The following is a 229451-nucleotide window of genomic DNA, read 5'->3' as shown; positions in this document are numbered from 1 at the left end:
CCCATCCCGCGGGGGACGGTTGATGGTGACGCCCTTGTCCATCAGCCGCTGGCAGGTCTGGTAGATGTCGTCCACGCGGTAGGCGAGGTGACCGAAGTTGCGGCCGCCGCTGTATTCCTCCGGGTCCCAGTTCCAGGTGATTTCGACACAGGGGCTGGCGTCCTTTTCTGCTGTCGCCATATCTCCGGGAGCGGCGAGGAATACCAGGGTGAAGCGGCCGGCTTCACTGTCGTGGCGTTTTACCTCGACCAGCCCGAGCTTGTCACAGTAAAAACCCAGGGTTTCTTCCAGATCGCGCGCGCGCACCATGGTGTGCAGGTACTTCATAGCCGGGCCTCTCTTGGCAGTAAGGGGAAAGCGGGCGCCGGGGCGTCCGCCTGACCATGTTAGAAGCGCGGTGGCGGGCTTACAAGCCCGGAGCCGTCAGCGCCGGGGCGCCGCGGCTGCCTGCCGGCCGGCGAGGCGGCCGGAGAACGTGGCGTCACCCACGGACATACCGCTGGAGTAGCCCTCGGCCCGGCGCACCACGCCGCAGGCGGTGCGGCCCGCGGCATAGAGGCCGGGAATGACCTGGCGCTGGGGATTGACCACCTCGCCGGTGGGCAGGGTGTCGAGCCCGCCGAGGGTGAAAAAGGGCACCAGGCAGCCCCTGCCGGGCGTGATGTCCAGCGCCACCAGCGGCGGCTCCAGCGGCTTCAGCCACTGGCTACCCTTGTGGTACTGGGTGTCCTCTCCCGCCTCGCAGTCCTCGTTGTACAGGGTGATGGTCTGTTGCAGGCTGTCGCGACGCAGACCCAGTTCTTCCTCGAGTTCCGCCACGGTCTCGCCGGTACCGGCGATGGGCGCGGCCATGAAATTGAGCTTCTCGTAGCTGCCGTAATCGTCGACGGTGAGGATGAAATAGAGCCGGTCTCCCTGCTGCTGCAGGGCTGCGTGGCCCAGTCGCGAGTGGTACACGTCCTCGTTGATAAAACGCTGGGCCTTGTCATTGATGGCAATGCCATAAGTCATGCTGGCAGGGGGGTAGTAGGGAATGCTGATAAAGCCCTCGTGCATGTTGATTGCGGCGCCGCCCACCGCCATGCCCATCTGGATGCCGCTGCCAGTGTCGCCGGGGTTGCCGATGGGCTGGTTGCCCCGGCTGAGCATCGGCGCGTACTTCTGCAGCATCTCCTCGTTCATCACGAATCCACCGGCACAGAGAATCACCCCCTGACGGGCGCGCACGTTCAGTTCCTGCTGGTCCTTGCGGATAACAATACCCACCACCTCGCCCTGGTCGTCGACAATCAGGGTCAGGGCCCGCGCCTCGTAGTGCACGCTGATATTGTCGCGCCGGTCCACGTTTTCGGTGACGATCTTCATGAACAGGGGGCCACCGTTGTCGCCCTTGACGTAGAGATTGTGGCCCCGGGGGCTGGGTTTGGCCTGCTGGGCATAGGGGTAGGCATTTTCGCTGCCGGTATAGAGCAGGCCGTCATCGGTCAGGCACATGATGGCGCGCTCCTCGTGGAAGCTGTCGCGGAACGGTACGCCCAGGTCAACCAGCCAGTCGAAGTGGGCGAGGCTGTTCTCGCAGTAATTGCGAATCTTGGCCTCATCGGCCTGGGGGCCGGCGCTCATCATCATGTAGGTGAACATGTCCTCGGTGCTGTCTTCGAAGCCACAGGCCCGCTGCACCCGGGTGCCGCCATTGCCGCCCATGTAAATCTCGGCGCTGGACATGGCGGTAGAGCCGCCACTGGCGCTGGCCAGCTCGAAAATCACCACCTCGGCGCCCGCATCCGCCGCTTCAATGGCGGCACAGCCGCCGGCGCCGCCAAAGCCAATGACGGCGATGTCGGTTTCCATGTCCCACTGGCCGACATCGCTACTGTGACGGGCTTGCGAGGGGTTGGTCTTGGTCTGCTTGCTCATATCGGTAGTGGTCGTGTCCGGTTAACTGCGTAAGCGCATTAAATAGACTCTGCCGGGAGGAGACAACAGCCGGGGCAGCAGCCAGGCACAACAATTTGTACATGACCGGGATATTTCTGCCGATTGACCCCGACGGCTGGGTTACAATCCCGGGCTTTTGCCAGGGTTGTATAACATATGTGGTTCAAGAACATCCGCGCCTACCGTCTCACCAGTCCCTTCGAACTTTCCGCCGAGTCCCTGGGCGAACAGCTCGCCCCGCGGGCGTTTGAGCCCTGCGCCAAGTCCCAGGCTCTTGCCCTGGGCTGGGTGTCGCCGCTGGGAGAGGCGTCGGAGGAACTGGCCCACAGCGCCGGCGGGCGCCTGCTGGTCAAGCTCAAGCGGGAGGAAAAACTGCTGCCATCCACGGTAGTGCGCGAGCAACTGGAGGAGAAGGTGGCTCATATCGAATCGGAGCAGGCACGCAAGGTCTACCGCAAGGAGCGCCTCACCCTCAAGGACGAAATCATCCAGGACTGCCTGCCCCGGGCCTTTACCCGCTCCTCCGCGGTTTACGCTTATATAGACAGCCGCAACAACTGGATATTCATCGATGCCGCCAGTGCCGCCCGCGCCGAGGAACTGCTGAACCTGCTGCGGGAGTGCATTGGCTCGTTCCCGGTGGTGCTGCCGCAGGTCAACAACGCGCCCTCGGCGACCATGACCGGCTGGCTGGCGCACCAGAGCCTGCCGGATGATTTCGCCCTGGGCGAGGAATGTGAGCTGCGCGAGCCCGGCGAGGAGGGCGGCGTGGTTCGCTGCCGTGGCGTTGATTTGTTGAGTGAAGAGGTGGAAACTCACCTCAATGCCGGCAAGCAGGTGGCGCGGCTGGCGCTGTCCTGGGACGAGCGGGTGAAACTGGTCCTGGCCGAGGACCTGTGCCTGCGCCGGCTCAAGTTCAGCGAAGAACTGATGAAAGAGAACGAGGACATTCCCGAGGCGGACAATGCCGCCCGGCTGGACGCGGATTTCGCCCTGATGTCCGACGCCATTTCTGCCCTCCAGGAGCGGGTGATCGACATTTTCGGTGGCGAGGCGGAGTAAGCTGTTGCCGGCGCGCCCCGATACCCAGGACTACCGTGCGCTGTTCCTCGCCGATGCGCCGATGATGGACATGCGCGCCCCGCTGGAGTTTGCCAAAGGCGCTTTCCCCGGCGCCACCAGCCTGCCGTTAATGAGTGACGAGGAGCGCGCCCGGGTCGGCACCTGTTACAAGCAGCAGGGCCAGCAGGCGGCAATCGAACTGGGTCACAGCATCGTCAGCGGCGCCACCCGGGACGAGCGCCTGGCGGCCTGGTGTGACTTCGCCCGCGAACACCCCGATGGCTACCTGTACTGCTTCCGCGGCGGCCTGCGGTCGCAGACGGTCCAGCAGTGGCTGCGCGATGAGGGCATTGACTACCCCCTGGTCCGCGGCGGCTACAAGGCCATGCGCCGCTTCCTGATCGATGAACTGGAGCGCTCGGTGGCGCAGGCCAGCCTGGTGCTGATCAGCGGCAAAACCGGCACCGGAAAGACCCGGGTGATCCAGGGTATTGCCCGCGCGGTAGACCTCGAGGGCCTGGCCTGTCACCGTGGCTCCACCTTCGGCCAGCTGCCCCAGCCCCAGCCCAGCCAGATCGACTTTGAAAACAGCCTGTCCATCGCGCTGCTGAAACTGCTGGAGCAAGGCCGGGGCCCGGTTTACCTGGAGGACGAGGGCCGGCTGATCGGCCGCATCCACCTGCCGGAAGTGCTGCGGCAGAAGATGGCGCAGTCGCCGCTGGTGGTGCTTGAGCAGAGTCTCGATGAGCGCATCGAGGTGGTGATAGCGGACTACATCGTCGACCTCGGCCGGCGCTACCGGGAGCTGTACGGCGCCCGGGGAGACGAACTGCACGCGGAGAAACTGCAGGCTGACCTGGATAAAATCCGCAGGCGGCTGGGCGGGGAGCGCCACCAGCGCAGCCGGGAAATGATGGCGGCCGGCTTTGCCCGCCAGCGGCAAAGCGGGAACCTGGACGGCCACCGCCCGTGGATCGGCCTGCTGCTGGAACAGTACTATGACCCCATGTATGAGTATCAGTTACAGCAGCGCGCGGGCGATGTCCTGTATCGCGGTTCGCGCCCGGCGGTGCTGGACTGGGTTGCCGGTCGCTGATGCGGGCCCAGGCGGAACTGCAGCGCGACCTGGTGCTGGTGGGCGGCGGTCACAGCCATGCCCTGGTGCTGCGAATGCTGGCCATGAACCCCATCGCCGGACTGCGCATTACCCTGGTGTCGCCGGCCAGCCATACGCCCTATTCCGGCATGCTGCCGGGACTGGTGGCGGGACATTACCGTTTTGAACAAACCCATATCGACCTGTCCCGACTGTGCCAGTGGGCAGGGGTGCGCTTTATCGCCTCCGAGGTCACGGCGCTGGATCCCGCGGCGCGGGAGCTGACCCTGCTGGGGCGGCCGCCGATCAACTACGACCTGCTCAGCATCGATATCGGTTCCCAGCCGGAACTCGATTCGGTCCCCGGGGCGCGGGCCCACTCGGTGCCGGTAAAGCCGGTGGCGGGGCTGTGGCAGCGCTGGCGTGAGCTTGAATCCCGCCTGCAGCAGGCGCACACCAGCCACCGGGTAACGGTGGTCGGTGGCGGCGCCGGCAGTGTGGAGCTGGCGCTGGCCATGGCCCACCGGCTGGCGCAGCGGCCGGTAGCCATCGCCCTGTTCTGTGGCGCGCCGCAGATCCTGCAGGGTTATAACCGGCGGGCGAGGTCCGCCGTCATGGCGGCGCTGGCCCGCCACGGGGTGGAGCTCCATGTGGACAGCCGGGTAGCGCGGGTGGAGGACGAGGCGATTGTCCTCGGCGACGGCAGCCGCCATGTCTACGACGACCTGTTCTGGTGCACTGGCGCCGCGGCGGCGCCGTGGGTGGCGGCCAGCGGCCTGGCCTGTGACGAGCGGGGCTTCCTGCTGGTGGACGACAGCCTGCGCTCCGTCGACGATGCGGCCGTATTCGGCGCCGGTGATATTGCCAGCCAGTTCAATCATCCGCGGCCCAAGGCCGGCGTCTACGCCGTGCGCCAGGCGCCGGCGCTGGCCCACAATCTGCGCGCCAGCCTGATGGGCCGGCCGCTGCGGCAGCACCGGCCCCAGCAGCGCTTTCTCTCCCTGCTCTCCCTCGGCGACCGGCAGGCGACCGCGGACCGGGCTGTTTTCAGCGCCAGCGGGCGCTGGGTCTGGCACTGGAAAGACCGGATAGACCGGGAATTCATGGGCCGCTTCGAAACGCTGCCCGCCATGGAGGCCGGGGCCGGCGCCGATGCCCTTCCCGGCGCCCTGGAGCCGGCGGCGAAACCGCACTGCGGCGGCTGTGGCGCCAAGGTCGGCGCAACGGGCCTGTCAGCGGTGCTGGCCGCCCTGCACGGGGAGTTCCCGGAACAGGTGGCGGATCCGGCCAGCGGTGACGATGCTGTGCCCATTCCCGGGGTGGCGGGGGAGACGGTGCTGCAGAGCCTGGATCTGCTGCGGCAGCTGGTTGCCGACCCCTGGCTGATGGGGCGCATCGCCGCCAATCATGCCCTCAGCGACCTCTATGCCTGCGGCGCGAGGCCGCTGTCCGCCCTCGCCGCCATCACCCTGCCGTTTGCCGCGGGCAGCCTGCTGGAGCGCGACCTGCAGCAGGTGCTGGCCGGGGCGCTTTACGAATTCGCGAAAGTGGATTGCATCCTCGCCGGTGGCCACAGCATGCAGGGCCCGGAGCTGCAGCTTGGCTTTGCGGTTAACGGCCAGCTGGTGGCAGACAGGGCGCTGCCCAAGCGCGGCGCCAGGCCCGGCGATGTGTTGATCCTGACCAAGCCCCTGGGCACCGGAGTGCTGTTTGCGGCCCACATGCAGCAGGGCGCCGATGGCCGGGATGTGGCGGCGGCGATCGAGATGATGCTGCAGGGCAATGCCCTGGCCGCCGAGCTCGCGGCTGGCGCGGCGGTCTCGGCCTGCACCGATATCACCGGCTTTGGCCTGCTCGGGCACCTGCTGGAAATGCTGCTGCCGGGGCAGGGCGCCGCTCTGGACCTGGCGGGCCTGCCCACCTTGCCGGGGGCGACAGCGCTGCTGGCGGCGGGCGTGCGCAGCACCCTGCACGAGACCAACAGGGCCTCTGCCCAGGCGGCGCTCGCAGGTACCGCGGCGGCGCAGGAAGCGCCGGCACAGATTTTGTTCGACCCCCAGACCAGCGGCGGCCTGTTGCTGGCCGCAGCCCCGGACCGGGCCAGTGAGCTGGTGGCCAGCCTCTGCCAGGGGGGCTATGCCCAGGCCCGGGTGATCGGCGCGGTCACGGCGGGCCCGCCAGCGGGCCGCGCGACGGTCAGCCTCACTTGGCCGCCAGGTGGTGACCGACCACTTTCAGGGCCTGCCCTTCGCGCAGTCGTTCCGCGCCTCTCACCACCACCGCATCGCCGGCGGCCAGGTCGCCCTCAATCGCTATTCGTGAACCGCGACCGGCGAGGGTCTTGACCGGCACCTTCACCGCCTTGTTGTCGGCCGAGACCGTGTACACGAAAACATTGTTCTCGCGCAGTACCAGGGCGTCCCGGGGAATGCTCAGCGCCGGGCTGGCGGCGTTGTCCGGCAGGGCCACGGTAACCGCTTCACCGATCATCCACTGCCCCGGCTCCACCGACAGCCGCAGTTCCATCATCCGCGAGCGCTCGTCGCCCACCGGAACCATGCCGCGGATGGCGCTGACGGCGGTGGCGCCGTGCCCCGCCACTTCCACCTCGCTGCCGGGGCGGTTGTAGCGGGCGACCTTGAGCGGGGCGTTCACGCTGATTTCCACCTGCCGGGTATCCACCAGCCGGACCAGCCCCGCGCCCGGGGTGGTGTATTCACCGCTGTACAGTTCGCGGTTGGCGATCACGCCGGGGAAGGGGGCCTTGACCTGCGCCCGCTGCAGGTCATACCGGGTGCGGTCCAGTTCCACCTCGGCAATGCGCTGTTCCTGCAGCAGCATTTCCAGCCGTGACTCCACCTCGTCCAGCTCGGCCCTGGCCATATTGTTCTGCAGGGCAAGCTTCTGCAGCCGGTCGATCTGGCGCCTGTTGTACTGGATATCGGCTTCCAGCCGGGCGATCTGGGCCTGGTCGTTGCGCAGCTGCAGCTGCAGCAGGTGGTCATCGATCCGGGCGAGGACATCGCCGGTCTCGACGTGGTCACCCACCTGGGCGACCCAGGTCAGGCGGCCACTGATCTCCGCCGCGATTACCGCGTCCTGGGTACTGATTACCGTGCCCGGCAGCCGGACCACGGAGCTGGCGCTCTCTGCGCTGACCGTCGCCAGTTCGACGATGGCTTCCGCTTGCTGGGCCAGGGCGGGCTGGCCGGCGCCGGCCAGGACGAGGGTGCTTGCCAGGAGGGCGCGGTTGAGGAATTTCATCGTGGTTCTCCAGTAGTCATTTATGCCACCGACTTCAGTTGCGGGGCCGGCGTCTTGTCGCCGTCGCCTTCAATGACCCGGCTGTGGCTTTCGCCCATGCGCAGGAAGCAGGGCAGCAGTAACAGGGTAAACAGGGTGCTGACACACATACCGCCGACGATAACGGCGGCCAGGCCGCGGTAGATCACGCTGCCGGCGCCGGGCATCAGCAGCAGCGGCAACATGCCGAAGATGCTGGTGAGGGTGCTCATGAATATCGGCCGCAGCCGGGTCTGCAGGGCCTGTTCCACCGCCTGGTGACGACTCACGCCCTCGCGCTCGGCGCTGCGGGTCTGGTGCACCAGCAGGATGGCGTTGTTGACCACCAGGCCGAGCAGGATGACGAAGCCAATCATGGTCAGCAGGTCGAGCGGCTGGAAGCTCACCAGATTGAGCAGGCGGATGGCGACGATACCGCCCACCATGGCCAGGGGCATCGCCATGACCACCAGCAGGCTGTCTTTCATGGAGCGGAACAGGGCCGCCATCAGCAGGAACAGGACCACCAGCGCCAGGGCGAAGTTGTTGCCCATGGACTTGATGGCCCGGGTCAGGGCGTTGGCGCTGCCGCCATAGAGAATGTTGCCGTCGGCGGGCAGAGCCGCCTTGAGCCGGGGTTCGACCTGTTGGCGAATCGTGGTGAGCACGTGCTCCAGTGACACGTCCTCCGGGGGCCGTACATCGATGGTAATGGTGCGGCGGCTGTCGATCCGGCGCAGCTGGCTGGGGCCGACGGTGCGCTCGATGTCCACCAGCTCGGACAGGGGGACCAGCGCACCGGTGGGGGTCACCACCGGGGCGGAGGCCAGTTGCTCGGGAGACTCCCAGGGCTCGGAGCGGAGAATGATGTTCATCCGTTTCTCACCGTTGAAGTATTCACCCACGTACAGGCCGTCGCCCATGGCCCGCACCAGGGTGCCGATGTCCTGCCGGGCCCAGCCCGCCTCGGCGATCTTGCGGTCGTTGGGCGCCAGCTGCAACTCCGGCTCGGCCTGCTCCAGGTTGGGACTGACCCGCACGTTGCTGTCGGGCAGGGCCTCCCGCAGCAGGGTTTCCCCCAGGGCCGCCGCCTCGGCGATGGCGGCGCGGTCGCGGGACTGCAGGTGCAGGGCGATGACCCGGTCGCCGCCAAAGCCGCCAAACAGGTTGCCCTGGGAGGCGAAGAACTGCATGTCGGGCAGGTCGGCGAAAATCTCCTGGTTGATGATGCGTTCCAGCTCCTTGACCCGCGACTGGTCGGCCACCCGGGCCCCCATGCCGCCGCCGCCGTTCCAGGTCAGGATGTAGTAGTTCTTCAGCGCCGGCTCCCGCTCGCCGCTCATGAACGGCGCCATGCGCTCATCCAGTACCTTGATGTACTCCTCGGCGATGCTGCGTTCGCTGACCCCGGGCGGAAACTGGAAGTAGGCATCCACCGCGTCGCGTTTCACCGGCGGCAGGTAGTCGAGCTCGGGCAACAGCAGGTAGCTGGCGCTGAGCGGGGTAGCGATAAGCACCGCCGCCAGGGTCCAGCGCTTGCGCGGGGTGGAGGTGATGGCCATGATGAAGTTGCTGATCCGCAGCCACAGGCCGCGGTTGCGGTCTTCCAGTTTGCCCTCCTGCAGCCAGCGGCGGGCCGCCAGCGGCAATATGGTCACCGCCACCAGCAGCGACACCACCACGGCGATGGCGATGGTGATGGCGAGGTCGCCGAACAGCTGGCCCTCCACCTCGCGCATGAAAATAACCGGCAGGAAAATGGCGACGGTGGTGGCGGTGGAGGCGAGCAGGGCGCCCCACACCTGCTGCGCGCCCTGCAGTGAGGCGTCGAAACTGTTCAGGCCCTTTTCCCGCAGGCGCACCACATTTTCCAGCACCACAATGGCGGCGTCCAGTACCATGCCCACGGCGAAGGCCAGGCCCGCCAGGGAAATCACGTTGAGCGTGCGGCCGGTGAGGTTGAGCACCACGAAGGTGGCCAGCAGTGACACCGGAATGGCCACGGCGACGATCAGCGTCGCCCGGAAGCGACGCAGGAACCACCAGAGAATGCCCACCGCCAGCAGGATGCCGAGCAGGATGTTGCCGCCGACCAGGCCGATGGCGCGGATAATGAACACGGAGGCGTCGAAGGACTGGGCCATGACCAGCCCGCGGTCGGCCACCGGTCCGGCATTGAGCTCCGCCACCACCGCTTTCACCGCATTCAGGGTCTGCAGCGCGTTGGCGCTGGTTTCCTTGTCGATGCGGACCGCCACCGCGGGGTTGCCGTTCTGGGTGTTAGTGAGCACTTGCTCGCCGCGGGTGACCGCTATGTCGGCGATGTCCCCCAGCTTGATGGGGCGGCCATCGCGCCATTCCAGGACGAACCCGGACAGCTCATCGGGTTCGTAGCGGCCGGTGAAGCGCAGGGTGTACTGGCGCCGGCCAACGTCGACGAAGCCACCGCTGATGTCATTGGCCCGCCCCAGCCGGGCCGCGGTTTCGGTCAGTGGAATGCCCAGCTGCGCGGCGCGATAGGGGTCGAAGAGGATCTCCAGTTCCTGTTCCGGGTTGGCATTGTTCTGCTGCACGCTGACCCGGGCGACCCCCGGCACCGACTCGATGGCGGGACGGATAACGTCCTCGACAAACTGGATATAGTCGTAAATCGAGCCCTCGGTGCCAGGCAGTAATTGCAGGAAGAAGAAGGTGAGGGCGGGGGTGTCGCCGTTGCCGCCGCCGAGCATGATAACCGGCTGGGTGGCGTCACGGGGCAGGGGATCGAGCCGGTTCATGCGCGAGATGACCTCGATCAGCGTCCGCTGCATATCGGTGTTGAGGCCGAACTCCAGGTTGACCCAGGCGTTACCAGCATTGGCGTAAGCGGCCATTTCTTTCAGCCCCGGGATCCCCCGCAACACCGCCTCGATCGGTTCGACGATCTCGGACTCGATTTCCCGCGGCGACGCCGCCCGCCAGCCGGTCTGGATGCTGATGGTGGGGTTTTCGATATCCGGGAACAGCTGCACCGGCAGCCGGGTCAGGCTGTAGGCGCCAAAAAACAGGATGACCGCCACGGCAACGGCAATGCCAGCGGGATTCTTCAACGAGCTCGCAGTCAGGTTCACGACCCACCCCTGTGGATTGTCTGGTTCTAGCGGACCCTGAACATAGCAGGCGCGGGGGGATGAGGCAGGGGATCTGCGGCGAGTTGCAGCCGGGCTGCGACGAATGCCGGTAGGGGCCGTTGGGACATGGCTTTGCTAGCCGGCGGCGAAGCGCTCCAGGGCGGTTCCGTGCAGCCGGTAGCCCACCCATTCCTTCAGGGGCTCTGCGCCGCAGGCTTCGTAAAAGCGGATGGACGGTTCGTTCCAGTCCAGTACGTTCCACTCGAAGCGGCCGCAGCCCTCGGCGACCGCCTGGCGGGCCAGGTGCTGTAGCAGGGCCTTGCCAGCGCCGTGACCGCGGTACTCCGGAGAAACGTACAGGTCCTCGAGAAACAGGCCGTATTTGCCCAGCCAGGTGGAGAAGTTGTAGAAGTAAATGGCGAAACCCGCGGGCCCGCCGTCCACTTCGCAGATCAGCGAGTAGGCCCGGGGATTGGTCCCGAACAGGGCCTCGCGGAGCATGGTCTCGTCGCTGCTGACCTCGTCCAGCGCTTTCTCGTAAGTGGCCAGTTCGCGAATGAAGTGGTAGATCTGGCCGATGTCCTCGGGGGTGCCATTGCGTATTGCTAACGATGTCATGTCAAAGTCGCTCCAGTTGTCGGTCGTGCCTGCGGCCCAGCACCAGCAGTGCAGTGACCGCCCCCAGCAGCGCCAGCGCCATATCGCTCTGGGTATCCCACTGGTATCCCTGGGTGCCGAGAAAGGCCTCCGCCGAAGCTCCCGCCATTACTGCTGCCAGCCACTCCAGCAGTTCATAAAAGGCCGAGAACGCCAGGCAGAAACAGACCACGATAAAGTTGCGCCAGGCGATGCCGTTGACCACCTGTTTGCGGATCAGTAATTCGCGGGCAATCATCGCCGGAACAAAACCCTGGATAAAGTGGGCGAGCTTGTCGTAGTTGTTGCGTTCGGCGCCGAACAGGCCGTCGAACAGGGGGACCTCGGCGTAGGTGTAATGTCCGCCCACCATCAGCACGACGCAGTGCAGCAGAATCAGCCCGTACAGCAGGCGCGTTAGCGGGAATGAATCCCGCGTGTACACCAGCACCGCCAGGCCAATGACCGCCGGCGATACTTCCAGCAGCCAGGTGAAGTAATCCCGGGGATTGATTGCCGACCAGGTGAAGGTCAGCAGGAACAGGGCCAGCCAGAGGGTGCGCATGGTATCAGTCCCGGTCCCAGTAGCGGGTCATTTCCAGGTACAGGAAGGATGCGCTCCAGGTGATCAACACCAGGCCGGTGAGCGATTCCAGCCCGGTCAGGTAGCGCAGGTCGCCGATGGGCTCAATGTCGCCAGTGCCCAAAGTGGTGTAGGTGGTGAAGGAGAAGTAGACGCAATCCAGCAGACTGCCCTCGAAGTTGCCCTGGAAATACCCCCAGCTTTCGGCGTGGTGCATCAGGTAATAGGACACGGCAAAAATCCACACCTCCAGGGCATGGGCGGTCAGCGCGGCGAACACACCGAGGACGATGCGAAAACGGTGGCGGATTTTCAGCTGCGGCATGAGGATGGTGAACCGGTACAGGAACTCATAGTGAATAATGACCGCCACGGCGATGACCAGTATGTTGATGGAAACGATGGCGATCATGGGTAATCCGGCAGCCTCATGGCACAACTGTACACCTTCGGGCGCCGCAACGGCGCCGGAATTCCCTTTTGACGGCCTGCCGCAGGCAGCGTAGTCTGGGGTTTCCGCGTGAGTGGACACTATAATAGTGCTTAGCAGAAGAGCTAACAAAACACTTGTTTAAGGGAATTCCTATGAAGACAGTAAATTATCTGGCTATTTTTGCCGCCTCAGCGGTGCTGGCCCTTTCCGGTTGCAGCAAGGAAGATGTGGAAGAGGCTAAAAGCAGTGTCGGCAGTGCTGTGGAGAGCGTGAAAGAGCAGACCGAAGCGACCATGGAAGCCGCAGGTGATATGGCGGAAAGCGCCGTAGATGCCACCGGCGATGCCATGGAAGACGCGGGCGACATGGCCGCCGATGCTGCTGACGCCACCGGCGATGCAATCAACGATGCCGTGGATTCCGCCTCCGACATGGCCGCCGACGCCGGCGATGCCATGGAAGACGCAGCCGACGACGCCACTGATGCCGCAGAGGACGCCGCCGACGAGGCCGGTGATGCCGCGGAGGAAGCTGGCGAGAAAATGAGTGAGGCCATGGGCCAGGGCTGACCAAACCCAGCCGGGTCGCGGTAAAGGCATTGACCGTGACCCGCTTACCCTGCTGCAATAGCAGCCATTGAGTGACACGCCACCGCGAGGAGTAGGGCATGGGTTCTAACGTTAAAGCTCACCTGAAGCACGAAATGCTGGTAGGAGGCATATCCAATGCCATAGCCAACGGATTGATTGCCTGGCTCATATTGCGCGGCGGCCCGGACCTGACCTGGAGTGGTCAGCACAGTTTCGTGGGTGATATTGTGGCTACCGCCTTTCTGTTGCCCTTGATTGTGGCGCTGATTGTGATTCCCCTCCAGCGGCGCAAGCTCAAGAGTGGAAAGCTGCAATCGATGAGGCTCGAATCAGGGTCCCTGTTGCAATCATTGGCAGATCGCTTCCCGGCTGGACTCGGCAAGAGTTCGCTCCTGTTCGGCCTGGTCGGTGTATCCGTTTTCGCTCCCGTGTTACTCCTGATTATCTATGCGGGAGGAATAGACTCATTTTCACCAGCGTCCTATGCCGCTCTCAAGGGCGCCTGGGCAGGCCTGATGGCGGCAGTGCTGGTTGTCATCATGGTACTGGTGGCACTGCGGGCGCCGGCGGCAGTGGCAATCGCCGACTGAAAATTGCGCTGGCCCGGTCCGACGGCGCCCCGGGTGCTCGCTGGTCTACATGCCCCTGTAAATGCCCCTTGTCTAGTGATGCATGGAAACTAGTGCTGATGCTGTTTGATCAGGTCCCTGAGCTCTGGTGGTGCCACAAATACGTCGCGCTTGCCGATTTTGTACTTTCTCAGCAAGTGGAATTCGTCTGAAAGCCGTTGAAGGTCTGTCCTGGCGGTCTGGTACGTTACTCCATGAGAGGTCTGGTGGCTCTTGATAGTGTATTCGGCGCCGGGATTTTTGAGAGCATTTTTCAACAGGCTTAACTGGCGATGATTCAGTTCACCGTGTAGATGAGAGTGATCCAGTAATTTTCCGGCCTCTTTAATCTGCGCTGATCTACGTCCCAGGTATTGGTGAAGGTCTGCAATCGCTTCCTTGATCACCTCTAGTTGATGAATGATGAAATACGTCATGTCGTTCTCATCGGTTTCGGTGTACAGGTAAGCATACTGATACTGAGCAGGGGCCTTTTTGATGATCCGGGAAATGGAGATGTATTCCATGAGCCAATATCCCCTATTGGCCATCACCCAGTAAAACAAAGCACGCGCAGTTCGGCCATTCCCGTCAACGAAGGGATGGTCATAGCCGATCATGAAATGAACAATGGCTGCTCGTATTATTGGATGTATATACATAGCTTCATCTTCACTGGTGCAATTCGCAAAGTCGCAAATTTTTTGAAGCCTGTCTGGTAAGTCCGCCACGGTTGGCGGCACATGCAATAAAGTTCCGTCTTTTGAGAAGACGCAAATGTCGTCTTTGGCACTTCTGAATTTGCCAGCCTTGTCTTTGTCCTCAGCAGGTAGGGTGCCTTCTGTGAGAATCTTGTGAAGCTCAAATATCATTGAAGGTGTTAGCGCATCATTTTTAACGTCCCTTAAGAACCTCATGGCATGGTGGTTATTGATAATCATTTTTTCAGAATGGTCTTTAGGCGCCCTGCCTGTTCTGATCATCTCTTTCGCAACCCGTCGAGTGGTTGCTGCGCCTTCCAGTTGGCTGGAGCTAATGGCTTCCTCTATCAGCGAATTTATCAAATAGGTTTTTTTAGTTGATGGGTCGGAAATTTCGGGATCCGCCTCTATGGCGCCAGTAGCGCTCTCGCTTATCCAGAACAGGTCTCGCATTACGCCGTCTGGTACACAAAAGCAAAATGGGCGTCCCTGCTTGTCCAGAAAGGGCAGCGGCCTGGAAATGCTTTGCCTGGCTGTGTGCAGGGCCAGCCAATACCCCTCAATTTCGAAACCCTCCGGGGGAGTGAGGTGACGGAGTTTGTCCCAGTGGAGATAGCGTCCTTTCGAGTCATAGGGACCCACATTGGACATGAGGGCCTTGATGAGCTTGTCGTTGGCCTGTTTGCCCCATTGATTCAGAACATCCTGAACTGTTGGGGGGATGGCTGGTAGCTTCATGTCTTCCCCAAATACTAATTTGTTGAAAATTAGTATATCCCTGGAGGAGTGGCATAACTACTAATTTACAAAAAATTAGTAGTTATTGAAAATATGCCTATAAATCAATATGTTGTGTTTAGATGGGCCAGCGGAGGCGTCTTGCCAAAGGCATTATAAGCCATTGAAACTTGTATGCTTTATTGAATTGGTTCGCCATCGTGCCCCCAGATATGCCCCGGGCGGGTTTATGCTTGCTTGTAAATCAGGCGGGAACCTTGGACTTGGTGGCGGCTGCTACGACGTTGCGTTGGCTTTCAGTGGTCTTTTTGAGGACGTCACCATACACCCGCTTCTTCTCGCTGGAAGGGGCACTGGAGATGAACGCCGCGAAAGCGGTGGTTCGATAGGCGTCTTTTCTGGGGAAGAGTTTCATGTCCCTTAATTTAGGTGCGTCTCAGTTGGGTTTCAAGAGCTGCGACAGTGTATTTTTCCGGCACGTGGTTGCCAATCTGGTCAATATTGGCCTTGTACAGCTTCCGGGAGTTGTCGTTGTTTTGCAGTAGCAGGTCGACCTTGACCTCTTTCCCAAAGATTCGTTTAAGAGAGTTGACAGAGTCCCTGGCCCAGGGTTTCCTTGCCATGGGGTATCCTTATTTACGGTTGGGATCAAAGCTGTAGCTTAAAGCCTTTCCGAGACCCGGTCAGCCTGTTCCTGCAGCCGATCAATTTTTCGCTGTTGGGAGTCGATCTTGGATTGATACTGGTCGTTCACGGCCTGCATCTCCGAGGAAATGCTCTCTTCCCAGGTGGCACCGGCCAGGTTGTTATTGGCGTAGCGTTTCTTGTTGCGCAGGGCGGCGATTTTTTTGTCGCGCTCGGCTTCGAGGTAATCAATCCGGTCTTCCCGGCGGTCTATTTCCCGCTCAGCTTCGCGCAGCAGCCGTGAAGCCTCTACTTTGTCCCAGGTGTCTGGTTCCTGGGAAGGGGCGGTGGTCGTCGCCGCGGTCGCTGTGGGCGCGGGGGAGGTGCTTACCGGGCCGCCGTTGCGCTCAGGTCCGGTAATGGTTCCTGTTTGCGCATTCTCGCCACAGGGGCGTTGGCTGAACACGGGCTGGCCCCCTTGGTCCTTGCATTTGTAGAACTGGGTTTGGGCGCTGGCGGTGCTGGATATGGCCAGCAAAACGGCGAAAGCGAGTCCATGCTTCATGAATTAGGTTCCCTGGTTTCTTATTTTGATAGTGGCAGAAGCGGCGATACCGGGCAACTTGCCGGGGTCAAAAGTGTGACTTGCATGGTGTTTTCTGCAGCTGAGCAGATCGGGGCGTTAATGCGCGCCAGTTTTATGGGCGTTGCCGGCGCCAGGGCGGTCAGCTGCGAACTGGTTGGTAAATGTATCCCCACAAGCGCCCACTCTGTATTAAGCCTGCGCTTTGTTATCGGCCCTATAAAACAAAATAAATGGGCAATAATTTTGTATAGTTTGCGGGCAAGTAATAAAAAGCCCCGTCTGAAAGGACGAGGCTCTTTTACAGTATGGTGCCCGGAGACAGAATCGAACTGCCGACACGGGGATTTTCAATCCCCTGCTCTACCAACTGAGCTATCCGGGCTAGGTCGCGGAACGCGAGAGGCGCGTATTAAACCCGTATGGCGTTGCCGAGTCAAGGGCGCGGGGCGGAGGTAATCCGATCACTCCGCGGGGGGGACGTAGCCCTCGGCGCGGTCGTAGTCCTCGCCGGCGAGGAACTTGTCCATTTCCTGTTGCAGGTACTTGCGCGCGTCCGGGTCCACCAGTGACAGGTGCTTTTCGTTGATCAGCATGGTCTGGTGGGCCTGCCAGTCCTGCCAGGCCTTTTTCGACACGTTGTCGAAAATGTCCTGGCCCTTGGGCCCGGGGTAGGGCGGCGCATCGAGGCCTTCGAGTTCTTGCTGGTATTTCTTGCAGAATACAGTGCGGGGCATGTGCTTACTCCTTTGCCAGGTCCTGGTGGGCCAGTTGCTGCAGCAGGCCGGCGATGGGCGCGGCCAGGCCGATTGCCGGTGGTTGGCGGACGTTATACCAGAGCTGCCGGTTGGCTTCCATGACCAGGCCCGGGCTGTTACCCAGTTCGACCAGTATCGGCTCTATGTCCAGGTGGTAGTGACTGAAGCTGTGGCGGAACCCGGGCCAGGTCTCGATGGCATCTGGTGCGCGGCCGATGGTGTCCAGGCACCAGTGTGTCGGGTCCAGGTCCTCACCCTCGGGGAAGCACCACAGTCCGCCCCAGATGCCCTGGGGCGGGCGCTTTTCCAGCCAGGCCCGGCCGTCCCCGTCGCGCAGCATGAGGAAGCGCGTGCGCCGCACCGGCAGGGTCTTTTTCGGTTTTTTGCCGGGGAAGTCGGTCTCCCGGCCCATGGCGTGTGCCGCGCAGTCGGCGGCCAGTGGACAGCGCGGGCACTGGGGTGAGCTGCGGGTGCACAGGGTGGCGCCCAGGTCCATCATGCCCTGGGTATAGTCGGCGCAGCGCTCCGCCGGGGTATATCGCTCGGCGATCTCCCACAGGGTCTTGTGCACGGCGGTTGTTCCCGGCCAGCCGGGCACCGCGTGGTAGCGCGCCAGCACCCGCTTGACGTTGCCATCGAGGATCGCCGCGCGTTCGCCGTGGGCGATACTGACAATTGCCCCGGCGGTGGAGCGGCCGATGCCGGGCAGGGCCATCAGCCCCTCCACGTCGGCAGGGAACTCGCCGCCGAGTTGCTCGCAGACCTGCCTGGCGGCCTGGTGCAGGTTGCGCGCCCGGGCGTAGTAGCCGAGCCCGGTCCACAGGTGCAGCACCTGGTCTTGCGGCGCGGCGGCCAGGTCGGCGACGCCGGGAAAGGCGGCCATGAAACGCTGGTAAAACGGAATAACGGTGGTGACCTGGGTTTGCTGCAGCATGATTTCTGATACCCAGACCCGGTAGGGGCTGGTGTCCCGCTGCCAGGGCAGGTCGTGGCGGCCGTGCTGGTCGAACCAGGTGAGGATGCGGGGGGCGAAGTCCTGGGGCATTCGGTGTGGTGGCTTCCTGGGGTGGGTGGATCCCGGCGTGCGCCGGGATGACGTCTGCAGAGCCGTTGGCCATGGGCGTGCTGAGTCCGGATCCCGGCTTTCGCCGCGATGACGCTGTCTTTGGGGTGCTGGCAAAGCCCGTACAGCGTACCCAGCCGGGCCTATTTCTGCCAGTGAATTCAGCTACTTATTGCCTTATAATGGCCGCCCTTTTCGGGGCGGACCCCGGACAATAACGCATTTGGAGAGCATGATGGCGGAGCGCAAGGCCACCGTTGAACGCAATACGCTGGAGACCCGGATCACCGCCGCGGTGAACCTGGACGGCACCGGCACGGCCACCCTCGAGACCGGGATCCCCTTCCTGGAGCACATGCTGGACCAGATCGCGCGCCACGGCCTGATCGACCTGGATATCAACGCCAAGGGGGACTTGCACATCGATGACCACCACACGGTGGAGGATATCGGCATCACCCTGGGCCAGGCCTTCGCCCGGGCGGTGGGCGACAAGAAGGGCATCATGCGCTACGGCCACGCCTACTGCCCGCTGGACGAGGCACTTTCCCGGGTGGTGATCGATTTTTCCGGCCGCCCCGGGCTGACCTTTAACGTGACCTTTACCCGCGCCACCGTCGGCGGTTTCGATGTCGACCTGTTCATGGAGTTCTTCCAGGGCTTCGTCAATCACGCCCAGGTGACCCTGCACGTGGACAACCTGCGCGGGGACAATACCCACCACCAGGCCGAGACCATCTTCAAGGCCTTTGGCCGCGCCATGCGCATGGCCCTGGCGGAAGATCCGCGCATGGCCGGCGTCACCCCCTCCACCAAGGGTGTGTTGTAAGCCGATGAGCGGTGTGGTTGCCGTTATCGACTACGGCATGGGCAACCTGCACTCGGTAGCGAGCGCCCTGCAGCACGTGGGCGCCGACCAGGTGCTGGTGACCCATGACGCGGAACAGATCCGCCGGGCCGACCGGGTGGTGTTTCCCGGCGTCGGCGCCATGCGCGACTGCATGGCGGAAATTCGCCGTCTCAAGTGCGACCAGCTGCTTGCCGATGCGCTGGTGGAGCAGCACAAACCGGTGCTCGCCATCTGCGTCGGCATGCAGGCCCTGCTGAGCCACTCCGAGGAGAACGGCGGGGTGGACTGCCTCAACCTCATTCCCGGCGAGGTGCGCTACTTCGGCAACCCGCTGCGGGATGCTGGCGGCGAGCGTCTCAAGGTGCCGCACATGGGCTGGAACCAGGTGCGCCAGACCCGGGCCCACCCGCTGTGGCGGGGCATAGCGGACGGTGAGCGCTTTTATTTTGTGCACAGCTACTACGTGGACGCCATAGACCGCGAGCTGGTGGCCGGCGCCCTGGACTACGGCGTGAGCGCCGATGCTGCGCTGGCCCGCGATAACCTGTTCGCGGTGCAGTTTCATCCCGAAAAGAGCCACACCGCTGGCCTGCAATTACTGAAAAATTTCCTGGAGTGGAACGGCCAATGCTGATTATTCCCGCAATCGATCTCAAGGACGGCCAGTGCGTGCGCCTGCGCCAGGGCCTGATGGACGCCAGTACCGTGTTTTCCGATGACCCGGTGGCCATGGCCGCGCGCTGGGTGGAGGCCGGCTGCCGGCGCCTGCACCTGGTCGATCTCAACGGCGCCTTTGCCGGCGAGCCGGTCAACGGCGAGGTGGTTACCGCCATCGCCGCCGCCTACCCGGAGCTGCCGATCCAGATCGGCGGCGGCATCCGCAACCTGGAAACCATAGAGCACTACGTCCGCGCCGGGGTCAGCTACGTGATCATCGGCACCAAAGCGGTCAAGGAGCCGGCCTTTGTCGGCGAGGCCTGCCGCGCCTTCCCCGGCAAGGTCATTGTCGGCCTGGATGCCAAAGACGGTCTGGTGGCCACCGATGGCTGGGCCGAGGTGTCGGCGGTGCAGGCCACCGACCTGGCCCGGCAATTCGAGTCCGAGGGCGTTTCCGCCATTGTCTACACCGACATCGCCCGGGACGGCATGATGCAGGGGGTCAACGTGGAAGCCACCGTGACCATGGCCCGGGCGTCCTCTATCCCGGTCATCGCCTCCGGCGGCATCACCAACATCGACGACATTCGCGCCCTCAATGCGGTGGCCGCCGAAGGCATTTGCGGGGCTATTACCGGGCGGGCGATCTACGAGGGCACACTCGACGTGGCCGAGGCCCAGCGCCTGTGTGACGGGGCCGCCTGAGCATGGCGCTGGCGAAACGCATTATCCCCTGCCTGGACGTGGAGAACGGCCGGGTGGTGAAGGGGGTGAACTTCGTCGATATCCGCGATGCCGGGGACCCGGTGGAAATCGCCATCCGCTACAACGAGCAGGGCGCCGACGAGATCACCTTCCTCGACATTACCGCCAGCCACGAGGGCCGGGAGACCACCGTACACACGGTAGAGCAGATCGCCGAGAATGTGTTTATCCCGCTCACCGTGGGCGGCGGTATCCGCACCGTGAACGATATCCGCACCATGCTCAATGCCGGCGCCGACAAGGTCAGCATCAACACTGCGGCCATCCACAACCCGCAACTGGTGCGCGAGTCCGCCGAGCGTTTCGGCTCCCAGTGCATCGTGGTGGCGATCGACGCCAAGCGGGTGGACGACGACCTGGACGGCCAGCCGCGCTACGAGATCTTCACCCACGGCGGGCGCAAGCCCACCGGCATCGACGCGGTGGCCTGGGCGCGGAAAATGGCCGAGCTGGGCGCCGGCGAGATCCTGCTTACCAGCATGGACCGCGACGGCACCAAAAACGGCTTTGAACTGGGGGTGACCCGGGCGATTACCGACGCGGTGGAAATCCCGGTGATTGCCTCAGGGGGCGTTGGCAACCTCGATCACCTGGTCGCCGGGGTGCTCGAGGGCGGCGCCGACGCGGTCCTCGCCGCCAGCATCTTCCATTTCGGCGAGTACACCATACCCGAGGCCAAGGCTTACATGGCCCGGCACGGCATCGAAGTCCGGCTCTGAGCCAGGCCCGCCGCCGGGCCGCTCCCGCTGCGCCTGCCGGGCCAGTATTTCCGATACCAGCGCCAGCTCGATACCGCGGCACTTCAGCGCCGGCAGCGCAGCGGCGAGGAATTCAGCGGTAGACGGGTAGGGATGGCCAATCCCCACCGCTACCCCATCGCGCTCCGCCAGCGCCAGCAGGCGATCGAACTGGGCGCTGATGGCGGCGGGCGCGGTTTCATTGTCCAGGAATACCGAGCGGGACAGGTGCGGCACCTGGTAATCGGCGGCGGTTTGCGCGGCAACGGTGGCCGCGTTGGTACGCGAGTCGATGAAGTACAGGTCCCGGCGCAGCAGGGCCTGCATCACCCAGCCCATTTGCAGCGGCTGCGTGGTCAGCTCGCTGCCCATGTGATTATTGACGCCGCGGATGTGGGGAACGGCGTTGATGTTCTCCGCCAGTATGCGGTCGAACTCCTCCCGCGGCAGGGCGGCGGTCAGCCCGCCGGCCCCTAGGGGCACGCCGCCGGCATTGCTCATCGGGGCGTGCAACAGGATCTCCTTGCCGGCGGCGAACCCGGCCTCGGCCAGCTCCGGGCCGAAGGGGGTGTGGGGGAGTATGGCGAGGTTTAACTTGCCCGGCAGGTTGACCATCGCCAGGCCCTGGCGGCGACGGTGCCCCAGGTCGTCAATAATCAGCACCAGGGAGGCGCGGGCTGTGCTGGCGGCTATTCCCGCCGGCGGCGCGGTGTCGCACGGCCCGTCAGCGTCAGCGCTGGCCGGCAGGGCGAGCGCAAGCAGCCAGGCCAGCAGGCTGTGCCAGCGGTAGCCCACGGCGCCTCCCCGGTCAGGATTCAGCCGGCGTGCCAGCCCCGGCCCGCTGGATATTGCTATTGCGCATCCCCAGTACGTTCAGGCCCTTGAGCAGGGTCAGGGCCTCGTACAGCTGGTTGTCACTGCCCAGCAGGCTGTTGCTGGGCTTTTTGCTTCTGGCGTCGCTGTCGCTGTTGGCGTTACTCAGGTGGCGGGTCAGGTCCGATTCGCTCAGTCGCCGGGAGGTGTCGTAGGCGGTGACCCGCGCTCTTTCCACCTCGATATCCGGTTCAATCCCCTCCGCCTGGATGGAGCGGCCGTTGGGCGTGAAGTACAGGGCGGTGGTCAATTTGACCGCGCGCGAATCGGAAATCGGCAGAATGGTCTGCACCGAGCCCTTGCCGAAACTGCGGGTGCCCATGATGACCGCCCGGCCGTGATCCTGCAGCGCCCCGGCAACGATTTCCGAGGCGCTGGCGGAGCCGGAGTTGATCAGCACCACCAGCGGGGTGCCCGCACTGGCATCGGTGGGCTGGGCGACGAAGTCCATGTCCGAATTGGGCAGCCGGCCCTCGGTGTACACCACCTTGCCGCCATCCATGAACAGGCCGGCCACATCGACGCTGGAGCGCAGCACCCCGCCCGGGTTGTTGCGCAGGTCCAGCACCAGGCCCTTGAGTTCCTCCCCGCTCATCAGTTCCTGTAGCGCCTTGCTGACGTCTTCGCCGGTGGCGCTCTGGAACTGGGCGATGCGGATATAACCGTAGCCCGGCTCCAGCCAGCGCTGCCTGACGCTGGCCATCTTGATGACGTCGCGCACCAGGGTCACCTCGAAGGGCTGGCTTTCCCCGGGGCGGCCGATGGTCAGTTCGATCTCGCTGCCCGCCGGGCCGCGCATCTGCTGGATGGCCTCGTTCAGGCTCATGCCCTTCACCGGCGCCTTGCCGAGCTTGAGGATGACATCGCCGCTTTGCAGGCCGGCCTCGGCGGCGGGTGAGCCATCGATCGGGGCGATGATCGTGACGTAGCCGTCTTCCATGCCCACTTCCAGCCCGAGGCCGGAAAACTCGCCGGTGGTGGCCTCCTGCAGCCCCTCGAAGGCGTCCTTGGTCAGGTACACCGAGTGCGGGTCCAGGTTCATCAGCATGCCCTGGATGGCGTACTCCAGCAGGGTGCTGTCATCGATATCCTCGACATAGCCCACCCGGATCTGGTTATAGACGTCGGCAAAAGTGCGCAATTCGTCCAGCGGCAGCTGGCCCTGTTCCTCAATGGCAGACAGAGCCGGCAGCGACATCAGGGTGGCGGCGGCCGCGCTCAGCAGCCGCTTGTGCAGTGGGGAACAGAACATGGGTAGTGCCAGTAGGCCGGGGGCCTGTGTTGTTTTCTCGGGAGCCAAGTGTACCGCAAAGCTCCCGGCGGTGGCCAAGCGTTCAGCGGCGGCACCAGCGGGCGGGGTTGACCGGCTTGCCCTTTTCGCGAACCTCGAAATACAGCGCCGGCTGGCTCAGGCCGCCGCTGTCGCCGACGGTGGCGATCGGCGTATCGGCGCTGACCCACTCACCCACCTCGCGCAGCAGGGTCTGGTTGTGGGCGTAGAGACTCATATAGCCCTCGCCGTGATCGATGATCAGCAGCAAGCCCATGCCGCGCAACCAGTCGGCGTAAACCACCCGGCCGTGGTGGATGGCCTTTACCGGCGTGCCGGCGGGGGCGGGAATGGTCACCCCCTGCCAGCGCATCTTGCCCTGGTTGCGCTGGTCGCCAAAGCGGGAGCTGGCCCTGCCGGGTACCGGCCAGGGCATTTTCGAGCGCGCGGCCCGGAACGGCTGGTAGTTGTCCGGGACCTGCAGGTTGACCACGGCCTCGCGGATCGCGTCCAGCAGTTGTTGCAGTTCTTTCTGCTCCGCCTGCAGCTGTTTCAGTTCGGCGCCCTTGCCCTGAATGCTCTGGTTGAGCCTGGCGACCGCCTGCTGCCGTGTTTGCTGGGCGCGTGCCAGGTCCTGCTGCCTGCTGGCCAGGGTGGCCTGGCGCTGTTCCAGTTCCGCGAGGGTGTCGGCGATCTCCTGGCGGGTCGACTGCAGCGCTTCCAGGGTGGACCGGAAGGCGTTGAGCATTTCATTGCGGGCGCGGAAGAAATAGCGGTAGTAGGCCATGACCCGGGCCACGGTGTCCGGGCTTTCCTGGTTGAACAGTACCTTGATCTGGCCCTGCTGGCCCATCTGCCAGGCGGTGCGCAGTTCCACTGCGATGCGGGTCTGCTGTTCCTCCCGGTCTTGCTCCAGCCGGGCTTCCTCGCGTTGCAGTTCTGCCAGCCTGTCGCGCTGCCTGGCAATAGCGCTGTTGGCCCGGTCGATGTCGCGGTTGATCCGCGCCTGCTCCAGCTCCGCTTCCCGCAGCTGGCTCTCGAGCGTGTCGCGGCGCTTGTTGGCGCTGCTGATCTCGCGGTTGATGCGGGCGATATCGGCCTGCAGCCGGGTCAGCTGGGCGCGTGCCTGTTCCTCGTCGGACTGGGCCCGGCCCGGGAGTGAAACCAGCGCCAGGACCAGGGTCAGCAGGATTGCACCCAGGCGAGTGATAGCCAGCGCTCCCGCTTCAGGCGCTGGCCGCAGCCAGGTTGCGGCCGGTCATTTCCTCCGGCTGGGGCAGCTGCATCAGGCCCAGCAGGGTGGGCGCGATATCGGCGAGTATCCCGCCCCGGGGGTCCAGCTGGACCTTGTCCCGGCCGATATATACCAGCGGCACCAGTTCGGTGGTGTGCTGGGTGTGGTGCTGCCCGGACTCGTAGTCGAGCATTTGCTCGCAGTTGCCGTGGTCGGCGGTTACCAGGGCCTGGCCGCCGACCTCCAGCAACGCCGCCTCTACCCGGCCGAGGCAGCTGTCCAGTGCCTCAACCGCCTTGACCGCCGCTGCGTACACGCCGCTGTGGCCGACCATGTCGCCGTTGGCGTAGTTGCAGACAATCAGGTCGTACTTGCCGGACTGGATCGCCGCTACGAGTTTGTCGGTGACCTCCGGCGCGCTCATCTCCGGCTTCAGGTCATAGGTGGCGACGTCGGGGGAGGGTATGAGTTCCCGGTCCTCGCCGGGAAACAGCTCCTCGCGGCCACCGCTGAAGAAGAAGGTGACGTGGGCGTACTTTTCAGTTTCGGCGATACGCAGCTGGGTCCGGCCCTGCTGGGCCAGGTAATCACCCAGCACGTTCTTCAGGCTTTCCGGCGGAAAGGCGCAGCGGGTGTCGATGTCGGCGGCGTATTCGGTGGTGGTGACAAAGCCGGCCAGGGCCGGGCGGCGCCGACGCTCGAAGCCGTCAAAGTCGGCGTCGACAAAGGCGCGGGTCATTTGCCGGGCCCGGTCGGCGCGGAAATTCATGAACAGCACCGCGTCACCGTCCGCGACGGCCACGGCCTCGGCGCCTGCGGGCACCACGGCGGTAGGCAGCACGAATTCGTCGTTTTCGTCCCGCTGGTAGGCGGCGTCCAAGGCGGCCAGGGGATCGCTGGCGGTGTGTTCGGCAAGGCCTTCGGTCAGTAGCCGGTAGGCGGGCTCGACCCGCTCCCAGCGGTTGTCCCGGTCCATCGCGTAATAGCGGCCACAGATGCTTGCCACCCGGCCGCAGCCGAGCTCCGCGAACAGTGCCCTGGCCTTTTCCAGCGAGGGTCTCGCGCTGCGCGGCGGGGTGTCGCGGCCGTCCAGAAATGCGTGCAGGTAAACCCGCTGTGCGCCGCGGCTGGCGGCCAGGCGGATTGCCGCGAAAATGTGCTCCTCGTGGCTGTGCACGCCGCCCGGCGACAGCAGGCCGAACACGTGCACTGCCCCGTTGTTGGCGATCGCCCGGTCGATGGCGACGGTATAGGCGGGGTTGCGGTCAAAGCTGCCATCGGCGATGGCCTGGTCGATGCGGGTGATGTTCTGGTAGATCACCCGGCCGGAACCCAGGCTCATGTGACCGACCTCGGAGTTACCCATTTGTCCCGCTGGCAGGCCCACGTCCAGGCCGGACCCGGAAATCAGGGTGTGGGGCGACTCGCGCCACAGCCGGTCCCAGACCGGAGTGGTGGCGCCGGCGATGGCGTTGTCGGCGCTTTCCTCCCGGTAGCCCCAGCCGTCCAGGATGATTAATACAGTGGGTTGTTTGGGGCTTTCGCTCATGGGGATTCCAGTGTGGGACAGGTAACAGAGGGCGGCATTTTACCCTGTCTGGCCGACCCGTGCACCGCCCCGGCCGGTCGGGCGCGGGGCCAGCGCTGGCGCGGCTTCCGGGGGTGGCTGAGGACGGTCTTAGGCTGTATACTTGCGGCCTTTTGCGAGCCGCCTGTTCCGCTGTGGCCGGCGACTTCAGCGCACATCCGGCGGCCGCGCCATCTCGAGACAGACACAATCATGGATTTATTTGTTGAATTCCTGACCCAGCAGTGGATTCTGGTGGCAGCCCTGCTGGCGGTTGTCGTGATGCTGTTCATGCACGAGACCCGCAAATCGGGCACCTCATTGAGCCCCCAGCAGGCCATTAACCTGGTGAACGCCAATGAGGGGGTGTTTGTGGATTTGCGCGATACCGCGGATTTTCGCGCCGGGCACATTGTCGACGCCATGCACATTCCGTCGTCGAAGCTGCTTAACAACACCGGGCTGCTGGAAAAGTACCGCGACAAGCCCATCGTTCTGGTGTGCAAGATGGGCCAGAGCGCCGGCCCGGTGGGCAAGAAACTCAACGCGGAGGGTTTTGCCAGCGTCAATATCATGACCGGTGGCATGATGGAGTGGAAAAACCTGCAATTACCCGTGGTCAACAACGGTTGAGCGCCATGAGTTCAGCAATTGTCATGTACTCCACCCGTTTCTGTCCCTACTGCGTCAGGGCCAGGATGCTGCTGGAAAGCAAGCATGCTGAATTTACCGACATCGGCGTGGATGCCCGTCCGGAGCTGCGCCGGGAAATGATGCAAAAGAGCGGTCGCCGCACAGTGCCGCAGATCTGGATCGGCGAACGCCACGTTGGCGGCTACGACGACCTGGCGCGCCTCGAGCAGATGGGCGAACTGGACGATTTACTCAAACAGGTGACTTCGGCGTAAGCCGGCACCGGAACAATACCAATGGAGGACGGCACGATGGCCGACGAACAAGTACAACAGCAATTCGCGATGCAGCGCATCTACACCAAGGACATCTCTTTCGAGTCGCCGGCAACCCCCGGGGTATTCAGGAAGCAGTGGCAGCCGGCGATCAATGTTGACCTGAACACCAAGAGCGACAAGATCGACGACAGCGGCAATTTCGAGGTTGTGCTCAGCGTCACCATTACCGCCAAGGTCGACGACGAGACCGCCTTCCTGGTGGAAGTCCAGCAGGCCGGCATCTTCCTGATCAGCGGTATCGAGGGCGATGACCTGCGCCGGGTGCTGGGTACGGCTGCGCCCAACATCCTCTTCCCCTATGCCCGCGAGACCATCGACAACCTGTGCGTGAAAGGTGGCTTCCCGCCCATCATGCTGGCGCCGGTTAACTTCGACGCCCTGTACCAGCAGGCGCTGGCCCAGTCCGCAGCGCAGCAGGCTCAGGCTGGCGAGGCTGCCCAGGAGGCGTCCCACTGAGTGGGCGCAAACCGCTGGCACAAGTGAAAAGGGGCTGCGGCCCCTTTTTTATTGCCGGGTCTATTGCAGCCGGGGAAACCCCAGCTGGCGCAGCGCTTCGTAGGCAATTACCGCGGCCGCGTTGCTGAGGTTGAGGCTGCGGCTGTGCTCGCGCATGGGGATGCGGATGCGCTGCTTGCGGGGCAATTGCGCCAGCACCGCCGCCGGCAGGCCGCGGGTTTCGGGGCCGAACAACAGGGCATCGCCGGCCGCGTAGTGGGCCTCGTGGTAGAGGCAGCTGCCGCGGGTGGTAACAGCCATCAGCCGGCTGTCCGGGTGCTGGTGGCAAAACGAGGCCAGGTCCGGGTAGACCTGTACCGGGGCGAACTCGCGGTAGTCCAGCCCCGCCCGGCGCAGTTTCTTCTCGTCCAGGTCAAAGCCCAGTGGCTCGATCAGGTGCAGCCGGCAGCCGGTGTTGGCGCACAGGCGGATGATGTTGCCGGTGTTGGGGGGAATCTCCGGCTGGTAGAGGACGATGTTGAGCATCGCTGCATGGTACAGGCGGCCGGCAGCGGCAGCTACATCTGCAGCTCTTTCATCTTGCGGGTGAGGGTGTTGCGGCCCCAGCCCAGCAGCTCCGCGGCATCCCGCTTGCGGCCCTGGGTGTGCTGCAGCGCCACCTCGATCATGACCCTTTCAAACGCGGGCGTGGCCTCATCGAGAATGTGCTGCTTGCTCTGCACCAGTTCATTGCGGGCCCAGCGCCGCAACAGCTCTTTCCAGTCCGCCTCGCTGCGTTCGGCGCTTGCCGCCGCGTCCCGGCCCAGTTCCGGCGGCAGGTCGGTCAGGTGCACTTCCCGGCCGGCGGCCATGACGGTAATCCAGCGGCAGGTGTTTTCCAGTTGGCGCACGTTGCCGGGCCATTCCAGGTTGACCAGGAATTCCTCGGTCTCCGGCAGCAGGATCTTGTGTTCGCCGCCCAGTTCCTCGGCGGCGGACTGGAAAAAGTGCCGCATCAGGCGGGGAATGTCTTCCCGCCGTTCCGCCAGCTTGGGGATGTGTATGCGGATCACGTTGAGCCGGTGGAACAGGTCCTCGCGAAAGTCGCCGCGGCGCACCAACTCCTCCAGGTCCTGGTGGGTGGCGGCGATAATGCGCACATCGACCTTGACCGGCATGTGCCCGCCAACCCGGTAGAATTCCCCGTCCGCCAGCACTCGCAACAGGCGGGTCTGGGTTTCGGCGGGCATATCGCCGATCTCGTCGAGGAACAGGGTGCCGCCGTCGGCCTGTTCAAAGCGGCCGGCACGCCTGGCGTTGGCCCCAGTAAATGCGCCCTTTTCATGGCCGAACAGTTCCGATTCCATCAGGTCGCGGGGAATGGCCGCCATATTGAGGGCGATGAAGGGCTGCGCGGCGCGCGGGCTGTGCTTGTGCAGCGCGTGCGCGACCAGTTCCTTGCCGGTACCCGACTCGCCGTTGATCAGCACGGTGATATTGCTGTGAGCGAGGCGGCCGATAGCCCTGAACACCTCCTGCATGGCCGGCGCCTCGCCGATGATTTCCGTGCCCGGCAGGTCCTGCAGCTGGGGTGCTTCCAGGTTGCGCTCGCGGGCCTGGGCCAGCGCCCGCTCGGTAATGGCGACGACCTCATCCAGGTCGAAAGGCTTGGGCAGATATTCGAAGGCGCCCTGCTGGTAGGAGGTCACGGCGCTGTCCAGGTCGGAATGGGCGGTGGTAATGATGACCGGCAGCTGGGGGTGGCTGTCACTGATCTGCGCCAGCAGTGCCAGACCGTCGGTGCCGGGCATGCGGATGTCGCTGATAATGACATCGGGCGTTTCCCGCTCGATCCGCTGCAGCAGCTGGTCGGCGCTGGCGAAGCTCTCGTTGTCGATGCCGGCCTGCTTGAGGGCGCGTTCCAGCACCCAGCGGATAGAGCGGTCGTCGTCGACGACCCAGACTTTCGCCTGCTTATTCATGGTCCAGATCCAGTGGTAGGTAAATCGAGAAGCGGGTGCAACCGGGTTCGCTGCTGCACTCCACCATGCCGCCGTGGCGGGTGATAATCGACTGGGCGATAGTCAGGCCCAGCCCGGTACCCTCGGCCCTGCCTGTCACCATGGGCATGAAAATACTGTCCAGCATTTCCCCGGGAATGCCGGGACCGTTGTCCTCTATGTCCAGCTGGCAAACCAGGCGGTGCCGCCGGGAGCCGATGGTGAACTGGCGCTGGGAGCGGGAGCGCAGGGCGATCACGCATTCTGACTCGCTGCTGGCGGCTTCCAGTGCGTTGCGCACGATGTTCAGCAGTGCCTGTATCAGCTGGCTGCGGTCGCCGAAAATCTCCGGCAGGCTCGGGTCGTAGTCGCGCACCAGGGTCACCCGGTTAGCGGTTTCCGCGCTCACCAGGTTGAGCACGTGTTCCACCACTTCATGAATGTTGAGCTTGCGCGCCTGCAGGTGCTTGTTGGGCCCCAGTAACTGGTCCACCAGGTCCCGCAGCCGGTCCGCCTCGCGAATAATGATGTTGGTGTACTCGGCCAGCCCCTCATCAGGCAGCTCGCGGGCCAGTAGCTGCGCCGCGCCGCGCACGCCGCCCAGGGGGTTCTTGATTTCATGGGCGAGGCCCCTGACCATTTCCCGGGTAGTTTGCTGCACGCTGTGCAGGCTCTCCTCGCGGCTGATCTTGAGCAGCCTGTCCACCGGCTGCATTTCCAGCAGAATGCTGAAACCAAATTCGTTGTCGGCCACCGGGGTGAGCAGGAGGTCGGCGTGAATTTCACGGCCGGAGAGCAGGGTCAGCGGCATCGCCCGGCGGGCGAGAGGGCTGCGGCTGGCGCGCACCTGCTTGAGCACATCGACCAGGGTCTCCGGCCGGGCCACCAGCTTGCGCATGGGCTGGCCCAGGCAGCGGGCCTCGGAGGTTTCCAGCAGGTCCTGGCCGGAGCTGTTCAGCGAGATGACCCGCAGTTCGGCATCCAGGGCTACCACTGCGGTGCTGATATTGTCGAGTATGACCTGGTTGGCTTTCATAGCTGGCCTGTTTTGCCCGGCGGTAATGATTGCGGCACTCATTGCCTGTTTGGAAAGCAATTATGGAGCCAAGATGGCCCCAATTTTGAAAATAAGCAGCTCTTTGCCTGAAAATGGTGCGCACAGGGTTGGCGAGTACTCACTTTCCCAGCTTGCGCAGTAGTCAGGGCGCTTGGCAGAACCCGGATGGCAAGTGCTGGGACGGGGTGCAGCGGCCCGGCGCACCATTATGGTGCACGAGGCGAGCGCTTGTGTCCAGCGGGAGGCGCTGGTTTTAAATGCCGGGGCGGAGGACGTAGACCCGCACCGATTCGGAGCTGGCCAGCACTGCGCCGTTGCTGTCGAGAAGCCGCACCACCAGGTCGTGGGGCCCGCGCAGCACGTTCTCCAGTTTCCAGCGCTTGCTGGTCTGGGGCGCCCCATGGGGCTGGCCGTCCAGCAACAGTTGCAGTGTCTGCCCCGGGGCAAGCCCGGGGGTGGGCGCCGCCACCACCTCGAAAATGCCGCCGCCCTTGGGGATGGTGGTCTCGTCGGCTGGCGAGCTGATGCTGACAGAAACTGGCGTCGCGGCCTCCTGTTGTTGCGGTGCGCCGGGCCTGACCGGTGCCATCACCGGTGGCGGAGGTGTGGTGTTGGTGCGGGGCAGTTCAACGGCTTCGGCGCCCGAGCCGCCGGCCGGCGGTTGATCGGTGAATACCACGTTGCCCTCGGCATCGGTGGTTTTGTAGATTTGCGCGAGCGCGGGGAGCGCGAACAGGGTTCCGCAGAGCAGTACCGTAACAAGGTGCTTCAGCATGGCGCGTTCTCCAGCCAGACAGGGAGTTCTAGCGCTACCCTAGCAGAAAACCGCCGGTCGGGAGCGAGCGGGTGTGATTAAAGTGCAAAAAAAAGGCCCGCGGTTAAGCGGGCCTTTGGGTGCTGCTGGCGCCGGTTTACACCGAGTAGTACATGTCGAACTCGACCGGGTGGGTGGTCATGTTCAGGCGCTCGATCTCGGCGGACTTCAGTTCGATGTAGGCATCGATCATGTCGTCGGAGAAGACGCCGCCGGCGGTCAGGAACTCGCGATCCGCGTCCAGTGCCGCCAGGGCCTGGTCGAAGGTGGCCGCCACGGTGGGAATGGCCTTGCCTTCTTCCGGGGGCAGGTCGTACAGGTCCTTGTCGGCGGCATCGCCGGGGTGGATCTTGTTCTGGATGCCGTCCAGGCCCGCCATCAGCAGGGCAGCAAAGGCCAGGTAGGGGTTGGCGGTGGGGTCGGGGAAGCGAACCTCCACGCGCTTGCCCTTGGGGTTGGGTTCGTAGGGAATACGGATTGAAGCGGAGCGGTTGCGGGCCGAGTAGGCCAGCATAACCGGTGCTTCAAAGCCGGGCACCAGGCGCTTGTAGGAGTTGGTGGAGGCGTTGGTGAAGGCGTTCAGGGCACGGGCGTGCTTGATGACGCCGCCGATGTAGTACAGGGCGGTCTCTGACAGCCCGGCGTAGCCGTCGCCAGCGAAGATATTCTCACCGTCCTTGGAGATGGACTGGTGCACGTGCATGCCGGAACCGTTGTCGCCGACCACGGGCTTGGGCATGAAGGTGGCGGTCTTGCCGTAGGCGTGGGCGACATTGTGCACGCAGTACTTCAGCACCTGTACCTCGTCACCCTTGGTCACCAGGGTGCTGAACTTGACGCCGATCTCACACTGGCCGGCGGTGCCTACCTCGTGGTGATGCACTTCCACATCCAGGCCCATTTGCTCCATGGCGGTGCACATGGCGGCGCGGATGTCGTGCAGGGAGTCAACCGGGGGCACCGGGAAGTAACCACCCTTGACGCCCGGCCGGTGGCCGATATTGCCTTCCTCGAACTGGTGATTGGACACCCAGGCCGCCTCCTCGGAGTGGATCTGGTAGCTGGCGCCGGACATGTCCACTTTCCACTTGATATCGTCGAAAATGAAGAACTCGGGCTCGGGGCCGAAAAAGGCGGTGTCGCCAATACCGGTGGACTTCAGGTATTCCTCGGCGCGCTGGGCGACGGAGCGGGGATCGCGGTCGTAACCCTGCATGGTGGTGGGTTCAACCACGTTGCAGCGGACGATGATGGTGGTGTCATCGGTGAAGGGGTCAACCAGCGAGGCGTTGTCGTCGGGCATCAGGATCATGTCCGACTCGTTAATGCCTTTCCAGCCGGCGATGGAGGAGCCGTCGAACATCTTGCCGTCCTCAAAGAAGTCCTCGTCGACCTCCTTGGACGGAATGGTCACGTGCTGTTCCTTGCCACGCGTATCGGTGAAGCGCATATCCACCCAGCGCGCTTCGGTTTCTTTGATCAGGTTCAGAGTTTTCTCTGACATTGCTAGTCCTCCATGGGATTGTGTATGGCCAGCGGGCCGGCCTGCGTGCTTTTGCGGTAGGCGGGCCTGGCCCGGGCCTACGGTTATTGGCAGTGTCGTTCACAGCAAGAGCTGTGCCAAAAAGGTGCTGCCGCTAACTGTCTGAATAATAATGTCTTTTTAATGAAGTTTGGTAAGGGCTCAGCGGCAGTGCACTGTACTGGTGCGTAAGTGCGTCATTATGGTGCGCGCGCAAGTGTCAATACCGCACAGTCTGCTCCAGGCGATCCGGGGGTATAATACGCGGCCCCGAAAGGCCATCGCATTACCGCCCCAATGAAATTTGTTGTCAAGTTTTTCTCCGAGATCGCCATCAAGAGCAAGCCAGTGCGCCGCCGCCTGGTGGCGCAACTGCACGAAAACCTGAAATCGGTGCTCCGGGAGTTCGACCCGGACATCCAGGTGCAAAAAGCCTGGGACAAGCTGCTGGTAGAGACCGCGCTGGAGGATCCGGCGCAGGTGCAGCGCATGGTCGAGGCCATGCGCAACACCGCCGGCATCACCTATGTCCTGGAAGTGGTTGAGTGCCCACTGCCGGCGCTGGATGACATCGTCGACCGGGTGCTGCCCATTTACGGTCCGCGGCTGCCCGGCAAGACCTTTGCGGTGCGCTGCAAGCGTACCGGTAACCACGACTTCACCTCGGTGGATGTCGAGCGCACCGTTGGTGCGGCCCTGCTGGCGCAAACCGGAGCCGCCGGCGTCAAGCTGAAGCACCCCGACGTCCAGGTGGAGCTGGAGATCAGCAAGAAGACCATGTTCGTGATCGGCCGCCGCCACCGGGGCCTGGGAGGCTACCCGGTGGGCAGCGTGGACCCGGTGCTGTCGCTGATATCCGGCGGCTTTGACTCGCCGGTGGCGAGCTACCTGACCATGAAGCGCGGCATGCGCACCCACTTCCTGTTTTTCAACCTCGGTGGCCGCGACCACGAGATCGGGGTCAAGGAAGTGGCCCTCTACCTGTGGCAGAAGTACGGCTGTAACCAGCGCGTGCTGTTTATCAGCGTGCCCTTTGAGGAGGTGGTGGCCGAATTGCTGACCCGGGTCCAGGACAGCCAGATGGGGGTCATTCTCAAGCGCATGATGCTGCGGGTCGCCGACCGGATAGCCCGCGACCTGGAAATAGACGCGCTGGTGACCGGCGAGGCCGTGGCCCAGGTCAGCAGCCAGACCGTGCGCAACCTGGCGGTGATTGACGAGGTCAGCGAGAGCCTGGTGCTGCGGCCGCTGGTGGCTTCCGACAAGGAGGACATCGTGCGCCTGGCCAATGCGATCGGCACTGGCGAGTTCGCCGCCAACATGCCGGAATACTGCGGCGTTATCTCGGTGAACCCGACCACCAGGGCGCGCCTGGACCGGGTGCGGGCGGAGGAAGCGCGTTTCGACATGGAGATACTCGACCGGGCACTGGCGGGCGCGACCCGCACCCGTATTGACCGCCTGGCCGAGGAGGATATACAGCGCACCGAGGTGGAGGTGTTATCGGTGCCGTTGGCGGAATGCGTCATTATCGACATTCGCCACCCGGACGAGGAGGAGCTGGCGCCGCTGGACGTGCACGTGCCGGTGGCTAAAATCCCGTTTTACCAGCTGCACAGCAAGGCCGCCGGCCTCAGTCCCGACACCACCTACATGCTGTACTGCGGCAAGGGCGTCATGAGCCGCCTGCACGCCAGCCACCTGGTGGAATCGGGGCTGCCCCGGGTCAAGGTATACGCGCCGTAAAACTACCATCTTTTGTCACCGCTGCTGGTGTATAATCCGCGGCCTTTTTTTAGCCATAGGGTGCCGCGGGCGCCCCGCGAGTACCCCCAATGAGAGACAAACTGCGCAATATCGCCATCATCGCCCACGTTGACCACGGCAAGACCACCCTGGTGGATTGCCTGCTGCAGCAGTCGGGTACCCTGGATCGGCGCACCGAAGGTGCCGAGCGGGTAATGGACTCCAACGACCAGGAACGGGAGCGCGGCATCACCATTCTGGCGAAAAATACCGCCATCGAGTGGAATGACTACCACATCAATATTGTCGACACCCCGGGGCACGCCGATTTCGGCGGCGAGGTAGAGCGGGTGCTGTCCATGGTTGACTCGGTGCTGCTGCTGGTGGATGCGGTGGACGGCCCCATGCCGCAAACCCGTTTCGTCACCGCCAAGGCCTTTGAACAGGGGCTCAACCCGATAGTGGTGGTCAACAAAATCGACCGCCCCGGGGCACGCCCGGACTGGGTGGTGGACCAGGTGTTCGACCTGTTCGACCGCCTCGGCGCCAACGAGGAGCAGCTCGACTTCCCGGTTATCTACGCCTCGGCGATCGAGGGCATTGCCGGTCTGGACCACGAGGACATGGCGGCTGACATGCAGCCGCTGTTCGCAACCATTGTCGACAAGGTGCCGTCACCGGAGGTGAACAGCGAGGGCCCGCTGCAAATGCAGATCAGCGCCCTCGACTACTCCAGCTACGTGGGGGTTATCGGTGTCGGCCGCATTACCCGCGGCAAGCTCGCGCCCAACACCCAGGTGACGGTGGTCGACCGCGAAGGCGCCACCCGCAATGGCAAGGTGTTGCAGGTAATGGGCTACCTGGGCCTGGAGCGGGTCGATGTGAGCAGTGCCGAAGCGGGTGACATCGTCTGTATTACCGGTATTGACGGCCTCAATATTTCCGACACCCTGTGCGACCCCGCCACCGTGGAAGCGCTGCCCGCCCTGAGCGTGGACGAGCCCACCGTGAGCATGACCTTCCAGGTCAACGATTCACCGTTCGCCGGCAAGGAAGGCAAGTACGTGACCTCGCGCAATATCAAGGAGCGCCTGGAGCGCGAACTGATACACAACGTGGCCCTGCGGGTCGAGCCCGGCGACAGCCCGGACAAGTTCAAGGTCTCCGGGCGCGGCGAGCTGCACCTGTCGGTGCTGATCGAGTCCATGCGTCGGGAAGGTTTCGAGCTGGGCGTATCCCGGCCCGAGGTGATCCAGAAGGAAATCGACGGCATCATGCAGGAGCCTTACGAGCAGCTGGTCATCGACTGTGAAGACGAGCACCAGGGCTCGCTGATGGAAGAGCTGGGCCTGCGCCGCGCCGAGCTGGAGAACATGGTGCCCGACGGCAAGGGCCGGGTGCGTCTGGAATTTATCATCCCCGCCCGCGGCCTGATCGGTTTCCGCTCCCAGTTCCTGACCATGACCTCGGGCAGCGGCATCATGACCCATGTGTTTGACCACTACGGGGCGGTCAAGAACGCCGAGATTATTCACCGCAGCAACGGGGTGCTGGTGTCCATGGTCAAGGGCAAGACCCTGGCCTACGGCCTGTTCAACCTGCAGGATCGCGGGCGCCTGTTCGTCGATCCCAATGTCGATGTGTACGAGGGCCAGATCATCGGCCTGCACAGCCGCGGCAATGACCTGGTGGTCAATCCCACCAAGGCCAAGCAGTTGACCAACGTCCGCGCCTCCGGAACGGACGATGCGCTGACCCTGACGCCGCCGGTCAGGCATACCCTGGAGCAGGCGCTGGAATTCATCGAGGACGACGAGCTGGTGGAAGTCACGCCCGAGAGTATCCGCCTGCGCAAAAAACTGCTGCAGGAACACGAACGCAAGCGCGCCGCCCGCGGTTAACGGCAGTGAAGGCCTTGCTGCAGCGGGTCAGTGAGGCCCGGGTGACGGTAGCCGGCGATTGCGTTGCTGAGATCGGCCCGGGCCTGCTGGTGCTCCTCGGCCTGGACCAGGGTGACGACGAGGCCAGCGCCCGGCGGATGCTGGACAAACTGCTGGCCTACCGCCTGTTCGCCGACGAGGCCGGGCGGATGAACTGCTCGGTGGCCGATATCGACGGCGGCGTGTTGCTGGTCTCCCAGTTCACCCTCTCGGCCGATACCCGCAAGGGGCTGCGCCCCGGTTTCTCTGCCGCCATGCCCCCCGCCGAGGCCGAGCGCCTCTACCGCTACACCCTGGAGCAGCTGGCCCGGCGCCACCCCAAAGTGGCCGCCGGCCGTTTCGGGGCCGACATGCAGGTCAGCCTGGTCAACGACGGCCCGGTTACCTTCCTGCTCGAGGTTTAGGCCGGTCGGCGCAACAGCATCTCCAGGTGGGGGATGCCGTCCAGCGGGTAGGGATCGCTGTCGGTGGTAAAGCCCAGCTCCCGGTAAAACTTTTCCAGGTGGGCCTGGGCGTGAATGCGGATGTCGGCGCCTGGCCAGCGCTGCAGGTTGTGGGCTATACCGCGGCGCACCAGTTCCTGCCCCAGGTCCCTGCCGCGGGCCGCCGGCGCCACCACGATCCGGCCCAGGGTGCTCTCTGTTTCCTGCAGTCCGGGCGGCAGGCAGCGCTGGTAGGCCAGCAGAGCGGCGCCGTCCCAGCCGGCGATGTGCACCGCCTGCTGGTCCAGTCCGTCGGCGTCCTGGTAGACGCAGTCCTGCTCCACGGCGAAAACCTCCTGCCGCAATTTCAATGCTTCGTAGAGCTCGATGTTACTGAGCTCCTTGAAACCTGCGATTTGCCAGCGCAGTGCCACGGTGCAGATGCTCCTTTTTCCCCGGTCGGCGTTCTCCCGGCCGGGAGAAGTTGCTACTATAGGCCCGAAACAGCTGCGGGAACAGGGTAGTTCCAGCGCGGCCATAACACGGCAAGGCGGCCGGGGACAGCTGCCAACCCGGAGAGACGCACATGCTGGCTAACGCCGAACTCTCCCAGGACTTCAGTATCCTCGGGCAGCAGTACAAAAAACTCATCAGCGCCCTGCTGGAGGTGGTTAACATGCCCGCCATCCCGGTGGAAGTCGCGCCCACCAGCAGCGGAAATTTTCGCGGATTCGACGGCAACCAGTTCTACCTGGTGGAGCAGGGCAGCATTTGTGCCCGCTACCAGGACAAGACTGTTTTCCTGCTGGAGGAGGGTGACATCCTGCTGCCCGACATCGCCGGCAGCAGCGATGATAATGCCGCTGTTTATTACGGCTCCGATTCCGGCGCTCGCCTGGCCAGCTACCCGGCGCTGGAATTCATGCGCCGCGTATTCAATGACCAGGCGGCCACCCGGCTGTGGACCCGGCTGCTGGTGACCTACGCGGGACTGATGCTGCGCATCACTGCCGCCAGCGTGGAGGAACAGGCCGAAGCCACCCCGGGCTTCGAGGTCTACGAGCCCGGAGACATTATCATCCGCCAGGGCGAACGGGCAGACTTTGTCTTCAATATGTCCTCCGGTGTCGCCGAGGTGCTGGTTGACGATGTGACCGTCGGTCGTATCGGCGAGGGCGAGATATTCGGCGCCATGGCGGCGCTGACCCAGGCGGACCGCAGCGCCACGGTGCGCGCCAAGACCAACTGCTCCGTGGTCAAGGTTCCCAAGGAGCAGTTCACCGAGCTGATCAAGCGCAATCCCGCCACCATCCACAGCCTGATGATCGACATGGCCAACTCCATCGTCAATCTCAACGAGCAACTGGTGGGCTTGCGCGGCTAGTTTTATCACCGCTGCCCGGCAGCGGTGACCACTTCAACGGAAACCACATGACAGACCTTATCGAAATCGACGAAGACGGCATCGAACAGGTGTCGATGAAGGCCTATACCGAGAAGGCCTACCTGGATTACTCCATGTACGTGATCCTGGATCGCGCCCTGCCCCATGTGGGCGACGGTCTCAAGCCAGTGCAGCGGCGCATTGTCTACGCCATGAGCGAGCTGGGCCTGAAGGCCACTGCCAAGTTCAAGAAGTCGGCGCGGACCGTGGGTGACGTGATCGGTAAATTCCACCCCCACGGCGACAGCGCCGCGTATGAAGCGATGGTCCTGATGGCCCAGGATTTCAGTTATCGCTATCCGCTGGTGGATGGCCAGGGCAACTGGGGCTCTCCCGACGACCCCAAGTCATTCGCCGCCATGCGCTACACCGAATCCCGGCTGACCGCCTATGCCGAGGTGCTGCTGGCCGAGCTGGGTCAGGGCACCGTCGACTGGGTGCCGAACTTTGACGGCACCATGAACGAGCCCTCGGTATTGCCGGCCCAGGTGCCCAACGTGCTCCTCAATGGCACCACCGGTATCGCCGTGGGCATGGCCACCGATGTGCCGCCCCACAACCTGAAAGAAGTCGTCGCCGCCGCGGTGCACCTGCTGGAATCGCCCAGGGCAACCGTCGGCGAACTGTGTGAGCACGTGCTGGCACCGGATTTTCCCACCGAGGCAGAGATCATTACCCCGCGGGAAGAAATCATCGCCATGTACGAGAGTGGCCGCGGGGCGCTGAAAATGCGCGCCGTGTGGGAGAAGGAGGGCAGCGATATCGTCATTAACGCGCTGCCGCACCAGGTGTCGGGCTCCCGGGTACTGGAGCAGATCGCCCAGCAGATGCAGACGAAAAAGCTGCCCATGGTGGCAGACCTGAGGGATGAGTCGGACCATGAAAACCCGACCCGGTTGGTGGTGGTGCCCCGCTCCAACCGGGTCGATGTGGACGCGGTGATGAACCACCTGTTCGCCACCACCGACCTGGAGCGCAGCTACCGGGTGAACCTGAACATGATCGGGATCGACGGCCGCCCCGGGGTCAAGGGGCTCGACCGGATTCTCGGGGAGTGGATCAAGTTCCGCACCGAGACCGTGCGCCGGCGCCTGGAGTACCGCCTGGAGCGGGTGCAGCGCCGGCTGCATATCCTGGAAGGGTACCTGGTGGCCTACCTCAACATCGACGAGGTGATCCACATCATTCGCACCGAGGACAAACCCAAGCCGGCGTTGATGCAGCGCTTTGGTATCAGCGATGTCCAGGCCGAGGCCATTCTCGAGTTGAAGCTGCGTAACCTGGCCAAGCTGGAAGAAATGAAGATCCGCGGCGAGCAGGATGAGCTGGAAGCGGAGCGCGACCAGCTGGAAAAAATCCTCGGCAGTGCGGCGCGGCTGAAAACCCTGATCAAAAAGGAGCTGCTGGCAGTGGCCGAGCAGTATGGCGATGATCGGCGTTCGCCGCTGGTGCTGCGCGGCGAGGCCCAGGCGTTTAACGAACTGGACCTGCTGAGCGCCGACCCCATTACCGTGGTGATGTCGGACAAGGGCTGGATCCGTGCCGCCAAGGGTCACGAAATTGACCCGACTTCCCTCAGTTACAAGTCCGGCGACGGCTACAAGATGGCCGCCCGCGGCCGCACTAACCAAAGCACGGTGATCCTGGATTCAACCGGCCGGGCTTACACCATCGCCTCCCACAACCTGCCCTCCGCCCGCGGCCAGGGCGAACCGGTAACCGGGCGTATCAATCCGCCTTCCGGGGCGACCTTCGAGGGCCTGATGATGGGCGCGGACAGTGACCTGTTCCTGCTGTCTTCCGACGCCGGCTACGGTTTTGTCGCCAGACTGGGTGACCTGCAAACCAAGAACAAGGCGGGCAAGGCCGCACTGAAGCTGCCGCAGGGCAGTGCGGTGTTGCAGCCCGCTCCCGTGAGCACTGCCGAGGACGCCTGGGTGGCGGCGGTTTCCAACGAGGGGCGCCTGCTGGTATTCCCCCTGGCTGACCTGCCGCAAATGGCCAGGGGCAAGGGCAACAAGATTATCGGCATTCCCTCGGCGCGGGTGCAGTCCCGGGAAGAGTTTGTGGTAGCGGTGCAGGTACTGACTGAAAAGGATACGCTGGTGGTGTACGCCGGCAAGCGTCATCACAAGCTCAAGTTCGCCGACCTGGAGCACTACCGGGGCGAGCGTGGCCGTCGCGGCAACAAGCTGCCCCGCGGCTTCCAGAAGGTTGATGCAATGGTGGTGGAAGAAAAGCCGGCTGGCCGCTAGGCAGGGCCACCCGCTCAGTGTGGGGGCAGGCCCTAGATCAGCGCCGGGTCTGTCAGCCGCTTCATGATCAGTTGCAGCTGGCGTTCCAGCAGGTCCTGGTAGGGCCCGGCGAAACTTTCCAGCATGGCGTAGTCCTGCACTTCCGTGTCCTGCAGTTGCAGGCGTCCGGCAATATCCGTGTCGTCCAGTACCGCGGGCGCCAGCAGCAGTTTCGGCGGCTTGCTGGTGCACACCGCCTGTAATTCGTCCAGGGTGTGCTGCATGTACAGGCCCGGGTAAATGTCCTTGCCGTCCCCCACGCCGAGTTCGCTCTCGGACATGGCCATGGAAATTTTCATCGACAGGGGCATGGTTTTTTCCAGCTCGCGACTGACCGCCTGCACCAGCCAGGCGCTGGAAGCGGCGCGGAAGGCGGCGCTGCCGGCCTTGTTGGGGCCGCTGAAATATACCGCCAGGGCAAACTGGCGGGATACCTGGAGTTCCCCACCATAAAATCCGGCGGATGCATACACTACCTGGTGCAGGCGGTCGGTGTAACGATGCAGTGACTGGTCGTCCAGGGTGTCGACGTAGTCCACCAGGCTCTCCAGGTGCAGGTACAGCACCGCGGTGGAACGATAGTTCTCTTCCCGCGCTTCGGTGTCGTTGCGGGTCCGCAGCAGGTCCATGGGCAGGGCCGCGGCCCGGGATTCCAGTAGCGCCAGTTCGTTGCCGGTGGCTGTTCCGCTGTCTTTGTCCTCCAGCGCCAGGGCGCGTGACAGCTTGCCGATGCGCGAGCCAAGCCGCTTGCCCAGTTGCAGGCCGGCGCCGTAGACCGCCAGGCTCAGCAGCACCGCCAGTCCCAGCAGGCTGAGAACGAAACGCTGGTGGGCGGCGACGGCGGCGTCTGAATTCACCGTGACCCGCGCTTCGCCCGCCACGTCAGCTTCGATCAGCACCGGGGCGCGGTAGGCCTGATCACTGCTGCCGCTGGCCTCGCCGGCTTCGCCGAGCACCTTGCCCTCGACATCAAAGATGGCAATCTGCTCGGCCGGGGAGGTTTCGACGAAGCGCTGCAGCGAAGCGGTGATGCTTAACAGGTCACCGGCCTCCAGTGCCACACTGACCCGCCTGGCGACCTGGTGTGCCAGGGCGTTGCCAAACTCGAGCTGTTGTTGCTGTTGCAGGTGGCGGCTGGAAATGGCGCCGAGAATGACCAGCGCCAGGCTGACCAGCAGGCACAGGGCGGCCGCGAGGGTGGCGATCTGTTGACTCAGGGGGGCGTTGTTGAAGCGTTCGGGCACGTTCTTGTGTCACTGCGGAAACGAGGGCCAGTATAAACCAGTCAGGCTGGCAGCGGGTGTTTTTATACCCCTTCCAACGGTAGAATGGCGGCCCCTTTACCTAGCTGCCGGATCGCCCGTGAGCCAGATACTGCTGATTACCCTCTCCGGAGAGGATCATCCCGGAGTCACCGCCCGCATTACCGCAATACTGGCGGGCCACGAGGTCAATATCCTCGATATCGGTCAGGCGGTGATCCACGCCACGCTGTCCATGGGGGTGCTGGCGGAGCTGCCGGATCCCTGCCCCCGGGAGCAGGTGATCGCCGATGTCCAGGCCTGTGCCGCGGCGCAGGGCATGCGGGCGCGAATCAGTGACATCAGCAGCGACAGCTATGGAGCCTGGGTCGATGCCCAGGGCCGGGCCCGCTATATCATTACCCTGCTGGCCAGGAAGATAACCGCCGACCAGCTGGCCCGGGTCAGCGAGGTGGTCTCTGCCCATGGGCTGAATATCGACGGCATTAACCGGCTATCCGGCAGGATTCCGCTGGGCGAGTTGCCGGCGTTCTCCAAAGCCTGTGTCGAGTTTTCGGTGCGGGGGCCGTTGCCGGATTCATCCACTTTCCGCCGCGACCTGATGGAGGTCGCCGGCGCCCTGGAGGTCGACCTGGCCTTCCAGCAGGACAACGTGTTCCGTCGCAACCGCCGGCTGGTGGCCTTCGATATGGATTCCACCCTGATCGAGGCGGAAGTCATAGATGAGCTCGCCGCCAGGGCCGGCGTCGGTGAGCAGGTCAGCGCCATCACCGAGCGCGCCATGCGCGGAGAGCTGGATTTTGCCGAGAGCTTCCGCGAGCGGGTGGCGTTGTTGCAGGGCCTGGAGGAAACTGTGCTGGCCGAAGTCGCCGGCCAACTCCGGATTACCGAGGGAGCCGAGCACCTGATCGCGACCCTGCGCACCCTGGGTTACAAGACCGCCATTCTTTCCGGCGGCTTCACCTACTTCGCCCATTACCTGCAGCAGCGGCTGGGGATGGATTACGTCCACGCCAACGAACTGGACATCGAGCACGGCCGGGTTACCGGCAGGGTCACCGGAATCATTGTTGATGGCGAACGCAAGGCGCAACTGCTGCGACAACTGGCAGACGACGAGGGTATAGACCTGCAGCAGGTGATCGCGGTGGGTGACGGTGCCAATGACCTGCCCATGCTCAGCGCTGCCGGCCTCGGTATTGCCTTCCGGGCCAAGCCGCTGGTCAAGCAGTCGGCGGAACAATCCATCTCCACCCTGGGTCTGGACGCGATTCTGTATCTGCTGGGTTTCAGTGACCGCGATCAGCAGCGGGGTGCCGCGGCCCTAGATATTGCTCCACACTGAATCGTAGGCGCTGTGCTGTGGCCCGCTGGTGCCCTCGGCGAGCACTTCATCCAGCTGTTTGATGTAGCGAAAATCGAACTGGGCATAGCTGGCCGTGGCTGAAACCTGGTGAGTAAGCTGCACCAGGAATCGCTCTCCCTTGCGCAGCAGCGAGACTTTCTGCCGTTCGCGGAACCCCGCCCGCGGTGTTATCAGGGTCTGGGGCTGGCCCACCAGCGGGATCTCGGGCAGCAGCAGCACACGCTGTGGCACTGAAGGCGTACCGGTTTTCTTGTGTACCAGGGCGCCATAGGCACGGGCCCGCGGGCTGAGCAGTTCCAGTCCCACCAGGGTGTGGGCATCCTGCAGTGCGCTCACCCAGCGGATAACGGCGATGGACCAGTGCTCGTCCCGCTCCTCCCGCACACAGGCGATGTTACCTGCCCGCACCTCTTCCGGCGGCGTGTTGTTCCAGTCCAGGCAGTAACCCCCGGGGCTGATATTGGTCAGCCGCATCTGGTAAGTCGCCACCTCCGGTTCCGGTGGTATGTTGGGTATGTCGTCCTCGATCGCGCGCCGGGTGTAGTCATCCAGCTCCACCCGATGGGCCAGGTCGGCCTCCTGCGCGTTGCCGGCGCTGTCGCGGACGTAATCTTCCTCGGGGTTGGCGGAGCTCCAGGCGTCGCGTTTGTCTTCCTCGCCGCGGATAAAGGGGTTGCCGCCGACCCTCTCGCGGGGCGGGGGAATATACTCATCGCCATAAAGTAGCTGGGAAAAACTTCGTTCCCCGCTGGCATGCACATGGGCAGCACCCAGACCGACGCTGACTGACAGCGGCGCGCTGATTTTTACCCGGGAAAAGTTGCGCATGCTCATGCTGCCCAGGGCGTCAATGAGGTGGCTGAGCATATTGGACGGCAGGGCCAGGCCGCACTCCAGCTTTATCCCCGGTTTACCCTGGGCATCGTCCAGTTGCTTGAGCTGTTTCAGGTAGGTGACCAGTGGCGCGGTGCCAAGTTGCCGGCACTGGCTGGTACTGGCGCTGCCGCAGAGGGAGCTGTACAGGGGCGGCTGGTCGGACGCCAGGTCGACCATGAACAGTCCCTCAAAACTGCCAGCCGGACCGATTCTGAGATGCTCCTGCCACTCCCCCAGGGCGGCGTAAATCACCGCCAGGTCGGACTGGCGCAGCTGGTTGGGCTTGCAGCAGCCCAGCAGCAGGGCCTGCAGGTAGGTGGCGCTGACGCTGGTGGCCCGGCCTTCCACATCGCTGACCGGCAGGTTGGCCAGGCCCTGGCGCTCGGCCAGGGCGTACAGCTGGTGCAGGGTGAGCCAGCCTCCCAGGGTTACCGGGTGGTAAAGCTGGAAGGTCAGCAGGATAGTGTGCCCGGCGTGATACAGCGCACGCTGGATGGATTCGCAGACCAGGCGCGCGGGGTTGCTCTGCCGTATCTGGTCATGGTGCTGCAGGGTCTCTACCGCGACCAGCGAATAGGCGGTCGCCAGCTGCCCCTGTAACTCGCTGGTCAGCTCCGCCAGTTGCCGCGGTTCCTCCGGCATGATCAGGGGCTGGTTGAGAAAACGGCGGGTGAGGTTGGTCAGCGTGACCTGCACCCTGTCGGCCAGCGCCTCGAGAATCCGGTAGCGCGGCTCCGGTGCCAGCGGGTGGCGATTGAGTTCACTCACCGCCTGCAGCAGTTGCTGCGCAACGCTGCGCGGGTTTGCCACCGGCAACTCGCTCGCCCAGGTGCTGGCGCCGGTCTCATCAGCGCGGAACAGACTGAACTGTGCCAGGTCCTGCCGTGGAAATGTTAGTTTTAGCGGCGCTTCAGTGTTCATCTCGCCGGTCCCTGCCTTATGTCCAGGTGCCTTGCCCAAAGATTAGCTTATTTGCAGCGCTAGCGACCAGCGGCAATAATCCCGAACTCCCCAATTGTGCTCCCCTGCGGTATCATTAGCGCCCTTTTCAGCACTCGGATCAAACGGTAGCACCATGGCGAACTACTCAACCAACGAATTCCGCTCCGGCCTCAAGGTCATGCTCGACGGCGAACCTTGCAGCATCCTCGACAACGAATTCGTCAAGCCCGGCAAGGGCCAGGCCTTCAATCGCGTGAAACTGCGCAACCTCAATACCGGCAGGGTATGGGAGCGTACCTTCAAGTCCGGTGAGTCGCTGGAAGGCGCCGACGTGATGGACCGGACCATGGAGTATCTCTACACCGATGGCGAGTTCTGGTATTTCATGGAACCGGACACCTTTGAGCAGTACCAGGCCGATGCCAAGGCGGTGGGCGATGCGCACCTGTGGCTAAAGGAGCAGGAGCGCTGCGAAGTGACTCTTTACAACGGCAGCCCGCTGTCTGTTGCGCCGCCGAATTTCGTCGAGCTGGAAATTACCGAGACCGACCCGGGCCTCAAGGGTGACACCGCCCAGGGCGGCAACAAGCCCGCCACCCTCAGCACCGGGGCCGTGGTGAAAGTGCCGCTGTTCCTCAGCGAGGGTGAGGTCGTACGCGTCGACACCCGCACCGGTGAATACCAGGGTCGCGCCAGCAAGTCCTGATCCCGGTGAACTGGCAGCCCTCGGCAACGCTCGCGGCGCTGCGGGCCCGGGCGGAGTTATTGGCCCGGATTCGGGGATTTTTCGCCGGCCGTAACGTGCTGGAAGTGGAGACCCCCCTGCTGTGCAGCAGTGGGGTCACCGATCCTGCCATCGAAGCGCTGATGGTCGACCGTGGTGACTCCCTCCCGGCCCCCCGCTACCTGCAAACCTCGCCCGAGTACGCCATGAAGCGGCTGCTGGCCGCCGGCAGCGGCCCCATTTACCAGCTGGCCAAAGCCTTTCGCGACGGCGAGGCGGGTTCCCGCCACAATCCCGAATTCAGCCTGCTGGAGTGGTACCGCCCCGGGCTGGATCACCACCAGTTGATGGCGGAGGTGGCGGCACTGGTTATTCACTGCCTGGGGCCCAGACCGGTGGAGTATCACGCCTACCGTGAGCTGTTCAGCGCCGAGCTGGGCCTGGATCCGCTGACCGCCAGCCTGGACCAGTTACAGCAGCGGGCCAGGGCCTCCCTGGACGTCGGCGCACTCAGCGGCGATCGTGACATGTGGCTGGACCTGCTGATGAGTCACCTGGTGGAGCCGGCTCTCGCCGACCGGGGCCTCTGCTTTGTCTACGACTACCCGGCCAGCCAGGCAGCCCTCTCCCGGGTGGAGGAAAAAGACGGCCAGCTGGTGGCCCAGCGCTTCGAGCTCTACGTGGACGGCCTGGAAATTGCCAACGGTTACTGCGAACTCACCGATGCCGGCGAGCAGCGGCGGCGTTTCCTGGCCGACAACGAACGCCGTCGTCGTCGCGGGCAGCCGCAGCGGCCGCTGGATGAAAGGCTGCTGGCAGCGCTGGCCGCGGGAATGCCTGCCTGTTCCGGGGTGGCGCTGGGGGTGGACCGCCTGCTGATGCTGGCAGACGGGCAAACCGATATACGCCAGGTTCTGGCGTTTGACTGGCAGCGCTGCTAGCGCTGAGTGCGACAGGCCTACCGCACCAGCTCGTCGTCGCCCAGCCCCAGTACAGCCCCGCTGTAACCTGCCACAAACTTCGGGGGCAGGCGCCGCGGCCGGCCGCTGGAAATTTCGATGCAGGCGAACAGCATGCCTCCCCGCAGCAGGGTGACGCCGTCACTGACCCGCACCAGCTGGAAGCGGCGCTGCATGGTCAGCCGCTGGTCCCAGTTGACAATCCAGGTGCCGGCGACCAGCTCGTCGCCCTCGCGGGAGGCCTGCAGGTAGTGAAACTCACTGCGGGTAATGGCCATCGCCCGGTCCAGCCGGCGGTAGGCGTCCAGGTCCAGGCCCAGCGATACCGAGTGCGCCCAGGCCACCTGCTCACACCACTTGACGTAAACCGTGTTGTTGGTGTGTTGCAGGCCGTCGATATCGTCGGCCGCTACCCGCATGGTCAGGCTGAAGGGCTGTGGATAGTCCCAGTTGATCTGGGCGCCGCTCATGGTTCGGTCACCGCGGCGCCTGCCTGCAGGTCGTAGGCGGCGGGTTTCAGGGCGAAGTGCAGGAAGCCGTAGAGGATTGCGATCAACGGGCACAGCAGGTTGAAGAACGCGTAGGGCGCGTAGCTTAAAGTGGCGACCCCCAGGGTGGCCGACATATAGGCGCCACAGGTGTTCCAGGGAATGAGTGCCGAGGTCAGGGTGGCGGAGTCCTCCAGGGTGCGGGACAGGTTCAGTCGCGACAGGTCCTTGTCGGTATAGGCGTCCCTGAACATGCGCCCCGGCAACGCCACGGCGATGAACTGGTCGGCGGCGAGAATATTGGTGCCGATACAGGTGAACACGGTGGTCACGATCAGCGAGCCGACACTCTTGACGCCGCGCAACGCCAGTCCCAGCAGGTAGGCGAGAATGCCGGTGCGCTCGAGTACGCCGCCGAAGCCAAGGGCGCTGATGATAAGCCACACGGTATTGAGCATGGAGCTCATGCCGCCCTTGCTCAGCAAGGCGTCGAGAAATTCATTGCCGCTGTTGGACTGGTAACCGTCGAACAGGGCAATCCAGACCCCCTTGAGCAGTACAAAACCTGCCGCCAGGCTGCTGCTGTCTCCCGCCAGTTTCTGTACCTGTTCAGGCTGGAAAATGACAGCGAACAGGGCGCCCGCCAGGGCGCTGATGACAATCGAGGGCAATGCCGGAAACCGCTTGAACACCAGCCACAGCATCAGTACCAGCGGTAACAGCAGGTGCAGGCCAATGCTGAACTCGCTGCTCAATGACTGCTGCAGCCGCTGGATCTGTTCCGGCGTTGCGCCAGCGGGACTGCCTATCAGGGCGAATATCAGCAGGGTAATGGCGAAGCTGGGGATAGTGGTCCACAGCATGTGGCGAATATGGTCAAACAGGTCCACCCCGGTGGCTGCCGATGCCAGGTTGGTGGTGTCGGACATGGGTGACAGTTTATCGCCGAAGTAGGCACCGGAAATAATGGCGCCGGCGGTGATAGCCGGCGACAGGTCGAAACTGCCGGCGATACCCATGAGGCCGATGCCCAGGGTCCCGGCAACGGTCCAGGAGCTGCCTATGCTCACCGCGACAATCGCGCAAATGACCGCGCTGGCGGCGTAGAAGATGCCCGGGTCCAGTATCTGCACACCGTAGTAAATCATCGCCGGCACCGTGCCGCACAGGATCCAGGTACCGATGAGCATGCCCACGCTGAGCAGGATCAGGGTAGGCCCCAGGCCCACGCCAATGCCGTGGACAATGCCCTCCTGGGCCTGCTGCCAGCTAATGCCGCTGCGGCGGGCCACCAGGGCCGCGATACAGGTAGCCAGTATCAGCGCGATCTGGTTGGCACCGTAGGAGGAGTCCGGGCCGAACAGGTAGACCGAACAGGCCAGCATCAGTACCAGGAAGACGATGGGGGTAAAGGCCTGCAGGGGGGTCATTTTGTTAGGACTTTCTCTCACACCACGCCGTTACCGGCTGTTCCAGCCGAATCGAATGAATGACTGCCAGAATGCCTCAATTCGCGCCGGTGGTACAGGGCACAGCTTTTGTCTATCTGACAGGGGGGCCATGATGGCGTAATATGGCGGGGTCTTTTGCACCGATATGCCTGAGCCAGAATGACCCTGAACGCTTCCGCGGCGGCGCTGCTCAGCGCTGCTGTTCTCCTGCTTGCCAGTTGCAGCCTCGCCGATCCCGGCCCCGCCCAGATAGAACCACTGCGGGAAAACGATGCCAGTGCCAGCGGCCCCGGCGAGAAAACTGAAATTCGTGTGGTGACCCTGCTGGAATGGTTGCAGGAACCCTGGGGCATGGACTTCCTGCCCGACGGCCGCATCCTGCTGACGGAAAAACCGGGAGTGATGAAGCTGGTGACTCCCGGCAGCTGGACCACGCGCGATATCAGCGGGCTGCCGCCGGTGGCCAACGAGGGACAGGGGGGGCTGCTGGACGTGCTGGTGCATCCCGATTTCGCGCGCAACCAGTGGGTGTATTTCAGCTACAGCGTGGCGATTGACAGTGGCTTGACCACGCGGGTCAGCCGCGCCCGCCTGCAGGGAGACAGACTGGTCGATCGGCAGGACCTGTTCACCGCCAAACCCGCCTATCCCCAGCGCCGTCATTTTGGCTCGCGGCTGTTACTGGATGCCGGCTACCTGTATATCACCGTGGGCGACCGCGGCCGGCGGGCGCCGGCCCAGGACCTGCTGGATCACAGCGGCAAGGTACTGCGCCTGACCGAGCACGGCGCCATTCCGGCGGACAACCCCTTTGTCGGCAAGCCGGGGGCGCTGGCGGAAATCTACAGCTATGGCCACCGCAATCCCCAGGGCATCGCCCGCCACCCCCATAGCGGGCAGATCTGGGTGGCGGAGCACGGTCCCCAGGGGGGCGACGAAATCAACATCCTCAAGCCCGGTGCGAACTACGGCTGGCCGGTGATCACCTACGGTGAGGAATACGGCGGCGGCAAAATTGGTGAGGGTACCCACAAGCCGGGCATGGAGCAGCCGCTGATTTACTACACACCCTCGCTGGCGACCGGCGGCATCGATTTCTATACCCGGGAAACCTACCCCGATTGGCAGGACTCGCTGCTGGTCTCCAGTATGAAAATGACCCGTATCAACCGCCTCGAAGTGGCTGCTGACGGCTCGATCGGACGGGAAACCCGGCTGTTGGGTAATCTCGGTATGCGCATCCGGGATGTGCAGGTGGGTCCCGACGGCCTGGTGTACGCCCTCGCTGACCGCTCCCGCCTGATTCGGCTGGAGCCCTAGGGAGCCAGGCTGCTTGCCCGACCTTGCGCCGCACTACTATCGCGACAACTTCCTGCGCCTGCTGGATACGGTAGAGTCACAGTACGGCGATATTCTGTCTGTCCAGGAGCAGACCTTCCTCAACGCCTACCGGCAGCAGCCCTTCGACGCCCAGTGCCTGTACGTGAGGCTGGTTTCGCGGCTGGGACCCTGGTTTCGTGAGCGAAAACTCGATTACCCCGAACTGGATGACCAGGCATCCGCCCTCGGCGCCCTGCTCGCGGCGGGCCTGGCGCTGTTACCCGATGGCCTGGACGCGGAAGCGCTGGGGCGGCTGTGCACCCGGCGGGAGCTTGCCGCCATGTTCGCGATCACCGGTCGCGGCAAGGGGGAGCAGCTGCAGGCGCTGGCGGCGCTGCCGGCAGAGTCCCTGTTGCCGACGCTGCTGGAGTGCGATCGCGCCCGGGTGGTCGCGCCTGCCTACCCGGATACAGTTGCCCTGTTGCAGCTGTTGTTTTTCGGTAACCGCCGCCAGGGCCTGACCGATTTCGTCCTCAGTGACCTCGGTGTTGCCCGGTATTACCCCTACCAGGTGGATCGCGGCAATCGCCTGTTTCCGGGGCGGGCCGAGCTGGACGAGTACCTGGCCTGTGCCGCCCAGGCAGACCGCTGGTGGGAGCTGCGCGAGGCCGATGACCTGGCGGGCATGCTCGACCTCGCCCGGGAGCTGGCGGCAAGCCGGCCCCGGTTTGCCACCACTCTGCCGCGCTGGTACCGGGTCTGCAACCGGCTGGGGCGGCAGCTGGAGCGCGGGGGCCACAGCGCGCCGGCGCTGCAGCTCTACCGCCTGAGCGAGCTGCACCCCGCGCGGGAACGGGCCGCCCGGGTGCTGGAGCAGGAGGGCGACGTGGCACAGGCCTACGCCCTGTGCCAGGCGATAGCAGAGCAGCCCTGGTGTGAAGAAGAACTGGACGCGGCCAGGCGCATGGCGCCGCGCCTGGCGCGCAAGCTCGATGGTCGCCCGCAGCCGCGGCGCCGGGACCGCTTCGACGAACTCCACCTGCAGCTGCCCCGCGCCGATGGCGGCGTCGAGTTACTGGCCGCCAGTGCCCTGCGGGCGCGGTGGCCGACGGTCCATTATGTCGAGAACCTGTTGCTCAATGGCCTGTTCGGCCTGGCATTCTGGGAGCAGATATTCGCGCCAGTGCCCGGTGCCTTCAACAACCCCTTCCAGTCGGCCCCGGCGGACATGTACGAACAGTCCTTCCAGGCCAGCCGGCGGGACATGCTGTCGGCGCGCCTGGAGCAACTGGCCGGCACCGACCTGGCGCGGGAGCTGCCGCGGCTGTGGCGCAGGTACGCGGGCTACCAGTGCCGCTGGGTCAACTGGAAGTACCTGGACGAGGCGCTGGTGACGGCAGCGGCGCAGGTCATCCCCGGCCAGCACTTGCTGGCGATATGGCGGCGCATGCTGTTTGACCCGGGAGAAAACCGCCGCGGATTTCCCGACCTGCTGGCGCTGGGAAGCAGTCCCGGGAACTACCGGATGATTGAGGTGAAGGGGCCCGGGGATGCCCTGCAGGACAGCCAGCGGCGCTGGCTGCGATTCTTCGCCCGGGAAGGCATTCCCGCCAGCGTTGCCCGGGTGGAGTGGGCGGATGACTGAGTTCAGGCTCAGCGTCCGTGACCTGGTGGCCTTCTGTCACCGTTCTGGCGATATCGACCATCGCTATACCCCCTCGCCCACGGGCGAGCAGGGCATGGAGGGCCACCAGCGCATTTACCGGCGCCGGCCGGAGAGCTATCTCCGCGAGTACCCGGTCCGCTACCGGCACCAACAGGGCGACATCGAACTGCAGCTGCGGGGCAGGGCAGACGGCTTCGATCCCGCCAGTGCCCTGGTCGAGGAGATCAAGACCTGCCGGGTGGACCCGGGAAACATTCCCCCCCCGGTCAGCCGCCTGCACCTGGCCCAGGCCCGGATCTATGCCGCGCTGATCGCCGAGGAGCGGTCGCTCGACGAGGTCGCCGTGCAGTTGACCTGGCTGAACATCGACACCGATGAGGAGGTCCCGCTGCGGCAGTCCTGCAGTCGTGCGGAATTGCGGGCGTTCCTGACCGATACCCTGGCGGCTTTTGCCGACTGGCTGGCGCTGCTGGCCCGGCGCCGCCGCGACCGCCAGGCAAGCCTGCTGCGGCTTGCTTTTCCCCACGGCGAGTTTCGCCGGGGGCAGCGGCTGGTAGCCGAGCTGGTTTACAAATGTATCGACCAGGGCGGTCAGGCCATGCTGGAGGCGCCTACCGGCATCGGCAAAACCGCGGCGGTGCTTTATCCGGCCCTCAAGGCCATGGCTGAAAACAAGCACGAGGCGCTGGTATTCGTGACCGCCCGCACCGTTGGCAGGCGCAGTGCCGAGGATTGCCTGGCGCTGATGGCCGGGGCGGGGATGCAGGCATCCAGTCTCTCCCTGACCGCGAAGGAGTCGGTCTGCTTCTCCCCGGGCAAGGCCTGCCACGGCGACGACTGTCCCTTCGCCCGGGGCTACTACGATCGCCTCCCCGGGGCCCTGGCCGAGGCCATCCAGCACGGGGTGCTGGATCGGGCGGCAGTAGAGAGGATCGCCAGGGCCCACGAGGTATGCCCTTACCAGCTGGCCCAGGACCTGCTGCCCTGGGTGGATATTGTGGTGGCGGACATGCACTACGTCTACAGCCTGACGGCTGGCCTGGACAGGCTAATATCCGGGGATGAACGGCGCTGGAGCCTGCTGGTGGACGAGGCCCACAACCTGCCCGAGCGGGCCCGCCAGATGTACAGCGCCAGACTCAGCAAGGCCGAGCTGATGCGGGCTAAACGCAGTTCTTCACCCGCGGTCAGGCGCGCCCTGGAGCGGGTCAACCGGGCCTTGCTGGCATTGCAGAAGGAGGCCTGGGGCGAGGAGGTGTTTCGCCAGGAGCTCCCGGCTGAGCTGGTGAACCCGCTGGCAGAGGTGGTGGCGGCGGTGGGCAGGGCCATGGCCGACGATCCCCGCTTTGTACCGGCCAATCCGGAGTTGATGGCTTTTTATTTCGCCCTGCTGCAGTGGTTGCGGGTGGCGGAAAACTGGGGGCGGGACTATCGCCTGCAGCTGCAGCGGGGCGACGGCAAGCAGGGGCTCAGCCTGGGCCTCAACTGCCTGGATCCCTCGCGCCTGCTGTCCCAGCGCCAGGCCCGCGCCCATGCTGTCATTGCTTTCTCCGCCACCCTGTCACCGCAACACTGGATGCGCCAGCTGACCGGCCTCAGTGAAGCGGCGGTGTGCCGCAGGCTGGAATCCCCCTTTGCCGCGGAGCAGTTGCGGGTGGAACTGGAGACCGCCATCGACACCCGCTACCGGCAGCGGGAGGCGAGTGCGCCCGGGCTGGCCCGCCGGCTGGCGCGTTTCCTGCGCGAGGCCCCGGGCAACTGTATCGTGTACTTTCCGTCCTATCGTTACCTCGCCTCGGTACTGGCGCTGATGCAGGCGGATGCGCCGCTGTGGGCCGAGCGGCGGCTGTGGCAGCAGCGGCCCGGGCAAAGCCTGGAGGAACGCGATGAACTGTTCCAGATCTTGCGCAGCCACCATAACGTCGCCGCCTTCTGCATTCTCGGTGGCGTATTTTCCGAGGGGATCGATCTTCCGGGTGAGCTGTTGTCGGCGGTGGCGATCGTCGGGGTGGGCCTGCCACAGGTGGGTTCGGAGCGGGAAAACCTGCGCCAATGGTACCAGCAGGCCTATGGTGCCGGTTTTGAGTACGCCTATCTCTATCCGGCAATGCAGAAGGTGGACCAGGCCCTGGGCCGGGTGGTTCGAAGCGCCACCGATTGCGGCCGGGCGCTGCTGGTTGATACCCGTTATGGCTGGCCCGCCTACCGCTCGCTGCTGCCGCCGTGGTGGTGTTACCGGGAATAGGGCCTGGTCAGCGGCACCGAGCTGGCCCCGTTCGATCGAATCGGTCTATTTATTTGGGCTGCCTTGTCCTTGTCTGGCGCCTTCAGGCAGGTAAATTGTGCGCTCTCTGGCAGGTGGGCCAAGCTTCACCGCTCCTATGGAGTCGGGCAGAGCAATTCATCTGATGAATATTGGTCATTGTTCCGGCGCTTTCGCCTCTGTGCTAGAGTGTTGGCCCGCTCCACTGGGGCGGGCAGGGCTAATGGCCCGGAGAGGCCAACTCAACAAAGCGTCAGCGCGCCGTGGCAAACATTTAGCCTTGCGCCTGGTCGACAAGAAACACACAACAAGCATCGGGGGGTAACAACCGTTATGCGCATCGCAATACCCAGGGAGACACATCCGGGAGAGAACCGGGTGCCCATTACGCCAGACGTGGCCAGGAAACTGGTCCGCATGGGCGCCGATCTGGTCATTGAGGCCGGCATGGGAATCGGTTCCGGTTTCGCCGACAGTGCCTATGCTGACGCTGGCGCCACTATTTCCACTGACCGCAAGGAGCTGTTTGCCAGCGCCGACATGCTGCTGCGACTGCGCAAGCCGGCGCTGGATGAAATCGCCCTGATGAAGCGCGGCGCCATCCACATCAGCTACCTCGATCCTTTTAACGAGCACGAGCTGGTCAAAGCGTTCAGGGATGCCGGCATCACCTCCATTTCCATGGAAATGATCCCCCGCACCACCCGCAGCCAGAAAATGGATGCCTTGAGCTCCCAGGCCAACCTGGCGGGATACCAGATGGTGATCGAGGCGGCCATGGCCCTGCCGCGAATCTTCCCGATGATGATGACGCCGGCCGGCACCCTGAAACCGGCCAACGTGTTCGTGATCGGCGCCGGTGTCGCCGGCCTGCAGGCCATCGCCACCGCCAAACGCCTCGGCGCCAAGGTTACCGCCTTTGACACCCGCCCGGTGGTCGCCGAGCAGGTGCAATCCCTGGGCGCCAAATTCCTCGAGATCGACCTCGGTGAAACCGGCGAAACCGCCGGCGGTTATGCCAAGGAGCTGACCCCGGAGCAGGTTGCAATCCAGCGCCAGGCGCAGAAAGACGTGATTGCCAAATCGGATGTGGTAATTACCACCGCCCAGGTGTTTGGCCGCAAGCCGCCGGTACTGGTGACCAAGGACATGATTGAGGGCATGGCACCCGGATCGGTCATCGTCGACATGGCCGCGGAGACCGGCGGCAACGTCGAAGGCTCGGTGCCGAATGAGACCGTGGAGTGGTCCGGGGTCACCATCATCGGCAAGGGCAACCTGGCCGGTGAGGTAGCTGTCGACGCCAGCCAGATGTATTCCTCCAACCTGTTCAACCTGGTGGAAGACAGCTGGTGCGACGACAAAAAGCTATTCGTGGTGGACTTCGAGGGCGACATACTCCCCGGCTGCATCATCACCCACGGCGGTGATATCACCAATGAAACCATCAAGAATATCGTGGAAGGGGGAGCTTAATCATGATACCCGCAGAAGTATTCCTGACATTTATCCTGATGCTGTCCATCTTCCTGGGCTTTGAATTGATCAACAAGGTACCCGCTACCCTGCACACGCCCCTGATGTCCGGCGCCAACGCGATTTCCGGCATCACGGTGGTGGGCGCCATCAGCCTCGCGGGAACCGGCAACCAGGACCTGGCCAACTGGCTGGGCGCCGGTGCCGTGGCCCTGGCCTCCATTAACGTGGTGGGCGGTTATCTGGTAACCGATCGCATGCTCGCCATGTTCAAGAAGAAGGAGGGCTAAGCCACATGGAGACAATGATTCAATTTGCCTACGTGGTTGCCGGCGGCCTGTTTATTTTCGGCCTGAAGCAGCTGGGTTCGCCGGCGACCGCCCGTCGCGGCAACATGATTTCCTCCACCGGCATGCTGGTGGCCATTGTCGCCGCCCTGCTGGACCAGGGGATCGTCGATTACCAGTGGATCGTCATTGGCATTGTCGTCGGTGGTGCTATCGGTGCCGCCGCGGCACGGATGGTGCAAATGACGTCGATGCCGGAAATGGTGGCACTGTTCAATGGTTTCGGCGGCATGGCTTCGCTACTGGTGGGCTGGGCCGCATTTTCGCCGGAGGCCGGTACGTTCACCCTGGTGACCATTATTTTGTCCATCCTGATCGGCGGCCTGACCTTTACCGGTTCGCTGGTCGCCTACGGCAAACTCTCCGAGACCATTGGCTCCGGAGCGGTATTGTTCAGTGGCCAGCAAGTGGTGAACAGCCTGATCGTGATGGGCATTCTCGGCGGTGCGGTGATGTTCTGCCTGGATCCCAGCAACCTGACCTGGCTGTTCGTGGTTATCGGCCTGTCGCTGGTGTTTGGCATCATGGCGGTTATTCCCATTGGCGGTGCTGACATGCCGGTGGTGATCTCCCTGTTGAACTCCTACTCCGGTCTGGCGGCCTGCGCTGCCGGCTTTGCGGTAGACAACAACATCCTGATCGTGGCGGGCTCCCTGGTGGGCGCCTCGGGTATCATTCTTACCCAGATCATGTGCAAGGCGATGAACCGCTCCCTGTCCAATGTGCTGTTCTCCGGCTTTGGCAGCGGCAAGCAGGACACCACGGAAGTAGAGGGCGAAATCAAGCCGATTTCGGTGGAAGATGCCTTTTACGTGCTGGAAGCGGCCTCCAGCGTGGCCATTATTCCCGGCTACGGTATGGCGGTGGCCCAGGCCCAGCACGTGGTGAAGGAACTGATGGAACTGATGGAAGAAAACGGCGCGGAAGTGAACTTCGGCATCCACCCGGTGGCGGGGCGTATGCCCGGCCACATGAACGTGCTGCTGGCGGAAGCCGATGTGCCCTATGACCAGCTGCTGGAAATGGATGACATCAACCCGCGCATGGAGAATGTCGACGTGGCCATTGTGATCGGTGCCAACGATGTGGTGAACCCGGCAGCCCGCGAGAACGAGGGCAGCCCGATCTATGGTATGCCGGTGATCAACGTGGACCAGGCGCGCACGGTGTTTGTGCTCAAGCGCTCCATGGCCTCCGGCTTCGCCGGCATCGAAAACCCGCTGTTCTACAAGGACAACACGCGGATGCTGTTTGGCGACGCCAAGGAGTCGATTGGCGGCCTGATCCGCGAGTTCAGTTAACGGCGCAAGCGCCTACCAGACGCCGGCCCAGTGCCGGCGTTTTTGTATCTGCAGTCGACTGGTTCAGCAAATTGCCCCGTTCGTGGCTTCCTGCTTTCCATGAGACTGATCAATGTCTCCCGGCACTGGACAGGCTAGGCTGACGTCCTATGCTGGGATCAGCAATTGAGGAGTACCCCCATGGCCGCAGCAACAGAAGCCGCAGCAAAAAAAGCCAGCGCCAGCAAACCGGCGGCGGGCAAGAAAGCCCCCGCGAAGCGCAAGAAAGCCCCCGCAAAGCGCAAGAAAGCGGCCAGCCCGAAGCAGCAGTCCGCCAGCCGTGGCAAGGCGCAGGCGGGTTACAGTCGCCAGGCATGGGAGCAGCCGGCCGCGGAAAAGCCGGCCCCGGGGCCGGAGCAGCCGCTGATGAAAGCGCTGCGCGCGGAGCACCGGCATATCGCCACGGTGATGCAACTGTTTACCGACCAGCTGCAGGCCATCGAGGCCGGCGAGCCGGTGGATGCCCACGTGGTCTACGAGGTCATGGATTACATGGCCAGCTGGCCGGACCGCTACCACCATCCCCGGGAGGACCTGATCTACGGCCGGGTTGCGGAGCTCGACCGCAAGGCCGCGGAGGAAGTTGATGCCCTGCAGCGCGATCACGATGCCACCGCCGGTCGTGGTCAGCAATTGCTCCGGGACATTGAGCGCTGGCGTGAGGGCGAGCTGAAAGGCTCTGCCATCGTCAAGGCCGGGCGCGAGTATGTGGGCCATATGTACGACCACATGAACGTGGAGGAAAAAGTCGTTTTTCCCCACATCGAATCGGTGCTCAGTCTCGATGACTGGCGGGAGCTGGCCGAGGACGACGAGTTGCGGGCGGTATCGGCGCCGGTATTCGGTCCCCGGGTGCAACGGGAGTTTCGCAACCTCGCCCGGCGCCTGCGCCGCGGTGTTCGCCGCCGGGTGGAGCGCGGTGTTGTCCAGGAGTGGGTGGGCATAGAGGCCTTGATAGAGTCGCTGGAAGTGCTGTCCCTGGCCGCTGATACCGCCCGCGAGACCGCTGGCGACCATTTGCGGGTGGCGCTGGATGATTCCCGCGAAATGTTTCGCGAGGCGCCGCTGAGTGCCCCCCTGCGCTGCTCGCTGAACAACGTGAAAGTAGGTTATCGCCTGCTGGGCGATATGCTCGAGATCTCCCGTGAGGTGGTTGATGACCTGGGCCGGGTGAACCGGGAGCGGCGCGAGCGCGGCGCACTGTTTGACGACTGATCAGCCCTGGCTGGCGGCGCTTTTCTCGCGAAACTGCAACCGCGCCAAGCGCTGGTAGAGGGGGCAGCTGGCCAGTAATTCCTGGTGGGTTCCGGTGGCTACCAGTCGGCCCTGATCCAGCACCGCGATGCAGTCGGCATGCTGGATGGTCGACAGGCGATGGGCAATGATCACCGTGGTGCGCTCGTGCATGATCTCTGCCAGCGCCTGTTGCACATGGTATTCGCTGTCACTGTCCAGCGCGCTGGTGGCTTCATCCAGCAGCAAAATCCGGGGGTTATTCAGTATCGCGCGAGCCAGGGCAATCCGCTGGCGCTGGCCGCCGGACAACCTCACCCCCTGCTCTCCCAGATGACTGGCGTAACCCTCGGGAAGCCCGGTGATGAACTCATGGGCGTGGGCGGCGCGGGCGGCGGCCACGATGTCGTCCTCGCTGGCGCCGGGCCTGCCGTAGGCGATGTTGTAGCTGACGTCACCGGTGAACAGGGCCGGCTGTTGTGGCACCAGGGCTATTTGCTGACGCAGCTGTTGCAGCCCCAGGCTGCGAATATCCCTGCCGTCCAGGCTGATGCTGCCGGACTGGGGGTCATAAAAACGCTGCAGGAGTTCAAATACGGTGGACTTGCCGGCGCCTGAGGGTCCCACCAGGGCCAGCGAGCGCCCGGCGGGAATCTGCAGGCTGACGCGATCGAGCGCCGCCACTTCCGGCCGCGTGGGATAGCAAAAGCTCACCTCCTCCAGGGCCAGCGCCGGCTGGCTGCTGCTGTATACTGCGCCCTGCTCTCCCGGGTCGGCAATCAGGCTGCGGGTGTTGAGCAACTCGAGCAGGCGTTCCGCGGCCCCCGCCGCCCGTTGTAATTCCCCCCAGACCTCGGAAATGGTCGCCACGCCCGAGCCGACCATGATGGCGTAAAAGGCGAACGCGCCCAGTTCGCCACCGCTCATTTCGCCGGCAATCACATCCTGTCCGCCAGACCAGATCATTCCCGACATGCCGATAAACATGAGCAGAATAGCGGCGCAGATCAACAGCGCCCGCTGGCGGATCCGGCGGCGGGCAATGGCGAAGGCGCGTTCCACTTCGGTGGCAAACGCCGTGCTTTCAAACTGTTCCCGGGTGTAACTCTGGACCACGCGAATGTGCTGGATCACCTCGCCGGCGTAGCTGCCGACGCTGGCGATACTGTCCTGGCTCTGATTGGACAGGCGCCTGACCCGGCGCCCGAACACCAGGATAGGCAGCAGCACCAGTGGCACCACGACGGCAATGTAAAGGCTCAGTGCGGGATTGGTAATGACCATCATTACCAGCGCCCCCGCCAGGGTCAGGCTGCTGCGCAGGGCCATGCTGAATGAGGAGCCGATGATAGTCTGCAGCAGAGTGGTGTCGGTGGTGAGCCGCGACATGATTTCGCCGGAGCGATTGGTCTCGAAATAGCCCGGGTGCAGCCTGACGATATTGTCGAATACGGCCTTGCGAATGTCCGCACTGACTCGTTCGCCCAGCCAGGACACCAGGTAAAAGCGCAGGAAGGTGCCCAGGGCAATGGCCGCGGCGATGGCCAGCAGCAGGCCAATAGCGGCCCGCAGGTCGGCGCTATCGCCGGCGAACCCCTGGTCGATCAGTACCTGCAAGCCGCGCCCCAGGGAGAGGGTGGCCCCGGCGGTGAACAGGAGTGCCAGGCTGGCCGCCACCAAGCGCAGCTTGTAGGGCCGCAGAAAGCCGAGGATCGGAACCAGGGAACCCAGGGCCCCCGCCGGGCTGCTCATGACACTGCGCTGGCCGGTTCCCGGGGCGCGTCGAGGTTGAGCCGGGCTGGGCCGGTGAAGCGGACCCCGGCACGCTCGGCTATGTCGAGCAGGCCCAGGTTGAGGGCCTCGGCCACCGCCAGGTACTCCTGGAAATCGAGCGTATCCACGCCGGCGTCGAGGCGCAGGATGGCGTTGGCATCGACGATGGTTTCAAAGCGCACGCTGATGGTTTCGTCCATCACCTTGTTCTGCTGCTGCAGCATTTCCCGTACCTCTGCCAGCACCTGCTGCATCTGCGCCGAGCCCGGGACTTCCATCTGGTAGCGCTTGAAAAAGCGAATGCGGTCCCGTTGCGAGAAATTCTCGATCTCCACCGAAGAGAACATGGAGTTGGGGATAACCAGTACCGACCTGTCCAGGGTGCGGATAGTGGTCGAGCGCAGGCCGATTTCCTCGACCACGCCGGTGACATTGCCGAAGCGGCAGAAGTCCCCGGCGCTCACCGGCCGGGCGGTATACAGGGTGATGGCGCCGATGACGTTTTCCAGGGTTTTCTGGGCCGCCAGGGCCACTGCCAGCGAGCCCACCCCCAGGCCGGCGAGGATGGTCGACATGTCGTAGCCCGCCTGCTTCGCCCAGAACAGGGCGATGACCGTTACCATGAGGACCTTGACGATGGTGGTGAATGGCTTCAGCAGGGCCACGTAGTGGGTGTTGCCCGCATACTGCATTTTGCGGATCTGGTAGTCGCGGAGCAGGGACAGCAGCCCCAGGGCGAGCACGGTGAAGGCGATATAGTCGACGCCGGAGGAGTCGAGCAGGATGCGCGCGGTCAGGGACAGGCCCAGCTCGTTGATCAGCGCCCGGGCGAACATGATGTACAGGAAAAACTTCATTGGCCCGTGGAAGAAGCGCTGGATGCCCAGCGGGAAACGGTTGGGAATCAGCAGTGCGATCCGCATCAACAGGTAACTGGCAAGCATGGCCATTGGCCAGGCGATGAGGAAAAACACGATAACGCCGACAACCTGCCAGTTTTCCATGCCGAGGAAATAGAATTCCGGCAGCCACTTGGCAATTTTTACGATGCTGTCGTTATAGCCCAGTTCCTCCCACATGGCGGGAATTTTCGCCACAGTGGCGTTGGACAGTTTCCACACCCGGCCGCCCTTGCCATCGGGAACCCGCTGCAGGTAGATGGGGATTTCCTCCGCCTGCAGCCTGACGCTGCCGATCTGGTCGCGGTAATTGGGCAGGCCATCGTCCAGCCTTCCCTGGGGGTCGTCGCTGATGGAGGTGATGTCGTTGATATTCTGGCGGTTCCAGACATAGGCCAGTGCCCGGATCAGCGCCTCGTCGCTGTACTGGCCTACCGCGTCGTCGATGTAGCGGCGGTCCAGGTGCTCCCCGGCGGTCTCGTAGTCTTTGCGGCGCATTGCATCGCGCAGTCCGAGCATGGTTGCCAGCGGCGTGCTCTGGCCCGCGAGGGCATTTGGGTCGGAGGACGCCTTTTCCTTGACCAGTTCCTCGGCCTTCTGGGCGGTTTCGATCAATTCCCGCGCGGAAACGTCCACGGTTTCCTCGTCCTGGCCCCAGGCCAGAGGAACGAGCAGGGTGAGAGACAGCAGTAATCGGGAGAGGGTGCGCATTGTCTGGCCGGTGCGAGTCGTCGGTCAGACCATGGTAGCGCAAATAAGGCGGGATTCCCTATATGCTGTCGGCCCCGGAGCGGGCGGCGTTTTTTTCCAGGAAGCGGCCGAAAAACACGCCGAACTCGAACAGGATCCACATCGGCACCGCCAGCAGCGACTGGGAGATGATGTCCGGCGGCGTGAGCAGCATGCCGAACACGAAACAGCCGACAATGATGTAGGGGCGCTTCCTCGCCAGGCTGTCGGCGGTGGTCAGCCCGGCCCAGATCATCAGGATTGCCGCGATGGGAATCTCGAAGGCGATGCCAAAGGCGAAAAACAGCTTGAGCACGAAGTTCAGGTAGCTGTTGATGTCGGTCATGATGGTGATGCCCTCGGGACCGACACTGGTAAAAAAGGCGAAAATCAGCGGGAAAACCACGAAATAGGCGAAGGCCGCACCCAGGTAGAACAGGCTGATACTGGAGGCCAGCAGCGGGATGGCGAAGCGCTTTTCATGCCGGTACATGCCCGGGGCGACGAAACTCCAGGCCTGGAACAGGATATAGGGAATGGCGATAAAAATGGCCGCCACCAGGGTGAGCTTGAAAGGCGTCAGGAATGGCGAGGCGACCTCCGTGGCGATCATGGTAGCCCCCGGGGGCAGCATCTCCCGCAGGGGCTCGGAGACGAAGGCATAGATATCGTTGGCAAAGGGGAACAGGCAAATGAATACCACCAGCACCGACAGCAGCGAGCGCAGCAGGCGGTCGCGTAATTCGGTGAGGTGGGCGACCAGCGGCAATGGCTGGTCGTTGGACTCTGGTTCGGTCATTGGCTCTTGTCGTTGCCGGGGGCGGCGTCACCAGCCCTGTCCTCAGGTTCCGACGGATGCTTGGCTTCGTCGACGGTCCTGCGAACCCGATCTTCCAGGTTGGCGGTTTCATCGCGGAGTTGCTGCTCGGTGTTTTTCAGTTCCTGCATGACCGCGTCGTTGTGCAACTCCTGCTGCACTTCGCGCTTGATATCGTTAAAGCCGCGCTTGATACGCCCCAGCCAGGCGCTGCCGGTGCGAATGGCCCCGGGCAGTCGTTCCGGGCCAATCACCAGCAGGCCCACTATCGCGATGATAACGAGTTCAGCGAAACCGATATCAAACATGGCCGTTCATCAGCTAGGGCTTCTTGTCGGCAGGCGTATCGGTACTCTCGTCCTCGGCGGTCGTTTTCTCGGCCGTGGACTCGTCCTCGCCCATGCTCTTGCGGAAGCCCTTTACCGCGCTGCCCAGGTCGGAACCCAGGGTGCGCAGCCGCTTGGTGCCGAACAGCATGATTACAATGGCCAGTATGATCAGCAACTGCCAGACGCTTATTCCACCTATTCCCATGACGTTCTCCGTATCAAGTATGTTTACCCTGTTGCCCGCGGCTCGCTTTTTCTTCCAGCCCGGATATACCGAAGCGTGCCGCCAGGCATGCGCCTATTTCGTCCGGGTCAATGTCCAGGTGTGACAGCATTACCATGCTGTGAAACCAGAGGTCGGCGACTTCGCCAACCAGCGCTTCCCGGCTGCCGCCGGCCTGCAGTTCCTTGGCGGCGATGATGGCCTCCGTCGCCTCCTCCCCCACTTTTTCGAGGATCTTGTTGAGACCTTTCTGGTGGAGGCTGGCGACGTAGGAGGTGTCTGCTTCAGCGCAGGCCTTGCGCTGCTCCAGAATCGCGGCCAGTTGCTGCAGAATATCGTTCATCAGTGCTTGGACCCATACATATCGGCCGGGTTCCTGATCACCCCATCGGTGATCTCCAGCTCGCCGCTGTCGCTGGCCCGGCGGTAGAAACAGCTGCGACGGCCGGTGTGGCAGGCAATCCCGCCCAGCTGTTCGACCTTCAGCAGCACGGCGTCGCCGTCGCAGTCGATGCGCAGTTCCTTGAGTTGCTGCACATTGCCGGATTCCTCGCCCTTGCGCCAGAGGCTCGCGCGCGAGCGCGAATAGTAAACAGCGCGCTGCTCCTGCAGGGTCAGGTCCAGTGACTCCCGGTTCATCCAGGCCATCATCAGTACCTCGCCACTTTGCCAGTCCTGGGCAATCGCCGCCACCAGGCCGGCATCGTTCCACTTGATATCGTTACTCAGACTCATCATCTACTCCGTGCGAGCTGGCTATTATGTCACAGCTCAGGGCTCGCGGGGCCACAGCAGTACCAGGCCGATGCCGGCCAGCAGCCAGCTTACCGGGGGTGCCGCGGACAGTTGTTGCCACGCGCCCGGGAAGGCGCTGAGGGCAGCGGCGCCGCACACCAGTGCCGCCGCGAGCTGGCGCTGGTGACGCCGGGTATCGGTCCTGGCTTCTTCCTGCTGTTGCCGCGCCCGCAGTTGTTGTCGGCTAACGCGCTGTTCCAGTTCGCGGGCGTGTTGCAGGTTGTCCATGACCACGTCCGGCAGCTGTGGCAGCTGCTCCAGCCAGGAGGGGGCGTGACGTTGCAGCCGCCGCAGCATCGACTGGGGCGAGTAGCGATCGGCCACCCATTCCTCCAGGAATGGTTGTGCGGTATCCCACAGGTTGAGGTCGGGATACAGCTGCCGTCCCAGCCCCTCGATGTTGAGCAGGGTCTTCTGCAGCAATACCAGCGAGGGCTGGACCTCCATGTCGAAGCGCCGGGCGGTTTGGAACAGATAGATCAGCAGCTGGCCGAAGGAAATTTCACTGATCGGCCGCTCGAACACGGGTTCGCAGACCGCACGCATGGCGGATTCGAAGTCCTGGACCCGGGTATCGGCGGGGACCCAGCCGCACTCCACATGCAACTGGGCAACCTCGTGGTAGTCGCGGCGGAAAATGGCCAACAGGTTGCGCGCCAGGTAGTACTGGTCGGATTCCGACAGGGCGCCGATAATGGCGCAGTCAACGGCGATGTAGGTGGGGTCCGCCGGGTCACTGGCATCGACGAAAATGTTTCCCGGGTGCATGTCGGCGTGGAAGAAGCTGTCTCGCAGGACCTGGGTAAAGAAGATCTCCACTCCGCGCTCGGCGAGCAGCTTGAGGTCCACATTCCTGGCCCGCAGGGTAGCCATGTCGGTAACCGGGATGCCGCTGATGCGCTCCATGGTGAAGACATTGCGACGGGTATAGTCCCAGTATACCTGGGGTACATATACCAGCTTGCCGTCCTCGAAGTTGCGCCGCAGCTGGGAGGCATTGGCGGCCTCGCGATTGAGGTCCAGTTCGTCGAGAATAATCAGCTCGTAGTCGCGCACCACTTCCACCGGACGCAGGCGCCTGCCGTCGGGCACGTAGCGCTGCACCAGCTTGGCCAGCGAGAACATCAGCGCCAGGTCCTGGCGGATAACCGGCTCGATGTCAGGGCGCACAACCTTGACCACGACCTCCTCGCCGCTGTGCAGGCGCGCGGCGTGTACCTGGGCAACGGAGGCTGAGGCCATGGGACTGGCCTCGAAACTGGCGTAGAGTTCGTTCACCGACTGCCCCAGCGCGGCTTCGATAATGGCGATAGCCTGCTGCTCGGGAAACGGCGGTACCTGGTCCTGCAGCCTGGCCAGTTCGTCGGCAATGTCTTCGGGTAACAAATCCCTGCGGGTAGACAGCATTTGCCCGAACTTGATGAAAACCGGCCCCAGCTCTTCCAGCGCCCGGCGCAGCCGCACGGCCCGGGGGAGTTCGGGGGCACGGTTCAGCCGCCAGGGCGAAAGCCGCAAAGCCCAGCGCACCGGCGGCCGCAGCCTGCTGGTATCTGCGAGTTCATCGAGGCGATAGCGCCCGATGGTGCGGAATATTTTCAGCAGGCGAAGCGCGCGGGACATGTCAGCGCTTTACCGCCTGCTGGCGCAGTTTCCTGCGCAGTCGCGCGGCCCTGGACTCCAGGCGCTCAACGCGCAGGCCGAGCTCCTGCACATCCCGGTAAAAATCTTCCAGTTCCAGCCGCGGCGGGCACAACCTCGCCTCCTCGTGAATGAATTCATCCAGCTGGCGGCTCAAACTCGCCGACGCCTGTTTGCCCCAGTGAAAGCTGTCGCGCAGGAACTGGGCCAGCTGGTGGCCGGCCACATCGCCCAGGGCGCCCACCAGCGGGGCCTCCCAGTCCACATCCAGCCCGGCGATGATGGACTGCAGCTCCAGCAGGGGAGCGCTGTCGCCGTGCAGTTCCAGGGCGCCGTTAATCAGCGCGGCGGCGGGGTCGCGGGCGGTGGCCAGCTCGGCGAAATCCGAGGCCTTGCCGCGGATCGAGGTGGTCACCGGGCCATCGTAAACCCCCATCAAGCTGATCCGCCCGTCTTCCGGCTGCAGGTAGACCTCCACCGCCGGAGCGGTGCAGTGCAGGGCAAAAACGCAGTGGTCCAGCCCCGCCAGCCGGCCCGACCCGGCCGGCGCCAGTTCCAGCGCCCGGTTGAGCGCGGTTTCCGCTGCCGCCAGACCGGCGGTGTGCAGGGTCGGATTGATGACGCCACTCATGGTCAGGCCTTGATGCCCTTGTGCAGGGCGACAATGCCTCCGGTCATGTTATGGAACTCGACCCGGCTGAAGCCGGCGTCTTCCATCATGTCCCTGAGGGTTTCCTGGTCCGGGTGCATACGAATGGACTCGGCGAGGTACTGGTAGCTGTCGGAATCGTTGGCAACCAGCCTGCCCATCAGCGGCAATACGCGGAAAGAATAGGTGTCGTAGGCCTTGCTCAGCAGCTCGTTGCCGGGCTTGGAGAACTCCAGCACCAGCAGGCGTCCGCCAGGCTTGAGCACCCGCAGCATGGAGCGCAGCGCGGTCTCTTTATCGGTAACGTTGCGCAGGCCAAAGGCAATGGTGATGCAGTCGAAGGTTTCGTCGGGGAAGGGCAGGAACTGGGCATCCGCCTGGACGAACTCGATATTGCCGTGGTGGCCGCTGTCGAGCAGCTTGTCCCTGCCCACCATGAGCATAGAGTCGTTGATATCGGCCAGCACCACCCGGCCCTCGGGGCCGACAATGCGCGAAAACTTCGCTGCCAGGTCGCCGGTGCCGCCGGCGATGTCCAGTACCGCATTGCCCTTGCGCACGCCGGACAATTCGATGGTAAAACGCTTCCATATCCGGTGAATACCGCCGGACATCAGGTCGTTCATCAAGTCGTAGCGGGACGCCACGGAGTGGAACACGTCCGCGACCATGCCGGCCTTGGCGTCCTTGTCGACTTCCTTGTAGCCGAAGTGGGTGGTGTCTTTTTCGCTCATGGGACCTCCTGGGAACACGCCATTGTAACGCGATGTGGCCCCCGGGTCAGTGTGGCTACAGGTCGAGTTTCACCACCTGTACATCGGGGTCGCGCTGGGCGCCGGCGGCCCGCATCCTGTCCAGGTAGTCCTGCCAGCGCGCTTCCTGCTCGACACAGAGCTGGTACAGGTAGTCCCAGGAGTACAGGCCGGTATCGTGGCCATCGTCGAACACCAGCTGCAGGGCGTAGTTGCCCACCGGGCGGATGGCGCTGATGGCCACCCTGAGCTTGCCGGTCTGCAGGACTTCCTGTCCCGCCCCGTGGCCCCTGACCTCGGCAGAGGGCGAGTACACCCGCAGGTACTCGCAGCCCAGGCGGTAGCACTCACCGCCGGGATAGGTCAGTTCCAGCTCCCGCGAGCGGGTGTGCAACTGGATATCGGTGGGGATGGGGTCGCTGCTCACAGGATGCCTACAGAATAAAGCGCGACAGATCCTCGTCGGCGCTCAGTGCTTCCAGTTGCTGATTGACGTAAGCGGCGTCCACGCGCAGCCGGTTGTCGGCGACACCGGCGTCGGCGGCGCTGAAAGAGGCGGTTTCCAGCAGGCGCTCCATCACCGTGTGCAGGCGGCGGGCGCCGATGTTCTCGGTCTTTTCGTTAACCTGCCAGGCGGTCTCGGCGATGCGCCGCAGGCCGTCCCCGGTAAACTCCACCTGCAGTCCCTCGGTGGCCAGCAGGGCCTGGTACTGCTCGGTCAGCGAGGCGTTGGGCTCGGTGAGAATGCGTTCGAAATCTTCCGGCCCCAGGGCGTTGAGCTCGACCCTGATCGGCAGGCGTCCCTGCAGCTCCGGGATCAGGTCCGAGGGCCTGGCCAGGTGGAAGGCGCCGGAGGCGATAAACAGGATATGGTCAGTCTTGATCATGCCGTGCTTGGTGGAGACGGTGGAGCCCTCGATCAGGGGCAACAGGTCCCGCTGCACACCCTCGCGGGAGACATCGGCGCCGGCGCCCTCGCTGCGCTTGGCCACCTTGTCCAGTTCATCGATAAACACGATACCGTTCTGCTCGGCCGCTTCCACTGCCTTTTGCTTGAGCTCGTCCTCGTTGACCATTTTTGCCGCCTCCTCGTCACAGAGAGCGGCAAAGGCGGCATTGACCGGCATTTTCTGGGTCTTGCGCTGGCCGCGGGACATGTTGGAAAACATGCTCTGCAGCTGGTTGGTCATCTCTTCCATCCCGGGCGGGGCCATGATCTCCATGCCCATGGATGGCGCGCTCACCTCGACCTCGATTTCCTTGTCGTCCAGGTCGCCCTCGCGGAGTTTCTTGCGCAACAGCTGGCGGGTGCTCTCGCCGGTGCTGCCCTCGCTGTCCCGCGCCGGCGGCAGCAGGATATCGAGGATGCGCTCCTCGGCCGCTTCCTCGGCGCGAAAGCGGACCCGCGCCATTTCCTGCTCGCGCAGCATCTTGATCGAGGTATCGACCAGGTCGCGGACAATGGACTCCACGTCCCGGCCCACATAGCCGACCTCGGTGAACTTGGTCGCCTCCACCTTGACGAAGGGCGCCGCCGCCAGTTTGGCCAGGCGGCGGGCGATCTCGGTCTTGCCGACCCCGGTGGGGCCGATCATGAGAATGTTCTTGGGGGTGATCTCCGCCCGCAACTCCTCGGGGAGCTGCATGCGACGCCAGCGGTTGCGCAGGGCAATAGCCACCGCGCGTTTGGCCTCGTCCTGGCCGATGATGTGTTTGTCCAGTTCCGAGACGATTTCCCGGGGAGTCATGTTCGACATGGATACAGCCTAAAAAGTCAGTTCTTCGATGGTGCGGTTATGGTTGGTGTAGATGCAGATATCGCCGGCGATGGACAGGCCTTTCTCGACCACGGTGCGAGCGTCTAGGTCAGTGTTGTCGAGCAGCGCGCGGGCGGCCGCCTGGGCAAAGGGACCGCCGGAACCAATGGCGATCAGGTTGTCTTCCGGCTCGATAACGTCGCCGTTACCGGTGATGATGAGCGAGGTTTCCTTGTCCGCCACTGCCAGCAGCGCTTCCAGCTGGCGCAGTGAGCGCTCGGTGCGCCAGGCCTTGGCCAGTTCCACGGCGGCTCTCACCAGGTGCCCCTGGTGCTTGTCCAGCTGGGCTTCGAACAGCTCGAACAGGGTAAATGCGTCGGCGGTGCCGCCGGCAAAGCCTGCAATGACCTGATCTTTGTGCAGGCGGCGGACTTTGCGCGCGTTGCCTTTCATTACGGTATTGCCCATGGAAACCTGGCCGTCGCCGCCGATAACCACGCTGTTGCCGCGGCGGACCGAGAGTATGGTGGTGCCTCTGTATTGTTCCACGGTGGGGGATCTCCTGTGTCGTCTGCTCGATATGGGGGTTGCTCGGCCGGTTTCAAGGGGACCACTCTTGCGAACCGGCCCGGACAGCGGGAATTGCCTTGCCGGGAACGAAAGAGCCACCCCGCAGACCGGCTGGTCGAAGCCGGTACCGAAATCACCCGCCGCGCTTAAGTAGCAGTGTGTCGATATTCTGCGCCGCCGTCATGCTGCGGGCCCTGGACATTTTCGCGCGGGAATCGAAGGGTCCGAGGTAAACCCGGAACCAGCGGCCGTTCTCGCCCGTGTTCTCCTCGATCGCCGGCTCCAGGCCCAGTAACAACAGCTCGGCCCGGCGCCGGTCGGCGTCTTCGCGCTGGCGGAAAGAGCCCGCCTGCAGCAGGTAGTATTCCCGCGCCCCGGGGCTGGCGGCGGGCCTGGCCGGTTCCGGGGGAGGCGCTTCATCTTCCAGGCTCTGCTCGGGCAGCATGGTATAGAAGTCGAAGCGCGGTTTGGGCGGCGCCGGTTCCTCGGCGGCCGGGCTGGCCTGGCCTGCGGTACCCGGGGCCTGGGCCGGCGGCAGGCTGCCGAGGTAGGCCAGGAAGCTGAGAAAAACGCCGGTGACCACGCCGGCGCCGTACCAGCGCCAGCCGCTGCTGCCCCGGGTCTGGGTAGTGCGGGCGCTGCTGCTGGTTTTCTTGCGCGCCGAGGGCGGCTTGCGGCCGCCGTGGCCTTTCTTGGCGTAGTCCCTGCCCATGGCTTACATCGACTCCGGAGCCGAGACGCCGAGCAGGTCCAGGCCGTTGCGAATGGTCTGGCGGACGGCCTCCGAGAGGGCCAGGCGGGCGTCGCGCAGGGGCTTGTCCTTCACCAGGGTCTTGTGGGCGTTGTACCAGGCGTGGAATTCGCCGGCCAGTTCCCGCAGGTAGTTGGCCACCATGTGCGGTTCGGACGCGGCGGCGGCGTTGGCCACCACTTCCGGGAACTGGTCCAGCCGGCGCAGCAGGGCTTTTTCGTGCTCTTCCTGCAGCTCGCCCAGGCTGTCGATGCCGCTGTCCGCGCTCCAGCTGGCGCCCTGTTCGGCGAGTTTGCGCATAATCGAGCACACCCGGGCGTGGGCGTACTGGATGTAGTACACCGGGTTGTCATTGCTCTGGGACAGGGCCAGGTCGATGTCGAAGGTCAGCTGGGAAGAGGGGCCGCGGGCTACCAGGAAATAGCGCGTGGCATCCCGACCCACCTCGTCGATCAGGTCGCGCAGGGTGACGTAGCTGCCGGCGCGCTTGGAGATTTTCACCTCTTCCCCGTCGCGCATCACGGTGACCATCTGGTGCAGCACGTAGTCGGGCCAGCCCTCGGGTATGTCCTGGTCCAGGGCCTGCAGTCCGGCCCGCACCCGGGTCACGGTGCTGTGGTGGTCCGCTCCCTGCTCATTGATCACCCGCTCGAAGCCGCGCTGCCACTTGTTGAGGTGATAGGCCACGTCCGGCAGGAAGTAGGTGTAGCCGCCATCGCTCTTGCGCATGACCCGGTCCTTGTCATCGCCAAAGTCGGTGGTCCTCAGCCACAGGGCGCCGTCCTGTTCGTAGGTGTGGCCGTTGGCCACCAGGCGTGCCACGGTATCCTCCACCGCGCCACTGTCGTACAGCGAGGACTCGAGGAAATACAGGTCGAAATGAACGGCGAAGGCTTTCAGGTCGAGGTCCTGTTCCCGTCTCAGGTAGGCCACCGCAAATTCGCGGATGGCCTCCAGGTCTTCGACATTGGCGGCGCCGGTGACATGCCGGTCCTCGGCGTCGATGATGTCGCCGGCCAGGTAGGACTTCGCCACCTCGCGGATATAGTCACCGCGGTAGCCGTCCTGGGGCCAGCCGGGGCTGCCGGGCTCGAGCCCCTGGCAGCGCGCCTGCACCGAGCGGGCCAGGTTGTCGATCTGGGCGCCGGCGTCGTTGTAATAGAATTCACTGGCCACATCCCAGCCGGTGGCAGCCAGCAGGCGGCAGATGCTGTCGCCCACGGCGGCGCCGCGGCCGTGCCCCACGTGCAGGGGGCCGGTGGGATTGGCGGAAACGAACTCCACCTGCACCCGGCGACCGGCGCCGGCGTCGCTGTGGCCAAAGCTGTCGCCCTGCTCCAGCACCGTGCGCACGATGGCCTGGTTGCTGCTGTCGCTGAGGAAGAAGTTGATGAAGCCGGGCCCGGCGATTTCAGTGCGGGCCACCAGCGTGGAGGCGGGCAGCGCGGCACAGATCAGCCCGGCCAGTTCCCGGGGGTTCGTTTTTGCCGCTTTGGCCAGGGTGAGGGCGATATTACTGGCCAGGTCGCCATGGCTTTTGTCCCGGGTGCGGTCGATCTGCACCCGGGGCTGGGTATCTGCGGGCAGGTGGCCTTGTGCCACCAGTGCATCCAGCGCCTGTTCTATCAGCTGGGTGATTGCTTGCTTCATCTGGGGAGAATTACCTGCGTTGTCTCGGGGGCCCGGCCTGGCCGGGTCGCGTGGGGCGTATTATCCCCGGATACACCGGCGATGGCCAGTTCAGGCGAGCGCCGGCGGGCCGACGCCGCCTCAGAACATGTCCTGGGGATCCACGTCCAGCGACCAGTTGAGGCCCTTGCCCGCCCGCAGCAGCTGGGCCTGCGCCACCAGCAGGCGGGCGGCCTGCTGGGCCTGCTGGCGCTGGTCGCAGTGCACCAGCAGCTGACTGCGAAAGCGTCCCGCCCGGCGCTGCATGGGGGCGGGCAGCGGGCCGATCAGGTCGATGCCCGGGGATAGCTGGCCCGCGCAGCGCTGGCGCAGGTCGCGCAAAAACTGGTCCCCGTACTCTGCATCCTGGCAGTCGGTGCGTACCAGCAGTAGCTGCCCCCGGGGCGGCAGGCGCGACTGTTCGCGAGCCTGCAGCATTGCCAGGGCCTGCTGGTGGTAGTCCAGGGACAGCATGGCCAGCAGGCCCGGATGGTCCGGGTGGTGGGTTTGCAGCAGCACGGTCCCGGCCGCCTCCGCTCGCCCTGCCCTGCCGGCCACCTGGGTGAGGAGCTGGGCGCAGCGTTCCTCGCCGCGGAAATCGGTGCTGAACAGCATGCCGTCCAGGTCCAGCACCCCGACCAGCGCCACCGCCGGAAAATGGTGACCCTTGGTCAGCATCTGGGTACCCAGGAGGATGCAGGGTTCGCCGCCGTTCACCTGCTCCACCAGCCCCTGCATGGACTCCCTGCCCTGCATGGAGTCACTGTCCACCCGGTAGACCGGTGCCGCCGGGAATCGCTGGCGCAGAAATTCTTCGGCCTTTTCAGTCCCCAGTCCCAGTGATAGTAACTGCTCACTCCGGCAGCTCGGGCAGTGACCCGGCAGGGGCTGGCTGGCGCCGCAGTGGTGACAGCGCAGGCGGCGCTGCCGGCGATGCAGGGTCAGCCTGGCATCGCAGGCCCGGCAATCGGCAACCCAGCCGCAGTCATGGCATTGCACGGTCGGGGCGTAGCCGCGCCGGTTGAGGAACAGGAGGACTTGCTGTCCCGCCGCCAGTGTCCCTGCCACCGCTCGCAGCAGCTCCGTGGAAAATCCGGCTTCCAGCGGCGCGCGGCGGATATCGATGGCCCGCAGCACGGGCAGTTCGCTGGCGCCGGCCCGTTGCCGCAGGCGCTGGTGGCTGTAACGGCCCCGCAGGGCGTTGTACAGGCTTTCCAGCGAGGGCGTGGCGCTACCGAGGACGACCGGGCACTGCTCCAGCTGGCCGCGCTTGACGGCCACGTCGCGGGCCGAGTAGCGAAAGCCGTCCTGCTGTTTATAGGAAGCGTCGTGTTCCTCGTCCACCACGATCAGGCCGGGCCGGGCCAGGGAAGTGAATACCGCCGAACGGGTGCCGATCACGATATGGGCGGCGCCCGATCTCGCCGCCTCCCAGGCCCGGTAGCGCTGGCGGTCGGAAAGGCCGGAGTGCAGCACGGCAATTTCGGCCTGGAAGCGGTCGCGAAAGCGGGACAGGGTCTGGGGGGTCAGGCCGATCTCCGGAATCAACACCAGCGCCTGGCGGCCCTGCTGCAGGCAGGTGGCGATCAGCTGCAGGTAAACTTCGGTTTTGCCACTGCCGGTGACCCCCTCCAGCAGGTGGCAGCTGAAGCCTGTGCCGGCGGCCAGAACCTGCTGCAGGGCCTCGGCCTGCTCCGGGTTCAGTTCCAGGCCGGCGGCAGCCCGGGCGGTAACCGGGGCGGCGCTGAGTTCGCAGCGCTCCGCCAGGCCTTTTTGCTCCAGCGCACGCAGGATGGCGGCGCCGATGCCGGCAGCCCTGAAGCCGGAATTGGCGAGCTGCCCCGAGTCCTGCAGCAGGCCCAGGGCCCGGGATTGTTTCGGTGAGCGCGCCAGGGCCCCGTGGGGCAGTCCCTTGCCGCGGGTGGTGAGCTGCCAGCCAGGTTCCACGTTGGCCCGGTGGTCCTCGCCCTTGCGCAGCGCCCGGGGAAAAGCCGCCTGGTAGACCTCCCCGGGCGGGTGCTGGTAATAACTGGCGGCCCAGGCGCACAGTGCCAGCATGGCAGGTGTCGGCAGCGGGCACGGGTCGAGTGCCCGCAGGGCCCGTTTCATTGCCTGCGGATCGACGTCGCTGTGCGCCACCTGCTCGACGAGATAGGCGACCATCTCCCGCCGGCCGAAAGGAACCAGGAAGCGGGTACCGGGCAGCCATTCACCGTCGGGCGTATCTTCCGGTGGCAGGTAGTCGAACAGGGTGCGCAGGGGGGTGGGAATGGCCAGTCGCAATACAGGCATGGGGCCCCTTGGGCGTGGTTACGGGAAAGGCGCAAGTGTAGCAACCAATGCCAGTGGCAGGCCACGCGCGGCGCCAGATCGGGCTGAAACCGGCGGCTTGAAGACGCTTGCCAATCCCGCTGTGTCTGGTAAGATGCGCGCCTATTTTTCCCTGGACCATGTTTGGCCGGGTCGATGCTGGCTGTCGATCGGGCCGGACGGCCGACTCCAGTAACCAGATGTGGTGCCCGGCAGGAGATCGGGTGGCGACATCAATGAAAGGAGCTATACCATGCAAGCAGAAATACATCCCAAGTACGAGGCAGTGACAGCAACCTGCAGTTGCGGCAACACCATTGAGACCCGCTCCACCCTGTGTAAGGATTTTCACGTGGACGTGTGTTCCCAGTGCCACCCGTTCTTCACAGGCAAGCAGAAGATCGTTGACTCCGGCGGCCGGGTAGACCGCTTCAAGCAGCGCTTCGGCAACCGCGGCAGCAAGCGCTAGGCACTGCATGCGGCCCGGCGTCGCGGCAATCCGGAAGCGCCAGTTCCGTTCAGGACTGGCGCTTTTTTTATGCCTGCTGGCAGCGGCTTGCTCCGGCGGGGAAGCCCCTGGCGCCGACCCCGGCCGGGGATCGCCGCCAGTCGCCGATTCCTGCCGGGCAGCCCCCGATACCCTGCAGCGGCGCGCGGTGACCGCGGTTGTCGATGGCGACACCCTGCGCCTCGCCGGCGGTGACAAGCTGCGCCTGGTGGGGGTGAACACCCGGGAAATCGGCCGCGATGGTCGCCCTGATGAGCCTCTGGCGCGGGCCGCCCGAACTGCCCTGGAGGAAATACTGGGCCCGGACGGCGCCGTGTGGCTGCGGGCGGCGGAGGACAGCCGCGATCGCTACGACCGCTTGCTTGCCTACGCCTTCGATGCCCGGGGCCACAGCGTGGCGCAGCAGCTGATCGCCCGTGGCCTGGGCTTTCACGTGGCGATCGCGCCCAACCTCGCCCTGGCGGACTGCCTCCGCGCGGCGGAGCACGCAGCCAGGGCGCAGGGCCTGGGTGTCTGGGCGGACCGGCCGCTGGCTATTGCCGAACTGCCGCCCGAAGCCGGCGGTTTTTACCTCATTCGCGACCGGGTGACCCGGGTCTCCTTCAAGGACAATGGCTGGTGGGTGCAGCTGGGAGGCAAGCTGGGGGTGAAAATAGGTGAGGACGACCAGGCGCGCTTTTCGCGCCGGCAATTGCAGGCCCTGGAAGGCGCCACGGTGGAAGTGCGCGGCTGGCTGGTGCCGATGCGCGGCGCCTGGTGGATGCTGAACCTGGACCACCCGAGCATGTTGCAGCCGCAGTCCGTGGCAGGCCAATGAGGGCGACGCTGGCCCGGCAGCCGGCCCTGCGGCGAGAAGCCCCTAAAAGATATCCCTGACCAGGTCGTCAGTGCCCTGGCTGCCGCCGGAGGCCGGGCTGTCTGCTCCCTGGCGCGGCACATACTCCTCACGGAAATACTCGAAAATCGCATTTTTCTGCCGCGAGCCCGCGAGCAGGCCGGTCTCCGGGTCGATGCGCACATTGACCACGCCCGGCGGCAGCGGCCGCTGCTGATCGGGACTGTCCGCCAGGGCGGTGCGCATGAAATCGATCCAGATGGGCAGGGCGGCGGTGCCGCCGAATTCGCGTCGGCCCAGGGGGGTGTAGCTGTCGAAGCCGACCCAGGTCGTGGTGACCACATCACGGTTATAGCCGGAGAACCAGGCATCCATGGGGCCGTTGGTGGTACCGGTTTTACCCGCCAGGTCCTTGCGTTCCAGAACCAGCGCCCGGCGCCCGGTGCCGCGGGTAATCACATCCTGGAGAATACTGTTGATGATGAAGTTGGCGCGCTCTTCCATCACCCGGGGTGCTGCCGGCAGCGCCTCAGCCGCCCGGGCTTGTGCCGCCAGGATTTCGTCCATGCTCAGTTCTTCGAGCTTGTCGCTGTCCGCCTCCTCATCGCAGTCCCTGCACACGGTGAGTGGCCGGGCTTGAAATATCACCTCCCGGTTAAGGTTTTCCACCCGCTCGATCAGGTAGGGTTCGACCCGGAAGCCGCCATTGGCAAGCATGGCGTAGCCGGTTGCGACGTCCAGCGGGCTCATGGCGTGGGTGCCCAGGGCGAGGGAGAGGTCGGGTGACATGTCCGCGGTGTCAAAGCCGTAGCGCGACACCGCTTCGATCAGCTCGCGGGTACCCAGCTGTTGCAGCAGGCGAATGGACACCAGGTTGCGGGACTTGGTCAGCGCCCAGCGCAGGCGGGTGGGCCCGTGGAATACGCCGCCATCGTTTTCCGGGCGCCAGATATCCTCCAGCGAGCTGTCTTCCATCACCACCGGCGCGTCATTGACGATACTGGCGGCGGTAAAGCCCGCTTCCAGTGCCGCGGCGTACAGGAAGGGCTTGAAGTTGGATCCCGGCTGGCGCATGGCCTGGGTTGCCCGGTTGAATTTGCTCAGCTCAAAGCCCATACCCCCGACCACGCTGATGATGGCGCCATTGTCCGGGTTGAGCGATACCAGCGCGCCCTGCGCTGCCGGTACCTGGGTGAGCTGCCAGCGTTCCTGCTCGTTGCGCACCAGGCGGATAAGGTCACCGGGCTGGAACAGGTCAGCGGGGCTCTCTGGCGGGCGGCCGCGGGAATTTTCGGTGATGTAGGGGCGAAGGTCTGCCATGCCGTCTTCCCACAGCAGTTCGTCGGCACTGCCATCCGCCAGGAGCAGCGTCACCCGGTCCGCCAGCACGGCCGTGACCACCGCGGGTTGCTGGCCGGCGATCTCCGGGATCTTGTCCAGCTTGTCTGCCCAGTAGGCGAGTGGGTCAACACCGTCGTCAGTCTCTGGCAGCGGCCAGCGCTGCTCCGGTCCCCGGTAACCGTGCCGGCTGTCGTAGGTCAGCAAGCCGTTGATCAGCGCTTCCCGCGCCAGCTGCTGCAGGTCGCTGCTGATGGTGGTGTACACGTGATAGCCGTCGTTATAGGCCCCCATGCCGTAGCGGTCCAGCATCGCCTGGCGGGTCATTTCGGCGGCGTAGTGGGCGGCGAAGGAAATCTGCGCACCGTGGAGCTCGGCGGTCACTGGCTCCGCCAGTACCTGCTGGTAAGCCGCCGGGGTGATGTAGCCCAGCGCCAGCATCCGGCTGGCAATCCAGTTGCGCCGTTCCATGCCGGCCCGGGGACCGCTGACCGGGTTATTGCGCGAAGGCGCCTTGGGAATGCCCGCCAGCATGGCATGCTGCGCCAGGCTGAGTTCATCGATGCCCTTGCCGTAGTAAACCTGGGCCGCGGCCTCGAAGCCGTAGGCCCGGTGTCCCAGGAACACCCGGTTGAAATAAAGCTCGAAAATTTCCTCTTTTTCCAGCGCCCGCTCGATCTCTATCGCCAGCAGGATTTCGTTGAACTTGCGCATGAAGGTGCGCTCCAGGCTGAGGAAATAATTGCGCGCCACCTGCATGGTCAGGGTGCTGCCCCCCGAGCCCTTCTCGCCGGTGAGCACCAGCTCCGACACCGCCCGCGCCAGGCCCATGACGTCAATGCCCCGGTGCTGGAAGAAGCTGTCGTCTTCCGCCGCCAGCAGGGCCTTGACGAACTGCTCCGGAATGTCCTCAAAGGGTAGCGGGCTGCGCTTCTGTTCACCGAACTGGCCGATCAGGTCTCCCTCGCGGGTGTAGACGCGCATTGGCGTTTGCAGCTTGACGTCCCGCAGGGTCTCCACATCGGGAAGGTTGGGACTGAGGTAAAGGTAGACGCCTGCGACCAGCCAGAGGCCGGCAAACAGCCCTAAAATTGCCGATCGAAAAAGAAAGTGGAGAAAGCTCATTTAATCTCTTTACAAAACAGTGGCTTGTATTACTGTAGGAACAAGGGGCGGGTACTCGTTTGGTAATTATATGCCTTTTTTGGTTTGGATATATATCAGACTGTGATGTACCTTCTAATTAATGTATCGGTGCATAAAAACATCCTAAGTTAATGATACTGATAGGGAAAAAAGTTGCTTGGTCTAATAGGGAAAAGAAAGGCGACACCGGTTCTGGGGCTTGATATCAGTTCGACGACAGTGAAACTGCTGGAGTTGAGCTACTCAGGGGATCGTTACCGCGTGGAAAGTTACGCGGTGAGTTCGTTGCCGCAGGACGCGGTTATCGAAAAGAATGTCAATGACGTGGAGGGCGTTGCCAATGCCATCCGCAGCGTCGTTGCCCAGTCCAGGACCAAACTCAAAACAGCTGCAGCGGCGGTCGCCGGCTCGTCGGTTATCACCAAGATGATCGATATGCCCAGCGGCCTCAACGAGGATGACCTGGAGACCCAGCTGACGCTGGAAGCCGACCAGTACATTCCCTACCCGCTGGAAGAGGTTGCCATCGACTTCGAGATCCAGGGGCCCTCGCCAGAGGCGTCCGGGCAGGTCGAAGTGCTGCTGGCGGCCTGCCGGCGGGAGACCATCGATGCCCGGGTAGAGGCCATCGAGGGCGCCGAGATGGAAGCCAGGATCATGGACGTGGAAGCCTACGCCATGGAGCGGGCGTTCTCGCTGATCCAGGACCAGCTCGACCTCGATGAGGATTCGACCGTTGCGGTGGTGGATATCGGCGCCACCATGACCACCCTCAGCGTGCTCAACAGCGGGCAGACCATTTACACCCGCGAGCAGCTGTTTGGCGGCAAGCAGTTGACCGACGAGATCATGCGCCGCTATGGCCTGCCGCTGGAAGAGGCCGGGTTGGCCAAGAAGCAGGGGGGCCTGCCAGACGATTACGAGCCGGAAGTACTGGAGCCCTTCAAGGACGCCGTGGTGCAGCAGGTGGCTCGCTCCCTGCAGTTCTTCTTCTCCTCCAGTCAATACAACGATGTGGACTGTATTATTCTCGCCGGCGGTGTCGGCTCCATGGAGGGGCTGCCCGACCTGGTGCAGGAAAAGCTTGGCACCCCCACCACGGTGGCGAACCCTTTCGCCAATATGTCCATTTCGTCCAGGGTCAACGCCGTTGCCCTCTCCAGTGACGCCCCGGCCATGATGATTGCCTGCGGCCTGGCAATGCGGAGTTTTGACTGATGGCTAAGATTAATTTACTTCCGTGGAGAGAAGAGCGGCGCCAGGAACAGAAAAAGGAATTCCTGATAACAACCGCGCTGGTGGCCCTGCTCAGTGCCGGCCTGGTGTTGCTCGGGGACCGGGTCGTCAACGGCCAGATCGAGTACCAGAAATCGCGCAACAGCTACCTCACCGAGAACATTCGTGAGCTGGACAAGAAAGTGGCGGAGATCCGCGAACTGCAGAAGCGGCGCAACCAGTTGATCGAGCGGATGCGGGTGATCCAGGAACTGCAGGGTAACCGGCCGATTATTGTCCGCATCATGGACCAGATTGTCCGCACCATTCCGGACGGGGTGTTTTATTCCAACGTGTCCAGCAAGAGCCGCAAAATCACCATTAACGGCATCGCCGAGTCCAATAACCGGGTATCCAGCCTGATGCGCCGGCTCGACGCCTCGGACTGGCTGGCCAACCCGAACCTGGACAAGGTGAATGCGGCCTCACAATACGGCGACCAGGCGACCACGTTCAACCTGACGGTGAACGTCGAATTGCCCAAGCCCGAAGACCAGCAGGGAGGACAGTGATCCATGGCATTTGAAGATACCATGCGCTCCCTGCGCGAATTTGATGTCAACGACCTGGATTTTGACACCGTCGGCAGCTGGCCGCTGCCGATCAAACTGTTTATCTGGATCGTGGTTCTCGGCGGCGTTCTCGCCTTCGGTTACTACTACCACATCGAGGACCTGCAGATTCAGCTGGAGGGCGAGCGCAAGAAAGAGGAACAGTTGAAGCAGGAGTTCGAGAAAAAGGCCTTCCAGGCGGCAAACCTCGACGCCTATCGCCAGCAGATGAAGGAAATGGAAGAGTCCTTCGGCGCCCTTGTCAGCCAGCTACCCAGCGATACCGAGGTGCCGGGGCTGCTGGAGGATATCACCAACAAGGGACTGCTCAATGGCCTGAACATCGCCAGCATCGACCTGCTGCCGGAACAGGCGAAGGAGTTTTACATCGAGTTGCCGATATCAATCGTGGCCTCCGGTTCCTACCATGATCTGGGCGCCTTTATCAGCGGTATGGCGGCACTGCCGAGGATTGTGACCCTGCACGACTTCAATATTGCGGCGCCGGGTGGGGACGCCAATAACCTGCAGCTGCGTATCACCGCCAAGACCTACCGCTACCGGGATGACGAGGTATGAGTATGAAGCGACTGAGCCATATCGCCGCCCTGCTTACACTTCCGCTTGCCCTGGTCGCCTGCGGCAGCCGCGATTTCGCCGACCTCGACGCCTTTATGGCGGAGAAGCTGGCACGCCCCGGCGGCATTATCGCCCCGATCCCGACCTTCAAGGCCTATGAGGCCTTCGCCTACAGCGCGACCACCTTGCGCAGCCCCTTTGAGCGGCCGATCGAGGTGCGCGACATTGCCCAGCTGCAGGCCGTCAGCGCGATCAAGCCCGACGAGAACCGGGCCAAGGAGTTCCTGGAACAGTTTACCTTCGACTCGCTGGTCATGGTGGGTACGCTGGACAGGGGCGACAACAGCTGGACCCTGATTCGCGACCCCCAGGGTGGGGTGCACCGGGTCTCGGTGGGCAATTATCTCGGCCGTCATCACGGCAAGATTGTTGAAACCGCCGAGACTTACGTTGCCGTGGTTGAGATCGTCAGCGACGGCAGCGAGGACGGTTGGGTAGAGCGTCCGCGTACAATTAAATTATCCGGCTTGTAAGCCGAGGCCATGGGTGATTGCCATGTCATTTAAAAAACAACTGTTGGGGAACAAGGCCGTGGGGAAAGGAAAGTTGAATCTGGGGAAATGGATACGCCCTGTCGCCGGGCTGGCGCTGGGGGCCTGGGCTTTTGCCGCCCAGGCGGCACCGACCATTACCGATATCGAGTTCAGTTCGCGACCGGGCAGCAAGTTCGAGGTGCGGCTGGATTTCAATGAGACCCCCCCGGACCTGAAAGCCTATACCATCGAAAAGCCCGCCCGTATCGCCGTGGACTTCCCCGGGACCACCAGTAGCCTGGACCGCAAGCGCTACTCCCTGCCCTACGGTAACGCCACCGGGGTGGTGGTACTGGAATCCGGCGACCGCACCCGCATGGTGCTCAACCTGGTCAAGCTGGTGCCCTACGAGACCCGGGTCGATGGCAACAGTCTGTTTTTGATCGTCGGCCAGGACGGCAGCGATTACATCAAGCCGACCACCGATCCCAACCGCCTTAAAACCGAAATCGAGGAAGTGGCGGATGTTAGTTCGGAAATCACTGACCTGCAGTTCCAGCGTACCGGCGAGGGCGAGGGCCGGCTGACCCTGGAGCTCACCGACCCCTCGGTGGACGTCAACGTGTTCAGCGAGGCCGGTGATATCAAGGTCCAGTTTATCGACACCACGGTGCCCGAGCGCCTGATGCGCCGCTATGACGTGACCGATTTCGCCACCCCCGTGGACAGCGTGGACGTCAACACCACCGAGCGCGGTGCAACCCTGACCATGAAGACCAGCGGTGAATTCGACTACCTGGCCTACCAGACCAACAACCAGTACGTGCTGAGCGTCAAGCCCCTGAGCGCCAAGGAAGTGGAAGAGCGGCGCAACGAGTTCTCCTACGTCGGCGACCGCATCTCGCTCAACTTCCAGGACATCGAAGTGCGGGCAGTACTGCAGCTGATCGCCGACTTTACCGAACTCAACCTGGTGGCCAGTGACACCGTATCCGGGCGCATTACCCTGCGCCTGCAGAACGTGCCCTGGGACCAGGCGCTGGAGCTGGTGCTGAAGACCAAGGGCCTGGACAAGCGCCAGGTGGGTAATGTGCTGATGGTGGCGCCGGCGGCTGAAATTGCCGAGCGCGAGCGCCAGGAAATCGAGGCCAACAAGCAGATTGCCGAACTGGCACCGTTGCAGTCGGAGTTTGTTCGCATCCGCTACGCCAGCGCCCAGCAGATTGTCGGCCTGTTCCAGGCCGGATCAGAGGAGGGCGGCAGCCTGATTTCCGAGCGCGGCTCGGTGGTGGTGGACCAGCGCACCAATTCCCTGATTATTACCGACACCGCCGCCAAACTGGCGGAGATCCGCGAGCTGATCGAGCAGGTGGATATCCCGGTGCGCCAGGTGATGATCGAGTCCCGTATCGTTATCGCCCAGTCTGACCTGACCCATAACCTGGGTATCGAGTGGGGCGGCGGCTATATCGACGACGTCAACGGCAACATCCTGTCCGTCTCGGGGGATGCCGCCAATGTGGTGGGTATCAATAACTCGATTATCAGCGGCGAAACACCCTCGGTGAGTTACCCCGGTGCCCTGCTGGTTGATCTCGGTGTGGCGAGCACCAGTGGCTTCGCCCTCGGCTTCACCAGCGATGACCTGTTCCTGACCGCCGAGCTGTCGGCGCTGGAAGCTGCCGGCGAAGGCGAGGTAGTGTCCCAGCCCAAGGTCATTACCGGCGACAAGCAGCAGGCGACTATCAAGTCGGGTACCGAAATTCCCTACCAGGAGGCGGCGGCCTCCGGCGCCACCTCCACCTCGTTCAAGGAAGCGGTGCTGGAACTGGACGTGACTCCCAACATCACGCCGGACGACCGGGTGATGCTGGATCTCAACGTCAAACAGGATTCGGTCGGTGACCTGGTGCCCAGTGGCCAGGGCGGCTTTATCCCCTCCATTGACACCACTGAGCTCACTACCCAGGTGCTGGTGGGCAACGGCGAGACTGTGGTCCTTGGCGGGGTGTTCAAGACTGAAGATATCGAAACCATCAACAAGGTGCCGTTCTTCGGTGACATACCCTACGTGGGCGCCTTCTTCCGCAGCGAAACCCGCAACAACACCAAGACTGAGACCCTGATCTTCATCACTCCGCGGATTCTGGCAGACACACTGCTCGACTAATGCCCGCACTGCACCGCGTTTTCCTTGTCGGCCCCATGGGGGCCGGCAAGACCACCATTGGCAAGTACCTGGCCGATCACCTGAAACTGGAATTCGCCGACACCGATGCGGAAATCGAGTCCCGTACCGGTGCCGATATTCCATGGATTTTCGACGTGGAAGGTGAGGAAGGTTTCCGCGACCGGGAGCAGCAGGTGGTGGAGGAAATGAGCCTGTGGGACAACGTGGTGCTGGCCACGGGCGGCGGCGTGGTGCTCAGGCCGGAAAACCGTCGCGCCCTGGGCGGCAGGGGCTTTGTCATCTACCTGTATGCCACGGTGGATGAGCAGGTCCGGCGCACCCGCCGGGACCGCAAGCGGCCGCTGCTGCAGGACGGCGACCCGGAACAGACCCTGCGCCGGCTGATGGCAATTCGCGACCCGCTGTACCGGGAGATCGCCGACCATATCATCGAGACCGACGGCTGCAGCCCGCGCACCGTCGCCCAGCGCCTGGTCCGCGAACTCAGCGACTGACGACAGGGGCTGTTACGGGCGGTATCATAGCGCTCCCCGTGGACTGGAGAGCGCCATCGTGTCACTACTCATGCACACCCTGCATGTCGAGCTGGGAGAACGCAGCTACCCCATTTATATCGGCCGGGACCTGTTGCAGGACGGCAGCCTGCTGGCTAGCCACGTGGCTGGCAGCCAGGTGGTGCTGGTCAGCAATGAAACCATTGCGCCCTTGTACATGGATCGATTGCGCGTCGCCCTTGGTGAGCGCTCACTGGTGACGGAAGTGATCCTCCCGGATGGTGAGGAGCACAAGAACCTGCAGGTGCTGACGGAGATATTCGACCGGGTGATGCAGGACCGGCACAGCCGCAACACCACCATGATCGCCCTTGGCGGCGGTGTGGTCGGCGACATCACCGGTTTTGCCGCCGCCAGCTACCAGCGCGGGGTCAATTTTATTCAGGTTCCCACCACCCTGCTGTCGCAGGTGGACTCCTCGGTCGGCGGCAAGACCGCGGTCAACCACCCCCTGGGCAAAAACATGATTGGCGCTTTTTACCAGCCCCGGGCCGTGCTGATTGATATCAACACCCTGCACAGCCTGCCGGCGCGGGAATACGCGGCAGGGCTGGCGGAGGTCATCAAGTATGGCCTGATCCGCGATGAGCCCTTTTACCGCTGGCTGCAGCAGCAAATGCCGCGGCTGCTGGCCCGGGACGAGGCCGTGCTGGCGGAGGCGATCGAGCGCAGCTGCGCCTGCAAGGCCGAGGTGGTGGCCGCCGATGAGCGCGAGGGCGGGCTGCGGGCCATTCTCAACCTGGGGCATACCTTTGGTCATGCGATCGAGACCGCCCAGGGCTACGGCAACTGGCTGCACGGGGAAGCGGTGGCCACGGGCATGTTGCTGGCCATGCAACTCTCCGTGCAGCGCGGCTGGGTGGAGGCCGGCGAGGAAATCGCCTTGCGGCAGCTGTTGCTCGCCGCCGGCCTGCCGGTGAGCCCGCCTGAAGATATGTCACCGGCGCAGTTTATTGACCTGATGGGACGGGACAAGAAAGTGGTCGATGGCCGCCTGCGGCTGGTGCTGCTGCACGCGCTGGGTGCGGCCTGCATTGTCGATGACGTCAGCGAGTCAGAGCTGCTGGCCTTGCTGGGCTAGCCCGCCGGCAGGCTGTTCGGCGCCTCAAAGCCCGTTTGTCGCATCCGGGGCATGCGTGTAAAATAGCCTCCCCCTTTTGCCCCAGCCATGCTTGCAGGGTTGGGTCTCCGGTGTAACTGTTTGTTTTTACTTGATATTCTGGACTGACTATGAGCGCAGGCCTGTTTAGACCTGAAGAATTCCGCGACAACTGCGGGTTCGGACTGATTGCCCACACTTCCGGTGAAGCCAGCCATCGCCTGCTGCAAACCGCGATTGAGTCCCTGACCTGCATGACCCATCGCGGCGGTATTGCCGCCGATGGCAAGACCGGTGACGGCTGTGGCCTGCTGATGCAAATGCCCGCGTCCTTTGTCCGCACCTTGGCCAGTGAGTGTTTCGGTGTCGACCTGGACGGCGCCTTTGCCGTCGGCCAGATTTTCCTCAGTCGGGATGAGGCCGCTGCCCGGGCTGCGCGGGAGGCCACGGAGGCCGCTCTCACCGGCCAGGGCCTGAAAGTGCTGGGCTGGCGCACCGTGCCCACCGATGATTCGGTGTGTGGCGAAATCGCCCTGCAACAGTTGCCCTTGATCGAGCAGGTCTTTGTCGATGCCGCCGGCTGCGACGATACCCAGCTGTCCACCAGGCTGTTCGTGGCCCGGCGCAAGGCGGAAATGGCCTGCGAGGGCGATGAAGACTACTATATCTGCAGCCTGTCCGGGCGGGTGATTTCCTACAAGGGCCTGGTCATGCCGGTAGACCTGCCGCGGTTTTACCTGGATCTGGCCGATGAGCGCCTGGAAACCGCAATCTGCGTGTTTCACCAGCGCTTCTCTACCAACACCATGCCGCGCTGGCCGCTGGCGCAGCCGTTCCGCCTGCTGGCCCACAACGGTGAGATCAACACCATTGAGGGTAACCGCAACTGGGCTGACGCCCGGACACCGCGTTTCCAAAGCGAACTGCTGCCGAACATCGAGGAAATAGCCCCACTGGTGAACCGCACCGGCTCCGATTCTTCCAGCCTGGACAATATGCTGGACATGTTGCTGACCGGCGGCGTGGATATGGCCCGGGCGCTGCGCATGCTGATTCCCCCGGCGTGGCAGAACATGGAATTGATGGACCCGGACCTCAAGGCCTTCTACGAGTACCACTCCATGCACATGGAGCCCTGGGACGGCCCTGCTGGAATCGTCCTCACCGATGGGCGCTACGCGGTGTGCCTGCTGGACCGCAACGGCCTGCGCCCGGCGCGCTGGGTGAAGACCAAGGACGGCTTTATCACCCTCGCCTCGGAAATCGGCACCTACGATTACCGGCCCGAGGACGTGGTCGCCAAGGGCCGGGTCGGCCCCGGGCAGATGATCATGGTCGACACCCACACCGGCGAGCTGCTGCAAACCGAAGAAATCGACCAGCGGCTCAAGTCGCGCCAGCCCTACAAGCGCTGGCTGAAGGAAAAGGCCCAGCGCATCGAGGGCACCTTTGGCAGTGAGATGATCTCCGGGATCGAGCGCGAGCAGCTCGACACCTACATGAAGATGTTCCAGGTCAGCTTTGAGGAGCGGGACCAGGTGTTGCGGCCGCTGGCCGAATCCGGCAACGAGGCGGTGGGCTCCATGGGGGACGATACGCCCATGGCGGTGCTGTCGCGCCGGGAGCGTTCGCTGTACGACTACTTCCGGCAGAAATTCGCCCAGGTGACCAACCCCCCCATCGACCCGCTGCGGGAAACCATTGTGATGTCGCTGGAGACGGACCTGGGCGGCGAGAAGAACCTGTTCCACGAGGGCCCCGAGCATGCCGACCGGGTCATCCTCTCTTCGCCGGTGCTGTCCCAGGGCAAATTCACCACGCTGATGCAGCTGGATCGCCCGGGCTTCAAGGTGCAGAAGATAGACTGTACATATTCGCCCGGGGAAACCGGGCTGAAAGAGGGCATCGCCGCGGTTAACGCCGCTGCCGAGCAGGCAGTGAAGGACGGTGCCACCGTACTGGTGCTGTCCGACCGCGAGATCGATAACGACAAGCTGCCGATCCACAGTCTGCTGGCCACCGGCGCAGTACACCATTACCTGATCCGCCAGGGCCTGCGCGCGGACGCCAATATCGTGGTGGAGACGGCCAGCGCCAGGGATTCACACCAGATCGCCTGCCTGCTGGGTTTTGGCGCCACCGCCATCTATCCCTACCTGGCCTACAGTGTGCTGGAGGAGTTGATCCGCTGCGGCGAGGTGCTCGGAGAACCCAGCATCTGCTACAAGAATTACCGCAAGGGCATCAACAAGGGCCTGCTGAAAATTATGTCCAAGATGGGCATTTCCGCAGTCAGCTCCTACCGTGGCGCCCAGTTGTTCGAGGCGGTGGGACTGTCCCGCGAAGTCGTCGATACCGCGTTCTGCGGCGTGGCTTCACGGATAGAGGGCAGCGGCTTCGCCGAGCTGGAACGGGAGCAGCAGCTGCTGGCGGTGCGGGCGTGGAACGCACGCAAGGGCATCGAGCAGGGCGGCCTGCTCAAGTATGTCCACGGCCAGGAGTATCACGCCTTCAACCCGGACGTGGTGATGACCCTGCAACAGGCGGTGGCGAGTGGCGACTACGCCGATTACCAGCGCTATGCGGAACTGGTCAACAAGCGCCCGGTGGCGACCCTGCGGGACCTGCTCAGGCCGGTAGAGAGTGACAGTGCCATAGCCCTGGACGAGGTGGAACCGGTAGCGAGTATCCTGCCGCGCTTCGATTCCGCGGGCATGTCCCTGGGGGCGCTGAGTCCCGAGGCGCACGAGGCGCTGGCCGCGGCCATGAACCGCATGGGCGCGCGCTCCAACTCGGGCGAGGGCGGGGAAGATCCGGAGCGTTACGGCACCGAGCGCATGTCCAAGATCAAGCAGATCGCCTCCGGCCGCTTCGGCGTGACGCCGCATTACCTGGTTAACGCCGAGGTCTTGCAGATCAAGGTGGCCCAGGGCGCCAAGCCCGGTGAGGGCGGCCAGTTGCCGGGCGGCAAGGTCAACGACCTGATCGCGCGGCTGCGCTATTCGGTCCCCGGGGTGACCCTGATTTCGCCGCCGCCGCACCACGACATCTACTCCATCGAGGACCTGGCGCAGCTGATCTTTGACCTCAAGCAGGTCAACCCCAGCGCCCTGGTATCGGTGAAACTGGTGTCCGAGCCGGGTGTTGGCACCATTGCCGCCGGTGTCGCCAAGGCCTACGCCGACCTGATTACCATTTCCGGTTACGACGGCGGCACTGCCGCCAGCCCGCTGACCTCGATCCGCTACGCCGGCTCACCGTTCGAACTGGGTCTGGCCGAGGTGCAGCAGACCCTGCGTGGCAACAGCCTGCGCGGCAACATCCGGCTGCAGGCCGACGGCGGTCTCAAGACCGGTCTCGATGTGATCAAGGCCGCGATCCTGGGTGCCGAGAGCTTTGGTTTCGGCACCGCACCGATGGTGGCCCTGGGTTGTAAGTACCTGCGGATTTGCCACCTCAACAACTGTGCCACCGGTGTCGCCACCCAGCACGAACGGCTGCGCGAGGACCATTTCAATGGCACCGTCGAGATGGTGGTCAATTTCTTCACCTTTATCGCCATGGAAACCCGCGAGTGGCTGGCGAAGCTGGGGGTAAGGTCGCTGGAGGAACTCATCGGGCGCACCGACCTGCTGGAAGTGCTGCCGGGTGATACCGACAAGCAGGCCCGCCTGGACCTGGCCCCCATCCTGTACAAGGACGAGGCGTACCGGGACCAGCCCGAGTTCTGCCAGGTGGCAGCGAATGAGCCCTTCGACAAGGGTGAGAAGGCGGAGGAAATGGTCGCCGCCACCCTGTCTGCGATCGAATCCCGCAGCGGCGGCGAGTTCAGCTTTACCGTGTGCAACTGTGACCGTTCCATCGGCGCCCGCTTGTCAGGTGAAATCGCCCGCCGGTACGGCAATGCGGGCATGGACGACAGCCCGCTGGTGCTGCGCCTGACCGGCACCGCCGGCCAGAGCTTCGGCGTGTGGAACGCGGGCGGCTTGCACATGTACCTCGAGGGAGATTCCAACGATTACGTCGGCAAGGGCATGGCTGGCGGCAAGCTGGTGATCTATCCCCCACGCGGCAGCGAATTCAAGTCCCAGGAGACCACCATTATCGGCAACACCTGCCTGTACGGCGCGACCGGCGGCCGACTGCATGCGGCGGGTGTCGCGGGTGAGCGCTTTGCGGTGCGTAACTCCGGTGCCCATGCGGTTGTCGAGGGCGCGGGCGACCACTGCTGCGAATACATGACCGGCGGCAACGTCACCGTGCTTGGTCCCACCGGCGTCAACTTCGGCGCCGGCATGACCGGCGGCTTCGCCTACGTGCTGGACATGGATCGTACCTTTATCGACAAGTACAACAGCGAACTGGTGGAGATCCACCGGGTGAGCTCGGAGTACATGGAAGCCTACCGTAACCACCTGCGCAGTAACATCCGCGAATTCGTCGAAGAAACCGGTTCCGAGTGGGGCGCCTACCTGCTGGAAAACTTCGTCGACTACGTGGGCAAATTCTGGCTGGTTAAACCCAAGGCAGCGGAATTCGACCGCCTGCTGTCACGTTTGCGCAACACCGACTGACGCGCGGACAGGAGAAGTTATGAGTAATCGCCTGGCAAACAACTTTCAATTCATTGATGTCGGACGCAATGACCCCGACAAAAAGCCGTTGCAGACCCGCAGGACGGACTATGTGGAAATCTACAAGCCGTTTACCAAGAGTCAGGTGGCGGAACAGTCCCACCGCTGCCTGGAGTGCGGTAACCCCTATTGCGAATGGAAGTGCCCGGTGCACAACTTCATTCCCAACTGGCTCAAGCTGGTGTCCGAGGGCAACCTGTTCGAGGCGGCGGAGCTCAGTCACGAAACCAATACCCTGCCGGAGGTTTGTGGCCGGGTGTGCCCGCAGGACCGCCTGTGTGAAGGCGCCTGCACCCTCAACGATGGCTTCGGCGCGGTAACCATCGGCTCCTCGGAAAAATATATTACCGACACTGCGCTGGCCATGGGCTGGCGCCCGGACCTGTCTCACGTGGTCGCCACTGACAGGAAAGTGGCGATTATCGGTGCCGGACCGGCGGGCCTGGGCTGTGCCGATATTCTCACTCGCAACGGGGTCAAGGCTGTCGTCTTCGACCGCTATCCCGAGATCGGCGGCCTGCTGACCTTCGGTATTCCCGAATTCAAGCTGGAGAAGCAGGTCATGACCCGGCGCCGGGAGGTGTTCGAGGGCATGGGTATCGAGTTCCGGCTCAACACCGAGGTCGGTCGCGATATCCAGATCAGCGAGCTGATGGAGCAGTACGACGCCGTGTTCCTGGGCATGGGCACCTACACCTACATGAAAGGCAATTTCCCGGGAGAGGACCTGCCCGGTGTGTACGAGGCGCTGCCCTACCTGGTGGGTAACGTGAACCACAACCTGGGCTTCGAGCAGGAGCCGGAGGCGTACGTCAACCTCAGGGGCAAGCGGGTGATCGTGCTGGGTGGCGGTGATACCGCCATGGACTGTGTGCGCACGGCAGTGCGCCAGGGCGCGGAGCAGGTGATCTGCGCCTATCGCCGGGACGAGGAAAACATGCCCGGTTCCCGCCGGGAAGTGAAAAATGCCCGGGAAGAGGGCGTGGAATTCCTGTTCAATCGCCAGCCCATCGAGGTAGTGGAATATTTCGGCCAGGCCTGTGGCATCAAGGTCGTGGAAACTGAACTCGGGGAGCCGGATGCCGACGGTCGCCGTCGCCCGCAGCCGATTCCCGGTAGCGAGGAAGTGCTGGAGGCTGACGCCGTTATCGTCGCCTTCGGCTTCCAGCCGAGCCCGCCGGACTGGCTGGGGGACGTTGCCGTGCAGACCAACGACTGGCAGGGCGTGGTGGCGGAAGAGGAGCAGACTTACCGGTTCCAGACCAGCAACCCGAAAATTTTTGCCGGTGGTGACATGGTGCGTGGATCCGACCTGGTGGTTACCGCCATCTGGGAGGGGCGCCAGGCCGCCGAGGGAATTCTGGATTACCTGGGCGTATAAGCGCGAGCAGCAAGCCGCGCCCCAGGCGTTCATAAAAGAGAGAGCAATGACTGAATTGAAGAACGACCGCTTCCTGCGGGCCCTGCAGCGCCAACCCGTGGATCGCACGCCGATCTGGATGATGCGCCAGGCCGGCCGCTACCTGCCGGAGTACCGGACCACCCGCAAGCAGGCAGGGTCATTCCTGGACCTGTGCAAAAACGCCGAACTGGCCTGCGAAGTGACCATGCAGCCCCTGCGCCGTTACCCCATGGACGCCGCCATCCTGTTCTCCGACATCCTCACCGTACCCGATGCCCTGGGTCTGGGCCTGTATTTCGAGGAAGGAGAGGGGCCGCGCTTCCGCAAAACCGTGCGCAGCGAGGAGGATCTGGCGGCATTGAACAGCTTCCGGGCCGATGACGACCTGGCCTATGTGATGAACGCCGTGCGCACCATTCGCGGCGAACTCAACGGCCAGGTACCGTTAATCGGGTTCAGCGGCAGTCCCTGGACGCTGGCCACTTACATGGTCGAGGGCGGATCCTCCAAGGACTTTGCCAGGGTCAAGGGTATGGCTTACGACAAGCCCGAACTGATGCACAGCCTGTTGTCGCTGCTGGCTGATGCGGTGGCCGATTATCTGGCGGCCCAGGTCCGCGCCGGCGCCCAGGCGCTGCAGATATTTGACACCTGGGGCGGCAGCCTGTCTGCCGCCGGTTACCGGGAGTTCTCGCTGGCCTACATGCAGCGCATTATCGCCGCCCTGCAGGCCGACCCCGAGACCCGCGAGGTGCCGGTGATCGTGTTTACCAAGGGCGGTGGCCAGTGGCTGCCGGCGATCGCCGACTGCGGCGCCCAGGCCATAGGTATCGACTGGACTACCGATATCGCCCTGGCCCGAAGCCAGGTAGGCGACAGGGTGGCGCTGCAGGGCAACATGGACCCGTCGATGCTGTTCGCCTCACCGGCGCGGATCCGGGAAGAAGTGGCGGCTATTCTGGCGGGCTTCGGCCAGGGCAGCGGCCATGTGTTTAACCTCGGTCACGGCATCACCCCGGGGGTGAATCCGGACCATGTAACCGCCTTTGTCGACGCGGTGCAGGAACTGTCGCCCCAGTATCACCGGGAAGCTTAGCGCTCCTGGTGTGAGCCGGCCCTAGCCGGCCCGCGATGAGAGATCGCCGCCGTCGCAGCAGAAGTCGTGGTTCATATCCAGCGCCGGCGCATCGGTAGCCGGGCGGCCGACGATTTTCGCCGGTACGCCGGCGACCGTGGTATGCGGCGGTACTTCTTCCAGCACCACGCTGCCAGCGCCGATCTTGGCGCCTTCACCGACGCGAATATTGCCGAGGATTTTTGCTCCCGCGCTGATCAGCACCCCATTGCCGATTTTTGGATGCCGGTCGCCGTCCTCCTTGCCGGTACCGCCTAGGGTGACAGACTGCAGTATGGAGACGTTATCGCCGACCACGGCGGTTTCCCCGACCACCAGGCCGGTGGCGTGATCCAGCAGGATGCCCTGACCCATGCGCGCGGCGGGGTGGATATCGACGGCAAATTTCACTGACACCCGGCTCTGGAAAAACAGCGCCATTGAGCGCCGGCCGTTATTCCACAGCCAGTGGGCGATGCGGTGGCTCTGCAGCGAGTGATAGCCCTTGAAGTAGAGAAACGGGATATACAGTTCGTGGCTGGCGGAATCGCGATCGACCACGGCCAGCAGGTCGCAGCGCATCGCCTCGCCGATGCGCGGATCCGCGCGCATGGCCTGTAGCATCACTTCCCGCAACAGCAAGGAGGTCACCGTGGGGCTGTCCAGCTGGCTGGCCAGGTGAAAACTGAGTGCGCACTCCAGGGAGTCGTGATTGAGGATGGTGGCGTGCAGGAAGCTGGCCAGCACTGGCTCTTCCTGGGCATGTTTCTCGGTCTCGGCGCGGATGCGTTCCCACACCGGATCGGGCTGATTGGCAGACATGGCGGTTCCTCTCTGTTGACCGGGGACTGTAGCCTATAACAGCCTGTTCGTCACGGCGCGGCGCTGAATGCCCACAGCGCGTGGCCGCTGTTGTGGTACTTGGCCTCGAACAGGGTCAGCGGGGGTTGCCCCGCTACCAGCCTGACCCGGCCCCGCCGGCCGGCCAGGTGCATAGCGACGCCGAACTCCTCAACGTAGAGCTGCCAGTTGGAGCGTAATTCGACCTGCCCGCCCAGCGCCAGCAAGAGCGGGAAGCTGCCATGACCATGGATGCGCCGCTGCAGGTGTTTAGCCTTGGGCCAGGGGTTGGGGTAGAGCAGGTAGTGGTATTCCGCCCGGTGGCCATCCGCCAGCAGCAGCGTCCAGATATCCTCGGCCTGGGCCTGGAGCAGCAGGTAATTGCCGGCGCTTGAGGGCCGGTGCTTGTGCAGCCGGTGTGCGGACTGGTCTATGCCCACCACCAGATGCTCCGGGTGCTTCTCCGCCAGCAGGCAGGTGCTCATACCGGTGCCGCAGAAGGAGTCGATGACCAGGGCTTGCCGCTGTCCACTGAGCCGCTCCGCCAAGGCCTGGTAAGCCACTACTGAATGCGGCGCCGGTGTCCGCCGAAAGGGGTGGGCCAGGTGGCGCTGCACGGTAGCCGCGAGCCGCGCATGCAGGCCGGCCTGGTTGCTGCTCACCGGGCGCGAGTTGTCAGACTGGCTGGTACTGCTCATGCGGGTGTTTACCGCTTCCATTGATGTTCGTCATCGGGGTTGCCATGATAGCGCCTCACTTTATCACCGGCATCTACTGTGGAATCCCGTTCATGCGTAAAGACCTCCGTCCCTGGTGGCTGAAGAAACTGTACCTGCGTTATCGCCACTGGTACGCCGAATACTTCCTGCGGCCGCAATGTGAGTCCCTGGGACCCTACCACACCATTATGAAGCCCTGGTATGTCAACATTTCCGGCAACAACATCCGCATCGGCCGTTCCTTTACCGCCATCGGCGAACCCATGCACCGGGTGGAAATCGGGGTCTGGGGACGGGCCGAGGGCGAGGGCAGGATCGATATCGGCGACTGTGTGTTAATGAGCCCGGGCTCACGTATCAGCGCCTCCGATGAGGTCACCGTTGGCGATGGCACCATGTTCGCCAATGGCGCCTATGTCACCGATTCCGACTGGCACATGATTTATGACCGCACCGAACGGGACCCGACGCCGACGCCGGTGCATATTGGCCGTAACTGCTGGCTGGGCGACGGCTCGGTGGTGCTCAAGGGCGTGACCATTGGCGACAATTCGGTGGTGGCGGCCCGGGCGGTGGTCACCAGGGACGTGCCGGCGAACGTGGTGGTGGCCGGCAATCCGGCACAGGTGGTCAAGGAGCTGGATCCGGAGCGAAGTTTCCGGACCCGGATGGACTACTTTGCCAGGCCCGCCGAGCTGGAGCGCTTTTTTGACGCCATCAACGCCGAGGTGCTCGCCGGTAACAGCTTCTGGCGCTGGCTGTGGGCAGTAATTTATCCCGCCTCCAGGCGCCGCCGCTGAGTCCGGGGTGTTCAGTCCGTCGGGTACAGGGTTTTCACGCCGTCTGGCGTGCCCAGTAACAGGACATCGGCCGGTTTCAGGGCGAACAGGCCGTTGGTGACCACACCGGTAATGCCGTTGATCTTGGCCTCGGTGGCCAGCGGCTGGGGAATCGGGAAGTTGTACACATCGAGGATGATATTGCCGTTGTCGGTGATCACCCCGTCCCGGTAAACCGGGTCTCCCCCCAGCTTGACCAGCTCCCTGGCGACGTGGCTGCGGGCCATGGGAATGACCTCCACCGGCAGTGGAAACTGGCCCAGGGTGTGAACCAGTTTTGACTCGTCGGCGATGCAGATAAATTCTTTGGCCACCGCGGCGACGATTTTTTCCCGGGTCAGGGCGGCGCCACCGCCCTTGATCAGCTGCAGGGCGGCGTTGCTCTCATCGGCGCCGTCGATGTAAAAATCAACCTGGTCGACCGCGTTGAGGTCGTACACCGGAATGCCGTGCTTGCGCAGTCGTTCGGCGGAGGCTTCCGAGCTGGCCACGGTGGCGTTGACCAGGCCGCGGATCTCCGCCAGGCGGTCAATGAACAGGTTGGCCGTGGAGCCGGTGCCGATACCCAGTACCGTGTCGTCGTCGATCCTGGGCCGAATAAGGTCCAGCGCGGCCTGGGCGACAGCCTGCTTCATTTCATCCTGGTTCATGGCCTGGCTCCGGGGTTTTGGCGGGGAGGCCATTATAGGCCAGCGGGACAGCCACGGCAGCATTTATCCGGCGCCGGGGCTGCAAAACCGGCGCGGCTTCTTTACCATGGCCGCTTGCTGAAAATGAGCGGAAGCCGAATCTATGCCACAGTCCTACATCAAGCGCATCCTCGACGCGCGCGTCTATGACGTGGCCAGGGAAACCCCGGTTGACCGGGCGGAGTTGATGTCCCGGCGGCTGGGCAACCGGGTCTGGCTGAAACGCGAGGACCTGCAGCCGGTGTTTTCATTCAAGCTGCGCGGCGCCTACAACAAGATGCAAAAGCTCAGTCCGGAGCAGCGGGCCCGCGGCGTGGTGGCGGCCTCCGCCGGCAACCATGCCCAGGGCCTGGCCATGGCGGCGACCAGAATGAAGGTCAGGGCCACTATCGTCATGCCGCGCACCACGCCGCAAATCAAGGTCGACGCGGTGCGCGACCGGGGTGCCAGGGTTGTGTTGTGGGGCGATTCCTATGACGAGGCGGCCGCCCATGCCGCCGCGCTGGTCGAGGAGAAGGGCATGACCTATGTTCACCCCTTCGATGATCCCGATGTCATTGCCGGCCAGGGTACGGTGGGCATGGAAATCGTCCGCCAGCAGGAGCGGCCACTGGACGCGATTTTTGTTCCGGTGGGCGGCGGTGGCCTGCTTGCCGGCGTCGCCGCCTTCGTCAAGTATGTCTGGCCCGGGACCCGGGTTATCGGGGTGGAGCCGGAGGATGCCGCCTGCCTGCAGCTGGCGCTGGCGCGCGGCCGCCGGGCGGTGTTGCCGGAGGTGGGGCTGTTTGCCGACGGTTGCGCGGTTGCCCAGGTGGGCAAGGAGCCCTTCCGGGTTATCCGCGAACTGGTGGACGGGGTGATTACTGTCAGCAGCGATGAGATATGCGCCGCCATCAAGGATATATTCGAGGATACCCGCAGTATTGCCGAGCCCGCCGGGGCCTTGGCGCTGGCCGGGCTGAAGCTCTATGCCGAGCGCGAAAATGCCCGGGACCAGGACTTGCTGGCCATCGTCAGTGGCGCCAATACCAATTTCGACCGCCTGCGGTACATCTCCGAGCGCACTGAAATCGGCGAACAGCGGGAGGCGGTTATCTCGGTGACCATCCCGGAAAAACCCGGCAGCTTCCGGGTGTTCTGTAACGCCCTGGGCCGGCGCAATATCACCGAGTTCAACTACCGTTATGTCGACCCGGGCTCGGCGCAGGTATTCGTCGGCCTGTCAGTGGTGCCTGGCGGCGAGGACCTCGCCCGGCTGTTGCAGGCGCTCGAAAGCAAGGGCTATGAGGCCCGGGACCTGACCGACAACGAGGTCGCCAAGCTGCACGTGCGCTACATGGTCGGTGGCCATGCCCCGGCGGGCCTGGACCATGAGCGGGTCTACCGGGTGGAATTCCCCGAGCGTCCCGGGGCGCTGGCGAAGTTTCTCTCCGGTTTGGGGCAGAGCTGGAACATTTCCATGTTCCACTACCGCAATCACGGCGCCGCCTACGGCAGGATCCTTGCCGGCGTGCAGGTCCCGCCGGGGGAAAAGCGGGCTTTCGAGGGGGTGCTGGAAGAAATTGGCTACCGCCACTGGGACGAAACCGACAATCTCGCCTACGCCCTCTACCTGGGCCAGCGGGCGACTGAGCCGCGATTGCCATAAATGGGTCAGGAAAATGAAGTTTTTGTCCACCAGCTGTAGACATTTCCAGCTTTTGTGAAATAATCCCGAAAGTTAGCGGTTGTTTCCATCCAATAACAAGCCAGCGCAGGCGCTCGCAGAAGCGCAACGTTGGGGGAAACGGGACACGTACTTCATAAAAGAGTGGGAATATAGTGAAACGCAAGCCGGACCTTATGCTGATCCTGATGGCTGTTTTTGGCATGGGCGTATTGGTGACCCTGATGTTACCAATGGCCGCCAGTAACACGGTGGCGGCACCCGCGTCGGAGCTGCAGGCGGGCGTTATCATCGAGGACTGAGGTAGGCCTCAGGTGTGGCCCTGGCATTGATACAGGGCGCTTTCGGTGACGACGAAGTCCAGCGGCACGTCCCAGGGCTGGCTCGGCAGCGCTGGTAGCTGCTGGCAGTCGTATGCCAGCCCCATCTTGATCACATCAGCGGCACTCTCCAGTGCCCGGTCATAGAACCCGCCCCCCATGCCCAGCCGGTTGCCTCGCAGGTCCCAGGCGACCAGTGGCAGTAAAATGATGTCCAGTGCGCTGGCCGGCAACGACTTGCCGCCGGGCTCAGGAATGCCGAAGCGATTGTCGATCAGGGGCTGATCCGCTTCCCAGGCCGCGAAGCGCAGTGAACTGTCGGTCTGGATAATGGGGAGATAGGGTGTTTTGCCCGCGCGGCGCAGGTCCCTGACCAGCGGCGTGGGGTCGATTTCGCCGTCGTTGGCGTGGTACACGGCAATACGCCGGGCTCGCTGCCAGAGCGCCAGCGACGCCAGCTGGCGGGTGACCGCCTCCGCCGCCTGCTGCCGCTTGCTCGCTGGCAGGGCCCGCCTGCGGGAGCGCATGTCCCGGCGGATCACTGCTTTCGAGAGGGGCAGGTCTTCCATGGCTGTTAAAGATTCCCGGCGTACCGCTGACAGCGCTGCCCTTGAACCCGATGGTTCAAGGTGGAGGCACCTGCACTGCATAAGGCTTTCCGGTCATGCCGGACTTGCACACCAACAGCGACGAGACGCCCCCGGTTACAAATTTATCGGCTCGAGGACTGTCTGCCTGGCGCATACGCCAGGGATCCGGAGTTGATTATAACGAGGCCAGGCAACAAATTCGCCCTTGAATTTCCGCGGAAAGTGCGGCTGGGCTCAGCCGATTTCCAGCTGTCGCAGCTGGTAGAGCGCATCGTCGAGTTTGCGGTTAAGGCTCTCAACCGCGCCCGGCTCCGGCGCGGGCGCCGCGCCGTCGCTGTGTTCCGAGGCCTGCAGCAATTCATAGCTGATGTTGAGTGCGGCCATTACCGCGATGCGCTCCAGGCCGATGACCTTGCCGGTTTCACGGATGCTGCGCATTTGTTTGTCGAGGTACTTGGCCGATACCACCAGGTCTGATTCCTGCTCTTCCGGGCAGGCCACCTGGTAGTCCTTATCGAGAATCTTGACCGTGACAGTATTGGGTTGGTTCACCGGTTCACTCCATTGTGCGCAGGCGGTTTATCATGGCTTCTACTTTGGATCTCGCCAGTTCGTTCTTGTCGATGAGGTCCTGACGTTCCTGCTGCCAGCCGGCGTTTTCCGCCTTCAGCAGCTGGTTTTCCCTGTTCAGCTGGTTGCACAGTTCGATCAGCTGGTCGATCTTCTGGCTCAGGGCCTGCAGTTGCTTGTCCGCCATGGAGTTTTACTGGTGTTAGTCCTGTATGGACTTTACTATAAGGGCGGTTCCGATTGAGGTCAACGGAACAAAAGCAAAGAAAATCAAAGGCCTGCCAAGCATTTTTCGCTTGCTGTTGTAACTTTCCCCGGGACCACCGGGAACCACGCGTCAGGAAACCGCCATGTTTGACCCATTCACCGATGAAGTCGGAGTTTTTGACATCGATGAACTGGCCAATCACCTGCTGGAGCAGGGAGTGGACAGCTCACCCTCGCGCATCCACGGTTGCCTCAGCGGCCTGCTGGCCGCCGGGGCCCCGGCCGAGGCCGAGGCCGGACTGGCGCTGCTGGGCCAGGCCATGGATTTGCACCTGTATGGCGAACTGGCTGGCCAGCTTATGCAGCTTTACCAGGTATCCGCCGCGGCGCTGGAGGACGATGAGTTCGACTTCCACCCCCTGCTGCCGGACGATGACGTGGCAATCGAACTGCGTACCACCGCTGTGGCCGACTGGGTTAGCGGCTTTCTTGCCGGCTTTGCCCAGGTCAACCAGGCCCAGGTGTCCCAGGACAGCAGTGAGATTCTCAGGGACTTTGCCGCCATAGCCGAGGCCGCGGTGGATCAGGACGACGGCGAAGAGGAGCTGGAGAGCGCCTTCATGGAGATCGTCGAGTACCTGCGTTTCGCCGCACTTAATATTTTCATGGACAGCCGGGTCGAGCCCGGCGATTCGGGTCAGCCCTCCCTGCACTAGGTATGTTACTCTCCCGGTTTCCCGAATACAGCGGCAGCGGATGAAAATAAGCAACGCAGAGTACGCCCGTCGACGGCACAAGCTGATGGCCCTGATGGCGCCCAACAGCATTGCTATCATTCCCGCCGCCCAGGAGAAATTGCGCAGCCGGGATACCGAGTACCCTTTTCGCCAGGACAGCGATTTTTACTACCTCAGCGGGTTTCGCGAACCGCAGGCAGTGCTCGTGCTGATCCCCGGCCGCGAACATGGCGAGTTTGTGATGTTCTGCCGCGAGCGCGAGCCGGCGATGGAACTGTGGCACGGGAGCAGGGCGGGGCCGGATGGCGTCTGTGACCGCTTTGGCGCCGATGACGCTTTCCCGGTGAGCGACATCGACGAAATTCTTCCGGGCCTGATTGAGGGCCGTGACCGGGTGTACTATTCGATGGGCCGCAGCGCGGAGTTTGACCGCCAGATTATGGGCTGGGTCAACAGCATACGCAGCAAGGAGTCTACCGGCGCCTCACCGCCCGGCGAATTCACCGACCTTGACCATATGCTGCATGACCTGCGGCTGATCAAGAGCGCCGCCGAGCAAAAACTGATGCGCCGGGCCGGCGAGATTACTGCCGGCGCCCACCGTCATATCATGCAGCACTGCCGGCCAGGCATGTTCGAGTACGAGCTGGAGGGCGAGCTGCACCACCAGTTTGTCCGCGGCGGTGCCCGCCATCCGGCCTACCAGAGTATTGTCGGCAGTGGCGCCAACGGCTGCACCCTGCACTATGTGGAAAACAGCAGCAAACTGCGCGACGGCGACCTGGTGCTGGTGGATGCCGGTTGCGAGTTCGAGTACTACGCTGCCGACCTCACCCGCACCTTCCCGGTCAACGGCAAGTTCAGCGCCGAACAGCGCGCTGTTTATGACCTGGTGCTGGCCGCGCACGAGGCCGCGGTGGCCCAGATCCGTCCCGGCAACCACTGGAACCAGCCCCACGATGCCAGTGTACGGGTGATTACCGCCGGCCTGCTGGAACTGGGCCTGCTGGAGGGGGAACTGGACGAGCTGCTGGAGGCAAAGGCCTGCCAGCCCTTTTACATGCACCGGGTGGGCCACTGGCTGGGCCTCGATGTTCACGACGTGGGCGACTACCGGGTGGGCGACGAGTGGCGCCTGCTGGAGCCGGGCATGGTAATGACGGTGGAGCCGGGTATTTATATCGCCCCCGGGAATACGGATGTGGCGCGCAAATGGCGGGGCATTGGTGTGCGCATAGAGGACGACGTGCTGGTGACTGCCGAGGGCTGTGAGCTGTTGACCGCCGGCGCACCGCGCAGTGCTGAGGAGATCGAGGCCACCATGGCCGCCTGACCATGCGCCAGCAATACGACATCGTCATAGCCGGAGGCGGGATGGTGGGCATCAGCCTCGCTCTGTACCTGGCCAGGGTCCTGCCGGCGTCGGCCAGTATCGCGCTGGTGGAAGGCTTTCCCTTTCCCGAACCCAGGCCGGGTCACAAACCCGATTACCATCCCTCCTTCGACGCCCGCTCTACCGCGCTGAGCTACAGCAGCCGCCTGGTCTACCAGCGCCTGGAGTTGTGGCCGGAACTGCAGCAGTGGTTGTGCCCGATAGAGAGTATTCACGTATCCAACCGCGGCCGCTTCGGCAGCACCCTGATGCATGCCGGCGACCATGGCTGGGACGCGCTGGGCTATGTGGTGGAAAATGCCTGGCTGGGCGCCAGCCTGGCCCAGGCCCTGCACCGCCAGGGCCGGGTGGAGCTGATCAGCCCGGCAACGGTCACGGATGCCAGCCCCGCTGGCCAGCTGACCCGCCTGCACCTGCAGGGCGCTCCCGCCGCGGAACTGGAGGCCGGGCTGCTGGTGGTGGCCGACGGCGCCGCTTCCGGATTGCGGCGCCAACTGGGCCTGGGGGTCAGCGAAAAATCCTATCGGCAGCAGGCGCTGGTGGCCAATGTCGGTTTTGACCAGCCACACCGGGGCTGCGCCTTCGAGCGTTTCACGGACCGCGGGCCCCTGGCCTTGTTGCCCCTGCTGGGTGTTGCCGGCAGCGCCAATCGCAGTGGCCTGGTGTGGACGCTGGCGCCGGAGGAGGCGGAACACCTGCTGGCCTGCCCCGAGGCAGAATTCCTGCAGGCCCTGCAGCAGCGTTTCGGCTATCGCCTGGGTCGGCTGCAACAGGTAGGGCAGCGCCACGCCTACCCACTGTCGCTGGTAAAGTCCGATGAGCAGGTGCGCCAGGGGGTGGTGGTCATGGGCAATGCCGCCCATGCCCTGCATCCCGTGGCTGGCCAGGGCTTCAACCTGGCGCTGCGCGACGTGGCGGAACTGGCCGGGGTGTTGGCGGATGCCGGCGGGCGGGGCGAGCCCTACGGGTCTCTGGCGGTACTGCAGCGTTATGAGCGGCGCCAGCGGGCCGACCAGCAGCGAACAATTGAATTCAGCGACCGCCTGCCGGGGCTGTTCATGCTGGCGGACCCGGTCATTGGCCTGGTTCGTGACGCGGCGCTCTCGGGCCTGGATTTGCTGCCGTCGTTGAAACGCAATTTCATCAACCAGGCCGCGGGCGTGGCCGCCCTGGGGCGACAATGAGCGTGAGCAGCCAATACGATGTGGTGATTATCGGTGCCGGGATCGCCGGCACTGCGCTGGCGGCGGCTCTCGCCGGCAGCGGCCTGTCGCTGGCGCTGGTAGAGGCGCAACCCCTGCAGCGCAAGCCCCTGCCAGACGCCCGCGACGTGCACAGCTATGATGCCCGGGTCAGCGCCCTGACGCCCATCTCCATTGCTTTCCTGGACCGGTTGGGCGCCTGGGCAGGTGTCGCCGGCTACCGGCATTGCGCCTATTCCCATATGACGGTGTGGGACGCCGATGGCACCGGGCGTATCGAATTTGACCGCGCCGAGCTGGATGTGCCCGCCCTGGGTCATATTGTCGAAAACCGGGCCATTGTCGATGGCCTGCTGGCAGCGCTGGAGGGCGCCACGGATATCGCTGTCCACAGTCCGGACAGCCTGCAAAGCTGCCAGCGGGATGACGACGGAACGCTGGTGCTGGCACTGGAGAGCGGAGAGTGCCTGCGGGCCCGCCTGGTGGTGGGCGCCGACGGGGCCCTGTCGCGGGTGCGCCAGATGCTGGAGTTTCGCACCCGCGAGTGGGACTACGGCCACCGCGCCCTGGTGTGCACGGTACAGACCGCCCGGGAGCACCAGCACACCGCCTGGCAGCGCTTCCTGCCCACCGGGCCACTGGCGTTCCTGCCGCTGCCGGGCAAGCCCGGTGAGTCCTTCAGTTCTATCGTCTGGTCGCTGCAGGATGAGGTGGCCGAGGAGGTGCTGGCGCTCGCTGACGCGGACTTTTGCCTGCGCCTGGGTGTCGCCTTCGAGGAAACCCTGGGCCCGGTACTGGCAACCAGCCCCCGTTTTGCCTTTCCCCTGCGCCAGCGTCACGCGGTGGATTACATCCAGCCGGGGGTGGCGCTGGTGGCCGATGCCGCCCATACCATTCATCCCCTGGCGGGTCAGGGGATCAACCTGGGCCTGCTGGATGTGGCGGTGCTCGCCGAGGAGCTGCTGCGCGCCCATGAGCGTGGCCTGCAGCCGGGACGGATGGATGTGCTGTCCCGCTACCAGCGCCGGCGCAAGGGCGATAATCTGTTGATGATGGGCGCCATGGATGGTTTCAAGCGCCTGTTCGAGCAGCAGGCGCTGCCGGTGCGGTGGCTGCGTAACGCCGGGATGCGGGGCGTTGGCCGCATTGCACCGCTCAAGCAGCGGCTGATGCGCCAGGCCCTGGGGATCAGCTGAACCCCGCTGTATTGTTTTTCACCCGCTGCCCGTTAGAATGAGCCGCTCAGCTCTCTTCATCGATCCAACAGAGGACGCTCCATGAGCCAGACACCAAGCGAACTGAAATACGCCAGCAGCCACGAGTGGGCGCGCCTGGAAGAGGATGGCACCGTTACCGTGGGCATTTCGGATCATGCCCAGGATGCGCTGGGCGACGTGGTTTTCGTGGAGTTGCCGGAAGTGGGTATTACCCTGGCCGCCGGTGACGAGGCCGGCGTGGTGGAATCGGTGAAAGCCGCTTCCGACATCTACACGCCTGTCGGCGGCGAGGTCCTGGCGGTCAACGAGCAGCTCGACGATGAACCCGAGACGGTCAATGCCGATCCCTACAACGACGGCTGGATTTTCCGCATCCAGCCTGCGGACGCCAGCGAGCTGGACGCGCTGCTCAGCGCCGAAGACTACCAGAGCAAGTGTGACGAGGACGACTAGGGGCCTGTCCCCTCCCCGAGCACCCCGATGACAGCATTTGCCGACCTTTACCTGCGTAAGGGGGCCGAGCGCCGCCTGCGCGGCGGGCACCTGTGGGTCTATTCCAACGAGATTGACAGCAAGCGCCACCCGCTGGCGGGTTTACAGCCCGGGGACGTGGTGCGCGTGCGCGACGCCCAGGGGGGGCTGCTGGGCAGTGCCTACATGGAGCCGCAGGCGCTGATCTGCGCCCGGCTCTTCGCCCCGGGCGAGGCGCAGGGGCTGGACGGCGAGTTCTTCGGCCAGCGCCTGCAGGCTGCCCTCCAGGCCCGCGAGGCCGCCTTCGACAAACCCTTTTACCGCCTGGTATACGGTGACAGCGACCTGCTGCCCGGGGTGGTCATCGACCGCTTCGGCCCGCAACTGGTGGTGCAGCTCAACAACGCCGGCATTGAGCGCTACCGCGGGCCCCTGCTGCGGGCGCTGGAGGAGCTGCTGCAGCCGGAGGGTATCCTGCTGCGCGGGGACAGCCGGGCGCGCCGGGACAGCGGGCTGGCCGGGGAAGTCGAGGTGGTGTCGGGCCAGGTGCCTGAGCAGGTGCCGCTGGAGGAAAATGGCGTGCAGTTCCTGGCGCCGGTCTACAGCGGGCAGAAGACCGGCTGGTTCTACGATCACCGTATGTCCCGGGCGCGGCTGGCAGCCTGGGTTGGGGGCAGGTCGGTGCTCGATGTCTACAGCTATATCGGCGGTTGGGGCATCCAGGCGGCTGCCTTTGGCGCCAGCGAGGTCTGTTGTCTGGACAGCTCCGCCGCGGCCCTGGAGGGGGTGATGCGCAACGCGGCGCGCAATGGCCTGGAGGACAGGGTCGCGGTGCGCCAGGGCTCTGCCCCGGAAACCATGAAGCAGATGCTGGCCGAGGGTCAGGCCTTTGACGTGGTCATACTCGATCCTCCCGCCTTTATCCAGCGGCGCAGGGACCTGAAGAAAGGGATTGCGGCCTATCGGCGGATCAACGAGCTGGGGCTGCGGCTGCTGACTCCCGGTGGCCTGCTGGTCTCCGGGTCCTGTTCCATGCACCTGGGTCGCGCTGACCTGATGGCGGCGCTGCAGCAGGCGGCGGTGCGCGCCGGTTGCCAGCTGCGGGTGGTGGAGCAGGGCGCCCAGGGGCCCGATCACCCGGTGCACCCGGGCATTCCGGAGACTGAATACCTGAAAGCGGTATTCGCCCGCCGCGACTAGTCGCGCAGGGAAATCACCGGCCAGCCCGCTTCGCGGGCGCGCGCCAGCAGGGTCGGATCGGGGTCCACGGCAACGGGTTTATCCACCTGCTCCAGCAGTGGCAGGTCGTTGTGGGAGTCACTGTAGAAGTAGGCACCGGCGAGGGATATATCCCGCTCCCGCAGCCATTGCTCGAGCCTGACGACCTTGCCCTCGTGGTAGGACGGCGTACCCAGGGGTTCCCCGGTGTAGCGGCCGTTTACCTGCTGCGCTTCACAGGCGAGGATATCGTCAATGCCCAGGGCCGCGGCAATGGGCCGGGTGATGAACTCATTGGTAGCGGTAATGACCAGCAGGTGGTGGTTTCGCTCCCGGTGGCTGGCAATCAGCTGACGGGCCCTGGGCAGCATGATAGGCTCGATCTTGCTGGCCATGAAATCGCGGTGCCAGGCGGCCAGTACCTGCGGGTCCACGCCCCGGAGTGGCGCCAGGGCGAAGCGTAAATAGGCATCGATATCCAGGTTGCCGGATTTATAGTCCTCGTAGAACTGGTCGTTGCGGGCGGCGAAGGCCTCGCTGTCCACCAGGCCCCGCTCGCAGACGAATTCCCCCCACAGGTGGTCACTGTCACCACCGATGAGGGTGTTGTCCAGGTCAAAAATCGCCAGTGCCATGGCCGCCGCTCCGGGTAAAAGGGAGGCAGCATAGCGGCCTCGGCCGCCAGAGTAAATTTCTCAGGGACTCGAAAGTGTGGAACAATAACTGGCTACTTGGCTGGATATACCAATAAACGTGATCGATAAAGACGGCTTTCGACCCAACGTGGGCATAGTGCTGGCAAATGACCGGGGCCAGGTCCTGTGGGCCCGGCGCGTCGGCGGGCGGGATGCCTGGCAGTTTCCCCAGGGCGGCATTAACCGCGGGGAATCTCCGGAGCAGGCGCTTTATCGGGAACTGCAGGAGGAAGTCGGGCTGACGCCGGACGCGGTGGAAGTGCTGGGCGTGACCCGCGGCTGGCTGCGTTACCGCCTGCCCCGGCGCTTTGTCCGCAAGGGCCAGAAACCCGTGTGTATCGGCCAGAAGCAGAAGTGGTTTCTACTGCGCATGCTGGCCGATGACGATGCGGTGCGACTGGACCACAACGACAAGCCCGAATTCGATCACTGGCAGTGGGTGAGCTACTGGTATCCGCTGGGCCAGGTGATTGCTTTCAAGCGCGAGGTATACCGCCGGGCGATGAAAGAGCTGGCGCTCCCTCTGGGGCGCCACACCGAACAACAGGTTGAGGGATAAGTCCACCGATGCTGCACGTGCTGCGCCAGATAGTCCAGGAGGTCAACTCCGCCAGCAGTCTGGAAGAGGCACTGGGGATTATTGTCAGCCGGGTGCGTGTCGCCATGGGTACGGAGGTGTGCAGCGTCTACCTGCGGGAAGAAGACGGCGACCGCTTTGTATTCAGCGCCACCGAGGGTCTCAACAAGGATCAGGTAGGTATTGCCAGCCTGGCGCGGGGTGAGGGACTGGTGGGCACAGTGGCGGAGCGGGAAGAGCCGCTGAACCTGGAAAACGCCGAAAACCACCCCAACTTCCGCTTCTTTCCCGACCTGGGAGAGGAGCATTTCAACGCTTTTCTCGGCGTGCCCATTATTCACCAGCGGGCAGTGCTCGGGGTGCTGGTGGTGCAGCAGGCGGACCACCGCCGCTTCGACGAGGGCGAGGAAGCTTTCCTGGTCACCATGTCGGCGCAGCTGGCGGCGGTCATTGCCCACGCCCGGGTTACCGGTGCGGTGGGTTCCGACGAGGTGGCGGCCGGCGCGCCGACCAAGATTGGCGGTGTTCCCGGTGCGCCGGGCATTGCCATAGGGACGGCGGTCGTTGTGTCGCCCATCGCCGACCTCTATGCCGTACCGCAGAAACTGGTGGAAAATCGCCGGGAGGAGCTCAAGGCTTTCCGCTATGCCCTGGGCAGGGTGCGGGAGGATATCCGCGGTGTGGCTGAGAACCTTGGCGGCGAACTGAGCCCGGAAGACCATGCCCTGTTCGACGTTTACCTGGGGATTCTCGACGACTCCTCCATCGGCCGGGAAGTGGTCGGCCTGATCAGGGAGGGCCACTGGGCCCAGGGCGCCCTGAGCAGGGTCATGATCGAGCATATCCGTCACTTTGAGCGCATGGAGCACAGCTACCTGAAAGAGCGCGCGGTGGATGTACGCGACCTTGGCACCCGGGTGCTGGCCTACCTGCAGGCGGAGAGCCGGGAGGAGCAGGTGTTCCCGGACCAGACGGTGTTGGTGAGCGAGGAGCTCACCGCTTCCTCGCTGGGCGAGATCCCGCGGGAAAAGCTGGCGGGCCTGATTTCCGTGCGCGGCTCGGGCAACTCCCATGTCGCCATTCTCGCCCGGGCGATGGGCGTGCCGACGGTAATGGGGGCGGTAGACCTGCCCTACACCAAGTTGCAGGGCCGCAGCGTGGCTATTGATGGCTACAACGGGACGGTGCATCTCAATCCACCGCCCGAGGTGCTGTCACGGTTTGAGGCGATCCTGGATTCGGACCGGGAGCTGAGCCGGGATCTGGAGTCGCTGAGGGACCAGCCCTGTGTAACCCAGGATGGCCACCGCATGCCCCTGTGGGTCAATACCGGGCTGATGGCCGATGTGTCCCGCTCGCTGGAACACGGCGCCGAGGGGGTGGGCCTGTATCGCACCGAGGTGCCGTTCCTGCTGCGCGAGCGCTTCCCCTCCGAAGAGGAGCAGCGGCAAATCTATCGCAGCCAGCTGGAGGCTTTTGCCCCCCGCCCGGTCACCATGCGCACCCTGGACATTGGCGGCGACAAGGCCCTGCCCTATTTTCCCATCGAGGAGGACAATCCGTTCCTGGGCTGGCGGGGTATCCGCGTCACCCTGGACCACCCGGAGATTTTCCTCTCCCAGGTGCGGGCGATGCTCAAGGCCAACGCCGGCCTCGGCAACCTGCGCATCATGCTGCCGATGATTTCCAGTGTCAGCGAGCTGGACGAGGCGCTGGAACTCATCCACCGCAGCCATCGCGAGCTGATCCAGGAAGGGGTCGATACCCCGCTGCCCCGCATCGGGGTGATGGTGGAGGTGCCCTCGGCCGTATACCAGGCGCGAGCCCTGGCCCGCCGGGTCGACTTCCTGTCGGTGGGCTCCAATGACCTGACCCAGTACCTGTTGGCGGTGGACCGCAACAATGCCCGGGTCGCCGACCTCTATCACTCGCTGCACCCGGCGGTGCTTGGGGCCCTGCAGCAGGTGGCGGTTGCGGCGCGTAGCGAGGGCAAGAAGGTGGGTATCTGCGGTGAGCTGGCCGGGGATCCCGAGGGCGCGGTACTGTTGCTGGCCATGGGCTACGATATGCTGTCGATGAACGCCACCAGTCTGCCCAAGGTGAAAAAAGCCTTGCGCAATGTGAGTCTGGCCGAGGCCCGGGGCTTACTGGAAGAAGTCATGCAGCACGAAGACCCCGGTGCCATTCACGCCCGTATGGAGTGTTTCCTGGCAGAACACGGCATGGAAAAATTCATTCACAGTCCGGTTGCGTAGCCAGCTCCAGTTCCACCGCACCCTTTGTCCCGCCGTCGGCGCCGATGGTCTGTTCCCGCCAGTGGAAAGTGCCTGTCGCGTCGCGCCAGCAGGTGGTGGTTGCCCGGGTGCCGTAGCGCGGGTTGACGATAAACTGGGCCGATAACAGCTGGGCCATCTCGCCATTGAGGCCCTGCAGATCCAGCTGTTCCCGGCTGGCCAACTGGCGGTCCGTCACCACCGTGGCCAGCCGCTCGTGATCGATGTCCCTGGCCGCCAGCACCCCGGTGAGCGCCTGCTTGCCGCGCTCCACCTTGGGCCAGGGCGTATCCAGCAATGCATTGCTGAGGCCGTAGATACCCGGCGCCAGCGGCCGGGGCGTGGCGGCGGGCCCCGTCGCGCTATTGCTGAAGTACCACAACTCGTCACCCGCTCCCAGCAGCAGGTTAAAGCCGGCGTAATCGCCCGCCGCCGCCTGCAGTTCGCCGAGAAAGTCCTGCGGGCTGGCATCGCCGAGCAGGAAACGGGTGGTCAGCTCGCCCCGGGAGCGCGGTGCGGCGACCGTTCGCGCAGGGTCGCGAAAGTTGGTGATGGCGGCAAAGCGTCCATTGCGATGGATGCCCATCCAGGTGCCGCCGGCCTGCAGGTCGCGGCCGGCCAGTAGCCCCGGGTGATCCTGCCACAGTTGTGCCGGGGCCGTGGGCCGGTCGTGGAACTCATCGCGATTGGCGGCGACTACCAGCGGGTAGTCGTCACTGGCCCGGTGGGCAAATAAAATCAGGCACATACGGGGTCGCTTGTCCTTCTGTGGGCGAAACAATTGTGAATCCGATACGCGTGCATAATAATACGCGCTTATTCCGATGGTTGTTCCATGCTCCCTTATCCCGAAATAGATCCTGTCGCCGTTGCCTTCGGGCCGCTTAAAATTCACTGGTACGGTCTTGCCTACCTCACCGGCATTGCTGCCGGCTGGTGGCTGGCGGTCAGGCGCTCGGCCCGCTCCTGGACCCCGGTGAGCCGGGAACAGGTGGACGATCTTACCTTTTACGTGGCCCTTGGGGTGGTGCTGGGCGGCCGTGTCGGTTACACCTTCCTCTACGGCGGCCAGCGACTGATCGATGATCCTGCCTGGGCCCTGCGGGTGTGGGAGGGCGGCATGTCCTTCCACGGCGGCTTGCTGGGGGTGCTGTTGGCGATGTATATCTTCGGCCGCAAGCAGCAAATACCCTTCTGGCGACTGGTGGACTTTATTGCGCCTTTCGTGCCTATCGGTCTGGGGCTGGGCCGACTGGGCAACTTCATCGGCCAGGAGTTATGGGGCAAGCCCACCGAAGTGCCCTGGGGCATGGTGTTCCCGGCGGACGCCCTGCAACTGGCTCGCCACCCCTCCCAGCTCTACGAGTTCGCGCTCGAGGGTGTGCTGTTGTTTATCGTGCTGATCTGGTTTTCCGCCAGACCCAGGCCGACCTATGCGGTTTCCGGGGTATTCGCCGTGGGTTATGGCTGCGCCCGGTTTTTCGTCGAATTTTTCCGTGAGCCGGACGCCCATATCGGCTACGAAGCCTTTGGCTGGCTGACTCGCGGCCAGATACTGAGTGTGCCGCTGATTGCGGTTGGGCTGGCGCTGCTGTTTTACGCCTACGGCAAGCCGTCGGGCGCGCCGCAGTCTGCTACTGGGAAAAACAAATGAAGCAATACCTCGACCTGCTGCAGGATATTCTGGATAACGGCGTCAGCAAGGGCGATCGCACCGGCACCGGCACCCTGTCGGTGTTCGGCCGACAGTACCGGCATGACCTGGCCGACGGCTTTCCGCTGCTGACCACCAAGAAGCTGCACCTGAAAAGCATCATCAATGAACTGATCTGGTTCCTCAACGGCGACACCAATACCGCCTGGCTCAAGGACAACGGTGTTTCCATCTGGGATGAGTGGGCCACGGAGAGCGGCGACCTGGGGCCGATCTACGGTGCCCAGTGGACGGCCTGGCCGACCCGGGGCGGCGCCATCAACCAGATCGACTACGTGGTGGACTGCCTGCGCAGTAACCCGGACAGCCGGCGGATACTGTTTCACGGCTGGAACGTCGAGTACCTGCCGGATGAAAAAATCAGCCCCCAGGAGAATGTAAAAGCGGGCCGCATGGCGCTGCCCCCCTGTCATCTGCTGTACCAGTTCTATGTCGCCGGTGGCAGGCTCTCCGCCCAGTTGTACATCCGTTCCAGTGACTCCTTCCTGGGCCTGCCCTACAACACCGCCAGCCTGGCGGTGCTGACCATGATGCTGGCCCAGCAATGCGACCTCGAGCCCGGGGAAATCATTATCACCACGGGCGACTCCCACCTCTACAGCAATCATCTCGAGCAGGTGCGCGAGCAGTTGTCACGGGAGCCGCGAGCATTGCCCCGGTTGCGAATCCGGCGGCGGCCCGCGAGCATATACGATTACCGCTTCGAGGACTTCGAACTGCTCGACTACAATCCCCACGGGCACATCGCCGCCCCGGTGGCGGTGTGAGCGGCGACAGGTGAAACTGGCCGTCATTGTCGCCGCCGCGGAAAACGGGGTTATCGGCAGAAACAACGCCCTGCCCTGGCACCTGCCGGAGGACTTGCGCTACTTCAAGCGCGTCACCATGGGCAAGCCGATCGTCATGGGGCGCAAAACCTTCGAGTCTATCGGCCGGCCGCTACCGGGGCGGACCAATATCGTGATTACCCGCCAGGCACACTGGCACGCCGAAGGTGTCAGGGTGGCGCACAGTCTTGACGAGGCGCTGGCCATGGCCGGGGACATTGCCATTAGCGATGGCGCCACCGAGCTGATGGTGATCGGCGGCGCCGAGATATACCGGGCAGCCCTGCCTAGGGCTGATCGCCTCTACTTCACCGAGGTGCACGGCGAGGTGGAGGGCGATGCGCTGTTGCCCGACATCGACTGGTCGGCCTGGACCGAGCTGTCGCGGGAGCGTTTTGGCGCCAGCGGGGCCAATCCCTACCCCTACAGTTTTTTGGTGTTTGAGCGTCAATGATGCAATGCTTGCGGCAACTTGCCGCACTGTTACCGTCGCCTGCCCATGCGACCAAAACTGTTACCTAACTACCCAAACGGTGTCGATCGGCACCCGGGGCAACGACTAAAATTGAAAAACCGATCCCAAATGGTTTAAATTCGCACCCTCGGTTTACCGACTCTGGTTTTTCCACTATATAAATGGTGCCGATACCGGTTTTATCAGAGCCGATTTCTTTTGTTGGACACAGGAAACACGATTCCCATGACTATGCATCGATTGAAAAATGCCCTGGTCGCTGCGCTCGTCTCCGCAGGTACCCTGGTGGGTGCGGCGGCTGCAGTGCAGGCCAGTACGCTGGACTCCATCCTCGCGGTTGGAGAGGCCAAGAACGACGCGGCGCGCAAGTCCCAGGCCAAGATTGACCGGCTGGCGGATGAGACCCGCGATCTGCTGAATGACTACAAGACGGTCAACAAGCAGATCGATGGCCTCAAGGTGTATAACGCCCGCCTGCAACGCCAGATCGACAACCAGATGAAGCGAGTGGGCGAGATCGACGAGTCTATCTCCCAGGTCACCATCATCCAGCGGCAGATGACTCCGCTGGTGATCCGCATGATCGATGGTCTTGAGCAGTTCGTAGAGCTCGATGTGCCGTTTGAGAAGGATGAGCGGATGGAGCGGGTTGAGTTCCTGCGTTCCAATATCGACCGGGCGGACGTCAGTGTCGCGGAGAAGTTCCGCGGTGTGCTCGAGGCTTACAACATCGAGCTGCAATATGGCCGCGGTATCGACACTTACCGTGGCACCATCGACATGAACGGTTCCTCCCGTGATGTCGACTTTCTGCGCATAGGCCGCATCGCCCTGTTGTACCAGACAACCGACGGTGCGATGTCCGGCGCCTGGGATGGCAGCACCAACGCATGGGTTGACCTGCCTGCGGGCGAATACGACGCGGCCATCCGCAAGGGCATTCGAATTGCGAAGAAGCAGGCCACCATTGAATTGTTGAACATGCCAGTTTCGGCTCCGGAGGCCAACTGATGAGCGTTAAAATAGTAAAAGCCGCCGCGATGGTTTTGTGCGGCGCACTCACACTCTCTACGGGCTCCGCGCTGGCGCAGGAAGCCAGGTCCCTGGACGAGCTGCTGCAGTTCGTCAAGCAGGGCCAGACAGCCGAGGCCAAGGAAAACCGGGCGCGCGAGCAGCGTTTCGCCCAGGACAAGGCCAACCAGGCCGCCGAGCTGAAGCGCGCGGAAGAAGAGCGTGCCAGGCAGGAACAGCTCAGCGCCGAGCTGGAAGCGGCGTTCGAGGAAAACGAACTGCTGATTGCCGCCAAGCAAAAGCAGTTGCAGGAGAAGCTGGGTACGCTGTCTGAGCTGTTCGGTCACCTGACCTCTGCCTCCGGTGACCTCGCCTCCAATATCGAGGTGTCGCTGGTATCCGCCCAGTACCCTGACCGCGAGCAGTTCCTGAAGGACCTGATCGCCAAAATGAGCGGTTCCGACACTCTGCCCAGCATCGAGGAAATCGAGCGGGTGTGGTTTGAGCTGCTGCGGGAAATTCGCGAAACCGGTGTGGTGACCAAGTTCAACGCCGAGGTTTCATCGCCGGCGGGTGAGCGTGCCGAGCGCGAAGTCATGCGCGTGGGTGCGTTCAATATTGTCGACGCCAACGGCAACTACCTGGCCTACAACGACGGCAACCTGAGCGAGCTGCCGCGCCAGCCCAGCGGTCCCTACACCGGTTGGGCTGCCGACCTGGCCTCCGCCAGCAGCGGTCTGCACAAGTTTGGTGTCGATCCCACCGGCCCGACCGGCGGTTCCTTCCTGGCGGCGATCATCGATACGCCCAATCTGGAAGAGCGCTGGCACCAGGGCGGTTACGTGGGTTACGCGATTACCGCGGTGGGTGCCTTTGCCTTCCTGCTGGCGATCTATCGACTGTTTGTGCTGACCATTGTCGGCAGCAAGGTCAATGCCCAGCTGAAGAGCGACAAGGCCAACGACAACAACCCGCTGGGCCGCGTCCTCAAGATTCACGAGGACAATCCCACCATGGACACCGAAACCCTGGAGCTCAAACTGCACGAGGGTGTGCTGCAGGAAACTCCGAAGCTGGAAAGTGGTCTTACCCTGTTGAAGATCATCGCGGCGGTGGCTCCCCTGATGGGTCTGCTGGGTACGGTGACCGGTATGATTATCACCTTCCAGGCTATTACCATTTTCGGTGCTGGCGATCCCAAGGCGATGGCCGGTGGTATCTCCGGTGCATTGATCACAACCGTACTGGGTCTGTTGGTGGCGATTCCCACCGTGCTGCTGCATACCGTGGTCAATGGTCGCGCCCAGCGCATCATCCACATTCTTGACGAGCAGACCACCGGGATGATTGCAGAGCATACTGAAGCCAATCTGAGGTCTTGATATGGGCGGTTTTATCGAGGTGCTCCTCGGTTTCATGGACAAGGGTGGCGACGTCCTGTGGTTGATCGCCCTCCTGCTGTTCGTGATGTGGACCCTGATTTTTGAACGAGTCTGGTATCTGCAGTTCGGCTGGAAGAAGGATGTCGCGCAGGTTATCAGCAAGTGGGAAGGGCGCGCCGAGCGCAAGTCCTGGGAGGCCGAGCAGATCCGTACCATGCTGGTTTCCCAGGCGCGCATGCAGATCAATCGCAACCTGCCCGTGATCAAGACCCTGGTCGCCCTGTGTCCGCTGCTCGGTCTTCTGGGCACGGTGACGGGGATGATCGAGGTATTCAACATCATGGCGGTGACCGGCGGCGGTGACGCCAAGTCGATGGCTGGCGGTGTCCAGCAGGCAACTATTCCGACCATGGCGGGTATGGTGGCTGCACTGTCCGGCGTTTTTGCCAATACCTATGTGACCAGGATCGCCCAGCGGGAAAGTGTATTCCTGCGCGACAACCTGACCACGGATCACTAACAGAGCCAAGTTGATGCGAAAGAGTAACCGAGAAGCCGACGCCGATGAGGCCGAGATCGACCTGACACCCATGCTTGACGTGGTGTTCATCATGCTGATCTTCTTTATCGTCGTCGCTTCCTTCCTGAAGGAAGCCGGGATCGAGATGAACCGGCCCGACAGCAACCAGAACCCCCCGGAATCTGACGCTACCAGTATTTCGGTAACGATTACCGGGGACAACCAGATTTGGATGGAGAATCGCCGCATTGATATCCGGGCGGTTCGGGCCAACATCGCCCGCCTGCTGGCGGAAGACCCGGAGCAGTCTTTCACTGTGAAAACAGAGCCGGGCGCCACCGCGGGTACGCTGCTGGAAGTGGGCGACGCCGCCCGCGAGGCTGGCGTCAAACAGGTTAATTGGCCAGCGGAGGAAAAGAAGTGAGCAGGCGGAGTTTGGATGCTGGTCGAGCAGGCGCGGACGGCGGCGGCGGAGAGGGTGAAATTGACCTGACTCCGATGCTGGACGTCGTGTTCATCATGCTCATCTTTTTTATCGTGACCTCGTCTTTCGTGAAAGAGCCAGGTATCGATATCCTCAAGGCGGAGGCGGTTACCACCAACCCCTGCGAGCGCGGGACGATTATCTTTGCTGTTAACGCGATGGGCGACATTTACTACGACAAGAAGCAGATTCCGCTGGAACGAGCCTATTGGCTTGCCGAGGCGGCCAAGAAAGAGGCTCCCAGGGCGAACTTTGTCGTTCAGGCCGACGTTGATGCGCCGACCTCGGCGTTGAGCGAATTGCTGGCAGCGATTAAACCGTTAATGGACGCGCCGCTGTGTGCTTCTACCGACGAAGCGGGCTAGGGCAGGGGTGATTGTAAAGTGAGATTAGTTTTTTCAGTGTTGCTCGCTATTCCCGTAGTGGTGGGCCTGTTTTTTGTAATGCATAGTCTGATCGACCGCGAGTTTGAAAACCCCGAGGTGAAAAATCAGAAGATTGCGGATCTGGTGCAGCCGGAGGAAGACATCCAGCTGGAAAAAACCACCAGAAAGCCGGAGAAGGTGGAAGACCCCGAGGAACCGCCGCCGGAAATGGACATGGCCCAGATCGATCTGAATATGGACACCAACATCGATAATGTGGCCCCCACGGCCAGCATTGACGTCAGCATTTCGACCAGTGGCATGTCTTCTGGCGATGGTGAGTACCTGCCTATCGTCAAGGTGGCGCCGATTTATCCGCGCCGGGCGCAAACCCGCGGTATCACCGGTTATTGCATCGTCGAGTATACGGTGACCACCTCCGGCGCTATTCGCGACCCGGTTGCGGTGGATTGCCAACCCTCGGGCGTATTCGAGAGCGCCTCGGTCAAGGCGGCTGAGAAGTTCAAGTACAAGCCGCGCGTGGTGGATGGCGAGGCCATTGAGGTGGCCGGCGTGCAGAACAAGTTCACCTACGAGCTGGAACAGTAACAAGGCGTAGCTGTTATGAAATTGTTGAATCACAAAACCTGGTCCCGAGCCGCGCTGCTGGCAGTGCCGGTGCTGGTGTCACAGGTCGCCGTCACCCAGTTACAGCGTGATGCCGGCGTTGCCGTCTTTGCCAGCGCCATTGCCCAGGAAGAGGCGGACCAGCGGGAGACCCGGCGCACTCCTGCCCTGCGTAACAAGGTATACGAGAAGCTGGCCGAAGCACAGGCAGCGGCCGAAGCCAAGGACCTGGCTGGCGCGCAGAAGATCCTCGACGGCATGATTGCCGCTGGAGGCCAGAAGGCCCTGAACAGCTACGAGCTGGCCAACGTCTACAACCTCTACGCGTTTATCTACTATTCCCGCGAAGATTACAGGAATGCGCTGGAGGCCTACGAGAACGTGGTCTCCCAGCCCGACATTCCGCTGGCGATGGAGATCAACACCCGCTTCACCATTGCCCAGCTGTATTTTGTCCAGGAAGACTGGAAGCGCGGCATCGACGCACTGCTCAAGTGGTTCGAGATGACCGATAGCCCGAACGCCAACGCCTACGTGCTGCTGGCACAGGGTTACTACCAGCTGAAGGACTATGACAAGGCGCTGTTCAATGTCGAAAAAGCCATCTCCATGTACAACGAGAAGGACAAACTGCCCAAGGAACAGTGGTATAACCTGGCTCGTTTCCTGTACTTCGAGAAAAACGATATCAAGAAAACCGTTGAGGTGCTGGAAATCCTGCTGACCCACTACCCCAAAAAGCAGTACTGGGTGCAGCTCTCGCATATGTATGGTGAGCAGAAGAAAGAGACCGAGCAGCTGTCGGCGATGGAGACTGCCTACGTTCAGGACATGCTCGACAAGGGTACAGAGCAGGTCACCATGGCCTACCTGTACCTGCAGGGTGAGGTGCCTTACAAGGCCGCCAAGGTCATGGACAAGGGCCTGAATAACGGCTCAATAGACGACACCTCCAAGAACTGGGAAATTGCCGGTAGCGCCTGGCGCCAGGCCCGGGAAGTGAAAAAGTCCATTCCGGCGATGGAGAAAGCCGCGGCCAAGGCAGACGACGGTGAGCTTTACGCCCGCCTGGGCAATATCTATCTCGATGGCGACGAGAACCAGAAGGCCATTACCGCGATCAACAAGGGCCTGTCCCGCGGCGGAATTAAACGGCCGGACAATGCTCGCCTGGTGTTGGGTATGGCCTACTTCAACGTCAAGGAATACGACAAGGCGCGGGAAGCGTTCAAGGCCGCCGGCCGTGATCAGCGCTCGGCCAAGTATGCCGAGCAGTGGATCAAGTACATGGATTCCGAGCTGGAGCGCCAGCGCAGCCTGGCTGACGGCTGATAGTCGATCCTGCATTGGCCCGCACAGCGGGCCAGTGAGCATAAAAAAAGGAGCCAGACGGCTCCTTTTTTGTATCCGCCGTAAAATTACAGCGCGATTACGTTTTCCGCCTGGGGGCCTTTCTGGCCATCAGTAACGTCAAACTGGACTTTCTGGCCATCGGCCAGGGTACGGAAACCGTCGCCCTTGATGGCGCTGAAGTGAACGAAAACATCGGGGCCGTCCTCGCGCTCGATGAAGCCGAAGCCCTTGCTCTCGTTAAACCATTTAACGGTTCCGGTTGTTGAAGACATATCTTTTACCTGTATTGCTTGCCACTCCCACGGGGTGTGGCGGTTTATCTAAGTGTATATGGTTGACGTACCGAGGAACTTTTGGGGAACTTCGACCGCTATCCAAATCCGGCTGAACGCTCAGCCTCTTTGAGTGTAACACCAGTTGCCGAACCTTGCCGTTTTTTTCAAGCCGGGTTATTTGGCAATAATGCCGGTAAATCCACCCGCCGGGGAAAGCTTCAGCCTTGTTTCATCTTGCCGGGGCAAGGTATACCCTTTGCTCCTTGGCAATCGGTGTGGATACAGGCGTGCGCATACTGCTGGTGGAAGACGATTTGCAGCTGGGGGAATCGCTGGAGGCGGCCCTGCGTCTGGAACAATACGCCGTGGACTGGTTGCGCAGTGGCGAGCCGGTGCGTGCGACGCTGGGGGCGACCCCCTACGACCTGCTGGTTCTGGACCTTGGCCTGCCCGGGGTGCCTGGATTCCAGGTGCTGAGGCAGCTGCGCGCCGACAAGCACGACCTGCCGGTGCTGCTGCTCACCGCGCGCAACACCCTGGCCGACAAGGTGGACGGACTGGATTCCGGCGCCGACGACTATCTCACCAAGCCCTTCGAGATGGATGAGCTCTTTGCCCGCATCCGCACCCTGTTGCGGCGCACCGGTGAGCGTCCCAGCCAGCAGCTGGAGGCCGGGGGGATTGCAGTCAACCCGGTTGACCGGGTGGTTCGCTTCCAGGGTGCGGTGCTGGACCTGACCGCCAGGGAGTACGCCATTCTGGAAATCCTCGTGCGCAACAGCGGGCGCTTCGTGTCCCGGGCCCGGCTGGAGGAAGGCATTTACAGCTGGGGCGAGGAAGTGGGCTCCAATACCGTTGAGGTCTATATTTCCCGGCTGCGCAAGCGCTTCGGCAGTGACTGTATAGAGACCATGCGCGGTGTTGGGTACCGCATTGCGCAATGAGGCTGTCGCTGCAACAACGCCTGACCTGGATTCTCCTGTCCCTGACCCTGTTTGCCTGGATCGGCTCGGCGGTGGTGACCTATGTCTACGCCAACCGGGTGCTGCTGGGGCAGGTAGACCGGCAGCTGGGGCAGTACGCCGACCTCGTCAACTATATTACCCGTGTCTTCGAGCGCCAGCTGGCCGAGGGTCAGCCGCTGTACGAGGCCTGGAGCGGTCATGACTATGACCAGGCGCACCTGCAGCCCATTGTCATCGAGACGCCGGTAAGCACCGGCCTGGCGCCGGCGATCAATGTGTGGGAGCAGCAGAATCGCATCGCCGTGCTGGCGGGCTCGCCTTTGTTCGAGCGACCGACCCGCGAGGGGCTCAGCAACCGGGAGCTCGCCGGCGGTGGTGGCCAGTGGCGGCTGTTGAGCATGAGAGACGAGAGTACCGGGCTCTGGGTGCAGGTGGGTATTGAACTGGGTGCGGCCCGGCAGGATATGATTGCCACCCTGGGGCGGGCCTTCCTGCCGCTGCTGATCGTGGTGCCGCTGACGATCGCGGTGCTTTACCTGGGTGTGGCCAGGGGCCTGCGCCCGCTGAAGAATCTCGCGTCGCAAATCTCCAGCCGTAAACCCGGCCTGCTCGATCCGGTAGCCACTGCCGATGTTCCCTCCGAACTGGACAGCGTGGTATCGGCGTTGAACAGCCTGCTCGCCAGGCTTGCCGCGGCGATGGAAAGCGAGCAGCGTTTTACCGCCAACGCGGCCCACGAATTATTGACTCCGCTGGCGGCCATCAAGACCGAGGTGCAGCTGTGCCAGCGGCAGCTGGGCGAGGAGCCCGCGGCGGCCATGCTGACCCGTATTACCCAGCGAGTAGACCGCGCGGCGCACACGGTCGAGCAGTTGCTGACCCTGGCCAGGCTGGATCCGGAGGCACCGCTTGACCGCGCCCCCCTGGAGCTGCGTGCTCTGCTGACCGAGGCGCTGGCCGATACCGCCCACCTGGCGGCGGACAAGCAGTTGACCGTGGCGCTGGAAGAGGGCCCGGCGATACAGCTGGAGGGCAATGCCGAGGCCCTGGCGATCATGTTGCGCAACCTGCTGGTCAATGCCTTCAAATACAGTGGCGGTCGGGACGAAGTGAGCATAGCCCTGCGCCAGCAAGGGCCAGAGATCGTTCTCGAGGTCTGTAACGACTGTGAACCCCTGTCAGCGGCGGAACATGCCCAGCTGGGCAGGCGTTTTTACCGCGTGCCGGGCAGCGCCGGACAGGGGGCGGGCCTGGGCCTGTCTATAGTCGCCCGCATTGCCCTGTTACACGGAGCCCGCGTAGCCACCGGGCCGGGTGAGGGCGGCAGGGGTTTCTGTGCCCGGGTAAACTTCCCTCAGCCCGCTTGAAGCGGCGCGTGGGCGGCACCGATGAGCCCCGGATTATCAGCGCTGATCACGTTTACCGGAATTGCCTCCAGGTGCTCCCGCATTGCCCCCTTGGCCTGGAAGCGCGCCAGGAAGGTACTGCGCTGCAGGAAGTCGATCATGCGGGGCACGATGCCGCCGGCGATGAACAGGCCGCCGTAAGCGCCGTTGGCGAGCACAAAGTCGCCGCAGGCTGAGCCCAGCAGGGAGCAGAAGGTATCCAGGGCCAGTACACAGTGTTCGTCGCTGCCCTGCAGCGCCCTGGTCGAGACATCCGCCGGTTCCAGGGACCGGGGGCAGGCACCGTGGATGCTGGCGATGCAGTTGTAGAGCCGCACCAGACCGATGCCCGAGACCAGCAGCTCGGCGTAAATATCGCCGTGGCGGGGCAGCAGTGCCCTGAAAATTTCCAGCTCAAGCTCATTGCCGGGAGAGAGGCCGGCGTGACCGGGTTCGGCGTCCGCCGCGTAGGGGACACCCGCGAACTGGCGCAGGGTGGCTCCGCCCAGGCCGGTACCGGGGCCGACGGTGGCGAGGATATCGTTCCGTGTTTCCTGCCCGGCGTGAATCAGGTGCAGGTCGGAAGGGCTCAGGTGGGGCAGTGCGTGGGCATTGGCCTGGAAGTCATTGAGCCAGCCCACCCGGGTGAAGCCGAATTCCCTGGCCATTGCCCGCCGGGAAAATGACCAGCCGATATTGACCATGGTCACCTGGTCGCCAGCGGGCGGGGCCGCGGCGGCAATACAGGCCGCCGTCGGCCAGGTTTCATCCAGTTGCTGGCGCCAGTGGTCGATGATGTCGCTGAGGTCGCGGTAATCGCGATTGTGGAAGCCGGTCACTGCCCTGAATTCGCGCTGCTGTTCATCGTACAGGGCAATACGGGTGTTGGTGCCGCCCACATCGGCGACCAGGCGAGTTGCTGCAGGCATTTACTGTACCGGTAAAATCTTGATGATATTGGTTGATCCAGACCGCCCCATGATGGTGCCCTTGGTCAACAGGATGGCGTCCCCCCGCTGCAGGTAACCGCCGTCCTTGAGGAACTCGATAGCCTGGGCGTCGAGCTGGTCGGGGTCAAACACGCTGGCATCGAAAAACAGCGGTATGACCCCGCGGCACAGGCACAGCTTTTGCAGCGTTTCCGCGTTGCTGCTCAGGCCGAAAATAGGCAGGCCCGAGCTGAGCCGGGACATCAGCAGCGGCGTGTTGCCGCTTTCGGTCAGGCAGGCGATGCCGCGCACATCGCTGTAGTGATTGGCGGCATAAATAGCCGACATGGCGATGGTTTCCTGGGGCGAGGAAAACTCCCGGTCCAGCCGGTAGCGCGAGGTGCGGGCCACCGCCTGGCGTTCTGCCCCCAGGGCCGCGTCGGCCATGGCTGTCACCACCTCCACCGGGTATTTTCCCACCGCCGTCTCGGCCGACAACATCACCGCATCAGTGCCATCGAGCACCGCGTTGGCCACGTCGAACACTTCCGCCCGGGTCGGCATCGAGTTGTCGATCATCGACTCCATCATCTGGGTGGCGGTAATGACCACCCGGTCCATTTGCCGGGCGCGGGAAATCAGCTCTTTCTGGATGCCGATCAACTGGGCGTCACCGACTTCCACGCCCAGGTCGCCGCGGGCCACCATTACCCCGAGAGAGGCACGGATGATGCCGTTGAGCACCTCCGGGTCCGCCACTACCTCCGCCCGTTCAATTTTGGCAATGATGCCCGGGTCCATGTCGTGTTTCTGCAGCAGTTCCCGGGTCTGGAATATATCCTCTTCGCTGGAAACGAAGGAGACGGCGACAAAGTCCGGCCGGACCTCGGTCAGGCTGTCGATATCGGCGATGTCCTTGGTGGTCAGGGCCGGCGCGGCGAGCCCGCCGCCGAGGCGGTTAATCCCCTTGCGTGAACCCAGTTTGCCGCCAATCAACACCGTACACTCCACCGCGGAGTGCTCCACATCGTCCACCCGCAGGCGAATGCGACCATCGTCCAGCAGCAGGGTGTCACCCCTGCTGACGCTGTGGCATAACTCCCGGTAATCCAGGCCCACGGCGCGAATATCACCTTCCCCATCATCCAGCTTCAGGTCCAGCCGGAAACTGTCGCCAGCCGCGAGTTCGACAGCGCCGTCGCGGAAGCTGCCGATACGGATTTTGGGCCCCTGCAGGTCCGCCAGGATGCCGACATAGAGGCCGGCTATAGCCGATTGTTTGCGGATGCGGCGGGCAACCTCCGCGTGCTGGGCGCTGGTCCCGTGGCTGAAATTGAGGCGAAAAACATTGACCCCGGCGGCAATGAGGCGGCCAATCATGTCCTCCGATTCGCTGCCGGGACCAATGGTGGCTACGATTTTTGTGCGTCTGTTTACTTTCGGTGTCACGTCTTTTCCAAACTGCCGGTTTCGCCCGTCAGGGGCGAGTCAGGCTACAACTGCCTGGAATCCGATGATGCCCTGTTGCCGCTGAGAGCGCCAGTGACAAAAGCCACAATCAGGGCGCGGCCCCCTCGGGGCGCAGGATAATCCCTGGCGGTCCCGGGACTCAGTCATGCCCCTCGCTGTGGTTCATCGCAGACCGTCCAGGTAGGCCCGGGTGAGGTCCGGAAAATCGGTAAACAGGCCGTCCACGCCAGCTTGCTGGAACAGTGCCTGGTGCAGCTGGTCGGGATGCGTGACGCCCTCGGGCAGCTGGTCGCTGCGCAGGGTGTAGGGGTGTACCAGCAGGCTGTGCCGCCGGGCCAGCGCGGCTAGCCCGGTGGCTTCCAGGCCCCGCTCTCCGGAGCGCACCACCTGGGGTATCCAGGGGCCAATACCACTAGCGTAGGTCGCAACCCGGGCAATGCCCTCGGGCGTGCGCATGGCGTCATAATCGATGGCGCCGTCCTCTCCCCAGTCGTTCTCGCCGATCAGCTGGATCAGCGGCAGGCTGGTCCTCGACTTGAGCGCGACCAGTGTCGGTTCATGAAAACACTGGAGAAAGACCTGTTCGGGCTTGTCGTGGTAGCCGGTCCGGGCCAGCACGTCCAGCACCGCTGCCGCAAGGTCCCGGCCCTGGGTGGCATGCCAGGCGGGAGCCTTGAGCTCTATGTAAAGTCCGGTGGTGGTGCCGCGGCTGTGATCCAGGCCGGCGATGAGCTGAATTTCCTCCTCCAGGGTGGGCAGGGTAAACGTGCCCTGCCCCAGCGGAAAGCGATCGGGGAAATAGGCCCGCACCTGCCCGCTGTCGTCACGGTAGCTGCGTTCGTGCAGGCGCAAATCGCGGATCTCCGCCAGGTCAAAATCCAGGGCGTAGAAGCGCCCGTCCTGCCGGGACCGGTCGGGGAAGCGTTGTTCGACATCGGTGGTGCTCTCCAGGTGAATGTCGTGGAGAACAATCGGCACCCCATCGCGGGTCAACACGACGTCCTGCTCGATGAAGTCCGCGCCCATGGCGTGGGCCATGGCCTTGGCCTCCAGGCTGTGCTCGGGCAGGTAGCCCGAGGCGCCCCGGTGGGCAATGACAATGGGTTGGGCACCGGTCACCGCGGCCACCAGCGAGATGCTGAGGGCCAGCAGTGCCTGCAACGCGCCATGGCGGTGCGGAGGCATGTCACCGGATCAGGGAAGGGCGGCTATCCAGTCGCCGTCCTCAAACCACTTCTTGCGCAGCTGGGCCAGTACACCGGTCTTGGCGAAGGCGCCGAGGAAGTTGTCCACCAGGTTCTGGAATTCCGGGTCGTCCTTGCTGACGGCAATCCCGACCGGCTCCATGGTCAGCGGCTGTTTGAGCGTTACCAGGCCGGAACCGCGGTTACGCAGCACCGCCAGCTTGGTGACCGACATGTCGGCAATCACGCCATCCACCTTGCCGGCGAGCAGCAGGGCCACTGCCTCGTCGGAGGTCTCGGTCGCGGTCAGCGTGGCGGCGGGCGCGTTTTCCCTGATGAACACCGCACTGGTGGAGTTGGCCACCGCCGCCAGTTTGAGGTCGTCACGGTTGAAGGCGCCGGTGTCCTCGGCCTCTGCCAACACTGAATTACGGGTCAGGATGGATTTGCCGGTCATCATGTAGGGCCCGATGAAGTAGGCCTTTTCACTGCGTTCGGGGGTCACGGACATGTTCGACAGGATCATGTCGATCTCGCCTTTTTCCAGGGCCTCGAGCAGGTTGCCGAAGGGCAGTACCTTGATGTCAAGCTCGACCCGCATGGCCTTCGCCAGGCCCCGGGCCAGGTCAACATCAAGCCCCATGACCCCGCCCTGGCGGTTCAGGGTGGTCATGGGGGGCTGGTCGGCAGACATGCCCACCTTGAGGGTTTTGAAATCGATGATACGCTGCAGGGTCTCCCCTGCCTGGGCGCCGCCGATCAGCGACAGGGCAATAATGCCCCCCAGCAGGAGCTGCTTCAGAATTTTGCTCATGGGGTCTGGATTCCTGGTCAGATTACACAGTGCTTGGCGTAGGTGGAGGCCTCATTGGCGGACCATTCACCCTTGGGTTTGCCCGCCAGGTCCTCACACCATTGTTCCGAGCCTACTTCCATACCCTCGATAATACAATTTTTGGCATAGGTGGCGGCATCGGAGGCTGACCACTCGGACTTGGGTTGTTCTTTCTTGAGCTCGCACCATTTCTCGCTGCCCGGCTCCACGGAGCAGGCGGCGAGGGTGAGAGCACTGGCTATGATTAATAGACGTTTCATGGCGTTTGTCTTCGGTTGCTATGGGTGGCTCCTAAGTATTGCACCCGGCCGCAGATCCTGCCAGCAGCGCTGTCGGCAAATTGTCTGCGCGGAAAATAAAACCGTGGTGTTGCCGCTTGGCATTGTTTTGCCCAGCTGCTAATAATATTGCCATGAGCTATTCGACTGACAACGACGACCCGCGAACTCCATCACCCCCCTACGGCTACTCCCGGGTCTGTACCCATAGCCGCGAGGAGCAAATCCATATTGTGGCTGAATTCCACGCCCACAAAATCCGTCCCAGCCGCATTGCCTACCGGGTCGGCATCGACATCGCCTTCATCGAGCAACTGATCGCCGGGGAAATCGAGCAGGAGCGGTTTCCCGGCCTGGTGGCGCGCTATCGGCGGCAGCGTTTTGCCCAGCGGATGCAGCAAAGTGCAGCCAGCAGGGGCGTGAGCCGCTACGAACAGGAGCAGCGCATCGAGCGCGAATTCCGCCAGGAAAAAGACCTCTAGCGCGATTGCCGTTGTCCAGACTGCGTCCAGAACCTTAACAATTCTGCAACACCAGCATCACATTCCTGTCACCTCTCCCCCCTAACATTCGCCGCCAGGTTATCGGCTCTATGCCGGGCACTTGTAGTGCCACTCTTTTGTTCAACAGGTAAATAGGGGTTAAACATGGCGTCTGAAACAGGCATGAAGCAATTCTTGCTCGCTCTCTTCGTGGTGTCACTGTCCGCTTGTGGCGGTTCTTCATCTGACAATGTATCGCCCGGGCAGGTGGTGGTCGAGGTCCCCGGAGGCGGGGGCGGCGATGACGATGATGACGTCGATGGTGATGGCGACAGCAATGGCGGTGGCGGCGGTGACTTCGTCCGAAGCGCCATTCCGGTGGCCCTGGAGTCCGCAATCACCCCTTCGGGTGAGACCGCCAACGATGGGCGGGAAATCTACGACATCGATGTTACCGCGCTGCCGGGCGGCAAACTGGATCCTGAAGGTCTGCTGCTGGGTAATGACGTCATATTTCGCATCAAGGGCGGCGCCCTCAGCGTTAGCAACGGTTAAGGGAGAGATTTGAGAATGAACCGTACAAAATTGTATAGCGCCGTGGCGGCAGGTCTGCTGCTGTCTGCCGGCTATAGCGCCCAGTCACAGGTCCAGTCCTGTGTGCTGGAAATTGCTCCCGGCGCCGTTATCGTCGGCGCCAGCAACGAGGACTTCCTGGTCATCGAGCAGGGCTGCCAGATTGACGCGGAAGGTACCGCCGGGCAACCGATCCGGTTTACCGCAGCGAAAGCCGTAACCGGCGAAGTCGAAGACAACGAGCGTGGTCTCTGGGGCGGCCTGGTGATCAACGGCTTCGCGCCGATTAACGACTGCCCGGAGGGCGTCGGGGGCGGTACGGCCGAATGTACCAAGGAAGGTGAAGCCAACTCCGGTATTTTCGGCGGCGCTGACCCCGAGGACAGCTCAGGTATCCTCAAGTACGTGGTTGTGAGCTACGCCGGATCCAACGTCGACCCGGAAAACCAGCTCAACGGGATCGCCTTCCAGGGCGTGGGCTCCGGCACTGAAGTGGATTACGTCCAGGTGCACAACAACCTGGACGACGGTATCGAGTTTTTCGGCGGCACCGTAAGCGCCAAACACGTGGTGCTCACCGGCAACGCCGACGACTCCCTGGACTGGACCGATGGCTGGCAGGGCAACATCCAGTACCTGTACGTGGAGCAGTCCGGCTCCGGCGACAACCTGATTGAAGCGGACAACCGCGAGGGCGATGAAAACGCCCTGCCGCGTTCCCTGCCCGCCATCAGCAACATGTCCGCTTACGGCCTCGCTGGCGAGAACGGCCTGCGCTTCCGTCGCGGCACCGGTATCCACCTGAGCAACAGTTTCGTAGTCGACTCCGGCAGCTGCCTGCGTATCGGGGGTGAGTCCCGCAACCTGCTGGGCGGCGACCTGACCATCGCCGGCACCAGCTTCGGTTGTACTGAAACCCATGCCGATGACGAAGATGGTGCGGTAGAGGCCTACCTGGAGAGCGCCGAAGAAGTATCCCGGAGCGGTGGCCAGGTAAACCCGGTCACCCCGATGGGTGATTTCTTTGAACCGGCTGCCTACATTGGCGCCATCTCCGGCGATGACTGGACCGCTGGCTGGACCGCACCCGGTTCTGTCAGCAATGGTGAGGGCGGTCAGCCGGGCCTGGGTTGCCCCGTCGGGACCGAGGAAACTGGAGAATCGCTTGCCGGGAAAGATGTGTGTAGCCTGGCTGGCACTCTTACCCGGGATGTGACCCTCACTTCCTCCAACCACTACGAGTTGAACGGTAAAGTGGTTGTGGGTGGCGACAACACCGATTCCGCCACCCTGACTGTTCAGGCCGGAACCACTGTGTACGGTCCCGGCAGTACCGACTTCCTGGTGGTTTCGCGCGGATCAGAGCTGGTCGTTAATGGTACCGCCAACGCACCGGTAACTTTCACCGGCCTGGCTGACCTGCAGGGCAACGCCGACATCGAGACTACTCGCGGCCTCTGGGGTGGCGTGGTCATCAACGGTCATGCACCGATCAACGATTGCCCCGAGGGCGCGACCGGTGGCAGCGCCGGGTGCACCAAGGAAGGGGAGGCCAATTCCGGCCTGTTCGGTGGCGCTGACCCGACCGACTCCAGCGGCAGCCTGAAGTACATGGTGGTGAAATACGCCGGCTCCAACGTTGACCCGGAAAACCAGCTGAACGGGATCGCCTTCCAGGGCGTGGGTTCCGGCACCGAGGTCGACTACGTGCAGGTACACAACAACCTGGATGACGGTATCGAGTTCTTTGGCGGCACAGTAAGCGCCAAACACGTGGTGCTGACCGGTAATGCGGATGATTCCCTGGACTGGACCGACGGTTGGCAGGGCAGCATTCAGTTCCTGTTGATCAACCAGGGTGCTGACTCCGCCGACAACGGGATTGAAGCGGACAACCGCGAGGGCGACGAGAATGCCCTGCCGCGCTCCACCCCGATGATTGCCAACATGAGCATTGCGGGCAACCCGGCCGAGCGCGGTGTGCGCCTGCGTCGTGGCACAGGGCTGCGTCTATACAGCTCCTACGTGAAAGACAATGCCACCTGCCTGGATGTCTCCGGTGAATCCCTGAGCCTGCTGGGTACCGACATCGACTTTGACGGCGTTTCCTTCAACTGCCCGGAGACAGTGGATGGCGATAACCCCGAACTGCAATCATTCCTTGACAGTATCGGTAACGTTTCCCAGAACGGCGGCCCGGTCGCTGCCGCTGACCTGTCCGGAATGGCCGACTTCGAAAGCACTGACTTTATTGGCGCGGTGGGTGAGATGGACTGGACCGCAGGCTGGACCGTGGGCGACCTGGATACCGGTAGCCCGGGCTTCGCACCGCCGGTGGCGGGCTGTCCCGATGGCACCACTGAGGGCGAGGAAATCAACGGCACCCCGACCTGTGCCCTGCCCCAGTCGATTATCAGCGATCTGCAGTTAACCGCGGGCAAGTTCTACATTCTCGATGGCAAGACCACCGTCGGTGGCGACAACATTGATTCCGCCACCCTGACGGTGGCTGCGGGTGTCACTATTGTTGGTGATGACGCCGAGGACTTCCTGGTGATTTCCCGCGGCTCGCAGATTGTTGCCAACGGCAGCTCTACCGCACCGGTAACCCTGACCGCCATCGACGACGTCGAAGGCGTGAACCTGGGCAACGCTCGCGGACTGTGGGGTGGCCTGGTGATCAATGGTAACGCGCCGATCAACGACTGCCCACAAGGCGCTGCCGGCGGCACCGTAGAATGCAGCAAGGAAGGTGAAGCCAACTCCGGGCTGTTTGGCGGCGCTGATGCCGGCGACTCCAGCGGGGTGCTGAACTACGTCGTCGTCAAGTACGCCGGCTCCAACGTGGATCCGGAGAACCAGCTCAACGGTATCGCCTTCCAGGGCGTGGGCTCCGGCACCGAAGTGGACTACGTACAGGTACACAACAACCTGGACGACGGCATCGAGTTCTTCGGCGGCACCGTGGATGCCAGGCACGTGGTGCTCAGCGGCAACGCCGATGACTCCCTGGACTGGACCGACGGCTGGCAGGGTCGCCTGCAGTATGTCCATATCGTCCAGGGCGACGACTCGGCGGACAACGGCATCGAGGCGGACAACCGCGAGGGTGACGAGAACGCTGTGCCGCGCTCCAAGCCGACCATCGCCAACCTGTCCATCATCGGCAACGCCGGTGAGCGGGCGATCCGCCTGCGCCGCGGCAGCGGGGCGGACCTGTACAACACCGCGGTCACCGGCTCGGCTACCTGCCTGGATGTCGACGGCGACACCTCCGTGGGCCTGCTGGGAACCGGTATCAACATCGAGAGCGCTTCCTTCGATTGCCCGGAAGTCGTCGATGGCGAAAACCCGGAGCTGCAGAACTACCTGGACGGCGCGGTTAACGTAAGCCAGCACGGCAGTGATGTGCCGGCCGCCACCCTGCCCGCCGATGGTTTCTTCGAGCAGTCCGGCGTGGTCGGCTCCGACTTCGACAGCTGGAAAGGCAGCTGGGTGTTTGGCCAGTAATAGCCACTGGGTCTTCGGCCAGTAATAGAGAGTGTATTTGATGAAACGCAATCAACTATCAGTCGCGGTCCTGGCTGCGCTGGCGGGTCTTCCCGCCGGCGTCACCGCGCAGGACGATGGGGCCGGCCCCGTCTCTGTGCCTCAGATCGAGGAAGTTTTTGTGCTCGGCGAGTTCATCCCGGATGAAAAACGGGATACTTCGGAAATCGCCAACGTGCTTGGCGAAGCGGAAATGAACATCGTTCCGGAAACCACGGTGGGTGTAACCCTCTCCAGGGTGTCCGGTCTCAGCCTGGTGGGCGGCAAGTACGTCTATGTGCGCGGCCTGGGCGAGCGGTATTCTTCGACCCTGCTCAACCGTTCGCGCATCTCCTCACCGGTGCCGTTCCAGAAAACCGTGCCCCTGGATATCGTCCCCAACAACATCGTCAAGAGCCTGTTGGTGCAGAAGACCTACTCTGCCCAGTATCCGGGTGACTTCTCCGGTGGTGTGGTGGATATCCGCACCAGGACCATTCCGGATGAAGACTACCTGACGGCCAAGCTGCGTATCGGGGGTAATTCCGAGACCACCGGCGGGGACGGCATTTTTTACCGAGGTGGCGAAAACGACAACTGGGGTTGGGATGATGGTACCCGCAAAGTCCCCGAGAACATCCAGACGCTCAGCAGCGAGGAGTTTGAGGCTACCCCGTATCCGCAGAAGTCCAATCTGGGCGCGAGCTTCTACAACAACTGGGACATCTACGAAAAAGAGATGAAGCCGCTCTACAGCGGCGAGGCTGAATTCGGCAAGCGTATCGATTTCGACAACGGCATGGCCCTGGGTATTCTGGGTAACGCCAAGTACACCAATACCTGGAATAACACGATCAAGGACCTGGCGCGCTACGAGTTCACCGGTGTTGATGGTGGCAGTAAGCAGACGGTGGACTACACCCGCTGGATAAGCAAACAGACCGTCAACCTGTCGGGCTTCCTCAACGTGGGGCTGGAATTGAACCGGGACAACGCGGTCTCCTTTACCGCCATCAACCTGCGCCAGTCCGAGGACGAGGTCCAGCAGGACCGCGGCTTGTCCTCCGAGGATGATGTAAGCGACGGTACCTTTGTTGAAAGCTACCGCCTGCAGTGGACGGAAAACGAGATCGAATCCTTCCAGCTGACCGGTGAACACTATTTCAGCAGCCTGAACGACATGTTGCTGGAGTGGCGCCTGGTCGATGGCTCCGGCTCCCGGGAGGCGCCTGATACCCGTACCTACACCTACGCCGAGGAAAACAGCGGGGTAATGGCGGTCGTTGATCCCAGCCGACAGGCGGCGGGCGACCTGCGCGACGTGTTCCAGGCCCCGGACCGCAACTACAGCGAGCTGGAAGACAGCATCGATGACATCGGCTTCGATATTGAATTGCCGATCAGCTTTCTCGACAGCGTGATCAGGGCCGGCTACTCGGATTATGAGCGCTCCCGGGAAAGTGAGGACCGCCTGTTCCGCTTCGGCCTGCAGCCCTCCGCGCCCGGCTACATTGCCTGGATGGCTCCCCAACAGCTGTTCGGCAACGATAACTGGGCCGCCGGCTACCTGTCGGTGCGCGACTTCTCCGCAGGCCAGGCCAACGCCTCGGGGGTGTTCCCGTTCGCGGAATCCGGGGAATCAATCGAGGGCTATTACGGCTCTATTGATTCCCAGGTGCTGTCGACGGTAAGACTGCAACTGGGCGTGCGCAGTGAGGATACCGACATCACCGCCGATGCCTGGGGCGGCAACACGGAACAGGGCAGCGACAACCTGGTCAGGCGCTCCTACTCGGACACGCTGCCCAGCGCCTCGCTGACCTGGGAGTTCGTCGAGAACATGCAGCTGCGGGCGGCCTACTCGGAGACCGTCAACCGGCCCAGCCTGCTGGAAATCACCGGTTCTACCATCCGCAACCCGGAAGACCAGAACCTGTACCGCGGTAACGTATTCCTGGAGCCGGCGGATGTGGAAAATATCGACCTGCGCTGGGAGTGGTACTTCGGCGCTGCCGACGAAATGTCTATCGGTGTGTTCACCAAGGACTTCACCAACCCGATCGAAATTGCCAAGATTCAGGCCCAGGGGGATATTTTCACCTGGTTCAATGCCGAGGAAGCGACGCTCGACGGTGTCGAGTTCGATGTGCGCAAGGACCTGACCTTCGGCAGCTGGTTCGATCTCGATCCGGCCTGGGACAGCTTCCGGGCCTCTTTTAACGTGTCCTGGATCGATTCGGAGGTAAGCCTGCTCGGCAGCGGTGAAACCGCGGCCGATATTCCCCTGACCGGTGGCCGACAGATTTCACCGCTGTTCGCCAATGAACGGCCGATGACCGGCCAGTCGGACCTGCTGGCCAACGTCCTGCTTTCCTACCAGGATTACGACAACGGTATTACCGCCACCCTGGCGTATAACTTTACCGGTGAGCGAATCATACTGGTGGGGGACAACAACGCGCCGGACATCATGGAAGAGGACCGTCACCGGGTGGACGTGTTGCTGAAGTACCTGCTGCCCTGGGGCGATAAGGAGTTTGAGGTCGAGGCCAAGGCGGCCAACATCACCGATGAGGACGTCGAGTGGACCCAGGGAGGCCAGCTTTACGAGCGCTGGGGACCGGGTGTTACCTACTCAGTGGGTATCAAGGCGAGGTTCTAGTCTGCTGGAAACGACAAAGGGGCTGCAGCGCATCCACTTTTTTGCGTTGGGTGGGCTGCGCCCAGGGGGCGCTTCCCCTGCCGGTCAGGCGCCTATACTGACCAGTTCGGTCTTGCTGCTGCCGTCTTTTTGCTCCTGGTAGCGGTATTTCACCGTGCTGCCATCAGGAGCCTCCTGCAGGCGCGGGTCGGCGGGCAGTTTGAACTCCATTTTCTCGCTGCGACGGACCCGGCACCTGGCATCCTCGTCGTAGCGTCTGGCGGAGTGAAAGGTTACCCCGGTTTCGGCTTCACCGGACTTGTGAACGGTGCCTTCAAGCAGGCAGTCCTTCTCGGTTTGCGCCAGTGCAAAGCCGGGCAGGGCGAGCAGGACAGCGGTGGATACGGCAGTCATTAGCTTTTTCATTGTCTATACCTCTCTTTGGCTCGGGCGGGGCTCAGCTGCCTCGCACCGGTATTGGCAGTCGCAAAAACCCGACAGTTAATTGCCAGGGTGTGACAGAAGGATACTCACAATCCTCTTGTGGCTTCTATCATTGTCATAAAAAATTCATATAGGAGTCACACAGCTGCAACAACACGAAAGGCTGGTTCTGGTGCCGGGGGATATGCCGGTGCGCTGTCAAAAAACGGTCATATTGCTGTCATCAAAACGCGTTAGGGTAGTCGCCATGAACCGCCGGAACCCCCGGTTTTTCCTGTAAACCCTCTTTGAATCAGTAGCTTATGCATAAACTGTTTACTGCATCCGCGTTTTTCGCCACATTTTTCGCCCAGCAGGCGGCCAGCCTGTCGCTGGCGCCAGAGGAATTCGTCGCATCACGCCAGCTGGCCTGCGTGCTGGCCGCGCAGTCCCTGGGCTATCTCAGTGAAAAGGAATACGGTGCCCGCACCCACACGGTGCTTGACGGCTTTGATGAGCCTGAACGCGACAATATTCTCGCCAAGGCCCTGGGTTACATGGACGGGCTGATGTTCGCCATCGACGATGGAAACCCTGAACTGGTGAATGAGCGTCTGCGGAGCTACGTGCAGAGCCATTCCTGCGAGCGCAGTGACTATCACCAGGTGACGGTTAGCCTGTAGCTGGTTATTTGGGTTTTATAGACCCGTTTATTGCGACTGCCAGGCGGCTGCCTGGCCAATGACTGCACTGCACAAGCCTGTCCAACGGTGCAAGCTCACGGCGCCCCGCCCCGCCCGCAAACCTTGCGAAACCCCGCCGCGGTAAACGGTATCATATGGTCATAGGCCGCCTGGAAATCGCTGGAGCGGCATTTGCCCCCCGAGAGCTTGTCGATCCGTCCGGTCTGCGCCAGGGTCAGGGTGAGTGCCCCCGACAGATTGTGGTAGCACCAGTACAGGTCCTCGTCCCGGGCGCCGGGGAGGGCGGCACGCAGGGCGTCGATAAATTCCAGCACCAGCTTGTCAAACAGCTTGGACATCATCTTTTCACCCCAGTAGGGGGAGTTGTTGATGTAGGCAATCAGCGCCAGGTAATTGGTCCAGCCCTCGTCGCCGGTTTCCTGGGCGATCTCCAGGGGCCGCAGGAAGGCCTCGATAATCTGCTCTACCGTCGGCCCCTTGCTGCCGGCTTGTTCCTGGCACTGGCGCAGCGCGCTGAGCCGCGACTCGTTCAATTGCCCCGCGCGGCGCTGGAAAACCGCATTGAACAGGTCCATTTTCTTGCCGAAGTGATAGCTGGCCAGGGCCACGTCCACGCCGGCGCCAGTCGCTATCTGGCGCAGGGTGACGCCGTCGTAACCGTGCAGGGCGAACAGTTCCTCGGCGACGTCGAGAATGCGTTCGCTTTTAGAGCTTGGGGACTTGTTGCTCATTGGAATCCTTGCCATTTTTGCGTCAGCAGATTACCACAGTTGAAAATTCAACGCTTGTTGAATATGCTTGCGCCCACAATAAATGATTGCAAGCCAAAGGTCGCCAATGAGTCCCGAAATTTTCAAGTACCTGATCGTGGGTGCCTATGCCGTACTGGTGTACTGGCTGTCGTGGCTGGGCATGCGCCGCACCCGTTCGGTAGAGGGCTTTTCCATCGGCAACAAGGACATGAGTCCCTACATTGTCGGTATCACCCTGGCGGCGTCCATTTCCTCGACGGCCACTTTCGTGATCAACCCGGGCTTTGTCTACACCCACGGCCTGTCCGCCTACCTGCACTACGGCGTTGCCGGGTCACTGGGTATACTCAGCGCCTTCCTGGTGCTGACCCGGGGTTTTCTCCGCCTGGGCGAGAGTTCGGCGGCGCTTACTATCCCCCAGTGGATTTTCTACCGTTATAACCATCGCGGCTTCAGCCTCTTCTTTGCCTTCATCAACCTGCTCTCCATCACCTTCGTGGTGCTGATCCTGGTGGGCTGCAGTTTGTTGATGACCGGGCTGTTCCCGCTGGAGCAGAAAACGGCGCTGGTGGTGGTGCTGGTCTTTGTTTTCTCCTACGTACTGATGGGAGGCACCTACGCCCACGCCTACACCAATTCCCTGCAGGGCGTCATGATGATGCTGGTGACCGCGGTCCTGTTTATCCAGGGCTGGAAGTACTTCCAGGGTGATATGTTTGGTTCGCTGGCCGCTATCGGGAGCGAATACGCGTCAGCCTTCAACCGCGACAGCAGCCTGTACTTTGATTTTTTCTCGGTGTTTGTCAGCGGCTTTGTCATCACCTTCGCGCTGATGTTGCAGCCGCACATATTGACCAAGGTCCTGTACCTGCGCAGCGAAAAGGACATCAACAAGTTTATTGGCACCACCGTGTTGGTCGGTTCCCTGTTTACCCTCATGCTGATGATCGGCTTTTATGCCCGCCTTTCCGGGGTCGAGGTAGAAGCCCAGGACGCGGTGGTGCGCGAGTACCTGCTGCACGAGTTCGGCAGTTCCGTGTGGGGCGAATACGTTCTGGTGTTTATTTTTATCACCCTGCTGGCGGCCGGAATGAGCACCCTGGACGGCATCCTGGTGGCGCTGTCCGCCATGGTGGTGAACGACATTGTGCGGCCGCTGGCCGGGGAGCGCATGAATGGCCTGGTGCTGTCCCGCTGGGTGCTGGTTGCGGTGGGGGTGGTCGGCGTGCTGCTGGCCTGGAACCCGCCGCCATTGATCGGCCTGTTTGCCCAGAAAGGCGTTTACGGGCTGGCGGCGGCATCACTGGTGCCGGTGCTGTTCGGCGTCCTGGTGCGGCGGCACATTCCCCTTTGGGTGGTGGTCGGAGCCGCCGCCATCGGCCTGGTGTTGCACCTGGGGCTCAATCTTTTCGGCGGCGTGGAAAACCCCGCGGTATCTGCAACCTACGCGATTCTCGCGTCACTGGGCTTTGGCCTGGCTGGATTGTTTATAAGTCGCAACCAGCTGCCGGCCCGGATGGGCTGAGGAAAAACCGCCATCGGGCTTGACTTTTCAACATCCGTTGAATTAGATTCTATCCAAATTCAACAGATGTTGAAAAAGTCGGCCCTGGCGAGCCGATCGAAAACATAAATACATGCCGACATATAAAACCTGGAAAGAGGTCTCCATCATGAAACCAAGTACCGCCCGTACACCCCTGTTTGCCGCTGTGGCGTTTGCATCCGCAATGTCTGCGCCCGCGGTAGTTGCCCAGGCCGATGAGCCCGGTTTTGCCCTGGAAGAAGTTGTGGTGACCGCTCGCCGCCGCAGTGAAAGCCTGCAGGACGTGCCCATTGCCGTCACCGCATTCTCGGCAAAGGATCTGGCCATCAAGGGTGATTCCGACATCACCGAGCTGGCGCAAGCAGTGCCCAGCGTCACCCTGGAGCCGTCCCGGGCAACCAGTTCCACCCTGACGGCCTTTATTCGCGGCGTCGGCCAGCAGGATCCCCTGGCCGGTTACGAGCAGGGCGTCGGCCTGTACCTGGATGATGTCTACCTGGCTCGCCCCCAGGGCAATGTGATCGATATTTACGACGTGGAGCGTATCGAGGTACTGCGCGGCCCCCAGGGTACACTTTACGGCCGCAATACCGTCGGTGGCGCTATCAAGTACGTCACCCGGCGCCTGGACGAAGAGCTCTCCGGCTCGCTGAAGGCGACCTACGGGGAGTACGACCAGGTCGACCTGGTGGGCACGCTCTCCGTCCCGGTCAGCGATTCCTTCCGTATCGGCGGTACGGTGGCTTCTTTCCAGCGCGACGGTTACGGTAAAAACAGGACCACCGGGGACGAACACTACAACAAGGACGTAGTGGCCTATCGCCTGAGCGCGGAATGGCTGCCCACCGAGGACCTGCTGGTGCGCCTGGCCTACGACGACACCACGGATAAATCCAACCCGGTGGCCGGTCACCGGGTGCGCCCCGGAGCGGTGTCCGGCGACCCGGTGCTGAGTGACATATACGACACTACTGCCGGCGCCTCTGAGAATATCTCTACCTCGGGTATCAATGGTAACAACGAGGTCGAGGCCGATGGCTGGATGGTGTCCGTGGACTGGAACTTCGGCGACAACTACACCTTCCGCTCCATTACCGCCGAGCGCGAGGACTACACCGAGTCGGTGATCGATTTCGACGGCCTGGCAGTCGATGATTTCGATGCCCCGGTTATTTATGACAACGAGCAGTTCACCCAGGAGTTCCAGCTGCTTTACAGCGGCGAGAAGATGAACCTGGTGACTGGCCTGTATTACATCGACGCCGAGGCCTCCAACGACTTTGACGTGGTTCTCGGGCAGCTGGGTCGCGCGGCCTACGGGGCGGAACTGACCGCCTACACCGGCGGCGTGGTAACCACCGAGTCCTGGTCGGCCTTTGCCGACCTGACCTGGAACTTCACCGACAAACTGTCGGTGGCGGTGGGCGGGCGCTATACCGATGACAAGCGTACCGCAGATGTGTTGCGCGCCAGCTATCTCGGCGCCGGCGGTTCGCCCTTCTTCGGCAATGATGACGCCCTTTTCCTGGGCGCATCCAGCGACTATGAAGCAGAAGAGACCTGGACCGACTTCTCTCCGCGGGTGAACGTCAGCTACCTGTGGAACGACGACATCACCGTCTACGCCGGCTACAGCCAGGGCTTCAAGGCCGGGATGTTCGATCCCCGTGGCGCCAACTTCGCAACCCCCGCGGTGGAGGAGGGCGTCGATCCCGAGACCCTGGATTCCTACGAGATTGGTATCAAGTCCAGCTACTGGGATGGCCGGGCTGTGACCAATGTAGCCCTTTTCTACTCCGAGTACAGCGACATGCAGGTGCCCGGCTCAGTGGGCATCGACACCGACGGCGATGGCATTAATGACGACTTTGCCGGCACCCTGACTAACGCCGGTGAGGCGGAGATTTCCGGTATCGAGATCGAGGGAACCTTCCTGTTCACGGAAAACTTTTCCATGCAGGTGGCGGCGAGCTTCCTCGATGCGGAAATCACCGAGTGGATGGTCAACGATGTAGATGTGTCAGATGACCGCTCGGTGCAGAACACACCGGAGGAAATGGCCTATGTGGCCTTCAACTACCTGACGGCAGCCTTTGGCGGCGACCTGAACCTCAATGCCAACTGGTCCTACAAGGGTGACAGCACCCAGTTCGAATATGCCGCGCCGGTCATGGACCAGGATGCCTACGACATGTTCAACGCCAGTGTAGTCTGGGTATCTGCCAGCGAAACCTGGCTGCTTGGCCTGTACGGAAAGAACCTGGGTGACGAGGAAATAAAGACCGCCGGTTACTGTTTTGGTAACGAAAGCTACTGCAGTCCCCTGGGCTTTGAAGACAACACCTCGATCTTCTACGCGCCGCCGCGCACCATCAGTGCGACGGTAGAGTACCGATTCTGATGTCTAGGCAATGACTGGGCTGCGGTGCCCCTGGCCGCAGGTACTACCTGCGGCCCTTTTTCGGGATTCACTACAGGTTTTAACGCGTGAAAAAATTCGATAACACGGCCCCCCTGCTGCCGGAAATCCTGGCTTTGCACGGCAAGTGGCGGGGCAATCGCGATGCGGTGCTGTGGCAGCGGGAACGTTGGTCCTGGGCCCAGTTCTGCGCCGCCAACCATCGCTTCGCCCACGGCCTCATTACCGCTGGCGTCCAGCCCGGAGACCGGGTGGCGATCGTGATGTCCAATGGCCTGAGTATGGTACAGGCGATTTTTGGCACTATGGCGAGCGGCGCCTGTTCGGTGCCGATCAATCTGTCGGTCACGGACGAGGCCCTCGCCGGCATGCTCGACGATGCCGGGGTGGTGGCGCTGGTGGCTACCGCCGATCAGCTGGCGCGGATCCGGGCGCTGGAAGACCGGCTCCCGCAGAGCCTGCGGCTGCTGGTCTGTGACGACATGCCCGCCGCCGGCTGGAGCAGTATCGAGCAGTTGTGCGAGGGCCAGCCCGATACCCTGCCTGCAGTTGATATAGATCCGGACGGGCCGCTGAACGTGATTTACAGTTCCGGTACCACCGGCCTGCCCAAGGGTATCATGCACACCCATCGCGGCCGGCGCGACTGGGCCTACGACCTGGCTATCGCCCTGCGCTACAACGGTTCGGCGCGTACCCTGTTGACCATTGGCCTGTATTCCAATATTTCCTGGGTGGCGATGCTCTGTACCGTGCTCGCGGGCGGCACCCTGGTGGTTCACTCCCGTTTCGATGCCGCCGACTTCCTCGCCACGGTACAGGCGGAGTCCGTTACCCACACCGCCATGGTGCCCATCCAGTTCCAGCGGGTGATCGAGCAGTTAAAGGCAGAACCCGCGGATGTCAGCAGCATGCAGGCCATGATGAGTTGCGGCTCACCGCTGCACGAGAGCCTCAAGCGGGCGATTTTCGACTGTTTTCCCTGTGGCATCATCGAGCTCTACGGGCTGACCGAGGGCATTATCACTACCCTGGAGCCGGAAGACGCGGAGGGGCGCTGGTCCAGTGTCGGCAAACCGCTGCTCGGCACCGATATCTGTATCGTCGATGACGAGGACCGGGTGCTGGGCAGCAAGCAGTCCGGTGAGATCGTGTCCCGAGGCAGGATATCCATGCCCGGCTACTGGCAGCGCGAAGACGCCACCGCCGAGGCCGAGTTCATCGACGCCAGCGGCGTGCAGTGGCTGCGCTCCGGCGACATCGGCTATATCGACGATGAGGGCTACCTCTACATCGTCGACCGCAAGAAGGACATGATCCTGTCCGGCGGGCAGAACATCTATCCCCAGGACATCGAGGCGCAGCTGGTGAGCAGCCAGTGGGTGGACGATGTGGCCGTCATTGGCCTGCCCAGCAAACGCTGGGGTGAAACCCCGGTGGCGCTGGTGGTGCCGGTGGCCGACCAGGCGGTGGAGCCGGGGGCCCTGATGGCCTGGGCCAATGAGCGTCTTGGCCGCCAGCAGCGGCTGGCCGAGGTGATACTGGTGGATGAGTTGCCACGCAATCCAAATGGCAAGATACTCAAACGCGAGTTGCGCAAGCGTTATGGAGACCGCGAATATGGCTGATTATGCCGATGTGTACTACCAGAGCAGTGATGGCCTGCGCCTCTATGCCCGGGATTACCCCTGTCGCGACAGCGGCCGGGCCGGCGCGCCGGTCATCCTCTGCCTGCACGGCCTCACCCGCAATTCCGCTGACTTTGCCGGTCTCGCTGAATACCTGAGCGCCCGCTACCGGGTGATCGCGGTCGACAATCGCGGCCGCGGTCTCTCCGAATACGACAGCAATGTCGCCAATTACACCCCGGCGACCTATGTCCAGGATATGTTTACCCTGCTGGCGGAACTGGGTGTCGACCAGGTGGTGCTGTGTGGCACCTCCATGGGCGGGCTGATGTCCTTTATGATGGCGGCCATGGAGCCGCAACGGGTACAGGGCATTATCATCAACGATATCGGTCCGGAGATCGATCCCGCCGGGCTGGACCGGATAAAGGGCTACGTTGGCAAGAGCGGTCCGGTCAGCAATTGGGACGAGGCCATTGCCCAGGCCCGGGAAATCAACCAGGTGGCCTTTCCCGACTTCAGTGAGCAGGAGTGGGAGGATTTCACCCGGGGCATTTACCGGGAGCAAAACGGGGTGCCGGTGCTGGCTTACGACCCGGCGATATCCCAGCCCATGAGCGACGATGAATCCAACGCGGTGCCGCCTGACCTCTGGCCCCTGTTCGATGCCAGCAGCGCGATCCCGATGCTGGTTATCCGTGGCGAGAGCTCCGACATTCTGGCACCTCACTGTGTGGCCACCATGCGCAGTAAAAAACCCGATCTGGCCTTTGCAGAAATTCCCCACCGGGGACACGCTCCCACCCTCAATGAAGCGCTCTCGCGCCAGGCGATAGACCAGTTCCTCGCGGGATTATAGCGGCCCGGTTTACCGCGCCGCTCGCGCCGACCTTGGAAACTCCGGTAACATGCCGGTTCGACCCTGGTCACTGGAGTGAATCACATGAACGAATCCCTGCAAGGCTGGCATCGCTTTGTCGACAGCCAGGACACTGAGCTGCTGCGGGACCTTCTCGCAGAGGACTGCGTGTTCCTGTCCCCGGTGGTCCATACCCCCCAGCGAGGTCGCGATATCACCCTGATGTATCTCACCGGCGCCATGCACGTCCTGCAGCATGGTTTTCATTACCAGAAAGAGCTGGTCGATGGCAGGCACGCCGTGCTGGAGTTCGTCTGTGAGATAGACGGCATACAGGTCAACGGGGTCGATATCATCAGCTTTGACGAGGCGGGGAAAATCAGCGAGTTCAAGGTAATGATAAGGCCGCTGAAAGCCATTAACATGGTGCACTGGAAAATGGGTGAGATGCTGGAACAACTCTCAGCCTGAGTGGTCACATTGGCCTTGTCACCGAGGAAAACCATCATGCAAATTAATACCGTGAGTCTTCGTACCCTGTTGCTGATTCCTGTTGTCGCGGCACTGGCGGCCTGCGGCGGCAGTGGCGAGGAACCCGCCGCCAAAGAAGAGGTAGCAACAATGTCGACGATTGAGGGCACGGTCTTTTACCGTGAACGCATGCTGCTGCCCCCCGGTGCCGAGGTCGAGGTGCAGTTGCAGGACGTATCCAGGGCAGATGCCCTGGCGACCGTGATGGCCAGCGTCATGTTTACTCCCGAGGGTGGCCCTCCCTATCCCTTTGCCATTGAGTACGATCCCGCCGGCATCGACGAACGCATGCGCTATTCCCTGCGGGCTACCATCAGCGCGGGTGACAAGCTGATGTTCAGCAGCACCGAGTTCATCGATCCATTCAGCGGTGAGGATATCCGCATCATGGTGCAGCGGGTTCCCGAACCGGTGGACAGGACTCCGCCTGCGGTCGCCCCCGAAGTAGCGACCGGCGACAGCGATTCCCAGCTGTGGCTGCTTGCCACCCTGGGTGGGGAACCGGCGCCAGTGGGCGCCGAAGGCAGGGCGATTGACCTGGTGCTCGATGCCGACACCGGTACCGCATCGGGTTTTTCCGGCTGCAACCGTTACACCGGCAGTTTCAGCAATGAGGGCAAGTCTGCTCACGGCACTCCCCTCAGTTTCGGGCCCCTGGCGGGCACCATGATGGCCTGTGCCGAGGGCGGCGAGGTCGAGCGCGCCTATCTGCAAATGCTGGCCGGGGTGGATGGTTATCGTATGCAGGGCAGTAGCCTGGAACTGCTGAGGGGTGATGAGGTAGTGGCAACCTTCACGATGCGCTGAGCAAGCGCCTGCCGGCTGGATTTGGCTGAACGCCGGATAGCCTGCATCCCGGTCTTCTGTATATAATGCTCGCCCGCTTCCAGCTTGCAACGACGCTATGCACCTGTTCAACCGTACTTACCAGCAGCCACTGGCGCGAGTTTTCGCTCTGGTCGCCCTGCTGTGTGCGGGCGCCCTGCAGGTGCAGGAAGCCGGTCACGATCACTGGAACTCCGCCGGCGACAGCTATTCCCAGTGCCTGGTGTGCAAGGCCGGGACAGCGATGCTGCCTTCGGCGGCACCGGTCGCCGTACCTGAGAGCAATGGCAGTGTCGAGGAGCCGCAGCCCGACCCGTCTACCCGCGCGCCGTTTGTCGCCGCCTTTAACGCCCGGGGACCCCCTGCCTACTCCTGAAGCCAAATCTCTTTTCGCTTACCCAGGAGTAAAAAATGAAACGTATTACCCCCCTTGCCGTGGCTGTCGCTGCGGCAACGGCGGCTGCAGAGCCGCTGCCCATGGAGCACGTGCTGGTTTCCGTGCCCCTGCACAAACAAGAGGCTGAAACCGCGCTGCCGGTCACCGTGTTGAGCGGTGACGAGTTGACCCGCGAGGTGGCGGGCACCATCGGCGAAACCCTGTCCAACAAGCCCGGCCTGGCCAACGCGTCCTTTGGTCCCGGCGTGGGCCAACCGGTGATCCGGGGGCAGCAGGGCCCGCGGGTGACTGTCCTGCAAAACGGCACCAGCAGTGCCGATGCCTCCAATATCAGCGCCGACCATGCAGTTGCCGTTGAGCCCCTGCTGGCAGACAGCATCGAGGTGCTCAGGGGTCCCGCCACCCTGCTCTATGGTGGTGGCGCTATCGGTGGCGTGGTCAACATCATCGATAATCGCATCCCCACCGCCCTGCCAGCAGAGGCCAGCGGTGACTTCGAGTACCGCCATGACACCGCTGCCAGCCTGGACAATGTGGTTGCCCGCGGCCAGGCCGCGGCCGGCAACTTTGCCCTTTACGCCGATGCCCTGTACCGCGACTGGGACAACCTCGAAATCCCTGGCCAGGCGGTGCGCGAGGACGAGCATGCCCACGGCGAGGAAGAGCACGCGGAACAGGAGGAGGGCGGGGACGGCGAGATCGAGAATACCGCCGGCCGCACCAAAAGCCTGACGTTAGGCAGCAGCTACCACTTCGCCAGCGGGTTTTTCGGCCTGGCGGTGAACCGGCTGGAAAACAACTACGGCATTCCCGCCGGGGCCCACGGCGCTCACGGTGACGAGCACGACGAGGAAAACGAAGAGCACGAGGCTGAGCACGAAGAGGAGCATGAGGAGGAGCACGGGCACGGCGACATCAGCATCGAGCTGGAGCAGACCCGGTACGACGCCGCCCTGCACGTCCACCAGCCCTTTACCGGGATGGAGGTGTTCCGCGGCTTTCTGACCTACACCGACTACGAGCACGCCGAGATCGAGGGCAGTGGGGAGGTGGGCACGGTTTACGAAAACGAGACCTGGGAAGGCCGCCTGGAACTGGTGCACCAGCCCCTTGGCAACTTCCACGGGGTACTCGGCTTGCAGCTGGTCGACAGCGAGTTTTCCGCCGAGGGTGAAGAGGCCTTTATCCCCCTGACCGGGCGCGAGGGCCTGGGTGTGTTCCTGGTGGAGGACTACCACGCCGATAACTGGCTGTTCGAGTTGGGCCTGCGCTTTGACCGGGATGAGCTGTCGCCGGACAGCGCCGCTGCCGCCGATGAAAGCTTCGATGCTTTCAGCGTGTCCGGTTCCGCCCTCTGGAATGTCACCGGCGCGTGGCAGCTGGGGCTGGCCCTGTCCCGGGCCGAGCGCGCACCGTCTACCGAGGAGCTGTACTCCAACGTGGAAAACGACCACGCCGACGAGTGGGTGGAGCATGCCGCCACGGGCGCCATCGAGCTGGGTAATACTGAGCTCGAGGTGGAAACCTCCAACAATGTCGACGTCTCGGTGGACTGGCGTAACGAGAATCACCACGCCGCGATAACGCTGTTCTACAACGACTTCGAGGATTACATCGGCCTGCTGGCGACCGGCATGGAAGTGGATGAGGTGCCGGTTTACGTCTACCACCAGCAGGATGCCGAGTTTTACGGTGTCGAAATCGATACCGAGTTCGGCCTGGCCACCGTCGGCGCTGGGGATCTCCGCCTGGGCATTTACGGCGACAGCATTCGCGGTGAGCTGGACGATGGCAACGATGTGCCGCGCATGCCGCCATTGCGCCTTGGCGCTCGCCTCAGCTGGCAGAGCGACCAGTGGCGCCTCTGGGGTGGGGTGCTGGATGCAGCCGACCAGGACCGGCCGGGTGTCAACGAGGACGAGACCGAGGGTTATACCCGCTGGGACGCTGGCATCGAGTACCGCCTGCAAACCAGTGCCTGGGACCTGCTGGCCTTTGCCAGATTCAACAACATCACCGACGAGGAGATCCGTCTCAGCACCTCCTTCCTCCGGGAGGTTGCCCCCGAAGCGGGCCGCGGTGTGGAGTTTGGCGTTCGCTACAGCTTTTAGCCCGTGACACCGGGCGTCAACCCGGTATAATCGCCGCCCCTCTCTCTGGGGGCGGCGCACTCTGCCGCCCAAGGAAATGACATGTCCACGCAACCGGCGGTAAGCAGCTTCGCAGAGCTGGACCTACCCGAGTTCCTGCAAAAAGCCCTCTCCGATGTCGGCTACGAAACTCCCTCTGCTATCCAGGGGGCGACTATTCCGGCCCTGCTGGCGGGCCGCGATGTGCTGGGCCAGGCCCAGACCGGTACCGGCAAGACCGCCGCCTTCGCGCTTCCCGTGCTGGCCCAACTCGAGCCCGCCGGCAAGAAGCCCCAGGTACTGGTGCTGACGCCCACCCGGGAGCTGGCCATCCAGGTAGCGGAGGCCTTCCAGAAATATGCGCGCTACCTGCAGGGCTTCCACGTGCTCCCGGTCTACGGCGGGGCTGACTACCGCGGCCAGCTGCGACAGCTGCAGCGCGGCGTACAGGTGGTGGTTGGCACCCCGGGCCGGGTGATGGATCACATGCGCCGCGGTTCACTGGATCTCTCCGCCCTGCGCACCCTGGTGCTGGACGAGGCCGATGAAATGTTGCGCATGGGCTTTATCGATGACGTCGAATGGATTCTCGAGCAGACCCCGGAGCAACGCCAGGTGGCGCTATTCTCGGCCACCATGCCGGCGGCGATAGGCCGTATCGCCCAGCAGCACCTCAACGACCCGGTTAATGTCGCAATAGAGGTACAAACCGTCACCAACCAGTCGATCCGCCAGCGGGTGTGGATGATGGCCGGGGTGCACAAGCTGGACGCCCTGACCCGGATTCTGGAGGTCGAGGAATTCGACGGCGTAATCATCTTTGTGCGTACCCGCATCGCCACGACCGAACTGGCAGAGAAACTGGCCGCCCGCGGCTACAGTACCGCCGCGCTCAACGGCGATATTCCCCAGAAGCAGCGGGAAATGACGGTGGAAAACCTCAAGCGCGGCAAAATTGACATACTGGTGGCCACCGATGTCGCCGCCCGGGGCCTGGATGTGGAGCGCATCAGCCACGTGATCAACTACGATATTCCCTACGATGTGGAAGCCTATGTGCATCGCATCGGCCGTACCGGCCGGGCGGGACGCAAGGGGGACGCCATCCTGTTCGCCGCCAATCGCGAGCGCCGCCTGCTGCGGGCGATCGAGAAAGCCACCGGCAGCATTGAAAAAATGGCACTGCCCAGCGCGGCCGAAGTGACCGACAAACGCATCGGCAAGTTCAAGCAGCGTATTACCGAGACCCTGGACACGGCGGAGCTGGACCTGTTCCGCACGATGATCGAGGACTACCAGTCCGAGTATGGCGTGCCGGTGGTCGAGATTGCCGCCGCACTCGCCGCCATGGCCCAGGGTAAAAAACCGCTGGTGGATAAACCGGGCAGGGAGGTCGCTGCCAACAACGCCCCTGGCAGGGAGCATCAGCGCCGGGAAAAGCAGGCCCGGGACGGGGGTGGAGCGCCGGGTAAAAACACCGGGGGCGGTCGCGACAAGGGCGGCGAGCTGCCGGCACCCGCCAAAGGTATGGAGCGCTTCCGCATCGAGGTCGGTCACGAGCACGGGGTGAAACCGGGCAATATTGTCGGCGCCATCGCCAACGAGGCGGAAATCGATGCCGAGTACATCGGCCGCATCGACATTTACCAGGACCACAGCACCGTGGACCTTCCGGATGGTATGCCGAAAGAGGTATTCGAGCACCTCAAGTCGGTCTGGGTGAGTGGCCAGAAACTGAAAATCTCCCGCCCGGGGGCGACCCCGCGCAGCAGGCCCAGGCGTAAGGGCCCGCCCGGCAAACGGTCCGGGGGCAAGGGCGGGGCAAAGCACTCACGCTGAATATTTGCTAGAGTCTGGGCTCTGGAAAGCGGGGCCTGGTGATGGAAAAACGGATAATTGTCGGTATCAGTGGTGCTTCCGGCATCGTCTACGGCGTACGCGCCCTGCAAATGCTGCGGGAGCTCGGCGTCGAGACCCACCTGGTGATGAGCAAGTCAGCGGAGCTGACCCTGCATCACGAACTTGATATCTCCGCCCGTGAGGTGAAGGCGCTGGCCACGGAGGTGCACAGCAGCAAAAACGTCGGTGCCTCCATCGCCAGTGGCTCATTCCTTACCGGCGGTATGCTCGTTGCACCCTGCTCGGTGCGCACCATGTCCGAGATTGCCACCGGCGTTACCTCGACCCTGCTGACCCGCGCCGCCGACGTGGTGCTGAAAGAGCGTCGCCGGCTGGTGCTGATGGTGCGTGAGACCCCGCTGCACACCGGGCATTTGCGTACCATGACCGCGTTGTCGGAAATGGGCGCCATTATTGCGCCACCGGTTCCGGCGTTTTACGCCCGGCCGGCATCCCTGGAGGACATGGTTAGCCAGGGCGTGGGCCGGGTGCTGGATCTCTTCGACCTGCCCGTGAGCCAGGTGGTCCGCTGGCAGGGCGAGTAAGTGAAAGCGGGGCAGGGTAAGGGGAGATCCCGCTAGTGCCGGTATTGTTTGCCGTGGTGCTGATCGACCTGATCGGCTTTGGTATCGTCATACCCATCCTCCCTTTCCTGTCGCCGCAACTGGGCGCGGATCACGTTGATATCGCGCTGATCATCGTCACCTACTCCGCCTGTGCGGGTATTTTCGCCCCGTTCTGGGGCAAGCTCTCGGACCGCCGGGGCCGCAAGCCGGTCATTATGATCTGCCTGTTCGGCGCCGCCCTGTCCTACGTGATGCTGGGCTTGGCCAGCGAGTTGTGGATGATATTCCTGGCCCGGGGCTTCGCCGGCGTGATGGCGGGCAATTTTGGCGTCGCCTCGGCCATGATGGCGGACATCACCACGCCCGAGAACCGGGCCCGCGGCATGGGGCTGATCGGCGCCGCCTTCGGCCTGGGGATGGTGCTGGGGCCGCTGCTGGGCGGGCTGCTGGCCGGCGACAGCGGCAGCTTCACCCTGCCCTGTGTGGTCGCCGGCCTGATGTCGCTGATGGCGATTATTGCGGCGGCAATTTTCCTGCCCGAGTCTGTTTCCCCCGAGGGGCAGACGGCCAACCGGGAACTGCAGCGCAGCCCCGACCGGGAATCGACGCTGTCGGTGCTGAGGTCGTCGGGAAACCGCTTGTTCATTGCCCAGTATGTGCTGCACACAGCCTGTGTCAGTTCGGCCACTTACCTGTTCCCCCTGTGGGTCGGCGACCTGCTCAACTGGAGCGCCCGCGAGGTCGGCATTGTGTTTGGCGTGCAGGGCCTGATCATGGTGTTCATGCAGGGCGGTGCGCTGGGCGCCATGGTGAACCTGCTGGGAGAGTGGCGTCTGCTGCGCATCGCCATTAGCGGGTTCCTGGGCGGACTGGTGCTGGCCGTCGTCGCCTGGAATGCGCCCAGCATGGTCGCCTCGATGCTGCTGGCCATGACCGGGGCAACCCTGTGTATGCCGCTGCTCAATACCCTGATCACGCACCGGACCGCCGCCATGTACCGCGGCCGCCTGCTGGGGGCAACCTCCTCGGCCTCTTCCTGGGGGCGGGTTTTCGGACCGGCGATCGCCGGGATTAACCTGGCGCTGTTCGGTTATCCCGCGGCCTGGGCTTTCTGCGCACTGGTAGTGGCGTTTTACCTGGCCTGGGCGATACGGGAAAGCCAGCGCGCCTGAGCCAATGTCTACGGATCGGCATTTTGTGTTTGCCAAACTCCGAGTTGGCTGACTAGAGTAATACTCAGGCCAAAGGAAACAGCTATGAGTGTGCTCAACATCCATCCGCAATTGTTACAGGACTGCCACCATCTGGGGCAGTTGGCTGCCACCGAGCTGTTGCTGCATCGTAACGCCAGCCTGCCATGGTTCATCCTGGTGCCGGATACCGAGCTGGCTGATTTTCTCGACCTGCCGGCGGAGCACGGCCGGGCGGTGCTGGCGGATTGCGTCGCGGTGTCCGAGTTCATCAAGAAATTGCTGGGTTTCGACAAGGTCAATTTTGCCGGCCTCGGCAATGTGGTGCCGCAAATGCATTTGCATGTTATCGGCAGGGCGACCGTCGACCCCTGCTGGCCGCAGCCGGTCTGGGGCAACCTGGAGGACTCCGAGGCCTACAGCCCCGCGCAACTGGAGGAATGGCAGCACGCCCTGGTGCGCATGCTGGACCTGAAACCCGCCAGGTCCATTGACTAGCAGGACTGTGATGAGCAAGAGAGTTTTCGTTACCCACCAGCTCCCCGGTGAGCGCATCCACGAGTTGTCCCGTTACTGCGATGTCAATGTCTGGATGGGGCCCGGGCTGCTCAGCGCCGCCAACCTGCGCGAGGAACTGGCGGGCTGTGACGGCCTGGTATGTATGCTTACCGATCGCATTGACGGGGAGCTGCTGGGCACCGTGCCCGAGCTGTCCTTCGTATCCAGCATGTCAGTGGGCGTGGATCACGTGAATGTAGCGGCGCTCAGCGCCCGCAAAATCCCTTTGGGCCATACTCCGGGAGTGCTGGTGGATACCACCGCCGACACAGCTTTTGCCCTGATGCTGGCGGCGGCGCGCAGGATAGTGGAAGCCGACCAGTTTGTGCGCCGGGGTAACTGGACCCCGGAAAACGCCTGGGCCCCGGACTTTTTTACCGGCAAGGATGTCAGCGGCGGTACCCTGGGTATTGTCGGCCTCGGTGCAATCGGCCAGGCACTGGCCCGCCGCGCCGCCGGCTTTGGTATGGAGGTGCTGGCCTGGAACCGGACCCCGCGTGAATTATCCGGTATAGAGAGCGTGTCGCTGGAAGAGCTGCTGCTGCGCAGCGACTTTGTCAGCCTTCACGTGGCCCTTACCGACGATACCCGTGGATTGTTCGACGCCCGGCGAATAGCCCTGATGAAACCCGGTGCGGTGCTGGTAAACACGGCCCGCGGCGGTATCGTCGATGAGCAGGCACTGGCCGACGCGCTGGCCGACGGCAGGCTCTCGGCAGCGGGCATGGACGTATTCGGGCAGGAGCCTGTGGCCGCTGACAACCCGCTGCTTGGCCTGCCCAACGTGGTCGTCGCACCCCATATCGGCAGCGCCAGCGTCATTACCCGGGCAAAAATGGCAGACCTGGCGGTAGCCAACGCCATTGCCGCCCTCAGGGGGCAGGCGATGCCCCACTGCGTCAACCCGGAGGTTTATTCCTGATCCGCCCGGGGCAGGGGTCGGAAAGCCTGGCTAACCGCTTTGCTGACTTTGCGCTCCAGGTAATCGACGTCAACCTTGTTGCTGTTCTCGACAATGCTGGTGATGACGACCCGCCAGATCTCCCGCTGGCTGGCGCTGTCATTGAACTGGATCGCGATGTTGTTGGTAGTCTGCACCCCGGCGAGGGCGTTGGCGTTATCCACCATGGCCTGGTTGATCTGGCGATTGGGCCGGGCGGAGGGTATGGGATCGATGCCGCCGCTGGCGTCCTGGCTTTTGACACCCTCGCGTAAACCCATGGCCTGCAGGTAGTCGACGTTGAACTGGGCACGCCCCGGATCCTCGACATAGCCCAGTTTGGCGAGCGCCGCGTTTACCTCCCGGCGAACAACAGGATCTATCAGGTACAGCAGGTCCGCGGAATGCCGGGTATTCGCCAGTGGTTCGCTGCGCCAGCTGTAATACCGGTAGTCCCCCGCCGCAAAGGCAGCGGTATCGCCGGGGCGGGTTTCCACGTTGCTGCAGGCGCTTACGGCCAGAAACAGCAGCAGGACGGTCAGGGTGCGCATGCGGCGCCTCGCTTGTTCAGGAGTCAGGGGAGTCAATGGTAGCAGCCCGGGAGATCGCCAGCCAGCGCGGCCACCGGCCTGGCTCAGGACTGCGCTAATGGTAAATTTCCGCTGTTCGCCAATAGCTACTGTTTGCTAGCATTGGCCCAATAACGATAAGTTATTTCTCTGGGGGCGAAGAAATGATTTCCAGAAAGCTGATCCGCACCGATCTCAATCTGCTGGTTGCGCTGCAGATTCTACTGGAGGAGCGCAATGTCACCCGGGCGGCCGAGCGGCTGTCGGTGAGTCAGCCGGCGCTGAGTAAAACCCTGCAGAAACTGCGCGACAGTTTCGAGGACGAACTCTTTACCCGCACCGCCCATGGTCTGGTGCCGACTCCCCGGGCGGAGGAACTGGGGGCAGGGCTGCCCGCCGTACTGGAGACGGTGGAGCGGGTGCTGGGGGATTCGGAGTTCGACCCCGCGACCTACAGCGGCAGTTTCAAGCTGTTACTGCCCCCTATCCTTTGCGAGGCGCTATTGCCGGGCCTGATCGCCGAGCTTGATGCCAGCGCTCCCGGTGTGCAGATTATCACCGCCGAAGTGACGCCGGACTACCAGGACTTGCTGAAAAAAGGCGAGATCGATTTCGCCGCTTTCGTGGCCCTGGAAAAAGACCGTGACATTCATGCCGAGCCCATCGTCACCCTGGCCCCCCGCTGTTACATGCGCGTCGACCATCCGCTGGTGACGCAAGAGGAATTCGACCTCAAGGACTTTCTCGCCTACAGCCACCTGCGGCTCTACCTGCCGGGACTGACCCGGGAGAACACCTCGATGGTGGACGACGTGCTCGGCCAGTATGGGGTGCACCGGAATATCGTGCTGGAAACCACCCAGTTCGCTTCCGCCGTGGGGGTGCTGGCCCGCACCGACTGCCTGCTGGTGGCCAACGCCGGTTTTGAGGCCAGCGGCCTGTACAAGGATTTGATCACCGGGCTGGAGATGCCGGCTGAACTGCAGCGGATGATACGCAACACCCACAGTAACAACCGGGGGAAAATGTCACTGCTGAGGCATACCCGTACCTCCCGCAGCGCCCCCCACCAGTGGATGCGCACCCTGCTGATGAAGCACTTGAGCGGCCCGGGTGAGCAGCTCGAGCCGGTGCGTCAGTTGCAGGCCATTCCCTGACTATTCGTCTTCCAGTGATTGCCGGCGCTGTTCTGCGGAATCATTGACCATGCCCTGCACGCCCCTGGCCTTGTCCAGCGATTGCTGGTAGCTCTCGGGTATGATGGACTCTGCCTCGCCGCCGCCAGAGGCGTTGTACAGAATCCAGCCGATGGCGCCCAGCGCCAGGATCATTCCCAGTAATCTCATGGTGGCACCCCCCTGGGCTTATTGTGCGCCCGATAGCAGGAGGCTGTCGATACCCGTCAGTTTATCGAAGTCGTAGGCGCTGATCCGGAACAGCTGGGGGTATTCGCTACTCGCCGCGTAATAATCCTCACCCAGCCGGAACAGTTCCAGCCTGGTGTTGCCCGCCAGCGCGGTGATGTCGAGAATCAGCGCCGCTTCTTCCCGCTGCGCCGCTTGCTGCTGCTGCGCTGAGGCGACCCCGAGTACCTGCAGGTTGCGCAGGGCGTCCAGCAGCGCCTGCAGCTCCCGCTGCTCCGGCGTTTCGCCAGTGCCCAGCTGCCACTCGCCGTCCCGGCGCTGCAGGCTGTAGCCATCGGCATTGATTGCCACCGGTGCCCGGACCTGCAGCAATCGCGGTTCAAGCCACTGACCCGCCTCAACGGGCAGGTCGAACAGATTCAGGTCCAGGCTGTAAATCCCGTCGCCGAGTTCGTTGCGGGCGTGCACCTTGCGAAAACCGGGGGAGGTGCCGAGATAAACCGTGCCGACGGTTTGGCCCAGTGAAGCCAGGGTGACCTTGCGGCGGTAGTGATAGTCCGCGACCTGGAAGCGTTGCCGGGCAGCAAGGGTGTGGGCCACTGCCCAGCCGGGGTCCCCGGCAGTCAGCTTCTGCAGCACTTCTGCGACTTTCTCCGGGTCGGCGGGAAGCCCGGACAGCTGGGGCAGCTGCCAGAGGTCGCCGCTTTTCTGCAGCTGCACGACTCCGCCGCTGCCGTCTTCCACCCGCAGTTCGTCGATGACGTAGGCATCCGTGGCCAGCAGTGCCTGCTTGCCGGGACCAGCGCTGCCGGTATCGTCCGCGCGATACAACACCATGGTCAGGAACAGTTGCGCCACCAGCAGCGCGCCGAGAACAATGCCGGTCCGGTTCACAGGCCAAGCTCCCGGGCGTAAAAGCGCACCAGCCGCCGTCGCCGTATCCAGAATACCAGCGCCAGCACGCCCAGCCACAGAAGTGCAGCGGCATAGTTGAACAGCTCGAGATAGACCCGGTGCTGTTGCTCCATGGGCGGCAGAGTGCGGTTGAAGTGGGCGCGGGAGCGAATCTGCAGCAATCGTTGGTCCTGCAGGGCCCAGTCGAGACTGTTATTGAGCAGCTCCAGTGGCCCCAGGTAGCGGCTGCCACTGGCGCGAACCAGGGCGCCCAGCACCCGGTCGCTGAGAAAGTCGTTGGAAGCAAAGATAATAATGCGCGCCGCCTCGGGGGAGCGCTTGACGAAACTGTTGACCCCGGCGCTGACCCGGGCCGGTAGCGCCCCCAGCTCTGCCGGAGGCTGCTGGAAATAGGACTGAAAGCGCCCCTGCAGAATCGCGCCCAGCAATTGACGTCCAGTGGCTCCCGCGGGACTGCGGTCGTCATTCTCGCGCGGGGCGATGTCATCGCCGTGCTCGAGCCAGGAGTCCTGACTGCTCCACAGCAGTTGCGACACCCGGCGCTGGTTGCCCCGTTCAATCGCCAGCGGGGAGGCCCAGGCCATGGTCAGCTGGGGCAGGCTGGCATTTATCGGGTGGCGGCCAAAGCCGCTGTTGCGAATGTCGATAAAAAACGGGTAGTCGACAATCCTGGTGTCCTGGAACTGGTAGTCGCCCTCGTTGCGCTGTACGGGGGCCGGGAAGCGGGCATGGCGCCGGTCCAGCACCAGTGACTCGTCCGTGCTGATACCGTGGTGCCGCAACCAGGGTTCCAGCCCGCTGTTCCAGCGGCGCAGCTTGAGGGTGCCTTCCAGCGGTTCCACTGAAAACGGCGATGTGGCCAGGATCACAGTGCCGCCGCGCATCAGGAACTGGTCGAGGGCGAACAGCGCCAGGGTGTCGAGTTCCCGCGGTGCAACCACCACCAGGATGTCGGCCTCCGGGCTGATCTCGCCATCCCCCAGGTCCTCCATGACGATGCTATGGTTGCGGGTGATGGCCGCCTGGAGGGCCTCGAAGCCCGGGCCGCCGAGGTTGTACGCCGCCATTTGTTTACTGACCCGGGGTGCCGCCAGCGCCACGGTCTTGGTGAAGTCGCGGGTGAAGCGCTTGAGTCCGGTATCGAGGGATTTGCGGAAACTGCCCGGGTCGAAATCCCCGGTGGGCAGTTGTACCACCTGTTTGTCATCGGCCAGGGTCAGGTAGAAGAAGAATGCCTGGTCGGCATCCAGCGAGCTGCTCATGGGAGTGAAGCCCCACTGCTCTTCGATCTGCCTGGCGACATCGCCATCGCCGGCTTCGGGGTCGATAAAGCGGAAGCTGAACTTGCCGCCCGCTGCATCAGCTGCCCGCTGCAGCTGTTGTTCAATGGAGTCGCGGTAGGCAACCAGCATGCCGGGCAGTCGCTCATCGTCGGATACATAGCCGATAAATTCCACCGGCCTGTCGATGCCGGCGAACAGGTCTCCACCGGCGCGGTAGCTGGACACGACATCGCGGATGGCGCGGGTGATATCGAATTCCGGATTGCGCAGTAAAACCTCGGCGTTGCCGCGGGCGCTGGTGCGTACTTCGATCAGGTCGGAAAACGTCAGCACATGATGCTCGGTGCCGTATTGCACCAGCACGGTGAAATAGCCGTTGACCAGTGACGCCTGGTAACGATTGGTTACCTGGAAAGGCGTCGGTTTGATGCCGTAGCGCTCGTTGGCTTCCTTCTCCAGCGCGGGATTGCGGGCCGGGTCGACAAACTCCACCCGCACCCGGGGGCCGCCGGCTGCCGCATATTCGGTCATCAGGTCCTGCAGCTGCGGCACCAGCGGCGCCAGCAGGGGATGGCTGCGGGCGCTGAAATAACCGCGGATCAGCAGCGGTTCCGCCAGCTGTTCCACCAGCTGGCGACTGGACTGGGACAGGGAGTGCACGCGGCCCTCGGTGATGTCCCAGCGCAGGTGTTCCACTTTTGCCAGCCACAGGTTGGTGAGCAGCAGGTTGGCCAGCAACAGGGTGGTGCCGATGCGCCAGTGGCGTTGCCGCGGGGTGCTGGCAAACCGGGCCCAGCCCTCGCGCTCGAGGTAGTAAATGTTCAGCCCGAGAAAGGCGATTACCAGGCTCAGGTAGTAGACCAGGTCGCGCAGGTCGATAATCCCGCGGGTAATGCTGTCGAAGCGGGAGCCGCTGCCTAGCTGGCGCAGCAGCTCGGCGCTGCGATGGTCGAAAAAGTCGGTAAGCAGGTCGCTGCCCAGCAGATAGAGCAGGCCACACAGGGTGACACTGCCCAGCAGGCTGACAATGGGGTTATCGGTGCGCCCGGAGACGAACAGGCCAATCGCCAGGTAACTGCTGCCCAGCAGCACGCTGGCCAGGTAACCGCCCCATACCGGGCCCCAGTCCAGGTCCGCCAGCAGTGCCACCGTGACAGGCAGGGGCAGCGTGGCCACGAGGGCCAGCAGCAACAGGCTGAGGCAGGCGCGGAACTTGCCCAGACTGAAGCGCCACAGGGCGCTGGGCTGGACCAGCACATGCTCCAGGGTGCCGCTGCGCCGTTCCTCACTCCACATGCGCATGGTGATGGCGCTGCACAGGAAGATCAGCAGCACCGGCATCCACTCGAACAGGGGCCGGGTGTCGGCGATGTTGCGGGCGAAAAAGGACTCTACCCAGAACACCACGAACAGGCAGACAGCGGCAAAGCCGCCGAGGAACAACCAGGCCACGGGTGAGGCGAAGAATAGCGACAGTTCCTTGCGCGCAACGCGCCGCGCGACGTGGCTACTGTCCATCGTTGATGACCTCGCGGTAGACGTCCTCAAGATGTCTCGACTGCGACTCCAGCTGGTACAGGCGGGCGCCCGACTGCAGCACGCAATGGGAGATATTGCCGGCGGCGGTGTCGGCGGCGCAGTCACCGCGCAGCTGCAGATGATATTCGCGCATATTCTCGCGGTTGCCGACACATTGTACCGACTCGACCTGCGGCAGGTGGGCCAGCAGCTTGCGCAGGTCTTCACCGCCGGCGTCGGTGCGCAGCAACATGCTGCCGCAGTCGCGCAGTTGGGCCAGTGACTGGTCCAGGGCCAGTTGGCCGTTGCGGATCACCAGGACCCGGTCACAGACCGCTTCCACCTCCTGCATGATGTGGGTCGAGAGGATAATGGTCGCCCGCCGCGACAGCTGGTCGATCAGAGCGCGCATCTGTTCGGCCTGGTGTGGATCCAGGCCGTTGGTGGGTTCGTCCAGGATCAGGAAACCGGGCCGGCCCAGCACGGCCTGGGCGACCCCCACCCGCTGCTTCTGCCCGCGTGACAGGCTGTCTATGACCTGCAGGGCGTGCGCCGTCATTTCGGTGGCGAACAGCGCCTCCTTTACCGCGCGCAGCCGTTCGGAGCGGGCAATACCCTTGATGGTGGCGACGTAATCCAGGTAATCAGCCACCATCATGTCCGGATAAACCGGCAGGTTCTCCGGCAGGTAGCCCAGCTGGCGCTGGATGCAGTAGGCGTTCTGTCCGAGGTTCTCGCCGTTGACGGTAACCGAGCCCGTTGTCGGCTCCAGGTAGCCACTGAGCATGCGCATGATGGTGGTCTTGCCGGCCCCGTTGGGGCCGAGCAGGCCCACGACCTCGTTGTTGTTGATGGTGAAGGACACGTTCGACACCGCGGTAGTGCGGCCAAACTGTCGGCTCAGGTGGCTGGCTTCGATCATGTGCTGGGTCGTCAGTCTTCAGGGACCGGTTCCCGCATGGTGACAAATTCCTCGGCGGCGGTGGGGTGGATGCCGATGGTATTGTCGAACACAGCCTTGGTGGCCCCCGCTTTCAGGGCGATGGCAATGCCCTGCATGATCTCGCCGGCATCCGGCCCGACCATGTGCACGCCCACCACCTGGTCGGTTTCCCTGACGACGATCATTTTCATGAAGCTGCGCTCGTCGCGCCCCGACAGGGTGTGCTTCATTGGCTTGAAGGCAGACTTGTACAGCACGATATCGCCATAGCGTTCCCGTGCTTCCTCCTCGGTAAAACCCACCGTGCTGATATTGGGCTGGCAGAACACGGCGGTAGGGATGAATTCGTATTCCGGGCTGGCATCCTGCTGGCCAAACTGGCGGCGGGCAAACGCCATGCCCTCGGCCAGGGCAACCGGGGTCAGCTCCATGCCGCCGGTGACATCGCCGAGGGCGAAGATGCCCGCTTCGCTGGTGCTGAAGTGCTCGTCCACGGCGATGGTACCGTCGGGGTTGAGCTCCACGTTGACATTTTCCAGCCCCAGGCCCGCCAGGTGGGGCTTGCGGCCGGTGGCATAGAGCACGGTATCCGCCTCCAGGGTGCTGCCGTCAGTCAGTTCCACCTGCAGGCCACCGGCCCCCGGCCTGATGGCAGTGACATTGGTTTCAAAGCGCAGCTTGACCCCGCTTTTGGCGATCTCCCGGGCGGCGTGGGCGCGGATATCGGCATCGAACCCGCGCAGGAACAGGGGCCCGCGGTACAGCTGGGTGACCTGCGAGCCGAGACCGTTGAAGATGCCGGCAAACTCGACGGCAATATAGCCACCGCCGACCACCACCAGCCGCCGGGGGAATTCCTCCAGGTCGAAAACCTCGTTGGAGGTCACTGCGTATTCACTGCCCGGGAAGTCGGGGATATAGGGCCAGCCCCCGGTGGCGATGAGAATCCGTTCGCTGGTGTACTGGCGATCGCCCACCGCCACGGTATGGGCGTCGACGATGCGCGCGCGGCCATCGATGAGTGTCGCGTCGACACCTGAGAGCAGCTTGCGGTATATCGCATTGAGGCGGGAAATTTCGGTCTTTTTGTTGTCCCGCAGCGTGCTCCAGTGGAAGCTGGGCTGTTCACCTTCCCAGCCGAAGCCCCTGGCATCGCTGAAGCCCTTGCCGTATTCGGCGGCGTAGACATAGAGCTTTTTCGGTACACAGCCCACGTTGACGCAGGTGCCGCCCATGTAGCGGTCCTCGGCCACGGCGACCCGGGCGCCAAAACCGGCGGCCATCCGCGCTGCCCGCACGCCGCCGGAACCGGCGCCAATAACAAACAGGTCAAAGTCCATGCTGGACATGATCTCTCCAAAGTCTGGTGAAAGCGCAATCTTAGCAGTGTTGGTCCCGCGGCCCAATTTAATCCCTGCTATCGCGGTGATTGTCTGAGACCGGGGCCTGCTAACACCAGGCGTCTTGACCCTGGTCAAATTTGCTGCAAACACTGACTGTACAAGCTGTTTTCAGTATTATCGGGGCCGTTTTCCCCTCTTCACCAAACCTGCCAGACAAAAAACAGGAATAGACATCATGCCCATGACAGTATTTGTGAGAACACTTGCGCTCAGTTTCGCGTTGGTAGCGCTGCTGGCGCCAGGCGCCAGGGCGGAGGAGGCCGCCGCCACGGAGCCCGCCGCCAGCGACGAGATCCGGCTCAAGAACGGCTCGCGGGTGATTGGTAAAGTCACCGATATCCGTGACGGGGTGGTCACTGTGGAAACCGACTTTGCCGGCGCCATAGCGGTGTCCCTGGAACAGATCGTGACCATGACCACCAGCGACCCCGCGACCCTGCTGCTGGCCGACGATACCGTGATCAAGGAGCAGGGTATCGAGGTCAGGAATTCACAGCTGATCGTGGATGATGAGCCCGGCGTTCCCGAGCAGTCATACGCCCTCGACCAGGTGCTGATCGCCAACCCGGAGCCCTGGGAACTGGGCCAGGGCTATAACTGGACCGGCCTGGTCAGTTTTGCCGCCGTCCTTGAGCGCGGCAACACCGATACCGATGAGTTGGATTACAAGCTGGAGAGTTACTGGCGCAGTGTTCGCGATCGCTACACCCTGAAAATGGATGCGGAAATAGATGAAACCAACGGTGAAAGGAGCGCCGAAAACTGGCTGATGCAGGGCAAGTATGACTATTTCCTCAGCGAAACCACCTACTGGGGCGTCAACCTCAGCGCCGAGGCGGACGAATTCCGCGACCTGGACCTGCGTTACCTGATAGGCCCCTATATTGGTCGTGACTTCTATACCGATCCCCTGTTTACCCTCACCACCGAGGTCGGTGCATCCTACGTCAACGAGGACTTCTCCACCGCCGAAGACCAGGACTACACGGCCGCCAACTGGTACCTGCGTATGACCAGCAATTACCTGGGCGGCGATTCCCTGCTGTACTTCGACCAGCGGGGTATCTGGAACCTGGACCAGACCTCCGACGTGGTCATCGACACCGCTGTGGGCCTGTCTTTCCCCCTGTTGTGGGGCCTGGAAGCGGCCGCCGAGATCCTGTGGGAGTACGACTCCGGCGCGGTTGAGGGGGTAGAGGAAATGGATGAAACCTATCGCCTGCGCATCGGTTACCGATGGTAATCCCGCCGCGGGCGGCGCGAGAAGCCGCTCGCTAGCCGCGCTGGCCCATTCGTACCGCGGTGGCCAGTTGCTCCAGCAGGGGCACGGTTTCCGCCAGGGACAGGCAGGCGTCGGTAATGCTCTGGCCGTAGGCCAGGCCGCTGCCGTCGCCGATACTCTGCTGGCCCTCCACCAGGTGTGATTCCAGCATGACCCCCCGTATCGCCCCCTGTCCGGTCTGGATCTGTTCACACAGGCTGGACATGACCCGGGCCTGGCGCCGGTGGTCCTTTTCACTGTTGCCGTGGCTGCAATCGACGATGAGCGAAGGTGTCAGTGCCGCCCCGGCCAGGGCCACCGCCGCCTCCTGCACCGCCGCCGGGCCGTAATTGGGCCCGCTCTGTTTGCCGCCGCGCAGAATCAGGTAACCGTGAGGATTGCCGCTGGACTGGAGGACGGCAGGCGTGCCTTCCTTGGTCAGCGACGGGAACCAGTGGCTGTGGGCCGCACTGCGGATCGCGTCGATGGCGACATCGATGTGCCCGTTGGTGCCGTTCTTGAAACCCACCGGCATTGACAAACCCGAGGCCAGTTCGCGGTGAATCTGGCTCTCCACGGTGCGCGCGCCGATGGCGCCAAAGCTCACCAGTTCGGCGTAATACTGGCCGAAGGTGGTATCCAGGAACTCGCTGGCGGCGGGAATTCCCAGCTCCGCCACGTCGAGCAGTACTTTCCGGGCCAGGTGCAGGCCCCGGTTGATGTGGAAACTGCCGTCCAGGCCCGGGTCATTGATCAGGCCCTTCCAGCCGACCACGGTCCTGGGTTTCTCGAAGTAGACCCGCAACACCGGCAGGATCGCGTCTTCCAGCGGCGCGCAGGCGGCCTTGAACTGGCGGGCGAAGTCGAGCAGGGCGGCGGGGTCGTGCACCGAGCACGGTCCGACGATGGCGACCACCCGGGGGTCCTGGCCGGACAGGATGTTCTCGATGTTGCGCCTGCCAGCGGCGACAGTGGCGGCATGGCGCTCTGCCAGCGGCAGTTCATCCGCCAGCACCCAGGGGGTAATCAGGGGCCGGGCACTGTCGATCCGGATGTCATCGGTATTCTGGCTCATGGGTCTCCTGCCTGCATGAAGTAAGTGCTTGCTATCAGTGGTGGTTAATAAAAAAGGCGACCTTGGCCGCCTTTGTCACCTCTGGGGAGGATTATCGGGCGCCCTTGATCAGGCTGCGGAACCAGTCCGCCCAGGTTTCGTGTTTGTAGTCGCTGAACTCGCCGGCGTCCATGAACATGCCATGCTCCTCGCACTCCTCAAACCAGATATGGGGCTGGTTCGGATCCGAGCGTTTCTCCATATCCTTGCCGCAGCGGGGGCAGGCGATGTCTTCTACCGCGTCCCACTTTTTGCCTTCCTCCGGGTCACCCATGTCCAGGGCGTCGCCCATCCACTTGCCTTTCAGGGTTTCGGCCTCCCCGGTATCAAACCAGAGCCCCTGGCAATGGGTACAGCGGTCAATCACCACATCGCCGCCATAGGTGATCTCGTTCATGCCGTGTCCGCATTTGGGGCACTTTATGCTGTGCTCGTCCGGGTTGTATTCCATGTGCTTTCCCTGTGTTCTGGTCGATATTGATCGGGCCGGGGTAGGCGGGCCCGTAATCTCTCTGAGTCTAGCCCACGCCACCACGCTTGTCCTCCCCCGGAACCAAACCGGGGCAGAAAAACCGTTTTTCAGCTACGTTTAATCTTCGGAATTATCATATGCGGCTTCAACTGATACAAGTAGGTTGGAGTCTTTGGCAGATCCCAACGGAGAAACAGTGATGAAAACGTTCCTGACAATCGCCCTGACCCTCGCTGGCCTGGCTGCAACCAGCCTGCCCGCCTGGGCCCAGGATGTGACGGCGGGCAAGTCCCTTTACAGCAGCTGTGTGGCCTGCCACGGGGCCATGGCGGAGGGTAATCAGGATTTCAGCGCTCCCCGGCTCAACCACCTGGAGCCGGTCTATATCGCTGCCCAGCTGGACAAGTTCCGCCAGGGAATTCGCGGCGGGGAAGGCGCCAGTCTGACTGCCCGGCAAATGGCGCCCATGGCCGCTACCCTGGCGGACGATCAGGCGCTTGCGGACGTGGCAGCCTACATCGCCAGCCTCGACAGTGAGCCGTCGGCGGCGACCATCGAGGGCGATGCCGCCATGGGCGCGGATTACTACAACCAGTTCTGCGGTGCCTGCCACGGCGCTGCCGGCCAGGGCAACCTGGCCTTGAATTCGCCGCCTCTGGCGGGCGGGGACGACTGGTACCTGGAAGCGCAATTGCTGGCCTTCCGTGCCGGCCAGCGGGGCAGCCATCCCAAGGACACCACCGGCAAGCAGATGCGGGCGATGGCGGTTATCCTGCCTGACGAGCAGGCGGTGAAAGACGTGGTTGCCTTCCTGCACAGCCTCGGTCGATAACGCATGATGCTGCGCAGATTTATTCTGTTGGTATTGTTGCCCCTGGGCTGTACCGTCGCGGCGGCCCAGAGCGCGATCGTGCTCAATGCCGATTGTCCCCCGGGGTTTGAACTGAGCGCCGGCCACTGTGAGCTGCGCAGCCTCTACCAGATGTACCCCTCCCTGCAGGAAGCCGGTGTCGGCGGTCTCAAGACCGGTCTGCCCGAGTACCGCGACGGCTTCAGCCCGCAGCAGACCGATCTCGGGCGCTACCTGTTTTTCGACCCGGTGATATCCCGCGACGGCAGTGTCAGCTGTGCCAGCTGCCATCACCCGGACAAGGGCTTTGCCGATGGTCTTGGCCGCAGTGTCGGTATTGACGACGCGGTGCTGCCGCGATCTGCGCCCACCCTGTGGAATGTGGCCTTTCTCAACAGCTTCTTCTGGGATGGTCGTGCCAGTTCGCTGGAGGAGCAAATGCAGGGACCCCTGTATGACAAGCACGAGATGGGCGGTGATCCCCAGTGGCTGCTGGCGACCCTGAACGGCATTGCCGCCTACCGGGCCCTGTTCGCCCAGGCCTTCCCGGCAGATTTCACGGATGGGTCAGCGCAGATCAGGCTGGATCAGGTATATACCGCCCTGACCGCATTCCAGGTCTCGCTGGTATCCCTCAATAGCCGCTACGACCAGTATGCCCATGGCCATGCCGACGCCCTGACGGAAGTGGAAAAAGAGGGACTGAACATCTTCCGCTCGTTTGTCGCCCGCTGCGCCGAGTGCCATACTCCGCCGCTGTTCACCAACCAGCAACTGGCGGTTATCGGTACCCCGGAGCCGGCGGGAATGCCCTTTGACGCCGGTGCCGAACCGGTGCTCGAGGAGCCCAGCCAGCGGGGCGCGTTCAAGATTCCCAGCCTGCGCAACATCGAGCTGACCGCGCCCTATATGCACTCCGGGCGTTTCCCGACCCTGCGTGAAGCGGCCGCTTTTTATACCGGGGGCCGCGGCCACGCGGTGCCGGAAGGGGAAGAGCTGATGATCCACTGGCACATCTGGGAGCCGAACCTGACCGAGACCGAACTGGACCGGCTGGTGGATTTTATGAAGACCCTGACCGACGAGAGTTTCAAACCGGAAACACCGGACCGCCTGCCTTCGGGAATGCGGCCGGTTCACGATAACATCGCCCTTGCCGGCGAAATACAACAAGATGGAGCTACCACGCATGAATAAATTCGCAGTCCTGGCAGGTGCCCTGGCGCTGCTGGCAGGTGGATACTACCTGGGGACCAGCAACCAGCCCGAACCGACCGTAATCAAGGTGCCCGCGGCACCGAAAGCCGAGTTCAGCTCCGGGGGCAGTGCCGAGGTGGCTGCCGCATCCGGCAAGGTCAGTGTGCGTGCCTGGGAGACGCCGACCTCGGGTGAGGTGATCATCGTCAAGGACGGTGAATCCATCCAGGAGGCGGTGGCCGCAGCGGAGCCGGGCGCGGTCATCAAGGTGATGCCTGGCACCTACCGGGAAACGGTTTATATCGACAAGGACAACATTACCCTGTCTGGCGTGATCGAAGAAGGCCGCTACCCGGTACTGGAAGGTGAGGACGTGCGCAACGACGCGGTGCTCTACTCCGGTAACGGGGTGACGGTGGAGAATCTGTACATCACCCACTACAAGGGCAATGCCATCATGGGGCAGGCGGGTAACAACTACATTATCCGCAACAACATTATTGTCGACACCGGCGTGTACGGCATCTTCCCCCAGTTGGGCAAGAATGGCATCGTCGCGCACAATATTATTTCCGGTATTGAGGACGCCGCGATTTACGTCGGCATGTCCGATAACGTCGACGTGGTTTATAACCAGGTGTTCGGCAGTGTCGCGGGTATCGAGATCGAAAACAGCCGTGCCGCCCTGGTTGAAGGTAACTATGTGTACGACAATACCGGCGGCATCCTGGCTTTCATCACCCCGGGCCTGCCGATCAAGACCTGCGGCGATGTAATAATTCGCAACAACTTCGTGGTCAACAACAACCACGAGAACTTCGCCATCCCTGGTTCGCTGGTATCCAATATCCCCCCGGGCACCGGCATGCTGATCATGGCCTGTGACGACGTGGTGGTGGAGCAGAACATCATTACCGGCAATGACTCGGTCGGCGTGCTGTTTACCGATTTTTCACTGGCGAGCAACGCATCCCGCGACCCCGACTCGGACCCCAACCCGAACCGGCCGAAGATCCTCAACAACATCATGCAGGACAACGGCAACAATCCGGCGCCCATGGTCCGCGCATTCCTCGCCACCCAGCTGGAGACCAGAGGCCCTGATTTTGTCGACACCGTGGGTATGGATGACGGTTGTATCCTGCACCCGGAACGCTTCCGCACCCTGGGCCTGGACAATTACGGCGAGTGCGAGTTCTCCAACACCAGGAACGTCCTCACTTACACCCTGCCGGAGCCTGTACCGCCGCGCAAGGACGATCCCAACATGGACAAGGGCAAGCTGGCTTATTACGGCGTTTGCGCCGGGTGTCATGCCTACAACTCGCGCATGATCGGTCCGCCGACCCAGATTATTCAGGCGCTGTACATGGATAACCCGGAAGGCATTGCCGCTTACGCCGCCAACCCGGTGAAAAAACGCGATGATTATCCGGAGATGCCGCCACAGGCGCACCTGGATGAAGAAACCCGGCTGGCTGCAGCGCGGTTCATGCTTGAACTGACGAAGTAACAAGCTGCCCGAGAGCGGGGGCCTGTTCAGGCCCCGTTTTATTACCTAGCACCAGCTGGCCTCTTCTCCCGGGTGCTTGAGCAGTTCCTCTATATTGGCACTGAGTACGCGATAACCGACGTTGCCGTAAAGTATCTGGCGGCCATTGTTGAGTATCCAGGTGGGGCTGCCGCGCACGCCTGATTCACTGGCGGTTCGCAGGTCGCTGCTCAGCGATGCCATGGCACTCCCATCACGGAAGCAGCGGGCAATCGCTTCTCTGTCTACCCCCTGCCCAGCGGCGATTTGCAGCAGCAAATCCATGTCACTGACATCGTTCCCGTCGCAGAAAAATGCCCGGCGGATTTGCAGCGCGGTGGCGGCCAGTGCTGCCTCTTCGGCCACCAGGCCGACGGCCCGCAACAGCCAATGGGCCTGGGCTGAACTCCGGGGCCGGGTATTGCGCCAGATGTCCGGATGCACCGTCGCATGGGCGAAGGGTTCGGCGGAGTGTTCAACGTGTTCGGCGAATTTTTCGAAACCGTCATCCTGGCCCCAGCTAGCCAGTATTTTCCTGTTGCAGTCGCCGAATATGTCCACGAAGTGGTGTCGCAGCAGTACCCGGGTTCCCCACTGTCTGCAGAGTTCCTCAAGCCTGGGTTGCGCGATCCACGCCCATACGCAGAGCACATCGCTGTAGTAGTCGATAATAATCGGGGATGTTTTTTCCTGCATATGCAACCTCCGCTCAGCCAGGTCAGTTCCTGCGTTCGATACTAGGGGCAATCCAGTTACTGTGAACAGCCCCCGGCAAGTTAAAACCGTGAAGACTTGATGCAGGTTAAAAAATGTACGTTACATCTTTTAAAAATCGTCCTACACTAACTGTGCGGTATCTACTCACCATACGGAGCGTATAAAGCAATGTTGGAAAAAGAACTGGCCCAGGCCACCAAGATGGCCGCCGAGGCCAACAAGAAGGTAGAGCAACTTCGCAAAAAGCTTGTGTCTGAATCGGAGAAGGCGAACGCCAAGGCAAAGCGGGAGCTGCAATCCGCGCGCAAGAAGCACAGCACAGCCAGCGCCCGATTGGAGAAAGCCCGGACTGCACTCAAAAAGAAAGCCACGCCCGATAACCAGAAAAAAGTGGAGGCGCTGAAAAAGCAGGTGCAGGAGTTGGCCGATACGGTAGCCAGCATTGCCAGGGCCGCCTATGAAGCCGCGCAGAATTACACCAAAGTAAAAACTGACGCGATGATTGAAGAGCGCAAGGCAAAAGCCGCAGACCGGGCGGCGGAAGCGGTTGAAAAAGCCGCAGCCAAGCCGAAGAAGAAAGCGGCGAAGAAAAAATCAGCGGCCAGGAACAAGGCTCCGGCGAAGAAGAAAGCCGCAGCCAAGAAGAAGGCTGCACCGAAAAAGAAAGCGGCAGCAAAGAAGAAAGCTCCCGCCAAGCGTAAAGCGGCACCCAAGAAGGCCGCGGCCGGCTAACGGCCCCAGCCTGAAGTAAGCGGCCAGAGCGGTAAAGCCGTGCTGGTCGTTTGCACCCCTCTCCAGACCGTAAGGGGTCTGTCTAGTCACCCGCGGAACGGTACGGCGTCATGCCCGCCCGTTCCCGGGCCCGGGCGTGGCGCGCCTGCTGTTCCTGGGTGTAGCGGTAGGCGATGTAGTACTTGTAGATGTTGGACACATACTGCACGGTTTCCCTGCCGATTTCCCTTGCCGCCACCAGTTCCACGTTATCGAACCAGACGTTGGGGTCGTAGCCGAGTTTCTTCGCCTTGTTGCGCATATTGATCATCCGCGAGGGGCCGGCGTTGTAGGCGGCCAGGGCGAGCAGGGTCTTGTTGGGGGGCTCGATGGCCGGGTCGTTGAAGTAGCGGCTGCGCAGGAAGTCCAGGTACTTGATGCCCGCGTGAATATTGGGTTCGACCTTGTGGATATCAGCAATACCCACGTTCTTGTCCTCCGCCGTGGTGGGCAGTAGCTGCATAACGCCGATCGCCCCGGCTCCGCTGCGCGCGTTCTGGTCCAGCCGTGATTCCTGGTAGCCCTGGGCGGCGGCGATCAGGTAGTCGACACGGTACTGCTCGCCGTACTGCTGGAAGATATGCTCGAGCTCGAGAAAGCGCTGGTAGTCACTGTCATCCAGGGCGCTGGCGGCCCAGTCGAAATCGCGGATATAGCGGTTCTTGAGCACGTTGCCTATCAGCGTGCCCTCACGGTTCTTTTTCAGGAAGTCATTGAGCGCCGATTCCAGCAGCGGGCTGTCCTCGCGGAATGCCCAGGCAATCCGGCCACCCTCCCGGAAGACAATGTCCGGGCGCGCCCGGGTATTGGTGAACACGTCCTTCCACAGCTCCAGCTTGTAGTCGTCGACAATTGCCCAGGGCAGCAGGCCCTTGTCGACCATTTCGATGAGGTCGTCGTCCTCGAGGAATTCGGAGACCAGTTCGATACTCACCGGTTCCCTGCCAGCCGCTTCCAGCCGCTCGTTGAGGCTGTCAACGCTTTCCCGGTAACTGCTCGAGTGGCGAACGTAAATGGTTTGACCGGACAGGTCCTCGATGGAGTCCAGCGCCGCAGCCTTGGGGCCGGTAACCAGGATCTCGGACAGGGGCTTAGTGGCCGGGATGCTGAAATCCATGATCTCGGATCGTTCCGGGGTGATCGACAGGCTGGCGTTGATGATATCGCCGTGCCCCGCCAGCAGCGCCGGTATCAGCTGACTGCGGGCCATGGGAATGATCACCACGTTGACCCGCACTGACTTGCGCTCCAGCCGCTTGTTGATGAAGTTTTCGAAGCGGGTGGCCATCTCCTTGACCAGGCCTTTCTCCTCACCGTTGTCCTCCAGGTAGTAGCGCCCGGGGCTGTATACGGTGAGCATCCGGATTACCCGCATCTCTTCCATCTTGTCCAGGTCGCCAATCCAGGGATCGCGAAAACCGTGAATGTTGTCCAGCTTGTCTTCACCGGCGATGGGAGCAATTGAGGGCCCGGCCGGGGCTCTCTTGCCTGGTGACTGGGGGTTCGCGGGTGTTTCGTTGGCCGCTGCTGCAGCCGGTGGTTCAGAAGGCGGCGGTTCCGCGGCGTCGCCGCAGGCGGTGAGGAATAACAGGCTGGTCAGGCAGAGTAGTCTGGTAAGGTGCATCATCGCTGGCTGTTGTTGGTTGATTCACGTCCCGGGCCCACCCGTGGGCGCCCCGACTACATCATCACCCCAGCGGCTGGCATTGGCAAGAGACGCCGGTAATTGGCACCATTGCGCGTGTTTATCTGGCGCTACTCCCGGTTCCGGCAGTTGCTATGGTAAGCCCTGTGGCGGGTGCAGTCGGCAATGGGGCACGACTGACCGGGTTGGAACGTGGTTTATGTCTGAACAGACGGTAATACTGGCTGGGGTCTGCCTGTATGTGGTGTTGATGCTTGCGGTTGGCCTGTTGGCCGCCAGGCGCTCCAGTTCCATGCAGGACTTTGCGGTGTCCGGGCGTACCATGTCGCTTACGGTCTGCTCCATCTCCATTGTCGCCACCTGGTTTGGCAGCGGTCCGATGATGGGGTCTGCCGCCGCCGCATACGCGGGTAATGCCCTGGAGGTGCTGCGCGACCCGCTGGTTTCGGGGGTATCCCTGTTCATTGCCGGCTTCTTTTTTGCCCGCACCTATCGCCGCTCCCGACGCACAACCAGCATCGAGTTTGCCGAGATCCGCATAGGTCCCCTGGCCGGCGTTATCGGCTCGGTGGTGAACCTCATCGCCGGGACCATCTGGCTGGGCGGCGTGCTGTTCGCCTTCGGTGTGGTGTTCGAAACCCTCACCGGCCAGCCGGCGGCCACGGGCATTCTGGTGGGTACCGCGGTGATTGTCGTCTACACCATGTTCGGCGGTTTGCAGGCGGTGGCGGCCACTGACGTGCTGCAGATGCTGTTTATCGTGATCGGCGTGCTGGTTCTGTTCGTGGTGGTGCTGGTCGACGCCGGCGGCTGGAGTGAGGTGGCGCCCCAGCTGCCCGCCCACGCCTTCGACTTTACCCCCCAGGGAGATAGTTTCAGCGACTGGTTCAGCTACCTGCAGGTGTGGTTTTCTTCCGGGCTGGTGGCTATTGGCACCATGTCGCTGGTGCAGCGGGCCATGGCGGCCCGGGACGAATACGTGGCCCAGAACGCCTTCTACATCGGCGGTAGCGTTTACCTGATTTTCGGCATGGTGCCGGTCACCCTCGGCTATATCGCTACCGTGTCCATGCCCGGTGTTGAGGATCCCAATGCCATCATTCCGCTGCTGGCGATCGAGCACCTGCACCCGCTGCTGGTGGCCATCTTTGTCGGTGCCGTGGTGTCCGCCATCATGAGTACTTCCGACAGTATTTTGCTGGGCTGTGGCACGATTATTTCGGTCAACCTGCTGCCCAGGGTGCACGCCAGGCCGAGCGAGGAACTGAAGCTCCGCGTCGCCCGCTGGTCGGTGCCGGTAATGGCAGTGGTCGCCCTCTATACCGCCTTCAATACGGCCACGGTAATTTCCGCCATTGCAGCGGCGATCTCCCTGGGATTTGCCGGCCTCTCCGCTCCGGGAATTCTCAATATCTGGTGGCCGAGGCTGACCAGCGCCGGCGGTTACAGCGGTATCTTCGCCGGCTTTGCCACCTTTGCCGTGGTCAAGCTGGCGCTGCCGGCGTTGCCGGCTGACTTTATCGGTTTCTGGGTATCCCTGGTGGTGGCGGTGCTGGTCTCGCTGGCGACCCGGAAGAGCTCGCCGCCGAAGCTGCTGACGGATGTCGACGGGCAGCCGCTGGACCTGCATGACCGGATGGGTACCCTGCCGCTGCTGCGCACCCGGGCACTGGCCGAGCGCCTGCGCGATTAGCGGACGACCATTGCCGGGCGGAACCTGGAAGGCAGCTATTCTGTCGCGGCGACCGCGGCGACAATAGCCCTGAAGGCGGCGGCCTGGGCGGCCCAGTCGCGCTTGTCGCTGGCCTGCTCCCGGGCGCTGTGCTGGGCGATCACGACATGGTGTTCCGGGTCGATGTAAATCGACTGGCCGAAGATCCCGCTGGCTTCGAAAGCGCCATCGCTGCCCAGCCACCACTGGTAGCCATAGCGGGGATTGGCCAGCGACGGTGTCACCGAATCGGCCATCCAGCCCGGCGCCAGCATCTGTTCCCCGCTGGCGAGTCTGCCCCCGGCGAGGGCGAACAGGCCCAGCCTGCCGAAGTCACGCAGGGTGGCGTGCAGGCTGCTGCCGCCAAATTCCCCGGCGTCAGCGGCGGTCAGCTGCCACCAGCCATCGGCCTCCATACCGAAGGGCCGCCATATGCTGTCGCCCAGGTAGGTGGCGAGGTCCATGCCTGTGGCCGCGCGCACCAGGTCACCCGCCAGCTGGGTTTCGGCGGTGGAATAATTGAATTGTTTGCCCGGTGGCGCCACGCGTTCGCTGGCCTGCAGGTAGCGGTAAAACTGCTCGCGGCGCCAATCTATGCGGTTGATGTCGGATTCCGGGTCGGCATAGTCCTCGTTCCAGCCCACGCCGGATGTCATCTGCAGAATATGACGAATGCTGACGCCATCATAGGCAGAGCCGCGCAGCTGTGGCAGGTAGCTGGTGACAGCCTCGTCGACGCTGGCGATATGACCGTCGGCGATAGCCGTGCCCACCAGCATGGAGGTGATGGACTTGGTCACCGAAAACCCGTTCCACACGGAATGGCGCGTATTGCCCAGGGCGTAACGCTCGTAAACGATGGCGCCCTGGTGCAGCACCAGCAGGGCGGCGGTGTGGAACTGCTGGAAATAGTCATCGATGGTGAGTGACTGCCCCTGGTGCCGGAAGGTGACAGCGTCCAGCGCCACCGGGTGCCGGTCCAGCGCCAGCATTCGCTTGCCGCTCGCCACCCGGCGCAGCGGGAACAGCAGCTGCGGATTGCGAAAGCCCGCTACTTTCTGCCGCGGTGACCAGAACAGGATATTGTCCGGCTCGCCCAGGTGGCGGTGGTCCCCAGCGGGCTCGATGTGCGGTGCTTGCGCCAGCGCAACGGCGGTGATGAGCGTGGTGCTTAGCGCGATGACAGTCTTTTTCATCTACCGGGTCAATCCAGCTGTGGATCGATACCTTCCGCTTCCAGCGTGCTGATCAGCGGCGCCAGCTGCTTCCGGTACCTGCGCCAACGGCCCACCGAGCTGGTGTAAAGCGGACGCCTCACCTGGCTTGCACTGGCCGTGGTGGAGGCCTGCCGGTGCTGGTGAAAGTCCAGGCAGCCGGGTTCCCAGGGGAGTTCGCAATAGTCCAGCAGTTGTCGCGCCTGGGTTTCGGGGTCGGTCACGAGCCCCTCGTAGGACTGCTGGTGGATGACGCCGGGAATGGCCTCCTGCCAGTGCGTCATCAGCCGGTGATAGGCGGCATAGTAGCGGCCCAGTTCTTCCAGGTCGTAGGAGAAGGGATAGGCGTCGGCAAACAGTGTCTTGTAAATGGCAAAGCAGGTGTCCAGCGGGTGTCGCTGCAGGTGGACGATTTTCGCCGCCGGCAGGGCCAGGTGAATCAGCCCGGCATAAAGAAAATTGAGGGGCATCTTGTCGATGAAGCGCTCGGTCCTGCCGCTGAGGGGGCGGGTGCTGTCGATGTACTGCTCGCCCAGCAGGCTGAAATCGATTCTGGTGCTGGCCGCGACCCGGTCGAGCTTGGAAATGCCCGCCTGCGCCTGCCCGGGGGGCATCTGCCGCATGGCCTCCCGGCTCATTTCCAGGGCGAAATTGTTGAGTTCCCCGGCACTGCTTACCTGGCTGTGGCTGGCCAGTATCCGCTCCACCAGGGTGGTGCCGGTGCGCGGCATGCCGAGCACGAATATTGCCTCGCGGTTGGCGCAACTACCCTGGTGGTCGCGCAGGAACGCCCGGTGGTAGTGGCTGGCGATGGCCTGCATGGTAGCGATATCGCCGGCCACGTCGTAACGCATGCGCTGCCGGCGCGCCGCGGCAGCGCGCTGCAGGTGCTGGAAGGCCGCGGGCCAGTCCTCCAGGTCCTCGTATTCCTTGGCCAGGGCAAAATTGAGCTGCACCCGGGCACTGTGATTGTCGCCGTGGCGCGCCAGCGCGCTGTGCAGGGAATCCAGGTTATTGTCCTGCGGGGTCTGGGTGCCCAGGTCGGAGCGCAGTTTGTAGGCCTCGAAATCGGCGGGGTTGAGGGCGATGGCTTGTTCCAGCGCCTGCCTGGCGGCAGCGAAGTTGCCGAGAAAGCGGTGTACGCTGGCCAGGTTGTAGTGGTGCTCCGACTCCCGGGGCTCCAGCCTGGTCGCGCGCTGGTAGTGGTGCAGGGCGCGTTCGTGCATGTCCAGCCGGGACAGCTGCAGCGCCAGCTGCGCGCACTGGAAGCCGCTGTCCATGTCCAGTTCATCCAGCGCTTCCAGCAGCGGCCGGGCGCTCCGGGTGTCGCCCAGGCGCATCAGGCAGACCGCTTTCTGCAATTGCCAGCGCGGCTGCTCTGGCTCCAGGGCAAGGGCCCGGTCGATGGCCTGTAGCGCGCCCCGGGCATTGCCCACCCGGGCCGCCAGCTGACTGGCGGTATACCAGCCGGAGGCGAACCCGGGGAACTGGCGGTTGAGCTGGCGGCAGCCATCTATCGCCAGGCGGGTGTTGCCCCTGGCGATGGCGGCCAGCACCCCGGCTTCCAGCCGGGCGGGACTGGCGCCGTCCTGGCTGCCCCGTACGGTATCACTCATGATGCAGATTATGCTGCCGCTGAACAGACTTGGCCATAAAAAAACCGGGCACGCGGCCCGGTAAGCACTGCCACTCCAGGTAGGGCGGAGCGGCAAGCACGGTTCAGAACCGGTAGTTGGCGGTCAGGCCGATAGTGCGCGGCTGGGTAATCATCTGCCGGTTGCCGTTGCCGTACCAGTTCTCGAAGTTGCCGGTGTCGTAGCTCCAGTAACTCGCCGGGAAGGAGCCGGTGACGCCGTCCTCGTCACCCAGGTTCTTGCCGTAGAGCGATACGTCCCAGTGCTCCGTGACCAGGCCCAGTGAGCCGTTGAACAGCCAGAACTCGTCGTGGACCTCGTTGAGCAGCGAGTCCTCGTCGATAAAGTTCTCGGATTCGGACTGGTAGTAGGCATTCGCTCTCAGTACCACATCCATCCCGCCGGACAGCTGCCAGACATAGTCCAGTGAGCCGCTGAACACATTTTCCGGAGTGCCCGGCAGGGTCGAACCTTCCGGGGCGATCAGGGCGCCGGTCTGGCTGCTGACGAAATCCTTCTCCAGCTCTGCTTTCACGTAGGTGTAGCCCAGGTGGTAGCCCAGCGCATCGGTGATCTTGCCGTTCAGTTCCAGTTCCACGCCCGAGGTGGACGCTTCGTCACCGTTGTCGGCCATATAGAAGCCGTACCAGGCGGAGGTGGTATTCAGCTGCGGGTCCTGCCAGTCGACGTAGAATACAGAAACCGTGTAGGCGCTGCGTTCCAGCTGCCCCTTGATACCGATCTCGTAGTTGTTCACCGAATCGGAGTCAAAAGTGCGGATTGCCTCGGCGTTGGGCTCGCCGAAGTTGTCGCCGTTCTCAAAACTCGGGATGGCATTGGCACCGCCGCGCCGGTAGCCCTCTGAGTAGGTGGCATAGACCATGCTGTTATCGCTCATGTCCCAGGACAGGTTGAGCTTGAACAGCAGGTCATCGTCCTCGTCGGTAGACTGGGGTGCCCTGGGTGAGGTGGCGCCCAGTCCCAGTGGGAAGCCAAGTATGGTGTCGTTTACCGTCTCGTTGTCGAACCAGCGGAAGCCACCGGTCAGGCGCAGGGTGTCACTGAAGTTGTAGGTAAGCTCGCCATAAATTGCCAGTTCCTCAAAGGTCACGTCGCGCCGGTACTCCAGATCGCGTTCACTCAGCTCGGGGTAGAGCTTGGGCCAGAAGTTGTCGCACACCGGATCGCCGGTATCGGCGCAGGCGATGCTGAACTCGTTCATGCCCGGGTTGTAGCTGTCCTGGAATACGGTCTGGTCCTGGTCGAGGTAGAAAGCGCCCACCAGCCAGTCGAAATTGGCCACTGGTTCGTTGGAGACCAGGCGCAACTCCTGGACGAAGGTCTCGTCGGTATAGCCGCGTTCAGCGCGCTGCGCCGGGCGGGGCCAGCCCGAGTAGCCGAAGGCGGTAATCCAGTCGCGGCTGGCTTCGGGTACTTCCTCGCCGCCGCTGACCCAGAGCCCGCCGTTATCACTCTCACCGTAGCCCTCGTGGTCGTACCAGGAGGAGTTGGAGGTCAGGGTGGCAAAGCCAAGGTCCCATTCGACGTCCAGGCTGAACAGGTCCACCTCGCGCTCGGAGGGTTCCAGCAGCACCTGGCCACTCTCGTGATCGCCGTACTCAAAGTAGAGTTCGGAATTCTCGGGCTGGTTATTGTTACCCTCGGTGATGGCGCGCCGGGCGCCGATCTCGTCTTCCTGCCGGTGATAGCTTGCGATCACGCTCAGCTCGTCGCTGATATCCCAGCCGGCTGCCAGGCGCATGTAGTCAATCCTGACATCATCCGCGTCCTCCTCGTTGCTATAGCAGGCGCCGTTGTTGAGCACCGCGTCATTGCTGGCATCACGGGGGCTGACACAGCCACCGTCGGTGGCAACCAGTGGTTCCCCGAACTGGTTGAGCTGGTAGGCATTGACGTAATCGATAACGCCGTCGTTGTCGATGCGGCCAACCGAGCCCCGCAGCGCGAAGGAATCTCCCAGCGGCAGGTTGATCATGCCGAACAGGTCTGTGTTGTTGCCCTCCGAACCCGAGGTTTCGCCGTAGCCGGCGGTGAGCTGCCCTGCCAGTGCCTCCGCGGTCGGCTTGTTGGTGATGTAGCGTACCGTGCCACCCAGCGAGCCAGACCCATACAGTGTGCCCTGGGGGCCCCGCAGGACCTCGACCCGCTGGATGTCGCGGAGCACGAAGTTGGCAAACAGCGGGGTGTTATCCACGTAGGTGGAGACAGTCGGCACGGCGTTGAGGGCGATGTCGCCGTTGAGTCCATTATCCACGTTCAGGCCACGGATGATGATGCTGTTGACGGTGCCGGAATTGCGGTAGCCGCGGTCGACAACCGAGACCCCGGACATGGCCCTGAGCAACTCGGCCTGGTCGGTAATCTGCCGCGCTTCCATATCGGTGCCGCTCATGGCGGAAATATTGTAGGGGATATCCTGCATCGACTGCTCACGCGCGGAGGCGGTCACCAGCACTTCCTCGAGTGTGTCGGGCTGCGCCAGTGCGCTGGCCGCGGTGAGCGCTGAAGCCGCGCTGATGGCGGTTGCCAGCAGTTTTTTACTAAACCTTTGCTGTTTGTTCATATGATCCCCCGGGATGACTTACAGGATTTTTACTGTCGCTTATTGTCTGCTTACTGCGCCTGCCGGTTAACTTACCTAAGTCGATTGCCGCGACGTAGGGCCAATTACACGCTGCTCGTTAGTCCAGTTTGCCCCCACGGCCAGCGGCCGGTTTGACCAGCGGCCCCAGCCTGGCGGCGGCGCCTGCCGGCGCCGCGTCCCGGTACACGGGAAACTCCGCACCCGAATCGCGCAGGCTCTTCAGGGTTTGTCCCAGACCCATGACACCGCGCTCCCTGACCTGGGCCACCCTGGCGATATCCAGTTCCAGGGGGATTGTTTCCTGCAGTTCACCGGCCTGGTGGATCACCTTGCCGTCGGGGCCGACCACAATTGAGCGGCCGTTGCCGAGCTGGCCCGCCACGTTGACGTTGACCACGTAACACTGGTTGCTGATGGCATTCGCCCGCGCCAGGCAGAGTTCAAGTTCCCGGTCGACGGTGTTGGTCATGGTGGGGCAGAGCAGTACCTCGGCTCCCATCCACGCCAGTTGTCGCGCGGTTTCCGGGAACCACTGGTCATAGCAGATTTGGAAGCCGAAACGCCCGGCCCCCGGAACATCGAAGACCAGGAAGTCGGTGCCGGCGGCGATGTTTTCTTCATAGGGGCAGAACGGAAACATCTTGCGGTAGCGACCGGCCACCTTGCCTTCGGGGTCGATGGCCATGGCGGTGTTGTAGATGTGGTCGCCCTTTTTCTCATACACGCTGCCAGGCACCAGCCAGATGCCGTGCTCGCGGGCGATGCGGCAGTAAAAATTCTCGATGTCGCCCGGCAGCTCCTGGGCAAAGGACTTGTCGGCGCCGAAGGTCGCCAGCTCGCCAATCACCACCATCTGTACCCAGGGGAAGAGTCGCAGGGTCTTCTCTATCTCTTTCTGGATGAGATAGCGATTGTCCTTGCCGGATACTTCCAGCTGTAGCCCGGCAATGGCAAATTGACTCATCGGCTGTCCTCCGTTGTGTGCCGGTGAAAGCTTGAAACCAGACTCTATGGAAAAAGATGAAGCCTGAGGTAGGGCCAGTTGTCAGGCGGTTGTTAGGCCAGATGCGATTTGCGGGTCCGGTTCGCTGTCTCGCTGCGGGATATAGCGGTCTATCAGCCAGCCGTCCTCGTCGAACAGCTTGAGGATATTGCCCTCGCGGCGCACGTCGTAAATACCGGTTTCTCCCCAGGCCCAGCGACCCCACTGGCGGTGCCAGCGATCCTCCTCTATCCACCACTGCCCCTGGTCCCGGTCTTCCGCGGCATAGCCAGCCTTGCCGACCAGCGAGCCGTCGTCACAGATCTCAATGGTGCAGGGATCGCCGTAGGCGATGATACTGACCATGACCTGGCCCGCCAGCGCCTCGCGCAGGGCGGCGCCGGTAAGGTGCTCGCCGCGGGCGCTGTCGAAGGTTTCGGTCTTGTTTTCCGTGAGGTCGTGGAACAGGTCGCGCAGTGCCAGCACCCCGTCGCGAATGGCGTCGTGGGGGATGCTGGTTACGCCCATGCGGAAACAGTTGCGGGGCGCGTTAGCGGTGGCGTAATAGTGGTCCACCGGTTCGATCAGTATGCCGCGCCTGGCTGCTTCCCCGGCCACGTATTTCACGTCCAGGTCCTCGGGGCCCTTGACCCAGAGCGAGGTGCCGCCCTGTGCCGGCGCCATTTCCACGTAGAACAGCATGTAGTAGTTGAGCGCGCGGCGCAGCGCTATCCAGCGCTGCTCGAAAATCCGGTGCAGGTGCATGAGGAAGCTGTCGTAGTGGCCCAGGGAAAGAAAGAACGCTGCAGTGCGCTGGTTGTTCAGCGGCGGGTGGCGCACCATCAGCCGGCGCAGTTTGCGCGCTTCCGCGATGACTTCCGGTGCCGCCACCATGAAGCCCAGGCGCAGGCCGGGAGACAGCACCTTGGACAGGCAGGACATGTAGATGACCCGGTCCTCGCCATCCATGCTGCGCAGGGCCGGGTGGGGCGAGCCGAGGTAATTGCTCTCGAACTCGAAGTCGTCTTCGATGATCAGCGCGTCAGTGGCGCTGGCCCGGGCCAGCAGGGCTTTCCGGCGCTCACTGGACATGGTCACGGCGGTCGGGGTCTGGTGGCTGGGGGTGACATAGATCAGCGGGCAGTCATCCAGCCTGTCATCGACAACCAGGCCCTCCTCATCCACCGGCTGGTAGACGACAGGGGCGCCGCGCTGGGCCAGCAGCCGGCGCATGCCCGGATAGCCCGGCTCCTCTACCGCCACCGCCACGCTGGAGTCGACCAGCAGTTCGGTAGCCAGGTACAGTGCCTGCTGGGTGCCGACAGTGACCAGGATTTCCTCCGGGCGGGCCTGGATGCCGCGGCGGGGCAGGATTCGCGAGCGAATCTGTTCGATCAGCATGGGGTCGTCAATATCCCCGGTTTCACCGGCCCAGGTGTTGATTTCCTTGACCCCGAGGGCCAGGCGGCTGGCCTCCCGCCATTCCTTCACCGGATACAGGGAGTGATCGAACTGGCCCTCGATGAAAGGGTACGGATACTGCTGCCAGTTGGGCGGGCAACTGAAATCGTGGCTTGGCGTGGCGGAGTTGCGGAAGCGCTGTCGCCAGCGGTCGCTGGCCTGCCGCCGGCGCTGCTGGAACTGGGCCGCCGCCACCTGCCCGCTGCGGATGTCCTCGTTGACGTAGAGCCCGCTGCGCTCGCGGCTGACCAGGTAGCCCTCGTCTGCCAGTTGCTGGTAGGCGAGCACCACGGTGTTGCGGGCTACCCCCAGCTGTTCCGCCAGTTTGCGCGAAGAGGGCAGTCGCTCTCCCCGGGGGAAGTTGCCCAGGGTGATGGCTGCCACCATTTTCTGGCGGATCTGCGCCTGCAGGTTGAGTTCGGAATCCGGGTCGAGATAAATAATGGCGTCGCTCATGCGCCGATATTACTCCACGCCGGCAGCAGAGCAAGCCGGCGCTAGCCGGCGGTCTGGGCGCCGTCTATCGGCAGGCCGATGCCATTGATGAAGCGCGCCTCGGCAGAGGCCAGGTAGGCGACGCTGGCGGCAACCTCCTCTGGTTCGGCGCCCTCGGCCAGGGGCATCAGCCTGGCCATCAGTTCCGGGTCGACCTTCTCCGGAAACTGGAAGTTGGCGGACAGGGGGGTCTTGACCAGCCCCGGGCAGACCGCGTTGACGCGAACGCCCTGGCGGGCGTACTCGATCGCCAGCGACTTGCTGAACATCAGGACGCCGGCTTTGGTGGCGCAGTAGGCCGAGTTGTAGGCCTGGCCCACCAGGCCGGCGCTGGAGGACATATTGACGATGTTGCCGCCGCTCTCCACCAGGTGGGGCATGGCGGCGCGGCACATGAAAAATACGCCGTCCAGGTTGATGCCCACCGCCCGGTGCCACTGTTCGTCGGTAATGCTGGTGAGGTTTTCGCAGATCGCGATACCGGCGATGTTGCACAGTACATCGAGCTTGCCGAAGGCCTCCACACAGGCTGCTACGGCGTTATTACAGGCGGCGGAGTCGGTGACATTGAGCTCGAAGCTGCTGCTGCGGCTACCCTCCGGCAAGGCGGCAACAGTCCCGGCGAGGCCGTCAGGGTTGATGTCGGCGAGGAACACGGCGGCTCCCTCGGCGGCCAGCCGAATAGCGGTGGCGCGGCCAATACCCGAAGCCGCACCGGTCACCAGTGCAACCTTGTTGTCGAATCTCTGCATTGTGTTTCCTCAGGTTCGGAGAACGATCTTGCCCATGTGAGCGCCACTTTGCATGTAATCGTGGGCCTTGGCCACGTCGGCCAGTTCAAATACCCGGTCGATTACCGGTTTGATGCTGCCGTTTTCCAGGTGGGGATAAATATGCTGGCGCAGTTCCGCGCACATCAGCGCCTTCTGGGCAAAACTCTGCGCCCTGAGGGTAGAGCCGGTGAGGGTGAGTCGCTTCAGCAGCAGCGGGGCGAAGTTGACCTCCGCCTGGAAACCGCGAATAAAGGCGATACACACAATGCGGCCTTCCGGCGCCGCCAGATTCAGGTTCTTCTGGATGAAGTCACCGCCGGCGAGATCGAGGATCACATTCATGCGGTCGCGCAGTCCGGCGTCGATGCAGGCGGCCTCGAAGTCCTGGATCTTGTAGTTGAAGGCCCTGCGTGCCCCGAGTGCCTCCAGGGCGGCGCATTTCTCGTCGCTCCCGGCGGTGGTGTAGACCTCGCCACCCATGGCGCAGGCCATCTGGATACCCAGGGTGCCGATGCCGCTGGCACCGCCGTGAATCAGTACGTTTTCACCGGGCTGCATGGCGGCACGCTGGAAAATATTGTGCCAGACCGTCAGCAGGGCCTCGGGCAGGGCGGCAGCCTGGGTCATGTCCAGTCCTGCGGGAACGGGCAGGCACTGGCCTGCCGGCGCCAGCGCCAGGTCGGCATAGCCGCCGCCGTGGGTGAGGGCGCAGACCGGGTCCCCGGGCTGCCAGTCGGTGACACCAGCGCCGACGGCGAGCACGGTACCGGCGACCTCCAGGCCCATAATGGGTGAGGCGTCTTCCGGCGGCGGGTACAGCCCCGCCCGCTGCATCAGGTCGGCGCGGTTGATGCCGGCCGCGGCTACCTTGATCAGTACTTCTCCGGCGGCCGGGTCGGCAATGCTGTCGCTGGCGAGCGCCAGGCTGCGGTCGTCGGGGTTGATGTCTATGTAGCGGCGTGTATGTGTCATGGTCACGCCGCCAGCGCCACGCGCCAGCCGTGGGGGTCTGCCGCCTCACCGCTCTGGATGGCGCAGAGTTGCTCCCGCAGGCGGGCTGACCAGGGCCCCATCTGGCCGTCGCCCACCTGTACGCTGGCGCCGTTATAGACTAATTCGCCTACCGGGGTCAGTACCGCGGCGGTGCCGGTGAGCGCGGCCTCGCCCCTGGGGGCGCGTTCGAGCAGCTCGTCCACGGTGAAGTCACGCTCGCTGACCTTGAGGCCGGCGTCAGCCGCCAGGGTGAGTATGCAGTCGCGAGTGACCCCGGGCAGGATCGAGCCGTCAAGCGGCTTGGTCAGCAGTTCATCGCCGTCGATGAGGACAAAGTTGGCGGCGCCGGTCTCCTGGACAATGCCTCCCGGGGCGAACAGCACCTGGTCGGCGCCCAGTTCCTCCCGGGCAAGGACGACCTGGCGCATGGCGGCGGCGTAGTTACCGCCGGTTTTGACCGCGCCAAAATTAGGGGTCGAGCGCTGGGCATGGTCGTCTACCTTGACCCGCAGGGGCTTGAGGCCACCGGCGAAATAGTCGCCAACGGGCGAGGTGAGCACGAAAAAGGTGGCTTTCTGGGTGGGTCGGGCCGCCGCCCCGATGTCCTCCTCGGTGCCGAACAGGGTGGGGCGCAGGTACAGGGCCCCGGGGTAGGCGGGAATTTCGTCCCTGACCGCGGCCACCGCCATGTGCAGGGCGCGGTTGAGGGTGGCCGCGTCGGGTACCGGCAGCAACAGCTGGGCGGCGCTGTTGATCATCCGGGCAACATGCCGGTCCGGGCGGAACAGGTGGATCTCGCCGCTGTCGGTGCGATAGGCCTTGAGTCCCTCGAAGCACTCGCTGGCATAGTGCAGTACGTGGGTGGCCGGGTGCAGCGAAAACGGTTGTACGGGCACCAGAGCCAGCTCGGACCAGTGCCCGTCCTGGTAAGTGCCCAGTATCATTTTTTCGGTAAATTCAGTGCCAAACGCCGCCATTGCCAGGTTCTCGAAAATCAGTTGCTGAAACGCGCAATAATACCCCTAGATGCCCGCCTGTGGGCATGGCGGTGGTAATAAATGCTAAAAATATGTCACAGCGCGCCAGGCCTGTTACTGCTTTTCCGGGATATGCAGCCTGCGCGGTAGCGGGGCGATGGGCCATGGCGCCGGGCTTACCCGCTGTCTTTACAGATCAGCTGCTCGAACAGCTCGCGGGCCTCCTCCAGCCGGGAAAATACCGGGTAGCTGCTGTCCAGGCACCAGCTGATGGTCAGCATGTTCAGGGTGCCCACCACCATCGTGGCGAGGGTTTCCGGGTTGAAGCGGGTATTGATGTCGCCGAGTACCGCTCCGGCCTCGATCAGCCGGGTAAAGCTGGTCATGGCGGAATGCCCCAGCTCCCGCTGTTTGTCCGGGTCCTCGGCGAAAGCCGTGGGTCCGATGAGGACAAGCTGGCGGTCGATATCGCTCATGGTGGAGAAGCTGGACTCGATATAGTCGATCATCGCTTCCAGCCGGCCACGGGTGGAGGCACTGGCGGTCATCAGTTCCGCCAGCATGGGTTCGGAGCGGCTGTACAGGCGGTTGATGCCAAGTCCGCCGAGGAGGGCGTGCTTGTTGGTGAAGTGGCCGTAAAAGGTGCGCCGGGCAACGTCTGCCTCGAGGCAGATTTGTTCGATGCTGGTTTCCTCGATGCCGTGCTGCTGGAATAGCCGGTAGGCGGCGTCCTCGATGCGCTGGCGGATTTCCTGTTTGCGCTTTTCGCGGCGCCCCAGGGGGGCCTCAATGGTGTCCATGAAATAACCGTAATGCTGTTGCATTCGCAGGGGCATTAAACTATTTTGTATACAAATGTGCAAGTTTGCCCGTTTGTTGCGCAAGCTAAGCGATAACTCGAATAAATGAAATTTAACGCCAATACGTGAACCCAGACATGTCAGACAAATTGCTGGTGGTCTCCACCGATTGCCATGCCGGCCTGCCCATTGCCGATTACAAACCTTATGTAGAAAGCAAATACCACGAGATGCTGGACATGGCGGTGCCTGTCACCGTCGAGATGATGGAGAAGTCGGAATCCCAGTTCCTGATCAAGGAGATCAATGACGCCTGGCGGGCGCCGATACAGCAGCAGCTTACCGGCGCCTGGGATTACCGCGAACGGGTAAAGATGCTGGCCAATGACGGCATTGCCGCCGAGGTCATATTTCCCGATGGGATTACCGAGAAAAACACGCCGCCATTCGGCGCCGGCCTCGGACTGTCGCCGAAAGACATGGTGCCGGAGCTGCAGTGGGCCGGGGCCATGGCCCACAATCGCTGGCTGGTGGAACTGTGCGCCAATGATCCCGCCCGGCACATTGGCGTGGCCTCTATTCCCCTGCTGTGGGACGTTGACCAGGCCGTGGAAGCGGTGCGCTGGTGCGTGGACAATGGCCTGCGGGCGGTGATGATACCGACCCTGTGGGGTGAGCACGATGCCTACCACCATGTGAAATACGATCCGTTCTGGGAAGTCTGTGAGGACCTCGGGGTGATCGTCCATTTCCACTCCGGGCCGGCACCGCATGCCGAGTATTTTGGCGCCGGCTTTCCCGCCGAGGACAATCGCGAGCAGCTGCCCGGTGCCATGGGCGTTTATGTGTCCGAGGTCATGTGGTGGCTGTATCGCCCCCTGACCTTCATGATCTGGGGCGGTGTATTCGAGCGCTTTCCCGGGCTCAAGGTGATGATTGTCGAAGGGGGCACCATGTTCATGCTGCCTCCCTGGCTGCGGCTGATGGACTTCCATTACAGCGAGGGCCAGATATCCGCCAAGTTGGGCAATTTCCGTGAGCACCTGTCGCTGAGGCCCAGCGAGTACTACCGTCGCAACATCGGCATCGGCGCCTCCTGTGTGCTGCGGCCGGATATCGATATCCGTGACGACATCGGCCTGGATAAAATCATGTGGGGCAGCGACTACCCGCACCCGGAAGGCAGCTGGCCCAACACCGCGCAGTATTTACGTGACACTTTCGGCAATCTGCCGGAGGAGGACGGACGCAGGATTCTCGGCGAGAACGCCGTCGAGTTTTACCGCCTGGACCGGGTCCGCCTGCAGCAGGTGGCGGCAGAGATAGGCCCGGACGCATCGATTTTCAACTGAAGCAGGCCGTGCTGAACCAACGTCGGCACGGCTATGGAGAGCACGCATGACTATCGTCGAAGCCTGTGAATCGAAAACCAACAGTACGCCCGGGTTTCCCATGGGCTGGTTCTCGGTAGAGCGCTCGCACCAGCTGGCTATCGGCGAGGTCAAGCCGGTCAAGGCCTTTGACCGGGAGCTGGTGCTGTACCGCACCCGCTCGGGCAAGGTCGCCCTGCAGGATGCCTTCTGCCCCCATCTGGGCGCCCATCTGGGTCACGAGGGCAGGGTGATCGGCGAGACGCTGCGCTGCCCGTTTCACGGCTGGCAGTTCAATGCCGGCGATGGCAAGTGCGCGAAGATACCCTACTGTGAGGAAATCCCCGAGCGGGCCCGCATTCGCACCTGGCACACCGAGGAGAAAAACGGTGAGGTGTATGTCTGGTTCCACCCGGAGAACACGGCGCCACAGTGGCCACTGCCAGACCTGCCGGAACTGGGCGATCCAGCCTGGACCGCGCCCCGTTACACCGAGCATCTGGTGCCCGCCCACGTGCAGGATATCTGCGAGAACTCCTGTGACCCGGTGCACTTCGCCTACGTGCACAGCCAGATGCAGATTCCCGAGTCCGAGGTCACCATAGATCCCGATGGCCGCACCATGCATCTGCATTCGGAGATGAAAAACAACGATTACCCCAGTCACCTGCATGCCACGACCTACAGCCCGGGGTTCGCCCTGGTGCGCACCACTTACGGTCCCGGTGCCGAGATGATCATGTACAACAGTCCGCAACCCATCGATCGCCAGCAGACACTTATGCGCTGGACACTTATTGTGCGCAGGGAAATCGAGGACCTGGCTGGCGACGACGTGATGAAAGGCATTATCGACGGCCTCAGCGATGATTACCCGATCTGGGCCAACAAGGTGCACAGGCATCGCCCGGTGTTCTGCCGGGAAGACAAAACCCTGGTGACCTTCCGCAAGTGGGTGCGCCAGTTTTATATCACCGCGGAGCACGGGCCCGAGGCGAAACCCCAAGACAATAAAAGGATAAAACCATGAGCAACCAATCAGGTGCACCCCAGGGCAACCCCGGCGATATCGTCAACTGGCCCATGCTGAAGATTGTCTACCGCACCGACCCCGAGGCTATCGCCAGGCTGTTACCACCGGGCATCGATCCCGGCGCCAGGCCCCACGTTAATCTCACCATTTATAACTTCCCGGTCCCCGATGAGCCCGAGTACGGTATCGTCACCACTGTCGATGCCGATTACCAGGGGACTGCAGGCGAGTACACGCTGGGCTATGGCATAGACCAGGAGTCGGCCATATTTATCAGCCAGGAAACCAATGGCCAGCCCAAGTATCCCTGCACCACCGAGTACTATCGTCTGGGGCCCCAGGTCAGCGCCCGCTGCATCCACCAGGGCTATACCTTTGTCGAGTTCAAGGGTGTGTCCACCGGCCCGGTGGAAACTGAGGAAGAGTGGGTGCAGAACGAGTGGTGGCTCAAGTACTCCCGCGCCGTCAGCGTCGGCGGCCCGGCAAGCGGCTTCGATTTCCCGCCCCACGTGGTGCATGTCATGAGCAAATACGGCACCGCCTGGAAAGAGGAGGTGCGGGGCGAACTGCTGCTGCGCGACAGCCCCTGGGATCCGCTGGCCAGTCTCCTGCCCCTGCGCGAGCAGGTTTCCGCCCACCTCTGGTGGCCAATCTTCCTCGACCGCCAGATCACCCTGGCCGGGGAACTGGACGCTGAGGCTTTCCTGCCCTATGCCGATACCATTTCCGGTTCCCGCTGGCCGGGGGAGAATGGCGGTCCGAAACGCAGCTGATCGCTGCGGCTGACCCCCACATGCAAACCCTGAGAGCCTGGCTCCCCGCCCTGGCGGGGATGACCTGCCTGGGCCTTGGCCCCGGCCTGATTTCCCTGTTCGGCTTCTTTGTCGAGCCGGTGGCGACGGAATTCAGCGTGGGCGTGGCCACGGTCAATATTGCCCCGGTGGCCCTGTTGCTGGTGCCGGGAATTATCGCGCCCATGGTTGGTCGCCTGGTCGACAACTGGCCGATCCGGCGGATGCTGCTGGGGGGCAGTGCGTTTGCCATGGTGTCACTGTTTGCTGTCAGCCAGTCCTCCACCCTGTGGCAGGCTGGCCTGGGATTTCTCGGCTTTGCCATCGGCATAACCTTCTATGGCCCGGTGGTGGTCAACGGGCTGATGGTAAAGTTATACGCCCACCAGCAGGGGCGGGCGCTGGCGATTGCGGCGCTGGGTATCAGCGTCGCCTCGGCGACCCTGCCGCCGGTTATCGGTGCGACCCTGGCGTGGCTGGACTGGCGCCAGACCCTGGCGGCCATGTCCCTGTCACTGCTGGTTGTGTTGTGGCTGTGGGTATGGCTGGCAATCCCGCGCGCAGCCGGCGCGGGGCCGGCGTCGGTCGAGCGTGCCGCAGACCGGGGTTTCTATCGCCAGCCGCAGTTCTGGCTGGTGGGAACATGCGTTGCGTTGACGCTCAACGTGATGGTCATTCTGGCCATTTGCTATCCACCGCTGTTTGCCACCCGGGACTTCAGCGTCATCGAGGCCGGCCTGTTCCTGGCGATGGCGGGAATCGCCGGCGCCCTCGGCAAACTCACGGTCGCCCTGCTGGCGGACGTCTTCCGGCCCCATGCGAGTTTTTTTGCCGCCGGCCTGTTATCGCTGCAGCTGGCGGGCATGCTGCTGTTGCTGCAGGCCGGAACTACGGTCCTGGTTGCTGCCAGCGTGGCGCTGATCGGTTTTAGTGCTGGCGCGTTCCTGCCCATTCATCCCTACCTCAACAGCCGCTACTTCCCGGCGGAGGTTATCGGCCAGGTCAATGGTGCCCAGGCTCCGCTGTTCCTGCCGCTGGGCCTGACCGGGCCGCCTCTGGCAGGTTATGTCTATGACCGCACGGGCAGTTATGACCTGGTGCTGGCGGGGCTTGCGGGTGTGTTGCTGGTGGCGGTGATAACGGTGCTGTTGCTGCCCCGTTCCCGCTTTTGACCGCGCGCGTGCCGCTCAGTCTGCCGTCATTTCCGGGTGAGTAATGGTCAGCATGTATTCCGCCGCGGCGCCCACGTCGTAGTCAGTGGCGTGAGTGGCGTCGCCCCTGGCTGGCATTTTCAGGTAGCCTTTCTCCGCGTGCCTGGTCAGCACTGCCTGCCACAGGTGGGAGCGGTCGGCCCAGTCATCTTTTTGCCCCACAACGGGGGCTCCGTCCACGCCGGCCTGGTGGCACCGGGCGCAGATCAGCTCATAGGCGCGCTTGCCGTCTTCCATCCGCTCGGAGCTGGCCGCGCTGAGCGCCGAGGCCACCATCAGCGCGGTGACCGCCACGGCAGCAGGAACAGGCTTTTTCATATCGGTAATCTCCCCGGTGACTGCCTTGCAGTGTAGCAGAGCCCGGCGGGGGGGCGGTGCCAATGCAATGACAAGCATGGCGGTACCTGTCATGCTTGCCCATTCGGCCACGTCTGGCATAGCGGGGAACAGGTGGACGTCAGTATAGGCATGGACATGCGGCTGTGGGGAGACAGCACGGGGGTCGCGCAATTACCGGTGCTGGAACTGCTGGCAGAGCAGGGCTACCAGGGCGTGGAGATTCCGGTTTGCGGCCAGGGCAGTTCCGCACTCAAGCTGTTGCGGGTAGCCCTGGAAGAACTGGACCTCGAGGTCACTACCAGTACCCGCCTGCCGCCGCAGGCAAACCCCGTATCGCCCGATCCCGCTGTGCGCCAGGCGGCGCTTGACTACCTGCGGGCCCGGGTCGATGAATCTGCGGTACTCGGCAGCAGCATGCTGGCCGGAGGCCTGTTCCAGGCCCAGGGTGTATTCAGCGGCAAGCCCCCCAGCGATCGCGAGTGGGAGTGGAGCCGGCAGTGCCTGCGTGCGGCGGCAGAATACGCCGCCGGTATGGGTATTTCCCTGGCAATTGAATTCCAGAGCCGCTTCGATGCCCACCTGATCAATACCGCCGCGGACGCCGCCCGCATGTGCCGCGATATCGGCCTGGGTAACGTCGGTGTGCTGTACAACACCTTTCACGCCCATGTCGAGGAGTTCAATCCCGCCCGGGCCCTGCCCGCCGCCGGGGAGCAGCTGCTGCACGTCCGCCTCAGCGAAAGCCATCGCGGTGAGCTGGGCCGGGGCCAGGTACAGTGGCATGAAACCTTCGCCACCCTTGACTTCCTCGACTATCGTGGCTGGCTGATGGTGCAGGCGCTGGCCGTCGGCGCGGAAGCCGTGACTCCGGAAAACATCTGGCGCAATAGCTTTGACAGCCGGGAACAGTTGAGCGCCGACGCCATTCGCCTCATTCGCCAGATATTGCGCATTCAGCGCCAGTAGTTTGACTTTGTCCACCGCAAAGGGACGAACGCACGAGTATAATCCTGCCAGAACACAAGGAAACCATTGATGTCTGCATTTATCCGCAAGCTCCGTCACCGCTTTTACCTCATCATGCTCCGAGTCATTACCGGGATCCTGCCGGGCTCGAGTCATACGGCCTTTGTGGGTCCTGGCAGCAGCCGGCAACTGGGCCAGCACATTGCCCATCTCACGCCGCGCAAGGTGCTGATTGTTACCGACAAGCCCCTGCGCGATCTGGGCATTGCCGAGACCGCCGCCGCGGGCCTGCTGGAGGCGGGGGTGGACTGCGCCTGGTTTGACGGGGTGCTGCCAGACCCGACCTACGAGCAGGTCGATGCCGGGCTGGCGGTGCTGAAGCAGGAGAATTGCGACACCCTGCTGGCCATCGGTGGCGGCTCGGTAATGGACTGCGCCAAGGTGATTTCCGCCTGTGCCACTTCCGACCAGTCCCCGCGGGACTGGGTCGGCATGGGCAAGGTCAAGCATGAGCTGTTACCGATTTACGCCATTCCGACCACCGCCGGTACCGGCTCGGAGGCAACCTCCGGGGCGGTGATCAAGGACGCACAAACCGGGGAGAAGGTCGTGCTGTCGGGCCCGGGAATGATGCCCCGGGCGGTGGCGCTGGACGCCGCACTAATGGCGGGGCTGCCGCCGCACATTACCGCCGCCACCGGCATGGACGCGCTGACCCACGCGATCGAGGCCTATATCGGGGTGTGGGAGCGGGGCGCGCGCCTGGATTATGGCCGGATTTCGGTCAAGCTGGTGTTCGAGCACCTGGTCAATGCCTACCAGAACGGCGACAACGCCCAGGCCCGGGAAGGCATGGCCATGGCGGCCTACTATGGGGGCATGGCGATCAACCAGGTCAACGTCGGCAATGTGCATGCGATAGCCCACCAGATCGGCGGCAAGTACGGTATTCCCCACGGTCTGGCCAACGCGCTGATACTGCCCCATGTGCTGGAATACTGCCGGGAGGAAGCGCAGCCGCGGCTGGCCGAACTGGCACTGCTGATCGGGGCCGGTGAATCCGGGGAAGCGGAGGGGCAGCTGGCGCACAAGTTTATTGCCGCGGTGCGCGAGTTGCGCACCCAGGTGGGTATTCCCGATCGCTCAGACCTGATCCGCCGCGAGGACCACACCGCCCTGACCGACGCGGCCATCGCCGAGAGTATTGCCTACCCGGTGCCGCGCTTGCTGGATGAAGCCAGTGTCATGGACATACTCGGCAAGATTAGCGAATAGCGGTGATCGCGCAATAGCCGCTGCGCGTCGGGCGCCCCTGCCCGGGTATCCCGTGCCATCAGGCGAGGACTATTGCTCGCCAGGTCTGGGGCGCTTCATTGGTCGCTGTCCCGATGCCGGGGCATTGCGCCGGAAAACCCGGGCCGGTGATCAAAAAACGCTGGCGCCTGACTCCGCATCGGCCACCGCGCGACGCATATGGGCGAACAGCTCACGTCCCACACCACTTTCACTTTCCATTGAGGTCCGGGTGACGGTTTCCCGGGCCTGCCACTCGGCTTCCGGCACGACAACGCTGAGTTCACCTTTATCCGCGTCCAGGCGCAACATGTCGCCATCGCGCACCCGGCTGATGGGGCCGCCACCCAGTGCTTCCGGGGTGAGGTGAATGGCCGCCGGCACCTTGCCGGAGGCGCCGGACATGCGCCCATCGGTTACCAGCGCGACCTTGAAGCCCCGGTCCTGGAGAATGCCCAGGTAAGGGGTCATTTTATGCAGCTCGGGCATGCCGTTGGCTGCGGGACCCTGGAAGCGCACCACGGCGATGACATCCTGCTCCAGTTCGCCGGCCTCGAAAGCCGCCGCCAGCCCGGTCTGGTCCGCGAATACCCGGGCCGGCGCCTCTACCACCCGGTGCTCCGGCGCCACCGCCGACACCTTGATCACGCTGCGGCCGAGGTTGCCCTGCAGCAGCCTGAGGCCCCCCTCCGGGGAGAAGGGCTGGTCGGCGGGCCGCAGCACCTCGGTATCCGCGCTCTCGGTCACGCCCGGGATGTAGTGCAGCCTGCCGCCCTCGAGTTGCGGTTCCTGGCTGTAGCGCGATAGCCCTGGCCCCCAGTTGGTGTTCACGTCCTCGTGTAACAGGCCCTTATCCAGCAGGGTGCGGATGACGTAGCCGGTGCCGCCGGCGGCGTGGAAATGATTCACGTCGGCGCTGCCGTTGGGATATACCCTGGCCACCAGCGGGATGATGGCGGACAGGTCGCTGAAGTCCTGCCAGTCGATGAGTATGCCCGCCGCCCTGGCGATAGCGATCCAGTGAATGCTGTGGTTGGTGGAGCCGCCGGTAGCCAGCAGACCGACCAGCGCATTGACGATGCACTTTTCATCGACGATGTCCGCCAGCGGGGTGTATTCATTACCCAGAGCGGTGATTTTGCACAGCCGCTGGGCGGCGGCGCGGGTCAGTTCCTCTCGCAGCGGCGTCCCGGGCGGTTCGAAAGCGGCGCCGGGAATGTGTATGCCCATCACCTCCATCAGCATCTGGTTGCTGTTGGCGGTGCCGTAAAAGGTACAGGTGCCCTTGCCGTGGTAGGCGGCGGACTCCGCTTCCAGTAGCACCTCCCTGCCCACCTTGCCCTCGGCGTACTGCTGGCGCACCGCGGCTTTCTCCTTGTTGGACAGGCCCGAGGTCATCGGCCCGGCAGGGGCGAAGACTACCGGCAGGTGGCCGAAGGACAGGGCGCCAATCAACAGGCCGGGCACAATCTTGTCGCACACCCCCAGACAGAGGGCGCCGTCAAACATATTGTGGGACAGGGAAATCGCCGTGGCCGCGGCTATCACATCGCGGCTGAACAGGCTCAGCTCCATCCCCGCCGTGCCCTGGGTGACCCCGTCGCACATGGCGGGAACGCCGCCGGCGACCTGGGCGGTGCAGCCCACCTCGTGGGCGGCCTGCTTGATCAGGGCCGGAAAACTCTCCAGCGGCTGGTGCGCCGACAGCATGTCGTTGTAGGCGTTGACGATACCGATGTTGGCCGACTCGGTGAGCTTCAGGGCCTGCTTGTCCTGCTCACTGCAGGCGGCAAAACCGTGGGCCAGGTTGGAGCAGGAGAGCGCGCCGCGCAGGGGGCCCTGGCCGCGCATGCGATCGATTTTTTCCAGGTAAGCGGCGCGGCTGTCGGCGCTGCGCGCGCTTATGCGTCGGGTAATGGCTGTCAGTCTTGGATCGGTCATCAGGGTGCCCACCAGATACTTGCAGGATTGTCCTGCTGTTCGCTTATTGCGGCAATGGGATAGCCCTTGTCGCTGGCCTCGGCCAGTACCGCGCGTTTTTCCTCGCCGGTGATATGGATGATAATCTCGCCGGCGGCGAGAATGGCCGGGAGGGTAAAGGTGATGCGCTGGTGCGGCGCGGTGACCGGGTCACTGCAGGCCAGCAGGGCTTCGCCCTGCGGGTCCAGCAGCTCGGCCAGGTTACTGGCCCGGGGAAACCAGGACGCGGTGTGGCCGTCACCGCCCATACCCAGCACCGCGCAGGTCAGTGGCAGCGGTAGCGGGTCCAGGCGCGCGCTCACCTCCGCCAGTCCGGCGGCTGCCTCCGTGGCGGAACCCTTGAGGCCGATAAAGTTGGCCGCCGCCGCGGCGTTCTGCAGCAGCTGTTCGCGGACCAGCTTTTCATTGGAGTCGGGGCTGTCGGGGTCCACCCAGCGTTCGTCCACCAGGGTGATCCATACCTGCTCCCAGGCCAGCTGCTGGCGTGACAGGGCGGCGAACATCCCCGCCGGCGTGCTGCCGCCGGATACCGCCAGGCTGGCGCTGCCGCGACGCCGAATATCCGCCGCCAGCCGTCCGGCGATATGCGCCGCCAGCGCCGAATCCAGTGCCGATCGCTCGCTGAAGTGGTGTAGTTCACTCATGCCAGCTGCGCCCGTCCACGGCGATCAGTGCCGTTGCCGCGTTGGGGCCCATGGTGCCCGCGTTGTAGGGCTTGATGGCGCTACCGTTATCATCCCAGGCCGCGATGATGGAGTCGATCCAGTGCCAGGCGGTTTCCACCTCGTCGCGGCGCATGAACAGGGTCTGGTCACCGTGGATGGCGTCCAGCAAAAGGCGTTCGTAGGCATCGTACTTGTCCCGCTTGTTCTGCGACTCGTCTGTCAGGTGCAGCTCTACCGGCTGCAGGCGCAGTTTGCTGGTGAGCCCCGGTTTCTTGTTCACCGTGTGCAGGCTGATGCTTTCCTCGGGCTGCAGGTGAATCACCAGCTTGTTGGTGAGCTCCTGGGGATCGTTGGCGAACAGGGAGAAGGGCTGCTGCCGGTACTCGATAACAATCTCCGAATAGCGCCGCGACAGGCGCTTGCCGGTGCGCAGGTAAAAGGGCACGCCGGCCCAGCGCCAGTTGTTGATGCTCGCCTTCAGGGCGACGAAGGTTTCGGTATTTTCGGCGTCGTGGAAGGCGTCTTCCTCAAGAAAGCCCTTGACCGCCCTGCCACCGACCGCACCGGCGGTATAGCGCCCGCGCACGGTGCGCTCCTTGACGTTGCTCTCGGTAATCGGTTCCAGACAGCGCAAGACCTTCATTTTCTCATCGCGGATGTCGGTGGCCTTGAGGGTGGCCGGCGGTTCCATGGCCACCAGCGACAGTACCTGCAGCAGGTGATTCTGCACCATGTCGCGCAGGGCACCGGTGTCGGCGTAGTAGCTGCCCCGGCCGGCCACCCCGATCTCCTCGGCCACGGTAATCTGTACGCTGCTGATAAAGGTGTTGTTCCACATGGGGTGGAACAGCTGGTTGCCGAAACGCAGGGCCAGCAGGTTTTGCACGGTCTCCTTGCCCAGGTAGTGGTCTATGCGGAAGGTGGCCTCCTCGTCGAACACCCGGGCGACCTGCTGGTTGATGCTGCGACAGGACTCAAGGTCGTGCCCCAGGGGCTTTTCCAGTACCACCCGACTGGCGTCATTGACAACGCCGGCGTCCTGCAGCTGCTGGCAGATCTCGCCGTAGAGGGAGGGCAGCGTGGCCAGGTAGTAGAGTCGTCCCGCAGTGTCAGCGGTACCCAGCAAGCGGGCCAGCTGGCGGTAGTCGTCCGCATTGTCGGCATCTATCTTGACGTACTCGAGCCGGTCGCGAAATGCCTCCCACACGGACTCATCCCAGTTCTCCCGGGGCAGGTATTTTTCCAGGTTGGCCTGGGCTTCAAGGCGGAACGCCCCGGTTTCCATCTCGCCGCGTCCGGTAGCGATGATCCGGTTGAGGCGGTCTGCCAGGTTGTGGCGCTGGAGCTGGTAGAGGGCGGGCAGCAGTTTGCGGGTGGATAAATCCCCGGTGCCACCAAAAATGACCAAATCGACCTTCTGACTCATACAAAAGCTTCCTCAAGACAGAGTAAAAACATTTTTGTGTGTCGTAAAATGTTTGCGGGCGCAAACAGTTTTTTTTGGCGGTGATTCGGTCCGCAGCATTCTGTGGCTGCTGGAGAGGAGCGAATGGTAACAGAATTTCCCTGCCCTCGTCTTGGCGAATTTAGGGACTTTTTATTGCGGCGTCTGCAGGCGGGTCAGCCACATCACCGGGACACCTGGCGGAATTCGCGGGGCGAGCATCCGTGCCAGCGCTTGAAAGCGTTACTGAAATTGCCCGGCGCGCTGTAACCCAGCATGGTAGAAATCTCCTCCAGTGGCAGGGTCGAGGTGGCCAGGTACTCCCGGGCCAGCTGGTAGCGGACCTCCGCCAGAATTTCCTGGAAACTGCTGTCTTCCGCCGACAGCCGCCGGCGCAGGGTGCGGCTGGTCATGTGCAGGCGCCCGGCCACGGCATCGATGTCGGGAAAGTGGCCGGGCCTGGCCATAATCAGCCCGCGCACCTTGTCGACGAAGGTGCTGCCGGCGCGCATCCGCGCCAGCAGCAGGCGGCACTGCTGCTGGCAGGTGGCGCTGGTTTCCGTGTCGCCCAGGGGCATGGGGACATCCAGCTGCGAGGCATCCAGGTGCAGTTCCGAGCATTCCGCCGAGAAAGAGACAGGACAGCGGAAGTGGCGCGTGTAAATCCGGCGTTGCCCCTGCCCGGCGTGCATCACCTGCACGTGGCGCGGCTCCAGCGGTTTACGCAGGGCGCCCCGTCCGCCATCGACGGCTGCGGTGAGGTCGCGGTCCACGTAAAAATTGAACAGGTCGTCGGGCACCGGAATATCCGGCGATAGGCGCAGAATGCCCCGGCACCCATCGGTCAGGAAGTTCACCTGGAACAGGGAGTAGGTGAGGGGACCGTAGCTGCGCAGCACCATCATTGCCTGGCGCAGGGTGGGGGCGCTCAGAAAGGCGTAGCCCAGCATGCCGTAGCTTTCCATCCGGTAGGACTTGCCCAGCAGCAGGCCGAGCATGGGATTGTCGCTGAGCTGCACCAGGTTGCGGTGGAAGCGGAATTCCTGTTCCAGGGTGAAACCGACGTCAGAGGCGGGGCGGCTGAGGTCGGCACGCCTGAGATCGGTGCCCCGGAGACAGTCGTCGGGGGCAAAGCCCATGGCTTGCATGGCATCCAGGGCTGGAGGAATTGCCCTGATGTGATGGGTGGTATCCAGTTTGGCCGCCATATTGCGCTGTGTCCTCCCCGGGCAGCGATGGCCCTGTCGCGATAAGGTGCCAGGCTATCAGGTCTTGTCCGGAATTCATAAGTTTTTGGCCGTGATCACTATTTGATCAAGCTGCGGCAGACGCTAAAGTCTTATTCGCCATGACGATGATAAAACAGGAATCCCCAGCAATGAGCGTTGACCAAAGACCAGAGCCCTCGGTAGCCATTATCGGTGCGGGCATGACCGGCATTCTGATGGCGATCAGGCTGCGCGAGGCGGGCATCACCGACATCCAGGTGCTGGAGAAGGCCGACAAGGTGGGCGGTACCTGGCGGGAAAATACCTACCCGGGGGTGGCCTGCGATGTGCCGGCCCACATGTATACCTACAGTTTCCGCGCCAATCCCCGGTGGAGCCACCGCTTTGCCCATGGCGACGAGATCCAGGGCTACTTCGAGCAGGTCGCGGACGAGCAGGGGCTCAGTGACAAAATACGTTTCAACGAGGCGGTTGAGCAGTGTCACTACCGCGACGGCAAGTGGCAGCTGAAAACCAGCAAGGGCGCCTCCCTGGTGGTGGATTTCGTGGTGTCTGCCACCGGCATTCTCCATCACCCCGCCTATCCCGATATTCCCGGACTGGACAGCTTTGGCGGTGACATGTGGCACACCGCGCGCTGGAATCACGATGTGGACCTGCGCGGCAAGCGGGTGGGTATTATCGGCACCGGTTCCACCGCCTGCCAGGTGATTTCCGAGATTGCCTCGCTGGATTGTGATTTGACCGTGTTCCAGCGCACCGCCCAGTGGGTGCTGTCGGTACCCGACAAGGAATACAGCGAAGCGGACAAGACCCGCCTGAGCCGCAAGCCCTCGCGGCTGGCGACCCTGCGCCGCCGTTATGCCTTCGCCCTGCGCAACACCTTCAGCAAGGCGGTGACCGGCAACAAACTGTCCCACGCCCTGGTCAGCTGGCTGGCAAAGCGCAACCTGCGCAAAAGCGTCAGCGACCCCGAGTTTCGCGCCAAACTGACCCCGGACTACCCGGTGGGCTGCAAACGGCTGATTATCAGCAGCCGTTTTTATAGCGCCATCCAGCGCGACAACGTGCAGCTGGAGACAACCGCAATTGACAGCATCAGTGAACAGGGCGTGGTAACCGCGGATGGCAACACCCATAAGCTGGATGTGTTGATCCTGGCAACCGGCTTCCGGCCGTTCGATTTCATGCGGCCAATGGACCTGCGCGGCCGTGACGGCCTCAGCATTGAAGAGGCCTGGAAACACAAGGTGCAGGCATACCGCTCGCTGTGCATCCCCGGCTTCCCCAACTTTTTCCTGATGCTGGGGCCCAACACGCCGATCGGCAACTATTCGGTAATCGCCATGAGCGAGGTGCAGGCCGACTACGCCTTGAAACTGATCGATCTGTGGCGGCGCGGCGAGTTGCAAACCGTGGAAGCGACGGAACAGGCCAGGCAGCGTTACAACGACTATCTCAAGGCCGGTATGGGCAAGACAGTCTGGGTGCGGGGCTGCCAGAGCTGGTACCTGGATGCCGACGGCGACCCGGCCATGTGGCCTTATTCCTGGCAGCAGTGGGTACAGGAGCACGAACAACCGGTGCCGGATGACTTTGTGCGCCAGTCCCCCGCCGAGGTGGAGCCCCTGCGCCCCGCCGCCTGAGCTACTCGTCGAAGTCGGCGGTTTCCGGTATCTGCTGGTACCAGTCCACCCCGTTTTCATCGCGGGTGCGGGTGATGCGGTGGCGTCCCAGCAGGCAGTTGAGGTGGGCGAGGGTCTCCCCGGTAGCGAGGTGGACGTCGCTGCCCTCCATTTTCCGCGAGAACAGGGCCGGGAAGCAGTCCACCGCCCGCCGCGGCTGGTCCAGGTAATTGAACAGGGTGACCAGGTCCCGCTTGTGCCCCTCTATCAGCTGGCTCAGGCGCACGTAGAGCCCGTGGAAGGGGGCCTCGTGCGCGGGTAGTACCAGCAGGTCGTCGGGCAGGATGTCGCGAATCACCGCCTGGGAGCGCAGCCACTCCTTGAGCGGGTCGCCCATGGGCTCGGTGGGAAAGACGCTGACATTGGGCGAAATCCGCGGCAGTATCTGGTCGCCCGAAATCAACAGCTTCAGGCCCGGGCAGTACAGTGCAATGTGTTCCGGGGAGTGCCCGCGACCGACGATGGCCTGCCAGTAGTGATCGCCAATCGTAATGGTTTCCCGGTTGATCAGCCGCCGGAAACTCTCCGGCAGGGGGTAGATGGCGCGGCCGAAGGCGCCGAACTTCTGTTTGTATTGCGCCAGCCGTTCCTCGTCCCAGCCGGCCGCCCGGTAAAAGCGCAGCGCCACCGGCGGTGCCTGTTTGCCGGTGTCTGCCGCCATGGTGCGGCACATCAGGAACTCCTCCCGCGACATCCACAGGTCGGCGTCAAAGCGCTCGCAGAGCCAGCCGGCCAGGCCCACGTGGTCCGGGTGCAGGTGGGTGCAGATCACCCGCTTGATGGGCTTGCCTTGCATAAAACCGCTGAACAGCTGTTCCCAGGTGTCGCGGGCACTGTCGATGTTGAGACAGGTATCGACCACGGTCCAGCCGTCGCCATCCTCCAGCAGCCACAGGTTGATATGATCCAGGGCGATGGGCATGACAAAGCGGACCCAGTAAACCCCCTCGGCTACCTTGACCGGTTGTCCCGGCTGGATATCGGGCTTGCGGCCAAAGGGGTAGTAGAGTCCGCGGTAGGTTTCGCTGGTGTCGGGGGTCATGGTCAGTCCGGAATTGCAGGGGGAGGGCTATGTTCGGCTGCCGGGCGCCGGCTGTCCAGACTTGCAATTCGGCACCGCTACCGGTAGCGGGTGCCGCCGGCGCGGCCCGGCATCAGCCCACGCCGCGCTCGCTGCCCTCCCAGTACCAGGCTTTTACCGCTTTCTTGTCGGGCTTGCCCACCGGGGTCAGCGGTATGGCGTCGACGAAGTCTACCGACTTGGGCGACTGCACCGAACCTTTCCTGTCTTTCACCAGAGCCTGCAGTTCAGCGGCGAGGCCGTCGCCGGCCGCAATCCCGGGCCTGGGTACGATGACGGCCTTGACCGCCTCTCCCCACTGCTCATCCGGTACGCCGACCACTACCACCTGGGCGACGTCATCGTGACCGGCCAGGACATCCTCGACCTCGCGCGGGAACACGTTAAAGCCGCCGGTGACGATCATGTCCTTGGTGCGGTCGACGATGTAGAGGAAGCCGTCCTCGTCCAGCCTGCCGACATCGCCGGTGTGCAGCCAGCCGCCCGCGAAGGCCTCGGCAGTCTGCTCCGGCATGTCCTTGTAGCCCTTCATGACCAGCGGCCCGCGCACGCAGACTTCGCCGGCTTCTCCAGCCGCCACCGGCTGGCAGTGCTCGTCCAGCAGCGCCATGTGGATCCACGGCGTGGGGCGTCCGCAGGAGGCCAGCCGCGCGGGCTTCGCCAGGTCGTGGTCGGCCTTGCGCATATTGGCGATGACCATCGGGCACTCGGACTGGCCGAAAAACTGGTAGAAAATCTGGCCCCACTTTTCAATGCCCTCGCGCAGGCGGGCGGGACTCATGGGCGAGGCGCCGTAAAAAATGGTTTCCATGCTGTCCATGCTGCCGTCCGTGGCGCGGGGTGAGTCCAGCAGGAAATACAGCATCACCGGCACCAGCATGGTGCAGGTGATCCTGTGGTCGCGCACCATGTCGAAGAAACCGTCCGGATTGAATCCCTGCATGATGTAAAAGGCGCCGCCGCGCTGTAACACGGGAATGAAAAATGCTGCCGCCGCGTGGGACAGCGGCGTGGCCATGAGCATGCGCAGCTCGTCGGGGAATTCCCATTCCGCCAGCTGGATCTGGGTCATGTAGGCGCTGACCCGGTGGGGGCTCATCACGCCCTTGGGTTTACCGGTGGTGCCGCCGGTAAAGTTCACCGAGGCAATGTCCTCGGCGTCTATGTCCGGCGCTACCAGCGGCTGGGGACTGAAGCCCTGCGCCAGCGCCAGGTAGTCGTCCCCCACCTCATTGGGGCCAAAGCCCAGCAGGTTCTTCAGTCCCGGGACCCGTTGCCTGAGTGCGGTGGCCACCTCGGCGAATACCGGTGCATCGAATACCAGGGTGTCGATTTCCGCGGCCTCCAGCACATAGGCATGATCGTCGATCGAGCCCAGCGGGTGCAGCGGTGTGCCGATGCAACCCGCGAGCTGCATGGCAGCGGTATTGGCCAGTACCTCCGGCCGGTTGGCGGAAATGATCGCCACTCTGCTGCCCTTGCCAATGCCCCTGGCGCCCAGGGCCTGCAGCAGGCGGCTGGTCAGTTCCCTCACCTCGCAGTAACTGGCCACCTTGTCACCGAGGTACAGGCAGGGCCGGTCGTCATAGCGGTTAAGCCCCTCCACCAGCAGGTGTGGCATCAGGGTCGGTTGGTACAGTGCGTCGCTGCTCATTTCATCTCCGTGTTCGGTTCGCGATGTTGGTCCGGGGCCAACTCAACAAGTGTGACCAGGCCCTAGTGTTTGCGGGCCCGGCGCCGCTCGCAATGGTCGCTAGGGCCAGAAATTGTTGGATTCCCGGTCAACACGGGAAGCACCCCCTCGAGCTAGCATTTGCCACAGCAATGATGCGCAATGGCTTGCAGTATGGCGGCGATCAGCCCGTCGATTGCCAGGACCAGTGACCGGCTGGGGAGAAACCCGCAACGAGGGCGTGCACTGGTGGATATCCTGGCAAAGCGGGTCCACAGTGTAAGTCGCGCCCCGGGCGCTTACAATCTGGGATATGCTTGTCCCTGAATCAATAGCCATTCGTGAGAGCAATGAGATTATCTACATGCAAAGTCCTGTTTGCCGTTGTTACCCTGTCCCTGCTACAGGCCTGTGCCTCGCAGCCGGAGGTGTCCCGCGTGCCCGCTGAACTCGGGGCCGGCGGGCGCCCGGTCGGGGAGATCTGGTCCCGCAGCCCGGTCTACGGCAGCAGGGGCATGGCGGCGACGGCGCAGCCCCTGGCTTCCCAGGTGGCGCTGGACATCCTCAAGCAGGGTGGCAGCGCGGTGGACGCGGCCATTGCCGCCAACGCCGCCCTGGGCCTGATGGAGCCCACGGGCAACGGTATTGGCGGTGACATCTTTGTGATTGTCTGGGATCCGCAAACCCGGCAGCTCTATGGCTACAACGGCTCCGGCCGCTCACCCGGGGGGCAGAGCCTGGCCCAGCTCCAGGCCCGGATCGACGCGCTCAAAGAACGGGGAGAGCTGCCCGCGGATGCCCGGGGCATTCCCTCCCACGGTCCCCTGCCGGTGACGGTACCGGGCACCGTGGACGGCTGGTTCGCGCTCCACGAACGCTTCGGCAAACTGCCCATGAGCCAGATACTGGCGCCCACCATCGACTACGCCCGCGAGGGCTTTCCGGTCAGTCCGGTGATCGCTTACTACTTCGATCGCAGCTGGGCGTTTTTCAGCAAGCGCTTTGCCGACAGCCCGCACCTGGACAATATCCGCAACACCTGGTTCCCGGGTGGCAGGGCGGCGGCCCCCGGAGAGCTGCTCACCAACAGGGACCTGGCCGACACCCTGGAAACCATCGCCCTGGAGGGCCGTGACGCCTTTTACAAGGGCAGTCTCGCCCGGCGCATGGCGGATTACTTCGAAACCATGGAGGGTGGCCTGGCCTACCGCGACTTCAGTGAGCACCGGGGCGAGTGGGTCGTGCCGGGCAGCGTGAATTACCGGGGCTACGACCTCTACGAGCTGCCCCCCAACGGCCAGGGTTATGCCGCCCTGCAAATGCTCTCCATTCTCAAGAATGTCGATCTCGGCCAATGGCCGCGGGCCTCCGCCGAGGTGTTTCATTACATGGTGGAAGCCAAGCGCCTGGCCTTCGAGGATGTGGCGCGCTACTACGCCGACCCGGCCTTCGCCGACCTGCCCCTGAGCGGCCTGTTGTCCGATGGGTACGGCCGCCAGCGCTTCGCCGAGATCAATCCATCGGCGGCCTCGCCGACCTTCGGTCCCGGCGAGCCGGCGCTGGAGGGGGAGGGCGATACCACCTACCTGACGGTGGCCGATGAGAGCGGCATGATGGTGTCGCTGATCCAGTCAAATTACCGCGGCATGGGTTCCGGCATGGTGGCGGACGGCACCGGCTTCATGTTCCAGGACCGCGGCGAGCTGTTTTCCCTGGACCCGGAGCACCCCAACGCTTACCAGCCGGGCAAGCGGCCCTTCCACACCATCATTCCCGCCTTCCTGATGAAAGACGGTGAACCGCTGATGAGCTTCGGGCTGATGGGCGGCGGCATGCAGCCCCAGGGTCACGTGCAGGTGCTGGTCAATATGCTCGACTACGGCATGAATGTGCAGGAAGCGGGCGACGCCGCCCGCTTCCTCCACGACGGCGGTCGCCAGCCCACCGGCGTCAACGGCGACCCGCTGGGTACCCTGTACCTGGAGCCGGGGGTCCCCGCCGGCACGGTAGAGCGGCTGCGGGCCATGGGCCACAAGGTCGAGATTGATTCGCGCGGCGTGCGCTTTGGCGGCTACCAGGCGATTATGGTCGACCGGGAAAAAGGCAGTTACGCCGGCGCTACTGAAATGCGCAAGGACGGTACTGTTGTTGCCTGGTGACCGGCTTGAGCCGGCCTGAGTCCGGCCACAACACCGGGTTGGCGGTGTTGTGGATGATGCTGGCGCTGGCCTGTTTCTGCCTGCTGGCGATTGCCAGCAGGGAGCTCACAGCCAGCCTCGGCACCCTGGAGATACTGTTCTGGCGCAGCCTGCTGGGCTGGCTGATTGTCGTTACCCTGCTGCTCAGAAGCGGCGGGCTCGGCGTGGTGCGCATGCCACGGCGGATACTGGGCTGGCATTTCATGCGCAACAGCAGCCACTTTTTTGCCCAGTGCGCCTGGTTGATCGCGATTGCCGCACTGCCTCTGGCGGAAGTCTTCGCCATCGAATTCACCACGCCCCTGTGGGCGGCGCTGCTGGCGGCCCTGTTTATGGGTGAGCCCCTGAGTCGCGGGCGCTGGATCTCGCTGGTGCTGGGCCTGGTGGGGGTGTTGTTCATCCTGCGGCCGGGTTCTGCCGCCATCAATCCCGCCAGCCTGATTCTGCTGGCGGGTGCCGTGGGTTTTGGCCTCAGTGCGATCTCTACCCGCCGCCTCACCCAGCTATTGCCGGATAACCCGCAGGTTTTCCTGGTGATCCTGTTCTACATGACCGGGATGCAGGCCTGCTTCTCGCTGGTGCCGATAGTGACTGCGCTGCATCTGCCGGATTCGGTCAACTGGATCTGGCTGCTGGCCGCCGCGACCACGGCGCTGGGTGCGCATTACTGCCTGAGTCGCGCCCTGTCGCTGGCTGACGCGGCGGTCGTCATGCCCCTGGACTACCTGCGGCTGCCGTTGATCATGTTGCTGGCCTGGCTGATATACGGTGAAACCGTGTCCCTGTCCCTGCTGGCGGGCTCGGCACTGATTGTGGCCGGTAACGCCGCCGGCCTGTATCTCGAGGCCCGGCGCCTCAAGGCCAGGGCTTACGGCTGAATCCGGTCCCTTGCCTGCAGCCCGCGGCGGGTTCATATGTCGCGCAGTATCTCCCGGGCCGCGTTGTGGCCCGGTGCCCCGGTCACACCGCCGCCGGGATGGGTGCCTGCCCCGCACATGTACAGGCCGCTGATCGGAGCGCGGTAGTCGCCGTGGCCCAGCATCGGCCGGGCGCTGAACATCTGGTCGAGAGAGAGCACTCCGTGCATGATGTCGCCGCGGGTGAGGCCAAACTTGCGCTCCAGGTCCAGGGGGCTGAGCACCTGCCGGCCGACCACGCTCTGCCTGAAGCCCGGGGCATACTTTTCCACCTGGTCGAGGATGCACTCGGCCGCCGCATCCCGGTGCTGGTCCCAGTCCAGGTCGGGGTCGAACTGCTGGCAAAACAGGCTGGCGACATGCTGGCCCGGGGGCGCCAGGCTGTCGTCCAGCAGCGAGGGGATCAGCATTTCCACCAGTGGCGCGGAGGACCAGCCGTGCTCGCGGGCATCGCGATAGGCCCGGTCCAGGTAGGCCATGGTGGGGCCGATGACGATGCCGCCGGTGAGGTGATCAGCGCTGGCCCGCTCCTGTTGCTGCAGGCAGGTGAACTGCGGCAGGGCATTGAGTGCCACGTTCATGCGGAAGGTGCCGGAGCCGTTGCGGTACTGGCCAATGCGGCGGGAAAACTCCGCGGACAGCTCGGCGGGGTCTACCAGGCGGCCGTACAGCAGCGAGGGATTGAGGTTGGACACCACGACTCTGGCACGCACGGTCTCGCCGTTCGCCAGCCTTACCCCCACCGCCCGCCGGTTTTCCACCAGCACCTGCTCTACCTCGCGGTTGACCTCGATTTGCACGCCCCGTTCCCTGGCGGCCGCCGCCATGGCCTGGGTAATGGCGCCCATGCCGCCGATGGCATGACCCCAGAGCCCCTGCTTGCCGTTGACCTCGCCGAAGGCGTGATGCATTAACACATAGGCTGATCCCGGCGTGTGGGTGTCGGCATAGTTGCCCACCAGCCCGTCGAAGGCGAAAGCGCCCATGACGAACTCGTTATCGAAATACAGGGCCAGGAAGTCCGCCACGCTCTTGCTGAAAATATCCATGACGATGCGCTGGTCTGCCAGCGGCAGTTTGCGCAGGCGGTTACCGAAGCCGGCCATTTTGACCAGGTCGCGGATGCCGCCGCCGGCGTTGGGCGGGGTTTTCAGCAGGTAATCACGGATAAGGTCGGCGACCATGCCGGTGTCCCGGCTGTAGCGTTGCAGGGCCTCGGCGTCGGCCGGGGAGTAGCGGGCGATCTCGGCCTTGAGTGCCTCACTGCCCACGGGGAAGGCGAGAAAATCGCCGTTGTCATTGGGCCACAGGTTGTTGACCCGGCGCTCCACGATCTTCAGGCCGTGACGGTGCAAATCCAGGTCGCGGATGACCTTCGGGTTGAGCAGGCTGACCGTGTAGGAGGCCACGGAGTTGCGAAAGTCGGGATGGAACTCCTCGGTAATGGCGGCGCCGCCGACGACAGCGGCGCGCTCCAGGATGCGGACCTTTTTCCCGGCCCGGGCCAGGTAGCTGGCGCAAACCAGGCCGTTGTGGCCGCCGCCGATGATAATCGCATCCAGTAACATTTAGCCCTCACCCGCCGATGTACTGACCAGATTCCTGGCGACAGCTTATGGCTTCCGCTCAGCCGTCGCAATCCGCCCTCGGCGGCTCCGGTCGCCGCCGCATTCAGCGCGCTGCCGGCACCAGCAGGTCCCTCACGGTCCGCCAGGTATCGCGATCCGCCGCGGCGATCAGGCCTGTGCCCTCCGCCACGGGCCGGTAGTCGGAACCGTTGTAGCGCCCGCTATGGGCGCCGGCTTCCTCAGCGATCAGCACGCCGGGGGCATGGTCCCAGACCAGGGTCCGGTAGTAAAACACGAACTGGTAATCGCCCCGGGCGAGTGCCCGGTAATCGTAGCCGGCGCAGCCGCTGGCCGTTGTTGCTCCCAGCTGTTGTTCGCCCCGCAACGCCGCCCCGCGAAGCGCCGTTGGCAGGTATCGGGTCGACAGCGCGCCGCAGATGTTCCCGGTCGGGCCGTGAAAATCGCCGATGGTCACCCGCGCTCCGTCCAGCAGGGCGCCGGCGCCGCGCTCGGCCTCCAGCAGCGTGTCTTCCACCGGGTCCAGGATCCAGGCGGCGAGGGTCTGGCGTTCCCGCACCAGGCAGACCATGACCGCTATCGGGCCTTCGCCAGCGGCAAAATTACCGGTGCCGTCCAGCGGGTCGATCACCCACACCGGGCGCACAGAGTCCAGCGCCAGCATCGCCGTGGGGTCCTGGTGCGCCGCCTCCTCGCCCACCACCAGTGAACCGGGCAGCAGCGCCAGCAACTCGCGACTGATAACAGCCTCGCAGGCGCGGTCAGCGACAGTGACCAGGTCGCCCGGTTGTTTTTCCTCGATCTGGTGTTGGTGCAGGTTCTGCCACAGAGGCAGGATCTCGCGCGCTGCCGCTTCGCGCAGAATCGCCGCCACTGCCTGGTGATCAATGTCCACGCAGGTGCCGGCTTGCCATTGAGTCAGGGATACCTGAAGCCCGTGCAGTGTTCACTGATCTGCCACAGTTTGCGGGCGGCCTCATCATCCCTGGCCCAGGGCTTGGGCCGGGCCTGTTTGCAGTTGGCGAAGTAGGCACCGCTGACAGCGGCGACCTCGTCACTCTGGCACAGGTAGACGGAGGTTTCGGCGCCCCGGTCCGGGCTGCGGAAGAAGGGTTTCAGCAGTTTGGGCAGGATGCGTGCCAGCATACCCTCATTCTGCGAACCCAGTGAAGTGGCGACCGCGCCGGGATGCAGGCAGTTGACGGTAATGGACTGGTCCTGCAGGCGTTCGGCGAGGCTGCGGGTAAACAGGATGTTGGCCAGCTTGGAGCGCCCGTATTCGCGAAAGGTCTTGTAGCTCTGTTGTGCCTGCATGTCCTCGAAGCCCATGCCCCTGACGAAGGTGTGGGCATCGGAGGCGACGTTGATGATACGCGCCGCTGGCGCCTGCTGCAGGGCGGGCAGCAACAGGCCGGTCAGCAGGAAGGGGGCGAAGTGATTGACCGCCAGGGTTTCCTCGAAACCATCGACGGTTTCCCGGCGCCCGGTATTCACCACACCGGCGTTGTTGAGGAGTATGTCGATGGGCTTGTCCAGCGCCAGGGTGGCTGCGGCGGCTTCCCGCACGCTGTCCAGCCGGGCCATATCCATGGTAATGAGGGTGGGCTCGCTGCCGCCGGCGGCGACCAGCTCCGCGGCCAGTGCCCGCGATTTTTCCGGGTTGCGGCTTAGCAGGGTGAGGTCTGCCCCCGCCTGTGCCAGCGCCAGCGCGCTGCTGCGGCCAATACCGGCGGTAGCGCCGGTGACAACGATGTGCTTGCCCTGCAGGTCCATGATTCGGGTTCCTTGTCAGTCGATCAGCGCCCGCCCGGGAATGGATTGCAGCAGCTGGCGGGTGTAGTCCTGCTGCGGGCGCTCGAACAGGTCGTCGCCGGTGCCCTGCTCCACCACCTCGCCCTTGTACAGTACCAGTATGCGATCCGCCAGGTGGCGCACCACCGCCAGGTCGTGAGAGACGAACAGCATGGTCAGGCCATACTCCCGGCCCAGCTCCTGCATCAGGTCCAGTATCTGCGCCTGGATGGTGACGTCCAGCGCGGAGACCGGTTCATCGGCGACCACGAATTCCGGATTGGTGGCCAGGGCCCGGCCTATGGCGATACGCTGGCGCTGGCCGCCGGAAAACTCGTGGGGATACTTGCGCACAAAGTTGCGCGCCAGGCCGACATCGTCCATCAGCTTGAGCACACCGCTGGCCACGCTCTTGCGATTCTCGATGCCGTGCAGCAGCAGCGGTTCAGCCAGGGTGTCGAACACGGTCATGCGCGGGTTGAGCGAGGCGAAGGGGTCCTGGAAAATCATCTGCATGCGGCTGCGGAAGTTCTTCAGGTCGCCGCTCTCCAGTCGGGTGACGTCGGTGCCGTCGAAGGTGACGGCACCCGAGGTCACCGGCACCAGCCGCAGAATGGAACGGCCGATGGTCGACTTGCCCGAACCGGATTCGCCCACCAGTCCCAGCACTTCGCCGCGGTTGATGTCGAAACTGACATCGTTGACGGCCTTTACCGGCTCCTTGTGCTTGCCCTGCGAGAACCAGGTGCACAGATTGCGTACCTCTATCAGCGGTTGCGCCTCGCCGTCCATCGGCGTTTTGCTGCCGGCGGGAATCGCGGCCAGCAGCTTCTGGGTATAGGGGTGCTCGGCATTGTGGAAGATATGCTGGCTGTCGCCGCCTTCCACCACCTTGCCCTGCTGCATGACGATAATCTGGTCGGCGATGTCGGCCACCACCGCCAGGTCGTGGGAGATGAAAATCACCCCGATGTCCCGCCTGGTCTGCAACTCGGCGATCAGCTTGAGGATTTGCGCCTGGATGGTCACATCCAGGGCCGTGGTGGGTTCGTCGGCAATCAGCAGCTTGGGCTCGTTGATCAGCGCCATGGCGATCATCACCCGCTGGCGCATGCCGCCAGAGAACTGGTGGGGGAAGTTGTCAAAGGTGCTTTCCGGGTCACGGATGCCGACCTCTTCCAGCAATTCCAGGGCACGGCTTTTTGCCTGCTCCTTGCTGACATTCTTGTGGTAGAGCAGCGGTTCCATCAGCTGCTTGCCGATGGTCATGAAGGGGTTGAGGCAGGTCATGGGGTCCTGGAAGATCATGGCGACATCGCGGCCGCGAATTTCCCGCAGCTGGGCCTCGCTCATCTGCAGCAGGTCGCGGCCCTCGAACAGGGCCTCGCCGCCGTCGATGCGTCCCGGCGGCTGCGGCACCAGCCCCAGCATGGAGTAGCAGGCCACCGACTTGCCGGAGCCGGATTCGCCGATGATGGCGGTGATCTTGCCGGTTTCCACCGAGAAGGAAATGCCGTCCACCGCCTTGTTGGTGCCCATGCGGGTCACGAAGCTGACCTGCAGGTTGTTGACTTCGAGTAGTGCCATCAGTCTTTGGACCTCCGTACGTCCAGTGCGTCGCGCAGGCCGTCACCGAGGAAATTCAGCGAGAACAGGGTCAGGGTCAGCGCCAGGCCGGGGAAAATCAGCAGCCAGGGGAACTCTTCCATGGTTTCTGCGCCGTAGGATATCAACAGGCCCCAGGAGGTTTGCGGCGGCTGGATGCCCAGGCCGAGGAAGCTGAGGAAGGCCTCCAGCAGCATCACCGAGGGAATGGTCAGGGTGGTGTAAACGATAATCGGCCCCAGGGCATTGGGGATCAGGTGGCGGCGGATAATGGTGCTGGGAGGCAGGCCCAGGGAAATGGCCGCCTCGACGAACTCCTGCTGGCGCAGCTGCTGCACCTGGGAGCGCATGATGCGCGCCATGGTCAGCCACTCTACCGCGCCAATGGCCAGGAACAGCAGCAGGATATTGCGGCCGAACACCACCATCAACAGGACAATGAAAATCATGAAGGGCAGGGCGTAGAGGATGTCGACAAAGCGCATCATGGCCGCGTCTACCCGACCGCCGACATAACCGGCAATGGCGCCCCAGGTGATGCCGATGAGCAGCGCCACCGAGGTGGCGACGAAACCCACCGCCAGGGAGATGCGGCCGCCGTACATGATCTGGGTCAGCAGGTCGCGGCCGAAAATATCGGTGCCCAGCCAGTGGGCCGCCGAGGGCGGGGTGGCGCCCAGCTCCAGGTTCTGGGTTTCGTAGGAGTAGGGGGCGATCCAGGGGGTCAGGATGGCGATGATCACGAACAGGATCAGGGTGATGCCGCCAAACAGGGCGAGCCTGTTCTTGCGCAGCCGCAGCCAGGCGTCGTGCCACAGGGAGGAGCCCTGTTCCGCTTCGGTAATATCGGTAATCACTTCTGTGGTCATCAGTTTTCCCCAAACTGTGTGCGCAGGCGCGGGTTCATCCAGGCGGCGAGGATGTCCGACAGCAGGTTGAACAGCACGATCAGTGTGGACAGGAACACGGTGGTTCCCAGGATCATGGTGTAGTCGCGGTTAAACGCGGCCTGCACGTAAAAACGGCCCAGGCCCGGGATCTGGAAAATGGTTTCCACCACGAAGGAACCCGCCAGCAGGCCGGCGAAGGCGGGGCCGAGAAAGGCCACTACCGGGATCAGGCCACCGCGCAGGGCGTGCCGGGTGACCACCTGCCATTCCGGCAGGCCCTTGGCCCGGGCGGTGCGAATGTAGTCCTGGGACATGACTTCCAGCATGCCGGCCCGGGACAGGCGGGCGATGTAGGCGGCATAGGCCGAGCCCAGGGTAATCGACGGCAGCAGTTTGTCGCCGGGTATATCTCCCCAGCCGGAGACCGGCAGCCAGTCCAGGTAAATGCCGAACACCAGTACCAGCAGCGGCCCGAGCAGGAACGAGGGCATGCAAATACCGATCATCGCCGCCGTCATGGGTACATAGTCCTGGGCAGTGTTCGGTCGCAGGGAGGCAATCACGCCGGCAACGCCGCCGATGACGATGGCCACCAGCAGCGCGTACAGGCCGAGTTCCGCGGTGACCGGCAGGCCGGCGCCGATCAGTTCGTTAACGCTGCGACCCGGGTACTTGAATGATGGCCCGAACTCGCCCTGGGCCAGGTCGCCGAGATAGGCCGTGTACTGGGCGAACAGCGGCTGGTCCAGCCGGTACTGGGCCTCCAGCGCCGCTTTCACCTCGGGCATGACCGCCTTCTCGCTGTCGAATGGTCCACCGGGGGCGATGCGCACCAGGAAGAATGTAACGGTGATCACTGCCAGTATCACCGGGATTGCCTGCAACAGGCGGTAGCCGATAAATCGCCACATCTTGTTTATTTGTCCTCGCCTTTCCAGACCGGGATCGCCGGGTCCAGGCTGATGTATTTATAGTGCTGTAAGTCGAGCACATTGGGTGGTGCTCCTTTTACACTGGGCTGAACCAGGTGCTTGCTGTTATAGGTGTAAAGCGGCAGCACCGGAACCTCATCCAGCAGGATGGCCTCCGCTTCCTGCATCAGCGCAGTGCGTTTCTCCGGGTCCGCCTCGGCGGGCACCAGCGCGAGCATTATTTCATCATATCGCGCGTGGGAGAAGCCGGTGCGGTTGATACCGCTCTCGCTGGTCAATATGTTGAGGTAGGTCGCCGGGTTGAGGTCGGCGGCAATCCAGCCCATGCGGGAAATGGTGTAATCGCCCTCATTAACGGTATCGAGGTAAACCTTCCACTCCTGGTTGGCCAGGGTGATGGCTATACCCAGCTCCTCCTTCCACATTTGCTGCAGGACGACGGCGATCTTGCGGTGGTTTTCACTGGTGTTGAAGACAAATTCCATCGCCGGCAAACCCGCACCACCGGGGTAGCCGGCGGCCGCCAGCTGCTGGCGGGCGCGCTGTGGATTGTAGTCCAGGGCCGGGGGCGACTGGTAGCCGGGGGTGTTGACCGGTACCAGGCCGGGATTTGGCACCTCGGTTTGCAGCAATACGGTATCGACCAGCTTGTGCCGGTCGGTGGCCAGCGCCAGGGCCTGGCGCACCCGCTGATCGTCGAGGGGCTCACGCCTGGTATTCAACTGCAGGAAGTAAGTGCCCTGCCAGCGGTGCTGCTGATAGGGTGAGTTGGCCATGGCCTGGTAGCCGGGGATCTTGCTCAGCGGCACTGTCTGGGTGAAGTGCAGCTGGCCGGCCCGGAACATTTTCTCTTCCGCTGTCGCACTTTCGACCGGATGAAATACCACCGCGTTGAGACTGACATTCCCCCGGTCCCAGTAGGTGTCGCTGCGAGTCACCTCCAGGCGCCGGTTGAGTTGCCATTCACTGAGTACGAAGGGACCGTTGCTGACGATATTGCCCAGCCGGGTCCAGCCGGAGAAACGGTCGGTCCATGCGCCGTGGGCCTCGATGGTAGCGCGATGTACCGGGTAGGTGGGGTAGGTGCCCATGGTGCTCAGGAAGTAGGGATCGGGGTTGTTCAGGTGGATGCGCAGGGTCTGCGGGTCCACGACCTCGATGCCAACGGATTCGGGATCGTTGTTGCGGCCGGTGGCGAAGTCCTGGGCGCCGGCGATACCAAACAGGGTGTAGGCCAGGTGGTTGCCCATTTGCGGGTGGATAGAGCGCAGCAAGGACCAGTGGAAGTCCGCGGCGGTGACCGGGTCGCCGTTGGACCAGCAGGCCCGGGGGTTGAGGTAAAAGGTATAGACCCTGCCGTCGGCGGAGATGTCCCAGCGCTCGGCGACGCCGGGCACCATTGCCATGCTGTGGGGGTGGCGGGTGACCAGGCCCTCGAACAGCGCCCGGGCGATGTTGACCTCGGGCGAACCGCTCATCACGTGGGGGTCGATGCTTTGCGGCTCGCTGCCGTTGCCGAAGTGCAGGACGCCGTCGCGGTTGCCCGCGGTCACGTTGGATGCGCTGTCACCGCAGGCGGCCAGGGCCAGTGCCAGCAGCATTGCCGTCAGGGCAGGGCCCCAGCGCGCGGTGCTGCCGGCGGCTGGCATGGGCTTACTCTCCCTCGCGCTCCTGTTGCCAGTCCGGATCCAGCCAGACGTACTTCAGGTTGAGCGAGTCCATCAGGTTGGATGGCAGCCCCTTCACGCTGTGGTGAATCAGGTGTTTGCTGGTGTAGGTGTAGATCGGCAGGATGGGCATTTGCTCCATCAGCAGGGTTTCCGCCTCGTGGAATATCCGGTACCGCTCTTCCTGGGTTTTGGCCTGGGGCGCCAGCTGGAGAATCATCTCGTCGTAGCGGGGGTCGGAGAAACCGGTATTGTTATTGCCGCCGTCGGTGAGATAGAGGTCGAGGAAGTTGTTGGGGTCGACGTAGTCACCGATCCAGCCGCGGCGGGCAATCTGGAAATTCATCTGGGTGACAGAGTCCAGGTACACCTTCCACTCCTGGTTGGCGATGGTCACCGGAATGTTGAGCACATCCTTCCACATCTGCTGCAGGGCAACGGCGATCTTGCGGTGGCTCTCCGAGGTGTTGTAAATCAGCTCCAGCCCGGGCCATCCCTCGCCGTTGGGGTAGCCGGCGTCGGCCAGCAGCTGGCGGGCCTGCTCCGGGTCGTAGTCGAACAGCTTGGGCGGGTAGTAGCCCAGGGTGTCCGGCGGGGTGATGCTGTAGGCCGGCACATTGGATTTTTGCAGCACCGTGTCATTGAGCTTCTGCCGGTCGATGGCCATGGACAGGGCCTTGCGCACCCGCACGTCGTCCACCGGCGGCCGTTTGGTGTTGATCAGGTAGAAGTAGGTACCCAGGTAGGGCGCCTGCACGTAGGGCGTATTCTCCATGGCCTGGTACACGGGGATCTTGTCCAGGGGGATGGTGTTGGTGTAGTGCAATTGCCCCACCCGGAACATGCGCTCCTCGGACACCAGGTTCTCGGTGGGATAGAACACCACGCCATTGAGCCTGACCTTGTCGCGATCCCAGTAGGTATCGCTTTTCTCCATGGTGATACGGCGGTTGAGCTTCCACTCAGTGAGGTTGAAGGGACCGTTGTTCACCATGTTTTCGACCCGCGTCCAGCGGGTGAAGCGGTCAGTTTTCTTGCCGTGCTTGAGAATGGTTTCCGGGTGCACCGCGAAGGTGGAGTAGTGGTCCATCAGCTGGATGAAGTAGGGCGTGGGGGCGTTGAGCTTGACCACCAGGGTCTGGTCGTCCGGCGCCTTGATGCCGACCTGGTCAAAGTCGTCCAGCTCACCTTTGGCGTAGGCCTCGGAATTGACGATGGGAAACAGCATATAGGCGTAGAGGTTACCCATGGCCGGATTCAGCGCCCGCTCCCAGGACCAGAGATAGTCGCCGGCGGTCACTGGCTCGCCATTGGACCAGCGCGCCTCGGGGTTGATGTGGAAGGTTACCGTCTTGCCGTCGGCGGACACATCCCAGGATTCGGCCACGCCGGGCTCGGGCTCCAGGGTGTAGGGGTTTTTCACCGCCAGGCCCTCGAACAGGGCGCGAATCAGCTTGTTCTCCGGCACTCCGGTAACCACGTGCGGGTCCAGGCCCTGGGGCTCTGAGCCGTTGCCGAAGTGGAGGATGCCCTCGCGGTTGCCGCGCTCGACGTTGGTTTCCCCGCCGGTGCAGGCGGTGAGCAGCACTGCGATAGCCAAAATCAGGAATCTGTAGGTCATGGGTGATACCGGGACTGGAGTTGATCGCGCATTATACAGAATCCCTGCCACCGGGACCTAGCCCGCAGGGAATACTGCGTCTGGCGCCCGTGTGGCAACTGCCAGCAAGCGGTCTAAGCTTCTGCAGGTGATAGACGAACAGGAGTCCATCAACATGGCCATTGAGTACCAGATCGAGTGCGACGCCGGGACCGTTTTCCAGTACCTGACCGACAGGGATTTCCTGGTCGAGCGCATCGAGGCCCTGGGCGAGGACCCGCCCACTGTCAAGGTCAGCAGAAAGGGCAAAAGCGTCGAGATCAAGCTGCAGCGGGTACGGCACCTGAAGCTGCCGGCGGTGGCGGCCAGGATTGTCGGTGACGACCAGCGCTTCGAAATGATCGAGCGCTGGCGGGCGGACGGGGACGGCTGGACAGGCGACTATACCCTGGACGTGGTGGGTGTGCCGGCCCGGATCGAGGCCGAGTTCGAGCTGCGCCCCGCCGCCGATGGCTGTGTTTACAGCATCAGCCACAGCCCCAGGGTCAACGTGCCGCTGGTGGGCAAGAAACTCGAGGCGATCCTGCGCAGGGAAACGGAGCAGGGCTGTGACGCGGAAATCGATTACCTGGTGGCAGCAATCGCCTAGCGGCGATGCTGGTGTTTGCGCCGGCGGCTGAGCAGCCGGCGCTTACCGCCGGCCCGGTATCAGCCCAGGGGCAGTCCCAGCCGGTTCCACTGGATCATGCCACCGGACAGGTTGGCGGCCCGCTCCACCCCCGACTTGAGCAGGATCTGCGCCGCCATGGCCGAGCGCTTGCCGGACTGGCAGATGGTGACAACCGGCCTGTCACCGGGAACCTCGTCCAGGCGATCGCGCAACTGGTCCAGGGGAATCAGGGCGGCATTCGCCACATGGCCGAGCTCCCCGGCGTACTCGCCTGCGCTGCGCACGTCCAGCAGGAACAGTTCATCCCGGTGACGGGCCACCCAGTCGGGGAGGATCTCGGGGATGCCGGCGAAGCTCATGGTCACAGGCCCCCAGCCGGGAGTGTCGGCAAGCTGACCATCTTCGGGTTTGCCGCCGCGCATATTTGCCGGTACCGCGATGTCGATCAGGCGGGGATGGGGCAGCCCCATGTTTTCCATGTAACCGACGAAGTCCTCCTCCCGGGCGTCGCCGCCAATACGCGGGTTGAACGCCTTTTCCTCGGCCACGGTGGAGACGGTGCGGCCGCTGTAGTCGTGGCCTGGGTACAACAGGCAGTCCTCCGGCAGGGAGAAAATCTGCTCGCGGATGCTGCGCCACATCCGGTGGGCATCCCCGGCCTGGAAGTCGGTGCGCCCGGCGCCGCGGATCAGCAGGCAGTCGCCGGTAAAGGCCATGTCCTGGTCGCGGCTGACATAGGTGAGGCAACCGTCGGTATGGCCGGGCGTGGCGCGCACCGACAGTGACTGGTTGCCAAAGGCCAGCACGTCGCCATGGCCGACCGCGACGTCCGTCTCCGTCACCCCGGCACCGCTGGCGATCACCGTCTGCGCGCCCAGGTTCTCACGCATCAACCAGGCGCCGGTAATGTGATCTGCGTGCACGTGGGTATCCAGGGTGTAACGCAGCGTGAGTCCCAGTTCACGAACCAGCGCGGCATCGCGGCCGTGCTGTTCGAAAACAGTATCGATAATTACCGCCTCGCGAGTATCGGGGCAGCCCAGCAGGTAGGTGTAGGTGGAAGAGCTGTTATCGTAGAGTTGGCGAAAAATCATCCTGCGCTCCTGGTTATGACAGCGGCAAGTCTAGCACCGATGCGCCCGTGGGGAACGGGTCTGTTCGATGCCCGGCGCTGGCAGAGGCGCGCACCGGTGCTGCTGCCGGCGGTAGGCGCCTGGCACAAGCTTCAGTCGAGGCGTTTGTGAAAGCGCTTGGTGGCGATAGCGAGCATGATGGCGGCGAAAGCCAGCAGCCAGAGCAGCTCGGCCCACATCTGCCCGACATCCGCCCCGCGCAGGTAAACCCCGCGAATGAGGCGGATGAAGTGGGTGGCCGGCAGCAGTTCGGCGATGAGCTGGGCGGCCTGGGGCATGGCGTCAAAGGGGAACATGAAGCCGCTGAGCAATATCGATGGCATGAGGATAAACACCGTCATCTGCATGGCTTCCATCTGGGTCGTGGCGACGGTGGATATCAACAGGCCCAGGGCGAGGCTGGCGGCGATAAAGGCCAGGGTGATGACCGACAGGTCGAACAGGTCGCCCTGGAACGGTACATTGAATACCAGCCGGCCCAGGCCGAGGATAATGGTGATCTGGATGAGTCCCACCAGCACATAGGGCAGCAGCTTGCCCAGCATCAGTTCCAGGGGCCGAATGGGGGTGGTAATCAGCAGCTCCATATTGCCCCGCTCGCGCTCCCTCACCAGTGCCACCGAGGTGAACAGGATCATGGTCATGGTGAGGATTATGGCCGTCAGGCCGGGCACGATGTTGACTGCCGAACGGCGCTCGGGGTTGAAGAACAGGGCCACTTCAAAGCTGGGTGTGGTCTGGGTGTAGGCCCCCGCGGGTGCGCCGGCTTCGAGCATCAGGGGCATGTTGCGCAGCCCCAGCAGCGCCGAACCGACCACCGTGTCCGAGCCGTCGACCAGCCACTGCCCTGCGGTAGCGCCACTGGCCAGTCGCTGCGGCAGGTCCCGGGGCAGCACCAGGGCGGCGCGGATATCGCCGGCAACAATCGCCGCCTCCGCCTGCGCCGGGGTGTCGTACTGGGTGACAATGTCGACTACCTGGGTCACCCGCACCTGCTCGCTGATGATCCGCGCCGCGGCACTGTCGCTGAGGTCCACTACCGCCACCGGAATGTCACGCACCATGGTGTTGATCGCGTAGCCGAACAGCAGCAACTGGATGAGCGGGATCATTACTACCATGCCGAAGGTGACCCGGTCGCGGGACAGCTGGCGCAGTTCCTTGCCGGCGACGGCGCTCATGCGCTGCAGGGCGCTCATCGCTGCGACTCGCCCCGGGTGCAGGCCACGAACACGTCCTCAAGGCTGGGTTTGCCCGGCTGGATGTGCAGTGATTCCGCGGCCAGTTCCCGTCGCAGGCGCTGTACAGCTGCATCGCCGTCGGGTCCAGTGTCCGCCATCAGTACCCGCAGGTGCAGACCCTGCTGGGCGGCGGACTGCACGCCCTCAATGCGCAACAGCCGCTCTTTTACCTGGCGCAGGTCCGCGCCCTGGATCTCGATGATCCGGCCCGCCAGTTCATCCATCAGCTGCTGCGGCGCACCGTGTTTGCGCAGGTTGCCGGTTTCCAGCACTGCCAGCTGGTGGCAGCGCTCGGCTTCGTCCATGTAGTGCGTGGATACCAGTATCGTGGTTCCCTCGTCGACCAGGTCGAACAGCTTTTCCCAGAAGTCCCGGCGGTTCTCCGGGTCCACCGCCGAGGTTGGCTCGTCCAGAATCAGCAGGTCGGGTTGCTGCAGGGTGGCCACCGCCAGTGCCAGGCGCTGGCGCTGGCCGCCGCTCATGGCCCTGGCGAGCCGGCCGCGCATGCTGGCCAGCGCATAGCGGTCCAGCAGCTGGGCAACCCGATCCCGGGCCGCGGCCCGTCCCATGCCGTAGATCCGGGCCATGAAATGCATGTTTTCGCTGACGCTGAGGTCATCGTAGAGGGAGAACTTCTGCGTCATATAGCCGATTCGCAGCCGCAAGCGCTCCGCGTCGCGGGGAATTTCCAGGCCCAGCACTGAAATATCCCCGCTGCTGGGGGTGAGCAGGCCGCACAGCATGCGGATGGCGGTGGTCTTGCCTGAGCCATTGGGCCCCAGGAATCCGTATATCTCACCCCGGGGAATCTGCAGGTCCAGCTGGTGGACGGCGCGCAGGTCGCCAAACTGTTTGCTCAGGCCCCGGGTTTCGATGGCCAGTTCAGTCATCCCCCAGGGCACCTTCTCTGGCTACGCCATTCACCTTGTGCCCCAGGGCACCCTCTCTGGCTGCGCCATTCACCTTGTGCCCCAGGGCACCTTCTCTGGCTGCGCCATTCACCTTGTCGGTGAGCAGCACCTGTACCGGCACGCCGGTGGGCAGGTCCGCCCCCTCCTGCAGGTCGAACTCGGCCAGGTAGACCAGGCGCGCACGGTCAGAGGCGTTCAGCGCATAGTAGGGGGTGAAGGCGGGATCGGTGGCGATCCAGCGCAGCTTCCCGCTGTACAGTTTGTCCAGGCCATCGATTTGCACCGGGTATTCATCGCCTACCCGCAGTCGCGCCCGCCAGGGTTCGGGCACGTACACCCGGGCAAAGGGCTGGTCGCCGGCCAGCATGACGGCCAGGGTCGCCCCCAGGTTTACCCGTTCCCCCACGTTCCAGGGCAGGCTGTCCAGGTAGGCGTCACGGGTCGCCACCACCGAGAGTTCCGAGAGCCGGTGCTGCTCCAGCGCCAGCTGCGCCTCTGCCGCCTGCAGGGCGGCGGCGCCAGCATCGAGCTGCTCCTTGCGGGTGCCGTTGGTCAGCCGCAGCAATTCTTCCTCGGCGGATTCCAGGTTGGCTTCGGCCGCATCGCGGCTCGCCAGGGCGCGGTCGAGCTGGGCCTGCGCCGCCAGTTGCTGTTGCACCAGGGAGACCGCCCGCTGGTAGTTCGCGTTCGCCTCGACCAGGGTCGCCCTGGCGCCTGCTACCCGGGCGGTGGCGGCGGCAATATCCTCGGGACGGGCGCCGTTGCGCAGCTCATCCAGCTGTGCCGCGGCCCGACCCACCTCGGCCCGGGCGCGGGCGACGATGGCTTTCTGGCGGCTGTCATCGAGCTGCACCAGCAGGGTGCCCGCGGTGACCAGGGTGCCCTCGGGCACCGGCTGCGCGGTGATGATTTCATTGTCGGTGGCTTTCAGGATCACCCGGTCCCGTTCCAGGGTACCCAGCGCCTGATCGGCGCTGTGGTCACCGCAGGCGGTGACCAGGTAGAGGGACAGGCAGAGCGCGAATAGCCGGGTCACTGGCGTGAAACTCCTGTAGCTGCTGGTACCGGTAAGTTGCTGTTGCGCCCTTCAGCATAGCGCAACAGCGAGGTACCGGCGCGCCCGGCCGGGGCTACCCGCTGCCCGGTCTCAGGCCGCTGACTGGTCCGCCGCCACCGGTGGTTTGCCGACGTAGGCGGCGCGGGGACGGATCAGGCGATTGTCCTGGCGGAACTCGAGGAAATGGGCGATGTAGCCGTAAACCCGGGCCATGGCGAACATGGCAGTGAAGTAGTGGCTGGGTATGCCCAGGCTGTGGAACACGGCGCCCTTGTAGAACTCCACGTTGGCCCAGATCTCCTTGCCGCGCTCGCCGAACTCGCGCTGGCAGGCTTCTTCCACCGCCACCAGGGTGGCGAGCAGGTTCTTGCTCTCTGCGTCCTGGCACAGCTCGACGGCCATCGGCTTGAGAATGCGGGCCCGCGGATCAACCGTGCGGTACTCGCGGTGGCCCATGCCCATGATCTTGACCTTGTTGGCCAGGCAGTCGCTGACGTAGGCCTCGGCGTTCTCGGGGCTGCCGATCTCCATCGCCATTTCCAGGGCGGCCTGGTCGGCGCCGCCGTGCAGCTTGCCAAACAGGGTGCCGATAGAGGCCGAGATGGCGGACTGGATGGGAGCCAGGGTGCTGGCGCAGACCCGGCCGGCGAAGGTGCCGGCATTGAAACTGTGCTCCATTTGCAGGATCTGCGCCGCGTCCAGCATGCGCACCTGCTCAGCAGTCGGCGCCTTGCCGTGGAACATGGCCAGGAAGTTCTCGTGGCGCAGCTTGCCGGCGGTGGGGTGGAGGATTACCTTGTTCTGTCCCAGGCGGTAGTGGGCGGCAATCAGCGCGGAAATCTTGGCGGCGATAAACAGCCCCTGTTCGGCATCCAGGCCCCGGCCCAGGGTGTCTTCCGCGGGCATTTGCAGCAGCGGGATCATACCCTGCAGCATCAGCATGGGGTGCAGCTCGCGCGGCACCTGCCCCAGCAGGTCCTGTTCGCCGTGGCTCAGGCGCGCATGGCGGCACATGAAGCTCTTGAGATTGCTCTTCTCCTGCTCATCGGGCCACTCGCCGAAGACCACCAGCCAGGCGACATGGAGAAAGGGGGTGCCGACCAGGTCGTTGATATCGATCCCGCGGTAGGACAGCAGGCCGCAGTCGCCCTGCACATCGGAGATAGCGGTTTCGCCGACCACGACCCCCGCCAGGTCGTAGGAAAATACGGATTGAGTGTCAGACATGCTTGGGGCTCCCTGCATTTGGTAATTTTTCACAGTATACTGCCGCCGGCGATTAGTTGAGTTAATTTTACTTATCAAACTATAAGGCATGCTTATATGCGCTTGGAAAACAGTGAGTTACGAGCGTTTCGCGCGGTGATCGAGGAGGGCGGGTTCCGCCGGGCGGCGGAGGCCCTGCACCTGAGCCAGTCCGCGGTGAGCCAGGCGGTGGCCGGGCTGGAGAGCAAACTCGGCACGGCGCTCATCCACCGGGGCAAGGAACTGCGGCTGACCGACGCTGGCCGGCGGCTGTTCGATCACGCTTTTGAGGTACTGACCGGCGAACAGCAGACTCTGGAGGATATTGCCCAGCTGCGCCAGGGGCAGTCAGGGACGCTCAACCTCGCCCTCAGTGCCTCGATCAATCGCTTTCACGCCCCGGCGCTGATCAATGAATACCACCGGCGCAACCCGCAGGTGCGGATGAAAATCGCCGAGATGCCGGCGCGCAATATCATCTACGCTGTGCTCGCGGGCAATGTGGAACTGGGTTTCGGTCCCTTCCAGAAAGACATGCAGGCGTTTACCACCCTGCCCCTGTACACCGACACCCGGCACCTGGTGGTCAGCCCCGGTCACCCGCGTTACCAGGACATGAAAAAAGGCGATGCGGATGCCCTGCGGGAGACACCTTTGATCACCTCAGCCCTGGATAACCCCGAGCTGCGGCCCTCCATCCTGCGGCTGCGTGACCAGTTCAGTACGGTCTGGGAAGTGAGCAGCCTGCTGTTGCGCATTCACATGGTCAAGGAAGGCATGGGGGTGACGTTCATCGACCGCAAGTTGCTGCGCGAGCACGACGACTGCGCCAGTTTCCACGTGATCGACGATGTGTCATTCGGCACCATCGACAAGCAGGTGGGGCTCTACTACCGCAGCGGTAAGCAGCTCAATGCCAGTGCCAGTGAATTTGTCGCCCTTTGCGAGCAACACTGGAACTTGTAGAGTGTTGCCGTCGGAGAGGGGCACAACATGGCGATAAGTCTACGCAACAGCAATCTGCAAAAACTGGGCGAGCAGGTCTACGATGTGCTGATTGTCGGTGGCGGCATCAATGGTGCGGTAGCAGCCGCGGCGCTGGCCGGCCGGGGGGTGAAGGTGGCGTTGATCGAGCGCGAGGACTTCGCCAGCGGGGTCAGTTCCAACTCCTCCAACCTCGCCTGGGGCGGGATCAAGTACCTGGAAAGCCACGACTACCTGCTGGTCAATAAACTGTGCAAGTCGCGCAACGAGCTCATGCGCGCCTACCCTTCAACGGTGAAGGAAATCCGCTTTTTCACCACCATCCAGAAGGGGTTCCGGTTCTGGTCGTTTTTTGTCTACCTGGGTGCTTTGCTGTACTGGGTGATGGGGCGCTTCAATACCGCCGCGCCGCGCTACTACACTGCCCGTGACCTGGAGCGGCGCGAGCCGGTGGTCAACACCAGCAATGCCGCGGGGGGCCTGGAATACTCCGACTGTTACCTGTATGACAACGACGCCCGCTTTGTCTTCAATTTTATCCGCACGGCGCTGAACTACGGCTGTATTGCCGCCAACTATGTGGCGTCGGTAGACACTCGCCGGGTGGGTGAACTCTGGTATACCCGGGCCCGGGATGAGGTTGCCGGCACGGAGCTGCAGATCCGTTCGCGGGTGCTGATCAACGCCTGCGGCCCCTACGCCGACAGTCACAATCGCCTCTCGGGCGAGCGCACCGAATACCATCACCTGTTTTCCAAGGGCATACACCTGATTGTTGACCGGGTGACCGACAACAAGCGGGTGCTGACCTTTTTCGCCAGTGACGGGCGCCTGTTCTTCCTGATACCCATGGGCCCCAAAACCTGTATTGGCACCACCGACACCCAGGTGGCGGACCCTGAGGTGGGGGTGACCGAGGAGGACCGGCGCTTTGTCCTCGACAACGTCAACGCATTGCTCGACATCGATCCGCCCCTGTCGCTGGACAGTATTATCGCCGAACGGGTCGGCGTCAGGCCGCTGGCGGTAAAGGGGGAGGGCGGTGTGGCCGACTGGGTGCAGCTGTCGCGCAAGCACGTGATCGAACAGAGCGAGCATCATCGCCACCTGACGATCTTTGGCGGCAAGCTCACTGACTGCCTCAACGTGGGTGATGAAGTCGTCGCCAAGGTGGCGGCAATGGGAGTGGTGATTCCCCACCCGGACCACTGCTGGTACGGTGAGCCCGCGGCCAGCCAGCGCCAGGAATTCATGCTCCAGGCCCGGCTGATGAACCTCGATGCGCTCACCGACGCCAGCTCCTCCGAGCCCCTGTCAGAACGTTTCTGGCGGCGCTACGGCACCGCGGCATTCGGGCTGCTGGAGCGCATCCGCGAGGATGAAAACTGCGCCGATCTGTTGATAGAGAATGCCGAATATACCCGCTGTGAGATCGAGCTGGCGGCGCGCCGGGAGATGATCGTCAAGCTGGAGGATTTCATGCGCCGGCGCTCGAAAATCGAGCAGGTGGTGCGCTGGGCCGATATCGAGCGGGCGCCCGGCCTGGCAGAGGCCTGCGAGATCCTGTTCGGCGAACAGGCCCATGCCCGCCTGGCCGAGTATCTCAGGCGGCGGGCAGAGTGAGCCCGGCGCTGCGGAAGCTTATCTGGGCGCTGGCGCTGCTGGCGGCCGCGCTGGTGCTGCTGGTGCTGGCCGTGGGCCACGTCCTGCGCGACCCGCTGATCCTGGAACAATACGCCAGCAAGTTGCTCCAGCGCGAGGTACGTATCGGCGAACTGCACGAAATTCGCTTCGATCGGGAACCATCTTTTGTGGTGGAGGGCCTGAGCATTGCCAATCCAGCGTGGGCTGAGCAGCCTCATTTCCTGAGCCTGCGGCGGGCGCGGGTGCACCTGGACCTGCCCTCCCTGTGGCGGGACGGCCCGCTGGTCATCAGCGACCTGGAGCTGGAGGGCCTGCAGCTGGCGCTGCTGCAGCGCGAGGGAGAGTCCCCGAACTGGCAGTTTGGCGATGAAAAGGCGGCGGATACCGCCGGCAACGAAGAGGAGCTGGCGTTACCGGTGCTGCTGGAACAGGCGCATATCCGCGACAGCGCGATAATTTACCGGACCCCCGATGCCGATCTGCACAGCAGGCTGGAGGGCCAGCTGCACGGGGCCAAAGGCATAGTGCTGACGGTAGATGGCCGCTGGCGCGATCAGCCCCTGCGGGTCAGCGGGCAAGTGGAGCAAGTGGGACCCGGTTTACAGCTGGCCGGCGAGGGCGAATACCGCGGCTGGCAGGCCACCGTCGAGGGCGCGCTGGCCGATCCGCTGGCATTTACCGGGCTGGACCTGCAGTTACAGCTGCAGGGACAGCCGGTGCTGCCGGTAGCGGCGCAGGCCCCTGCCAGACGCCTGCCACTGGCGCTGCAAATCCATGTGAACGGCTCCGGCCGCAAGCTGGATGTGTCCCGCGGCCTGCTGGTGTCTGGCGACAGCCAGCTGACCATTAACGGCACCCTGGGCAACCCCGCCAGCCTGCGGGGGCTGGACCTCGACCTGGTGTTCGATAGCCCTGACCTGAAGGCGCTGCTGCCTGTAAGCCCGGCAAACGAGCTGCCGGTCCAGGTGGCGCTGCAAACCCGCTTGCGCAGTGATGGCGCCACCCTGCGGCTGGAAAAACTGAGCGCCCGCAGCGGCGGTGCCCGTCTATGGGGCGACATCAGCCTGCCGATGCAGGGCGGCCTCGCCGGCTCCCTGCTCAGCCTGCGGGCCGAGGGGGCCTCAACCGGGGAATTGCTGGCGCCGTGGACAGGACAGCCAGTGGCCGACCTGCCATTCGAGCTGGACCTGGAAGGGCGCTGGCAGGACCCACAGTGGCAGCTGCAGACCTTCCAGCTCAACGTCGGCGAGAGCCACCTGGACGCGGCCCTGAGCCTGACACCCCAGGCGCAGGGTATAGCCGGGACCGGGCGTATCCAGCTCAGCGGCAAGCATGCCCTGCGGGCACTGGCTGCCCTGGGTCTTACTGCCCGGCTGCCGAACGAGTCATTCATGCTGCGCTCGGCGGTCGACCTGGGCGCTGACGGCGCCCTGCAGCTGACTGACCTGGATCTGCAGCTGGGCCGCAGCGACCTCTCGGGCCAGCTGTCCTACGCTCCCGGCAGCCCGGCGCGGGTGGACGCGCAACTGCATGCCGGCAAACTGGACCTGCGCTTCCTTACCGATGCCATCCAGCGCCAGCTGCAACAGGCCGATAGCGGCAGCAGCGATGCCGCGGCACTGGAATCAGGCGCACCGCTGAGCGCTGCCCAGCAGGCTGAGCGGTTGATTCCCGACACGGCGCTGGATATGAGCTGGCTGGATGCTGTGGAGGGGGAGCTCAGCCTGGACATTGACGAAGTCATCGCCGAGGAAGGCATTCAGAGCAGCGCCAGTTTTCACTTGCGCCTGGCGGACGGCCGCCTGGAGAGTGATGAAATGCAGTGGCAGGGCAGCTTCTCTACCGGCCAGGCGAGCCTGTTACTGGCGCATGCGGCGCCGGGGGCCCAGTTCGAGCTGCGCCTGCAAAGTCACCGCCTGCCGCTTATCTGGCTGGTGACAGGCAACTCCGGCGCCGAACAGCAGGCCGATTACCGGATGGCCCTGTCGGGTTCAGGGGCAAGCCTGCGGCAGTTGGCCGCCAGCCTGGACGGCAGCGTCTACCTGCGCGGCAACGGCGGCAAAATAGACAACAATGGCCTGAACCTGGTGCTGGGTGATGTATTCGGGGAGATTGTTTCCCGCATCAATCCATTCGTCGAGCGCGAGCCCTACACCCAGGTCGAGTGCCACGCCGGCGGCCTGTTACTGGAGGACGGCCTGGCCACCCTTGCACCGGGCCTGGTGATACGCACAGACAAGATCGACATTGCCCTGGGCGGCACTGTGGACCTCAACAGCGAGCAACTGGATATGGTTTTCAATACCCGCTCCCGCACCGGTATCGGTATCAGCGCTTCCAAGGCGCTCACGCCCTATCTGAAGCTGGGCGGAAATTTCACTTACCCGCGCCTGGGCGTCAACCCCACCGGGGTGGTGGTGTCAGGTGGCGCGGCCTTCGCCACCGGTGGCCTGTCGATTCTGGCCGAGGGCATGTGGGACCGCTGGGTCGCGACCTCGGTCAACCCCTGCGAGGCCCTGTTCAAGCAGGACAACAAAGTGGAGAGCGAGCTGAAAAAGCTGTTTGGCCGCCCCCTGTGAGAGTAGTGAGGACATCCCCTATGAAATACTTGCTGTCGGTACTGGCGTTGTGTGGCGCCTGTGTATCGCCGGTGCAGGCGTCCAGCCTGCTGGACTGTGCCGCCATTGCCGACGGCTTGAAGCGCCTGGCCTGCTACGACCGGCTGGCGAAGGCCGCTGGGGCGGTGCCCGGGGAGGCGCCCTCGACCCTTGTCGAGCAACAGGTCGCGGCCGAACAGGCCGAGGTGGAGGATGGCCTGCTGGCGGACCGGCTGGCGGTGGAGGAGGGTGCCATGTCCTCCGCCTGGGCGATAATTCCACACCATCGCAACTACCTGCTGCCGGTCACCTACAGCGGCGAGATAAACGACGAGGCCTGGACTGAACTGTATCCCGGCGAGGAAATGGATGCCTTCGAGGCCAAGTTCCAGATCAGCCTGAAGGCGGTGGTGTGGGAAGACATTCTCGGTGAGGGCACCAACCTGTGGGCCGCCTATACCCAGGAAAACTGGTGGCAGCTGTATAACTCGGATGCCTCATCCCCGTTTCGCGAGACCAACTACCAGCCGGAACTCATACTGAGCGTGGAGAACGACTGGCAGGTGCTGGGCTTCACCAACACTCTGCTGGGCCTGAGCCTCAATCACCAGTCCAACGGCCGCGGAGAGCCACTGTCACGCAGCTGGAACCGGATTATCGGTGCCGCCGTGTTTGAGCGCGGCAACTTCAGTTTCAAGGCGCGCAGCTGGTACCGCCTGCCGGAAGATGAGGAAGACGACGACAATCCGCGCATGTATCGCTACATGGGTTATGGTGACCTGGAGGGCCTGTGGAAGCTGCAGGACCACACCCTGGGCTTCACCCTGCGCAATGTCCTCGGCGGCGACAGCAAGGGGGCTTTGCAGCTGGACTGGACCTTCCCCCTCAGTGACCGCTTCCGCGGTTACGTGCAGTACTTCAACGGCTACGGCGAGAGCCTGATCGACTACGATAAACGCAGCCATCGCATTGGCCTGGGTTTTGTGCTGACCGATGCGATTTAGCCTCGCCGGTGGTTACCGGTGGTTCAGAAAATAGCCACCCCGGCCAGCCAGCGGTGAGCCCAGGCCACAGCCGCGTACACCAGCACTGCAATCACCAGCAGTTTCAGGTCCTGGGCGATGCCGGGGGGCTCGGGCTTCAGCCACTCGCCATCGCGGCGGTTGATAAAAATGATCTCCAGTAGCGCCCACAGGCCCAGGCCGCCGAACAGGACCAGCGAGCGGGCATCACCGTTCATCATCAGGTGCGCCCCGGCCCAGAGGATGACTCCGGTGAGCTGGGGGTGACGCAGGTATTGCTTGATCCGGGTCGGCTGGCCGGAAGCCACAAAGAGGATGAAGGCAACCAGTACCAGCAGCATACCGAGGTGGCGGGTCCACAGGGGCAGGGTGTAGAGATAGCCGGGCTGGTCGATGCTGCGCCAGCCGACAATAATCAGCGCCAGGGCCGCCAGCGTCAACAGGCTGAACAGGCCCTTGTAGCCGTTTTCGCCGATGCGGGCGACGAGGGCCGCGCGGGCCGGGGCGGAGATCGAGGGCAGCAGGTGGGTCACTGCCCACAGCAATACGCCGAGTGTGAGTAGGGCCATGGTGGGTCCATCCAGTTGGAATTTACCCAAGTCTAGTGCCCTGGCCGGAGAATGCCATCTCCGGTAAGGCAAGGTTGTTTCCCGGCGGACCCGTCGGCGGTGTGATTTTTCACGCCGTTGCCGCTTGGCCAGGCACCGCCAACTGCCGTAGAATTCGCGCCCTTTCCCGTCTGCGCATAACAACGACTCCGCCGGTCGGTTCCTGACCCCGCGCGCCCCAGAGGCCCGCGCCCAATTTCCAGGTGAGTAGTCCTATGTTCGAGATCCATCCCAGCAAAGTCGCGACCGTCAAAAATGACGTTTTGTCCGGCCTGACCGTGGCCCTGGCCCTGGTGCCGGAGGCGGTGGCCTTTGCCTTTGTCGCCGGCGTCGAGCCGCTGGTGGGGCTGTACGCCGCGTTTATGGTGGGCCTGATCACCGCCAGCATCGGCGGCCGCCCGGGTATGATCTCCGGCGCTACCGGGGCGCTGGCGGTGGTCATGGTGGCCCTGGTGGCGGATCACGGGGTGGAGTACCTGTTCGCCACCGTGGTGCTGATGGGCGTATTGCAGATTGCCGCCGGCGCAATGCGCCTGGGCAAGTTTATCCGCATGGTGCCCCACCCGGTGATGCTCGGCTTCGTCAACGGCCTGGCCATCGTGATCTTCCTCGCCCAGCTGGGCCAGTTCGGCACCCCCGGTGAACCCGGCTGGCTGGCGGGCACTTTCATGGAAGGCAGCATCATCGACGTGGCCTGGCTGGAAGGGCAGCAGCTGTACATGCTGCTGGGCCTGGTGGCCCTGACCATGGCCATTATTCACTTCCTGCCGCGGCTGACCACCGCGATACCCTCCTCGCTGGCGGCGATTGTCGTGGTTAGCCTGCTGGTGGTGGGCCTCAGCCTGGATACCAGGGTGGTGGGCGATGTGGCGTCCATCAAGGGCGGCCTGCCCCAGTTCCACATTCCCGTGGTGCCCCTGAACTGGGAAACCCTGAGCATTATTTTCCCCTACTCGGTGATCCTCGCCGCCATCGGCCTGATCGAGTCCCTGCTGACCCTGCGCCTGGTGGACGAAATCACCGAAACCCGCGGCCGCGGTAACAAGGAGTGCGTGGGCCAGGGGGTGGCCAACGTAGCGACCGGTTTTTTCGGCGGCATGGGCGGCTGCGCAATGATCGGCCAGAGCATGATCAATGTGAACTCCGGCGGCCGCGGCCGCTTGTCCGGTATCTCCGCGGCGCTGTTCCTGCTGGCCTTCATCCTGGTGGCCTCGCCGCTGATTGAGCAGATTCCGCTGGCGGCGCTGATCGGGGTGATGTTTATCGTGGTGATCGGCACCTTCGAGTGGTCCAGCTTCCGGGTGCTGCGCAAGGTGCCCAGGTCCGATGCCCTGGTGCTGGTGCTGGTCTCCGCGGTCACCGTGGCCACCGACCTGGCGGTCGCCGTGGTGGTGGGGGTGATTGTTTCCGCCCTGGTTTTCGCCTGGGAACACGCCAAGCAGATCCAGGTCAGGGCGCAGGAGGACCACAAGGGCTCCACGGTATACGCGGTCAGCGGCCCGCTGTTTTTTGGTTCGGTGACCTCTTTCCTGGAGCAGTTCGACCCGGCGCAGGCCAATGAAGACGTAATTATCGATTTTGCCGAGTCACGGGTCTGCGATCACTCGGGTCTGGAGGCGATCGACACCCTGGCGGAACGCTACCTCAACTCTGGCAAGGCCCTGCACCTGGTGCACCTGTCCGCGGAGTGCAAGCAGTTGCTGCGCAAGGCGGGTAACCTGGTTGAGGTGAATGTGATCGAGGATCCCAAGTACTTTGTGGCTGAGGACGTCCTGGGCTGAATTTTGCCCCCGCCGCCACCCCGCTTGCCCCAGGGCACCTTCTCTTGCTTCGCAATTCACCTCGTTAGCGGGGTGGGGGTGGGGCACAACGCTGGTTAGTATGTCGGCTCAGTCCCGTGCACGCCCAGGTAATGTGAACTGGGCTTGGGTTCTTCCGCCAGAGCCTCTTTGAACTCGTACAGCCGCTCGTAGCGGGTATCGCGGATCAGCCAGCGGTCGTTTTCCTTCACGTAGCGATCCCAGTACAGCACCGTACCAGTGGTGTAGTACTTGTGGTTGATGACCCAGAACTTGTCTTCCAGGTACCAGACGCCGGTGGCTTCGGTGGCCGACAGCATCTGGATTTCCGGGTGGTGACCGTGGTGCTGGCCGATGGTTTGTTTGCTGAAGGAGCTGCCGATGCTGCCCAGGTACTCCTCCTTGCCATTGAGCTGCCAGTGGTAGCCGCCGCCCTTGAAGTCAACCACCACATCGTCGTGCAACAGGGTGGCGAGCTCCTCCATATTGGCGGTGTCGATACAGCGGAAGTAGGCGTGCTTGAGCTGCTTGATCGCCTCCATATCCATCAAGCGCTGGATGTCCTGGCGTAACTCCTCGATGCCGCCCTGGGATGCTTCCAGGGGCAGGCCCTCGCCAATACCCATGGTTGTCTTGTTAAGAACCTGTCTTGTTTCCGCCATTTGCCTGCTCCGCTGCTGCTATAGGTATGAAGTACAAGGTAGTGGTAGACGCCCGGGCTGGCAACGACCTTTGCAGCCAAAGCCATTGACTCGAGCGCTCGTTCACCGGGATCAGCGGTGACAGCTGTTCAGGGCGTATACCAGATTGCCGAGGTGTAGGCCCGCTCCTGCTGCACCATGGGGGTCCCCTCCGGCACTGCGGCATCGGGGAAGCGCTGTTTCTCGTAGGCGGTCCATCGCGGGGTGGGGATTTCCAGCACCCGGGCGTAGTAGAACGCGCGCTGGCCGGGGTCGAAGTCAGGGTCCTGCCAGACGGTGATCAGTTCCGGGTCGCCAATGGTATTGGTCCAGGTGGCATTGGCCACGTCGACGGTATTGCCCACCGGGGGCAGCTTGCCGTCTGTTCCCGGGCTGCGGTCACCGGCCCAGACCACGTCGTATACCTGCTCCTGTGGCTTGCCTCTGTTATCCAGCCAGCCCTTGACGATCTGGATGCGGTCCAGGTTGCCGCTGAAGGGGTCCTTGCGCGCGGCCACCAGGAAGTTGGGCGCATCGCCCTTGGCGCCCCTGAGCTCGCCGCCCATCGGTACGCCCTTGGTATAGCCGGCGTGGCCCGGGGTGCGGGACAGGGTGTCCTGCTGGTTGAAATCCCAGCCGCCGAAGAAACGAACCAGCATGCGGGAGCCGGTGGTGGCGTAGGTTTCGCGGCGTTTCATGGCGTCGAACAGCGCGCTCCGGGTGTTTTCCGTGGACCACACCGCGGCCAGGCCGCTGGCCGCCTGCTGCCAGCCAAATATGCACATTTCGCCGAAGCAGCCCACCGGGTGGGTCATGCGTTCCGGCGCCGGTTCGGTGCCGGAGTGCTTGCCGAAGAAGTTTTCCTCGGCGGCGGTGGCCAGGGCCGTATGGCTGTCGGTAGAGCCAATAAAGCCGACCTGGTAGGGGTTCACCCCCAGTCGATCGGCGGCCTGCAGGCCCAGCTTCAGTCCGGAGCGGCCGTACTCATACTGCAGCATGTCATCGGTCTTGGTCTCGGTGAGGGTCAGGTTGCCCATGTCCCAGGTTTCGTAGTCGGCGAATTCATCGTTGGGTGAGAGAAAGGGGTGGGTCTCGCCGTCGCCCTTGATCTGGGTGATTTCGTACAGCGGTTCCCACTTCATCCGGGTCTGGGCGTAGTCCCTGTCGATCTTCTTGCCGCTGAAGGAGTCCACCAGCGGGAACATGATGCCGTTGCTGAGGTTGCCGTTGTGGGCGATAGCCAACAGGTTGGCGCCGGTAGTGTCGTGTACCCGCTGCAGCTCCTGCCACAGATCCACCGGGTTGGGGCTGCCCGCCGGTTCCAGGGTGGTGTAGGGCAGGCTGCGACTGGCCACCTCACCGCCATCCCGGTAGATCACCACCCGGTGCAGGTTGGCGCCATTTTCATTGGAGGTCCACTCGTAGCCAATAAAGGCGGTAAAGTCTCCCGGGGTGTTGGCCTGTTCCGCTGCCTCGATCGCGATATCCCAGGCGGACTGGTAGGTAGGGGTGCCGGGCATGGAGGCGATCTCCATCGGGAAGCTGCCGTCCGAGAAGGCGCTGATGATCTCCAGTGCGGCGTCTACCGCGGTGCTGCCGCCGGTCTGGATCATCTCGTACCAGCGCTTGCCGGTGGGATTGGCCAGGTACGAGGGTTCGCCGCCCAGCAGGGTGGGGAAAAAGCCCATGTTGTCCGAGTGGTCGGCGACCACCAGGAAGTCCAGCGGCCGGGACAGTCTCACCTTCAGGCCCCCGGAGGAGGTCACCTCCTCACCGCGGGCGAAGCGGTAGGCGTCCGCCGGTGACAGGCGGGCGCCAAACGCGCCGGCGTCGAAGGACATCGCGGTGTGCAGGTGGGTATCACCCCAGTACACCTGGCCCGGAAAGTTGCGCCCGGCGTAAGGCGAGAACCGCGTCTGGCTGGGCCAGGCGTCAGCCAGCGAGTCTTTGTCCGGGGCCGGCGCCTGGGCGTTGGCGCTTGCGCTGAGGGCGGCGATCAGCAGCGCCGCGGGGATTATATTGAGCTTGATCATTATTGTTTACCTGGGCCCTGGGGCATTTGTTTACAAAGCGTCCATGGAGTCTAGAATAATGCGGAGTTTTCGCCAGCCGCCAAGTCGCTTTCCGGAGTCAGATTGCATCCATTCAAGTCCGTGCGCCCCTTGCTGGCACCCCCGTTCTGGCTCATTGTCGGGTTCGCCCTGCCGGGTATTACCCTTGCCACCAACCCGGTCACCGAAATAGCCACCGCCGATGTCCCCGAAGGCACCCTGGGCCTGGGACTGGGCTGGCGCTGGGGCGACAGCCCCTACAGGGGTATTGGTGATATAAGTTCGATTGAAACCGGGCAGGATTCCGACCTGATGCCCTTTTACTACTACGAGGGTCGCTACCTGTTTGCTCACGGCAGCAGCGCCGGTATACACCTGCTGAACGGAGACAGTTTCTCGCTCGACGCTCTTGTCTCGTATCGCTTCGATCGCCTGGAGCCGGAACGCGATGTCTACTTTGACGGCGTCGAGGAGCGCGAGCAAAGCCTCGATGGCGGATTGCGCGGCAGTGTCAGGGGCGACTGGGGCAGCCTCTCTCTCACCTGGCTGCAGGACACCCTGGACCGCCACAACGGCGAGGAACTGGATCTCACTTATCGTTACAACTGGATCGCCAACAATTGGACACTGTCGCCTTTCGCCAGTTACGTGCACTGGGACGAGGCCCTGACCGACTACTATTATGGTGTTTCCGCCGCTGAAGCCAGGGACGATCTTCTGGCCTATCACCCCGGCCAGTCCAGCCGCTGGCGGGCGGGACTGAATACCAGCTATCGAATGTCCAAGCGCATGCGCCTGTTCGCCAACCTGGCGCTCGACGTGCTCGACGACGAGGTCAGCGACAGCCCGCTGGTGGATGCGGACCAGATGCTGAGCGCAATGGTGGGTGTGGCCTACGCTTTCGGCAACGTGCTGGACGACCCTGCCGCGAGTCGCCGGAACCGTGAACGGACCGGCGAGTGGAGCTGGCGCGTGAACGCGGGCTACACCGCCGAGCACACCTTCCACAAGGTTCACCGCGGCGCGGTCAAGCAGAACGACAGTGTGGACACCTACCTGGCCGGCCTGACCCTGAGCAAGCTGGCGCTGGACGGCCGGCGCATCGACGTGTGGGGCCGGGTCTCGGTCAACCGCCGGCTGGAAAACGGTTACCAGGAGGATTTCTGGGAGGTGAACCCTTACATCATGCTGATGGGCACTGGTTATTCACCCTGGAGCAACCGGGAGCTGTTTCGCTACGGTTTTGGCTACGGGTTTTCCTATGCGGACAAGGTGCCTTATGTGGAGCAGAGGAAACAGGAAAAACGCGGCAATAACACCAGTCATTTCCTCAACTACCTGGAGGCCACCGTCGACTTCCCGCTGCGCAACCTCTTTGGCGAAAGCGGCTGGTGGCGCCGCTGTTACAGTGGCCTGACCATTGTCCACCGCTCGGGCATGTTCGCCCGGGTGGACATCCTCGGTAACGTCGACGGGGGCTCTGACGTGCTGACCGCCCATCTGGAGTGCAAGCGATGAAGCTGCTGCGCATCTGTTTTTGCCTGCTGCTGCTCCAGATGACCGCTGGCTGTGTAACGGAGCCAGCGATTTACGATGAGGAGCGGCAGGCCTCCGTGGCGGAGGCACTGGCACTGTTTCGCGCCCATGAGGAATTGCGGCCCTATTTTCGCGATGCGCTGGCCTACGCGGTTTTTCCCGCCAACTGGCGGGCTGGCAGCGGCTTTGGCGCCGCTTTCGGCAATGGCTGGTTGTTCGAGCAGGGTGAGGTGACTGGCCGGGCAATTATGACTGAGGTCTTTGTCGGTCCCAATGTTGGCATTCAGGCTGACCGGAAAATCCTGTTCTTCCGCAGTGAGGACGCGCTGGACCAGTTTCGCCGGGGTCGCTTCGAGTTCACCGGTCAGGCCAATGCCACGCTGGCGACCAGGGGCAGGGCGCTAACCCCGGGCTTCAGCCCCGATGTCGCCATGTTTGTGCTGGTGCGCGGCGGCTTACTGCTGGAAGCCAGCGTGGGAACCCAGCGCTACGACTTCTTCCCGCTTGCGAACTAGCCGCCAGCCATCACTCAGCTCTCCACAAAGGCCCGTTCGATCACATACTCGCCGATGTGGCCGTTGCGGGTTTCGCTGAAACCGCGGCTGTCGAGCAGGGTGCAGATGTCCTTGAGCATGCTCGGGCTGCCGCAAATCATGAAGCGGTCGTCGGCGGGGTTGATCGCCGGCAGGCCGATGTCGTTTTC

At 63.3% G+C, this 229451-nt stretch carries 206 protein-coding genes, 1 tRNA gene, 1 other RNA gene and 2 pseudogenes (2 of these 210 running past the window's edge); 105 read left to right on the top strand and 105 right to left on the bottom strand.

Translation table 11 applies throughout. The features are described from left to right. Positions 1 to 327 carry the 5' portion of a VOC family protein gene (locus tag DWB85_RS03120; RefSeq protein ID WP_117952734.1) on the bottom strand. It extends 114 nt beyond the left edge of the window, so the window shows 327 of its 441 coding nt (coding positions 1-327); its start codon is at positions 325 to 327; its stop codon lies off the left edge, out of view. Between the two features lie 96 nt (positions 328 to 423). Beyond that, positions 424 to 1917 (bottom strand): FAD-dependent oxidoreductase, encoded by a 1494-nt coding sequence (locus DWB85_RS03115; RefSeq protein WP_117952733.1) that lies wholly within the window; start codon positions 1915 to 1917, stop codon positions 424 to 426. Between the two features lie 177 nt (positions 1918 to 2094). On the opposite strand from DWB85_RS03115, the gene rdgC reads away from it, so the two are divergent. The 3 genes from rdgC to selD are packed head-to-tail and all read left to right on the top strand — an operon-like array spanning position 2095 to position 6441. Then, positions 2095 to 3000, top strand: a complete 906-nt coding sequence (gene rdgC, locus DWB85_RS03110; RefSeq protein ID WP_117952732.1) for a recombination-associated protein RdgC — start codon at positions 2095 to 2097, stop codon at positions 2998 to 3000. Positions 3001 to 3004: 4 nt separating this feature from the next. Continuing rightward, positions 3005 to 4096 carry a tRNA 2-selenouridine(34) synthase MnmH gene (gene mnmH, locus DWB85_RS03105; protein ID WP_117952757.1) on the top strand — a complete coding sequence of 364 codons (1092 nt, stop codon included), beginning with the start codon at positions 3005 to 3007 and terminating at the stop codon, positions 4094 to 4096. After that, positions 4096 to 6441: a selenide, water dikinase SelD gene (selD, locus tag DWB85_RS03100; protein WP_117952731.1), complete on the top strand. Its 2346-nt coding sequence runs from the start codon at positions 4096 to 4098 to the stop codon at positions 6439 to 6441. The genes mnmH and selD overlap by 1 nt, the downstream gene beginning before the upstream one ends. On the opposite strand, the pseudogene DWB85_RS19735 reads toward selD, so the two are convergent. The 5 genes and pseudogenes from DWB85_RS19735 to DWB85_RS03075 all read right to left on the bottom strand — a co-directional run. After that, a pseudogene (locus tag DWB85_RS19735) lies at positions 6386 to 7360 on the bottom strand (efflux RND transporter periplasmic adaptor subunit); the annotation flags it as partial. The gene selD and the pseudogene DWB85_RS19735 overlap by 56 nt on opposite strands. Before the next feature lie 20 nt (positions 7361 to 7380). Further along, positions 7381 to 10488 carry an efflux RND transporter permease subunit gene (locus DWB85_RS03090; protein ID WP_117952729.1) on the bottom strand — a complete coding sequence of 1036 codons (3108 nt, stop codon included), beginning with the start codon at positions 10486 to 10488 and terminating at the stop codon, positions 7381 to 7383. A 135-nt stretch (positions 10489 to 10623) separates the two neighbouring features. Continuing rightward, positions 10624 to 11106, bottom strand: coding sequence for a GNAT family N-acetyltransferase (locus tag DWB85_RS03085; protein ID WP_117952728.1), 483 nt, complete (start codon positions 11104 to 11106; stop codon positions 10624 to 10626). A gap of 1 nt (position 11107) precedes the next feature. After that, positions 11108 to 11689 (bottom strand): DUF2238 domain-containing protein, encoded by a 582-nt coding sequence (locus tag DWB85_RS03080; protein WP_117952727.1) that lies wholly within the window; start codon positions 11687 to 11689, stop codon positions 11108 to 11110. Between the two features lie 4 nt (positions 11690 to 11693). Further along, the gene (locus tag DWB85_RS03075; protein WP_117952726.1) at positions 11694 to 12119 is read right to left on the bottom strand and encodes a potassium channel family protein; all 426 of its coding nucleotides are present in this window, start codon (positions 12117 to 12119) and stop codon (positions 11694 to 11696) included. Positions 12120 to 12292: 173 nt separating this feature from the next. On the opposite strand from DWB85_RS03075, the gene DWB85_RS03070 reads away from it, so the two are divergent. Continuing rightward, entirely contained in the window at positions 12293 to 12709 is a 417-nt protein-coding gene (locus tag DWB85_RS03070; protein WP_117952725.1) for a hypothetical protein, read from the top strand. A gap of 98 nt (positions 12710 to 12807) precedes the next feature. Then, complete coding sequence (locus DWB85_RS03065; protein ID WP_117952724.1) at positions 12808 to 13320, top strand: hypothetical protein; 513 nt, start codon at positions 12808 to 12810, stop codon at positions 13318 to 13320. Positions 13321 to 13409: 89 nt separating this feature from the next. Here the strand turns inward: DWB85_RS03065 and DWB85_RS03060 are convergent, their stop codons facing one another. The 7 genes from DWB85_RS03060 to mutY form a co-directional block, all read right to left on the bottom strand. Then, positions 13410 to 14777, bottom strand: coding sequence for a Fic family protein (locus DWB85_RS03060; protein WP_117952723.1), 1368 nt, complete (start codon positions 14775 to 14777; stop codon positions 13410 to 13412). A gap of 244 nt (positions 14778 to 15021) precedes the next feature. Next, positions 15022 to 15192: a hypothetical protein gene (locus DWB85_RS19475; RefSeq protein WP_162845985.1), complete on the bottom strand. Its 171-nt coding sequence runs from the start codon at positions 15190 to 15192 to the stop codon at positions 15022 to 15024. A gap of 10 nt (positions 15193 to 15202) precedes the next feature. Then, positions 15203 to 15400 (bottom strand): hypothetical protein, encoded by a 198-nt coding sequence (locus DWB85_RS03055; RefSeq protein WP_117952722.1) that lies wholly within the window; start codon positions 15398 to 15400, stop codon positions 15203 to 15205. A gap of 38 nt (positions 15401 to 15438) precedes the next feature. Next, positions 15439 to 15966: a DUF4124 domain-containing protein gene (locus DWB85_RS03050; RefSeq protein ID WP_117952721.1), complete on the bottom strand. Its 528-nt coding sequence runs from the start codon at positions 15964 to 15966 to the stop codon at positions 15439 to 15441. 327 nt (positions 15967 to 16293) lie between these two features. After that, a tRNA-Phe gene (locus DWB85_RS03045) sits at positions 16294 to 16369 on the bottom strand. 79 nt (positions 16370 to 16448) lie between these two features. Further along, the gene (locus DWB85_RS03040) at positions 16449 to 16721 is read right to left on the bottom strand and encodes an oxidative damage protection protein (RefSeq protein ID WP_117952720.1); all 273 of its coding nucleotides are present in this window, start codon (positions 16719 to 16721) and stop codon (positions 16449 to 16451) included. 4 nt (positions 16722 to 16725) lie between these two features. Further along, positions 16726 to 17787, bottom strand: a complete 1062-nt coding sequence (mutY, locus tag DWB85_RS03035; RefSeq protein WP_117952719.1) for an A/G-specific adenine glycosylase — start codon at positions 17785 to 17787, stop codon at positions 16726 to 16728. A 253-nt stretch (positions 17788 to 18040) separates the two neighbouring features. Here mutY and hisB point away from each other — a divergent pair, with 253 nt between their 5' ends. The 4 genes from hisB to hisF are packed head-to-tail and all read left to right on the top strand — an operon-like array spanning position 18041 to position 20796. Continuing rightward, complete coding sequence (gene hisB / locus DWB85_RS03030) at positions 18041 to 18634, top strand: imidazoleglycerol-phosphate dehydratase HisB (protein WP_117952756.1); 594 nt, start codon at positions 18041 to 18043, stop codon at positions 18632 to 18634. Between the two features lie 4 nt (positions 18635 to 18638). Continuing rightward, positions 18639 to 19289 (top strand): imidazole glycerol phosphate synthase subunit HisH, encoded by a 651-nt coding sequence (gene hisH / locus DWB85_RS03025; RefSeq protein WP_117952718.1) that lies wholly within the window; start codon positions 18639 to 18641, stop codon positions 19287 to 19289. After that, positions 19283 to 20017: a 1-(5-phosphoribosyl)-5-[(5-phosphoribosylamino)methylideneamino]imidazole-4-carboxamide isomerase gene (gene hisA / locus DWB85_RS03020; protein WP_117952717.1), complete on the top strand. Its 735-nt coding sequence runs from the start codon at positions 19283 to 19285 to the stop codon at positions 20015 to 20017. Before hisH ends, hisA begins: the two co-directional genes overlap by 7 nt. Before the next feature lie 2 nt (positions 20018 to 20019). Beyond that, positions 20020 to 20796, top strand: a complete 777-nt coding sequence (hisF, locus tag DWB85_RS03015) for an imidazole glycerol phosphate synthase subunit HisF (RefSeq protein WP_117952716.1) — start codon at positions 20020 to 20022, stop codon at positions 20794 to 20796. Between the two features lie 57 nt (positions 20797 to 20853). On the opposite strand, the pseudogene DWB85_RS19730 reads toward hisF, so the two are convergent. The 3 genes and pseudogenes from DWB85_RS19730 to DWB85_RS03000 all read right to left on the bottom strand — a co-directional run. Next, positions 20854 to 21477 (bottom strand): annotated as a pseudogene (locus DWB85_RS19730) (divergent polysaccharide deacetylase family protein); the annotation flags it as partial. A 145-nt stretch (positions 21478 to 21622) separates the two neighbouring features. Further along, on the bottom strand, positions 21623 to 22939 hold the full coding sequence (locus DWB85_RS03005; protein WP_117952714.1) for a S41 family peptidase: 1317 nt from the start codon (positions 22937 to 22939) through the stop codon (positions 21623 to 21625). Positions 22940 to 23021: 82 nt separating this feature from the next. Then, a complete protein-coding gene (locus tag DWB85_RS03000) occupies positions 23022 to 23834 on the bottom strand; it encodes a murein hydrolase activator EnvC family protein (RefSeq protein WP_117952713.1) in 813 nt (270 codons plus the stop codon). A gap of 30 nt (positions 23835 to 23864) precedes the next feature. Here DWB85_RS03000 and DWB85_RS02995 point away from each other — a divergent pair, with 30 nt between their 5' ends. Continuing rightward, positions 23865 to 24119, top strand: a complete 255-nt coding sequence (locus tag DWB85_RS02995; RefSeq protein WP_117952712.1) for a hypothetical protein — start codon at positions 23865 to 23867, stop codon at positions 24117 to 24119. A 64-nt stretch (positions 24120 to 24183) separates the two neighbouring features. Here the strand turns inward: DWB85_RS02995 and gpmI are convergent, their stop codons facing one another. Next, positions 24184 to 25740 carry a 2,3-bisphosphoglycerate-independent phosphoglycerate mutase gene (gpmI, locus tag DWB85_RS02990; protein WP_117952711.1) on the bottom strand — a complete coding sequence of 519 codons (1557 nt, stop codon included), beginning with the start codon at positions 25738 to 25740 and terminating at the stop codon, positions 24184 to 24186. 231 nt (positions 25741 to 25971) lie between these two features. On the opposite strand from gpmI, the gene DWB85_RS02985 reads away from it, so the two are divergent. From DWB85_RS02985 to secB, 3 genes are read left to right on the top strand one after another with little or no spacing between them, the layout of a single operon-like run. Beyond that, on the top strand, positions 25972 to 26391 hold the full coding sequence (locus DWB85_RS02985) for a rhodanese-like domain-containing protein (protein WP_117952710.1): 420 nt from the start codon (positions 25972 to 25974) through the stop codon (positions 26389 to 26391). A gap of 5 nt (positions 26392 to 26396) precedes the next feature. Then, positions 26397 to 26666: a glutaredoxin 3 gene (gene grxC / locus DWB85_RS02980; RefSeq protein WP_117952709.1), complete on the top strand. Its 270-nt coding sequence runs from the start codon at positions 26397 to 26399 to the stop codon at positions 26664 to 26666. Positions 26667 to 26702: 36 nt separating this feature from the next. Continuing rightward, positions 26703 to 27185 carry a protein-export chaperone SecB gene (gene secB / locus DWB85_RS02975; RefSeq protein ID WP_117952755.1) on the top strand — a complete coding sequence of 161 codons (483 nt, stop codon included), beginning with the start codon at positions 26703 to 26705 and terminating at the stop codon, positions 27183 to 27185. A 60-nt stretch (positions 27186 to 27245) separates the two neighbouring features. On the opposite strand, the gene DWB85_RS02970 is transcribed toward secB, so the two are convergent. The 5 genes from DWB85_RS02970 to glnA form a co-directional block, all read right to left on the bottom strand. After that, positions 27246 to 27710, bottom strand: a complete 465-nt coding sequence (locus DWB85_RS02970; RefSeq protein WP_117952708.1) for a tRNA (cytidine(34)-2'-O)-methyltransferase — start codon at positions 27708 to 27710, stop codon at positions 27246 to 27248. A 32-nt stretch (positions 27711 to 27742) separates the two neighbouring features. Next, positions 27743 to 29146 (bottom strand): nitrogen regulation protein NR(I), encoded by a 1404-nt coding sequence (gene ntrC / locus DWB85_RS02965; RefSeq protein ID WP_117952707.1) that lies wholly within the window; start codon positions 29144 to 29146, stop codon positions 27743 to 27745. After that, on the bottom strand, positions 29139 to 30200 hold the full coding sequence (gene glnL, locus DWB85_RS02960; protein WP_162845984.1) for a nitrogen regulation protein NR(II): 1062 nt from the start codon (positions 30198 to 30200) through the stop codon (positions 29139 to 29141). Before glnL ends, ntrC begins: the two co-directional genes overlap by 8 nt. Before the next feature lie 274 nt (positions 30201 to 30474). After that, on the bottom strand, positions 30475 to 30996 hold the full coding sequence (locus DWB85_RS02955; protein ID WP_117952705.1) for a DUF4124 domain-containing protein: 522 nt from the start codon (positions 30994 to 30996) through the stop codon (positions 30475 to 30477). A 136-nt stretch (positions 30997 to 31132) separates the two neighbouring features. Beyond that, complete coding sequence (glnA, locus tag DWB85_RS02950; RefSeq protein WP_117952704.1) at positions 31133 to 32539, bottom strand: glutamate--ammonia ligase; 1407 nt, start codon at positions 32537 to 32539, stop codon at positions 31133 to 31135. A 315-nt stretch (positions 32540 to 32854) separates the two neighbouring features. Here glnA and thiI point away from each other — a divergent pair, with 315 nt between their 5' ends. The 3 genes from thiI to dtd all read left to right on the top strand — a co-directional run bounded on the left by thiI (position 32855) and on the right by dtd (position 36647). Beyond that, complete coding sequence (gene thiI / locus DWB85_RS02945; RefSeq protein WP_117952703.1) at positions 32855 to 34303, top strand: tRNA uracil 4-sulfurtransferase ThiI; 1449 nt, start codon at positions 32855 to 32857, stop codon at positions 34301 to 34303. Positions 34304 to 34392: 89 nt separating this feature from the next. Further along, positions 34393 to 36204 carry a translational GTPase TypA gene (gene typA, locus DWB85_RS02940; protein WP_117952702.1) on the top strand — a complete coding sequence of 604 codons (1812 nt, stop codon included), beginning with the start codon at positions 34393 to 34395 and terminating at the stop codon, positions 36202 to 36204. A gap of 5 nt (positions 36205 to 36209) precedes the next feature. After that, on the top strand, positions 36210 to 36647 hold the full coding sequence (gene dtd / locus DWB85_RS02935) for a D-aminoacyl-tRNA deacylase (protein WP_117952701.1): 438 nt from the start codon (positions 36210 to 36212) through the stop codon (positions 36645 to 36647). Here dtd and DWB85_RS02930 read toward each other — a convergent pair. After that, the gene (locus DWB85_RS02930; protein WP_117952700.1) at positions 36644 to 37099 is read right to left on the bottom strand and encodes a GNAT family N-acetyltransferase; all 456 of its coding nucleotides are present in this window, start codon (positions 37097 to 37099) and stop codon (positions 36644 to 36646) included. The two genes, dtd and DWB85_RS02930, sit on opposite strands and share 4 nt — an antisense overlap. Before the next feature lie 152 nt (positions 37100 to 37251). Between DWB85_RS02930 and DWB85_RS02925 the strand changes: the two genes are divergently transcribed. Then, positions 37252 to 38049 (top strand): Crp/Fnr family transcriptional regulator, encoded by a 798-nt coding sequence (locus tag DWB85_RS02925; RefSeq protein WP_117952699.1) that lies wholly within the window; start codon positions 37252 to 37254, stop codon positions 38047 to 38049. Positions 38050 to 38096: 47 nt separating this feature from the next. Beyond that, the gene (parC, locus tag DWB85_RS02920; protein WP_117952698.1) at positions 38097 to 40364 is read left to right on the top strand and encodes a DNA topoisomerase IV subunit A; all 2268 of its coding nucleotides are present in this window, start codon (positions 38097 to 38099) and stop codon (positions 40362 to 40364) included. A gap of 32 nt (positions 40365 to 40396) precedes the next feature. Here the strand turns inward: parC and DWB85_RS02915 are convergent, their stop codons facing one another. Beyond that, complete coding sequence (locus DWB85_RS02915; protein ID WP_117952697.1) at positions 40397 to 41647, bottom strand: hypothetical protein; 1251 nt, start codon at positions 41645 to 41647, stop codon at positions 40397 to 40399. 118 nt (positions 41648 to 41765) lie between these two features. On the opposite strand from DWB85_RS02915, the gene serB reads away from it, so the two are divergent. Continuing rightward, on the top strand, positions 41766 to 43010 hold the full coding sequence (serB, locus tag DWB85_RS02910; RefSeq protein ID WP_117952696.1) for a phosphoserine phosphatase SerB: 1245 nt from the start codon (positions 41766 to 41768) through the stop codon (positions 43008 to 43010). Here the strand turns inward: serB and DWB85_RS02905 are convergent. Continuing rightward, positions 42990 to 44828 carry a GTPase gene (locus tag DWB85_RS02905; protein WP_117952695.1) on the bottom strand — a complete coding sequence of 613 codons (1839 nt, stop codon included), beginning with the start codon at positions 44826 to 44828 and terminating at the stop codon, positions 42990 to 42992. The two genes, serB and DWB85_RS02905, sit on opposite strands and share 21 nt — an antisense overlap. Positions 44829 to 44982: 154 nt before the next feature. Here DWB85_RS02905 and efp point away from each other — a divergent pair, with 154 nt between their 5' ends. Together efp and epmA are read left to right on the top strand one after the other, a co-directional pair. After that, positions 44983 to 45555 (top strand): elongation factor P, encoded by a 573-nt coding sequence (efp, locus tag DWB85_RS02900; protein ID WP_117952694.1) that lies wholly within the window; start codon positions 44983 to 44985, stop codon positions 45553 to 45555. A 5-nt stretch (positions 45556 to 45560) separates the two neighbouring features. Continuing rightward, on the top strand, positions 45561 to 46514 hold the full coding sequence (gene epmA / locus DWB85_RS02895; RefSeq protein ID WP_117952693.1) for an EF-P lysine aminoacylase EpmA: 954 nt from the start codon (positions 45561 to 45563) through the stop codon (positions 46512 to 46514). Between the two features lie 17 nt (positions 46515 to 46531). Here the strand turns inward: epmA and DWB85_RS02890 are convergent, their stop codons facing one another. After that, positions 46532 to 47002 carry an acyl-CoA thioesterase gene (locus tag DWB85_RS02890; RefSeq protein WP_117952692.1) on the bottom strand — a complete coding sequence of 157 codons (471 nt, stop codon included), beginning with the start codon at positions 47000 to 47002 and terminating at the stop codon, positions 46532 to 46534. Beyond that, complete coding sequence (gene nhaC / locus DWB85_RS02885) at positions 46999 to 48450, bottom strand: Na+/H+ antiporter NhaC (RefSeq protein WP_117952691.1); 1452 nt, start codon at positions 48448 to 48450, stop codon at positions 46999 to 47001. The genes DWB85_RS02890 and nhaC overlap by 4 nt, the downstream gene beginning before the upstream one ends. Before the next feature lie 180 nt (positions 48451 to 48630). Here nhaC and DWB85_RS02880 point away from each other — a divergent pair, with 180 nt between their 5' ends. From DWB85_RS02880 to DWB85_RS02850, 7 genes are all read left to right on the top strand, one after another. Continuing rightward, on the top strand, positions 48631 to 49791 hold the full coding sequence (locus DWB85_RS02880) for a PQQ-dependent sugar dehydrogenase (protein ID WP_117952690.1): 1161 nt from the start codon (positions 48631 to 48633) through the stop codon (positions 49789 to 49791). 13 nt (positions 49792 to 49804) lie between these two features. Further along, on the top strand, positions 49805 to 51436 hold the full coding sequence (locus DWB85_RS02875) for a VRR-NUC domain-containing protein (RefSeq protein ID WP_117952689.1): 1632 nt from the start codon (positions 49805 to 49807) through the stop codon (positions 51434 to 51436). Then, positions 51429 to 53702 (top strand): ATP-dependent DNA helicase, encoded by a 2274-nt coding sequence (locus tag DWB85_RS02870; protein ID WP_162845982.1) that lies wholly within the window; start codon positions 51429 to 51431, stop codon positions 53700 to 53702. The genes DWB85_RS02875 and DWB85_RS02870 overlap by 8 nt, the downstream gene beginning before the upstream one ends. Positions 53703 to 54053: 351 nt before the next feature. Next, positions 54054 to 55196, top strand: coding sequence for a Re/Si-specific NAD(P)(+) transhydrogenase subunit alpha (locus DWB85_RS02865; protein ID WP_117952687.1), 1143 nt, complete (start codon positions 54054 to 54056; stop codon positions 55194 to 55196). 2 nt (positions 55197 to 55198) lie between these two features. Continuing rightward, positions 55199 to 55486 (top strand): NAD(P) transhydrogenase subunit alpha part 2, encoded by a 288-nt coding sequence (locus DWB85_RS02860; protein ID WP_117952686.1) that lies wholly within the window; start codon positions 55199 to 55201, stop codon positions 55484 to 55486. A 5-nt stretch (positions 55487 to 55491) separates the two neighbouring features. Next, entirely contained in the window at positions 55492 to 56844 is a 1353-nt protein-coding gene (locus DWB85_RS02855) for an NAD(P)(+) transhydrogenase (Re/Si-specific) subunit beta (protein WP_117952685.1), read from the top strand. A 180-nt stretch (positions 56845 to 57024) separates the two neighbouring features. Continuing rightward, positions 57025 to 58098, top strand: a complete 1074-nt coding sequence (locus DWB85_RS02850; RefSeq protein ID WP_239017199.1) for a hemerythrin domain-containing protein — start codon at positions 57025 to 57027, stop codon at positions 58096 to 58098. Here DWB85_RS02850 and DWB85_RS02845 read toward each other — a convergent pair whose 3' ends face one another. From DWB85_RS02845 to DWB85_RS02770, 16 genes are all read right to left on the bottom strand, one after another. Beyond that, positions 58099 to 59868, bottom strand: a complete 1770-nt coding sequence (locus tag DWB85_RS02845) for an ABC transporter transmembrane domain-containing protein (RefSeq protein WP_117952684.1) — start codon at positions 59866 to 59868, stop codon at positions 58099 to 58101. Beyond that, the gene (locus DWB85_RS02840; protein ID WP_117952683.1) at positions 59865 to 61499 is read right to left on the bottom strand and encodes a mechanosensitive ion channel family protein; all 1635 of its coding nucleotides are present in this window, start codon (positions 61497 to 61499) and stop codon (positions 59865 to 59867) included. Before DWB85_RS02840 ends, DWB85_RS02845 begins: the two co-directional genes overlap by 4 nt. A gap of 58 nt (positions 61500 to 61557) precedes the next feature. Next, on the bottom strand, positions 61558 to 62316 hold the full coding sequence (tatC, locus tag DWB85_RS02835; protein ID WP_117952682.1) for a twin-arginine translocase subunit TatC: 759 nt from the start codon (positions 62314 to 62316) through the stop codon (positions 61558 to 61560). Beyond that, on the bottom strand, positions 62313 to 62642 hold the full coding sequence (gene tatB, locus DWB85_RS02830; RefSeq protein WP_117952681.1) for a Sec-independent protein translocase protein TatB: 330 nt from the start codon (positions 62640 to 62642) through the stop codon (positions 62313 to 62315). The genes tatC and tatB overlap by 4 nt, the downstream gene beginning before the upstream one ends. Positions 62643 to 62655: 13 nt before the next feature. Then, positions 62656 to 62868, bottom strand: a complete 213-nt coding sequence (gene tatA / locus DWB85_RS02825; protein ID WP_117952680.1) for a twin-arginine translocase TatA/TatE family subunit — start codon at positions 62866 to 62868, stop codon at positions 62656 to 62658. 13 nt (positions 62869 to 62881) lie between these two features. Further along, entirely contained in the window at positions 62882 to 63229 is a 348-nt protein-coding gene (locus tag DWB85_RS02820) for a phosphoribosyl-ATP diphosphatase (protein ID WP_117952679.1), read from the bottom strand. After that, a complete protein-coding gene (gene hisI, locus DWB85_RS02815) occupies positions 63229 to 63621 on the bottom strand; it encodes a phosphoribosyl-AMP cyclohydrolase (RefSeq protein ID WP_117952678.1) in 393 nt (130 codons plus the stop codon). The genes DWB85_RS02820 and hisI overlap by 1 nt, the downstream gene beginning before the upstream one ends. 36 nt (positions 63622 to 63657) lie before the next feature. After that, entirely contained in the window at positions 63658 to 65301 is a 1644-nt protein-coding gene (ubiB, locus tag DWB85_RS02810) for a ubiquinone biosynthesis regulatory protein kinase UbiB (RefSeq protein WP_117952677.1), read from the bottom strand. A 1-nt stretch (position 65302) separates the two neighbouring features. Continuing rightward, positions 65303 to 65950, bottom strand: coding sequence for a ubiquinone biosynthesis accessory factor UbiJ (locus DWB85_RS02805; RefSeq protein ID WP_117952676.1), 648 nt, complete (start codon positions 65948 to 65950; stop codon positions 65303 to 65305). 2 nt (positions 65951 to 65952) lie between these two features. After that, positions 65953 to 66702: a bifunctional demethylmenaquinone methyltransferase/2-methoxy-6-polyprenyl-1,4-benzoquinol methylase UbiE gene (gene ubiE / locus DWB85_RS02800; RefSeq protein ID WP_117952675.1), complete on the bottom strand. Its 750-nt coding sequence runs from the start codon at positions 66700 to 66702 to the stop codon at positions 65953 to 65955. Between the two features lie 55 nt (positions 66703 to 66757). Beyond that, positions 66758 to 67147, bottom strand: a complete 390-nt coding sequence (locus DWB85_RS02795) for a gamma-butyrobetaine hydroxylase family protein (protein ID WP_117952674.1) — start codon at positions 67145 to 67147, stop codon at positions 66758 to 66760. A gap of 7 nt (positions 67148 to 67154) precedes the next feature. Then, positions 67155 to 68477 carry an ATP-dependent protease ATPase subunit HslU gene (hslU, locus tag DWB85_RS02790; RefSeq protein WP_117952673.1) on the bottom strand — a complete coding sequence of 441 codons (1323 nt, stop codon included), beginning with the start codon at positions 68475 to 68477 and terminating at the stop codon, positions 67155 to 67157. Between the two features lie 9 nt (positions 68478 to 68486). Beyond that, positions 68487 to 69026 carry an ATP-dependent protease subunit HslV gene (gene hslV, locus DWB85_RS02785; RefSeq protein ID WP_117952672.1) on the bottom strand — a complete coding sequence of 180 codons (540 nt, stop codon included), beginning with the start codon at positions 69024 to 69026 and terminating at the stop codon, positions 68487 to 68489. Between the two features lie 154 nt (positions 69027 to 69180). Continuing rightward, positions 69181 to 69759 carry an SPOR domain-containing protein gene (locus DWB85_RS02780; RefSeq protein ID WP_117952671.1) on the bottom strand — a complete coding sequence of 193 codons (579 nt, stop codon included), beginning with the start codon at positions 69757 to 69759 and terminating at the stop codon, positions 69181 to 69183. 3 nt (positions 69760 to 69762) lie between these two features. Continuing rightward, positions 69763 to 71448 (bottom strand): arginine--tRNA ligase, encoded by a 1686-nt coding sequence (argS, locus tag DWB85_RS02775; protein WP_117952670.1) that lies wholly within the window; start codon positions 71446 to 71448, stop codon positions 69763 to 69765. Positions 71449 to 71568: 120 nt separating this feature from the next. Then, entirely contained in the window at positions 71569 to 73758 is a 2190-nt protein-coding gene (locus DWB85_RS02770; protein WP_117952669.1) for a primosomal protein N', read from the bottom strand. 271 nt (positions 73759 to 74029) lie between these two features. Between DWB85_RS02770 and rpmE the strand changes: the two genes are divergently transcribed. Together rpmE and DWB85_RS02760 are read left to right on the top strand one after the other, a co-directional pair. Continuing rightward, the gene (rpmE, locus tag DWB85_RS02765; RefSeq protein WP_117952668.1) at positions 74030 to 74245 is read left to right on the top strand and encodes a 50S ribosomal protein L31; all 216 of its coding nucleotides are present in this window, start codon (positions 74030 to 74032) and stop codon (positions 74243 to 74245) included. A 7-nt stretch (positions 74246 to 74252) separates the two neighbouring features. Next, a complete protein-coding gene (locus tag DWB85_RS02760) occupies positions 74253 to 75101 on the top strand; it encodes a thermonuclease family protein (protein WP_117952667.1) in 849 nt (282 codons plus the stop codon). 42 nt (positions 75102 to 75143) lie between these two features. Here the strand turns inward: DWB85_RS02760 and DWB85_RS02755 are convergent, their stop codons facing one another. After that, on the bottom strand, positions 75144 to 77582 hold the full coding sequence (locus tag DWB85_RS02755; RefSeq protein ID WP_117952666.1) for a penicillin-binding protein 1A: 2439 nt from the start codon (positions 77580 to 77582) through the stop codon (positions 75144 to 75146). A gap of 174 nt (positions 77583 to 77756) precedes the next feature. On the opposite strand from DWB85_RS02755, the gene DWB85_RS02750 reads away from it, so the two are divergent. From DWB85_RS02750 to hemE, 10 genes are all read left to right on the top strand, one after another. Continuing rightward, positions 77757 to 78821, top strand: coding sequence for a pilus assembly protein PilM (locus DWB85_RS02750; protein WP_117952665.1), 1065 nt, complete (start codon positions 77757 to 77759; stop codon positions 78819 to 78821). Continuing rightward, on the top strand, positions 78821 to 79390 hold the full coding sequence (locus tag DWB85_RS02745) for a PilN domain-containing protein (RefSeq protein WP_117952664.1): 570 nt from the start codon (positions 78821 to 78823) through the stop codon (positions 79388 to 79390). Before DWB85_RS02750 ends, DWB85_RS02745 begins: the two co-directional genes overlap by 1 nt. A 3-nt stretch (positions 79391 to 79393) precedes the next feature. Next, the gene (locus DWB85_RS02740) at positions 79394 to 80008 is read left to right on the top strand and encodes a type IV pilus inner membrane component PilO (RefSeq protein WP_117952663.1); all 615 of its coding nucleotides are present in this window, start codon (positions 79394 to 79396) and stop codon (positions 80006 to 80008) included. Beyond that, positions 80005 to 80541, top strand: coding sequence for a pilus assembly protein PilP (locus DWB85_RS02735; RefSeq protein WP_117952662.1), 537 nt, complete (start codon positions 80005 to 80007; stop codon positions 80539 to 80541). Before DWB85_RS02740 ends, DWB85_RS02735 begins: the two co-directional genes overlap by 4 nt. A gap of 22 nt (positions 80542 to 80563) precedes the next feature. After that, positions 80564 to 82711 carry a type IV pilus secretin PilQ gene (locus tag DWB85_RS02730; protein WP_420820247.1) on the top strand — a complete coding sequence of 716 codons (2148 nt, stop codon included), beginning with the start codon at positions 80564 to 80566 and terminating at the stop codon, positions 82709 to 82711. Then, positions 82711 to 83226, top strand: coding sequence for a shikimate kinase AroK (gene aroK, locus DWB85_RS02725; RefSeq protein ID WP_117952661.1), 516 nt, complete (start codon positions 82711 to 82713; stop codon positions 83224 to 83226). Before DWB85_RS02730 ends, aroK begins: the two co-directional genes overlap by 1 nt. Positions 83227 to 83296: 70 nt before the next feature. Continuing rightward, positions 83297 to 84367: a 3-dehydroquinate synthase gene (gene aroB / locus DWB85_RS02720; protein ID WP_117952660.1), complete on the top strand. Its 1071-nt coding sequence runs from the start codon at positions 83297 to 83299 to the stop codon at positions 84365 to 84367. Positions 84368 to 84516: 149 nt separating this feature from the next. Next, the gene (gltB, locus tag DWB85_RS02715) at positions 84517 to 88959 is read left to right on the top strand and encodes a glutamate synthase large subunit (RefSeq protein WP_117952659.1); all 4443 of its coding nucleotides are present in this window, start codon (positions 84517 to 84519) and stop codon (positions 88957 to 88959) included. A 19-nt stretch (positions 88960 to 88978) separates the two neighbouring features. Beyond that, the gene (locus DWB85_RS02710; RefSeq protein WP_117952658.1) at positions 88979 to 90400 is read left to right on the top strand and encodes an FAD-dependent oxidoreductase; all 1422 of its coding nucleotides are present in this window, start codon (positions 88979 to 88981) and stop codon (positions 90398 to 90400) included. Positions 90401 to 90446: 46 nt separating this feature from the next. Then, positions 90447 to 91517 carry a uroporphyrinogen decarboxylase gene (hemE, locus tag DWB85_RS02705; RefSeq protein ID WP_117952657.1) on the top strand — a complete coding sequence of 357 codons (1071 nt, stop codon included), beginning with the start codon at positions 90447 to 90449 and terminating at the stop codon, positions 91515 to 91517. A gap of 21 nt (positions 91518 to 91538) precedes the next feature. Here the strand turns inward: hemE and cysE are convergent, their stop codons facing one another. After that, a complete protein-coding gene (cysE, locus tag DWB85_RS02700) occupies positions 91539 to 92357 on the bottom strand; it encodes a serine O-acetyltransferase (protein WP_117952656.1) in 819 nt (272 codons plus the stop codon). Positions 92358 to 92407: 50 nt separating this feature from the next. Continuing rightward, positions 92408 to 93094 (bottom strand): tRNA (guanine(46)-N(7))-methyltransferase TrmB, encoded by a 687-nt coding sequence (trmB, locus tag DWB85_RS02695; protein ID WP_239017198.1) that lies wholly within the window; start codon positions 93092 to 93094, stop codon positions 92408 to 92410. Between the two features lie 71 nt (positions 93095 to 93165). Between trmB and DWB85_RS02690 the strand changes: the two genes are divergently transcribed. Then, positions 93166 to 93894 (top strand): acyltransferase, encoded by a 729-nt coding sequence (locus DWB85_RS02690; RefSeq protein WP_117952751.1) that lies wholly within the window; start codon positions 93166 to 93168, stop codon positions 93892 to 93894. Between the two features lie 11 nt (positions 93895 to 93905). On the opposite strand, the gene rpiA is transcribed toward DWB85_RS02690, so the two are convergent. Next, positions 93906 to 94583: a ribose-5-phosphate isomerase RpiA gene (gene rpiA, locus DWB85_RS02685; protein WP_117952655.1), complete on the bottom strand. Its 678-nt coding sequence runs from the start codon at positions 94581 to 94583 to the stop codon at positions 93906 to 93908. Between the two features lie 142 nt (positions 94584 to 94725). On the opposite strand from rpiA, the gene ilvA reads away from it, so the two are divergent. Then, positions 94726 to 96270 (top strand): threonine ammonia-lyase, biosynthetic, encoded by a 1545-nt coding sequence (gene ilvA / locus DWB85_RS02680; RefSeq protein ID WP_117952654.1) that lies wholly within the window; start codon positions 94726 to 94728, stop codon positions 96268 to 96270. Between the two features lie 173 nt (positions 96271 to 96443). Further along, positions 96444 to 96590, top strand: coding sequence for a hypothetical protein (locus DWB85_RS19470; RefSeq protein ID WP_162845981.1), 147 nt, complete (start codon positions 96444 to 96446; stop codon positions 96588 to 96590). A gap of 8 nt (positions 96591 to 96598) precedes the next feature. Here DWB85_RS19470 and DWB85_RS02675 read toward each other — a convergent pair whose 3' ends face one another. From DWB85_RS02675 to DWB85_RS02660, 4 genes are all read right to left on the bottom strand, one after another. Next, positions 96599 to 97177, bottom strand: coding sequence for a 5-formyltetrahydrofolate cyclo-ligase (locus DWB85_RS02675; protein ID WP_117952653.1), 579 nt, complete (start codon positions 97175 to 97177; stop codon positions 96599 to 96601). 8 nt (positions 97178 to 97185) lie between these two features. Next, positions 97186 to 97365: non-coding RNA, 6S RNA (gene ssrS, locus DWB85_RS02670), on the bottom strand. Between the two features lie 67 nt (positions 97366 to 97432). Next, a complete protein-coding gene (locus DWB85_RS02665; RefSeq protein ID WP_117952652.1) occupies positions 97433 to 97750 on the bottom strand; it encodes a cell division protein ZapA in 318 nt (105 codons plus the stop codon). A 4-nt stretch (positions 97751 to 97754) separates the two neighbouring features. Next, the gene (locus tag DWB85_RS02660; protein WP_117952651.1) at positions 97755 to 97955 is read right to left on the bottom strand and encodes a TIGR02449 family protein; all 201 of its coding nucleotides are present in this window, start codon (positions 97953 to 97955) and stop codon (positions 97755 to 97757) included. 163 nt (positions 97956 to 98118) lie between these two features. Between DWB85_RS02660 and DWB85_RS02655 the strand changes: the two genes are divergently transcribed. The 6 genes from DWB85_RS02655 to DWB85_RS02630 all read left to right on the top strand — a co-directional run bounded on the left by DWB85_RS02655 (position 98119) and on the right by DWB85_RS02630 (position 104195). Next, a complete protein-coding gene (locus DWB85_RS02655; RefSeq protein WP_117952650.1) occupies positions 98119 to 98691 on the top strand; it encodes a UPF0149 family protein in 573 nt (190 codons plus the stop codon). 40 nt (positions 98692 to 98731) lie between these two features. Beyond that, a complete protein-coding gene (gene pepP, locus DWB85_RS02650; protein ID WP_117952649.1) occupies positions 98732 to 100045 on the top strand; it encodes a Xaa-Pro aminopeptidase in 1314 nt (437 codons plus the stop codon). A gap of 2 nt (positions 100046 to 100047) precedes the next feature. Then, the gene (gene ubiH, locus DWB85_RS02645) at positions 100048 to 101289 is read left to right on the top strand and encodes a 2-octaprenyl-6-methoxyphenyl hydroxylase (RefSeq protein ID WP_117952648.1); all 1242 of its coding nucleotides are present in this window, start codon (positions 100048 to 100050) and stop codon (positions 101287 to 101289) included. Beyond that, on the top strand, positions 101286 to 102503 hold the full coding sequence (locus tag DWB85_RS02640; protein WP_117952647.1) for a UbiH/UbiF/VisC/COQ6 family ubiquinone biosynthesis hydroxylase: 1218 nt from the start codon (positions 101286 to 101288) through the stop codon (positions 102501 to 102503). Before ubiH ends, DWB85_RS02640 begins: the two co-directional genes overlap by 4 nt. A gap of 81 nt (positions 102504 to 102584) precedes the next feature. Continuing rightward, the gene (gcvH, locus tag DWB85_RS02635) at positions 102585 to 102977 is read left to right on the top strand and encodes a glycine cleavage system protein GcvH (RefSeq protein ID WP_117952646.1); all 393 of its coding nucleotides are present in this window, start codon (positions 102585 to 102587) and stop codon (positions 102975 to 102977) included. Positions 102978 to 103004: 27 nt separating this feature from the next. After that, a complete protein-coding gene (locus DWB85_RS02630; RefSeq protein WP_117952645.1) occupies positions 103005 to 104195 on the top strand; it encodes a class I SAM-dependent rRNA methyltransferase in 1191 nt (396 codons plus the stop codon). Here the strand turns inward: DWB85_RS02630 and DWB85_RS02625 are convergent. Next, positions 104192 to 104848 (bottom strand): histidinol-phosphatase, encoded by a 657-nt coding sequence (locus DWB85_RS02625; RefSeq protein ID WP_117952644.1) that lies wholly within the window; start codon positions 104846 to 104848, stop codon positions 104192 to 104194. The two genes, DWB85_RS02630 and DWB85_RS02625, sit on opposite strands and share 4 nt — an antisense overlap. 118 nt (positions 104849 to 104966) lie before the next feature. On the opposite strand from DWB85_RS02625, the gene DWB85_RS02620 reads away from it, so the two are divergent. Further along, positions 104967 to 105467 (top strand): RNA pyrophosphohydrolase, encoded by a 501-nt coding sequence (locus DWB85_RS02620; RefSeq protein WP_117952643.1) that lies wholly within the window; start codon positions 104967 to 104969, stop codon positions 105465 to 105467. An 8-nt stretch (positions 105468 to 105475) separates the two neighbouring features. Beyond that, positions 105476 to 107740: a phosphoenolpyruvate--protein phosphotransferase gene (ptsP, locus tag DWB85_RS02615; RefSeq protein WP_117952642.1), complete on the top strand. Its 2265-nt coding sequence runs from the start codon at positions 105476 to 105478 to the stop codon at positions 107738 to 107740. On the opposite strand, the gene DWB85_RS02610 is transcribed toward ptsP, so the two are convergent. Beyond that, the gene (locus tag DWB85_RS02610; protein WP_117952641.1) at positions 107718 to 108506 is read right to left on the bottom strand and encodes an NRDE family protein; all 789 of its coding nucleotides are present in this window, start codon (positions 108504 to 108506) and stop codon (positions 107718 to 107720) included. The genes ptsP and DWB85_RS02610 overlap by 23 nt on opposite strands. Positions 108507 to 108593: 87 nt before the next feature. On the opposite strand from DWB85_RS02610, the gene lgt reads away from it, so the two are divergent. From lgt to DWB85_RS02560, 10 genes are all read left to right on the top strand, one after another. Then, positions 108594 to 109412: a prolipoprotein diacylglyceryl transferase gene (lgt, locus tag DWB85_RS02605; RefSeq protein WP_117952640.1), complete on the top strand. Its 819-nt coding sequence runs from the start codon at positions 108594 to 108596 to the stop codon at positions 109410 to 109412. Beyond that, entirely contained in the window at positions 109409 to 110239 is an 831-nt protein-coding gene (locus DWB85_RS02600; RefSeq protein WP_117952639.1) for a thymidylate synthase, read from the top strand. The genes lgt and DWB85_RS02600 overlap by 4 nt, the downstream gene beginning before the upstream one ends. 10 nt (positions 110240 to 110249) lie before the next feature. Then, positions 110250 to 110753: a dihydrofolate reductase gene (locus DWB85_RS02595; protein ID WP_117952638.1), complete on the top strand. Its 504-nt coding sequence runs from the start codon at positions 110250 to 110252 to the stop codon at positions 110751 to 110753. A gap of 246 nt (positions 110754 to 110999) precedes the next feature. After that, on the top strand, positions 111000 to 111785 hold the full coding sequence (locus DWB85_RS02590; RefSeq protein WP_117952637.1) for a DUF3450 domain-containing protein: 786 nt from the start codon (positions 111000 to 111002) through the stop codon (positions 111783 to 111785). Beyond that, positions 111785 to 113167, top strand: a complete 1383-nt coding sequence (locus DWB85_RS02585; RefSeq protein ID WP_117952636.1) for a MotA/TolQ/ExbB proton channel family protein — start codon at positions 111785 to 111787, stop codon at positions 113165 to 113167. The genes DWB85_RS02590 and DWB85_RS02585 overlap by 1 nt, the downstream gene beginning before the upstream one ends. A gap of 1 nt (position 113168) precedes the next feature. Then, the gene (locus DWB85_RS02580) at positions 113169 to 113687 is read left to right on the top strand and encodes a MotA/TolQ/ExbB proton channel family protein (protein WP_117952635.1); all 519 of its coding nucleotides are present in this window, start codon (positions 113169 to 113171) and stop codon (positions 113685 to 113687) included. Between the two features lie 13 nt (positions 113688 to 113700). Next, entirely contained in the window at positions 113701 to 114111 is a 411-nt protein-coding gene (locus DWB85_RS02575) for an ExbD/TolR family protein (RefSeq protein WP_117952634.1), read from the top strand. A gap of 74 nt (positions 114112 to 114185) precedes the next feature. Further along, positions 114186 to 114536: an ExbD/TolR family protein gene (locus DWB85_RS02570; RefSeq protein WP_239017201.1), complete on the top strand. Its 351-nt coding sequence runs from the start codon at positions 114186 to 114188 to the stop codon at positions 114534 to 114536. 78 nt (positions 114537 to 114614) lie between these two features. Then, positions 114615 to 115145, top strand: coding sequence for an energy transducer TonB (locus tag DWB85_RS02565; protein WP_117952749.1), 531 nt, complete (start codon positions 114615 to 114617; stop codon positions 115143 to 115145). 15 nt (positions 115146 to 115160) lie between these two features. After that, a complete protein-coding gene (locus DWB85_RS02560) occupies positions 115161 to 116495 on the top strand; it encodes a tetratricopeptide repeat protein (protein ID WP_117952633.1) in 1335 nt (444 codons plus the stop codon). Between the two features lie 86 nt (positions 116496 to 116581). On the opposite strand, the gene cspE is transcribed toward DWB85_RS02560, so the two are convergent. Next, positions 116582 to 116788: a transcription antiterminator/RNA stability regulator CspE gene (gene cspE / locus DWB85_RS02555; protein WP_117952632.1), complete on the bottom strand. Its 207-nt coding sequence runs from the start codon at positions 116786 to 116788 to the stop codon at positions 116582 to 116584. Positions 116789 to 117078: 290 nt separating this feature from the next. On the opposite strand from cspE, the gene DWB85_RS02550 reads away from it, so the two are divergent. Both DWB85_RS02550 and DWB85_RS02545 read left to right on the top strand, forming a co-directional pair. Then, positions 117079 to 117735, top strand: coding sequence for a response regulator transcription factor (locus DWB85_RS02550; protein WP_162845980.1), 657 nt, complete (start codon positions 117079 to 117081; stop codon positions 117733 to 117735). Next, the gene (locus DWB85_RS02545; protein WP_117952631.1) at positions 117732 to 119123 is read left to right on the top strand and encodes an ATP-binding protein; all 1392 of its coding nucleotides are present in this window, start codon (positions 117732 to 117734) and stop codon (positions 119121 to 119123) included. The genes DWB85_RS02550 and DWB85_RS02545 overlap by 4 nt, the downstream gene beginning before the upstream one ends. On the opposite strand, the gene glk is transcribed toward DWB85_RS02545, so the two are convergent. The 5 genes from glk to DWB85_RS02520 form a co-directional block, all read right to left on the bottom strand. Next, entirely contained in the window at positions 119111 to 120070 is a 960-nt protein-coding gene (gene glk / locus DWB85_RS02540) for a glucokinase (protein ID WP_117952630.1), read from the bottom strand. The two genes, DWB85_RS02545 and glk, sit on opposite strands and share 13 nt — an antisense overlap. Beyond that, positions 120071 to 121519 (bottom strand): pyruvate kinase, encoded by a 1449-nt coding sequence (gene pyk / locus DWB85_RS02535; RefSeq protein WP_117952629.1) that lies wholly within the window; start codon positions 121517 to 121519, stop codon positions 120071 to 120073. A gap of 183 nt (positions 121520 to 121702) precedes the next feature. Continuing rightward, positions 121703 to 122725 carry a glycerophosphodiester phosphodiesterase gene (glpQ, locus tag DWB85_RS02530; protein WP_117952628.1) on the bottom strand — a complete coding sequence of 341 codons (1023 nt, stop codon included), beginning with the start codon at positions 122723 to 122725 and terminating at the stop codon, positions 121703 to 121705. 9 nt (positions 122726 to 122734) lie between these two features. After that, a complete protein-coding gene (locus DWB85_RS02525; RefSeq protein ID WP_117952627.1) occupies positions 122735 to 123538 on the bottom strand; it encodes a substrate-binding periplasmic protein in 804 nt (267 codons plus the stop codon). 17 nt (positions 123539 to 123555) lie between these two features. After that, positions 123556 to 123819, bottom strand: coding sequence for a DUF3012 domain-containing protein (locus tag DWB85_RS02520; protein WP_117952626.1), 264 nt, complete (start codon positions 123817 to 123819; stop codon positions 123556 to 123558). Positions 123820 to 123971: 152 nt separating this feature from the next. Here DWB85_RS02520 and DWB85_RS02515 point away from each other — a divergent pair, with 152 nt between their 5' ends. The 4 genes from DWB85_RS02515 (at position 123972) to DWB85_RS02500 (ending at position 131082) form a co-directional block, all read left to right on the top strand. Beyond that, complete coding sequence (locus tag DWB85_RS02515) at positions 123972 to 124319, top strand: hypothetical protein (protein WP_117952625.1); 348 nt, start codon at positions 123972 to 123974, stop codon at positions 124317 to 124319. A 165-nt stretch (positions 124320 to 124484) separates the two neighbouring features. Next, positions 124485 to 124874: a hypothetical protein gene (locus DWB85_RS02510; protein ID WP_133300552.1), complete on the top strand. Its 390-nt coding sequence runs from the start codon at positions 124485 to 124487 to the stop codon at positions 124872 to 124874. 15 nt (positions 124875 to 124889) lie between these two features. After that, complete coding sequence (locus DWB85_RS02505) at positions 124890 to 128402, top strand: hypothetical protein (RefSeq protein ID WP_117952623.1); 3513 nt, start codon at positions 124890 to 124892, stop codon at positions 128400 to 128402. Between the two features lie 40 nt (positions 128403 to 128442). After that, complete coding sequence (locus DWB85_RS02500) at positions 128443 to 131082, top strand: TonB-dependent receptor domain-containing protein (RefSeq protein WP_117952622.1); 2640 nt, start codon at positions 128443 to 128445, stop codon at positions 131080 to 131082. Between the two features lie 84 nt (positions 131083 to 131166). On the opposite strand, the gene DWB85_RS02495 is transcribed toward DWB85_RS02500, so the two are convergent. Further along, complete coding sequence (locus DWB85_RS02495; RefSeq protein ID WP_133300551.1) at positions 131167 to 131487, bottom strand: hypothetical protein; 321 nt, start codon at positions 131485 to 131487, stop codon at positions 131167 to 131169. 320 nt (positions 131488 to 131807) lie between these two features. Between DWB85_RS02495 and DWB85_RS02490 the strand changes: the two genes are divergently transcribed. Beyond that, complete coding sequence (locus tag DWB85_RS02490) at positions 131808 to 132167, top strand: hypothetical protein (protein ID WP_117952620.1); 360 nt, start codon at positions 131808 to 131810, stop codon at positions 132165 to 132167. A 95-nt stretch (positions 132168 to 132262) separates the two neighbouring features. On the opposite strand, the gene DWB85_RS02485 is transcribed toward DWB85_RS02490, so the two are convergent. Further along, complete coding sequence (locus DWB85_RS02485; RefSeq protein WP_117952619.1) at positions 132263 to 132919, bottom strand: TetR/AcrR family transcriptional regulator; 657 nt, start codon at positions 132917 to 132919, stop codon at positions 132263 to 132265. 106 nt (positions 132920 to 133025) lie between these two features. Between DWB85_RS02485 and DWB85_RS02480 the strand changes: the two genes are divergently transcribed. The 13 genes from DWB85_RS02480 (at position 133026) to DWB85_RS02420 (ending at position 148409) form a co-directional block, all read left to right on the top strand. After that, positions 133026 to 134465, top strand: coding sequence for a sodium:solute symporter family transporter (locus DWB85_RS02480; RefSeq protein ID WP_117952618.1), 1440 nt, complete (start codon positions 133026 to 133028; stop codon positions 134463 to 134465). Between the two features lie 148 nt (positions 134466 to 134613). Then, a complete protein-coding gene (locus DWB85_RS02475) occupies positions 134614 to 136887 on the top strand; it encodes a TonB-dependent receptor (protein ID WP_117952617.1) in 2274 nt (757 codons plus the stop codon). Positions 136888 to 136973: 86 nt separating this feature from the next. After that, a complete protein-coding gene (locus DWB85_RS02470; protein ID WP_117952616.1) occupies positions 136974 to 138533 on the top strand; it encodes a class I adenylate-forming enzyme family protein in 1560 nt (519 codons plus the stop codon). Next, positions 138526 to 139392 carry an alpha/beta fold hydrolase gene (locus tag DWB85_RS02465; RefSeq protein ID WP_117952615.1) on the top strand — a complete coding sequence of 289 codons (867 nt, stop codon included), beginning with the start codon at positions 138526 to 138528 and terminating at the stop codon, positions 139390 to 139392. The genes DWB85_RS02470 and DWB85_RS02465 overlap by 8 nt, the downstream gene beginning before the upstream one ends. Positions 139393 to 139476: 84 nt before the next feature. Then, the gene (locus DWB85_RS02460) at positions 139477 to 139863 is read left to right on the top strand and encodes a nuclear transport factor 2 family protein (RefSeq protein ID WP_117952614.1); all 387 of its coding nucleotides are present in this window, start codon (positions 139477 to 139479) and stop codon (positions 139861 to 139863) included. Positions 139864 to 139899: 36 nt separating this feature from the next. Further along, on the top strand, positions 139900 to 140730 hold the full coding sequence (locus DWB85_RS02455) for a YbaY family lipoprotein (protein WP_117952613.1): 831 nt from the start codon (positions 139900 to 139902) through the stop codon (positions 140728 to 140730). A gap of 97 nt (positions 140731 to 140827) precedes the next feature. Continuing rightward, the gene (locus tag DWB85_RS02450; RefSeq protein WP_117952612.1) at positions 140828 to 141124 is read left to right on the top strand and encodes a hypothetical protein; all 297 of its coding nucleotides are present in this window, start codon (positions 140828 to 140830) and stop codon (positions 141122 to 141124) included. 35 nt (positions 141125 to 141159) lie between these two features. Beyond that, positions 141160 to 143256, top strand: a complete 2097-nt coding sequence (locus tag DWB85_RS02445) for a TonB-dependent receptor (protein ID WP_117952611.1) — start codon at positions 141160 to 141162, stop codon at positions 143254 to 143256. Positions 143257 to 143337: 81 nt separating this feature from the next. After that, positions 143338 to 145113, top strand: coding sequence for a DEAD/DEAH box helicase (locus DWB85_RS02440; protein ID WP_117952610.1), 1776 nt, complete (start codon positions 143338 to 143340; stop codon positions 145111 to 145113). Positions 145114 to 145154: 41 nt separating this feature from the next. Continuing rightward, positions 145155 to 145718 (top strand): UbiX family flavin prenyltransferase, encoded by a 564-nt coding sequence (locus tag DWB85_RS02435; RefSeq protein ID WP_117952609.1) that lies wholly within the window; start codon positions 145155 to 145157, stop codon positions 145716 to 145718. A 35-nt stretch (positions 145719 to 145753) separates the two neighbouring features. Next, a complete protein-coding gene (locus DWB85_RS02430; RefSeq protein WP_117952608.1) occupies positions 145754 to 146911 on the top strand; it encodes an MFS transporter in 1158 nt (385 codons plus the stop codon). 84 nt (positions 146912 to 146995) lie between these two features. After that, complete coding sequence (locus DWB85_RS02425) at positions 146996 to 147427, top strand: HIT family protein (protein WP_117952607.1); 432 nt, start codon at positions 146996 to 146998, stop codon at positions 147425 to 147427. A 10-nt stretch (positions 147428 to 147437) separates the two neighbouring features. Continuing rightward, on the top strand, positions 147438 to 148409 hold the full coding sequence (locus DWB85_RS02420; RefSeq protein ID WP_117952606.1) for a 2-hydroxyacid dehydrogenase: 972 nt from the start codon (positions 147438 to 147440) through the stop codon (positions 148407 to 148409). Here DWB85_RS02420 and DWB85_RS02415 read toward each other — a convergent pair. Beyond that, positions 148400 to 148978 (bottom strand): DUF4136 domain-containing protein, encoded by a 579-nt coding sequence (locus DWB85_RS02415; RefSeq protein WP_117952605.1) that lies wholly within the window; start codon positions 148976 to 148978, stop codon positions 148400 to 148402. The two genes, DWB85_RS02420 and DWB85_RS02415, sit on opposite strands and share 10 nt — an antisense overlap. Positions 148979 to 149160: 182 nt before the next feature. Here DWB85_RS02415 and DWB85_RS02410 point away from each other — a divergent pair, with 182 nt between their 5' ends. After that, the gene (locus tag DWB85_RS02410; RefSeq protein ID WP_117952604.1) at positions 149161 to 150153 is read left to right on the top strand and encodes a LysR family transcriptional regulator; all 993 of its coding nucleotides are present in this window, start codon (positions 149161 to 149163) and stop codon (positions 150151 to 150153) included. Here DWB85_RS02410 and DWB85_RS19385 read toward each other — a convergent pair whose 3' ends face one another. The 5 genes from DWB85_RS19385 to gor are packed head-to-tail and all read right to left on the bottom strand — an operon-like array spanning position 150154 to position 156368. Beyond that, a complete protein-coding gene (locus tag DWB85_RS19385) occupies positions 150154 to 150342 on the bottom strand; it encodes a hypothetical protein (protein ID WP_133300550.1) in 189 nt (62 codons plus the stop codon). A gap of 18 nt (positions 150343 to 150360) precedes the next feature. Next, positions 150361 to 151254 carry a DUF4340 domain-containing protein gene (locus DWB85_RS02405; RefSeq protein WP_117952603.1) on the bottom strand — a complete coding sequence of 298 codons (894 nt, stop codon included), beginning with the start codon at positions 151252 to 151254 and terminating at the stop codon, positions 150361 to 150363. Further along, complete coding sequence (locus DWB85_RS02400) at positions 151251 to 154076, bottom strand: Gldg family protein (protein ID WP_117952602.1); 2826 nt, start codon at positions 154074 to 154076, stop codon at positions 151251 to 151253. Before DWB85_RS02400 ends, DWB85_RS02405 begins: the two co-directional genes overlap by 4 nt. Beyond that, a complete protein-coding gene (locus DWB85_RS02395; protein WP_117952601.1) occupies positions 154066 to 154998 on the bottom strand; it encodes an ABC transporter ATP-binding protein in 933 nt (310 codons plus the stop codon). The genes DWB85_RS02400 and DWB85_RS02395 overlap by 11 nt, the downstream gene beginning before the upstream one ends. 11 nt (positions 154999 to 155009) lie before the next feature. After that, on the bottom strand, positions 155010 to 156368 hold the full coding sequence (gene gor / locus DWB85_RS02390) for a glutathione-disulfide reductase (RefSeq protein ID WP_117952600.1): 1359 nt from the start codon (positions 156366 to 156368) through the stop codon (positions 155010 to 155012). Between the two features lie 229 nt (positions 156369 to 156597). Here gor and DWB85_RS02385 point away from each other — a divergent pair, with 229 nt between their 5' ends. After that, the gene (locus DWB85_RS02385; protein WP_117952599.1) at positions 156598 to 157665 is read left to right on the top strand and encodes a DUF481 domain-containing protein; all 1068 of its coding nucleotides are present in this window, start codon (positions 156598 to 156600) and stop codon (positions 157663 to 157665) included. 31 nt (positions 157666 to 157696) lie between these two features. Here the strand turns inward: DWB85_RS02385 and DWB85_RS02380 are convergent, their stop codons facing one another. Both DWB85_RS02380 and DWB85_RS02375 read right to left on the bottom strand, forming a co-directional pair. Continuing rightward, entirely contained in the window at positions 157697 to 158758 is a 1062-nt protein-coding gene (locus tag DWB85_RS02380; protein WP_117952598.1) for a 3-deoxy-7-phosphoheptulonate synthase, read from the bottom strand. A gap of 91 nt (positions 158759 to 158849) precedes the next feature. Further along, positions 158850 to 159248, bottom strand: a complete 399-nt coding sequence (locus tag DWB85_RS02375) for a zf-TFIIB domain-containing protein (RefSeq protein ID WP_117952597.1) — start codon at positions 159246 to 159248, stop codon at positions 158850 to 158852. 220 nt (positions 159249 to 159468) lie between these two features. On the opposite strand from DWB85_RS02375, the gene DWB85_RS02370 reads away from it, so the two are divergent. The 3 genes from DWB85_RS02370 to DWB85_RS02360 are packed head-to-tail and all read left to right on the top strand — an operon-like array spanning position 159469 to position 162829. Then, the gene (locus DWB85_RS02370; protein ID WP_117952596.1) at positions 159469 to 160101 is read left to right on the top strand and encodes a c-type cytochrome; all 633 of its coding nucleotides are present in this window, start codon (positions 159469 to 159471) and stop codon (positions 160099 to 160101) included. Between the two features lie 6 nt (positions 160102 to 160107). After that, entirely contained in the window at positions 160108 to 161316 is a 1209-nt protein-coding gene (locus DWB85_RS02365) for a cytochrome-c peroxidase (protein WP_117952747.1), read from the top strand. Then, complete coding sequence (locus tag DWB85_RS02360) at positions 161309 to 162829, top strand: parallel beta-helix domain-containing protein (RefSeq protein WP_117952595.1); 1521 nt, start codon at positions 161309 to 161311, stop codon at positions 162827 to 162829. Before DWB85_RS02365 ends, DWB85_RS02360 begins: the two co-directional genes overlap by 8 nt. A 45-nt stretch (positions 162830 to 162874) precedes the next feature. Here the strand turns inward: DWB85_RS02360 and DWB85_RS02355 are convergent, their stop codons facing one another. Beyond that, complete coding sequence (locus DWB85_RS02355; protein ID WP_117952594.1) at positions 162875 to 163543, bottom strand: DsbA family oxidoreductase; 669 nt, start codon at positions 163541 to 163543, stop codon at positions 162875 to 162877. A gap of 189 nt (positions 163544 to 163732) precedes the next feature. Here DWB85_RS02355 and DWB85_RS02350 point away from each other — a divergent pair, with 189 nt between their 5' ends. Continuing rightward, on the top strand, positions 163733 to 164296 hold the full coding sequence (locus DWB85_RS02350) for a hypothetical protein (protein ID WP_117952593.1): 564 nt from the start codon (positions 163733 to 163735) through the stop codon (positions 164294 to 164296). An 82-nt stretch (positions 164297 to 164378) separates the two neighbouring features. Here the strand turns inward: DWB85_RS02350 and DWB85_RS02345 are convergent, their stop codons facing one another. Next, positions 164379 to 165962, bottom strand: coding sequence for an MltF family protein (locus DWB85_RS02345; protein ID WP_117952592.1), 1584 nt, complete (start codon positions 165960 to 165962; stop codon positions 164379 to 164381). Positions 165963 to 166179: 217 nt separating this feature from the next. Here DWB85_RS02345 and DWB85_RS02340 point away from each other — a divergent pair, with 217 nt between their 5' ends. Beyond that, positions 166180 to 167673 (top strand): sodium:solute symporter family transporter, encoded by a 1494-nt coding sequence (locus DWB85_RS02340; RefSeq protein WP_117952591.1) that lies wholly within the window; start codon positions 166180 to 166182, stop codon positions 167671 to 167673. Positions 167674 to 167708: 35 nt separating this feature from the next. Here the strand turns inward: DWB85_RS02340 and DWB85_RS02335 are convergent, their stop codons facing one another. The 9 genes from DWB85_RS02335 to DWB85_RS02295 all read right to left on the bottom strand — a co-directional run bounded on the left by DWB85_RS02335 (position 167709) and on the right by DWB85_RS02295 (position 179649). Further along, positions 167709 to 168887 (bottom strand): serine hydrolase domain-containing protein, encoded by a 1179-nt coding sequence (locus DWB85_RS02335; protein ID WP_117952590.1) that lies wholly within the window; start codon positions 168885 to 168887, stop codon positions 167709 to 167711. 8 nt (positions 168888 to 168895) lie between these two features. Beyond that, positions 168896 to 170521, bottom strand: coding sequence for a tetratricopeptide repeat-containing sulfotransferase family protein (locus tag DWB85_RS02330; protein ID WP_117952589.1), 1626 nt, complete (start codon positions 170519 to 170521; stop codon positions 168896 to 168898). A 103-nt stretch (positions 170522 to 170624) separates the two neighbouring features. Next, the gene (locus DWB85_RS02325; RefSeq protein ID WP_117952588.1) at positions 170625 to 173123 is read right to left on the bottom strand and encodes a TonB-dependent receptor; all 2499 of its coding nucleotides are present in this window, start codon (positions 173121 to 173123) and stop codon (positions 170625 to 170627) included. 118 nt (positions 173124 to 173241) lie between these two features. Further along, positions 173242 to 174108: a carbon-nitrogen hydrolase family protein gene (locus DWB85_RS02320; protein ID WP_117952587.1), complete on the bottom strand. Its 867-nt coding sequence runs from the start codon at positions 174106 to 174108 to the stop codon at positions 173242 to 173244. An 81-nt stretch (positions 174109 to 174189) separates the two neighbouring features. Continuing rightward, positions 174190 to 176043, bottom strand: a complete 1854-nt coding sequence (gene pdxR / locus DWB85_RS02315) for a MocR-like pyridoxine biosynthesis transcription factor PdxR (RefSeq protein ID WP_117952586.1) — start codon at positions 176041 to 176043, stop codon at positions 174190 to 174192. Between the two features lie 41 nt (positions 176044 to 176084). Next, positions 176085 to 176834, bottom strand: a complete 750-nt coding sequence (locus tag DWB85_RS02310; RefSeq protein WP_117952585.1) for an SDR family NAD(P)-dependent oxidoreductase — start codon at positions 176832 to 176834, stop codon at positions 176085 to 176087. Positions 176835 to 176843: 9 nt separating this feature from the next. Then, positions 176844 to 177827 (bottom strand): NAD(P)H-quinone oxidoreductase, encoded by a 984-nt coding sequence (locus DWB85_RS02305; protein ID WP_117952584.1) that lies wholly within the window; start codon positions 177825 to 177827, stop codon positions 176844 to 176846. A gap of 2 nt (positions 177828 to 177829) precedes the next feature. Beyond that, positions 177830 to 178825, bottom strand: a complete 996-nt coding sequence (locus DWB85_RS02300; RefSeq protein ID WP_117952583.1) for a branched-chain amino acid aminotransferase — start codon at positions 178823 to 178825, stop codon at positions 177830 to 177832. Positions 178826 to 179001: 176 nt separating this feature from the next. Continuing rightward, positions 179002 to 179649, bottom strand: coding sequence for a TetR/AcrR family transcriptional regulator (locus tag DWB85_RS02295; protein ID WP_162845979.1), 648 nt, complete (start codon positions 179647 to 179649; stop codon positions 179002 to 179004). Positions 179650 to 179762: 113 nt separating this feature from the next. Here DWB85_RS02295 and DWB85_RS02290 point away from each other — a divergent pair, with 113 nt between their 5' ends. Genes DWB85_RS02290 through DWB85_RS02275 form a run of 4 tightly spaced genes read left to right on the top strand, consistent with a single transcriptional unit; the run spans position 179763 to position 183991 of the window. Beyond that, positions 179763 to 180977 carry an amidohydrolase family protein gene (locus DWB85_RS02290; RefSeq protein WP_117952581.1) on the top strand — a complete coding sequence of 405 codons (1215 nt, stop codon included), beginning with the start codon at positions 179763 to 179765 and terminating at the stop codon, positions 180975 to 180977. A gap of 46 nt (positions 180978 to 181023) precedes the next feature. Further along, positions 181024 to 182025: a Rieske 2Fe-2S domain-containing protein gene (locus DWB85_RS02285; protein ID WP_117952580.1), complete on the top strand. Its 1002-nt coding sequence runs from the start codon at positions 181024 to 181026 to the stop codon at positions 182023 to 182025. Beyond that, positions 182022 to 182801: an acetoacetate decarboxylase family protein gene (locus DWB85_RS02280; protein ID WP_117952579.1), complete on the top strand. Its 780-nt coding sequence runs from the start codon at positions 182022 to 182024 to the stop codon at positions 182799 to 182801. Before DWB85_RS02285 ends, DWB85_RS02280 begins: the two co-directional genes overlap by 4 nt. A gap of 20 nt (positions 182802 to 182821) precedes the next feature. After that, complete coding sequence (locus DWB85_RS02275; RefSeq protein WP_117952578.1) at positions 182822 to 183991, top strand: MFS transporter; 1170 nt, start codon at positions 182822 to 182824, stop codon at positions 183989 to 183991. Between the two features lie 15 nt (positions 183992 to 184006). On the opposite strand, the gene DWB85_RS02270 is transcribed toward DWB85_RS02275, so the two are convergent. After that, complete coding sequence (locus DWB85_RS02270) at positions 184007 to 184348, bottom strand: c-type cytochrome (RefSeq protein ID WP_162845978.1); 342 nt, start codon at positions 184346 to 184348, stop codon at positions 184007 to 184009. A gap of 132 nt (positions 184349 to 184480) precedes the next feature. On the opposite strand from DWB85_RS02270, the gene DWB85_RS02265 reads away from it, so the two are divergent. Together DWB85_RS02265 and DWB85_RS02260 are read left to right on the top strand one after the other, a co-directional pair. Beyond that, on the top strand, positions 184481 to 185335 hold the full coding sequence (locus DWB85_RS02265) for a sugar phosphate isomerase/epimerase family protein (RefSeq protein ID WP_133300549.1): 855 nt from the start codon (positions 184481 to 184483) through the stop codon (positions 185333 to 185335). A 69-nt stretch (positions 185336 to 185404) separates the two neighbouring features. Next, entirely contained in the window at positions 185405 to 186610 is a 1206-nt protein-coding gene (locus DWB85_RS02260; protein ID WP_117952575.1) for an iron-containing alcohol dehydrogenase, read from the top strand. A gap of 150 nt (positions 186611 to 186760) precedes the next feature. On the opposite strand, the gene edd is transcribed toward DWB85_RS02260, so the two are convergent. The 4 genes from edd to DWB85_RS02240 all read right to left on the bottom strand — a co-directional run bounded on the left by edd (position 186761) and on the right by DWB85_RS02240 (position 191925). Continuing rightward, on the bottom strand, positions 186761 to 188569 hold the full coding sequence (edd, locus tag DWB85_RS02255; protein ID WP_117952746.1) for a phosphogluconate dehydratase: 1809 nt from the start codon (positions 188567 to 188569) through the stop codon (positions 186761 to 186763). After that, positions 188569 to 189252: a 6-phosphogluconolactonase gene (gene pgl / locus DWB85_RS02250; protein WP_117952574.1), complete on the bottom strand. Its 684-nt coding sequence runs from the start codon at positions 189250 to 189252 to the stop codon at positions 188569 to 188571. Before pgl ends, edd begins: the two co-directional genes overlap by 1 nt. Further along, on the bottom strand, positions 189245 to 190699 hold the full coding sequence (gene zwf / locus DWB85_RS02245; RefSeq protein WP_117952573.1) for a glucose-6-phosphate dehydrogenase: 1455 nt from the start codon (positions 190697 to 190699) through the stop codon (positions 189245 to 189247). The genes pgl and zwf overlap by 8 nt, the downstream gene beginning before the upstream one ends. A gap of 203 nt (positions 190700 to 190902) precedes the next feature. Then, the gene (locus tag DWB85_RS02240; RefSeq protein ID WP_117952572.1) at positions 190903 to 191925 is read right to left on the bottom strand and encodes an AraC family transcriptional regulator; all 1023 of its coding nucleotides are present in this window, start codon (positions 191923 to 191925) and stop codon (positions 190903 to 190905) included. A gap of 170 nt (positions 191926 to 192095) precedes the next feature. Between DWB85_RS02240 and DWB85_RS02235 the strand changes: the two genes are divergently transcribed. Further along, the gene (locus DWB85_RS02235; RefSeq protein ID WP_117952571.1) at positions 192096 to 193592 is read left to right on the top strand and encodes a flavin-containing monooxygenase; all 1497 of its coding nucleotides are present in this window, start codon (positions 192096 to 192098) and stop codon (positions 193590 to 193592) included. A 1-nt stretch (position 193593) separates the two neighbouring features. Here the strand turns inward: DWB85_RS02235 and DWB85_RS02230 are convergent, their stop codons facing one another. Then, positions 193594 to 194673 carry an MBL fold metallo-hydrolase gene (locus tag DWB85_RS02230; RefSeq protein ID WP_117952570.1) on the bottom strand — a complete coding sequence of 360 codons (1080 nt, stop codon included), beginning with the start codon at positions 194671 to 194673 and terminating at the stop codon, positions 193594 to 193596. 112 nt (positions 194674 to 194785) lie between these two features. Continuing rightward, positions 194786 to 196366, bottom strand: coding sequence for an AMP-binding protein (locus DWB85_RS02225; protein ID WP_117952569.1), 1581 nt, complete (start codon positions 196364 to 196366; stop codon positions 194786 to 194788). A 368-nt stretch (positions 196367 to 196734) separates the two neighbouring features. Here DWB85_RS02225 and ggt point away from each other — a divergent pair, with 368 nt between their 5' ends. Both ggt and DWB85_RS02210 read left to right on the top strand, forming a co-directional pair. Next, a complete protein-coding gene (gene ggt / locus DWB85_RS02215; RefSeq protein ID WP_117952567.1) occupies positions 196735 to 198543 on the top strand; it encodes a gamma-glutamyltransferase in 1809 nt (602 codons plus the stop codon). 5 nt (positions 198544 to 198548) lie between these two features. Next, positions 198549 to 199460, top strand: coding sequence for a DMT family transporter (locus DWB85_RS02210; RefSeq protein ID WP_133300548.1), 912 nt, complete (start codon positions 198549 to 198551; stop codon positions 199458 to 199460). Between the two features lie 32 nt (positions 199461 to 199492). Here DWB85_RS02210 and DWB85_RS02205 read toward each other — a convergent pair whose 3' ends face one another. From DWB85_RS02205 to DWB85_RS02170, 8 genes are all read right to left on the bottom strand, one after another. Continuing rightward, positions 199493 to 201067 carry a phytoene desaturase family protein gene (locus DWB85_RS02205; RefSeq protein ID WP_117952565.1) on the bottom strand — a complete coding sequence of 525 codons (1575 nt, stop codon included), beginning with the start codon at positions 201065 to 201067 and terminating at the stop codon, positions 199493 to 199495. 103 nt (positions 201068 to 201170) lie between these two features. Next, positions 201171 to 201980 carry an inositol monophosphatase family protein gene (locus DWB85_RS02200; RefSeq protein ID WP_162845977.1) on the bottom strand — a complete coding sequence of 270 codons (810 nt, stop codon included), beginning with the start codon at positions 201978 to 201980 and terminating at the stop codon, positions 201171 to 201173. Positions 201981 to 202003: 23 nt separating this feature from the next. Continuing rightward, complete coding sequence (locus DWB85_RS02195) at positions 202004 to 202858, bottom strand: SDR family oxidoreductase (RefSeq protein WP_117952563.1); 855 nt, start codon at positions 202856 to 202858, stop codon at positions 202004 to 202006. Positions 202859 to 202873: 15 nt separating this feature from the next. Next, positions 202874 to 204463, bottom strand: a complete 1590-nt coding sequence (locus DWB85_RS02190; protein WP_117952562.1) for an ABC transporter ATP-binding protein — start codon at positions 204461 to 204463, stop codon at positions 202874 to 202876. Then, positions 204463 to 205350 carry an ABC transporter permease gene (locus DWB85_RS02185; protein ID WP_117952561.1) on the bottom strand — a complete coding sequence of 296 codons (888 nt, stop codon included), beginning with the start codon at positions 205348 to 205350 and terminating at the stop codon, positions 204463 to 204465. Before DWB85_RS02185 ends, DWB85_RS02190 begins: the two co-directional genes overlap by 1 nt. Continuing rightward, a complete protein-coding gene (locus DWB85_RS02180) occupies positions 205350 to 206282 on the bottom strand; it encodes an ABC transporter permease (protein ID WP_117952560.1) in 933 nt (310 codons plus the stop codon). The genes DWB85_RS02185 and DWB85_RS02180 overlap by 1 nt, the downstream gene beginning before the upstream one ends. Before the next feature lie 5 nt (positions 206283 to 206287). Further along, positions 206288 to 207952, bottom strand: coding sequence for a peptide ABC transporter substrate-binding protein (locus DWB85_RS02175; RefSeq protein ID WP_117952559.1), 1665 nt, complete (start codon positions 207950 to 207952; stop codon positions 206288 to 206290). Between the two features lie 4 nt (positions 207953 to 207956). Then, on the bottom strand, positions 207957 to 209591 hold the full coding sequence (locus DWB85_RS02170; protein ID WP_117952558.1) for a peptide ABC transporter substrate-binding protein: 1635 nt from the start codon (positions 209589 to 209591) through the stop codon (positions 207957 to 207959). A gap of 127 nt (positions 209592 to 209718) precedes the next feature. On the opposite strand from DWB85_RS02170, the gene DWB85_RS02165 reads away from it, so the two are divergent. Next, positions 209719 to 210219 (top strand): DUF2505 domain-containing protein, encoded by a 501-nt coding sequence (locus DWB85_RS02165; protein WP_133300547.1) that lies wholly within the window; start codon positions 209719 to 209721, stop codon positions 210217 to 210219. Between the two features lie 59 nt (positions 210220 to 210278). On the opposite strand, the gene DWB85_RS02160 is transcribed toward DWB85_RS02165, so the two are convergent. From DWB85_RS02160 to DWB85_RS02140, 5 genes are all read right to left on the bottom strand, one after another. Beyond that, complete coding sequence (locus DWB85_RS02160) at positions 210279 to 211334, bottom strand: MBL fold metallo-hydrolase (RefSeq protein WP_117952556.1); 1056 nt, start codon at positions 211332 to 211334, stop codon at positions 210279 to 210281. A gap of 131 nt (positions 211335 to 211465) precedes the next feature. Next, on the bottom strand, positions 211466 to 212572 hold the full coding sequence (locus DWB85_RS02155) for an ABC transporter permease (RefSeq protein WP_117952555.1): 1107 nt from the start codon (positions 212570 to 212572) through the stop codon (positions 211466 to 211468). Continuing rightward, entirely contained in the window at positions 212569 to 213504 is a 936-nt protein-coding gene (locus tag DWB85_RS02150) for an ABC transporter ATP-binding protein (RefSeq protein WP_117952554.1), read from the bottom strand. Before DWB85_RS02150 ends, DWB85_RS02155 begins: the two co-directional genes overlap by 4 nt. After that, the gene (locus DWB85_RS02145) at positions 213497 to 214561 is read right to left on the bottom strand and encodes an HlyD family secretion protein (RefSeq protein ID WP_239017197.1); all 1065 of its coding nucleotides are present in this window, start codon (positions 214559 to 214561) and stop codon (positions 213497 to 213499) included. Before DWB85_RS02145 ends, DWB85_RS02150 begins: the two co-directional genes overlap by 8 nt. A 111-nt stretch (positions 214562 to 214672) precedes the next feature. Continuing rightward, positions 214673 to 215809: a citrate/2-methylcitrate synthase gene (locus DWB85_RS02140; protein WP_162845976.1), complete on the bottom strand. Its 1137-nt coding sequence runs from the start codon at positions 215807 to 215809 to the stop codon at positions 214673 to 214675. Between the two features lie 96 nt (positions 215810 to 215905). Here DWB85_RS02140 and DWB85_RS02135 point away from each other — a divergent pair, with 96 nt between their 5' ends. The 4 genes from DWB85_RS02135 to DWB85_RS02120 are packed head-to-tail and all read left to right on the top strand — an operon-like array spanning position 215906 to position 222056. Next, positions 215906 to 216793 (top strand): LysR family transcriptional regulator, encoded by an 888-nt coding sequence (locus DWB85_RS02135; protein ID WP_117952552.1) that lies wholly within the window; start codon positions 215906 to 215908, stop codon positions 216791 to 216793. A gap of 27 nt (positions 216794 to 216820) precedes the next feature. Then, positions 216821 to 218434 carry a glycerol-3-phosphate dehydrogenase/oxidase gene (locus tag DWB85_RS02130; protein ID WP_117952551.1) on the top strand — a complete coding sequence of 538 codons (1614 nt, stop codon included), beginning with the start codon at positions 216821 to 216823 and terminating at the stop codon, positions 218432 to 218434. Beyond that, complete coding sequence (locus DWB85_RS02125) at positions 218431 to 221034, top strand: AsmA family protein (RefSeq protein ID WP_117952550.1); 2604 nt, start codon at positions 218431 to 218433, stop codon at positions 221032 to 221034. The genes DWB85_RS02130 and DWB85_RS02125 overlap by 4 nt, the downstream gene beginning before the upstream one ends. A 20-nt stretch (positions 221035 to 221054) precedes the next feature. Continuing rightward, on the top strand, positions 221055 to 222056 hold the full coding sequence (locus DWB85_RS02120; RefSeq protein WP_117952549.1) for a phospholipase A: 1002 nt from the start codon (positions 221055 to 221057) through the stop codon (positions 222054 to 222056). 23 nt (positions 222057 to 222079) lie between these two features. Here DWB85_RS02120 and DWB85_RS02115 read toward each other — a convergent pair whose 3' ends face one another. Further along, on the bottom strand, positions 222080 to 222643 hold the full coding sequence (locus DWB85_RS02115; RefSeq protein ID WP_117952744.1) for an NnrU family protein: 564 nt from the start codon (positions 222641 to 222643) through the stop codon (positions 222080 to 222082). Positions 222644 to 222897: 254 nt separating this feature from the next. On the opposite strand from DWB85_RS02115, the gene DWB85_RS02110 reads away from it, so the two are divergent. Next, on the top strand, positions 222898 to 224463 hold the full coding sequence (locus tag DWB85_RS02110; RefSeq protein ID WP_117952548.1) for a SulP family inorganic anion transporter: 1566 nt from the start codon (positions 222898 to 222900) through the stop codon (positions 224461 to 224463). 95 nt (positions 224464 to 224558) lie between these two features. Here DWB85_RS02110 and DWB85_RS02105 read toward each other — a convergent pair whose 3' ends face one another. Further along, entirely contained in the window at positions 224559 to 225143 is a 585-nt protein-coding gene (locus DWB85_RS02105; protein WP_117952547.1) for a nuclear transport factor 2 family protein, read from the bottom strand. A 128-nt stretch (positions 225144 to 225271) separates the two neighbouring features. Beyond that, a complete protein-coding gene (locus DWB85_RS02100; RefSeq protein WP_117952546.1) occupies positions 225272 to 227194 on the bottom strand; it encodes a DUF3604 domain-containing protein in 1923 nt (640 codons plus the stop codon). A 102-nt stretch (positions 227195 to 227296) separates the two neighbouring features. Between DWB85_RS02100 and DWB85_RS02095 the strand changes: the two genes are divergently transcribed. Beyond that, on the top strand, positions 227297 to 228730 hold the full coding sequence (locus tag DWB85_RS02095) for a MipA/OmpV family protein (protein ID WP_117952545.1): 1434 nt from the start codon (positions 227297 to 227299) through the stop codon (positions 228728 to 228730). Then, positions 228727 to 229263 (top strand): lipid-binding SYLF domain-containing protein, encoded by a 537-nt coding sequence (locus DWB85_RS02090; protein ID WP_117952544.1) that lies wholly within the window; start codon positions 228727 to 228729, stop codon positions 229261 to 229263. Before DWB85_RS02095 ends, DWB85_RS02090 begins: the two co-directional genes overlap by 4 nt. Before the next feature lie 14 nt (positions 229264 to 229277). Here DWB85_RS02090 and DWB85_RS02085 read toward each other — a convergent pair whose 3' ends face one another. Next, a protein-coding gene (locus tag DWB85_RS02085) for a ferredoxin--NADP reductase (protein WP_117952543.1) crosses the window boundary here: on the bottom strand, positions 229278 to 229451 show its final stretch. It continues 600 nt past the right edge of the window; only the last 174 of its 774 coding nucleotides appear in the window; its start codon lies off the right edge, out of view; its stop codon occupies positions 229278 to 229280.

Source organism: Seongchinamella sediminis (assembly GCF_003457605.1).
GTDB lineage: Bacteria > Pseudomonadota > Gammaproteobacteria > Pseudomonadales > Halieaceae > Halioglobus > Halioglobus sediminis.
Note: the sequence above shows the minus strand (reverse complement) of the source record. Positions and strands in the feature narration are given on the sequence as shown.

Bases quoted from the DNA above. Each gene is read 5' to 3' on its own strand.
- DWB85_RS03115 (WP_117952733.1), bottom strand. From the start codon at position 1,917: ATGAGCAAGCAGACCAAGACCAACCCCTCGCAAGCCCGTCACAGTAGC.
- rdgC (WP_117952732.1), top strand. From the start codon at position 2,095: ATGTGGTTCAAGAACATCCGCGCCTACCGTCTCACCAGTCCCTTCGAA.
- selD (WP_117952731.1), top strand. From the start codon at position 4,096: ATGCGGGCCCAGGCGGAACTGCAGCGCGACCTGGTGCTGGTGGGCGGC.
- DWB85_RS03085 (WP_117952728.1), bottom strand. From the start codon at position 11,106: ATGACATCGTTAGCAATACGCAATGGCACCCCCGAGGACATCGGCCAG.
- DWB85_RS03080 (WP_117952727.1), bottom strand. From the start codon at position 11,689: ATGCGCACCCTCTGGCTGGCCCTGTTCCTGCTGACCTTCACCTGGTCG.
- DWB85_RS03075 (WP_117952726.1), bottom strand. From the start codon at position 12,119: ATGATCGCCATCGTTTCCATCAACATACTGGTCATCGCCGTGGCGGTC.
- DWB85_RS03070 (WP_117952725.1), top strand. From the start codon at position 12,293: ATGAAGACAGTAAATTATCTGGCTATTTTTGCCGCCTCAGCGGTGCTG.
- DWB85_RS03065 (WP_117952724.1), top strand. From the start codon at position 12,808: ATGGGTTCTAACGTTAAAGCTCACCTGAAGCACGAAATGCTGGTAGGA.
- DWB85_RS03060 (WP_117952723.1), bottom strand. From the start codon at position 14,777: ATGAAGCTACCAGCCATCCCCCCAACAGTTCAGGATGTTCTGAATCAA.
- DWB85_RS19475 (WP_162845985.1), bottom strand. From the start codon at position 15,192: ATGAAACTCTTCCCCAGAAAAGACGCCTATCGAACCACCGCTTTCGCG.
- DWB85_RS03055 (WP_117952722.1), bottom strand. From the start codon at position 15,400: ATGGCAAGGAAACCCTGGGCCAGGGACTCTGTCAACTCTCTTAAACGA.
- DWB85_RS03050 (WP_117952721.1), bottom strand. From the start codon at position 15,966: ATGAAGCATGGACTCGCTTTCGCCGTTTTGCTGGCCATATCCAGCACC.
- DWB85_RS03040 (WP_117952720.1), bottom strand. From the start codon at position 16,721: ATGCCCCGCACTGTATTCTGCAAGAAATACCAGCAAGAACTCGAAGGC.
- mutY (WP_117952719.1), bottom strand. From the start codon at position 17,787: ATGCCCCAGGACTTCGCCCCCCGCATCCTCACCTGGTTCGACCAGCAC.
- hisB (WP_117952756.1), top strand. From the start codon at position 18,041: ATGGCGGAGCGCAAGGCCACCGTTGAACGCAATACGCTGGAGACCCGG.
- hisH (WP_117952718.1), top strand. From the start codon at position 18,639: ATGAGCGGTGTGGTTGCCGTTATCGACTACGGCATGGGCAACCTGCAC.
- hisA (WP_117952717.1), top strand. From the start codon at position 19,283: ATGCTGATTATTCCCGCAATCGATCTCAAGGACGGCCAGTGCGTGCGC.
- hisF (WP_117952716.1), top strand. From the start codon at position 20,020: ATGGCGCTGGCGAAACGCATTATCCCCTGCCTGGACGTGGAGAACGGC.
- DWB85_RS03005 (WP_117952714.1), bottom strand. From the start codon at position 22,939: ATGTTCTGTTCCCCACTGCACAAGCGGCTGCTGAGCGCGGCCGCCGCC.
- gpmI (WP_117952711.1), bottom strand. From the start codon at position 25,740: ATGAGCGAAAGCCCCAAACAACCCACTGTATTAATCATCCTGGACGGC.
- DWB85_RS02985 (WP_117952710.1), top strand. From the start codon at position 25,972: ATGGATTTATTTGTTGAATTCCTGACCCAGCAGTGGATTCTGGTGGCA.
- grxC (WP_117952709.1), top strand. From the start codon at position 26,397: ATGAGTTCAGCAATTGTCATGTACTCCACCCGTTTCTGTCCCTACTGC.
- secB (WP_117952755.1), top strand. From the start codon at position 26,703: ATGGCCGACGAACAAGTACAACAGCAATTCGCGATGCAGCGCATCTAC.
- DWB85_RS02970 (WP_117952708.1), bottom strand. From the start codon at position 27,710: ATGCTCAACATCGTCCTCTACCAGCCGGAGATTCCCCCCAACACCGGC.
- ntrC (WP_117952707.1), bottom strand. From the start codon at position 29,146: ATGAATAAGCAGGCGAAAGTCTGGGTCGTCGACGACGACCGCTCTATC.
- glnL (WP_162845984.1), bottom strand. From the start codon at position 30,200: ATGAAAGCCAACCAGGTCATACTCGACAATATCAGCACCGCAGTGGTA.
- DWB85_RS02955 (WP_117952705.1), bottom strand. From the start codon at position 30,996: ATGCTGAAGCACCTTGTTACGGTACTGCTCTGCGGAACCCTGTTCGCG.
- glnA (WP_117952704.1), bottom strand. From the start codon at position 32,539: ATGTCAGAGAAAACTCTGAACCTGATCAAAGAAACCGAAGCGCGCTGG.
- thiI (WP_117952703.1), top strand. From the start codon at position 32,855: ATGAAATTTGTTGTCAAGTTTTTCTCCGAGATCGCCATCAAGAGCAAG.
- typA (WP_117952702.1), top strand. From the start codon at position 34,393: ATGAGAGACAAACTGCGCAATATCGCCATCATCGCCCACGTTGACCAC.
- DWB85_RS02925 (WP_117952699.1), top strand. From the start codon at position 37,252: ATGCTGGCTAACGCCGAACTCTCCCAGGACTTCAGTATCCTCGGGCAG.
- parC (WP_117952698.1), top strand. From the start codon at position 38,097: ATGACAGACCTTATCGAAATCGACGAAGACGGCATCGAACAGGTGTCG.
- DWB85_RS02905 (WP_117952695.1), bottom strand. From the start codon at position 44,828: ATGAACACTGAAGCGCCGCTAAAACTAACATTTCCACGGCAGGACCTG.
- efp (WP_117952694.1), top strand. From the start codon at position 44,983: ATGGCGAACTACTCAACCAACGAATTCCGCTCCGGCCTCAAGGTCATG.
- DWB85_RS02890 (WP_117952692.1), bottom strand. From the start codon at position 47,002: ATGAGCGGCGCCCAGATCAACTGGGACTATCCACAGCCCTTCAGCCTG.
- nhaC (WP_117952691.1), bottom strand. From the start codon at position 48,450: ATGACCCCCCTGCAGGCCTTTACCCCCATCGTCTTCCTGGTACTGATG.
- DWB85_RS02880 (WP_117952690.1), top strand. From the start codon at position 48,631: ATGACCCTGAACGCTTCCGCGGCGGCGCTGCTCAGCGCTGCTGTTCTC.
- DWB85_RS02870 (WP_162845982.1), top strand. From the start codon at position 51,429: ATGACTGAGTTCAGGCTCAGCGTCCGTGACCTGGTGGCCTTCTGTCAC.
- DWB85_RS02865 (WP_117952687.1), top strand. From the start codon at position 54,054: ATGCGCATCGCAATACCCAGGGAGACACATCCGGGAGAGAACCGGGTG.
- DWB85_RS02860 (WP_117952686.1), top strand. From the start codon at position 55,199: ATGATACCCGCAGAAGTATTCCTGACATTTATCCTGATGCTGTCCATC.
- DWB85_RS02855 (WP_117952685.1), top strand. From the start codon at position 55,492: ATGGAGACAATGATTCAATTTGCCTACGTGGTTGCCGGCGGCCTGTTT.
- DWB85_RS02850 (WP_239017199.1), top strand. From the start codon at position 57,025: ATGGCCGCAGCAACAGAAGCCGCAGCAAAAAAAGCCAGCGCCAGCAAA.
- DWB85_RS02845 (WP_117952684.1), bottom strand. From the start codon at position 59,868: ATGAGCAGCCCGGCGGGGGCCCTGGGTTCCCTGGTTCCGATCCTCGGC.
- DWB85_RS02840 (WP_117952683.1), bottom strand. From the start codon at position 61,499: ATGCGCACCCTCTCCCGATTACTGCTGTCTCTCACCCTGCTCGTTCCT.
- tatC (WP_117952682.1), bottom strand. From the start codon at position 62,316: ATGACCGAACCAGAGTCCAACGACCAGCCATTGCCGCTGGTCGCCCAC.
- tatB (WP_117952681.1), bottom strand. From the start codon at position 62,642: ATGTTTGATATCGGTTTCGCTGAACTCGTTATCATCGCGATAGTGGGC.
- tatA (WP_117952680.1), bottom strand. From the start codon at position 62,868: ATGGGAATAGGTGGAATAAGCGTCTGGCAGTTGCTGATCATACTGGCC.
- DWB85_RS02820 (WP_117952679.1), bottom strand. From the start codon at position 63,229: ATGAACGATATTCTGCAGCAACTGGCCGCGATTCTGGAGCAGCGCAAG.
- hisI (WP_117952678.1), bottom strand. From the start codon at position 63,621: ATGAGTCTGAGTAACGATATCAAGTGGAACGATGCCGGCCTGGTGGCG.
- ubiB (WP_117952677.1), bottom strand. From the start codon at position 65,301: ATGTCCCGCGCGCTTCGCCTGCTGAAAATATTCCGCACCATCGGGCGC.
- DWB85_RS02805 (WP_117952676.1), bottom strand. From the start codon at position 65,950: ATGAGTGGCGTCATCAATCCGACCCTGCACACCGCCGGTCTGGCGGCA.
- ubiE (WP_117952675.1), bottom strand. From the start codon at position 66,702: ATGAGCGAAAAAGACACCACCCACTTCGGCTACAAGGAAGTCGACAAG.
- hslU (WP_117952673.1), bottom strand. From the start codon at position 68,477: ATGTCGAACATGACTCCCCGGGAAATCGTCTCGGAACTGGACAAACAC.
- DWB85_RS02780 (WP_117952671.1), bottom strand. From the start codon at position 69,759: ATGGGCAGGGACTACGCCAAGAAAGGCCACGGCGGCCGCAAGCCGCCC.
- argS (WP_117952670.1), bottom strand. From the start codon at position 71,448: ATGAAGCAAGCAATCACCCAGCTGATAGAACAGGCGCTGGATGCACTG.
- DWB85_RS02770 (WP_117952669.1), bottom strand. From the start codon at position 73,758: ATGCCTGTATTGCGACTGGCCATTCCCACCCCCCTGCGCACCCTGTTC.
- rpmE (WP_117952668.1), top strand. From the start codon at position 74,030: ATGCAAGCAGAAATACATCCCAAGTACGAGGCAGTGACAGCAACCTGC.
- DWB85_RS02760 (WP_117952667.1), top strand. From the start codon at position 74,253: ATGCGGCCCGGCGTCGCGGCAATCCGGAAGCGCCAGTTCCGTTCAGGA.
- DWB85_RS02755 (WP_117952666.1), bottom strand. From the start codon at position 77,582: ATGAGCTTTCTCCACTTTCTTTTTCGATCGGCAATTTTAGGGCTGTTT.
- DWB85_RS02745 (WP_117952664.1), top strand. From the start codon at position 78,821: ATGGCTAAGATTAATTTACTTCCGTGGAGAGAAGAGCGGCGCCAGGAA.
- DWB85_RS02740 (WP_117952663.1), top strand. From the start codon at position 79,394: ATGGCATTTGAAGATACCATGCGCTCCCTGCGCGAATTTGATGTCAAC.
- DWB85_RS02735 (WP_117952662.1), top strand. From the start codon at position 80,005: ATGAGTATGAAGCGACTGAGCCATATCGCCGCCCTGCTTACACTTCCG.
- DWB85_RS02730 (WP_420820247.1), top strand. From the start codon at position 80,564: ATGTCATTTAAAAAACAACTGTTGGGGAACAAGGCCGTGGGGAAAGGA.
- aroK (WP_117952661.1), top strand. From the start codon at position 82,711: ATGCCCGCACTGCACCGCGTTTTCCTTGTCGGCCCCATGGGGGCCGGC.
- aroB (WP_117952660.1), top strand. From the start codon at position 83,297: ATGCACACCCTGCATGTCGAGCTGGGAGAACGCAGCTACCCCATTTAT.
- gltB (WP_117952659.1), top strand. From the start codon at position 84,517: ATGAGCGCAGGCCTGTTTAGACCTGAAGAATTCCGCGACAACTGCGGG.
- DWB85_RS02710 (WP_117952658.1), top strand. From the start codon at position 88,979: ATGAGTAATCGCCTGGCAAACAACTTTCAATTCATTGATGTCGGACGC.
- hemE (WP_117952657.1), top strand. From the start codon at position 90,447: ATGACTGAATTGAAGAACGACCGCTTCCTGCGGGCCCTGCAGCGCCAA.
- cysE (WP_117952656.1), bottom strand. From the start codon at position 92,357: ATGTCTGCCAATCAGCCCGATCCGGTGTGGGAACGCATCCGCGCCGAG.
- trmB (WP_239017198.1), bottom strand. From the start codon at position 93,094: ATGGAAGCGGTAAACACCCGCATGAGCAGTACCAGCCAGTCTGACAAC.
- DWB85_RS02690 (WP_117952751.1), top strand. From the start codon at position 93,166: ATGCGTAAAGACCTCCGTCCCTGGTGGCTGAAGAAACTGTACCTGCGT.
- rpiA (WP_117952655.1), bottom strand. From the start codon at position 94,583: ATGAACCAGGATGAAATGAAGCAGGCTGTCGCCCAGGCCGCGCTGGAC.
- ilvA (WP_117952654.1), top strand. From the start codon at position 94,726: ATGCCACAGTCCTACATCAAGCGCATCCTCGACGCGCGCGTCTATGAC.
- DWB85_RS02675 (WP_117952653.1), bottom strand. From the start codon at position 97,177: ATGGAAGACCTGCCCCTCTCGAAAGCAGTGATCCGCCGGGACATGCGC.
- DWB85_RS02660 (WP_117952651.1), bottom strand. From the start codon at position 97,955: ATGGCGGACAAGCAACTGCAGGCCCTGAGCCAGAAGATCGACCAGCTG.
- DWB85_RS02655 (WP_117952650.1), top strand. From the start codon at position 98,119: ATGTTTGACCCATTCACCGATGAAGTCGGAGTTTTTGACATCGATGAA.
- pepP (WP_117952649.1), top strand. From the start codon at position 98,732: ATGAAAATAAGCAACGCAGAGTACGCCCGTCGACGGCACAAGCTGATG.
- ubiH (WP_117952648.1), top strand. From the start codon at position 100,048: ATGCGCCAGCAATACGACATCGTCATAGCCGGAGGCGGGATGGTGGGC.
- DWB85_RS02640 (WP_117952647.1), top strand. From the start codon at position 101,286: ATGAGCGTGAGCAGCCAATACGATGTGGTGATTATCGGTGCCGGGATC.
- gcvH (WP_117952646.1), top strand. From the start codon at position 102,585: ATGAGCCAGACACCAAGCGAACTGAAATACGCCAGCAGCCACGAGTGG.
- DWB85_RS02630 (WP_117952645.1), top strand. From the start codon at position 103,005: ATGACAGCATTTGCCGACCTTTACCTGCGTAAGGGGGCCGAGCGCCGC.
- DWB85_RS02625 (WP_117952644.1), bottom strand. From the start codon at position 104,848: ATGGCACTGGCGATTTTTGACCTGGACAACACCCTCATCGGTGGTGAC.
- ptsP (WP_117952642.1), top strand. From the start codon at position 105,476: ATGCTGCACGTGCTGCGCCAGATAGTCCAGGAGGTCAACTCCGCCAGC.
- DWB85_RS02610 (WP_117952641.1), bottom strand. From the start codon at position 108,506: ATGTGCCTGATTTTATTTGCCCACCGGGCCAGTGACGACTACCCGCTG.
- lgt (WP_117952640.1), top strand. From the start codon at position 108,594: ATGCTCCCTTATCCCGAAATAGATCCTGTCGCCGTTGCCTTCGGGCCG.
- DWB85_RS02600 (WP_117952639.1), top strand. From the start codon at position 109,409: ATGAAGCAATACCTCGACCTGCTGCAGGATATTCTGGATAACGGCGTC.
- DWB85_RS02590 (WP_117952637.1), top strand. From the start codon at position 111,000: ATGACTATGCATCGATTGAAAAATGCCCTGGTCGCTGCGCTCGTCTCC.
- DWB85_RS02585 (WP_117952636.1), top strand. From the start codon at position 111,785: ATGAGCGTTAAAATAGTAAAAGCCGCCGCGATGGTTTTGTGCGGCGCA.
- DWB85_RS02580 (WP_117952635.1), top strand. From the start codon at position 113,169: ATGGGCGGTTTTATCGAGGTGCTCCTCGGTTTCATGGACAAGGGTGGC.
- DWB85_RS02575 (WP_117952634.1), top strand. From the start codon at position 113,701: ATGCGAAAGAGTAACCGAGAAGCCGACGCCGATGAGGCCGAGATCGAC.
- DWB85_RS02570 (WP_239017201.1), top strand. From the start codon at position 114,186: ATGCTGGACGTCGTGTTCATCATGCTCATCTTTTTTATCGTGACCTCG.
- DWB85_RS02565 (WP_117952749.1), top strand. From the start codon at position 114,615: ATGCATAGTCTGATCGACCGCGAGTTTGAAAACCCCGAGGTGAAAAAT.
- DWB85_RS02560 (WP_117952633.1), top strand. From the start codon at position 115,161: ATGAAATTGTTGAATCACAAAACCTGGTCCCGAGCCGCGCTGCTGGCA.
- cspE (WP_117952632.1), bottom strand. From the start codon at position 116,788: ATGTCTTCAACAACCGGAACCGTTAAATGGTTTAACGAGAGCAAGGGC.
- DWB85_RS02545 (WP_117952631.1), top strand. From the start codon at position 117,732: ATGAGGCTGTCGCTGCAACAACGCCTGACCTGGATTCTCCTGTCCCTG.
- glk (WP_117952630.1), bottom strand. From the start codon at position 120,070: ATGCCTGCAGCAACTCGCCTGGTCGCCGATGTGGGCGGCACCAACACC.
- glpQ (WP_117952628.1), bottom strand. From the start codon at position 122,725: ATGCCTCCGCACCGCCATGGCGCGTTGCAGGCACTGCTGGCCCTCAGC.
- DWB85_RS02525 (WP_117952627.1), bottom strand. From the start codon at position 123,538: ATGAGCAAAATTCTGAAGCAGCTCCTGCTGGGGGGCATTATTGCCCTG.
- DWB85_RS02520 (WP_117952626.1), bottom strand. From the start codon at position 123,819: ATGAAACGTCTATTAATCATAGCCAGTGCTCTCACCCTCGCCGCCTGC.
- DWB85_RS02515 (WP_117952625.1), top strand. From the start codon at position 123,972: ATGAGCTATTCGACTGACAACGACGACCCGCGAACTCCATCACCCCCC.
- DWB85_RS02510 (WP_133300552.1), top strand. From the start codon at position 124,485: ATGGCGTCTGAAACAGGCATGAAGCAATTCTTGCTCGCTCTCTTCGTG.
- DWB85_RS02505 (WP_117952623.1), top strand. From the start codon at position 124,890: ATGAACCGTACAAAATTGTATAGCGCCGTGGCGGCAGGTCTGCTGCTG.
- DWB85_RS02500 (WP_117952622.1), top strand. From the start codon at position 128,443: ATGAAACGCAATCAACTATCAGTCGCGGTCCTGGCTGCGCTGGCGGGT.
- DWB85_RS02495 (WP_133300551.1), bottom strand. From the start codon at position 131,487: ATGAAAAAGCTAATGACTGCCGTATCCACCGCTGTCCTGCTCGCCCTG.
- DWB85_RS02490 (WP_117952620.1), top strand. From the start codon at position 131,808: ATGCATAAACTGTTTACTGCATCCGCGTTTTTCGCCACATTTTTCGCC.
- DWB85_RS02485 (WP_117952619.1), bottom strand. From the start codon at position 132,919: ATGAGCAACAAGTCCCCAAGCTCTAAAAGCGAACGCATTCTCGACGTC.
- DWB85_RS02480 (WP_117952618.1), top strand. From the start codon at position 133,026: ATGAGTCCCGAAATTTTCAAGTACCTGATCGTGGGTGCCTATGCCGTA.
- DWB85_RS02475 (WP_117952617.1), top strand. From the start codon at position 134,614: ATGAAACCAAGTACCGCCCGTACACCCCTGTTTGCCGCTGTGGCGTTT.
- DWB85_RS02465 (WP_117952615.1), top strand. From the start codon at position 138,526: ATGGCTGATTATGCCGATGTGTACTACCAGAGCAGTGATGGCCTGCGC.
- DWB85_RS02460 (WP_117952614.1), top strand. From the start codon at position 139,477: ATGAACGAATCCCTGCAAGGCTGGCATCGCTTTGTCGACAGCCAGGAC.
- DWB85_RS02455 (WP_117952613.1), top strand. From the start codon at position 139,900: ATGCAAATTAATACCGTGAGTCTTCGTACCCTGTTGCTGATTCCTGTT.
- DWB85_RS02450 (WP_117952612.1), top strand. From the start codon at position 140,828: ATGCACCTGTTCAACCGTACTTACCAGCAGCCACTGGCGCGAGTTTTC.
- DWB85_RS02445 (WP_117952611.1), top strand. From the start codon at position 141,160: ATGAAACGTATTACCCCCCTTGCCGTGGCTGTCGCTGCGGCAACGGCG.
- DWB85_RS02440 (WP_117952610.1), top strand. From the start codon at position 143,338: ATGTCCACGCAACCGGCGGTAAGCAGCTTCGCAGAGCTGGACCTACCC.
- DWB85_RS02435 (WP_117952609.1), top strand. From the start codon at position 145,155: ATGGAAAAACGGATAATTGTCGGTATCAGTGGTGCTTCCGGCATCGTC.
- DWB85_RS02425 (WP_117952607.1), top strand. From the start codon at position 146,996: ATGAGTGTGCTCAACATCCATCCGCAATTGTTACAGGACTGCCACCAT.
- DWB85_RS02420 (WP_117952606.1), top strand. From the start codon at position 147,438: ATGAGCAAGAGAGTTTTCGTTACCCACCAGCTCCCCGGTGAGCGCATC.
- DWB85_RS02415 (WP_117952605.1), bottom strand. From the start codon at position 148,978: ATGCGCACCCTGACCGTCCTGCTGCTGTTTCTGGCCGTAAGCGCCTGC.
- DWB85_RS02410 (WP_117952604.1), top strand. From the start codon at position 149,161: ATGATTTCCAGAAAGCTGATCCGCACCGATCTCAATCTGCTGGTTGCG.
- DWB85_RS19385 (WP_133300550.1), bottom strand. From the start codon at position 150,342: ATGAGATTACTGGGAATGATCCTGGCGCTGGGCGCCATCGGCTGGATT.
- DWB85_RS02400 (WP_117952602.1), bottom strand. From the start codon at position 154,076: ATGGACAGTAGCCACGTCGCGCGGCGCGTTGCGCGCAAGGAACTGTCG.
- DWB85_RS02395 (WP_117952601.1), bottom strand. From the start codon at position 154,998: ATGATCGAAGCCAGCCACCTGAGCCGACAGTTTGGCCGCACTACCGCG.
- gor (WP_117952600.1), bottom strand. From the start codon at position 156,368: ATGTCCAGCATGGACTTTGACCTGTTTGTTATTGGCGCCGGTTCCGGC.
- DWB85_RS02385 (WP_117952599.1), top strand. From the start codon at position 156,598: ATGCCCATGACAGTATTTGTGAGAACACTTGCGCTCAGTTTCGCGTTG.
- DWB85_RS02380 (WP_117952598.1), bottom strand. From the start codon at position 158,758: ATGAGCCAGAATACCGATGACATCCGGATCGACAGTGCCCGGCCCCTG.
- DWB85_RS02375 (WP_117952597.1), bottom strand. From the start codon at position 159,248: ATGGAATACAACCCGGACGAGCACAGCATAAAGTGCCCCAAATGCGGA.
- DWB85_RS02370 (WP_117952596.1), top strand. From the start codon at position 159,469: ATGAAAACGTTCCTGACAATCGCCCTGACCCTCGCTGGCCTGGCTGCA.
- DWB85_RS02365 (WP_117952747.1), top strand. From the start codon at position 160,108: ATGCTGCGCAGATTTATTCTGTTGGTATTGTTGCCCCTGGGCTGTACC.
- DWB85_RS02360 (WP_117952595.1), top strand. From the start codon at position 161,309: ATGAATAAATTCGCAGTCCTGGCAGGTGCCCTGGCGCTGCTGGCAGGT.
- DWB85_RS02355 (WP_117952594.1), bottom strand. From the start codon at position 163,543: ATGCAGGAAAAAACATCCCCGATTATTATCGACTACTACAGCGATGTG.
- DWB85_RS02350 (WP_117952593.1), top strand. From the start codon at position 163,733: ATGTTGGAAAAAGAACTGGCCCAGGCCACCAAGATGGCCGCCGAGGCC.
- DWB85_RS02345 (WP_117952592.1), bottom strand. From the start codon at position 165,962: ATGATGCACCTTACCAGACTACTCTGCCTGACCAGCCTGTTATTCCTC.
- DWB85_RS02340 (WP_117952591.1), top strand. From the start codon at position 166,180: ATGTCTGAACAGACGGTAATACTGGCTGGGGTCTGCCTGTATGTGGTG.
- DWB85_RS02335 (WP_117952590.1), bottom strand. From the start codon at position 168,887: ATGAAAAAGACTGTCATCGCGCTAAGCACCACGCTCATCACCGCCGTT.
- DWB85_RS02330 (WP_117952589.1), bottom strand. From the start codon at position 170,521: ATGAGTGATACCGTACGGGGCAGCCAGGACGGCGCCAGTCCCGCCCGG.
- DWB85_RS02325 (WP_117952588.1), bottom strand. From the start codon at position 173,123: ATGAACAAACAGCAAAGGTTTAGTAAAAAACTGCTGGCAACCGCCATC.
- DWB85_RS02320 (WP_117952587.1), bottom strand. From the start codon at position 174,108: ATGAGTCAATTTGCCATTGCCGGGCTACAGCTGGAAGTATCCGGCAAG.
- pdxR (WP_117952586.1), bottom strand. From the start codon at position 176,043: ATGAGCGACGCCATTATTTATCTCGACCCGGATTCCGAACTCAACCTG.
- DWB85_RS02310 (WP_117952585.1), bottom strand. From the start codon at position 176,834: ATGCAGAGATTCGACAACAAGGTTGCACTGGTGACCGGTGCGGCTTCG.
- DWB85_RS02305 (WP_117952584.1), bottom strand. From the start codon at position 177,827: ATGACACATACACGCCGCTACATAGACATCAACCCCGACGACCGCAGC.
- DWB85_RS02300 (WP_117952583.1), bottom strand. From the start codon at position 178,825: ATGGCGGCGTTTGGCACTGAATTTACCGAAAAAATGATACTGGGCACT.
- DWB85_RS02295 (WP_162845979.1), bottom strand. From the start codon at position 179,649: ATGCAACAGCATTACGGTTATTTCATGGACACCATTGAGGCCCCCCTG.
- DWB85_RS02290 (WP_117952581.1), top strand. From the start codon at position 179,763: ATGTCAGACAAATTGCTGGTGGTCTCCACCGATTGCCATGCCGGCCTG.
- DWB85_RS02285 (WP_117952580.1), top strand. From the start codon at position 181,024: ATGACTATCGTCGAAGCCTGTGAATCGAAAACCAACAGTACGCCCGGG.
- DWB85_RS02280 (WP_117952579.1), top strand. From the start codon at position 182,022: ATGAGCAACCAATCAGGTGCACCCCAGGGCAACCCCGGCGATATCGTC.
- DWB85_RS02275 (WP_117952578.1), top strand. From the start codon at position 182,822: ATGCAAACCCTGAGAGCCTGGCTCCCCGCCCTGGCGGGGATGACCTGC.
- DWB85_RS02270 (WP_162845978.1), bottom strand. From the start codon at position 184,348: ATGAAAAAGCCTGTTCCTGCTGCCGTGGCGGTCACCGCGCTGATGGTG.
- DWB85_RS02260 (WP_117952575.1), top strand. From the start codon at position 185,405: ATGTCTGCATTTATCCGCAAGCTCCGTCACCGCTTTTACCTCATCATG.
- edd (WP_117952746.1), bottom strand. From the start codon at position 188,569: ATGACCGATCCAAGACTGACAGCCATTACCCGACGCATAAGCGCGCGC.
- pgl (WP_117952574.1), bottom strand. From the start codon at position 189,252: ATGAGTGAACTACACCACTTCAGCGAGCGATCGGCACTGGATTCGGCG.
- zwf (WP_117952573.1), bottom strand. From the start codon at position 190,699: ATGAGTCAGAAGGTCGATTTGGTCATTTTTGGTGGCACCGGGGATTTA.
- DWB85_RS02240 (WP_117952572.1), bottom strand. From the start codon at position 191,925: ATGGCGGCCAAACTGGATACCACCCATCACATCAGGGCAATTCCTCCA.
- DWB85_RS02235 (WP_117952571.1), top strand. From the start codon at position 192,096: ATGAGCGTTGACCAAAGACCAGAGCCCTCGGTAGCCATTATCGGTGCG.
- DWB85_RS02230 (WP_117952570.1), bottom strand. From the start codon at position 194,673: ATGACCCCCGACACCAGCGAAACCTACCGCGGACTCTACTACCCCTTT.
- DWB85_RS02225 (WP_117952569.1), bottom strand. From the start codon at position 196,366: ATGAGCAGCGACGCACTGTACCAACCGACCCTGATGCCACACCTGCTG.
- ggt (WP_117952567.1), top strand. From the start codon at position 196,735: ATGAGATTATCTACATGCAAAGTCCTGTTTGCCGTTGTTACCCTGTCC.
- DWB85_RS02205 (WP_117952565.1), bottom strand. From the start codon at position 201,067: ATGTTACTGGATGCGATTATCATCGGCGGCGGCCACAACGGCCTGGTT.
- DWB85_RS02195 (WP_117952563.1), bottom strand. From the start codon at position 202,858: ATGGACCTGCAGGGCAAGCACATCGTTGTCACCGGCGCTACCGCCGGT.
- DWB85_RS02190 (WP_117952562.1), bottom strand. From the start codon at position 204,463: ATGGCACTACTCGAAGTCAACAACCTGCAGGTCAGCTTCGTGACCCGC.
- DWB85_RS02185 (WP_117952561.1), bottom strand. From the start codon at position 205,350: ATGACCACAGAAGTGATTACCGATATTACCGAAGCGGAACAGGGCTCC.
- DWB85_RS02180 (WP_117952560.1), bottom strand. From the start codon at position 206,282: ATGTGGCGATTTATCGGCTACCGCCTGTTGCAGGCAATCCCGGTGATA.
- DWB85_RS02175 (WP_117952559.1), bottom strand. From the start codon at position 207,952: ATGCCAGCCGCCGGCAGCACCGCGCGCTGGGGCCCTGCCCTGACGGCA.
- DWB85_RS02170 (WP_117952558.1), bottom strand. From the start codon at position 209,591: ATGACCTACAGATTCCTGATTTTGGCTATCGCAGTGCTGCTCACCGCC.
- DWB85_RS02160 (WP_117952556.1), bottom strand. From the start codon at position 211,334: ATGATTTTTCGCCAACTCTACGATAACAGCTCTTCCACCTACACCTAC.
- DWB85_RS02155 (WP_117952555.1), bottom strand. From the start codon at position 212,572: ATGAGCGCCCTGCAGCGCATGAGCGCCGTCGCCGGCAAGGAACTGCGC.
- DWB85_RS02150 (WP_117952554.1), bottom strand. From the start codon at position 213,504: ATGACTGAACTGGCCATCGAAACCCGGGGCCTGAGCAAACAGTTTGGC.
- DWB85_RS02140 (WP_162845976.1), bottom strand. From the start codon at position 215,809: ATGTCTGACACTCAATCCGTATTTTCCTACGACCTGGCGGGGGTCGTG.
- DWB85_RS02135 (WP_117952552.1), top strand. From the start codon at position 215,906: ATGCGCTTGGAAAACAGTGAGTTACGAGCGTTTCGCGCGGTGATCGAG.
- DWB85_RS02130 (WP_117952551.1), top strand. From the start codon at position 216,821: ATGGCGATAAGTCTACGCAACAGCAATCTGCAAAAACTGGGCGAGCAG.
- DWB85_RS02120 (WP_117952549.1), top strand. From the start codon at position 221,055: ATGAAATACTTGCTGTCGGTACTGGCGTTGTGTGGCGCCTGTGTATCG.
- DWB85_RS02115 (WP_117952744.1), bottom strand. From the start codon at position 222,643: ATGGCCCTACTCACACTCGGCGTATTGCTGTGGGCAGTGACCCACCTG.
- DWB85_RS02110 (WP_117952548.1), top strand. From the start codon at position 222,898: ATGTTCGAGATCCATCCCAGCAAAGTCGCGACCGTCAAAAATGACGTT.
- DWB85_RS02105 (WP_117952547.1), bottom strand. From the start codon at position 225,143: ATGGCGGAAACAAGACAGGTTCTTAACAAGACAACCATGGGTATTGGC.
- DWB85_RS02100 (WP_117952546.1), bottom strand. From the start codon at position 227,194: ATGATCAAGCTCAATATAATCCCCGCGGCGCTGCTGATCGCCGCCCTC.
- DWB85_RS02090 (WP_117952544.1), top strand. From the start codon at position 228,727: ATGAAGCTGCTGCGCATCTGTTTTTGCCTGCTGCTGCTCCAGATGACC.